172 protein-coding genes and 5 pseudogenes (2 of these 177 running past the window's edge) are annotated in these 230,686 nt (G+C 72.0%); 65 read left to right on the top strand and 112 right to left on the bottom strand.

Translation table 11 applies throughout. The features are described 5' to 3' along the window. On the top strand, positions 1-73 hold the final stretch of the coding sequence (locus WMF22_RS09360; RefSeq protein ID WP_012234339.1) for a CarD family transcriptional regulator. 434 nt of this gene lie to the left of the window's left edge; 73 of the gene's 507 nt are visible here — the last part of the coding sequence; its start codon lies beyond the left edge, outside the window; it ends in the stop codon at positions 71-73. Between the two features lie 111 nt (positions 74-184). On the opposite strand, the gene WMF22_RS09355 is transcribed toward WMF22_RS09360, so the two are convergent. After that, positions 185-694 carry a hypothetical protein gene (locus WMF22_RS09355; RefSeq protein WP_437298756.1) on the bottom strand — a complete coding sequence of 170 codons (510 nt, stop codon included), beginning with the start codon at positions 692-694 and terminating at the stop codon, positions 185-187. Between the two features lie 128 nt (positions 695-822). Further along, positions 823-1,341 (bottom strand): tRNA (cytidine(34)-2'-O)-methyltransferase, encoded by a 519-nt coding sequence (locus tag WMF22_RS09350; RefSeq protein WP_044968101.1) that lies wholly within the window; start codon positions 1,339-1,341, stop codon positions 823-825. Between the two features lie 246 nt (positions 1,342-1,587). Between WMF22_RS09350 and WMF22_RS09345 the strand changes: the two genes are divergently transcribed. After that, positions 1,588-2,685: a hypothetical protein gene (locus WMF22_RS09345; RefSeq protein ID WP_437298754.1), complete on the top strand. Its 1,098-nt coding sequence runs from the start codon at positions 1,588-1,590 to the stop codon at positions 2,683-2,685. Between the two features lie 78 nt (positions 2,686-2,763). Here the strand turns inward: WMF22_RS09345 and WMF22_RS09340 are convergent, their stop codons facing one another. The 3 genes from WMF22_RS09340 to WMF22_RS09330 are packed head-to-tail and all read right to left on the bottom strand — an operon-like array spanning position 2,764 to position 4,327. Then, positions 2,764-3,168 carry a hypothetical protein gene (locus tag WMF22_RS09340; protein ID WP_438035512.1) on the bottom strand — a complete coding sequence of 135 codons (405 nt, stop codon included), beginning with the start codon at positions 3,166-3,168 and terminating at the stop codon, positions 2,764-2,766. A gap of 11 nt (positions 3,169-3,179) precedes the next feature. Further along, the gene (gene rnc / locus WMF22_RS09335) at positions 3,180-4,007 is read right to left on the bottom strand and encodes a ribonuclease III (protein ID WP_437298752.1); all 828 of its coding nucleotides are present in this window, start codon (positions 4,005-4,007) and stop codon (positions 3,180-3,182) included. 26 nt (positions 4,008-4,033) lie between these two features. Beyond that, complete coding sequence (locus tag WMF22_RS09330) at positions 4,034-4,327, bottom strand: 4a-hydroxytetrahydrobiopterin dehydratase (RefSeq protein ID WP_437298751.1); 294 nt, start codon at positions 4,325-4,327, stop codon at positions 4,034-4,036. A 44-nt stretch (positions 4,328-4,371) separates the two neighbouring features. On the opposite strand from WMF22_RS09330, the gene WMF22_RS09325 reads away from it, so the two are divergent. After that, positions 4,372-5,064 (top strand): hypothetical protein, encoded by a 693-nt coding sequence (locus WMF22_RS09325; protein WP_438035511.1) that lies wholly within the window; start codon positions 4,372-4,374, stop codon positions 5,062-5,064. 103 nt (positions 5,065-5,167) lie between these two features. Beyond that, positions 5,168-5,974: a hypothetical protein gene (locus WMF22_RS09320; RefSeq protein ID WP_437298749.1), complete on the top strand. Its 807-nt coding sequence runs from the start codon at positions 5,168-5,170 to the stop codon at positions 5,972-5,974. Between the two features lie 86 nt (positions 5,975-6,060). Here the strand turns inward: WMF22_RS09320 and WMF22_RS09315 are convergent, their stop codons facing one another. From WMF22_RS09315 to WMF22_RS09300, 4 genes are all read right to left on the bottom strand, one after another. Beyond that, positions 6,061-7,089, bottom strand: coding sequence for a peptidyl-prolyl cis-trans isomerase (locus WMF22_RS09315; RefSeq protein ID WP_437298748.1), 1,029 nt, complete (start codon positions 7,087-7,089; stop codon positions 6,061-6,063). Between the two features lie 33 nt (positions 7,090-7,122). Then, positions 7,123-7,656, bottom strand: coding sequence for a hypothetical protein (locus tag WMF22_RS09310; protein ID WP_438035510.1), 534 nt, complete (start codon positions 7,654-7,656; stop codon positions 7,123-7,125). 146 nt (positions 7,657-7,802) lie between these two features. Beyond that, a complete protein-coding gene (locus WMF22_RS09305; protein WP_437298746.1) occupies positions 7,803-9,200 on the bottom strand; it encodes a metallopeptidase family protein in 1,398 nt (465 codons plus the stop codon). A gap of 30 nt (positions 9,201-9,230) precedes the next feature. Beyond that, positions 9,231-10,358: a hypothetical protein gene (locus WMF22_RS09300; protein ID WP_437298745.1), complete on the bottom strand. Its 1,128-nt coding sequence runs from the start codon at positions 10,356-10,358 to the stop codon at positions 9,231-9,233. Between the two features lie 164 nt (positions 10,359-10,522). Between WMF22_RS09300 and WMF22_RS09295 the strand changes: the two genes are divergently transcribed. The 3 genes from WMF22_RS09295 to WMF22_RS09285 all read left to right on the top strand — a co-directional run bounded on the left by WMF22_RS09295 (position 10,523) and on the right by WMF22_RS09285 (position 16,011). Next, a complete protein-coding gene (locus tag WMF22_RS09295; protein WP_437298744.1) occupies positions 10,523-11,905 on the top strand; it encodes a sigma-54-dependent transcriptional regulator in 1,383 nt (460 codons plus the stop codon). Between the two features lie 948 nt (positions 11,906-12,853). Beyond that, positions 12,854-14,131, top strand: coding sequence for a hypothetical protein (locus tag WMF22_RS09290; RefSeq protein ID WP_438035509.1), 1,278 nt, complete (start codon positions 12,854-12,856; stop codon positions 14,129-14,131). Further along, complete coding sequence (locus tag WMF22_RS09285; protein WP_438035508.1) at positions 14,128-16,011, top strand: hypothetical protein; 1,884 nt, start codon at positions 14,128-14,130, stop codon at positions 16,009-16,011. The genes WMF22_RS09290 and WMF22_RS09285 overlap by 4 nt, the downstream gene beginning before the upstream one ends. Positions 16,012-16,412: 401 nt before the next feature. Here the strand turns inward: WMF22_RS09285 and WMF22_RS09280 are convergent, their stop codons facing one another. Next, on the bottom strand, positions 16,413-19,229 hold the full coding sequence (locus tag WMF22_RS09280) for a tetratricopeptide repeat protein (protein WP_438035507.1): 2,817 nt from the start codon (positions 19,227-19,229) through the stop codon (positions 16,413-16,415). Between the two features lie 244 nt (positions 19,230-19,473). On the opposite strand from WMF22_RS09280, the gene WMF22_RS09275 reads away from it, so the two are divergent. Continuing rightward, complete coding sequence (locus WMF22_RS09275) at positions 19,474-20,289, top strand: SDR family oxidoreductase (protein WP_437298736.1); 816 nt, start codon at positions 19,474-19,476, stop codon at positions 20,287-20,289. A 16-nt stretch (positions 20,290-20,305) separates the two neighbouring features. Here WMF22_RS09275 and hemH read toward each other — a convergent pair whose 3' ends face one another. Further along, positions 20,306-21,208, bottom strand: coding sequence for a ferrochelatase (hemH, locus tag WMF22_RS09270; protein ID WP_437298735.1), 903 nt, complete (start codon positions 21,206-21,208; stop codon positions 20,306-20,308). 279 nt (positions 21,209-21,487) lie between these two features. Continuing rightward, entirely contained in the window at positions 21,488-21,907 is a 420-nt protein-coding gene (locus tag WMF22_RS09265; protein ID WP_438035506.1) for a hypothetical protein, read from the bottom strand. Between the two features lie 238 nt (positions 21,908-22,145). Between WMF22_RS09265 and WMF22_RS09260 the strand changes: the two genes are divergently transcribed. Beyond that, positions 22,146-23,318, top strand: a complete 1,173-nt coding sequence (locus tag WMF22_RS09260; RefSeq protein ID WP_437298733.1) for a hypothetical protein — start codon at positions 22,146-22,148, stop codon at positions 23,316-23,318. Positions 23,319-23,331: 13 nt separating this feature from the next. On the opposite strand, the gene recO is transcribed toward WMF22_RS09260, so the two are convergent. The 5 genes from recO to tsaB form a co-directional block, all read right to left on the bottom strand. Beyond that, positions 23,332-24,051, bottom strand: a complete 720-nt coding sequence (gene recO, locus WMF22_RS09255) for a DNA repair protein RecO (RefSeq protein ID WP_437298732.1) — start codon at positions 24,049-24,051, stop codon at positions 23,332-23,334. A 59-nt stretch (positions 24,052-24,110) separates the two neighbouring features. After that, the gene (locus WMF22_RS09250) at positions 24,111-24,545 is read right to left on the bottom strand and encodes a helix-turn-helix domain-containing protein (RefSeq protein WP_437298731.1); all 435 of its coding nucleotides are present in this window, start codon (positions 24,543-24,545) and stop codon (positions 24,111-24,113) included. Positions 24,546-24,653: 108 nt separating this feature from the next. Continuing rightward, positions 24,654-25,538, bottom strand: coding sequence for a tetratricopeptide repeat protein (locus WMF22_RS09245; RefSeq protein WP_438035505.1), 885 nt, complete (start codon positions 25,536-25,538; stop codon positions 24,654-24,656). A 216-nt stretch (positions 25,539-25,754) separates the two neighbouring features. Further along, complete coding sequence (locus WMF22_RS09240; RefSeq protein ID WP_437298729.1) at positions 25,755-26,603, bottom strand: Crp/Fnr family transcriptional regulator; 849 nt, start codon at positions 26,601-26,603, stop codon at positions 25,755-25,757. Then, on the bottom strand, positions 26,600-27,421 hold the full coding sequence (tsaB, locus tag WMF22_RS09235; RefSeq protein ID WP_438035504.1) for a tRNA (adenosine(37)-N6)-threonylcarbamoyltransferase complex dimerization subunit type 1 TsaB: 822 nt from the start codon (positions 27,419-27,421) through the stop codon (positions 26,600-26,602). The genes WMF22_RS09240 and tsaB overlap by 4 nt, the downstream gene beginning before the upstream one ends. 125 nt (positions 27,422-27,546) lie before the next feature. Between tsaB and WMF22_RS09230 the strand changes: the two genes are divergently transcribed. From WMF22_RS09230 to WMF22_RS09210, 5 genes are all read left to right on the top strand, one after another. Then, a complete protein-coding gene (locus tag WMF22_RS09230) occupies positions 27,547-28,551 on the top strand; it encodes a hypothetical protein (protein ID WP_438035503.1) in 1,005 nt (334 codons plus the stop codon). A 130-nt stretch (positions 28,552-28,681) separates the two neighbouring features. Then, on the top strand, positions 28,682-30,106 hold the full coding sequence (locus tag WMF22_RS09225; protein WP_438035502.1) for a trypsin-like peptidase domain-containing protein: 1,425 nt from the start codon (positions 28,682-28,684) through the stop codon (positions 30,104-30,106). Between the two features lie 169 nt (positions 30,107-30,275). Further along, a complete protein-coding gene (locus WMF22_RS09220) occupies positions 30,276-30,515 on the top strand; it encodes a DNA gyrase inhibitor YacG (protein WP_437298725.1) in 240 nt (79 codons plus the stop codon). Then, complete coding sequence (locus tag WMF22_RS09215; RefSeq protein WP_438035501.1) at positions 30,512-31,372, top strand: hypothetical protein; 861 nt, start codon at positions 30,512-30,514, stop codon at positions 31,370-31,372. Before WMF22_RS09220 ends, WMF22_RS09215 begins: the two co-directional genes overlap by 4 nt. Before the next feature lie 40 nt (positions 31,373-31,412). After that, complete coding sequence (locus tag WMF22_RS09210) at positions 31,413-32,579, top strand: PrsW family intramembrane metalloprotease (RefSeq protein ID WP_437298723.1); 1,167 nt, start codon at positions 31,413-31,415, stop codon at positions 32,577-32,579. Positions 32,580-32,640: 61 nt separating this feature from the next. On the opposite strand, the gene dnaJ is transcribed toward WMF22_RS09210, so the two are convergent. The 24 genes from dnaJ to WMF22_RS09090 form a co-directional block, all read right to left on the bottom strand. After that, positions 32,641-33,726, bottom strand: a complete 1,086-nt coding sequence (dnaJ, locus tag WMF22_RS09205; RefSeq protein WP_437298722.1) for a molecular chaperone DnaJ — start codon at positions 33,724-33,726, stop codon at positions 32,641-32,643. Positions 33,727-33,877: 151 nt separating this feature from the next. After that, on the bottom strand, positions 33,878-35,146 hold the full coding sequence (gene ftsZ, locus WMF22_RS09200; protein WP_437298721.1) for a cell division protein FtsZ: 1,269 nt from the start codon (positions 35,144-35,146) through the stop codon (positions 33,878-33,880). 245 nt (positions 35,147-35,391) lie between these two features. Continuing rightward, on the bottom strand, positions 35,392-36,714 hold the full coding sequence (gene ftsA, locus WMF22_RS09195) for a cell division protein FtsA (RefSeq protein WP_437298720.1): 1,323 nt from the start codon (positions 36,712-36,714) through the stop codon (positions 35,392-35,394). 129 nt (positions 36,715-36,843) lie between these two features. Continuing rightward, entirely contained in the window at positions 36,844-37,875 is a 1,032-nt protein-coding gene (locus WMF22_RS09190) for an FtsQ-type POTRA domain-containing protein (protein ID WP_437298719.1), read from the bottom strand. Next, positions 37,872-39,281 (bottom strand): UDP-N-acetylmuramate--L-alanine ligase, encoded by a 1,410-nt coding sequence (murC, locus tag WMF22_RS09185; RefSeq protein ID WP_437298718.1) that lies wholly within the window; start codon positions 39,279-39,281, stop codon positions 37,872-37,874. Before murC ends, WMF22_RS09190 begins: the two co-directional genes overlap by 4 nt. Further along, positions 39,281-40,498, bottom strand: a complete 1,218-nt coding sequence (gene murG, locus WMF22_RS09180) for an undecaprenyldiphospho-muramoylpentapeptide beta-N-acetylglucosaminyltransferase (RefSeq protein WP_437298717.1) — start codon at positions 40,496-40,498, stop codon at positions 39,281-39,283. Before murG ends, murC begins: the two co-directional genes overlap by 1 nt. Continuing rightward, positions 40,492-41,817 carry a putative lipid II flippase FtsW gene (ftsW, locus tag WMF22_RS09175; RefSeq protein WP_438035500.1) on the bottom strand — a complete coding sequence of 442 codons (1,326 nt, stop codon included), beginning with the start codon at positions 41,815-41,817 and terminating at the stop codon, positions 40,492-40,494. Before ftsW ends, murG begins: the two co-directional genes overlap by 7 nt. Further along, positions 41,814-43,184, bottom strand: a complete 1,371-nt coding sequence (gene murD, locus WMF22_RS09170) for a UDP-N-acetylmuramoyl-L-alanine--D-glutamate ligase (protein WP_437298715.1) — start codon at positions 43,182-43,184, stop codon at positions 41,814-41,816. Before murD ends, ftsW begins: the two co-directional genes overlap by 4 nt. A 4-nt stretch (positions 43,185-43,188) precedes the next feature. Beyond that, on the bottom strand, positions 43,189-44,319 hold the full coding sequence (gene mraY, locus WMF22_RS09165) for a phospho-N-acetylmuramoyl-pentapeptide-transferase (RefSeq protein ID WP_012234296.1): 1,131 nt from the start codon (positions 44,317-44,319) through the stop codon (positions 43,189-43,191). Continuing rightward, a complete protein-coding gene (locus WMF22_RS09160) occupies positions 44,316-45,920 on the bottom strand; it encodes a UDP-N-acetylmuramoyl-L-alanyl-D-glutamate--2,6-diaminopimelate ligase (protein WP_438035499.1) in 1,605 nt (534 codons plus the stop codon). Before WMF22_RS09160 ends, mraY begins: the two co-directional genes overlap by 4 nt. Then, on the bottom strand, positions 45,917-48,004 hold the full coding sequence (locus WMF22_RS09155; protein WP_437298713.1) for a penicillin-binding protein: 2,088 nt from the start codon (positions 48,002-48,004) through the stop codon (positions 45,917-45,919). Before WMF22_RS09155 ends, WMF22_RS09160 begins: the two co-directional genes overlap by 4 nt. Next, positions 48,001-48,354: a hypothetical protein gene (locus WMF22_RS09150; RefSeq protein ID WP_437298712.1), complete on the bottom strand. Its 354-nt coding sequence runs from the start codon at positions 48,352-48,354 to the stop codon at positions 48,001-48,003. Before WMF22_RS09150 ends, WMF22_RS09155 begins: the two co-directional genes overlap by 4 nt. Next, positions 48,351-49,274, bottom strand: coding sequence for a 16S rRNA (cytosine(1402)-N(4))-methyltransferase RsmH (gene rsmH / locus WMF22_RS09145; protein ID WP_437555344.1), 924 nt, complete (start codon positions 49,272-49,274; stop codon positions 48,351-48,353). The genes WMF22_RS09150 and rsmH overlap by 4 nt, the downstream gene beginning before the upstream one ends. 20 nt (positions 49,275-49,294) lie before the next feature. After that, positions 49,295-49,753 carry a division/cell wall cluster transcriptional repressor MraZ gene (mraZ, locus tag WMF22_RS09140; RefSeq protein ID WP_012234291.1) on the bottom strand — a complete coding sequence of 153 codons (459 nt, stop codon included), beginning with the start codon at positions 49,751-49,753 and terminating at the stop codon, positions 49,295-49,297. A 537-nt stretch (positions 49,754-50,290) separates the two neighbouring features. Continuing rightward, the gene (locus WMF22_RS09135) at positions 50,291-50,695 is read right to left on the bottom strand and encodes a cobalamin B12-binding domain-containing protein (protein ID WP_012234290.1); all 405 of its coding nucleotides are present in this window, start codon (positions 50,693-50,695) and stop codon (positions 50,291-50,293) included. A gap of 98 nt (positions 50,696-50,793) precedes the next feature. Continuing rightward, positions 50,794-52,809, bottom strand: coding sequence for a GYF domain-containing protein (locus tag WMF22_RS09130; RefSeq protein WP_438035498.1), 2,016 nt, complete (start codon positions 52,807-52,809; stop codon positions 50,794-50,796). A 71-nt stretch (positions 52,810-52,880) separates the two neighbouring features. Then, complete coding sequence (locus tag WMF22_RS09125; RefSeq protein WP_437298709.1) at positions 52,881-54,545, bottom strand: response regulator; 1,665 nt, start codon at positions 54,543-54,545, stop codon at positions 52,881-52,883. A gap of 344 nt (positions 54,546-54,889) precedes the next feature. Further along, positions 54,890-56,047, bottom strand: a complete 1,158-nt coding sequence (gene tgt / locus WMF22_RS09120) for a tRNA guanosine(34) transglycosylase Tgt (protein WP_437298708.1) — start codon at positions 56,045-56,047, stop codon at positions 54,890-54,892. Further along, positions 56,044-57,168 carry a tRNA preQ1(34) S-adenosylmethionine ribosyltransferase-isomerase QueA gene (queA, locus tag WMF22_RS09115; protein WP_437298707.1) on the bottom strand — a complete coding sequence of 375 codons (1,125 nt, stop codon included), beginning with the start codon at positions 57,166-57,168 and terminating at the stop codon, positions 56,044-56,046. The genes tgt and queA overlap by 4 nt, the downstream gene beginning before the upstream one ends. Positions 57,169-57,177: 9 nt before the next feature. Further along, positions 57,178-57,585 carry a response regulator gene (locus tag WMF22_RS09110; protein ID WP_437298706.1) on the bottom strand — a complete coding sequence of 136 codons (408 nt, stop codon included), beginning with the start codon at positions 57,583-57,585 and terminating at the stop codon, positions 57,178-57,180. A 396-nt stretch (positions 57,586-57,981) separates the two neighbouring features. Then, positions 57,982-59,337, bottom strand: a complete 1,356-nt coding sequence (locus WMF22_RS09105) for a sigma-54-dependent transcriptional regulator (protein WP_437298705.1) — start codon at positions 59,335-59,337, stop codon at positions 57,982-57,984. A 211-nt stretch (positions 59,338-59,548) separates the two neighbouring features. After that, positions 59,549-60,019, bottom strand: a complete 471-nt coding sequence (bfr, locus tag WMF22_RS09100) for a bacterioferritin (protein WP_437298704.1) — start codon at positions 60,017-60,019, stop codon at positions 59,549-59,551. Positions 60,020-60,221: 202 nt separating this feature from the next. Further along, entirely contained in the window at positions 60,222-60,434 is a 213-nt protein-coding gene (locus tag WMF22_RS09095; protein WP_437298703.1) for a (2Fe-2S)-binding protein, read from the bottom strand. A 344-nt stretch (positions 60,435-60,778) separates the two neighbouring features. Beyond that, positions 60,779-61,543, bottom strand: a complete 765-nt coding sequence (locus tag WMF22_RS09090; RefSeq protein WP_012234280.1) for an SDR family oxidoreductase — start codon at positions 61,541-61,543, stop codon at positions 60,779-60,781. A gap of 233 nt (positions 61,544-61,776) precedes the next feature. Here WMF22_RS09090 and WMF22_RS09085 point away from each other — a divergent pair, with 233 nt between their 5' ends. Beyond that, complete coding sequence (locus WMF22_RS09085; RefSeq protein WP_438035497.1) at positions 61,777-62,196, top strand: hypothetical protein; 420 nt, start codon at positions 61,777-61,779, stop codon at positions 62,194-62,196. A 36-nt stretch (positions 62,197-62,232) separates the two neighbouring features. Here WMF22_RS09085 and WMF22_RS09080 read toward each other — a convergent pair whose 3' ends face one another. From WMF22_RS09080 to WMF22_RS09070, 3 genes are all read right to left on the bottom strand, one after another. After that, complete coding sequence (locus WMF22_RS09080) at positions 62,233-62,901, bottom strand: sigma-70 family RNA polymerase sigma factor (RefSeq protein ID WP_437298701.1); 669 nt, start codon at positions 62,899-62,901, stop codon at positions 62,233-62,235. A gap of 2 nt (positions 62,902-62,903) precedes the next feature. Beyond that, positions 62,904-63,146: a hypothetical protein gene (locus tag WMF22_RS09075; RefSeq protein ID WP_437298700.1), complete on the bottom strand. Its 243-nt coding sequence runs from the start codon at positions 63,144-63,146 to the stop codon at positions 62,904-62,906. A 65-nt stretch (positions 63,147-63,211) separates the two neighbouring features. Continuing rightward, positions 63,212-63,736 carry a hypothetical protein gene (locus WMF22_RS09070; RefSeq protein ID WP_437298699.1) on the bottom strand — a complete coding sequence of 175 codons (525 nt, stop codon included), beginning with the start codon at positions 63,734-63,736 and terminating at the stop codon, positions 63,212-63,214. Between the two features lie 211 nt (positions 63,737-63,947). Here WMF22_RS09070 and ftsH point away from each other — a divergent pair, with 211 nt between their 5' ends. Further along, positions 63,948-65,771: an ATP-dependent zinc metalloprotease FtsH gene (gene ftsH, locus WMF22_RS09065; RefSeq protein WP_437298698.1), complete on the top strand. Its 1,824-nt coding sequence runs from the start codon at positions 63,948-63,950 to the stop codon at positions 65,769-65,771. A 9-nt stretch (positions 65,772-65,780) separates the two neighbouring features. Here ftsH and lepB read toward each other — a convergent pair whose 3' ends face one another. Beyond that, entirely contained in the window at positions 65,781-66,515 is a 735-nt protein-coding gene (lepB, locus tag WMF22_RS09060) for a signal peptidase I (RefSeq protein WP_438035496.1), read from the bottom strand. 149 nt (positions 66,516-66,664) lie between these two features. Between lepB and WMF22_RS09055 the strand changes: the two genes are divergently transcribed. The 3 genes from WMF22_RS09055 to WMF22_RS09045 all read left to right on the top strand — a co-directional run bounded on the left by WMF22_RS09055 (position 66,665) and on the right by WMF22_RS09045 (position 70,793). Next, on the top strand, positions 66,665-67,408 hold the full coding sequence (locus WMF22_RS09055) for a shikimate dehydrogenase (RefSeq protein WP_438035495.1): 744 nt from the start codon (positions 66,665-66,667) through the stop codon (positions 67,406-67,408). Positions 67,409-67,482: 74 nt separating this feature from the next. Further along, a complete protein-coding gene (locus WMF22_RS09050) occupies positions 67,483-68,526 on the top strand; it encodes an arginine N-succinyltransferase (RefSeq protein ID WP_437298695.1) in 1,044 nt (347 codons plus the stop codon). 194 nt (positions 68,527-68,720) lie between these two features. Continuing rightward, entirely contained in the window at positions 68,721-70,793 is a 2,073-nt protein-coding gene (locus tag WMF22_RS09045) for an FAD-dependent oxidoreductase (RefSeq protein ID WP_438035494.1), read from the top strand. On the opposite strand, the gene WMF22_RS09040 is transcribed toward WMF22_RS09045, so the two are convergent. The 8 genes from WMF22_RS09040 to WMF22_RS09005 all read right to left on the bottom strand — a co-directional run bounded on the left by WMF22_RS09040 (position 70,782) and on the right by WMF22_RS09005 (position 80,252). Beyond that, entirely contained in the window at positions 70,782-71,516 is a 735-nt protein-coding gene (locus WMF22_RS09040; protein WP_012234271.1) for an ABC transporter ATP-binding protein, read from the bottom strand. The two genes, WMF22_RS09045 and WMF22_RS09040, sit on opposite strands and share 12 nt — an antisense overlap. Positions 71,517-71,523: 7 nt before the next feature. Further along, a complete protein-coding gene (locus tag WMF22_RS09035; RefSeq protein WP_438035493.1) occupies positions 71,524-73,686 on the bottom strand; it encodes an FtsX-like permease family protein in 2,163 nt (720 codons plus the stop codon). Next, positions 73,683-75,401 carry a lysine--tRNA ligase gene (gene lysS / locus WMF22_RS09030; RefSeq protein WP_438035492.1) on the bottom strand — a complete coding sequence of 573 codons (1,719 nt, stop codon included), beginning with the start codon at positions 75,399-75,401 and terminating at the stop codon, positions 73,683-73,685. Before lysS ends, WMF22_RS09035 begins: the two co-directional genes overlap by 4 nt. Beyond that, a protein-coding gene (prfB, locus tag WMF22_RS09025) for a peptide chain release factor 2 (protein ID WP_157907532.1) occupies positions 75,398-76,541 on the bottom strand; the annotation gives its coding sequence in 2 pieces (ribosomal slippage) (positions 75,398-76,471 and positions 76,473-76,541; 1,143 coding nt in all). The genes lysS and prfB overlap by 4 nt, the downstream gene beginning before the upstream one ends. 275 nt (positions 76,542-76,816) lie before the next feature. Beyond that, a complete protein-coding gene (locus WMF22_RS09020) occupies positions 76,817-77,290 on the bottom strand; it encodes a hypothetical protein (protein WP_437298691.1) in 474 nt (157 codons plus the stop codon). Between the two features lie 260 nt (positions 77,291-77,550). Beyond that, a complete protein-coding gene (locus WMF22_RS09015; RefSeq protein ID WP_437298690.1) occupies positions 77,551-78,078 on the bottom strand; it encodes a hypothetical protein in 528 nt (175 codons plus the stop codon). A 98-nt stretch (positions 78,079-78,176) separates the two neighbouring features. Continuing rightward, entirely contained in the window at positions 78,177-79,889 is a 1,713-nt protein-coding gene (locus WMF22_RS09010) for a DUF885 domain-containing protein (RefSeq protein ID WP_438035491.1), read from the bottom strand. Positions 79,890-79,979: 90 nt separating this feature from the next. Next, complete coding sequence (locus tag WMF22_RS09005) at positions 79,980-80,252, bottom strand: hypothetical protein (RefSeq protein WP_438035490.1); 273 nt, start codon at positions 80,250-80,252, stop codon at positions 79,980-79,982. Here WMF22_RS09005 and WMF22_RS09000 point away from each other — a divergent pair. Next, positions 80,236-81,159 carry a S1C family serine protease gene (locus WMF22_RS09000; RefSeq protein ID WP_437298687.1) on the top strand — a complete coding sequence of 308 codons (924 nt, stop codon included), beginning with the start codon at positions 80,236-80,238 and terminating at the stop codon, positions 81,157-81,159. The two genes, WMF22_RS09005 and WMF22_RS09000, sit on opposite strands and share 17 nt — an antisense overlap. Positions 81,160-81,232: 73 nt before the next feature. Here WMF22_RS09000 and WMF22_RS08995 read toward each other — a convergent pair whose 3' ends face one another. The 13 genes from WMF22_RS08995 to WMF22_RS08935 form a co-directional block, all read right to left on the bottom strand. After that, entirely contained in the window at positions 81,233-84,460 is a 3,228-nt protein-coding gene (locus WMF22_RS08995) for an efflux RND transporter permease subunit (protein ID WP_438035489.1), read from the bottom strand. Between the two features lie 44 nt (positions 84,461-84,504). Further along, a complete protein-coding gene (locus WMF22_RS08990) occupies positions 84,505-85,596 on the bottom strand; it encodes an efflux RND transporter periplasmic adaptor subunit (RefSeq protein WP_438035488.1) in 1,092 nt (363 codons plus the stop codon). A gap of 646 nt (positions 85,597-86,242) precedes the next feature. Beyond that, positions 86,243-87,841, bottom strand: coding sequence for a glycoside hydrolase family 57 protein (locus WMF22_RS08985; RefSeq protein WP_438035487.1), 1,599 nt, complete (start codon positions 87,839-87,841; stop codon positions 86,243-86,245). Between the two features lie 249 nt (positions 87,842-88,090). Further along, complete coding sequence (hemC, locus tag WMF22_RS08980; protein ID WP_437298683.1) at positions 88,091-88,996, bottom strand: hydroxymethylbilane synthase; 906 nt, start codon at positions 88,994-88,996, stop codon at positions 88,091-88,093. Next, a complete protein-coding gene (hemA, locus tag WMF22_RS08975; protein ID WP_438035486.1) occupies positions 88,993-90,582 on the bottom strand; it encodes a glutamyl-tRNA reductase in 1,590 nt (529 codons plus the stop codon). Before hemA ends, hemC begins: the two co-directional genes overlap by 4 nt. A 5-nt stretch (positions 90,583-90,587) precedes the next feature. Beyond that, positions 90,588-91,499 carry a cytochrome C assembly family protein gene (locus WMF22_RS08970; RefSeq protein WP_438035485.1) on the bottom strand — a complete coding sequence of 304 codons (912 nt, stop codon included), beginning with the start codon at positions 91,497-91,499 and terminating at the stop codon, positions 90,588-90,590. Between the two features lie 178 nt (positions 91,500-91,677). After that, positions 91,678-92,079, bottom strand: coding sequence for a hypothetical protein (locus tag WMF22_RS08965; protein ID WP_437298680.1), 402 nt, complete (start codon positions 92,077-92,079; stop codon positions 91,678-91,680). A gap of 145 nt (positions 92,080-92,224) precedes the next feature. Beyond that, positions 92,225-93,043 carry a CDP-diacylglycerol--serine O-phosphatidyltransferase gene (pssA, locus tag WMF22_RS08960; RefSeq protein ID WP_437298679.1) on the bottom strand — a complete coding sequence of 273 codons (819 nt, stop codon included), beginning with the start codon at positions 93,041-93,043 and terminating at the stop codon, positions 92,225-92,227. A 166-nt stretch (positions 93,044-93,209) separates the two neighbouring features. Continuing rightward, the gene (locus tag WMF22_RS08955) at positions 93,210-96,752 is read right to left on the bottom strand and encodes a hypothetical protein (protein WP_438035484.1); all 3,543 of its coding nucleotides are present in this window, start codon (positions 96,750-96,752) and stop codon (positions 93,210-93,212) included. Further along, positions 96,749-97,921, bottom strand: a complete 1,173-nt coding sequence (locus WMF22_RS08950) for a TolB family protein (RefSeq protein ID WP_438035483.1) — start codon at positions 97,919-97,921, stop codon at positions 96,749-96,751. Before WMF22_RS08950 ends, WMF22_RS08955 begins: the two co-directional genes overlap by 4 nt. Before the next feature lie 221 nt (positions 97,922-98,142). After that, positions 98,143-98,820 (bottom strand): hypothetical protein, encoded by a 678-nt coding sequence (locus WMF22_RS08945; protein WP_437298676.1) that lies wholly within the window; start codon positions 98,818-98,820, stop codon positions 98,143-98,145. Between the two features lie 306 nt (positions 98,821-99,126). Further along, the gene (locus WMF22_RS08940; protein ID WP_438035482.1) at positions 99,127-103,137 is read right to left on the bottom strand and encodes a protein kinase domain-containing protein; all 4,011 of its coding nucleotides are present in this window, start codon (positions 103,135-103,137) and stop codon (positions 99,127-99,129) included. A 237-nt stretch (positions 103,138-103,374) separates the two neighbouring features. Continuing rightward, positions 103,375-105,132, bottom strand: a complete 1,758-nt coding sequence (locus WMF22_RS08935; RefSeq protein ID WP_438035481.1) for an AAA family ATPase — start codon at positions 105,130-105,132, stop codon at positions 103,375-103,377. Between the two features lie 244 nt (positions 105,133-105,376). Here WMF22_RS08935 and WMF22_RS08930 point away from each other — a divergent pair, with 244 nt between their 5' ends. The 14 genes from WMF22_RS08930 (at position 105,377) to WMF22_RS08865 (ending at position 127,724) form a co-directional block, all read left to right on the top strand. Then, a complete protein-coding gene (locus WMF22_RS08930; protein ID WP_438035480.1) occupies positions 105,377-109,645 on the top strand; it encodes a tetratricopeptide repeat protein in 4,269 nt (1,422 codons plus the stop codon). Further along, positions 109,642-110,232, top strand: a complete 591-nt coding sequence (locus WMF22_RS08925) for a hypothetical protein (protein ID WP_438035479.1) — start codon at positions 109,642-109,644, stop codon at positions 110,230-110,232. Before WMF22_RS08930 ends, WMF22_RS08925 begins: the two co-directional genes overlap by 4 nt. Then, on the top strand, positions 110,220-111,290 hold the full coding sequence (gene tsaD / locus WMF22_RS08920) for a tRNA (adenosine(37)-N6)-threonylcarbamoyltransferase complex transferase subunit TsaD (protein WP_438035478.1): 1,071 nt from the start codon (positions 110,220-110,222) through the stop codon (positions 111,288-111,290). Before WMF22_RS08925 ends, tsaD begins: the two co-directional genes overlap by 13 nt. Before the next feature lie 280 nt (positions 111,291-111,570). Continuing rightward, positions 111,571-112,590: a hypothetical protein gene (locus WMF22_RS08915; protein WP_437298670.1), complete on the top strand. Its 1,020-nt coding sequence runs from the start codon at positions 111,571-111,573 to the stop codon at positions 112,588-112,590. Then, positions 112,580-114,352, top strand: a complete 1,773-nt coding sequence (locus tag WMF22_RS08910) for a hypothetical protein (RefSeq protein ID WP_438035477.1) — start codon at positions 112,580-112,582, stop codon at positions 114,350-114,352. Before WMF22_RS08915 ends, WMF22_RS08910 begins: the two co-directional genes overlap by 11 nt. Before the next feature lie 44 nt (positions 114,353-114,396). Then, on the top strand, positions 114,397-115,401 hold the full coding sequence (locus WMF22_RS08905) for a PEGA domain-containing protein (protein WP_438035476.1): 1,005 nt from the start codon (positions 114,397-114,399) through the stop codon (positions 115,399-115,401). 257 nt (positions 115,402-115,658) lie between these two features. Next, positions 115,659-117,017: a PGRS family protein gene (locus WMF22_RS08900; RefSeq protein ID WP_437298667.1), complete on the top strand. Its 1,359-nt coding sequence runs from the start codon at positions 115,659-115,661 to the stop codon at positions 117,015-117,017. An 88-nt stretch (positions 117,018-117,105) separates the two neighbouring features. Next, complete coding sequence (locus tag WMF22_RS08895; RefSeq protein ID WP_437298666.1) at positions 117,106-118,185, top strand: tetratricopeptide repeat protein; 1,080 nt, start codon at positions 117,106-117,108, stop codon at positions 118,183-118,185. A 305-nt stretch (positions 118,186-118,490) separates the two neighbouring features. Next, positions 118,491-119,852 carry a PGRS family protein gene (locus WMF22_RS08890; protein ID WP_438035475.1) on the top strand — a complete coding sequence of 454 codons (1,362 nt, stop codon included), beginning with the start codon at positions 118,491-118,493 and terminating at the stop codon, positions 119,850-119,852. Positions 119,853-120,198: 346 nt separating this feature from the next. Continuing rightward, entirely contained in the window at positions 120,199-121,794 is a 1,596-nt protein-coding gene (locus WMF22_RS08885) for a protein kinase domain-containing protein (RefSeq protein WP_438035474.1), read from the top strand. 271 nt (positions 121,795-122,065) lie between these two features. Further along, entirely contained in the window at positions 122,066-123,097 is a 1,032-nt protein-coding gene (locus tag WMF22_RS08880; protein ID WP_438035473.1) for a PEGA domain-containing protein, read from the top strand. A 317-nt stretch (positions 123,098-123,414) separates the two neighbouring features. Beyond that, positions 123,415-124,827: a hypothetical protein gene (locus WMF22_RS08875; RefSeq protein WP_438035472.1), complete on the top strand. Its 1,413-nt coding sequence runs from the start codon at positions 123,415-123,417 to the stop codon at positions 124,825-124,827. A gap of 116 nt (positions 124,828-124,943) precedes the next feature. Beyond that, on the top strand, positions 124,944-125,996 hold the full coding sequence (locus WMF22_RS08870; protein WP_438035471.1) for a tetratricopeptide repeat protein: 1,053 nt from the start codon (positions 124,944-124,946) through the stop codon (positions 125,994-125,996). 297 nt (positions 125,997-126,293) lie between these two features. Continuing rightward, the gene (locus WMF22_RS08865; protein WP_437298660.1) at positions 126,294-127,724 is read left to right on the top strand and encodes a hypothetical protein; all 1,431 of its coding nucleotides are present in this window, start codon (positions 126,294-126,296) and stop codon (positions 127,722-127,724) included. Positions 127,725-128,115: 391 nt separating this feature from the next. Here the strand turns inward: WMF22_RS08865 and WMF22_RS08860 are convergent, their stop codons facing one another. The 3 genes from WMF22_RS08860 to WMF22_RS08850 form a co-directional block, all read right to left on the bottom strand. Continuing rightward, positions 128,116-130,065, bottom strand: a complete 1,950-nt coding sequence (locus WMF22_RS08860; protein ID WP_438035470.1) for a protein kinase domain-containing protein — start codon at positions 130,063-130,065, stop codon at positions 128,116-128,118. A 5-nt stretch (positions 130,066-130,070) separates the two neighbouring features. After that, positions 130,071-131,750, bottom strand: coding sequence for a protein kinase domain-containing protein (locus WMF22_RS08855; protein WP_438035469.1), 1,680 nt, complete (start codon positions 131,748-131,750; stop codon positions 130,071-130,073). A gap of 251 nt (positions 131,751-132,001) precedes the next feature. After that, complete coding sequence (locus WMF22_RS08850; RefSeq protein ID WP_438035468.1) at positions 132,002-134,464, bottom strand: protein kinase domain-containing protein; 2,463 nt, start codon at positions 134,462-134,464, stop codon at positions 132,002-132,004. A 360-nt stretch (positions 134,465-134,824) separates the two neighbouring features. Between WMF22_RS08850 and WMF22_RS08845 the strand changes: the two genes are divergently transcribed. Further along, positions 134,825-135,190, top strand: a complete 366-nt coding sequence (locus tag WMF22_RS08845) for a cupin domain-containing protein (protein ID WP_012234236.1) — start codon at positions 134,825-134,827, stop codon at positions 135,188-135,190. A gap of 51 nt (positions 135,191-135,241) precedes the next feature. On the opposite strand, the gene WMF22_RS08840 is transcribed toward WMF22_RS08845, so the two are convergent. After that, positions 135,242-137,761 (bottom strand): transglycosylase SLT domain-containing protein, encoded by a 2,520-nt coding sequence (locus WMF22_RS08840; RefSeq protein WP_438035467.1) that lies wholly within the window; start codon positions 137,759-137,761, stop codon positions 135,242-135,244. A gap of 185 nt (positions 137,762-137,946) precedes the next feature. Continuing rightward, positions 137,947-138,462, bottom strand: a complete 516-nt coding sequence (locus tag WMF22_RS08835) for a hypothetical protein (protein WP_438035466.1) — start codon at positions 138,460-138,462, stop codon at positions 137,947-137,949. A 285-nt stretch (positions 138,463-138,747) separates the two neighbouring features. Here WMF22_RS08835 and WMF22_RS08830 point away from each other — a divergent pair, with 285 nt between their 5' ends. The 3 genes and pseudogenes from WMF22_RS08830 to WMF22_RS08820 form a co-directional block, all read left to right on the top strand. Beyond that, entirely contained in the window at positions 138,748-142,644 is a 3,897-nt protein-coding gene (locus WMF22_RS08830; RefSeq protein WP_438035465.1) for an RHS repeat-associated core domain-containing protein, read from the top strand. 11 nt (positions 142,645-142,655) lie between these two features. Continuing rightward, positions 142,656-145,268 carry a hypothetical protein gene (locus tag WMF22_RS08825; protein ID WP_438035464.1) on the top strand — a complete coding sequence of 871 codons (2,613 nt, stop codon included), beginning with the start codon at positions 142,656-142,658 and terminating at the stop codon, positions 145,266-145,268. Positions 145,269-145,703: 435 nt separating this feature from the next. Further along, positions 145,704-146,267, top strand: a pseudogene (locus tag WMF22_RS08820) (IS1 family transposase); the annotation flags it as partial. A 114-nt stretch (positions 146,268-146,381) separates the two neighbouring features. Here the strand turns inward: WMF22_RS08820 and WMF22_RS08815 are convergent. Continuing rightward, entirely contained in the window at positions 146,382-147,143 is a 762-nt protein-coding gene (locus WMF22_RS08815) for an ATP-binding protein (protein WP_438032200.1), read from the bottom strand. Next, positions 147,140-148,627 carry an IS21 family transposase gene (gene istA / locus WMF22_RS08810; RefSeq protein ID WP_438032199.1) on the bottom strand — a complete coding sequence of 496 codons (1,488 nt, stop codon included), beginning with the start codon at positions 148,625-148,627 and terminating at the stop codon, positions 147,140-147,142. Before istA ends, WMF22_RS08815 begins: the two co-directional genes overlap by 4 nt. 515 nt (positions 148,628-149,142) lie before the next feature. Here istA and WMF22_RS08805 point away from each other — a divergent pair. Together WMF22_RS08805 and WMF22_RS08800 are read left to right on the top strand one after the other, a co-directional pair. Further along, entirely contained in the window at positions 149,143-149,289 is a 147-nt protein-coding gene (locus WMF22_RS08805) for a hypothetical protein (RefSeq protein WP_438032198.1), read from the top strand. Between the two features lie 63 nt (positions 149,290-149,352). After that, a pseudogene (locus WMF22_RS08800) lies at positions 149,353-149,844 on the top strand (IS1 family transposase); the annotation flags it as partial. 580 nt (positions 149,845-150,424) lie between these two features. Here the strand turns inward: WMF22_RS08800 and WMF22_RS08795 are convergent. The 12 genes from WMF22_RS08795 to WMF22_RS08740 all read right to left on the bottom strand — a co-directional run bounded on the left by WMF22_RS08795 (position 150,425) and on the right by WMF22_RS08740 (position 162,142). Beyond that, the gene (locus tag WMF22_RS08795; protein ID WP_437589244.1) at positions 150,425-150,892 is read right to left on the bottom strand and encodes a DUF4760 domain-containing protein; all 468 of its coding nucleotides are present in this window, start codon (positions 150,890-150,892) and stop codon (positions 150,425-150,427) included. 691 nt (positions 150,893-151,583) lie between these two features. Next, positions 151,584-152,063, bottom strand: a complete 480-nt coding sequence (locus tag WMF22_RS08790; RefSeq protein WP_438035463.1) for a hypothetical protein — start codon at positions 152,061-152,063, stop codon at positions 151,584-151,586. A 286-nt stretch (positions 152,064-152,349) separates the two neighbouring features. Beyond that, entirely contained in the window at positions 152,350-152,598 is a 249-nt protein-coding gene (locus WMF22_RS08785; RefSeq protein ID WP_438035462.1) for a hypothetical protein, read from the bottom strand. Beyond that, positions 152,595-153,143, bottom strand: coding sequence for an RNA polymerase sigma factor (locus tag WMF22_RS08780; protein WP_438035461.1), 549 nt, complete (start codon positions 153,141-153,143; stop codon positions 152,595-152,597). The genes WMF22_RS08785 and WMF22_RS08780 overlap by 4 nt, the downstream gene beginning before the upstream one ends. Further along, positions 153,140-153,478, bottom strand: a complete 339-nt coding sequence (locus WMF22_RS08775; RefSeq protein ID WP_438035460.1) for a transcriptional regulator — start codon at positions 153,476-153,478, stop codon at positions 153,140-153,142. The genes WMF22_RS08780 and WMF22_RS08775 overlap by 4 nt, the downstream gene beginning before the upstream one ends. 578 nt (positions 153,479-154,056) lie before the next feature. Beyond that, on the bottom strand, positions 154,057-155,139 hold the full coding sequence (gene cheB / locus WMF22_RS08770) for a chemotaxis-specific protein-glutamate methyltransferase CheB (protein ID WP_437298655.1): 1,083 nt from the start codon (positions 155,137-155,139) through the stop codon (positions 154,057-154,059). A gap of 93 nt (positions 155,140-155,232) precedes the next feature. Next, on the bottom strand, positions 155,233-156,159 hold the full coding sequence (locus WMF22_RS08765) for a CheR family methyltransferase (protein WP_437298654.1): 927 nt from the start codon (positions 156,157-156,159) through the stop codon (positions 155,233-155,235). Next, entirely contained in the window at positions 156,156-158,273 is a 2,118-nt protein-coding gene (locus tag WMF22_RS08760; RefSeq protein WP_437298653.1) for a HEAT repeat domain-containing protein, read from the bottom strand. Before WMF22_RS08760 ends, WMF22_RS08765 begins: the two co-directional genes overlap by 4 nt. Continuing rightward, a complete protein-coding gene (locus WMF22_RS08755; RefSeq protein ID WP_012234231.1) occupies positions 158,270-158,761 on the bottom strand; it encodes a chemotaxis protein CheW in 492 nt (163 codons plus the stop codon). The genes WMF22_RS08760 and WMF22_RS08755 overlap by 4 nt, the downstream gene beginning before the upstream one ends. Before the next feature lie 57 nt (positions 158,762-158,818). Then, a complete protein-coding gene (locus WMF22_RS08750) occupies positions 158,819-159,355 on the bottom strand; it encodes a chemotaxis protein CheW (protein WP_437298652.1) in 537 nt (178 codons plus the stop codon). Continuing rightward, positions 159,348-161,612, bottom strand: coding sequence for a chemotaxis protein CheA (locus WMF22_RS08745; RefSeq protein WP_437298651.1), 2,265 nt, complete (start codon positions 161,610-161,612; stop codon positions 159,348-159,350). The genes WMF22_RS08750 and WMF22_RS08745 overlap by 8 nt, the downstream gene beginning before the upstream one ends. After that, entirely contained in the window at positions 161,612-162,142 is a 531-nt protein-coding gene (locus WMF22_RS08740) for a response regulator (protein WP_438035459.1), read from the bottom strand. The genes WMF22_RS08745 and WMF22_RS08740 overlap by 1 nt, the downstream gene beginning before the upstream one ends. Before the next feature lie 353 nt (positions 162,143-162,495). Here WMF22_RS08740 and WMF22_RS08735 point away from each other — a divergent pair, with 353 nt between their 5' ends. Continuing rightward, a complete protein-coding gene (locus WMF22_RS08735; RefSeq protein WP_438035458.1) occupies positions 162,496-163,602 on the top strand; it encodes a VWA domain-containing protein in 1,107 nt (368 codons plus the stop codon). A gap of 136 nt (positions 163,603-163,738) precedes the next feature. On the opposite strand, the gene WMF22_RS08730 is transcribed toward WMF22_RS08735, so the two are convergent. After that, positions 163,739-164,593: a DMT family transporter gene (locus tag WMF22_RS08730; protein WP_437298648.1), complete on the bottom strand. Its 855-nt coding sequence runs from the start codon at positions 164,591-164,593 to the stop codon at positions 163,739-163,741. Positions 164,594-164,663: 70 nt separating this feature from the next. Here WMF22_RS08730 and WMF22_RS08725 point away from each other — a divergent pair, with 70 nt between their 5' ends. From WMF22_RS08725 to WMF22_RS08715, 3 genes are all read left to right on the top strand, one after another. Further along, complete coding sequence (locus WMF22_RS08725) at positions 164,664-167,504, top strand: CHAT domain-containing protein (protein WP_438035457.1); 2,841 nt, start codon at positions 164,664-164,666, stop codon at positions 167,502-167,504. 45 nt (positions 167,505-167,549) lie between these two features. After that, on the top strand, positions 167,550-167,795 hold the full coding sequence (locus WMF22_RS08720) for a hypothetical protein (protein WP_437298646.1): 246 nt from the start codon (positions 167,550-167,552) through the stop codon (positions 167,793-167,795). Positions 167,796-168,222: 427 nt separating this feature from the next. Further along, entirely contained in the window at positions 168,223-168,663 is a 441-nt protein-coding gene (locus WMF22_RS08715) for a hypothetical protein (protein WP_438035456.1), read from the top strand. Between the two features lie 135 nt (positions 168,664-168,798). Here WMF22_RS08715 and WMF22_RS08710 read toward each other — a convergent pair whose 3' ends face one another. Both WMF22_RS08710 and WMF22_RS08705 read right to left on the bottom strand, forming a co-directional pair. Beyond that, the gene (locus WMF22_RS08710) at positions 168,799-169,203 is read right to left on the bottom strand and encodes a hypothetical protein (RefSeq protein ID WP_438035455.1); all 405 of its coding nucleotides are present in this window, start codon (positions 169,201-169,203) and stop codon (positions 168,799-168,801) included. Continuing rightward, entirely contained in the window at positions 169,142-170,194 is a 1,053-nt protein-coding gene (locus WMF22_RS08705) for an endonuclease/exonuclease/phosphatase family protein (RefSeq protein ID WP_438035454.1), read from the bottom strand. The genes WMF22_RS08710 and WMF22_RS08705 overlap by 62 nt, the downstream gene beginning before the upstream one ends. Before the next feature lie 417 nt (positions 170,195-170,611). Between WMF22_RS08705 and WMF22_RS08700 the strand changes: the two genes are divergently transcribed. Then, positions 170,612-170,860: a hypothetical protein gene (locus tag WMF22_RS08700; protein ID WP_438035453.1), complete on the top strand. Its 249-nt coding sequence runs from the start codon at positions 170,612-170,614 to the stop codon at positions 170,858-170,860. 477 nt (positions 170,861-171,337) lie between these two features. Here the strand turns inward: WMF22_RS08700 and WMF22_RS08695 are convergent, their stop codons facing one another. The 4 genes from WMF22_RS08695 to WMF22_RS08680 form a co-directional block, all read right to left on the bottom strand. After that, positions 171,338-171,928, bottom strand: a complete 591-nt coding sequence (locus WMF22_RS08695) for a Uma2 family endonuclease (protein WP_437298640.1) — start codon at positions 171,926-171,928, stop codon at positions 171,338-171,340. A gap of 116 nt (positions 171,929-172,044) precedes the next feature. Further along, on the bottom strand, positions 172,045-173,229 hold the full coding sequence (locus WMF22_RS08690) for a cytochrome P450 (RefSeq protein ID WP_438035452.1): 1,185 nt from the start codon (positions 173,227-173,229) through the stop codon (positions 172,045-172,047). A gap of 205 nt (positions 173,230-173,434) precedes the next feature. Next, positions 173,435-177,142 (bottom strand): serine/threonine-protein kinase, encoded by a 3,708-nt coding sequence (locus tag WMF22_RS08685; RefSeq protein WP_438035451.1) that lies wholly within the window; start codon positions 177,140-177,142, stop codon positions 173,435-173,437. A gap of 96 nt (positions 177,143-177,238) precedes the next feature. Continuing rightward, positions 177,239-178,219 carry a hypothetical protein gene (locus WMF22_RS08680; RefSeq protein WP_438035450.1) on the bottom strand — a complete coding sequence of 327 codons (981 nt, stop codon included), beginning with the start codon at positions 178,217-178,219 and terminating at the stop codon, positions 177,239-177,241. An 85-nt stretch (positions 178,220-178,304) separates the two neighbouring features. On the opposite strand from WMF22_RS08680, the gene WMF22_RS08675 reads away from it, so the two are divergent. Continuing rightward, positions 178,305-179,483: a hypothetical protein gene (locus tag WMF22_RS08675; RefSeq protein ID WP_438035449.1), complete on the top strand. Its 1,179-nt coding sequence runs from the start codon at positions 178,305-178,307 to the stop codon at positions 179,481-179,483. A 1,291-nt stretch (positions 179,484-180,774) separates the two neighbouring features. On the opposite strand, the gene WMF22_RS08670 is transcribed toward WMF22_RS08675, so the two are convergent. After that, on the bottom strand, positions 180,775-184,239 hold the full coding sequence (locus tag WMF22_RS08670) for a nitric oxide synthase oxygenase (RefSeq protein WP_438035448.1): 3,465 nt from the start codon (positions 184,237-184,239) through the stop codon (positions 180,775-180,777). Between the two features lie 645 nt (positions 184,240-184,884). On the opposite strand from WMF22_RS08670, the gene WMF22_RS08665 reads away from it, so the two are divergent. Then, a complete protein-coding gene (locus tag WMF22_RS08665; protein ID WP_438035447.1) occupies positions 184,885-185,712 on the top strand; it encodes a DUF5995 family protein in 828 nt (275 codons plus the stop codon). Here WMF22_RS08665 and rlmN read toward each other — a convergent pair. Continuing rightward, entirely contained in the window at positions 185,690-186,886 is a 1,197-nt protein-coding gene (gene rlmN, locus WMF22_RS08660) for a 23S rRNA (adenine(2503)-C(2))-methyltransferase RlmN (RefSeq protein ID WP_437298633.1), read from the bottom strand. The genes WMF22_RS08665 and rlmN overlap by 23 nt on opposite strands. A gap of 981 nt (positions 186,887-187,867) precedes the next feature. Here rlmN and WMF22_RS08655 point away from each other — a divergent pair. Beyond that, positions 187,868-188,854 carry a hypothetical protein gene (locus WMF22_RS08655; RefSeq protein WP_438035446.1) on the top strand — a complete coding sequence of 329 codons (987 nt, stop codon included), beginning with the start codon at positions 187,868-187,870 and terminating at the stop codon, positions 188,852-188,854. Between the two features lie 99 nt (positions 188,855-188,953). Here WMF22_RS08655 and WMF22_RS08650 read toward each other — a convergent pair whose 3' ends face one another. From WMF22_RS08650 to WMF22_RS08635, 4 genes are all read right to left on the bottom strand, one after another. Next, the gene (locus WMF22_RS08650) at positions 188,954-189,850 is read right to left on the bottom strand and encodes a hypothetical protein (RefSeq protein WP_438035445.1); all 897 of its coding nucleotides are present in this window, start codon (positions 189,848-189,850) and stop codon (positions 188,954-188,956) included. Between the two features lie 8 nt (positions 189,851-189,858). After that, entirely contained in the window at positions 189,859-192,135 is a 2,277-nt protein-coding gene (locus tag WMF22_RS08645; RefSeq protein WP_438035444.1) for an AAA family ATPase, read from the bottom strand. A gap of 141 nt (positions 192,136-192,276) precedes the next feature. Then, a complete protein-coding gene (locus tag WMF22_RS08640) occupies positions 192,277-193,089 on the bottom strand; it encodes an alpha/beta hydrolase (RefSeq protein ID WP_437298628.1) in 813 nt (270 codons plus the stop codon). Positions 193,090-193,322: 233 nt separating this feature from the next. After that, a complete protein-coding gene (locus WMF22_RS08635) occupies positions 193,323-194,426 on the bottom strand; it encodes a CAP domain-containing protein (protein WP_438035443.1) in 1,104 nt (367 codons plus the stop codon). Positions 194,427-195,285: 859 nt separating this feature from the next. On the opposite strand from WMF22_RS08635, the gene WMF22_RS08630 reads away from it, so the two are divergent. The 10 genes from WMF22_RS08630 (at position 195,286) to WMF22_RS08585 (ending at position 205,841) form a co-directional block, all read left to right on the top strand. Then, positions 195,286-196,125 carry an SDR family oxidoreductase gene (locus WMF22_RS08630; RefSeq protein ID WP_438035442.1) on the top strand — a complete coding sequence of 280 codons (840 nt, stop codon included), beginning with the start codon at positions 195,286-195,288 and terminating at the stop codon, positions 196,123-196,125. A 10-nt stretch (positions 196,126-196,135) separates the two neighbouring features. Then, the gene (locus tag WMF22_RS08625) at positions 196,136-196,468 is read left to right on the top strand and encodes a hypothetical protein (protein ID WP_438035441.1); all 333 of its coding nucleotides are present in this window, start codon (positions 196,136-196,138) and stop codon (positions 196,466-196,468) included. Next, the gene (gene mtnA / locus WMF22_RS08620) at positions 196,469-197,614 is read left to right on the top strand and encodes an S-methyl-5-thioribose-1-phosphate isomerase (RefSeq protein ID WP_437298624.1); all 1,146 of its coding nucleotides are present in this window, start codon (positions 196,469-196,471) and stop codon (positions 197,612-197,614) included. 49 nt (positions 197,615-197,663) lie between these two features. Further along, complete coding sequence (gene lipA, locus WMF22_RS08615; RefSeq protein ID WP_438035440.1) at positions 197,664-198,782, top strand: lipoyl synthase; 1,119 nt, start codon at positions 197,664-197,666, stop codon at positions 198,780-198,782. Between the two features lie 78 nt (positions 198,783-198,860). Beyond that, on the top strand, positions 198,861-199,430 hold the full coding sequence (locus tag WMF22_RS08610) for a tellurite resistance TerB family protein (protein ID WP_437298622.1): 570 nt from the start codon (positions 198,861-198,863) through the stop codon (positions 199,428-199,430). A gap of 201 nt (positions 199,431-199,631) precedes the next feature. After that, on the top strand, positions 199,632-200,822 hold the full coding sequence (locus WMF22_RS08605; RefSeq protein ID WP_438035439.1) for a thiamine pyrophosphate-dependent dehydrogenase E1 component subunit alpha: 1,191 nt from the start codon (positions 199,632-199,634) through the stop codon (positions 200,820-200,822). Between the two features lie 153 nt (positions 200,823-200,975). Continuing rightward, on the top strand, positions 200,976-201,950 hold the full coding sequence (locus WMF22_RS08600) for an alpha-ketoacid dehydrogenase subunit beta (protein ID WP_012234205.1): 975 nt from the start codon (positions 200,976-200,978) through the stop codon (positions 201,948-201,950). Positions 201,951-201,953: 3 nt separating this feature from the next. Next, complete coding sequence (locus WMF22_RS08595; RefSeq protein WP_438035438.1) at positions 201,954-203,435, top strand: dihydrolipoamide acetyltransferase family protein; 1,482 nt, start codon at positions 201,954-201,956, stop codon at positions 203,433-203,435. Between the two features lie 88 nt (positions 203,436-203,523). Then, on the top strand, positions 203,524-205,227 hold the full coding sequence (locus WMF22_RS08590) for an SIR2 family NAD-dependent protein deacylase (RefSeq protein ID WP_438035437.1): 1,704 nt from the start codon (positions 203,524-203,526) through the stop codon (positions 205,225-205,227). A 59-nt stretch (positions 205,228-205,286) separates the two neighbouring features. Then, a complete protein-coding gene (locus WMF22_RS08585) occupies positions 205,287-205,841 on the top strand; it encodes a hypothetical protein (RefSeq protein WP_437298618.1) in 555 nt (184 codons plus the stop codon). 138 nt (positions 205,842-205,979) lie between these two features. On the opposite strand, the gene WMF22_RS08580 is transcribed toward WMF22_RS08585, so the two are convergent. Then, positions 205,980-206,447, bottom strand: a complete 468-nt coding sequence (locus tag WMF22_RS08580; protein ID WP_437298617.1) for a hypothetical protein — start codon at positions 206,445-206,447, stop codon at positions 205,980-205,982. 123 nt (positions 206,448-206,570) lie between these two features. Next, positions 206,571-206,918, bottom strand: coding sequence for a hypothetical protein (locus WMF22_RS08575; protein WP_438035436.1), 348 nt, complete (start codon positions 206,916-206,918; stop codon positions 206,571-206,573). A gap of 241 nt (positions 206,919-207,159) precedes the next feature. On the opposite strand from WMF22_RS08575, the gene WMF22_RS08570 reads away from it, so the two are divergent. Continuing rightward, positions 207,160-208,572 carry a spondin domain-containing protein gene (locus WMF22_RS08570; protein ID WP_438035435.1) on the top strand — a complete coding sequence of 471 codons (1,413 nt, stop codon included), beginning with the start codon at positions 207,160-207,162 and terminating at the stop codon, positions 208,570-208,572. A 116-nt stretch (positions 208,573-208,688) separates the two neighbouring features. On the opposite strand, the gene WMF22_RS08565 is transcribed toward WMF22_RS08570, so the two are convergent. The 5 genes and pseudogenes from WMF22_RS08565 to WMF22_RS08545 all read right to left on the bottom strand — a co-directional run bounded on the left by WMF22_RS08565 (position 208,689) and on the right by WMF22_RS08545 (position 214,797). Then, positions 208,689-209,429: a tetratricopeptide repeat protein gene (locus tag WMF22_RS08565; protein ID WP_438035434.1), complete on the bottom strand. Its 741-nt coding sequence runs from the start codon at positions 209,427-209,429 to the stop codon at positions 208,689-208,691. Then, a pseudogene (locus tag WMF22_RS08560) lies at positions 209,426-211,674 on the bottom strand (5'-nucleotidase C-terminal domain-containing protein). The gene WMF22_RS08565 and the pseudogene WMF22_RS08560 overlap by 4 nt, the downstream one beginning before the upstream one ends. A 171-nt stretch (positions 211,675-211,845) precedes the next feature. Further along, positions 211,846-212,880, bottom strand: coding sequence for a DUF2278 family protein (locus WMF22_RS08555; RefSeq protein WP_438035433.1), 1,035 nt, complete (start codon positions 212,878-212,880; stop codon positions 211,846-211,848). A 509-nt stretch (positions 212,881-213,389) separates the two neighbouring features. Next, positions 213,390-213,791 (bottom strand): hypothetical protein, encoded by a 402-nt coding sequence (locus WMF22_RS08550; RefSeq protein WP_437298611.1) that lies wholly within the window; start codon positions 213,789-213,791, stop codon positions 213,390-213,392. 31 nt (positions 213,792-213,822) lie between these two features. Further along, positions 213,823-214,797 (bottom strand): LysR family transcriptional regulator, encoded by a 975-nt coding sequence (locus WMF22_RS08545; protein WP_437298610.1) that lies wholly within the window; start codon positions 214,795-214,797, stop codon positions 213,823-213,825. Positions 214,798-214,973: 176 nt separating this feature from the next. Here WMF22_RS08545 and WMF22_RS08540 point away from each other — a divergent pair, with 176 nt between their 5' ends. Next, positions 214,974-215,834 (top strand): NmrA family NAD(P)-binding protein, encoded by an 861-nt coding sequence (locus WMF22_RS08540; protein WP_438035432.1) that lies wholly within the window; start codon positions 214,974-214,976, stop codon positions 215,832-215,834. 124 nt (positions 215,835-215,958) lie between these two features. Here the strand turns inward: WMF22_RS08540 and WMF22_RS08535 are convergent, their stop codons facing one another. Then, positions 215,959-216,330: a VOC family protein gene (locus WMF22_RS08535; protein WP_438035431.1), complete on the bottom strand. Its 372-nt coding sequence runs from the start codon at positions 216,328-216,330 to the stop codon at positions 215,959-215,961. Between the two features lie 229 nt (positions 216,331-216,559). Between WMF22_RS08535 and WMF22_RS08530 the strand changes: the two are divergent. The 4 genes and pseudogenes from WMF22_RS08530 to WMF22_RS08515 all read left to right on the top strand — a co-directional run. Continuing rightward, positions 216,560-216,811: pseudogene (locus tag WMF22_RS08530) on the top strand (P-loop NTPase fold protein); the annotation flags it as partial. Positions 216,812-216,962: 151 nt separating this feature from the next. Next, positions 216,963-217,121, top strand: a pseudogene (locus WMF22_RS08525) (P-loop NTPase fold protein); the annotation flags it as partial. A 675-nt stretch (positions 217,122-217,796) separates the two neighbouring features. After that, the gene (locus tag WMF22_RS08520; RefSeq protein ID WP_438035430.1) at positions 217,797-219,194 is read left to right on the top strand and encodes a hypothetical protein; all 1,398 of its coding nucleotides are present in this window, start codon (positions 217,797-217,799) and stop codon (positions 219,192-219,194) included. Then, on the top strand, positions 219,191-221,005 hold the full coding sequence (locus tag WMF22_RS08515; RefSeq protein WP_438035429.1) for a prolipoprotein diacylglyceryl transferase: 1,815 nt from the start codon (positions 219,191-219,193) through the stop codon (positions 221,003-221,005). Before WMF22_RS08520 ends, WMF22_RS08515 begins: the two co-directional genes overlap by 4 nt. Positions 221,006-221,053: 48 nt before the next feature. Here the strand turns inward: WMF22_RS08515 and WMF22_RS08510 are convergent, their stop codons facing one another. The 6 genes from WMF22_RS08510 to WMF22_RS08485 all read right to left on the bottom strand — a co-directional run bounded on the left by WMF22_RS08510 (position 221,054) and on the right by WMF22_RS08485 (position 228,995). Then, a complete protein-coding gene (locus WMF22_RS08510; RefSeq protein WP_438035428.1) occupies positions 221,054-221,638 on the bottom strand; it encodes an O-methyltransferase in 585 nt (194 codons plus the stop codon). Positions 221,639-221,923: 285 nt separating this feature from the next. Continuing rightward, complete coding sequence (locus tag WMF22_RS08505; RefSeq protein ID WP_438035427.1) at positions 221,924-225,874, bottom strand: protein kinase domain-containing protein; 3,951 nt, start codon at positions 225,872-225,874, stop codon at positions 221,924-221,926. A gap of 63 nt (positions 225,875-225,937) precedes the next feature. Next, positions 225,938-226,636 (bottom strand): acireductone synthase, encoded by a 699-nt coding sequence (gene mtnC, locus WMF22_RS08500; protein ID WP_438035426.1) that lies wholly within the window; start codon positions 226,634-226,636, stop codon positions 225,938-225,940. A 2-nt stretch (positions 226,637-226,638) separates the two neighbouring features. Continuing rightward, positions 226,639-227,181 (bottom strand): 1,2-dihydroxy-3-keto-5-methylthiopentene dioxygenase, encoded by a 543-nt coding sequence (locus WMF22_RS08495; protein WP_437298604.1) that lies wholly within the window; start codon positions 227,179-227,181, stop codon positions 226,639-226,641. Beyond that, the gene (locus tag WMF22_RS08490; protein WP_437298603.1) at positions 227,178-227,816 is read right to left on the bottom strand and encodes a methylthioribulose 1-phosphate dehydratase; all 639 of its coding nucleotides are present in this window, start codon (positions 227,814-227,816) and stop codon (positions 227,178-227,180) included. Before WMF22_RS08490 ends, WMF22_RS08495 begins: the two co-directional genes overlap by 4 nt. A gap of 102 nt (positions 227,817-227,918) precedes the next feature. After that, positions 227,919-228,995, bottom strand: coding sequence for a glycosyltransferase family 2 protein (locus WMF22_RS08485; RefSeq protein WP_438035425.1), 1,077 nt, complete (start codon positions 228,993-228,995; stop codon positions 227,919-227,921). 404 nt (positions 228,996-229,399) lie between these two features. Here WMF22_RS08485 and WMF22_RS08480 point away from each other — a divergent pair, with 404 nt between their 5' ends. Further along, positions 229,400-230,686, top strand: partial view of an N-acyl-D-amino-acid deacylase family protein gene (locus WMF22_RS08480; RefSeq protein WP_438035424.1) — the 5' portion only. Its footprint extends 342 nt past the window's final position; 1,287 of the gene's 1,629 nt are visible here — the first part of the coding sequence; it begins with the start codon at positions 229,400-229,402; the stop codon falls past the right edge of the window.

The raw sequence follows: 230,686 nt of genomic DNA, 5'->3' as shown, positions 1-230,686 counted from the left end.
GATCGCGATCGCCCGAGGTCAGACGGAAGAGCAGGTGAAGACCGAGATCGAGGCGATCTTTCTCGCCAACTAAGGCGTTACCTCATGGTTAGCGGCCTTGCGGCCGCTGCCGATGGAGGCCGGCACTGCCGGCCTCCGGGCTTTTGTGGGCCGAAAACGCCGTGCGCCATCGGTGCGGGCGCGTTCAGAGATCGCTGCCCGGTCGCTTCTGCACGGGAGGGAGCGGGGGCAGCGCCACATCGACGCGCCACCCCGCGTCCTCGTAGACGCAGGGCACCTGGACGCGCTCTCCCGGGAGCAGGCCGGCGATGTCCACGAGGGCGTGGGCGCCGGCGATCTGGGCAGAGTAGCGCTGCGGCTCGAAGCGCAAGAGGAAGCGGGACGGCGTGATCATCGCCTCGGGCGCGATCGCCTTGCCGGTCGCGGCGCTGTAGCGCTGCGCGCGCGACGCGAGGTTGTCCCGAGCGCGGCGCGACAGGAGCTCGAAGGCGGCCTTGGCGTCAGCCGGGTCGCCGTGCAGCTGGCGCAGGCGAGCGACCAGCTCCCGGACGGCGCCGTCGGGCGTGCCGCTCGGAGGCCGCCTGCTGCATCCGGCGGAGGCGAGCGCCGCGACCGAGAGCGCGACCGCCACGCCGGCCCGGACGAGGCGCGCGGCCGGCCGTCGGGCGTCCTGTCGCGCGGGTTGCTGGTGCATGACCATGCGGCCCTCTCCTTAGAACGACGCGTCGCCGACGTCCACGGCGCGCGGCCGCCGGGCCCAGGGGGACGCCGCGGCGGATCGCGCTCTTACCGGATGTCGCGCGCGCCTACGCGCACGCGCCGTCACCCCGGCGCGGCGCTGGCGAGCGCGCCCACCTGGCGGAGCGCCTCGTACAGGACGATGGACACCGCGTTGGCCAGGTTGAGGGAGCGCACGGGACCCAGCGTGGGAATGCCGAAGACGTCGTCCGGCATCCGCGCGAGGAGCTCGGGGTCGAGGCCCACGCTCTCCTTGCCGAACACCAGCGCGTCGCCCGGCCGGAAGTCCGCGTCGAGGTAGCTCCGCGGAGCCACCGCGCTGAAGAGGCGGAGCCGCGCGTTCGGGTGATGGTGGCGAAAGTGGGCGATGTCGAGCTGCTGCTCGAGCGTGACCAGGTGCCAGTAGTCAAGCCCCGCGCGGCGGACGCTCCGCTCGTCGATGCGGAACCCCAGCCTCCCGAGCAGATGCAAGGGGCTCTGCGTCGCCGCGGCGAGCCGCGCGATGTTGCCTGTGTTCTGCGGGATCTCCGGCTCCACCAGCACGATCCGGAACGGCGGATCGAGCGGCGCCGCACGGAGCCGGGGGCGACCATCGTTGAGCACGCCCTCTCTTTCCGCGACGCGACCGCGCGCCGCAACCCCCGAGCGAGGGATCGCGCGCGCCGCCTGGCTCGCCAGCGCCGCCTCGACAGATAGCCGGCCCACGCGGTCGCGCGGAAAACGCGGACCGAACGGACGGAGGCCCCTCTGTTCGCTTGACGGCTGTACGAGCGGACACGTAGCCTCCCGCCTCGGAGACACGGAATGCGCGCATCGTGCTGGATCGCTTCGGCTATTGCCCTCGCAGGAGTGGCGTCGTCCTCGCTCGCGGCCGCCGACGTCATGGATCCGGCGCTCGCGCGGCTCGTGCGCGACCCGGAGCCGAGCCTCGGCGGCGCCGCCGTACCCTGCCGCATCACGGGGCCGGACGGTGGCCTCTACTACAACCCCGCTTCCCGTTATCAACGCTGCCTGACCGACGACGCCGCGTTCGCCAAGCTCATCGCGCAGTACGGCTTCGCGGTGGCGCCGTCGGCGATGCACTCGGCGCGGACCACGGGCTACGGCGGGTTCGAGATCGGCATCGAGGCCAACTACACGAAGATTGACAGCGACGCCGAGTATTGGAAGCAGGGCACGCAGGGGCCGCAGGATCCGACCAGCAAGAATTTCTCCATCGAGAACCGGAGCCCGGACTCCTTCCTGCAGCACTACTCCCTCAAGGTCCGCAAGGGTTTTCCGTTCGGGTTCGAGCTCACCGGCGCCGTCGGGTTCCTCGCCAACACCAGCCTCGTGAGCGCGGGCGCCGACGTGCGCTGGTCGCTGTTCGAGGGGTTCCGCCGAGGGCTCCCCGCGATCCTCCCCGAGCTCGCCGTCGGCGGCAGCGTCCGGAGCGTCACCGGCACCGAGGAGTTCCAGCTGACCGTGGCCGGCGCCGACGCAGTGATCTCGAAGCCCCTGCCGATCGCCGGCACGGTCGTGATCACCCCCTACGCGGGCTACCAGTGGCTCCGGATCTTCGGAGACTCGGGGCTCATCGATCTCACCCCGAACACCGACGCCGTGAACTTCTGCAACTTCCGAGGGGTGAACTCGCCTGCCAACCCGGTGCAGGGGCAGGACGGCAACCCGCTCCCGCACGACGGCCAGCCGGTGTGCGACGGCGGCTCCCAGGCCGACTTCAACAACACCGTGGTGTTCGACGCCGTGCGCATGAACCGCCACCGGCTCCATTTCGGCGCGCAGCTGCGGTTCCAGATGGTCAAGCTCGGCGCGCACTTCATCACCGACATCGTGAGCCCCGAGGACGCGAACCAGGGCGCGGCGAACGAGATCGACGGCGAGAACAAGTTCGCCGGGCTCGGGTCGCAGTGGACCCTCGGCATCGATCTCGGCGCGATGTTCTGAGACCGGCCGCGCCGGGGACGCTCGCAACGGGCCTCCCGGCGCAGACCCGCTTCGAGCGGGCGCGGCTCGCTGCGCTCCTCAGCGCTTCGAGCTCAGATCGGGCAGCGCGTAGCCGAGCTCGGTGATGAGCGCACGGAATGCGCGGTCCTCGTTCCGCGCCACCGTGAGGTGCTCCATGAACTTCTTGAAGTTGCCCTGAGCCGCCGCGTCGGCGGCGCGCTCGCTGTTCTCGAGCACGAGCAGGAGGTGCGGGTGCGCCTTGGAGACGGAGCTAGGGCACTCCATCTTGCTCGCCACCCGGGCGCGCGCTTCCGCGAGCGCATGCACCACCATGACGAGCTCCTTGTCATGGGTCCGCGGCAGGAGCATGTCGCCCTCCCTGCGCGCCTCGTCGAGCAGCAGGCTCGCCCTGTCCAGGTAGCTCCCGGCCCAGGCCGGCAGCGCGACGAAGAGCGAGCAGAGCGCGAAGGTGAAAGCAAGCATCAGGTGACGGATCATCGACTGGGTCCTCGGTCGTTCACGGTTTGCTCGGAGGACGCCTCGCCGGATGGCGGGCCCCCCCTGCCCTCGGGCGCACCTCGCAGGGCCTCGGCGGCTGCCCGTCCATCGGATGCGGCGGCCGCGGGCTCCGGCGCGGCGCAGGAGAGGAGCGCCGCGCGCGCGGCCGCCTGCTCCGCGAGCTTCTTCGATCGGCCCCGGCCGGTGCCGATGACCTGGCCGTCGACCTCGACGGCGACGAGGAACGCGCGGTCGTGGTCGGGCCCCTCCGTGCCCATCAGGCGGTAGCGCGGCGACGCAGCGCCGCGCGCCTGCACGCGCTCCTGCAGCTCGCTCTTCGCGTCACGCCCGAGCAGGCTGCCGCTCGCGAGCTGCGCGAGCGGGCTCGCGGCGATCTTCCGGCTCAGCGCCCGCGCGCTCTCGAAGCCGCGATCGAGGTACAGGGCCGCGACGAGCGCCTCGGTGGCGTCGGCGAGCACGTTCGTCTGGTCGCGCTCACCGGCGACCTCCGCGCCGCGCCCGACCCGGAGCGCGGCGCCGAGCTCGATCCCTCGCGCCCACGCCGCCAGCGCGTCCGTGTTGACCAGGGCCGAGCGCATCATCGAGAGCTCCCCCTCCCTCGCCCCCGGGAAGCGCTCCATGAGGAGCTCCGTCACGCACAGGCCGAGCACGGCGTCCCCCAGGAACTCGAGGCGCTGGTTGTCCACGCGCCGGCCGCCTCGCTGCTCGTTCGAGAAGCTCGGATGCGTCAGCGCCTCCTCGAGGTGCGGCAGGTCCCCCTCCAGCCCCAGATCCAGACGTTGCAGCAGCTCGCTCGGGAGCATCCCCTGCACCTTGCCCACGCGCAGCGTCAGCCCGCGCTCAAGCGGTCGGTCAGCTCGGCCAGCTCCAGGTCGAGCGCGGTCAGACCGCCAGCGTCATGCGTGGACCACGCGACCCGCACCTTGCCCCACGACAGCGCGATCTCCGGGTGATGATCGCGCCGCTCGGCCAGGAGGGCGATCTGCATCACGAAGCCCACGCCGGTCCCGTAATCCGGAAACGAGTAGCTCCGCTCGATCTGCTCGCCCGCTCGCACCCAGCCCGGGTGAGCAGCGACGAACCCGGCGATCTCATCGTCCGAGAGCCGATCACGCTTGCCCATGGGACGCAACTATGGGCTAAGCCCCGCCCCGGTGGAACCCCGGAATGCGGCCCCCGCCCCGCGCGGCGTCCGCCGCGCCGTTCGCCGTGCGCTATCCTCCCGCCTCGATGACCGGGCTTCACGCCTGCCCCTTCTGCCGGGAGATGTTCGAGGCGAAAGAGGCGTCCACGTGCCCCGCCTGCGGCCTCCGGCTGGAGGCGCTCGCGAAGCTTCCGCCCTCGTACGACGCGCTCCAGGAAGAGCCTGACGAGCCGCTCCCGCCGCACATGGAACCGCTCCCGTGGACCTACGCCGGGCGCGGCCGGGGCGCCCTGCTCGCGCTCGCGCTCCTCGGCCTCGCGGCGTTCTTCGCGCCGTGGATCCACGAGACGGCCCCCGAGCTCCGCGACCTCAGCGGCTTCGGGCTCGCGCGACGGCTCGGCTGGATGTGGGCCCCGGCGGTCGCGTTCTTCGTGATGATCCCGCTCGCGCTGACCCGGAGGTCGATCCACAAGATGCGCGGCGCCCGCGTGGCCGTCGCTTTCCTCGCCGCGGTCGCCCTCGTCACCGTCGCGATGCGCCTGACGTTCACGCCGGGCAGCACGCTGCTCCGTCCCGTCCGCTTCACGTGGGGCTACGGGCTCTACGCGACCGGGGCGATCGCGCTGCTCGCGCTGTTCACCGCCGCGTTCTTCGGAGGAAGGATCGACGACCTCCCGACGGGGCAGCGGCGGCGGGGCGACGAGGTGCTGCACTGAGGCACTGAAGAGCGCGTGGCCGGTGGCATCTCGGGTCGACAGGCTCGCCCGTGCGACGTAACCTTGATGGGAGTGGCCTTTGTCCGCTGCTCGAAGGTGCGCAATGGCCAAGCGATCTGCCAGCGTACGCCGTGAGCTCTCGCGGGACGACGAGACGTTCGATGTCCCCGCGGCGGTGCTCTGCGCGTGCTGTGGACAGCCCGACTGCGCCGGGTGCTCCGCGGCGAGCGACGAGGGCTCGGGGGTCGTCGCGATCGTCCCGTGGGAGCGCCCGATCGGCGGGGTCTGGTCGCGGCTCTGGGCCACATCGAGGGCGACCACGCTGGGAGCCGAAACGTTCTTCGCCACGATCCCCGACGGCGCGCTCCCCGCGGCCATGCGCTTCGCCCTGCTGGCGGAGACGCTCGCGATCCTGTCGATGATCGCCGCGCTCCTGCCCCTCATCGCGCTGGCGCTGCCGAGCCTTACGCTGGAGCTGGCTCGCAACCCGGCCGCACGCGCGAGCGCCCTCCAGTGGCTCGCGATCGGCGTTCCGGTGGTCACCGTGTGGATGGTGCTCGCGCACACCTTGCACGGCGCCGCGCTCGACCTCGGGGCACGGCGCCAGGGCGCGCGGCCAGAGCGCCGGCGCGCGCTCCGCTTCGGGCTCTACGCGTGCGGCTGGGATCTCATGGCCGGCCCGCTCGGCGCGCTGGCCATGCTCATCACGGGCGGCACCAAGGGAGCCGAGCAGGTCCTCTCGGCCTCGCTCCGGGTACCGGGCAAGGCGTCCATGGCGCTGCTCCTGGGCGTCTACGCGCTCCACCCCGACGCGGCGGAGCGCGCTCGACGCGCCGGGAGCATCGCCGCGCTCGTGCTCACCATCGCCTCCGGCTTCGCCGCCATCGCGCTCGCCATCGCCTTGAGCTGACGCGCCGTTCAGCGCCCTCGGGGGTGTCGCCCTCGGCGGCGCTGCCGCCGAGGGTGGCGAGCGCCCATCCGTGCGCGCCGGCCGAGTCAGCGCATGTCGTGACGCGGCACGGGCGAGGGCGGAGGCGCGCCCGGACGCCGGCCGCTCGCGAGGGTGCCCGGGCGCCTCTTCGGCTGCAGATCCCCCGTCGAGGTGATGTCGATGAGGTCCACGAGCTCGGGGGCGTGACCGGAGACGTCCTGCGCTCGCAGGCGATCGAGGAGCTGCTTCACCTGCGCCTCCGCCTTGCCGTGCGCGAGGATCTGACGGATGGACGGCGCCTCCTGCTCGAGCGAGCGGCTCACGGGTTTCCTGCTCTGGCGCCGCCACAGCACAGCGAAGCCATCGCCCTCGGGCACGGGCTCGGCCACGAGCTCCGCGTCTTTCACCCCGGCGGCAGCCGAGAGGAGCCCCGGGTCGACCTTCAGCCCCGGCTCGGACGTGGTGCCATCGGACGCCACGAAGCCGAGATCGCCGCCGCGCATGCTCGTCGCCTTGTCGAGCGATTTCTCGCGCGCGATCTCCTTGAAACGCTGGGGTGACGGGTCCTTCTTCAGCTCGGCCAGGATCGCCTCGGCCTCCCCGCGCGTCGCGACGAGGATGCGCCAGAGCGCCACCATCGCCGGGGAGCTGAACCTGTCGCGGTGGGCCTCGTAATAGGCGCGGACCTCCTCGTCCGTCACCGGGGAGCTCGCCGCCGCCTCCGCCTGGATCCGCTGCAGCAGCGCGGAGCGCAGGACGCCGCGCACGCGATCCTGCACGTCGGCGCGCTCCGTGAGCTTCTGCGCGGCGGCCCCCTGGGCGAGGAGCAGCTCGCGCACGAGGACCTGGTTGACGAAGTTCTTCCGGATCTCTTCCGGGGTACGCCCGAAGGTCTGGAGCTGAAACGGCGGGACCTGCGCGAGCCTGCGCTCGACCTCCGACGCCGTGATCGCCGCGTCGCCGACGCGCGCCACCGGGGCGTCCGCGGCGGCCGCTGGCTGGGCCTCAGCGCGGAGCGACAGGCCGGTCGACGCCGCGCACACGACCGCCATGGCGGCCGCGCCGAGGGGGAGCTTCAGCGTTCTCGCGCGCATCGGAGCGGGTTATCCCCGCGCCGGCAGGCAAGGTCAAGCTGCCCCGCGGCGCGCTGCCTCGGCGGACGCGCCGCGCTCGTCCCCGCGCTCGCCGCCCCGCAGCACCCCGGCCTTCCGCAGCGCGTGCGCGTCGAGCCCGACGAACCGATACACGTCCGCGGAGAAACCGTAGGCGCGGTGGAGGTGCCTCAGGCCCTCCACGAGCTCGGCGGTCACCTCGACCGGGGGCGGGGGCGGGTACGCCTTGCGGATCGAGGCGAGCGGCTCGCCCAGCGCCAGGAGCTCCTCGACGCGCGACAGCACGTCGATCGGCTTGAGCGCACGCTTGCCTCGCCGCGCGACGCCGTCGGCCAGCTCGGCGAGCAGGCGCCGGCGCCGGCGCTCGGTGCGGCCGTCTCCGGCGCGGCCGCCGCCGCCCAGGAGCAGCTCGTTGAACCGGCGCGCGGCCCGGCGCTTCTCGACCGCATCCGGACTTCCCCGGCGGTTCTGCGCACCGCCGCCCCGCTTGGCTGGACGTGGCGCTTTGGTGGACCCGGCCGTGCGGGCCGGCGAGCTCTTCGTCTTCACGATCCTCGGCAAGAGCACAGCGCGCTCGAGGAGCCGGTATTCCCCGGCGCATCTTCTTGCTGTCCCGGCAGTATAGACAGCTCATCCTCCCGCTTCGAAGAAAGCGGCGGGCGCACGGTCGCGCTCGCCCCGCGCGGCGCTGGACGTCAGCGCCCGCCCGCGCACCACGCGAGGGCCGTCCCGACGGCCGCGATCAGCCAGGCCGGCCACGTCGCGCGCACGAAGCCGACGAGGTCCGACAGGGCGCCGCGCCGGGCGCGCCGCACGGCCTCGGCGTGGCCCACCCGGCGCAGCTCCTCGCGCGTGATCTGCTCGTGCTCCTCGTCGTCGAGCGGATCGCTGCCCGCCAGATGGTGCAGGTGATGTGTCACCTCGTGGTCGATCGTCTCCTCGATCTCCGCGTCGATGTCGAAGCCGGGATCCTCGCGGGCCTCCGACCGGAACGTCCGATAGAAGATCCTGATCTCCGGAGGATGGGCGATCCCGAGCGCATCCGCGGGTGTCCCGGGCGTGTAGCAGCCGAGCAGCGGCTCGCCTCCGTCGTCGCAGGCCGGCACGCCTGCGTCGATGAAGAGATCGATGTTCCGCACGCCGCGGGCCTCGTAGATGCGCCCGGCCGCGGCGCGGACGCGCGCCTCGAAGCCGTCGAGATCCGGAAAGGCGCTCGAGGCGCTGGCCCGAGCCCTCGTCCCTGCCCTCGTCGCGCGGGGCTGCCCGAGCTCGTCCGCGTCCGCTCCGTCCACTCCAGCAGCGCGCAGCGGGGCGCGCGCGAGCTCCCGATCGAGCGGCACGTCGAGATCGTTGCGGGCGCCGCAGCCCTGGCAGCGGTAGACGGCGAGGAGCCGCGCGGGGTAGCGCGCCTCGTGGTAGAGGTCGACGATCGCCGCCCACGCCTCGTCGGGGGCGCTGGCGAGCGCGTCGGCGATCACCGGCGCGCGGCGCTCGCGGCCGAGCGCCGCGATCCCCATGGCCACCACCAGCGACGGCGTGACGCGGAGGACGCCGTCGTCGGGCATGCGGAGGAGCGGCATCGCCTCCTCGACGGTGCGCTCCACGAGCCGCACGGCGCGGCAGACGGCGCGACCCACGCGCAGCGCCGGGATCGGGTGCGACACGCCGAAGTCGAACGGGCGATCGAGCTCGGGATCGTCGAGCTCGCCATCGGTGAACGGCCCGATCTCCAGCAGCCCCGACGGCGCGACCTCGAACGGGGCGCTGCAGTTCTCGCAGGTGTAGGCGCCTGGCTCCTCGGGCACGATGCCGGCAGACGCGAGGAGCGCGCGCAGGACATGGGCGTCGGTGAGCGGGAGGCCGAGAGGATCCAGCGGCGCGCCGCGCGCGTCGGCCAGGACCGACGGGCCCGCGAGGACCTGCATGTCGAGCGCGCACCTGCCGATGGATGCGCGCTCGCCGCCGCCGCGGCCCGCGGGAGCGCCGAAGACGGACGAAGCGCGAGCGCGCGCGGCGGCGTCCGACAGGCGCGCCACGCCGCCGGAGGGGAGGTGGACCTGAGCGGGGAGCGGGCGTCGCGCGGGCGCAGGCATCGCGGCGGCCTATATAGCGGGTGGCTCCCCTCAGGGATCCTCGGGACGCGGCGGACCGCCAGCGCCCTCGTCGGCCGGAGCGAGCGAGCCCCACGGCTCGCGGTCTCTGTCGGTCCCGGACGGCTCGCTCGCAGCGCGGCCGACGTCGAGGCCGGCGGCGCTGGCGAGCTCGGCGGCCACCGCCGCGGAGAGCGAGCCTCCGCTGAGCGGTGACGCGCCGGCGACGGTCGAGATGGGCGACGGCTCCGAGGATGGGCGATCTCGGCGGCGACCGCGAGCGAGCACCGGCGCGCGCTCCCCGTCGCCGGCCGGATCCGGCGCGGCCGCGCCCACGCGGTGGACGGTCGCGCGCAGCTGCACGCGCCCGAGCGACAGGCTCGCCGCGCTGGCGGGCGGCACGCTCGACGAGAGCTCCGCGCCCACGGGCACGCCTGTCCCGAAATCGAGGTAGCGGGTGATCGCCAGGGCGTAGATGAGCTTGCGCACGGTCGGCTCCGGCGCGACCCCGGATCGGAGGAGCGCCGCGAGCGTGGTCGTGGAGCTCTCCAGCGCCTCGATCACCGCGAGCTCGCCCTCGCGAAAGCCGAAGCGGCCGGGCTCGAGGGCGGGGTGCAGGCGGAGGGGCACGGCCCCGATCCGCTCCAGGGTCCGCTGGAGGCGCGTCGAGCGCTCGCCGTGATCGCGCAGCCCCGCCCAGAGGAGCGCGAGGGGATCGACCTTCGCGGGATCTCCCCCCCACTCGGCCAGCGCGTCGAGGCCGTCGAAGTAGCGGTACTTCGTCTCCGGGGGCAGATCGAACAGGCGCACCATCCGCCGCACGAACTGGACCTGGGCGAGCCAGTCGATGGTCACGGCGTCGACGCACCCCGACAGCAGCAGCACGTCCCCCAGGAGGCCCCTTGTCGCGAGCGCCTCCGCCAGGATCTCGGCGGTGATCACCCCCTCTTCGAGCAGGATCTCCCCGAGCCGGGCGTACCCGTCGCTCGGACGGATCTTCACGGGGTTCCCCCGGACGATCCGCAGCGTGTGCTCGGCGCCCGTGGGCTCCACCAGGATGAGCGCGCCGGTCAGCCGATGCTCGACGGCATAGACGAAAAGATGAGCGAACGGCGTCCGCTCCAGATCTCCTTCCGCCGTCGCGAGACCGTCGGGAGACATCCTGGGCCAAGCTACCATAGCGCGCGCAAGCCGGATCCTCCTTTCTCCACGTGCGGCGGCGCGGCGCGGCGGCGCGGAAGCTGGGCAGGCGCCATGGGTCCCGCTGCCGCGCTCCGCCGGAGCGCGGGCATCGGCCGCGGCGGTTCCGCGCTACGGTGGCAGACATGCCGCGCGGACATGTGCTGGTGCTCGATGACGAGCGGGCGATCTTGACGACCCTTCAGAAGGCGCTGTCGCTCGAGGGCTACACGGTCGACGTCGCCGGCGGCGTCGGGGTTGCAGAGGAGAAGCTCGCGAAGCGGAGCTACGACATCGCGCTCTTCGACGTCTCGCTGCCCGACGGTGACGGCGTGGAGCTGCTCCAGCGGATACGCGTTGCCGGCTCGGAGCTGCCCGTCGTGATGATGAGCGGCCACGCGACGGTCGACGCCGCCGTCCGCGCGACGCGGCTCGGGGCGATCGATTTCCTGGAGAAGCCGCTCTCGACCGATCGGCTGCTGCTCGTGCTCGAGAACACCCTGCGCCTCGTCCGCGCCGAGGCCGAGGCGAAGGCGCTGCGGACGCAGACCGGCCAGGTCGGCGAGCTCATCGGAGAGAGCCGGGCGATGCTCGACCTGCGCGAGCAGATCGCGCGCGCGGCGAAGGCGACCGCGACGGTCTTCGTGACGGGCGAGCGCGGCACCGGCAAGGAGCTCGTCGCGCGCGCGATCCACGGCGCGTCGAAGCGGGCGCGCGGGCCGCTCGAGAAGATGAACTGCGCCGCGGTCCCGAGCGAGCTCATCGAGAGCGAGATGTTCGGGCACGAGGCCGGCGCGTTCACGGGCGCGACGAAGCAGCGGCGAGGCAAGTTCGAGCGCGCGAGCGGCGGGACGCTGTTCCTCGACGAGGTCGGGGACATGCCGCTCGCGATGCAGGCGAAGCTGCTCAGGGTGCTCCAGGAGCGGGAGATCGAGCGCGTGGGCGGGCACGAGACGATCAAGGTCGACGTGCGCGTGGTGGCGGCGACGAACCGCGACATCGAGGCGGCGTGCCGGGAGGGGCAGTTCCGGCCGGATCTCCACGATCGGCTGAACGTGCTGCCGCTGTCGCTGCCGCCGCTGCGCGCGCGGCGCGAGGACGTGCCGCTGCTCGCGCGGCATTTCCTCGCGCTCGCGACGCAGGCGAACGATCGGCCCGGGATGGCGTTCACGGACGGCGGGATGGGCATGCTGGTCGCCTACAGCTTTCCGGGGAACGTGCGGGAGCTGCGCAACATCATCGAGCGGCTGGTGATCCTGACGCCCGACGAGACGATCGACGAGGGCGACGTGAAGGTCTGCCTCGGAGGGCAGCAGGCCGCGATGAAGGGCGGGCTCTTCCGGCCGGGGGTGCCGTTCCGGGTGCTCGCGGAGGAGGCGGAGCGGGCGATCCTGGAGGAGGCGCTCGGCCATCACGGAGGGCAGATGGCGGCGACGGCGCGGGGGCTCGGGCTCGAGCGGAGCCACCTGTACAAGAAGTTCAAGGCGCTCGGGCTACGGGGGGACAAGGGCGAGGCGGAGGACGAGTAGGCGAGGGAGGAGGCGGCCCTTCCGGGGGCCGCGCCGAGGGGAGGGTCTGCGCGGCGGCCGCGGGTGGGCGCTCGGCCATCCGCCGAGACGGGAGCGCGGAGCTTGCGCTGAGAACACCGCCCGGCATGTCTCCCTTCGGGCCATGCCACCTGGGACGTTTCGTCGCGCGCCACACAAGGCGCGCCTGAGACGTGGAGCCCGCTGGGACCTTATGGCACCTCGGTCGGTGCTCGCCGCGCCCACCCGCGGCCGCCGCGCAGACCCTCCCCTCGGCGCTACCGGAGTGGACGTAGGGCGAGATGGCGGTGAGACGCTTGGCCGGGGCCGCTAGGGTCACGGCTGTGCGATCGAGGAGGCACTGGCGACCATGTCCGGTCCAACGGTGGCTCCCGGCGGCTTCCTCCGAACCGTCTCCGGTCCAACAGCGGCCCCCAGCTGCTTCCTCCGAACCGTCTCCGGTCCAACAGCGGCCCCCAGCTGCTTCCTCCGAACCGCTTCCGGTCCGCCGGTGGCTCCCCGGCGGCTTCCTCCGAACCGCTTCCGGTCCGCCGGTGGCTCCCCGGCGGCTTCCTCCGAACCGCTTCCGGTCCGCCGGTGGCTCCCCGGCTGCTTCCTCCGAACCGTTTCCGGTTCGCCGAGGGCTCCCAGCTGCCTCCTCCTAACCGTTTCCGGTTCGCCGAGGGCTCCGAGCTGCCTCCTTCCTAACCGTTTCCGGTTCGCCGGCGGGCGAGGCTCGTACGGCGGACGGAATGAGGAGGGGAGGAGCGCAGCTTCGCCCGCGCGGCTGGCGGACGCGGAGTGACGTGACGCGGATCCCGTCGCGGAGCCAGAGGCGACCGCCGCTCGGATGACGGCGCGTCGGCCGAGCGCAGGATTCGCCCGACCCATGGGACGACGGTGGGTGCTGCGCCCCCTGAGCGCGCGGTGCTAGGGTCCGCGGGTCCGCCCATGCAAGCGATCGATCGCAGCATCCAGCGCACGCTCTTCCGGGCGTTGCGCGACAGGCCGCTCAACCTCATGGATGAGGAGGACCGCAAGCTGTACGAGCCGCTCCATGACGAGCGGCACGATCCGGTGAAGCGGCTGTTCGACACGATCGACTTCAGCGAGGTCGAGAGCGTCCAGCTGGTCGCGGGCTTCCGGGGGACGGGCAAGACGACGGAGCTCTCCCGGCTGGAGAAGATGCTCTGGGAGCACGACTTCCACGTCATCCGTGTCGACCTCGACGACTTCATCGACATGCACTCGCCGGTCGACATCCGGGAGTTCCTTCTCATCCTCGCCGGCGCCATCAGCGAGCAGCTCACCAGCGAGCGGCTCCTCGGCAAGGAGAAGGGCCTCGAGAAGAGCTTCGTGGAGCGCCTGCGCGGCCTTTTGCCGAAGATGCCGAGCGAGGTCACAGCGAACGCCGGGGTCGCCAACGTCAAGCTCGCCTTGCGGGGCGACCCGGGGTTCCGCGGGCAGGTCCGCGATCAGCTCTCGGGGCGGCTCGCGGAGCTCACGGCGCAGATCCGCGCTTACCATGACGAGATCCTGGACGCGCTCCGCGCGCGCGCCGGACGCGAGGTCCGCCTCGTCGTGATCCTGGACTCGCTCGAGCACATCCGGGGCACGGGCGAGACGAGCGAGCAGGTCCGCCGCAGCGTGGAGGAGCTCTTCTTGACGCACGCCAGCCGCATCAGCCTGCCGGACACGCACATGGTGCTGAGCGTCCCCGCGTTCCTCTTCCTGGAAGCCAACAACCTCGCCGCCCAGTTCATGAACGGTGCGGTCCAGGCGTGGCCCGCCTACCAGGTGAAGCGCCGGAACGGCGAGCGCACGGCCGTGGTGGACCGGATCATCCAGCTCGTCGAACGACGGGGAGATTGGCGGAGGATCCTCCCGGACGAGCAAGCGCTCGAGCGCCTCATCTTCGCGTCGGGAGGGCACCTGCGCGATCTGCTCAACATGCTCCTCGAGGCCGTCCATCTGGCAGGGCTCGGGGTACAGGAGAGCGCCGCGGAGAAGATCGTCGCCATCGCGCAGCGGGCGTACTTGCCGCTCTACAAGGACGAGATCGAGGTGCTCGGCCGCATCGCGGCCGACAAGAGCTTGAAGGAGATCCGCGGGGACGAGCGCGAGCACGTGCTCCGCTTCCTCGACTCGGGGATCCTCCTTTGTTACCTGAACGACGACTTCTGGTACGACGTGCACCCCCTCGTGCGCGACGTCGTACTCGGCGCATGACCGCAGACGAGGCGGAGGCCTGGAGCCGGATCAGCTTCCACCTCGAGAACCAGATCGGCTTTTGGTTCGCCCTCGTGGTCGGCGACGACGCGCGCCCGCGCGCGCGGCTGCGCGAGCAGACGGCGCGCTGGTGCCGCGAGCAGGGCAAGCCGTTCTTCGTACATGCGCCGCCGCCACGAGGACTTGCCAGGATGGCCGTCGAACTCGTCGGAGAGACTGAGCCGGGGATCCACTGGATCCGAACCGACGGATCTAGGGGGCTCATCGAGGAGTGGGACGACGCAGCGTCGCAGCTCTTCCTGGCGATGAACGAGCGGCGCGAGGCGTACCGCAAGCGGCTCGACGGGGGCGTCATCATCGAGGGGCGCGAGTCGCTCAAGCGGCTGTTGCGAGACCTCGCACCGGATCTGTTTTCGATCCGCGCCTTCATCGCGGAGCCAGGCTCATCCGCGGAGGTGAGCGCGCCGAGCGTGCCCGAATGGCGGGCGCCGGCAAGGACGTTCATGGTCCGTTTTGCGGAGATGGCCGATCCAGATCGCGAGCTCGAGCGGGCTGCGCGCCTGGAGGCAGCCACGAGCCCGAACGTGAAGCACGCGCGTCGAAAAGCCCTGGAGACTGCCGCATGGGGCCTGCTGATGGCAGGGCGCATCGAGGAGGCAGAGCGCTGCGCGCACATCCTTGCCAGCGAGCAGGTCGGCAGCGCTTCACAAGTCACCCATGAAGTTGCCCTGAACGCGCTGCATGGCCTTATCGCATGGGAGCAAGGAAGGCTGGAGCGTTCGCTTCATTGCCTGGACGACGTGCTGCGCGCTCTCCGACGGGAAGGCGCCTCAGCAACCGCAGTCGAGCTGCGCATGCTGGGGGGAACGCTCGGAGCTCGGGCAGAGGTGCTGGTGGCACGAGGCGACCCTCACTCTGCCGAAGCTTCATTCCGCGAACAACTTGATGCACTCGAGGCCCTGGCCAGGGTCGATCCAGCAGATCAGGAGACACAGCTCAGGGTGAGCGTCGTGCGCCGGCGGATCGCCGCCCTCGTCTTGGCCAGAGGAGATCATATCGCAGCAGAGCAGATGCTGCACGACAGCCTCGGGATCGTGGAGCGAAGAGCAACCGAGCAACCGACCGAAGCGCGCTGGCGGGCCGAGCTCCTAAAGTACCATGACGAGCTGAGCACGGCGTTCATGGCGCGAGGCGACCTCGCCAGGGCACGAGAAGCCTGCAGCGCCGCCGTGCAGATCGCGCAACAGCTCGCCGGTGAAGACGAAGCCGTGCGGTGGGCAGGTGTGCTCTGGACGCTGCTGATGCAGCTCTCGACCATTGCCTCTGCGCAGGGAGATTCCGCCGCAGCGCTGGAATGGGCAGAGCAAAGCACCGCCAGCGCGCTCCGTCTCCTCAAAGAGCGCGCGGATGACGCGTCTCTCAGTTGGCGCGTTGCGCTCGGGTACGGCCAGCAGACCAACGTCCTCTTACAGCAAGGGGATTTCAACGGCGCAGCCGCCACGTTGTCGAACGCGTGGAAGCATGTGAGAGGTCTTCCGCTGCCCCCTTCCGAAGCCCCGGTCCCGCGGCTGCTCGTGGGCCTGTACGTGCAAATGGGGCTGAAGTGGCTCGCCCCCCAGGGCGATACTCTGACGGCGGGCGATGGCAGAGAGGGTTCTCGCTCGTCGGCGATACGACGGGCGCGTGAAGCCGCCGGGTTCCTGAAGTGCGCGATCTCGCTAGGGGAGCGCTGTGTAGCGGCAACCCCGCACGATCTCCTGGTCCGTTCGGCGCTCGACAAGGCTCTCGAGCTGATAGCGATAGCGATGATACAGCAAGGCAAGCACCGCCGCGCACGTCAGGTGCGCCGCCGGAGACAAAGGCTTCGACGGCAGCGCTGACACGCTCGCCCGTCGTCACCGGCGCCTGATGGCGCGCGGCGCACGCATCTTCACCCAGAGCGCGGCGATTTGACCTCGCCCCACGCAAGCGCCGGAGGGGGTCTCCGCGCGGCAGGGTGCGGGTGGGCGCGGCGAGCACCGACCGAGGTGCCATAAGGTCCCAGCGGGCTCCACGTCTCAGGCGCGCCTTGTGTGGCGCGCGACGAAACGTTCCAGGAGGCAAGGCCCGAAGGGAGACATGCCGGGCGGTGTTCTCAGCGTAAGCTCCGCGCTCCCGCCTCGGCGGATGGCCGAGCGCCCACCCGCACCCTGCCGCGCGGAGACCCCCTCCGGCGCGTGCAGCCGGGATCTCCGCCCTCTCTCGCCCCGAACCGAGAGCGCCGAGCCCGGAGCCCCGAGCCTCAATAATCCGGCATCGCCCGCGGCGCAGGCGGCGACGCGCTCTTCATCGTCTTCTGGTACTCGAGCGCCTGCTTCGCGTAGTCGTCCCGCTTCATCTTCGCGTACGCCTTGGCAAGCTCCCCGTAGATCTCCGCCGCGTCCCCCGGCTTCGGCCCGGACAGGAGCGCGCTGTTCAGCTCGTAGATCGCCGACACGTGCCGCCCCGTGCGCGCCAGCGCCCGCGCATAGAGCCGGTGGATCTCCGGGTTCGCCACGTCGACGAAGATCGCGCCCTCGCCGACCTTGCGCGCCTCCTCCCACGCGCCGCGCTCCACGAGCAGCCGGAGCAGCCGCCGCCAGACACGACGATCGTGCTGATCGAGGAGCGCGAGCCGGCGCAGCGCCGAGAGCTCGCCCGCCGCGTCCTTCTGCCGGCGCGCGAGATCGTAGAGCCCCTGGAGCGGCTCGGCCTGCGTGGGATCCAGGCGCGACGCCGCCTCGAGGTTCGCCTTCATCCTCGCCGCGTCCTTCTTCAGCTCGGCAAGATCGGCGAGCTTCATTCGCACGACGTAGCCGTCGTGCCCGTCGGCGATCATCTTGCTCAAGAGCCTCGCCGCCTCGTCAGGCTTCTTCTCGGCGAAGGCCGCCCGCACCTTGAGGTAGGTCGCGTCAGGCTGCTTCGGGTCGACCCGGAGCGCCTCGGCGAGCACCGCCTCGCCCTCCTGGCGCTGCCCGTCCTCGAACAGCGCGAGCGCGAGCTCGACGAGCCGCTTCGCGTCCTTCGGAGCGCGCGCCGCCGCCTTGCGCGCCTCGTCGAGCGGCGGCGCGTGCAGATCCGGGACGTACTGCTTCTCGTAGCGCTCGAGGCGGGGCTTCAGCCACGCGCGGAAGCGCCGGTCGAGCTCCTCCGCGCTGATCCCGAGCGACTCCTTCACCACCTCCTGCGTCCGCTTGCCCGCCGCCCACCGGGGCAGCATCGAGACCACCTTCGGGAAGCCGAACTCGCCCGCCATGAAGACCACGATCTGGCTCGCCGCGAAGTAAGCCATCGTCACGTCCTCGATGTTGTCGACGTGCGTGAACGCCCGGTTGAACCCGTCGACCGCCGGGATCCTCCCGCCCTTCAGGGCGGCGAACAGCGCCGGATCCTCCTCGCGGTGCCACTCGGGCCGCCGCACGATCGTCTCGTACTCGCTGAGCCCCTCGGTGAACCAGCGCGGGACGTGGTTCTTCGAGAGCTGGATCGCGAAGACGTGCCCGAGCTCGTGCCACAGCACGTTCCCCCAGTTGAACTCCGCCGCCGCCGGGCTCAACGCCGCCAGCGTCTGGCCGAAGCAGACGCCCTGGATGCCCACGTTGGGCAGGCCGCTCGTCCTGACGCTGAAGTTCTCCGTCGACGCGTAGAGCTCGATCGAGACCGGGACCTTCGGCGTGAAGCCGTACCGCTTCACCATCGAGCCCCAGGCCTCCTCGAGCATGCGCGGCACGTACCGCTCGAGGATCGCGCGCTCCTGCTTGTGGTAGCGGACGCGGAACGTCTGCCCCTCCACGGTCACGTACTGCGTCGCGATGTCCTTCTCGTAGAGGTTCAGCGTGTTGAAGACGCGCACGTTGAAGCGGTCCTTGTCCCACGCCTTCTGGAGCGAGAGCACGCCGCCCTTCTCGTCGCCGGCGCGGATCAGGTTCAGGCCGAGCGTGGCGTGCGCCTTCGCGTCGTTCGGATCGACCTGCGTCGCCTCCCCCATCATCTTGACGATGTCGTCGTAGCGATGCTCCCACTCCGCGAACTCACCGACGATCTGGAAGAACCGCGAGAACTCAGGGTTCAGGCCGAGCACCTTCGCCTTGATGGCCTCGAAGCCGGCCGCGTCGTCGGCGAGGAAGCGGCCCGCCGCCTTGATCGAGAGCAGCGCGAGGTCGTTCGGGTTCACCTTGAGCCCGCGGTCGGCCGCGGCGTCCGCGGCGTCGATGTCCATGTCGCGGAGCGCGAGCCCGGCGCGTACGAAATACGCCTCGGCGAGGTTCGGATTCACGGAGAGCGCCTGCGCGACCTCGCTGTCGGCGCCGCCGAAGTCCATCGCGCTCTCGAGCTTGACGCGCGCCATGGCGACGCGGCAAAGCGGATCCTTCGGGGCGAGCTTGAGCGCCTCCTTCACGACCTGACCGGCGTGGCCGGGGTCGTATTTGTCGAGGAACAGCTCGGCCCGCCAGAGCAACGTCTCGATCCGCTGCTTGCCGCCGACCTTCTCGGCCGCGTTGAACGCGTCGTTCGCGTCGCGCGCGCTCCGGAGCAGGTGGGCCGCGCGCCCGACGAGCGACAGCCCCTCCGCGTCGCTCGCGGTGATCTTGTCGTCGTTGTAGTCGTCGATGATCGTCATCAGCGGCGCGCGCGCCTCGCCCCGCTTGCCCGACTCGATCAGGAGCTCGCCGAGCACGAGCCGCGCGCGGCGGGCCTCGTCCTCCCGCTCCACCTCGCGCACCGCCGCGATCGCCTCGGCCATCTTCCCGCGGCGCGCGAGCGCCTGGGCCCGGAGCGGCGCGGCGGCGATCCGCGCCTCCTTGCCGAGCGCGGCGGCGGCCTTCGCCGTCTTCGCCGCGTCGTCGTAGCGGCCCGTGAGCAGCTCGATCCGCGCCTTCGCGAGCAGCGCCGCGGCGCGCTCCTTCCCGCCCTGGAGGCCGAGGATGACCTTCTCGGCCTCCGCGTAGTCGCCCTGCGCGAGGAGCGCCTCCGCGCGCGAGAGCGAGGGAGACGGCTCGCCGGAGGCGGGCGCGGGGGCCGCGCAGGCGGCGGCGACGAGGAGAGCGGCAAGAGAGCGGCAGATCGAGTGGCTTCGCATGTCACCCCGTGCGCAACCGTGCGCGACCGTTCGTCAATCGTGCACGACCGCACGCAAACGAACGCAAACCTACGCAAACGAAAACGAACGCAAACCTACGCTGAGACGCGGCGCCCGGTCGAGCCGGGTGAGGCCATCGTAACCGACGCCACCGGCGCGACCGAACGGCGAAAGGCCGAGCATGAGCGAGCGCGCCAGGGCGCGCCAGGGCGCGCGCTCCCGCGATCGTGGTATGCGGGCGTCCATGGCAAGCAAGCTCGCCGGGCGGGTCGTTCTCATCACGGGCGCGTCGTCGGGGATCGGCGAGGCCCTCGCCAGGGAGGTCGCCCGGCGCGGCGGCCGGGTCGTCCTCGCGGCGCGGCGGGCCGAGCGGCTCGAGGCGCTCGCGACGGAGATCCGGCGGTCCGGCGGCGAGGCGCTCGCGACGCCGTGCGACGTCACGCGCGACGGCGACGTGGAGCGCGCCGTCGCGCAGGCGAGCGAGGCGTTCGGGCGGCTCGACATCGCCGTCGCGAACGCCGGGTTCAGCGTGGCGGGGCGCGTCGAGGAGCTCGCGCTCGACGATTTCCGCCGGCAGTTCGAGACCAACGTGTTCGGCGCGCTGCGCACCGTGAAGGCCGCGCTGCCGGAGCTCAAGCGATCGCGCGGCGGCGTCGCGCTCGTCGGCAGCGTCCTCGGCTACCTCGCGGTCCCCGCGGTGGGCGCCTACACGATGAGCAAGTTCGCGGTGCGCGCCCTCGCCGAGACGCTGCGCGCGGAGCTCCACGCCGAGGGCGTCGCGGTCACGCACGTCGCGCCGGGGTACGTGGCGAGCGAGATCCGCCTGATCGACAACGCGGGCCACCTGCACGAGGGCGCTCAGGATCCCGTGCCGCGCTGGCTCGTCATGCCGGCAGAGACGGCGGCGCGGCAGATCATGGACGGCATCGCCGCGCGGCGCGCCGAGGTGATCGTCACCGCCCACGGGAAGCTCGCTGTGTCGCTCTCGAGGCACGCCCCGGCGCTCCTCCGCGCGACCGCGTCGAGGCTCCCGCGCAAGCGCCGCGTCAGCGAGCGCTGAGCCGGCGCGGCGCCGCCTACGGCGCGGCCTGCGCGAGCTCGCGCCGGACGAGCGCCTCCAGGGCGTCGATGAAGCGCGGCCGCGTGTTCACGGCCGGTGCCCGGGAGAGCCGCGCGAGGCCCGCCTCACGGGCGAAGACCTGCGCCTCCACGTCGAGATCGTAGAGGGTCTCGACGTGATCCGCGACGAAGCCGATCGGCGCGATCAGCGCCTCCCGCACGCCGCGCGCGGCGAGGCCGTCGAACGTCGACCGCAGATCCGGGCCGAGCCAGGCGTCGCCGGTCATGCCCTGGCTCTGGAAGGCGACGAGCACCGGGTTCCCGCGGGGGGCGATGCGGCGCTCCACCTCGGCGGCCATCGCGCGGAACTGGCGCTCGTACGGATCTCCGGCGGCGATGATCCGCTGCGGGAGGCTGTGGGCCGAGAGGATCACCGCCGTCTTCGCCCGGCTCTCCTCGGGGACGCGCGCGAGCGCCTCGTCGATCACCTCGACGAAGGCGTCGATCAGGGCCGGCTCGAGCCCCCACGCGGGCACGCACCGGACCTCCATGCCGCCCTGCTCGGCGGCCGCGTCGCGGACGACGGCGTGGTAGACGTCGACGGACTGCGGCGCGAGCGGCAGCGAGACGACGCGCCTCACGCCGCTGCGGTGGAGCGCGCCGAGCACCTCGGCCGGATACGGGTGCCAGAGGCGCCCGGCGATCGCGACGGGGAGGCCGATCCTCGCGGCGAGCGCGTCCGCCTGGGCCTGCGTGATGCGCATGAGCGGCGAGCCGCCGATCGCCTGGAAACGGCGGCGGACCTCGTCGAGCACCTCCGGCGGGGCCGGCCGGCCGCGGCGGATGTTGGTGACGAATGCGGGCAGATCATCGAGCCGCTCGACGGTGCCGTGGCAGCTGAGGAGGACGGCGGTGGTCACGGCGCTACTCTACATCGCCACCGCGCGAGCGGCGCAGCCCTACCGACGCGCGAGCAGCGCAGCCCTACCGACGCGCGCGAGCAGCGCAGCCCTACCGACGCGCGAGCGGCGCAGCCCCGCCGACGCGCGAGCGGCGCAGCCCCGCCGACGCGCGAGCGGCGCAGCCCGCCGCAGCGCGAGCGGCGCAGCCCGCCGCAGCGCGAGCAGCACAGCCCGCCGCAGCGCGAGCAGCACAGCCCTCGCCGGCGCGTAGGGGCGCCGCCGCTCGCTGGCGCTGGCTCAGTCCGCGTCCCAGGCGACGACGACGCGATCGTGGCCGATGAGGCCGTTCTTCTTGCGGGCCAGGTGCTGCGCGATGACCCGATCGCCGGCCTCATAGACGCGCACCTCCATGTACGCCAGCCCCTCGTCGGTCTCGATTCCGTCCAGGATCTCCGTCGAGTCGAGCTGGCGCTCCCAGCCCGAGATCGGATCGCGGAAGAGATCGCTCTTGAGCCGCTCCAGGATCGCCTGCCTCCCGCTGGTGACGCTGGGGTGGGCCGGCGGATCGCGGCTGCTCACCTCCTCGATCACAGCGTCCTCCGCGTAGATCCGGGAGAGGGCCTCGATGTCCTTGCCCCTCAGGGCACGGTTGATCTCTGCGAGCAGCCCACCGTTCACCCGCTGGGCCGAGGGTCGCGTCCGCGCCGAGCCTTCCATGCCTGCTTGCATGGGACGCAGCGGCACAGGCGTCGAGCCCGTGCCAGGGGCACGCCGCAACGGTGACGGGGCCCCATCGCATCCCGGCGGCGACACCGGGCCGCAGCGCGACCGTGACGGATGTGACAGACGAGCGCTGAGCTCGGTGGGCAGCGCTCCTCCACATGGCCACCCGCCGAGATCGCGCGGCTGGCGGTGAGTTGCAGCGCCCGGACGGACGTGATGGATAAGGAAGGTTATGACGCAGCGCCGCACGGTCGTGCTCGCCGATCTCCATCTCGTGCGCCAGACGCCGCGCGACGTGACCGCCGATCTCGCCCGGTTCGTGGAGGCCCACCGGGGGGCGCGCATCGTTGTCGCGGGCGATCTGTTCGATCTCTCCTCCGAGTCACCCTGGATGCCCCGGCCGCGCGCGCTGCGCGAGGCGCTGCTCGCGCACCCGACCGCGCGTGCGGCGCTCGCCGAGCACCTCGACCGCGGCGGCGAGCTCTGGCTGGCGGGCGGCAATCATGACGCCGAGGTCGGGGCGCCCGACTTCCCCGTGGCGCTGGCGGAGGCGCTCGAGGTGACCGGCGAGCCCCGGTCGCGGATCCGCACGACGCCCTGGTTCTTCCGCGAGGGGGCGATCCACCTGGAGCACGGCCACCTGTACGATCCGGACAACGCCCCGGCGCACCCGCTCGTGGTCGGCGAGCGCAGCCTCGGCGTTCACTTCGTCGAGGAGTTCATCGCGCCGACCGGCGCGCACCGCTATCTGCAGGCGAACGATCAGACGCCGCTCAGCTTGTTCCTGTCGGCGTTCACCTGGTACGGCCCTCGCGCGCCCTACGTCATCTACCGCTACTTCCACGCGGCGCTCGGCGCGATGTTGAAGAGCGGCCCGCTCTACCGCGCAGGGGGCGAGGCCACGGTGGGCGCCGCGGCCATGGATCGCTTCGCGCACGAGCTCGGGGTGCCGCGCGCGATGGCGGACGCGCTCGTCGGGCTCGGGGCCACGCCGACCCTGGAGAGCGCGGCGCGCACGTTCACGCGGCTGTACTTCGATCGGGTGATCGCGACGCTGTCGATGGGCGCCGGGATCGCGGCGCTCGGGCTCGGCGCGCGGGGGACCGGCGCCGCGGCGCTCGGGCTCGGCGCGCTGCTGATGGGCGCGAGCTGGGCGAGCGGGCACAACCGCTACGCCGGCACGGTCGCCGAGCGCCTGGCCGAGGGCGCCGGCCGCGTCGCGAGGACGACCGGCGCGAAGCTGGTCGTCTTCGGCCACACGCACCGCGAGGCGCTTGGCGACGGCTACGCGAACACCGGGAGCTTCTCGTTCCCTCGCGCCGCGCCCGGCCGGCCCTACGTGGAGATCGAGGGGCCGCCCGAAGCACCGCGCGCGATGACCCGCTTCTGGCGAGCCGTGGCGTGACGCAGCGCTCGCTCTAGCCGCCGCTAGCGTGCGCTGTGAGCGCGCCCTCGACGAGGTCGAGCGCGAGCGGGACGTCCTCTTCCGGGATCGGCGCGCCGCCGAGCATCGCCGCCAGCAGCCGCTCCCTCGGCTCCGGCCGCAGCACGACAGGTCCGCCGCCACAGGCCCGGCAGACGAGGCCGCCGCGCGCCGGATCGGCACAAGCCGACCGCGTCGTGTCGCAGGCGCGCCCGCAACGGACGCACTGCGTGAGCTCGAGGCCCCAGCCGAAGGCGACGAGCAGGCGCAGGCCGGTCTCCGCGAGCAGCGCCTGGGGAGGAGGCGTGGACACCTCGTCGAGGCGGTCGAGCAGCTGGTTCAGCTCGCTCCACGCCGCCTGCTCGGCGGTGTGCGCCGGCGCGATCTCCCGCACCCAGCGCAGCGCGCGCCCGGCCACCTCGAGGCGCCCGAGATCCCCCGCGAGGCGCAGGCGCGGGCGCTCGAGCGCCGCTTCCGTGAGCTGGGCGAGCTCCGCGCCCGGACGGATCTCCAGGGTCACGCGGAGCAGGTGCATCGGCTCGAGCGCCGGGAAGCGCTTGGCCGAGCGGCGCGCGCCACGCGCCGTGGCAGAGATGAGCCCCCCCTGCTCGGTGAAGAGCCCGACAAGGAGGTCGGCTTCACCGAAAGGGACACGCCGGACCAGGAGCGCCCCGGTCCGGAGGCGCTCCGTCCGCGGGCGAACCGATCGAGGCATGGCGGGTACCGGCGGTTATGGCGCGAACCGCGCGCGAGCGCCCGGCGAAAATTTGGCCCTCAGGCCGAGAGGGAGGTACTCGCCCTCGCGAGCGTGCCGTCCGAGAGCTCCGGCGGCATGTCGTGGCCGCGGGGCCTGAGCACGATGCTGAGCGCCAGCGTGAAGAGGATGAGCAGCAACACGAACGCGATCGCGACCCCGAAGCGCCTGCTCTGGGTGCGGCGCGCGGGCGCCGCGATGGGCAGCGGTGTCACCAGCGCGATCCGGCGGCTCGCCGTGTATCGGGCCAACACCTCCTCCATCGGGAGCGAGACCGCGCGAGCGTACGCCTTCAAGAACCCCCGAACGAACACCTCGCCGGGCAGGTCGTCGAAATGATCTGCCTCGATTCGCTCGATGGAGATCACCGGGATGCGCGTGGCGCGGGCGACTTCCTCCACGCTCATGGCTCGGGCCTCACGCGTGCGTCTCAGGTAGCGTCCGATCGACTCCATCCCATTCCACCCATCGTCATTCGGTCGTCACTCTACTCACCCTGAGAACCGTTGCTCAACCCCCTAGCGCACCCCTCTGTACTTCTCGGAGAGCGGCGCGCCGAGGCCCTATTGCAACGTCTGTAACTGTGCAGCGCAGCGCTGCCCCACGGCCGTCGTCGCGTTGATCTCCCGGCACCGCTCGAGATCGGCGCGCGCGTCGTCCACGAGCCCCCTCTTCTCGGCGATGCGGGCGCGCGCGTCGAACGCGTCCTGGAGCCGCGTGCACTCCGGCTGGTCGGTCTCGACCGCCCTCGTCAGCGCCTCGCGCGCCAGATCGAGCTCGCCTCGCTTCTCGTAGGCGAGGCCGAGCCGGTACTGCCCCACGCAGAAGAGCGGCTGCGCGGCGACCGCGCGGCGTAGCGCGTCGATCGCCTCGTCGTTCCTGCCCTTGAGCAGGTACGCCCAGCCCAGGTTGCCCCACGACTTCTCCGGCGAGGCGTACAGGATGTCCTCAGTCAGCGGCTTGAGCACCGCGATCGCCTCGTCGTAGCGCCGCTGATGCACGAGGATGACGCCCAGCGCGTTCTTCGCGTCCCGCATCTCCGGGTTCGCCTCGAGGGCCCGCCGCGCCATCTTCTCGGCGCTGTCGAAGCGGCAGTCGCTGGAGTGCGCATCACCCGCGCAGAAGCCGAGCAGGATCAAGGCGCCGAGATAGGACGCCTCGGCGTTGTCCTCGTCGTGCGAGAGCGCCTGCTCGACGTGCGCCAGCGCCTCGCGCAGGCGGCCGCGCTGGAACGCGTCGCGCGCGAGATCATACTCCGCGAGCGACCGCGCGTCGCTCGTCTGCGCCGAGGGTTGCGCGCCACCGCACGACGCGAGCGCGACGGATGCAACTGACGCAACGGACGCAACGGACGCAAACGACATCAGCGACCCCATCGACACGACAGCGGCCGCGCCGCGGATGCACCCCGCGCGGGTCGCTGCTGTCCTGTGTCGCTGCGAGGTCATGTGCGATCTTGAATCCGCTGCCGAACGCTGCCGCGGCGCGGCACATTGTCAGGACGGGACTTCGCCTGCCCTGCGGGGAACCCTGAGTAAACCAGGCCGCTTGTCACGTCAACCTGCGAATCTCCCTGGAAGACGCGGCGCGTTCTCAGGATCCCGATTCGGCTTCCAGCAATTGTCAGGTCGGCGTAGGATGGTGGCGCAGGCGGTTCTTGCTCGTCACTGTTCGCCGCGGATCTCGTCCTTGAGACCCAGAAGGCCGAACAACCTCCGCAGCGCTTCGATATCGGGGATCTCGAGGCGCTCGTCAGCGACGCGCAGGTACTGGCCCTCCCGGAGCTGCTGGACGGCGCGCTTCACCGTGTCGACGTCGAGGCCGACGCGGGTGGACAGCTCCATCGGCGAGATCGCGAACGAGGCGCCGTTCGAGGCGGCGCCGCCGGTGGCGCGCGACTGCTGCGCGAGCTTGAGGAGCGCGTTCACGACCTTCGATTGCGTGTCGGTGAGCATCATGATCTCGATCTGGTCCTCCGCGTCGCGGAGCCGACCGACGAGCTGCTTGATGATGCGCATCGCGACGGCCGGGTTGCGCTCGACGAGGTTCTGCAGCGTGCCCTGATCGAGCGCTAGCGCGACCCCGCGGGAGAGCGCGATCGCCGTCGACGAGCGCGCGGCGCCGCCGAGGAGCGCGGATTCGCCGAACAGATCGCCGGGCTTCAGGACCATCAGGCTGCGCTCGGCGCCGCGGACCTTCTTGATGAGCCGGACGCGCCCTTCCTCGAGGAGGTACGCCTCGGTCCCGGGCTCGCCCTCGCGGAAGATGACGTCGCCGGCCTCGAACGGGCGGCCGAACCGGGCGCGGAGCCGCTCGGGATCGGGCCCCGGCTCGGCCGACTCGACAGGGGCGGACAGGGCCGCGGGCTCGTCGCGCGGCGCGGCGGGGACGGAGGGAGAGCGAGCAGAGTCCGCTGCCGCGGCGGGCGGCGGAGCGCGCTCCGCGTCGCTGGGGCTCGAGGCCTCGCGCTCCGCGTCGGGTGCGACGCCGTCCCCTTCAGGCGAGCTGATCATCGGGGCGGAGTGTATCCCAGCTCGGCCGGCTTCGCGTCCGGCGCGCGCACATAGAGCGGCTCGAGGAGCGCCGGATCGTGCAGAGCCGCCGCTGACGCGCGCTCGCCGCCCGCGACGGCCGCCCAGAGCCGGCCGATCGCGAGGCGCCCGATCCACGTCGCGTCGGGAAAATCCAGGGCGTCGCCCCGCGCGGCGAGCGGCCGGAGCGCCTCGATCTCCTCGGCGACGGCGCCGACGACGACGATGCGGCGCCCCGCGGCGAGCTCGGCCACGACGTCGAACGCCGCGTCGCGCGGCAGGTGGCGCGGCGGGATCGAAGGCGCCGCCGCGGGCGCATCGAAGGCGGCCAGGAAGACCTCCCCCTTCTTGGCGTCGATCAGCGGGACCAGGAGATCGCCGGGGCTCGCCGCGCCAGCGGCGAAGGCGGCGGCGGCCATCGCCTCGAGCGAGGTGACGCCGGCGACCGGGACGTCCAGCGCCAGCGCGACGCCCTTGGCCGCCGCGACCGCCACCCGGACCCCGGTGAACGAGCCGGGCCCCACGTCGCAGCCGAGCGCCTGGACCGCCGCGGCCGGTAGGCCTGCCGCGGCGAGCACCTCGTCGACAGCGCCGAAGATGCGCTCCGCGTGCCCGTGCAGGTCGGCGTAGGTCGTCGCCGCGAGCAGCCGCGCGCCGGCCGCCGGCGCCGCGGCGGGGCCGGCGGTGGAGAGCGCGCTGCCGCGCGACGCCGCCGCCCCGGCGTGCAGGTCCACGTCCGCTGCTTCGAAGAGGGCGGCGCTGCCGCGCGGGGTCGAGGTCGAGAGGGCGAGGAGCTTCAAGGCGCGCTCGGGAACGTTGCAGCCGCGATGCTGTCTGGCAGAACCTCGGGCCAAGAGCAACGAGCTTCGGCGAGGCGCCGGGGCCGCTGCGCGTCCGACTGGGCCGAAGGGCGGGGTGCGAGCCGATGCGCGATCAACGAGCGATGCTGCCGGCGCTCCTCGTATCGGCGCTCGTCCATCTGGGCGCGTGGAGCTCGGCGCGGCTCGGGCCGGAGGTGCCCGCCAGCGATCCCGCCGAGCCAGCGGCGGAGCGCGAGCCGATCGATCTCTGGACCGGGCTCACGGCCGCGCTGCCGGGCAGCGGCGGCGCGGCGCGCCCGAGCGACGCTCGCAGCGGGCGCGACGAGGCCGGCGAGCGCGGCGAGCCGACGAGCATGCCAGCGGCGCGCGCTCCGGCCGATGCCAGCCGGCCCACGGCGCCGGCAGAGCGCCCTGCAGAGGCCGGCGGCGAGCCGGCGCCGCCGCTCGTCCGCGCGGCCGCGCCGCGCGGCCCGGCAGCGCCTCGGCCGAAGGCGACGCCCCGGCCCAGGGCGACGCCGCGACCCGCAGAGCGACGCCGGGATCCCGCGGCGACCGGGGAAGCCGGCGCACCGGCGCGCTCTGCCGCGGCGCGGACGAGCGCTGGCGCCGGAGAGGACGGCGAGGGCGACTTCGGGGCGGCCGGCGTCAGCGCTGTGCGCAACCTCGGGCGCGCCTTCACGAGGGCCATCCCGCCCGCGTGCCAGGCGGATCCGATCTGGGCGACGCTCCCGCCCGGAAGCGCGGGGAAGGCGCGCTTCGTGATCGACATCGACGACGCCGGGCACATCGCGACGTGGCGTCCGGAGCCCGGAGGGGAAGAGCCCGCGCGACACCTGAGCAACCTGGCGAAGCGGACGATCGCGCTGCTCGGCGGCGGGACGTTCGCGGTGGCGCGGGGCGCCGTGACGGCAGGGAAGCAGACGCTGGAGGTGAGCGCCGTCGTCCGCGTCGGCGAAGGCGCGGGAGAGACAGGCGCTCCCGCCGATCTGGCGTGGCGCTTCGAAGGGGGGCGCGGCAAGGCGTCGTTCGTCCAGCCCGGCGGTCGCCTGGTGGAGGTCGTCGTCCAGGTGGTGCGCACGGAGGCCGCGCGAGGCGCGCCTCCTGGCTGAGCGGCCAGCGAGCCGCGCGTACGCGCCTCGTCCGGCCCACGGAGCAGCTCGGCCGCGGCGCGGAGCAGCGCTTTCCAGCGGCCGGTCCTCGCGCGCTTGCGGTCGCGCCTCGAGGCTCTACGTCCGGCCCGTGGGACGGCTCCGCGCTGCCGCATGGGCGTGTGTCGGGTTCCTCGGGACCGCACCGCTCGCTGCCTGCGACGACCGGGCAGCCGCGCTCTCGCCCCCTCCACCGCCCCGCGGCCCGGCGAGCGCGCCGTGCTCGGTCCTGCGCGCGGAATCGCCGCCCGAGCCGCCAGCGGCCCGCGGCGCGATGGCCCTGCCCGCGCTGATCGAGCAGGTGCGGCCGGTGGTGGTGACCATCACCACCCTGCGCACGCCGTCGTTTCCAGACGGGCGCGCGGGCCCGGCGCTCCCGTTCGAGGGCCGTGTGCAGCGGGTGGAGCGGGCGATCGGATCCGGGTTCGTGATCGCCGAAGAAGGGCTCGTGCTGACGAGCGATCACGTGATCGGCGACGCGTTCGGCATCGAGGTGCAGCTCTCGGACGAGCGCGCCTTCGAGGCGACCGTGGTCGGGCGGGATCCGACGCTCGACGTGGCGCTGTTGAAGCTGCTCGGAGCAGGGGCGCTGCGGGTCGCCTCCCTCGGATCGAGCGCGCCGGTCCGGCCTGGCGACGGCGTCATCGTGATCGGGAGCCCGTTCGGGCTCGGACCGACGGTGACCCGGGGCATCATCAGCGCGACGTCGAGGCCCATGGGCACGGGGAACCTCGACGGCTTCCTCCAGACCGACGCCGCCATCAACCCGGGAAACAGCGGCGGGCCGCTCTTCGACGCGACGGGGCAGGTGATCGGCATCGCGACGGCGATCCACGCCGATGGCCGCGGCATCAGCTTCGCCCTGCCGATCGACGAGGTGCTCGAGATCCTGCCCGAGCTGCGGGAGACGGGCCGCGTGGACCGAGGGCGCATCGGGATCAGCTTCCAGGAGGTGACCCCGCAGCTCGCGCGGGTGCTCCGGCTGCCAGGGCGGATGGGCGCGCTGATCACGGAGGTCGAGCCGGAGGGCCCCGGATCGCGGCTGGGCTTCAGGCCGGGCGACGTGATCACGTCGGTCGAGGGGCGCCGCGTCGAGCACGCGCGCGAGCTCGCGCGCATGCTCCGGCGAGCCAAGCCGGGAGACGAGGTGGAGCTCGTCTACAAGCGCGACGGCGCGGACCGGCGCGCGACGATGAAGCTCGATCCGTCGGCCCAGCACCAGCCGTCGTCGAGCTGGCGCGCGCCGGAGGATCGCGCGCCGAGGGGCGCCGAGCAGCCGCCGTTCGGCGTGCTGGCGAGCGACGCCCTGGAAGGAGCGCGCATCGAGTCGATCGCGCCCCGGAGCCCCGCGGCTGGCCGCCTCGAGGTGGGCGACGTGGTGCTCGATCTGAACGGCGCGCCGGTGCGGGGCGGCGCCGACCTGACCGCGCGCCTGGGCGCGGCGGCACACCAGGATCTCCTGTTGCGGGTACGGCGCCACGGAGCGCCCCGCTACCTCGCGGTCCCGGCGCGCTGAGCGGGCGTCGCTCCAGCGACCTCGGTCCAGCGCGCTGAGCGCGGGCGACACACGCACCGAGCGCTGGCCGCACGCCCGCCGAGCGCGGGGCACATGCCGGAGAGCGCGGGCCCACGGCTCACCGAGCGCGAGCTACATGCCCGCAATGGACGCTGCTACGTTACGCCGCATGGGAGCTTTGGCAGGCGCGAGGTGCCCGATTTGCCGCAAACCGGCGGGGCCCCGGCCCGAGAACCCGGCCTTTCCGTTCTGCTCGCCCCAGTGCAAGCTGGTGGACCTCGGCCGCTGGCTCGACGGCGGCTACCGGGTGCCTGGCCCGCCCGTTTCATCCACAGGGGACGCCGAGACCCTGGAATCGATGGGACGAACCGACGGGCTCGACGGGAACAGCCAGGAAGAGGACGAATGATCGCTCGTCGCGCGCTTTGCTTGCTCACCGTTCTCACGTCGGCCTCCATGACGTCCGCGGCCCTGGCACAGCAGGGGCAGCCGTTCCCGGGGACCTCGCCGAGCGTCGGCGCCGGCGCCGCGGCGGCACAGCCGAACCCGTACGATCCATCGATGCAGGCCGGAGGCCTGGCGCCGCCCCCTCCGATGACCACGCCCGAGCCGGAGCCCGCCGCCCCCGACGGCACGGAGCAGCGCCTCGACGAGGCCAAGGAGCGGGACTCGGGGCGCGGCCTCGAGATCGTCTGGCTGAACGTCGAGGGAGGCTACGAGAACGTCGGCCTCCAGACGTTCAACATCGACGAGGACGACTTCACGGCCGGGTTCGTTTCGAGCGCGGCCAACGGGGGCGTCATCGGCGCGGGGGCCGGCGTCCGGCTCCTGTACTTCACGCTGGGCGCCCGTGGACGGGTCGGGTTCTTCAGCGACTGGCAGCTCTTCACCCTGGGCGGCGAGGTCGGCATGCACCTGCCGCTCGGGAAGCTCGACCCGCACGTCGATCTGGGCTTCGGCTACGCCGGCCTCGGCAGCGTCAAGAGCGCGGTGAGCGGCGCGGCCGACGCCATCGCGATCCGCGGCTTTTACGGGAGGGTCTCCGGTGGGCTCGACCTCTACCTGTCGCCGGTCTTCTCGATCGGCGCGAACGCGAGCTGGGAGCTCCTGGCGCTGACCAGGCCGGGGCTCTCCGCAGCCGCGATCGAGGGGATCAAGGGCGGAGCCGCCGCGCCCCAGCAAGCCAAGGCCGATCTGCTCGCGGCCGAGGGCTCCAGCGTGGGCTCGGCGCTCGCCCTGACCGCGGTCGCCGGGCTCCACTTCTAGCCGCAGCGAAGCCAGCTCCGCCGCCCCGCCCCTCGCGCCCATGAACGCCGCCGCAGCGCTCCTCTGGCTCGCCACCGTCGCAGCGCCGCTCGGAGGGCTGGCCGCGCTCCTCGTCTGGTCGCAGCGCCTCTATGGCAGGCGCCGGTTCGCGGTGGGGACGGCGCTGCTCGGCGCGCTCGCGTTCGTGCCGGCGCTGCTCATCGAGACGTTCCTCCAGCGCTGGCAAGGCGTCGACAAGTCCGCCAGCGCGCTCGACGCCGTCACGCTCGTCTACATCTTCGTGGTCACGGCGCCGCTGGAGCAGGGCCTCAAGGTGGCGGCCGTCGCGCCGATCGCGCGGCTGCGCGCCGTGGAGGAGCCGTTCGACGGGCTCGTGTACGCGGCCGCCGCGGCGCTCGGGTTCGTGTCGGCCCACAACGCCGTTTACCTGTGGGGCCGGCCGCTGGAGCCGCTCGACATCGCGCGGGCCCTCCTCGCCGTGCCGGCGCACCTCTTCTTCGCCTCGCTCTGGGGCTACGCGCTGGGCCGCGAGCGCACGCGGCCGCTGGGCGGCCGTCGCTTCAACGCCGCGTGGCTCGGCGCGATGGTGCTCAACGGCGCCTACGACTACATCGTCTTTGCGTGCCGCCCGGTCGCGCTCGTCATCGCGGCGCCGGTGCTCCTCGGCACCGGCCTCGTGACCTTCCTCGCCGCCCGCGACCTGCTCCGCCGAGGCGCGTCGCCGCACAGCTCGCAGCGCAGGGAGCGCCGCTTCCTCCCCCGCATCGCCCCGCCGTCGCTCGGAACGTTGCGCGAGGCGCTCAGGCGCACCGAGCGACCGGTGACGCTCACGTGGATCGCCTTCGGCGCGCTCGTCACGGTCGGGGTGATGACGACCGCGCTCGCGATCGCGATCGCGCTCGGCCATCGCTTCGGCGTCGACTTCGCGGCGGTGGACCGGGGTGACGCCTCGACCGCCGCGGCGGCGCCGCTCCTCTTGCTCGTCGCAGCGGCGATCGCCGCCTTCCCCCTGGCCGGTTATCTCGTCGCCCGGGCCTCGTCGACGGGCAGCGTCCTCGAGCCGGCCGCCTCGGCGGCGCTCGCCATCCTGGGCTCTCTGGTGCTGCTCGGCCTCGCGGCCCCGGTCGCCGTCGTGTTCGCGGCCGCGCTCGCCCCCATCGCCTTCAGCCTCGCGTGCGCGGGCGCCTGGATCGGCACGACGCGCTGAGCGCGGCGCCCCCTCGCGCCTGGCGCGAGAAATCCTGCCAGCTCGCCGGGCGTCGGCGCCGTTACGCGGTCGCCGCCTTCGCCGCCGGCTGGTGCTTGGCTACCTCGTCCTGGAAGCTGCGGAGCAGCTCCTGCGCTGCGGGCGACAGGTTCCGCGGCACCTCGACCTGGATGACCACCTGGAGCGAGCCGCGGCCGCGACCGTCGATCCGCGGCGCGCCCTTGCCCTTGACCGAGATCACCTCGCCGGGCTGCACGCCCGCCGGGACCTCGACGTCGACGACCGTGTCGTCCGGCAGGTCGATCTTGATCGTGCTGCCGAGCGCCGCGTCGGCGAAGGAGATGGGCGCCCGCGTGATGAGGTCGAGCCCGTCGCGCTCGAAGCGCTCGTCCGCGGCGAGATCGACGTCGACGTACAGATCGCCGGGCGGCGCGCCCTGGGCGCCCGGCATGCCCTGGCCCGGCACCCTGAGCCGCTGGCCGCCGTCGATGCCGGCCGGGAAATTGACGACGACCTTCCGCGTCTTCTCGACCGCCCCGAACCCCTTGCAGGTGGCGCAGGGCGTCTTGACGACCGACCCCTCGCCCGAGCATTCAGGGCAGGTCTGGGTGAACATCACGAACCCGCGCGAGGTCGAGACCTGCCCGGCGCCGCCGCACGTACCGCACGGCTTGCGTTTCGTCCCTGGCTTCGCCCCCGAGCCGGAGCAGTCGTCGCACGCCACCGGCGTCCGCAGGACGACCTCCCGCTTGCAGCCGAGCAAGGCGTCCCGCAGCGAGAGCCGCTGCTGAACCCGGATGTCCTGGCCGCGCGCGGGCCCGCGCCGCCGGCGCTGCCCGCCGCCGAAGCCGCCGAAGAACTCCGAGAAGATGTCCTGGAAGTGGGAGAAGATGTCGCCGTCGGCCGCGCCGCCGATCCCCTCGAGGCCGGCGTGCCCGAACTGGTCGTACCGACTGCGCTTCTCCTCGTCGGAGAGGACCTGGTACGCCTCGGTGGCCTCTTTGAAGCGGGCCTCCGCCGACGCATCGCCGGGGTTCCGGTCGGGGTGGTTCTTCAACGCAGCCTGACGATAGGCCTTGCGAATGTCGTCAGGCGTCGCGTCTCGCGCGAGGCCAAGAACTTCGTAGAAGTCGCGCTTTTCACTCATGAATCGTGGACCGCCGCGTCGATCCTGCCCGACAGCGGGCACAGGCGCCGGCTGACCATAAGTCGTCGTGCGCGCCTGTCAACGCGTAATACAGCGTGAACGCTCGCGGTGGCTGCGCACCGGGAGTTCTTCCGCGTGGGCTGCGGTGCTGCTACTGGCCCCGGCGCTGGAACGCGGGCGTGTCCCAGTCGGAGTCGAGCGGAGGGACGAAGCTCGCGCGGTCGCGCGGGCTGCCGCCTGCCGCCTGGACCTGCGGCGCGGGCCGGCGGGTGGTCGGATACGCGACCTCCTCGTGCCGGTGCGGCTGGCGCTGCGTCATGGGCATCGGAGGAGCGCTCGGGGCGGAGCGGCCCGACATCGGCCCGGCCGCCGCGGCCAGCGACGCTCCGATCGAGTGCGCGGTGGCGCGCGGCTGCGCGGCGCTCGCGAGCTGCTGCGGGACCTCGGCGACGAGGTGGTCGAAGCCGGTCGCGATGACCGTGACCTTGATCATCTCGCCCATGTTCTCGTCGATGGTCGCGCCGAAGATGATGTTCGCGTCCTCGTGCGCCTGCTCCTGCACGAGCGTCGCGGCCTCCTCGATCTCGCGCATCCGCATGTCGGGGCCGCCGACGATGTTGATGAGCACGCCGGTCGCGCCCTCGACCGAGATGTCGTCGAGCAGCGGCGAGCTGACGGCCATCTCGGCGGCGAGGCGAGCGCGGCCCTGCCCCTTCGCGCAGCCGGTGCCCATGAGCGCGCGGCCCATGTTCGACATCACCGTCTTCACGTCCGCGAAGTCGACGTTCACGATCCCGTTCTGCGTGATGAGATCGCTGATGCCCTTGATCGCCTGATAAAGCACCTCGTCCGCCTTGCGGAACGCCTCGACGAACGAGAGGTCCTCGTCGCCCAGCGAGAGGAGCTTCTGGTTCGGGATCGTGATGAGCGTGTCGACGTGCTCCGCGAGCATCGCGAGGCCGAGCTCGGCGCGGCGCGAGCGCTGCTTGCCCTCGAAGAAGAACGGCTTCGTCACGACGCCGACGGTGAGGCAGCCCTCCTCGCGCGCGAGCTGCGCGATGACCGGCGCGGCGCCCGTGCCCGTGCCGCCGCCCATCCCCGCGGTGACGAACACCATGTCCGCGCCCTGGAGGCACTCCTTCACCCGCGTCACGTCCTCGAGCGCCGCCTTGCGGCCCTTCTCGGGATCGGCGCCCGCGCCGAGACCGCGCGTGACGCTCGCCCCGATGTGGAGCTTGGTCGGGGCGAGGCTCGATCCGAGCGCCTGGGCGTCGGTGTTGACGACGATGAACTCCACGCCCTCGAGGCCGAAGTTGATCATCGTGTTGACTGCATTGCCGCCAGAACCGCCACAACCGATGACCTTGATCCGGGCGTCGTACCCGGTGTGCTCGTCGGCAAACTCGATGGAGAAACTCATGAACTCCTCCCGGGGAAGTACAGCTAGCCGCTCGGCCCGGCGCCGACCCCTACGGAGGTCGAGCGGCGCGGAACCCTCAGTGCGCGAGGACGTCCTCGCTCCGGACGGCATTCGGAGGGGCGCCTCTTCCCCTTCGAACACCGCGCTTCAAACCCTCTTGACTTCGCGCTCAAGAGGGATCGCCAGTGCGCTATCGGACCCTCTCAAACCCAATTCTCTAACAACTTTCTCTTGCTACGTCATGCCTAGAATGCTGCTCGAAGCCAGTTCCAGAACCTCCCGCTCGACCTCTTTTCAATCGCCATTTCTTCGACGACATCTCGACGCGACTCGCGCTCGCGGAGCTTCTCGCGACGGATCTCCGCGCGTCCGGCGTGGCCGGCGTCGAGCGTCACCGGCGTGAGCGCGCGCGCCTGCGCGAGTGCGTTGGCGCCGTACTGAACGAGGCCCACGCCCGTCGCGTACTGCGGGCCGGCCACGAGCTGCGTGATGCCTCGCACGCCGACCGGCACGCCGAGGCGCACGGGCATCCCGAGGATCTCCTCGGCGAACTCCGTCATCCCTTCCATGAGGACGCCGCCGCCGGTGACCACCGCGCCGGCCGAGAGCTGCTCGAGCATCCCGGTGTCCTCGATCCGCTTGCGGATGACAGCGAAGATCTCCTCGACGCGCGGCTCGATGATGTCCGACAGGACGCGGCGCGCCGCCTTGCGCGGCAGGTGCCCGCCGACGCCGGGGACCTCGATCTCCTCCTCGTCGCCCACCATTCGGCCCAGGGCGCAGCCGGCGTTGCGCTTCAGGCGCTCGGCCTCGCCCATCGGCGTGCGCAGCCCGGCGGCGATGTCGGCCGTCACGTTGTTGCCGCCCGCCGGGATCACGCTCGCGTGCGCGATCCCGCCGTCCACGTAGAGGAGCAGATCGGTCGTACCGCCGCCGATGTCGATGATGGCGACGCCGATCTCCTTCTCGTCCTCGGAGAGCACCGCCTCGGCGCTGGCGAGCGGCTCCAGCACCACGTCGGCCACGGTGAGGCCGCAGCGCTCCGCGCAGCGGACGACGTTCTGCACGCACGAGGTCGCGGCGGTGATCAGGTTCACCTTCACGCCGAGCCGGACGCCGCTCATCCCGACCGGGTCGCGGATGCCGTCCTGGTTGTCGACCGTGAACTCGCGCGGCAGGACGTGCAGGATCTGACGATCGGCGTCGACAGGGATGGCCCGCGCGCCCTCGAGAACGCGCTCGACGTCCAGCCGCGTGACCTCGCCGCCGGAGACCGCGGCGACGCCGTCGGACTGCTGGCAGCGGATGTGGCTGCCCGCGACGCCGGCATACACGGTGCGGATCTCGACGCCCGCCATCGTCTGGGCGGCCTCGATCGCCTCGGCGATCGAGCGCACCGTCCAGTCGATGTTGCTCACCACGCCCTTCCGCAGGCCGCGGCACGGGACGTTGCCCACCCCGAGGATGGTGATCCCATCAGCGTCGATCTCGCCAACGACCGCCGAGACCTTGGTCGTCCCGATGTCGAGTCCGACGACGATCTCAGTAGTCTCCATCCGGCTCTTCATTGCGTGCACCACCTCATGCGGGGACGAGCCCCATGCGCGTGTAAGGCGGGCACGACGCTGCCATGAGCCAGCAGCACCGGCCAAGTTTTGCTCGGCGATCGCCGGCGCGTAGAGCGGGCCCGACGGCGCTCATCTCATCCTCACCACGACGCGCTCGGGGTGCGCGTCGTTGTCGAGGAAGATCACCGACGCGTTCGCCTTTCGCTGGGCGAGCTCGGTGAGCACCCGCGACGCCTGGGCGACCTTGTCCCGGTAGGGCGGCTGCCCGAGGTGGAGCGAGATCGCCTCCTTTCCGATGGTGACGACGATCGACCCGTCCCGCTCGACGTGGAGCTCCTGGGTCGGATAGCGGCGCGCGACGCCGGCGCGCTCCAGGTCCTCGACCACGTCGAGCAGGCGCCGGACCGCGATGACGACGCCGGGGCGATCCCGCGCCACCTGTTCGCCGGTGATCCCCGTGACGATCGGGAGGTCGACGGGGTCGTCGCCGGCGAGCTCCTTGAAGAGCTCGCCGTCGCGCGTCGCGAGGTAGAGATCGCCGCCGATGGCGACCAGGGCCTGCGCCTCCCGCTCGACGACGTCGACGTGGATCGTCGAGGGGAGCCTGCGCGTGACCGTCGCCTTCTCGATCCAGGGGTCGGTGGTGATCGAGGCGCCGGCGAGCTCGAGATCGAGCGTGAAGATGTTCTTGCCCACCTCGATGCCGCCGGAGCTGGCCACCTGCTCAGCGGTCCGGCGCTGGACGCCGTCGACGAGCACCGTGCGCACGGCGAAGCGAGGGCTCGACACGATGTAGCGGCGCGCGCCCCAGGCGACGGCGGTCGAGGCGACGAGCACGACGGCGGCGCCCGCGAGCAGCTGCAGGGCGCGGAGGGGGCGCGCGATCGGCCGCCGGGGGCGCGCCGCCGGGGGCGCGCCCTCGGCCGAGCGCTCTCCGCGATCGATCGCGCGCGGCGGGCGCACGGAGACGCTCGTCGCGGGCGGGGCCGGCGACTCGTGCGACGGCGGGGTCGACGCGCGCACGCGCTCGTTCTTCGGCGGCACCGCCGCCACGGGCTCGGGCTTCGAGCCGCGCGAGGCCGCCCGGACCGGCGGCGCCGCGGGCACCGACGGCAGCGAGCGGCGGCGGTTCGGCGGGGGCGCGCTGGGACGCTCGGTCATGAGGTGCCCTCCTGCGGCGGCGACTTCGCCTCGAGCCGCGCCTTGAGCCCCCGCACGCACGCGTTCACGTCGCCCGCGCCGAGCGCGATGACCACGTCGCCGGGCCGGGCGATCTTCTCGAGGGCCTCCGGGAGCTCGGCCTTGTCGGCGATGTAGCGCGCGTCGTGGTGGCCGTGCTCCCGGATCGACTGGACGAGGCGCTCCGCGGTGACGCCGGGGATCGGCGGCTCGCCCGCGGCGTAGATGTCCGTGACGAGCAGGACGTCGGCCTGGTTGAAGGCGCGCGTGAACTCGTCGAAGAGATCGCGCGTGCGGGTGTGCCGGTGCGGCTGGAAGGCCACGACGACGCGGTGATCCTCGCCGGGGAACGCCCGGCGGGCCGCGTCGATGGTGGCGCGGATCTCGGCCGGGTGGTGGCCGTAGTCGTCGATCATCGTGACGCCGCCGACCGACCCGACGACGGTGAAGCGGCGAGCGACGCCGCCGAACGTGGCCAGCGCCTGCTTGGTGACGTCGAGCGGCACCTCGAGCTCGTCCGCGACCGCGATGGTGGCGAGGCAGTTGAGGACGTTGTGCGCGCCCGGCATCTTCACCGTGAAGCCGCCGAGCGGCTCCCCCCGGCGGTACGCGTTGAAGCTCGTCTCGAGGCCGCGGAACTGGATGCCGCGCGCCGAGTAGTCCGACTGCGGCGAGACGCCGTACGTGACGTGGCGGCGCGGGATGCGCGGGAGCAGATCCTGGACGTGCGGGTGGTCGAGGCAGAGCACGGCGAGCCCGTAGAACGGGACGCGCGCGGCGAACTCGACGAAGGCGTCCTTGATGCGCTCGTGCGTGCCGTAGTGATCGAGGTGCTCGGGGTCGATGTTGGTGACCACCGCGATCGTCGGGGTGAGCCGCAGGAACGATCCGTCGCTCTCGTCGGCCTCGGCGACGAGCAGGTCACCGGCGCCGAGCCGCGCGTTCGTGCCGAGCGCCGCCATCTTGCCGCCGACGACGACGGTGGGATCGAGGCCGGCGGCGCGCAGGACCGTGGCGACCAGGGAGGTCGTGGTGGTCTTGCCGTGCGAGCCCGCGATCGCGACGCCGTACTTCACGCGCATCAGCTCGGCGAGCATCTCCGCGCGCCCGATCACCGGGGTGCCGAGCGCGCGCGCCTCGGTGAGCTCGGGGTTCTCGGGGCGGATGGCGCTCGAGTAGACGACGACATCGACGCCGCGGACGTTTTCGGCGCGGTGGCCGATGTCGATCCGGACGCCGAGCGACGTGAGCCGCCGCGTCGTCGAGCTCTCCTTGAGATCCGAGCCGGAGACCTCGAACTCGAGCGAGCGCAGGATCTCGGCGAGGCCGCTCATCCCGACGCCCCCGATGCCGACGAAATGGACGTGGCGAACGCGACCGCGGAACATCAGCCTGCCTCCTCCCAGCCGAGGCCAGCGCCGAGCGGCGCGGCCTGGTTCGTCACGGCGCCGCGCTGCGCCTCGCCAGCGCGCGCCGCCCGCCCTCCGAGGGTGGGGAAGCGCAGCGCGCGGTGGCGCGGAGCCCGCGCGAGCTCGAGCAGATCGGCGGCGACGCGCGCCGCGGCGTCCCGCGTGGCGAAGGCCGCCGCCGCGTCCGCCATGCGGGCGCGGAGCGCCGGCGCGGCCGCGAGCCGGGCGATCTCGTCGGCGAGGCGCGTCTCGGTGGCGTCGCCCTGGGCGATCGCGACCGCGGCGGAGGCCCGCTCGAGGGATTGCGCGTTCCTCAGCTGGTGGTTGTCGGCCGCGAACGGGTACGGAATCAGGATGGAAGGGCGCCCGACGGCGCAGAGCTCGGCGAGCGTCGACGCGCCCGCGCGGGCGATCACGACGTCGGCCGCGGCGAGCGCCTCCGCCACGTCGTCGATGAACGGGACGACGCGCGCGCGCCCCGCCAGGCCGAGCTCGGCGTAGAGCGAACGGACCGCGGCCTCGCGATCCCTGCCCGTCTGGTGCACCACCTCGAGGTCGACGCTGCGCTCGCGGCCTCGCGCGATCGCGCGCGGGACGACGTCGTTCAGCGCCAGCGCGCCCTGGCTGCCGCCGAGGACCAGCAGGCGGAGCGCGCCTTCGCGCGGCGCGTACGGGGCGCGGGCGAAGGCGCGCCGGAGGGGGACGCCGAAGAGGCGCACGGTGCTCGGGCGCAGCGCGCGCGCCGTCTCCGGGAAGGCGACGTACGCGCGATCGACGATGGGCGCGAGCAGCCGGTTCGACAGTCCGAGGACGCTGTTCGGCTCCAGGATCGCGACCGGAACGCCGAGCGAGCGGGCCGCGAGCGAGACCGGTCCGCCGGCGTACCCGCCGAGCGAGAGCGCCACGCGGGCGTCGAGCCGCTCGACGAGCCGCCTCGCCTCCGGGAGGACGCTGCCCGCGCGGGCGGCGCCGCGCACGAAGCCGGAGAGGCCGCCCCCGCGGAGCGGCAGGACGTGGAGCAGCTCGAGGTCGTCGCCGCGCTCGCCCATCACGCGCACCTCGATGCCGCGCGCGGTGCCGACGTAGACGACGCGCGCTTCTTCGTCGCGCGCCGCGGCGCGGACGGCGTCGCCCACGGCGATCATCGGGAAGACATGGCCGCCGGTGCCGCCTCCGGCGATGAGCACGGTCACCATGCGCCGCCCTCCTCGGCCGACGCGGCGACCACGGCCGACGCGCTCGGCGCGTGCGGGACGGGCGAGGCGCCCGCCTCGCCGCGCTTCTCGGGGGCCACGACGGTCCGCGATCGGCTGATGCTGAGCAGGATGCCCGCGCCCGCGGCGTTCACGAGCAACGAGGAGCCGCCATAGCTGAGGAACGGCAGGGTGAGGCCCTTCGTGGGGAGGATCGCCATCGCGACGGCGAGGTTCGTCATCGCCTGCACCCCGAAGAGCGTCGCGATGCCGAACGCCATGAAGCTGCCGTAGTCGTCCGCCGCCTCGAGGGCGATCTTCACGCCCCGCGAGACGATGACGAGGTAGGCCGCGCACAGGCCGACGATGCCGATGAAGCCGAGCTCTTCGCCGACGATCGCGGACACGAAATCGGTGTGCGCCTCCGGCAGGTAGAGCACCTGCAGCCCTCGCCCGAGGCCGAGGCCGAAGAGCCCGCCCGAGCCGAAGCTCATGACCGACTGGAACGGCTGGTAGGCGAGGTCAGCGCGGTTGTTGTCCATGTCGATCCACGCGAGGTAGCGCGCGTAGCGGTACCCGCTGAAGCGAACGAGCGCGGCGCCGGCGAACGCCAGCAGCATGGAGAACGCGGCGATGTACGGGACGCGCGCGCCCGCCACGAACAGCAGCGTGAAGGTCAGGAAGAGCAGCACGACCGCGCTGCCGAAGTCGGGCTGCTTGAGGCAGAGGAGCATCAAGAGCCCGACGACGAGGAGGTGCGGGAGGAAGCCGACCGAGAACGACTTGATGCGCTCGGCCTTCTTCGACAGCGAGTAGGCGAGCCAGAGCACGATCCCGAGCTTCGCCACCTCGGCCGGCTGCACGTGGACAGGGCCGAGCGAGATCCAGCGGTAGGCGTTGCCGGCCTTGTGGCCGAGCCCCGCCACGCAGGCGACGAGCATCCCGGTGACGGTGATGAGCACCGGGTACGTGAGGACCTTGAGCCGGCGGTGATCGATGCGGCTCGTGATCCACATCGTGGCGATCGAGAGGACCGCGTAGACGGCCTGACGCTTGAGGAAGAACTGCGCGTCCTTGTAGCGGACCGTCGCCTCGACGGCGCTGGCGCTGTAGACCATCACCACGCCGAAGCCGATGAGCGCCGTGACGACCGCCGCGAGGAGCGCGTCGACCGGGCCCGACGGGCTCGATCGCACCTTCCAGAAGGCCTCGGCGGCCGCCGCGATCCCGCCCGGCGCCGCCTTCTCTTGGTCGGGGGGACCGACGTGCCGGTTCTTGGGTGCGTCGGCGCGCGCGCCGAACGCGCTGCTCCACGACGTCACGACGCCACCTCCCCGGCGGTCCCGCCGGAAGCTCCCTGGAGCTCACGGACCGCGCGGACGAAGGCGTCGCCGCGGTCCTTGTAGTCGCGGAACATATCGAAGCTGGAGCACGCGGGGCTGAGCAGCACCGCGTCGCCCGGCCGGGCGAGGGAGCGCGCGGCGAGGACCGCCTCCGGCATCGAGCCCGCCCGCGCGATCGGCAGGACGCCGGCGGCCGCTGCGGCGATGCGGTCCGCGGCCTCGCCGAGGACGACGAGGCCGCGCCCCCGCTCGCGCAGCGCGGACACGAGCGGGGCGTAGTCGCCGAGCTTGTCGCGCCCGCCCGCGATCAGGACGGCCTTCGCCTCGATCAGGCCGGAGAGCGCGGCGACGGAGGCGCCGACGTTGGTCCCCTTCGAGTCGTCGTAATAGCGGACCCCGTCGACGTCCGCGACGAGCGCGGTCCGGTGCGCGAGCCCCTCGAAGCTCGAGAGCGCGTCGCCGATCGCCGCCGCGGGGGCGCCGAGCGCGGCGGCGAGCGCGGCGGAGGCGCAGGCGTTCGCGAGGTTGTGCGCGCCCGCGAGCCGCACGCGATCCAGCGGGTAGCGCGCGCCGGCGACGCGATCGACGATCGCGCCCCCCGCGGCGCTCACGTCCGCGCGGGCGTCGCGCGCGCTGAACGTCACGACGCGGGCGCGCCCGCGCGCCGCCTGGCGGGCGACGAGCTCGTCGCCGAAGGGGACGACCGCGACGTCGTCGGGCGTCATGCGCTCGAACGGGTTGCCCTTCGCGTCGGCGTACGCCGCGAAGCTCGCGTAGCGGTCGAGGTGATCGTCCGTGATGTTCAGCAGCGCGTGGGCGCGCGCGTGCAGCGTCGGCACGCGCTCCGCCTGGAAGCTCGAGATCTCGAGGACGAGGACGTCCCACGCCTGGTCGACGACCTCGGCGAGGGGGGTCCCGAAGTTGCCGCCGACGAACGTGCGGAGGCCGGCTCGATCGAGCATCGCGCCCGTGAGCGCCGTCGTCGTGCTCTTGCCGTTGGTCCCGCCGACGAGCACGACGGGCGCCGACACGAAGCGCGACGCGAGCTCGAGCTCGCCGATGACCTCGCGCCCGGAGCGAGCGACGGCGTCGAGCGCGGGGAACGACGGCACGCCCGGCGAGACGACCACGAGGTCGGCGCCGTCGAACAGCGCCGGATCGTGCCCTCCCGGCGCGAGGACGACGCCCTCGCCCTCGAGGGCCGCGGCCGCGGCGGAGAGCCGCTCGCGCGGCGCGCCGTCGTTCGCGATCACGCGCGCGCCGCGCGCGTTCAGGAGGCGCGCGGCCGCGACGCCGCTCCGGCCGAGACCCACGACGATCGCTGTTCGCCCGCGGACGTCCATCATGCCCTCACCGCAGCTTCATCGACGCCAGGGACACCAGCGCCAGGAGGATGGAGATGATCCAGAAGCGGACGATGATCTTGGGCTCCGCCCACCCCTTCTTCTCGTAGTGGTGGTGGATCGGCGCCATCAAGAAGACGCGCTTGCCGGTGAGCTTGAACGAGAGGACCTGCGTGATGACGCTGACCGTCTCGATGAAGAAGATCCCCCCGAGGATGATCGACAGGAGCTCGTTCTTGGTGAAGACGGCGAGCATCCCGAGCCCGCCTCCGAGGGCGAGCGACCCGACGTCCCCCATGAAGACCTGGGCGGGGTACGTGTTGTACCAGAGGAACCCGATCCCCGCGCCGATGACCGAGCCGCAGTACACCGACAGCTCGCCGGCCGACGCGATCGCCGGGATGTCGAGGTAGGTCGCGAGCGAGAAGCTCGCGATGGAGGCGCCGACGATGTACGCGAGGATGAGGTAGGTCCCCGCGTTGATGATCACCGGGCCGATCGCGAGGCCGTCGAGGCCGTCGGTGAGGTTCACGGCGTTCGACGTGGCGACCACGACGAAGACGGCGAACGGGATGTAGACGTAGAGCGGCAGCTCGATCGGGTACTTCGAGAACGCGACGAACGGGATCGCGAGCCGCGTCCTGATCTCCGCCCAGTCCGGCGGGAGCTTGGACGCGAGCAGGAACGTGTAGGCCACGGCCGCGCCGCCGATCAGCACCTGGCCGATGAGCTTGTAGCGCCCGGGCAGGCCGCCGCTGTTCCGCCGCTTGATCTTGAGGAAGTCGTCCAGGTAGCCGATGACGCCGTAGCCCGCGGTGACGGCCGTCGTCGCGAGGACGAAGGGGTTCCTGAGGTCGGCCCACAGCACGGTGGGGAGCAGCAGGGAGAGCAGGATGAGCGCGCCGCCCATCGTCGGCGTGCCCGCCTTGATCTTGTGCGTCTCCGGCCCCTCGGCGCGGACCACCTGCCCGATCTGCTTGCGCCGGAGCTCGCGGATGAACCACGGCGCGAGCACGAACGTCAGCACCATGGCGGTGATCGTCGCCATGATCGTGCGGAACGGGATGTAGCGAAGGACGTTGAGCCAGCTCAGCCAGCCGTAGTGGAACTTGAGCGGGTAGAAGAGCTCGTAGATCACCCCGCACCTCCGTGCGACGGCCGCTCGCCGAGGGCGCGCGCGCGGCGCGCGGCGAGCGCGCGCCGCGCCTCGTCGCGATCGTCGAACGGCAGCGTGACGCCGCCGATGATCTGGTACGGCTCGTGGCCCTTGCCGGCGATGAGGACCACGTCCCCCGGCTCGGCGTCGAGCACCGCGCGCTCGATCGCGCGCGCCCGATCGAGCTCGACGACGACGCGCGCGCGCCCGGCGGCGAGCCCTGGCAGGATGGCGTCGGCGATCGCGCGCGGGTCCTCGCTCCGCGGGTTGTCGTTGGTGACGATGGCCACGTCGGCGGCGCGGCCGACCGCCTCGCCCATCTGCGGCCGCTTCAGCGGATCGCGGTCGCCGCCGCACCCGAAGACGCAGAGGATACGCCCGCCGCCGAGGGCGCGAACGCTCGCGAGCACGCGGGCGAGCGCGTCCGGCGTGTGCGCGTAGTCGACGAGCGCGATCACGTCGTCGGCGCCGGGGGTATCGCAGCGCTCCAGGCGGCCCGCGACCTGGATCGGAGACGAGAGCGCCGCGGCGGCGTCACCGACGTCGAACCCGAGCAGGTAGGCCACGGCGAGGGCGGCGAGCAGGTTCGACGCGTTGTGCGCGCCGAGCAGGTGGGAGCGGATGGTGACCTCGCCGGCGGGCGTGCGGGCGCGGATGAACGTGCCGCTCGCGCTGTGCGCGAGCTCGACGGGTGCGATCTCCGCGGCGTCCGGGCCCGCGCCCACCTCCGCCGAGTAGCGCGCGAGCGTCGCCGCGGTCGGGCGCGAGAGCCCGCCGGGGGCGAGCGTCTCGACGAGCTGCCGCCCGAAGGGATCGTCGACGTTGATGACCGCGGCGCCGGGGCCGAGATCCACGAACAGGCGCGCCTTCGCCGCCGCGTACGCCTCCATCGTGCCGTGGTAGTCGAGGTGGTCCTGCGTGAGGTTCGTGAAGACGGCGACCCGGAACCGGACCGCGTCGACGCGCTTCGCCGCGAGCGCGATCGACGACACCTCCATCACGAGGTGCGTCGCGCCGCGGGCGACCATCGCGGCGGCGACGCGGGCGAGCTCGTCCGCCTCGGGGCTCGTGTGCGAGGCGTGGACATCGAGATCGCCGAAGCGGTAGCCGAGCGTCCCGACGATCCCGGCCTGGCCGCCGCACCGATCGACGCAGGCCTGGACGAGGTGGGCCGTCGTCGTCTTGCCGTTCGTACCGGTGATGCCGACGACCTCGAGCGTGAAGGTCGGGTGTCCGTAGACCACGGCGGCGGCCTGGGCGAGCGCGAGCGGCACGTCGGGGACCTCGACGCGCGCGGCGCCGAGCGTGTCGGCCGCGCTCCCGCGGGCGACGATCACCGCCCGCGCGCCGCGCGCCACGGCCTCGGGGATGAAGCGCTCGCCGTGAGCGCGCGCGCCCGCGCGCGCGACGAAGATGTCCCCCTGCCCCACCTTGCGCGAGTCGAGGTGCACGCCCGTGACGACCATGTCCTCGGCGCCCGCCGGAGAGAGCGCGGCGCCCGGGATCTCGAGCAGCACGTCGCCGAGGCGGAGCGCGAGCTCGACCTCGGCCAGGCTGGCTTCCTTGTGATCGTGCTCCGTCATGTGGGGGGCTCGAAGATGAGCTTCAGGGGCGATCCCTTGGGCAGCACGGTCCCGGGCGGAGGCTCCTGGCGCGCGAGCCGCCCCGTGCCCTCGACGCTCGGATCGAGCCCGAGCGCGGCGGCGCTCTTCACGGCCTCGCGCTGCGGCAGCCCCGTCAGATCGGGGACGCGCAGCTCCCCCGCCTTGAGCGGCGCGGACGGCGTGACCACCCCCGCCGAGATCGGCGCGGCCGCGGCGCGCGCCTCGCTCAGCACCTGATACGTGCTCGCCGCGAGGTCCTCCCCGGACTGCTCGCGGATCTCCGACAGCTTCATCGGCACGCTCCCGCGCGGGGTAACGCCCAGGTAGCGCAGCGCCATCTCACCGACCCGACGGAAGACGGGCGCCGCGACCGAGCCGCCGGCGTACGTGCCGCCCATCGGCTCATCGAGCACCACCGCGATGGCGATCCGCGGCCGCTCGGCCGGGACGAACCCGACGAACGACGCCACGTAGTGGGTGTCGGTGTACTTGCCCGTCGCGGGATCGATCTTCTGCGCGGTGGCCGTCTTCCCCGCGACGCGGAACCCCGGGATCGCGGCCTCGACGCCGGTCCCGTCCCCCTCCGTCACCGCGACGAGCATCTCCGACATCATCCGCGCGATCGGCGCCGGCACCGCGTCGCGGCGCACGCGCGGCGACGGCTCCGACAGCGTGACGCCCGTGCCGTCGGTGACCCGCTTGATCAGGATCGGCTCGAGCAGCCGCCCGTGGTTGGCGATCGCCGCCGTGGCCATCGCCAGCTGGAGCGTGGTCACGCTGATCCCCTGCCCGAACGAGGCCGCCGCCGTCTCGACCTGGACCCACGGGCGGCCGCGCGGCCGCAGCACGCCCACGGACTCGCCCGGCAGCGGCACGCCGGTCAGGTCCCCGAAGCCGAACCGCCGGAAGCCCTCGTAGAGCCGCTGCTCGCCGAGCCCGAGCGCGATCTTCGCCGTGCCGATGTTGGACGACTGGGCGAGGATCTGCGGCACCGTCAGCCACTTGTGGATGTGCGTGTCGTGGATCACGACGTTGTCGATCGCCATGTTCCCCTCCTCGCAGTAGATGGTCGCGCTGGGGGAGACGCTCTTCGCCGCGATCGCGCTCGCGATGGCGAACACCTTCATCGTGGAGCCGGGCTCGAAGCGATCGACGACGCAGCGGTTGCGCCGCGACCCCGGATCGCTCTGCGAGTAGTCGTTCGGGTTGAAGCCCGGGGCGCTCGCCATGGCGAGGATCTCGCCGCTCTCCGGCTCGACGACCACGATCGAGCCGCCGAGCGCCTCGTAGGTCTTCATCGCCGCCTCGAGCTCGCGCTCGGCGGTGAACTGGATGCCCTTGTCGATCGTCAGGTGGACGTTGTGCCCGGCGAGCGCCTGCTCGTCCTCGATCCCCTCCGAGAAGATGAGCCGGCCCGAGCGATCGCGGAGCCCGCGCACCTCGGACGCGTTGCCGCGGAGCTCGTGCTCCAGGCTGAGCTCGATCCCCTCCTTGCCCTCGCCGTCGGTGGCGACGAAGCCGAGCAGCGGGCCGGCGAGCTCGCGGTTCGGGTAGAAGCGGCGCCCCTCGCCCTCGATCACGAGCCCGCGCACCGGGTAGCGCTGCGTCCTGTCCCCGAGCGCGCGGACGTTCTCGACCTCTTGCTCGGAGATGCGGCGCTTGAGCCAGGCGAAGCGGCGCCGCCGGCCGAGCTTCTCCACGACGTCCTCGAGCGGCAGCGAGAGCGCCTGCGCGATGCGCTCCGCGTACTGCTGGATCCGCATCGGGACGTACTTCTCCTCGATGCCGCGGAGCATCTCGACCGCGTCCACGGAGACGCTGGGCACCTCCACGCTCTCCGCGAGCGGCGCGCCGTTCCGGTCGTAGATGGTGCCGCGCTTCGGCGTGATGTGGAGCCGCCGCTGGCGCTGCCGCTCGGCGAGGTCGTACCACGCGTCCCCGTCCTCGACCTCGATGCGGTAGGCGCCGGACACGACGCCGCCCAGGCCGAGCGCCATGAGGCCGCAGAGCAGCCCCATGCGGATGCGGATCCACCGCGCGCGCCGGGGATCGAGGTTCTTCACGGCTGCCCTCCGCTCGGCGGCGCGCGGCCGGGCTCCTCGCCATCGGGCTCGCGCTCGCCGGGCGGCGCCGAGTAGCCCCGCACCGGGATCACGCGCTCGGGCGGGGGCGGCGTCATGCCGAGCAGCGAGCGGGCGACCATCTCCACGCGCTGCGGCGTCTCGTAGCTGGCCGCCTCGAGCGAGAGCACCCGCTTGACCTCGCGCAGCCGCGCCTGCTCGGCGCGCGCCCGCCCGAGCTTGTAGCCCAGGTCGACCGTGCGCCCTCGCAGCGCGAGGTGCACGACGAAGGCCGCCACCGTCGCGGCCACCGCGAGCGTCCACAGGATGAGGAACGGACGCTGCTGCGTCACGCGAGCGCCTCCGCCCCGCCCACGCGCCGCGCGGCGCGGAGCTTCGCGCTGCGGGCCCTCGGGTTGCCTTCGACCTCGTCGTCGCCCGCGGTCACCGGCTTCTTCGTCAGCGGCTCCCAGACCTCGGGCTCGCGCAGCGCGCGCTTGACGATGCGGTCCTCGAGCGAGTGGAACGAGATCACGGCGAGCACGCCGCCCGGCGCGATGATCCTGGGCGCCGCCTCGAGCAGCGCCTCGAGCTGATCGAGCTCACCGTTCACCGCGATGCGCAGCGCCTGGAACGTGCGCGTCGCCGGATCGACCCCGCCGATGCGCGCCGGCCCGACGGCGCGCACCACGGCGCGCCGCAGGTCGAGCGTCGTCACGAGCTCGCCGCTGTCGGCCGCCTGCTTGATGCAGCGCGCGACCCTCCGGCTGCGGCGCTCCTCGCCGTAGCGGTAGATGAGGTCCGCGAGCTCCTCGTCGCTGAGCCGCTCGATGAGCTCGAGCGCCGTCTCGCCGCGGCTCGGGTCCATCCGCATGTCGAGCGGCCCCTCCGCGCGGAAGCTCATGCCGCGGCCCGGGTCGTCGAGCTGCATGGAGCTCACGCCGATGTCGGCCAGGAGGCCGTCCACCTGCGGGACGCCGAGGGCCGCGAGGTGCCGCTCGATCTCGGAGAACTCGCCGTGAACGTAGGTCACCCGATCCCCCGCGCGGGCGAGCCGGGCGCGCGCGATGGCGAGGGCGCGCTCGTCGCGATCGATCCCGATGACCCGGGCGCCCGGCGTCTCGAGGATCGTCGCGGTGTGGCCGCCGGCGCCGAGGGTAGCGTCGACGTAGACGCCCTCGCTGACCGGCGAGAGCGCGGCGAGCACCTCGCGGCCGAGGACGGAGACGTGCTGCTCGCCGCGCGGGCGCGGCGGCGGAGGAGGCAGGTGCATGGGGACTACATTGACGACGTTCATAGGCGGAACTGCTCCGCGATTGCGTTCTTGAAGCTCTGAAGCTCGACCTCGCTCATCTGCTGAGCGGCCTTCCACCGTTCCTGCGACCAGAGCTCGATCGTCTGGCCCATGCCCGCCCACAGCACGTCCTTCGTGAGGTCCGCGTGCTCGCGGAGAGACGGCGGGATGAGGATCCGGCCCTGCTTGTCAAGGTCACACTCGACGGCCGCGGACAGGTAACGGCGCCGGAAGGCGACAACGTTCGAATCAAATTGCGGAAGTGCTGCAATTTTCGCCTCCAGCTCTTCCCAGGCCTTCATCGGATACGCGTGCAGGCAGGGGTCGAAGAGGGCCGGGGTGATGACCATCCGCAGGTCGTTCGCGGCCGCGAGCACGTCGCGAAAGCGCGAAGGAAGGCTCGTGCGCCCCTTCGCGTCGATCGCGTGCTCGAAGTGACCGCGAAACATCGTGCTCATCGACCCCAGCTCCGGCTGGTCCGTCCCGCCGAGGGGTTGGCGACGCGTTGCTCCACCGGGCGCACGCCGCGTCGTGACATTCTCTGCCACTTCTTCCCACGAAGCTCCGCCACGCTACGGAGTGAGGTGCCGAGTGTCAACAGTTTGGGAGATTTCTGGACCTCATCCGCCACCTATGTAGGACATAAACCCTCAAGGTCACACCCTACAAAACAGCGGGATTTATCGACAAATGGCCCTCTGACGGGGCCGTGGGAGGAAGTGGGGAGCCGCCAGGAGGTGGGCTGGAACGCGTCGGGCGGACGCTGGCAAGACGGAAAGCAAGCAAGACGGATCGCCGCCCTGAGCACGTCGATTCGCGGCCGGGCGAACGGGTGCGTAGCCGGGTTACCGGGCGGGCTCAGCGAGCCTGCGGCTGGGGCGAAACCGGGCGGGCGAGGAGCGCGGTGGGGGAGAGTGGGGAGGCGCGCCGCGGTGGGGGAGAGTGGGGAGGCGCGCCGCGGTGGGGGAGAGTGGGGAGGCGCGCCGCGGCGGCGGTCAGCTGTGGGGGGTCACGTTGGTCTGGACCCACTCCACGATGCTCTTCAGGGTGGTCCCGGGGGTGAAGACGCCCTTCACGCCGGCGTTCTGGAGCCGCGCGATGTCCTCGTCCGGGATGATGCCCCCACCGAACACCACGATGTCCTCGGCCCCGCGGCTCCGGAGCGCTTCGATAACCGCGGGGAAGAGGGTGTTGTGCGCTCCGGACATGATCGACAGCCCCACGGCGTCGACGTCCTCCTGCACAGCGGCGGAGGCGATCATGTCGGGGGTCTGGTGCAGGCCCGTGTAGACCACCTCGAAGCCCGCATCGCGGAGTGCCCTGGCGACCACCTTGGCGCCGCGGTCGTGGCCGTCCAGGCCGGGCTTCGCCACGAGGATTCGGACTTTGCGCTCTGCCATGAGCGCGTCGATTACCGCCTGCCCGGGCAGACGTAAAGCGACGCGCCCGATCGAGCGGCCTTCGCTCCGCAGGGGTGCATCCTTGCCGAGCAGCGGGCTTACTGCGCGGCGAAGACGAACGGAATCGTCACGGGGGTGGAACCCGAGGAAGGCGGGAACCGCCAGGACTTGATCCGGGAGGCGATGCAGCTCGACAGGCCGGGGTAATCCTTCTCCGACCCGCCGGCCGAGACGGACTGGACGGCGCCCGACGCGGCGATGACCACCGAAGCGGAGACCCTGGCGGTGCTGGCCGCGTTGCTGGCGCGCGCGTCGAGGGCGGGCTGCCAGCAGTGGCGGCGGACGCTGGGGCGGTTCGACTCGACGACGCCGGAGATCTCCCCCTGGGAAAGCGGGGTCAAACTGGCGCTGGTCCCCTGGCTGCCCGGCCCTGACGAGGGGCCGGGGACCCCGGCGCCGAACCCGGACCGGTCGATCTGAGCCGAGGCCGATGGAGCGACCGGCTTGTCCGGCGGAGGGCGCTGGCTCGCGACGCCGCCCGCCTTGCCCGTCGATGCGACCTCCGGCCGGGCGGAAGCCGTCTCGGCCGGTGCAGGTGCGTCCGGCTCGACGGTCGGCGGCGGCGGCGGGGCCGCCGTGGGCAGATCGGCCGGCTGGCTCTGCGGCGGAGGGGCGGTCACGACCTGCACGGGCTGCGGCTTCGGGGAGAGCAGGACGAAAGCGGAGACGCCACCGAACGCTGCGGCCATGGCGATGAAGGCGTATGCGAGCGGGCTCATGCCCGATTTCCGCCTTGGCGCGACCGTCTCCACCAGGCTGCCAGGCGTGGCCACCAGAGGTGCGGGCTCCGCGGCGGAGAGGGCTCCTGCCGCGGCGGGCGAGCCCCCGGCGGTCAGCCTTCCGCCTGCTGGCGCCGTCCGATCGGCCGCGAAGGGATCGGCGAGCACCTCCACCGGCGCAGCGCCCGCGGCGTGGGTCCGCCCGGCGCTTGCCGGCGCGCCTGGCCATGCGGCCGGCGCGCTCGCTGCTGGCGCGACCGGGGTGACGCGCGCAACGGACGTAGCTGACGCAACGGACGCAACCGACGCAACGGACGTAGCCGACGCGACCGGCGCGGGCAGCGGGGCCGACACAGCGGGCGCCCCCGCCGCGGTGAAGGCGGCGACCGCCGGGGCCTGCTCGTTCAGGCCAGGAGGCTCCGGCTCACGCATCGCCGGGCGCGCGGGCGCGGCCCCCCCGAGCGCAGGGACCCTCGACGAGGCGGGCGCCTTCGCCGATGACGCCTGCGGCTGACCGACAGAGGAGCCCGTGGTGCTGATGCGGCGCGCGGGCGGGGACAGGCGGGTGGACTGAGCCTGCGTGACGATCTCGAGCAGCTCCGGGAAGTTCTTGAGGGGCTGCCACTCATCGAAGCCTTCGCGCCAGACGAGCGACTCGCCGTCCACCGCGCCGGCCAGCGCCTTGTCGCGGATGACCGAGAGCCGCACCGGGCCGAGCGGGACGCCGCCGACCCCGACGTACCAGTCCTCGCTCGACGTGGCGCGCACGGCCGGCGCCTTCCCGAGCGGGCGGTCATTGGACATCGCGCGCGTGAACGCGCCGGCGGCCCCCATCGGCGGCGTGGGCTCCGCCGCCCTGGCGGCAGGCGCAGGGGAACGAGCCGGCGCCGCGGGCGCCGGCTGGACAGCCCGGGCTGCCGGGGAGGCCTGCGGCGCGGTCGCCGGACGCGGGCTCGACGCCGGTCCGGGGACGGCGCGCGGCGCGACAGGAGGTCGAGGAGCGCCCGCCGGGCGCGGCAGGGCCTGGGATGCCGGCCGGGGCGGCGCTGGCGCGGCGCCGTGGCCCAGGGGCGAAGCCAGCGGCGGCTTCAACGGGCTCGCCGCGCCCCCGTCCGCCGCCGGCGCCTCGTCGCTCGGAGGGGCGACGTGCGCCTCGTCGCCCGCCTCGCGCGGCGGCTCGACCGGGAGAGCACGCGCCACGGAGCTCTCGGTGACGCTCGCGCTGACCTGGATGAGGTGCCCGCATCGCCGGCACTGCATCCGCACCATCTTGCCGGCGACCTTCTCGTCACCGATCTGGTACTTGGCCTTGCAGTTATCGCAGATGAATTTCATCCAAGGACGCGCCTGCCGGTGGAATGGCGCAGTCTACGACAGCTTGGCCCCGGACGACATGGGGTAGGCGGTCAGAGCAGCCCGAGCAAGTGCTCCTTGATCGATTGCCGCGTCGGGTCATCGGGGGCGACGCCCAGCGCGCGCTCCCAGGTCTCGATGGCTTTGTTGCGAAACCCGGCCTTCTGATAGAGCACGGCAAGGTTCTTCAGCGCGGGGAAGTGCTTGCCGTTGATGTGCAGCGCCGTCTCCAACTCCTGGATGGCGTCGTAGAGCTGCCCCTGCTTGCCGTAGAGCAGGCCGAGGTGGAAGTGCAGCCGGTACGCGAGCGGGTCGATGGCCGTGCCCTCGCGCAGGTGCCGCACGGCCTTGTCGAAATCGCCCGCGCGATACGCCGCGATCCCCGCGGCGAGGAGGCGCTCCGCCTCCGCCGAGATCCGGTCCTGATCGCCGCGGATCGAGCGCGCCTGGAGCGCGTTCTCCACGGCGGCGACGACGTCGGCGACGCGGAAGGGCTTCTCGATGTAGGCCTCCACGCCGTAGCTCGACTTCAGGTCCTCAGCGAACCGCCACCCGCGGTAGACGGCCGAGATCATGATGATCGGGATGTGGCCGTAGCGCTGGGTGCCCTTCATGCGGCGGGCGATGTCGAAGCCGTGCACCTCCGGCAGCATGGCGTCGAGGATCATCACGTCGGGCGGATTCTCCTTGACCATGCGCAGCGCGAGGAGCCCGCGATCGGCCTCCTCCACGCGGTACCCGCGCTCCTCGAAGATGCGACGGAGCAGCTTCCGGATCTCCGGCTCGTCGTCGACGACCAGGATCGTCGTCTGATCGCCCTGCGGCGCCTTGCCTGCGCCCGGGAGCGACTCGACGACGGAGAGATCACGGTCAGCGGTGCCGAAATCCGTGTCCGTGAGCTCGTCGGCCGCCGCCGCCCTCCGCATGGCGTCGTCGACGACGAGCGGCGGCCCCGCCGAGGAGAGGCGGGCCGGCGACGGGGCAGCAGGCGGGCTCGGCTCATCGGTGAGATCGGCGAACGAGATCTCCGCGTCGTCGCGCGGGCGATCCGGCGCGGGCCGCGGCGGCGGCGCGGCGCTGGGAGCAGGCGCCGCAGGGGCCTGGGCCGCCGTCGCCGGGGGCACGGCGGACGCGGGCCGGCGCGGCGCGGGCTGCGCGGGGGCTGGCGGGGGCGCGGGCGGCGCCTCGGAGGCGGACGACGCCGTGGAGCCGAGCCCGGCCCGCTTCAGCACCTCGGGCGGGCACTTGGCGCCCACGTAGAAGGGCTCGCCCTGCTCCTTCATGTCGTAGGCGGCCGCGATGGTCCGCACGAGGGGGCCCGCGAGCGCGATGTACGGGAAGACGCGCTTGCCGGTCACGAACTCGAGCTCGTCGATCACCTTCTTGTCGGCGGGCGCGGCCATGGCCACGAGGATGCGATCCTCGCGCACGAGCACGGGAAGGAGCTTGTGCTTGGCGGCGATCTCGCGGGGGAGGATGGAGAGGTCGCTCAGCTTGATGCAGACCTGGTTGAGATCGATGCCAGGAACGCCGCTCTGCTCGGAGAGGGCCTTCAGCGCAGCGACCTCGGAGACGGTGCCGCTCTCGATGAGGTTCGTGGCGAGGGGCACCCCCTTCGCGCGCGCCTCGAGGAGCGCCTGTTCGAGCTGGGGCTGGGTGACCGCCCGTTGCTGCAGGAGGATGCGTCCGAGCGGCTTTTTGTTGGCGTCTTGCGTCATTCCGCGGGCCGAGTTCGAAGGCTAATGGACGAGGAATGCGCGGGCAAGCACGCGACCCGCGCGCGAAGGCGGCCATCCGACCGACACGACCGGCTCGGGCTCGTGCGCCGGCGGCTCGGGCATACGGCCGGGTCGAGCGCGGCCAGGGCGCCGCCCGATGCGCGCGGATCCGAGCGCGCGTCCCGACGCCAGAGGCGAGAGCTCACCATCCGCCCATGTTACTCCGGAACCCTCCGGGCAGCGCAGGCGATGCGCCGGCGGCGCGACGGCGCCCGCTGCGCCCGCTCCGCGAACGCATCGAAGAGGCCATGGCGACGATGTAGGGTCACTCGGTTTGCTCTGTCTTACTCGGTCGCGCCCACCGTCTCGTTCGCGTCGTTGGCATTACCGTCGCCGCTCGCGCCGAGCCACGCGCGAGCGAACGCCGCGTACCTCCCCTCGGCGATCGCCGCGCGCGCTTCTCGCATCAGGCGGCCATAGAGGTGGAGGTTGTGCTCCGTCAGCAGGCGCAGCACCAGGATCTCGCCGGCCATGTAGAGGTGCCTCAGGTACGCGCGGCTGTATCCGCCGGCGCAGGTCGGGCAGGCGCAGGTCGGATCGAGCGGCGAACGGTCTTCTTTGTAGCGGGCCTGCTTGATGACGATCTTGCCGTGCTGCGTGAGCGCTTGCCCGTTCCGCGCGTTCCGGGTGGGGAGCACGCAGTCGAACATGTCGACCCCGGCGCCGATGGCGTGCACGAGGTCGATCGGCGTCCCCACGCCCATGAGATAGCGGGGGCGCGCCGGGTCGAGGTGCGGCCCGATCTGGGCGACGACCTCATGCATCATCGCGATCGGCTCGCCCACGGAGAAGCCGCCCAGGGCGAGCCCGTCGAACGGCAAGGCGCCGAGCTCATCGGCGTGCGCCATGCGCAGCGCGACCGAGGTGCCGCCCTGCACGATGCCGAAGAGCGCCTGGCTCGGGCGCTTCGCGGCGAGGCAGCGCTTCCCCCAGCGCGTCGTCAGGCGGCACGCCTCCTCGACCTCCGGGCGCGGCGCCCCGCCCGGCGGGCACACGTCGAGCTGCATCGCGATGTCGGCCCCGAGCAGCCCCTGCACCTCCATCGCGACCTCGGGCGTGAGCGCCTTGCGGGCGCCGTCGAGGTGCGATCGGAACACGAAGCCGTCCTCGACGAGGGTGCGCCGCTCGGCGAGCGAGAAGGCCTGGAAGCCCCCGGAGTCCGTGAGCATCGCGTGCGGCCAGCGGGTGAACGCGTGCAGGCCGCCGAGCTGCGCGACGAGCTCGGGGCCAGGGCGGAGCCACAGGTGGTACGTGTTGCCGAGGACGATCCTCGCGCCGGTCGCGGCCACCTCGGCGGGGGTCAACGTCTTCACGCTGCCCTGGGTGCCGACCGGCATGAACGTCGGGGTCTGCACGTCGCCGTGCGGCGTGGAGAGCACGCCCGTCCGGGCATGCCCGTCCCTCGCGAGCTCGGAGAAGGAGAAGCCAGGCGTCCGGCTCATGGCGCGTCCACCCCACGGATCAACATGGCATCACCATACGAGTAGAAGCGGTAGCCGGCGTCGATCGCCGCGCGGTACGCGAGGAGCGTGCGCTCGCGTCCCGCGAAGGCGAACACCAGCGCGAGCAGCGTCGAGCGCGGCAGGTGGAAGTTGGTCAGCAGGGCGTCGACGACGCGGAACCGATAGCCCGGCTGGATGAGGAGGCGCGTCTCCCCGGACTGCGCCCTCACGAGGCCGGCGCGGGCCGGATCGGCGGCCGACTCCAGCGCGCGAACCACGGTGGTGCCGATCGCGATCACCGGCGCGCCGCGCTCGCGCGCCCCCGCGATCGCGCCCGCGGTCGCGTCCGGGATCGAGTAGACCTCCGCGTGCATCGGGTGCAGGTCGAGATCGTCGACCGTGACCGGCTGGAACGTGCCGAGGCCGACGTGCAGCGTGACGCTCGCGATCTCGACCCCGTTCGCGCGGAGCCGCTCGACGAGGCCGGGCGAGAGGTGGAGGCCCGCCGTGGGCGCGGCGACCGCCCCTGGGACCCGGGCGAAGATGGTCTGGTACCGCTCGCGATCGGACGCGTCGTCGCCGCGGCCGAGGTAGGGCGGGAGCGGGACGTGCCCATACGCGTCGATCGCAGCGGCGACGGACAGCCCCGCGGGTGAGGAGAGCTGCACCGTGAGCACGCCGTCCTCGGCGCGCTCCAGCACCTCCGCGACCAGCGCCCCGTCGCGCTCGATATCGAGCACCGATCCCGGGCGTATCGGCTTGGAGGCGCGCCCCATCGCCCGCCAGCGCTCGGACCGCGGCGCGCTCTCCTGCGGCCCTCCGCCGAGGTCCTCCGCGCCGGCCGGCGCCCCGTCCAGCCGGCGCAGCAGGAAGAGCTCGACCTGCCCGCCTGTGCCGCGCTTCCTCCCGAACAGACGAGCGGGCACGACCTTCGTGTCGTTGACGATGACGAGCGCGCCGCGCTCGATGTACCGGTCGAGATCGCGGATCGCCGCGTGCTCCACCTCGCCCGCTCCGCGGCCGCGATCGACCAGGAGGAGCCTCGCTCCGTCGCGCTCCTCGGGGGGCCGCGAAGCGATCAGCGCTTCAGGGAGTTCGTAGTCGAGCAGCTCGCAGCGCACGCCGCGCTACTAGCACGACGCGGGCGTGAGCACGTTCGTCTTGGCGCGGAGGAAGCGACAGATCTCGCCCACCTGGTAAGGCTTGGGGACGAAGGCCACCGCGCCGCAGTCGGCGCGCTCGACCTGGCGCGCGGAGAGGTGATACGCGCTGGAGAGCACGACCCGCACCCTCGGAAACGCATGCCGGATGTGCCGCGCGAGATCGAGGCCGTTCAGGTCCGGCATCATCAGATCGATCATCGCCACATCGATCGGGGACGAGCCGAGGGTGAGCAGCGCATCCTGGAACGAGGCGGCGAACACGACCTCGAACCCCTCGACGCTTAGCCCTGCCGAAAGAGCGCGACGCTGGGAATTCTCACCGTCCACGATCAGCATGCGGGCCATTAAGCGTCCTCCTGCGGCGATCGCCGCCATCCAAATACGCCTACCTGTCTAGCAATCATCGGGCCAAGTTCCCGAATCGACGCATTGCGGTTGCCGACGCTAAAGTGAAACAGAAGAGCACAGTCTACATCAGGCGCCTCATTGCACTAAGGCAAATCCCGACGCTGCATCATTGCAAAGATGCAACCTCGCGTGGGCTAGCTCCCCTGATTTGCCGCTGAGTCAGGTGGTTTGCTTGGATCGGGCGGCCGCATTCATACGACCCGAACGGAGGAATGCAGGCTGAGCTCGATGGGCAGCAGGTCGCGGTGCCCAAGGAGCACGGCCTGTCGAGCACGGTCCGCCTGAGGCCGCTGTGTGCCGTGGGAACGGGCTGCTGAACCCGGCCGGTGGGCGATGGAAGGCGCTCGGCAGGCCGGCGCCGCTTCAGCCCGGGGGATACGTGATCGTCAGGCGGGTCATCTTGCGCCACAGCGTGGTCGCGCTGATCCCGAGCACCTCGGCGGCGCGCTCCCGGCTGCCGTCGCACTCCCGCAGCGCGGCCTCGATCGCCTGGCGCTCGGCGCAGTCGACGACGTCGGCGAGCAGCCTGCCGCCGGCCTCGGGCGCGCGCTTCGGCTGCACCGCGGCGGGCAGCACGTCGTCGACGCTGATGACGCCGCCGCCGGAGAGGGCCACCGCTTGCTCGACCATGTTCTCGAGCTCGCGGATGTTGCCGGGGAAGTCGTACTGCGTCAGCGCCTCGACGACGCCGTCCGCGGCGCGGGCGCGGCAGCTCATCTTGCGGTTGTACTTCTCCAGGAAGAACTCCCAGAGGATCGGGATGTCCTCGCGACGCGCGCGGAGCGGCGGGAGCACGAAGCGCGCGACGTTCAGCCGGTAGTAGAGATCCTGGCGGAACCGCTTCTCCGACACCGCGGTCAGGAGCTCCTGGTTCGTCGCGGCGATGATGCGCACGTCGACGTGGATGGGTTTGTTCTCGCCTACCCTGCGGATCTCGTTCTCCTGGATCGCGCGGAGCAGCTTCGCCTGGAAGGTGAGCGGGGTCTCGGCGATCTCGTCGAAGAAGAACGTGCCCCCGTCGGCCTCCTCGAACAGCCCTTTCCTCGCCGAGATCGCGCCCGTGAACGAGCCTCGCGCGTGGCCGAACAGCTCGCTCTCGAGGAGCGTCTCGCTGATGGCGGCGCAGTTGACCGGCACGAACGGGCGGTCGGCGCGCTTGCTGTTGGCGTGGATGGCCTTGGCGACGAGCTCCTTGCCGGTGCCGCTCTCGCCGGTGATGAGCACCGTCGCGTCGGTGGGCGCGACCTTGACGATCCGGCCGAGCACCTCGCGGACCGCCTGCGAGCGGCCGACGATGTTCTCGAACCGGTAGCGCTCCTTGAACTCGCTGGCGAGCAGCTGCACCTCGCCGGTGAGCTTCCGGTTCTGGATCGCGCGCTCGACCTTCACGAGGAGCTCCTGCTCCGAGAACGGCTTCTGGATGTAGTCGAACGCGCCGAGCCGCATCGCCTCCACTGCGCTCTCGATGGTGCCGTACGCGGTCATCACGATGACCTCCGTGTTCGCGTTCGACTCCTTCACCGCGCGCAGGACGCCGATCCCGTCGAAGCCGCCCATCCGGAGGTCGGTGAGCACGACGTCGTACGCCCCCTTGGCGCCCAGATCGGCGCCCTGGCTGCCGTCCGCGGCTTCATCGACCTCGTACCCGGCGCCACGCAGCATCATCGCGAGCGTGGTCCGCATGTTCCGCTGGTCATCGACGACAAGAATCTTCGACATGGATTTCCCCCGCCGCGCTCATCCTCCTCCGGGAAACGAGCGCGGCGCGACGATCACGACCGACGTGCCGCGCTGGCGCGTACGCGCGCGAGCACGGTCGTCCGCGGCGCCCTTGGACATGCGTCCAGAGCATCGTACGTCAAGCACGACCTCCGCCGCCAGAAGGTGCACGGGGGACGCCCCCTGCGCGAGGGACGGCCCTCACCCTACCCTACTCGCGGATCTGCTGGGCGAGGTAGGCGGTCTCGCCGAGCTTCTCGATCAGCCCGATTTGCGTCTCGAGCCAGTCGATGTGGTCCTCCTCGGACTCGAGGATCTTGGCCAGGAGATCCTCGGTGGTGCGATCCCCCTTGTCGCGGCAGAGGGCGATCGCCGAGTTGAGCCGCTTGACCGCGTGGTACTCGAGATCGAGGTCGCTCTTGAGCTGCTCCGGCACGCTCTGCCCGATGTGCAGGGTGTCCAGGCGCTGCAGGTTGGGCAACCCATCGAGGAAGAGGATGCGCTCGATGATCGCATCGGCGTGCTTCATCTCGTCGATCGACTCGGCGCGCCCGTGCGCAGCGAGCGTGACGAAGCCCCAGTGCGAACACATCTTCGCGTGCAGAAAATACTGGTTGATCGCAACGAGCTCTCCGGCAAGCACCTCGTTCAACGCATCAACGACGTCTTTTGCACCCTTCATCGGACCCCTCTCGCGCTCATGCCTGTCGTGCGGACCCCGCTCCTGCAGGGCGGGCGGGGGACGCTGGCTAGAACGCCAGCGCCCCGCACAAATGCGCGAGGTCCGTGGAGGTGCGCAAGAAGTTTCTAAGGAAATAGGTGCCACTGCCGTCGCTTCCGACGGAAACCAGGGCATTCAGGCTGTCGCCGGTCGAGCCGGAGAATCAGGCTGCGCTGGAGACCGGCGCCATCGTGAGGCGGCGCGGTGTCGAGGTGCCATCGCGCTCGCCGACAAGCTCGGCGATCGTTGACCGACAGGAGCCGCACCGCGTACCGGCGCCCGTGCACTCCATGACCTGCGAAACAGAGCAGGCGCCCTCGCTCATCGCTTCACGAATCTCTCGATCACAAACGCCCATGCAGAGGCAGACGTACATGCAGACCCCCGGCTACGTAACGGGTGGGATTGATATTGAACATAGCTTTCAATATCGAAGCGTCAAGGGGAATGTCGCCTGGGCGGATCGCCGAGCTGGATCGAGGTCGGAAATCCCCCTGGATCGAGCCAGCAGCGCTCGGTCAGCGAACGCGCCGAGCAGCGCTCGGTCGGCGAACGCGTCGAGCAGCGCTCGGTCGGTCGAGCGTCAGAGGAGCGTCGAAGGAGGAGGGATCGGGCAGGGATGCAGCCGGTCAGACCGGCGGAAGACGACGCCGCGCGAGCGCGGCCGGAGGCGAGGCGCGAACGCACCCCCACCGCGGAGCGGTCGGCCGCGCGGCGGCGTCACATCGTGAGGCCGCCGTCGACGTCGATGCAGCGACCGTTGAAGTACTCGCACTCGATCACGAAGCGCACGGCCTGCCAGATGTCCTCGGGCACGCCGATGCGGCCCACGGGGATCATGGCGACCAAGGCGTCGCGCGCCTTCTGGTGCATGCCCTGCGTCATGGGCGTCTCGATCATGCCGGGCGCAACGGCGCCGACGCGGATGCCGAACGGCGCGAACTCGAGCGCCCAGGTCTTCGTGTTCGCCGCGAGCGCGCTCTTCGCGGCGGTGTAGCTCGACTGGCCGCGGTTGCCGTGGCGCGCGATGGAGCTGATGTTGACGATGACGCCCTTCTGCTCGGTCTCGATCATCTTCGCGACGACCTCGCGGACCATGAGCGTGGCCCCCGTCAGGTTGACGTCGATGACGGCCTGCCACTGCGCCGCGCTCAGCTTGACGACCGCGCCCGTCTGGCGGTCCTTCTTGACGAGCAGGCCGTCCCGCAGGATGCCCGCGTTGTTCACGAGGCCGTTCAGGCCGCCCATCGCCTCGTGCGCGAAGCGGACGAACGCCTCCACCTCGGCCTCCACCGCCACGTTGACCGCCCGCGCGTGGACCTTGCCGGCGAGCCCCTTGCTCGCCTCGACGAGCGACGCGAGCCCCTCCTCGTTCATGTCGCCGGCGGCGACCTGGCCCCCGAGCTCCGCGAGCCGCAGCGCATAGTGGCGACCCAGCCCCTGGGCAGCACCTGTGACGACGAACTTCGTGTCCTCGAGTCGCATGATCGCACTCCTCCAGGGATCGCTCCCGATCACCGTGTCGAACGCGCCGTCTACCACGACACCGCCGCGAGGCGGCGGACGACGTCGCAGCGCGCCCCCAACGCCCGCGACCCCCGCCCGGCCTGCAGGCCCCGGCGCAATCCGTGCAACCCATGCAACCCGCGTAAAAGCGCAACCCGGGCAACAGCGCGGTCACCGCTTGCGCCGGGTGGCATCGATGTTATTCAGCGCCCATGAGGTCGATCGCGCTCGCCGCCGTGTGCGCCGGCATCCTGACGCTCGCGCCTGCATGTGACCGCACCCCCCCGGTGCCCGAGACCTCCGATCCGACGGGCAAGGATCTGGTGATCGGCGCCATGGTCGCAGCCGCCGAACAGAGCGGAGGGTTCCGCATCTACAAGATCGTCGAGGTGGAAGAGCTGCCCGCGCCGTTCGGGTCCGATCTGCACATGATCGCCTACGATCCGAAAGCGCAGAGCTTCCAGGAGGCCGCGGAGCTCCGCCGCAAGGGGAAGCTGACCGTCGCGAAGGACCACATGACGGTCCGGCTCGTGTATTTCCTGCCGCGCGACCACCGGGTGATCAGCAACGAGCCGGTCAGCGACGACGAGCGGGCCCCGTATCTCCGCTCGTTGCAGAGCCGGCAGCGCTGACCGGCGTCCGCTGGCGGGCGGCGAGGCGCCCGCGCCTCAGCGCGCTGCGCGGAGCAGCTCGCACAGCCGCTCGATCGCCTGGCTGTGCAGCCGGCTCGCCCAGCTCTTGCTGATCCCGAGATCCTGCGCGATCTGATCGAAGCGCTCGTCCTCGAAGTAGTGGCGCTCCACGAGGGTGCGCTCGCGCTCCGGGAGCTCGCGCACGGCGTGGCGCACGGCCTGCGCGAGCTCCGCGCGAGAGGCGCGCTCCTCCGGATCGTCCGCGGCGTCGGGGACGGCAGCGACGTCCCCGTGACTCGAGAGCAGGCCGAGCGCCATCGCGGCCGCGTGCCCGGCGAGCACACCGCCGAGCCGCGCGGCGTAGGCCTCCTGCGTGGCAGGCGCGTCGGCGTCGTCGTCCGCACCACGTCCCTCCGCGAAGCGCGCCGACGCAGCGAGCGCGCTGGCCCGCGCGGCCGCGGAACGCCAGCGCGTCTCCCTCCGGACGCCGTCGAAGATGGCCCACCGGAGCTTCCTCTTGGCGTAGGCCTCGAAGGTGGAGCGGCTCGGATCGTGCGTCCGCACGATCTCGAGCAGCGCCGGGTGCCCCAGTGCGACGAGGTCCTCCACCGGGATGCGGCGGCCCAGACGGCGCGCGATGCGCTTCGCGACCAGCTGAAGCAGGTCGAGCCCCTCGGCGAGGAGCCGGTCTTCCGGAGTGCGCACCGCTATCCCGCCTTGGCGCGCTCCGCTGCGCCGAGCACCCCGAACGCCCGCTCGCCGCTCTCGTCGACCTCGCGCGGATGCGCGCGCCGCAGGAGGCGGCTCGCCTCCTCGTCGTGCAGCAAGACCTCCACGAGCTGCTCGCGCATCCACGCGATCTCGTGCGCCGGCAGGCGCCCCACGTAAGGCGCCACGGCGGCGTCGACCTGAGCGGCGATCCAGGGGTCATCGAGGAGCGAAGCGTCCATGGGAGACGCCCATTATATCTCCGCCGAGCGCGCCGTCATCCGCCGCTCGCCGCGTCGCCGAAGCGTCATGTGGACGGCGGCGGCGCGTTGAGGCAGGCCTCGAACGCCTTGACGGTCCGCGCGTCGAACGCGCACTTGAGCGACCTCGGATCCACGCTCTTGCCGACGTTCTGCTCGCACGACTGCGCGTACTGCTCCCCCAGCGTGGCCGCGACGGCGTCGATCTTCTTCTCGGTCTCGCCCCGCTGCTCCGCCGTGAGCTTGGCGCTGAGCGCCGCGACCTGCTCCAAGCGCGTGAGCGCCGTGAGCCGCTTGCCCAGATCCACGCAGTCGCCATGCATGAGCGCGTAGTCGTCGGGCACCGAGTCGTCGCGGCGCGGCGGCGCCGGCGCCGCGGCGCCGGGCTCCGCGTCTGCCTCCCGCGCCTCGGCGCCCTGGGCGGCATCGCTCGCGGGCTCGGCCGCCGGCGCCCGCTCCTCCGGCTGCGCCGGCTCGGGCTGCTCGATCGGAGGCGGCGGGGCCCCTCCGCACCCGAGCAGCAACGTCGACAACGGACCCGTGACCATGATCAAGAAAAGAGCTCTCCCCATGGAGCGAGGGTTGATCGGCTCGCGCCGGGCGTCCATGCCGCGCCGGGCGCGCTCGGCGCTGCGCGGCGGATCGAGCGACGCCTCGGCCTGCCGCGCTTGCCGCGCTTGCCGCCAGGATGCACGGGCCGTCTTGGCAGGCTCCGTGCAGGGCGCACCGTGACGACAGGTCGGCCTCGCCGGCCATCTCGACTGTCCGTGCGGAGGCGGGAGCATGCGGTCGCTCTGGATTGTTCTCGTCCTGGTGCTCGGCTCGGCGTTGCTGCTTCAGGTGATGGCGGCGGCCGACGGCCGGATCCCCTACGCGCGCTTCCGCTCGCTCGCGGAGCGCGGAGAGCTCGCCGAGATCGAGATCCGGGACGACATGTACATCGGACGCGCGGTGCCCGGCCTGAGCGCGCGCGCGCCGCAGAGCTACCGCACGGGGCGCATCGAGCAGACCGAGAAGGATCTGCTCGCCGATCTCGACCGGCGAGGGATCCCGTACACGCGCGTCGCGGACGAGCTGGGCCTGCCGCCGTACCTCTGGCTGCTGCTGCCGCTCGCCGGTCTGGCGGTGATGGGCCACCTCGCGTCGCGCCGCGGGACGACGGCAGGGACCATCTCGGGCGCCGCGACCGCCTTCGGCAAGCACAAGGCGCGGCTCTACGAGGAGCGGGGCGCGATCGCGACGTTCCGCGATGTCGCCGGCAACGCCGAGGCGAAGACGGAGCTCGGCGAGATCGTCGACTTCCTCAAAGCGCCCGAGCGCTACGAGAAGCTCGGCGGGCGGATGCCCAGAGGGGTGCTCCTCGTGGGGCCGCCCGGCACGGGCAAGACGTTGCTCGCTCGGGCGATCGCGGGAGAGGCGAGCGTCCCCTTCTTCAGCGCTAGCGGGTCGGAGTTCGTGGAGATGTTCGTCGGCGTCGGCGCCGCGCGCGTGCGCGACCTCTTCTCGCAGGCGCGCGAGAAGGGGGCCTGCCTCGTGTTCATCGACGAGCTCGATGCGGTCGGCAAGGTGCGCGGCCTCGGCGGCTCCGTCGGCGGCCACGACGAGCGGGAGCAGACGCTCAACCAGCTCCTCACCGAGATGGATGGGTTCGACGCGCACACGGCCATGGTCGTGATCGCCGCGACGAACCGCGCCGAGATCCTCGATCCGGCGCTGCTCAGGCCAGGGCGGTTCGACCGCCGGGTGCACATCGATCGGCCCGACCTCGCCGAACGGAAGGAGATCCTCGCGGTGCACGCGAGGAAGGTGGCGCTCGAGCCTGGCGCGGATCTCGACGCCGTTGCCGCGCAGACCGCGGGGCTCGTCGGCGCCGACCTCGCGAACATCGTCAACGAGGCGGCGCTGCTCGCGGCGCGGCGCGGCGCGGAGGCGGTGGGACAGGGCGATCTGGAGGCGGCGATCGAGCGCGGGCTCGCGGGGCTCGAGCGCCGTGGCAGGCGGCTCGGAGCGCGCGAGAAGCTCGTCGTCGCCTACCACGAGGTGGGGCATGCGCTGACCGCCTCGCTGCTGCCGACGCAGGATCCGGTGCGCAAGGTGTCCATCGTGCCGCGGGGGCCGGGCGCGCTCGGGTACACGATCCAGCAGCCGCGCGAGGATCGTTACCTGTGGAGCCGGCAGGAGATCCTCGATCGGCTCGTCGTGCTGCTGGGCGGGCGCGTCGCCGAGGAGGAGGCCGTCGGAGACCTCTCGACCGGCGCGCAGGACGATCTGCTCAACGCGACCGAGCTCGCGCGTCGCATGGTCCGCGAGCTCGGGATGGGCCAGGGGCTCGGGCTCTCGGCGCTCGATCCGCGCCGGCCGCTGTCGTTCCTCGGCGAGGCGCAGGGCGCGATGCCGTCCGGCGCAGGGCCGCGGGAGTGCAGCGACGCGACCGCGCGCGCGATCGACGCGGAGGTCGCGCGGATCCTCGCGGACGCGGAGGCGCGGGCGCGCGCGTTGATCCAGGGGCACCGGCCGACGCTCGAGCGCGTCGCCGCCCGGCTCTACGAGGTCGAGACCCTGAGCGGCGATGAGCTCAGGGAGATGGTGGCAAGAGGGGAAGCCTAGAGCAGCCGCTCAGTCGACGCTCCGCAGCGCGCGGGACAGATCGAAGCCCGCGGCGTCATGGTGATAGACGACGCGGAGCACGCGGCCGCGCAGCAGCTCCCTCGGCACCGCCCCCATCGCCCGGCTGTCGAGCGAGGCGGCGCGGTTGTCGCCCATCACGAAGAGGTGGTCCGGCGGGACGACGACCGGACCGAATGCGTCGAAGTCGGGCTCGCCGGCCGCGTGTGTGACCTCGCCGAGGTGCTCCACCCGCGTGCCGTCCCCGAGCTGCTCGAGGGCTTGCGCCGCACCGTCGACGTACAGCACGCCATGCCGGAGCATCACCGTCTGGCCCGGGAGCGCGATCACCCGCTTGACGAGGAGGGTGGAGCCGCCGCGCGGATCCGCGAAGAGCACCACGTCGCCGGCGCTCGGCCCGCTGCGCTCGAAGAGGTAGTGATCCGTGAGCGGGACGCGGAGCCCGTAGGCGACCTTGTCGACGAGGATGCGATCGCCCGGGGCGATGGTCGGCCACATCGACCCGGTGGGCACGTGGTACTGGTCCGCGAGGGTCGAGCGACCCAGCGTGAGGATCGCGAGCGCCGCGAGGATCTTGAGGAGGCTCCGCCCGAACGGCGCGACCGTCTGGTAGGCGCGCCGCGCGAGCGCGCGATCGGATCGAAGCGTGAAAAGTCCGGCCTTGTCGGGCTGGAGGCACGCCGCCGCGGCCTCCACCGCCGGCCGGGGAACGCTGGGCTCGCTCATCTCTGGCGGGGCTAGCATCCGCGCTCGAGACAGGCCAGCTTCGCTGCATGCACGGCTGCACTTCATCGACTGCACCACTCTCCCGAGCTCTGGGCCGCCTCACACTCTGCGGATCAATGTCGCGTCATCCGGTAACGACAGGGGCCGCCATGCACCTCGCCGGCTACCGCGCGCTGGGACTCGATTTTACCTATATCCCTTTTGCGGTGACCGATGTTGAAGGCGCGACGCGCGGGATGCGCGCGCTCGGGATCCGCGGCCTCGGCGTGTCGATGCCCTACAAGCAGGCGGTAATTCCGTTGCTCGACGAGCTCGATCCGGTCGCCGAGCGGATCGGCGCGGTCAACACGATCGTGAACAACGACGGGCGCCTCAGGGGCTACAATACCGACTGGATCGGCGCGGTGCGGGCGCTCGAGGAGGCGACGCGGCTCGGGGGCGCGCGGGTGCTGCTCCTCGGCGCCGGCGGCGCGGCGCGCGCGGTCGCGTTCGGGCTCGCGGAGCGCGGCGCCAGCGTGACGGTGGCGAACCGCGATCTCGAGAAGGCGCGGCAGCTCGCGGCGGCGGTCGGCGGGGCGGCCGTGCCGCTCGACGCAGCGGCGCTCTCGCCCGACCACGGCGTCCTCGTGAACGCCACGTCGCTCGGCATGGCCGAGGTCGATGCACGAAGCCCTGTTCCGGAGGAGGTGTTGCGGGAAGATCTCCTGGTGATGGATATCGTGTACAAACCGATGATCACGGAGCTCGTGGCGGCGGCGCGCCGGCGCGGAGCGACCGCCGTTCACGGCGGGAGGATGCTCCTCCACCAGGCTGCAGAGCAGTTCCGGCTGTACACCGGGCGGGAGCCGCCGCTCGATGCCATGGACGAAGCGCTGCGCGCTCAGCTCGGCTGACGCGCGGAGCCGCGCCGCGCGCGCGGCCTCCGGAGCAATGGCCAAGGACGGGCGCCACGCGTAGGCTTCCGGCGATGGTCTCGTTCGAGATACGCGCAGCCGTGACCGGCGACGAGGAACAGCTCCTCTATGTCGCGCGCCACCTGAACTCGGTCAACCTGCCGAACAACCGTGACGCAATCCACGAGATCGTCGCCGAGAGCCACAAGAGCTTCAGCGGGGCGATCCAGGATCCCCGCCTCCGCCAATACGTCTTCGTCCTCGTCGACCTGACGAAGGGCGACAAGGGCATGATCGTCGGGACGTCGATGATCATCGCGCAGCTCGGCCGGCGCGGCGTCCCCTACATCTTCTTCGACGTGCTCGACGAGGAGAAGTACTCGGCCACGATCGACAAGCACTTCCATCATACCGTGCTGCGCATCGGCTACTCGTACAACGGCCCCACGGAGATCGGCGGGCTCGTGCTCATGCCGGAGTACCGGCAAGGGACCGAGCGGCTCGGCACGATGATCTCCTATGTTCGCTTCCTCTACATGGCCGCGCGATCCGCGCTGTTCCAGGACGAGATCCTCGCGGAGCTGATGCCCCCCCTCGAGCCGGACGGGACAAGCCACCTCTGGGAAGCGCTCGGGCGCAAGTTCACCGACATGAGCTATGCCGACGCGGATCTCCTCTCCAAGAAGAACAAGGAGTTCATCAAGGGGCTCTTCCCGGAGGGGACCATCTACGCCTCGCTGCTGCCCGAGGACGCGCAGCGCGTGATCGGGAAGGTCGGGGCGCAGACCCGGGGGGTGGAGAAGCTGCTCCGCCGCGTCGGCTTCCGCTATGCCCACAGGGTCGATCCGTTCGACGGAGGGCCGCACTTCACCGCCCGCATGGACGAGATCTCGCTCGTGCGCGATACGCGCCGGGCGAAGGCGGGCCGCCCGTTCACCCCGAGCCCGTCGGATCCGAAGGGCATCCTCGCGATCGAGCGCCCGGACGCCCCTTATTTTCGCGCGGTCGCCGCGAGCCTCCGCGATGAGGGAGAGCTCGGCATGGCGATCGCCGAGGACGCCTGGAAGCACCTCGAGCTCCAGCCTCGCTCGCCGATCTGGGTCCTGCCGATGCCGTGACAGGGCGCGTGTGCTCCACGTCCAGTGCGCAAGGCCAACGGATCAGCCCGCCTGTGCGCCACGTCCAGCACACGCGAGACCAGCGGATCAGCCCGCCTGCGCGCCATATCCACCAGCGGATCAGCCCGCCTTGCCTTGTAACGATTCTGTTGCTACAGAATTAACAGAAGTTTTCACGAGCGTTTCGGAGGACCATGACCCTTGGATTGGACCTCGATTTCGGGCGCTTGCCCGCGCTGGAGCGGGGGGAACGCCGGTCCGGGACACCGAAAAAGGATGCCGGCCCGGAGAGGGCCCCCGAGGCAAAGGGCGGCGCGGCGCCCAGGCTCTCCGGGCGGGAGATGCGTATCGCCGCCGCGCTCGCCGAGGCGGCGATGCCGCCCGGCCGCTTCCTCGACGGCGCGGGCGCCGCGACCGCCGGCCGGCTCGCGGCCTGGCTCGGCTCGATCCCGCCGCACCTGGCGCAAGGGGTGCGCGCGGCGCTGTGGGCGATAGAGCTCGCTCCCCTTCCGTTCCGGCTCAGGCCGCTGTCGGCGCTGCCGCTCGAGGATCGGATGGAGGTGCTCCGCGGCTTCGAGCAGAGCCGGGCGCGGACGCTGCGCTCGCTGCTCCGCGCCGCGCTCACGCCGCTCAGGTTCGTCCACTACGACCGGCCCGAGATGTTCAAGCACGTCGGCTGCCGTTACGAGCTGCCCACGGTGCGCGACGAGGCGCCGCGCTGGCTCGCGCAGGTGACGGACGGGCGCGAGGTCGAGGAGGACCTGGAGCTCGAGTGCGAGGTCCTCGTGATCGGCACCGGCGCCGGCGGAGCGGCCGCGGCCTACGAGCTCGCGTCGCGCGGACACGCGGTGCTCATGCTCGAGGAGGGCGACTTCCACCGCCGCTCGAGCTTCACCGGACGGCCCGCGCGCGCCTACCGGGAGATGTACCGCGACCACGGGCTCGACATGACGCTCGGCAACGTGAACATCCCGGTGTTCGCGGGGCGCGCCGTCGGAGGGAGCACCGTGATCAACTCCGGGACTTGCTACCGGGCTCCGGAGAGCACCTTCGCGTCGTGGCGAGACGGCATGGGGCTGCCTGCGGAGTTCTCGTCCGGCGGGCTCGCTCCTTATTACGAGCGCGTCGAGCGCATGCTCCAGGTCGCCCCTGCCGACCCGCTGCACCTCGGGGCGATCGGGCCGATCGTCCGGCGCGGGGCGGAGCGGCTCGGGCTGCGGCACGGGCCGCTCCAGCGCAACGCGCCGGACTGCGATGGGCAGGGGATCTGCTGCTTCGGCTGCCCCACGGGAGCCAAGCGCTCGACCGACGTGAGCTATGTGCCCGAGGCGCTGAAGCGGGGCGCGCAGCTCATCACGGCGGCGCGGGTCAGGACGATCGACATCGTGGCGGGCCGCGCGCGGGGGGCGACTGCAGTGCTCGGCGGCGACACGAGGGCTGGCGGCCGCGCGGCGAGCGGCGCTGGGCGGGGGCCGCGGCTCGTGGTCAGGGCGGAGGCCGTCGTCGTGGCCGGCGGCGCGCTGATGACGCCGCTGCTCCTGCGCCGGAGCGGAGCGTGCCTGTCGAGCGGCGCGCTGGGAAAGAACCTCTCGATCCACCCGGCGTCGAAGGTGATGGCGCTCTTCGATGAGCGGATCGATCAGTGGCAAGGCATCCCGCAGGGCTACCAGATCGACCACTTCGCCGATGAAGGGCTGATGTTCGAGGGAGGCTCGCTCCCGTTCGACGTCGCCGCGCTGGCCGTGCCCTGGACGGGACACCGCTACACGGAGCTGATGGAGCGGTATCCGCACCTCGCGACGTTCGGGTTCATGATCAAGGACACGAGCCGCGGCGAGGTGAGGCCCGGGATCGGCGGCACGCCGCTCGTGCTCTACACGATGAACCGGGAGGACCTCGCGAAGATGAAGCGCGGGGTCGAGCTGCTCTGCGAGGTGTTCCTGACCGCGGGGGCGCGGCGCGTCCTGCCGCTCGTCGCCGGCTGCGACGAGGTGAACGGCCCCGCGGACCTGGAGCGGCTCAAGGCGCGGCAGATCCAGGCCGGGGACCTCGACGTGGCCGCGTTCCACCCGCTCGGGACGTGCCGTATCGGGGTCGATCCGCGGTCATCGTGCCTCGGGCCGGACCACCAGGCGCACGACGTCGCGGGGCTCTACGTGTGTGACGGAAGCGCGATCCCCTCGTCGCTCGGCGTGAACCCGCAGATGACCATCATGGCCATGTCGCTGCGCGCGGCCGAGCTGCTGAGCGAGCGGCTATCCGGCTGAGCCGTCGCGGTACCCGAGGGCCGCGGCGCGCTCGCTGCCGATGCGATCGCTCTCGATCGTCCCGTCGCGCATGGTCACCACGCGCGGCATCGACTCGGCGAAGCTGAGGTTGTGCGTGACCACCACGACCGTGGTGCCGTGCTTTCGGTTCATCTCGAAGAACAGCTGGTGGATCGAGTCGCTCGTCGCGGTGTCGAGGTTCCCGGTCGGCTCGTCGGCGAGCAGGAGCTTGGGCGACAGGACGAGCGCCCGCGCCAGGGCCACGCGCTGCTGCTCGCCGCCCGACAGCTCCCCCGGCCGGTGCGTCGCGCGCGCCGCGAGGCCGACCTCGGCGAGCAGCGAGCGCGCGAGCGGCTCCATCTCGCGGCGGGTCTTCCCCTGGATGAGGCCCGGCATCATCACGTTCTCGACCGCGTTGAACTCGGGGAGCAGGTGGTGGAACTGGAAGACGAAGCCGATCGTCCGGTTCCGGATCGCCGCGAGCCGCGAGCCCGGGAGGCCGGTGAGCTCGTCGTTGCCGAGGCGGATACGGCCGCTCGTCGGGAGGTCCAGCGTGCCGATGCAGTGGAGGAACGTGCTCTTGCCGGCGCCCGAGGGGCCCACGAACGCCACGACCTCGCCCTGGTTGATGACGATGTCGATGCCGCAGAGCACGTGGAGCTCGCGGCCCATGTGAACGAACGTCTTGCGGAGGTCTTCGACGACGACGAGCGGAGTGGACATGGAGTGATTACTCGTAGCGGAGCCCGTCGACCGGAGAGAGCCTCGAGGCGGCGCGGGCCGGGTAGATGGTGGCGATGGTGCAGATGAGCATCGACGCGACCGCGACCATCGCGTAGTCGGAGAGGTTCACGTTCACGGGCAACCGGTCGATGTAATAGACGTCCGGATCGAGCCGGACACCGAACCAGTACAGGCCCGTGCAGACCGCGAGCGCGGTGCCGACACCGTAGATCGTGCCGATGGCGCCGATGATCACGCCCTCGAGCATGAACACGCGCATCACCATGTTGTCCGAGGCGCCCAGCGCCTTCAGGACGGCGATCTCCTTGCCCTTCTCGGTCACCATGAGCAGCAGCGTGCAGACGATGCAGAAGCTCGCGACCGCGATGGCGATGGACAGGATGATGAACGTCGCGATCTTCTCCAGCTTGAGCGCGCTGAAGAGGTTCTTGTTCATCTCCATCCAGTCGCGGACGCGGAGCTGCGGCGGCGGCTTGCCTCCCTCCGGCGCCTCGTCCAGCGCGGCGCTCGCGGCGACGGCCGCCTCCACGGCCGGGCGGACCTCCTGCACCCGCTCGGGATCCGGGACCCGGATGTCGATGTGGGTGATCTTGTCGTCGAGGCTGAAGAACTTCTGCGCCTCTTCCATCAAGACGTACGCGTGCGTGACGTCGTACTCGTACATGCCGCTATAGAAGATCGCCGCGACGCGGAACTTGCGGGAGCGGGGCATCACGCCGGTGGGGCCGAGCTCGCCCATCGGCGACAGGAGGGTCACCTCGTCCCCGACGAGCACGTGGAGCGATTTCGCGAGCTCGCGGCCGATGATGACGCCCGGGTACACGCGCGTCTGCTGCTTCAGGTAGTCGCGCACCGACGGGTCGACGTCCGTTGGCTGGCGGAAGTCCGGCCCCTTGAAGTACGGCTCCCCGCCCGGGCCTCGACCGATGATCTCCTCGGGAGGCAGGCTCGTCAGCTTCTCGGGATCGCGCAGGTAGTCGAAGCTGCCGACCTCGATGTTCTTGGCGAGGTCGATGACCTGCCCGATGGTGTCCGGATCGATGCCGCGGACGAGCGCGCCCGCGGTGTTCGAGGCGCTGGAGCCCATCGCCTCGCCGGCCGCGACCGGGGTCGCGGCGCCCCCGTAGGGCGCGAGCGCGACGCGCACCTGGGTGAGCTTGTCGTCCCAGTTGCCGAAGCCGCCAGGGCGGGAGGCGTCGACGACCATGTGCGCGTTGTTGCCGAGGATCTTGCGCTTCAGGTCGGCGCCGAAGCCGCCCATGATGCTCGTCACCGAGCACAGGGCGCACGAGCTGACGGCGACGCCGGCCATCGACAGGACCGAGATGACCGTGAGAAAGCCGCTCTTCGAGGCGCGCACGTGGCGCGCGGCCACGTGGGGCACGAAGCTCCGGCGCTCGAGCGCGTCGAGGGCGAGCGGCAGGAGCGCCGACAGCACGAAGAACAGGAAGACGACGCTCGAGACGAGCGCGGTGAAGCGGATGATCTGATCCGTCGAGTTGAACGACGCGCCCTTCCCGACGGGCATCCTGGCCGTGAGCGTCGCGGTGACGCCGAACGCCACGCCCACGAGCGCGCCCCACCACCAGCCGAGCGCGCGATAGAGCCCCTTGCGGACGGGGCGGCTCCCGGCGACCAGGTAGCCCGCGCCCGCGCCGAACAGGGTGCCTCCAAGGATCCACCTGAAGGTCGGCTGGATGGGCAGGACCGCGACCCAGAGGACGACGATCGCGAGCGCGGCGAGCAGGGACATCGCGCCGAGCACGCGGAGCCCCACGCGGGCCTTGAACCCCCACCTGCCGGAGAGCCACCGGGCGTTGTCCGCGGTCATCCTGGCCCGGAACAGCCGAAGGGCACCCCCCACGATCAGCGCAACGACGAGCTGGGCGATCTGCTGGGTATTGCCCGCGAAGAAGGCGCCGATGGGCGCGAGGCCCTTCGCGCGCCCGCTGGACCCGATGAGCGTGAGCGCGAGCAGGCTGGCGCCCGTGAGGGCGACCACGACCCCGACGCGCACGACGCCGGGGCGCCGCGGCTCCAGCTCGCCCTTCTTGTCGAAGCGGGTGTAGCCCCGCCAGGCGAGCAGGACGATGCCCAGAGCGACGGCGGCGAGGAGCGCGGCCTGCAACGACCTGGAGAGCTCGATCACGCGTCGGTCTCGGGACGGAGGAGCGGGAACAGGATGACGTCGCGGATGGAGGTCGCGCCGGTGAGGAGCATCGTCAGGCGATCGACCCCCATGCCGAAGCCCGCCGTCGGCGGGAGGCCGTGCTCCAGGGCGCGGACGTAGTCGGCGTCGTAATCCATCGTCTCCTCCTCGCCCCGCGACTTCTTCTCGACCTGCGCGCGGAATCGCGCGTCCTGGTCCTCGGGGTCGTTGAGCTCGCTGAAGGCGTTGCAGAGCTCGCGGCCGTCGATGAAGAGCTCGAAGCGGTCGACCAGCGAAGGATCGCTGTCCTTCTTGCGCGCGAGCGGGGAGACCTCGAAGGGATAGTCGATGATGAAGACAGGGACGCTCTTGTCGCCCGCCTCCGTGCGGTAGTCCCTCGTGAGGAACGGCTCGACCACGTACTCGTAGGCGCAGAAGACGAGCTCACCCGGCGACTCGCACTTCTTCGCGCCCGCGCGGAAGTTCGTCCAGTCGATCTCGCGCCCGCTCGCCTTCGCCGCCTTCGCCCACTCCTTGATCGGGGCGTCGTCCGCGGCGACGCGCTGCGGGACGTCGGCCGGCAGGCCCGACTTCGCCAGGGCGCGGGCGATCCCCTCGGCCATGGGGACGCGCTCGAAGCGCTCGAGCGAGTACGTGCGCTGCGCGGCCCAGGCCGCGTGCTCGGCCGGGAGCCGCTCGGCGAGGCGGGCGTCGACATGGCGGAGCATCGCCTCGGTGGCGTCCATCAGCGTCTCGTACGTCGCGTACGCCTGGTAGTACTCGAGCATCGTGAACTCGGGGTTGTGCCGCGTCGACAGCCCCTCGTTCCGGTAGCAGCGCGCGATCTCGTAGACGCGCTCGAAGCCGCCGACCACGAGCCGCTTCAGGAAGAGCTCCGGCGCGATGCGCATGAAGAGCTCGAGGTCGAGCGCGTTGTGGTGGGTCTTGAACGGCTTCGCGGCCGCGCCGCCGACGAGCGTGTGCATCGTCGGGGTCTCGACCTCGAGGAAGCCGCGCGCGTCGAGGAACTCGCGCAGCGCGGCGACGATCGCGGAGCGGGCGCGGAAGACCCCCGCGACGTGCGGGTTGGCCACGAGATCGACGTACCGCATGCGGTAACGCGACTCGACGTCCTTGAAGCTCGTCTTGGTCGGCAGCGGGCGGTAGGCCTTCGTGAGCAGCCGGAGGCGCCCTGCGCGGATCGAGAGCTCGCCCTTCTGCGTCGCCATCGCGACGCCGTGGGCCTCGACGAAGTCGCCGAGATCGATGTCCTCCAGCCGCTCGAAATCGGCGAGGCTCCCCTGCTCGCAGTAGAGCTGGAGCTCGCCGGTGCGGTCGCGCAGCCGGACGAAGGTGACGCCGCCGAACGAGCGCACGAAGAGGACCCGGCCCGCGACGCGGAACGGGACCGGCTCGACGCGCGCCGGATCGTAGCGATCCGCCGCGGAGGCGGATCGCTCGGGCGCCGCGCCCTCGGGCCTCGGCTCGGCCGCGGCCCGCGCCCCGTCGAAGCGGGCGCGGACGGCCGCGAGCTCGACGAGCGGCTCGCCCTCCGTGACGTCGTTGGCGAACGGGTTGTCGCCGCGCGCGCGGAGGCGCGCCGCCTTCGCCTTTCGCGTGGCGATCAGCGTCTCCTCGGCGCGCGCGGCCTCGGCGGCCTCCTTCACGAGCCGCTCGGTCTTCTTGTCGTTCGGTCTGTCTTTTTGCTGGCTCACGGAGCGTCGTCCTCCGCGACCGAGCCGCCCTTCCTGAGCGAACCGCCGGCCGCGGCGAGCAAGTAGGCCTCGATGAAGCCCTCGAGATCGCCGTCGAGGACGGCGTCCACGTCGGTGGCCTCGGTGGAGGTGCGCACGTCCTTGACGAGCCGGTAGGGCGCGAGGACGTAGTTCCTGATCTGGCTGCCGAAGTTGATGGAGCTCTTCGCGGCGTTGTAGGCCTGGACCTCGGCCTCCCGCTTCTGGAGCTCCATCTCGTACAGCTTCGCCTTGAGGACCTTCATCGCCATCGCGCGGTTCTGGTGCTGGCTGCGCTCGGCGCGGCACACGATGTTGAGTCCGGTCGGGATGTGCCGCAGGCGAACGGCGGTCTCGACCTTGTTCACGTTCTGCCCGCCCTTGCCGCCGGCGCGCATCGTCGTGATCTCGATGTCCTTCTCGTTGACCTGGATGTTGATCTCGTCGTCGCTGTCCGGGGTGACCTCGACGGCGGCGAACGCGGTCTGGCGGGTGTGATCGGCGTTGAACGGGCTCATCCGGACGAGGCGGTGGACCCCGGCCTCGGAGCGCAGATAGCCGTACGCCGCGTCGCCGCTCACCGTGAGGGTGACAGCGTCGATGCCGGCCTCGTCGCCGTCCTGGTAGTCGATGATCTCCGTCTTGTACCCGCGGCGCTCGCAGAAGCGCAGGTACATGCGGAGGAGCATGGACGCCCAGTCCTTCGCGTCGGTGCCGCCGGCGCCCGGGTGGATGCTGACGATGGCGTTGCCGCGGTCGGCGGGGCCGGACAGCATCCGATCGAGCTCGACCTTGCGCAGGCGCCCGGCGATGGCGTCGGCCTGCGCGTCGGCGTCGGCGATGACGCCCTCGTCGCCCTCGGCAGCGCCGAGCTCGAGGTACTCCGCGAGATCCTCGATCTCGCGGCCGAGCCGCTGCGCCACCTCGAGCTTTGACTCGACCTGGGCGCGCTTGCGGAGGACGGCTTGGGCCTTTTCCTGATCGTTCCAGAACCCCGACGACAGCGTCGTCTGGGTCAGATCCTGGAGCATCCGTTCGAGCTTGGGGACGTCAAAGATGCCCCCTTAGCGCCTCAAAGCGCCGTTTGATGTCGAGGACTTTCTCGCGGGTCTCGGAGAGCATGGCCGGGGATCTATTCGATCTGGGCGGCGATCGCCAGGAGAGACGCCAGGCGAGACCGCCGCGCGCGGGCGGGCCGAGGCGGCTCCACGCCGGCCCCACGTCGGCTCCACGTCCGGCGCGCCGGCGACGCGCTCTCCGACGCGGCGCGCGGCCGGAGAGAGGGTGCGGCGGATGACCCGGCGCCGCGGATTCCTTGGCCGTGGACCGCGTCACGACCGCCGGGCGCCCCGAGGCCGCGCGAGCTCCGAGCTTCCCGTCCAGCAGGACAAGGCGCCTCAACCAGGAGTCGGCGCAGGGACGGACTCCCGGACGGCGCGGCGGATCCTGGACCACAACCGCTGAGCGCTCCGCGCTCGCCTTGGGTGCCGCAGGGCATCCCGGATGGCCCGGAGGGAGACCGCGGGAGGCGGCGCCTTGCTGCTCAGCGCGGCGTCGAGGTAGCGGCCCAGGTACTCCGTCAAGGCGACGGCGGTGACCGCATTGGAGAAGAGACCGGCGACCGGGACGAGGCCGAGCGTGAAATTGGCGAAGAGCCTGACGCCCGCTCCACCCCAGATGATCTTGCTCACCTGAAGCCACGGAGCCCTGCGGAGCGGCACGCCCCGGCGCCGGGTCAGCGACACGGAGAAGGAGTAATGAATGGGAACCACGATCAGCTCATCTGCGCCGGGAATGGGCTGAGTGACGAAGCTGATCACTGCAGCGATGGCAGAATACTTGTTGGTCAGCCGGCGGATCGTCGGTTCCATGGGTCGTATATACGGCCTGGAGCCTGCCGCCGGGAGGCCGAGACAAGCATGTTGACGAGGGCGCGGCGCGCGCAGCCGAGGGCGGATCACGCTCGGCCTGGACGAAGCATGGGAGTCTCCGCGCTCGTCGGTGTCCTGAGGGCCCTGGAGATCTTTGCAGGACAGGGAGAGGGAGATCTCCAAAGCGCGCTGGGGCGCCCCGCGGATTGGACCCCGACATGGGAAAGACCATTTCCCGCGGCCCTCGCGGGGCGCCGGCGCTACGGATCGAGCCCTTCCCTGCACGCGACCCGGAGCTCGCCGAGCGCGGCGACGAGCGCGCCGCGCTCGCCCTGCCACGCCGGCGACGGGTCCTCGGCGTCACGCCGGCGGATGTGCTCGCGGGCCTCATCCCAGAGCGGACGCGGCGGCGCGAGCGGCGGCACCCGCGCGCGCACCGCGTCCGTCAGGCGCAGCACGCGCTCGACGCGGGACAGCGCCTCGCCGAGCGGCACCTCGCCCGCCTTGCAGCGCCGGAGCAGGCCGCACTCGTAGCTGCTGCACACGGAGAAGCGCATCTCGTAGACGGTGCACTTCCGGTCGAGGTGGCAGGGGCACGGCAGGCTGAAGGCGTCGTGGTACCGGTTGCAAGCGAGCGGCAGGCGCAGCTTCTCGGCCCGCGGGAGCTCGTGCTCCTCGAGCGGCGCGACGTCGAAGAGCAGCCCCGTGCAGCAGAGGCCACACGCGGTGCAAAGGTCCGAGCCGTCCGGCCGCGCCTCGGGGGCTTCGTTCGCTGGGGGAGCGCTCACCCGCGTCGATTGGCACGCGCGTGGCCGCGCGTCGAGGCGCGAAGCGGACGGGCGTGTCCGACGAGCGCGTGTCCGACGAGCGCGTGTCTGACGCGCGCTCAGAGCGCGGCGTCGTCGAGCACGATCTCGCGCAGGTGGTCGAGCCCGACGGACCCGGAGCCGATCACCCTGGCGTGAAACGCCTTCAGATCGAAGGCCTCGCCGTGGCGGCGCCGCAGCGTGTCGCGCAGCTCCAGGACGACGCGCTCGCCGACCTTGTAGGAGATCGCCTGCCCCGGCCAGCCCAGATAGCGCGTCGCCTCGCTGTGCGCGTGATCCAGCGTGAGGAAGGCCCGGCGGTGGAGGTACTCGACGGCGATCTCGTAGCGCCAGGGCTCGCCGGCGTGGAGCGGCGCGTCCCGGGGGATCGGCAGCTCCAGGTGCATGCCGATGTCGAGGACGACGCGGTAGGCGCGCGTCAGCTTGCCCGCGAGCATCCCGAGCACGTAATCGGGGCGCTCGAAATGACCGAGCTCGTACATGAGCTGCTCGGCGTAGAGGGCCCACCCCTCGGCGTGGCCGGAGTTCGTCACCAGGAAGCGGTGGAGTCGGCTCAGCCGGTCATCGAGGTGCACCTGGAGCGCGCACTGCAGGTGATGGCCGGGAAAACCCTCGTGGTACGCCGTGGTGATCTCCTCGTAGAGCGGGAACGCCTGCTTCGTGCCGGGCGCATACCAGACGGTGCCGGGCCGCTTGAAGCCGTCGCTCGGGGGCACGTAGTAGGCGCCGAGCGCGCCGCCCGGCGGAGCGAGCTTCACCTCGATGTGACGGATGGGCGCCGGGATGTCGAAATGGACGCCGTCGAGATCGGCGAGCGCCTTTCGCTGGCGCTCGGACATCATGCGGAGGAACTCGTCGGCGCCCTGCGCGCACCGGGCGGGGTCGGTCATGAGCAGATCGATCACCTCGGGCAACGACGCGCCGGGGAGGATCTCGCCGGCGAGGCGCGCCATCTGGGCCTCGATGGCGTGCACCTCGGACCACCCCCAGGCGTAGGTCTCGATCGGGTCGATGCTCGCGCCGAGGAAGCGGCGCGCGAGGCGCAGGTAGCGCTCCTCTCCCACGGCGTCCGCGGCGCGCGCGCTCGGCAGGTACGTCTGCTCCAGGTAGCCGGCGAGCGCGCCGAACGCGGCGCGCGCCCGCTCGACGCCGTCGACGACGCGTGCGCGGCCGGCGCCCGCGCCGCAGCCCGACGCCTCGTGAGCGGCCGGCAGCGTGAGGAAGAACGACGCGTCGCCCGCCTGGTAGCGCGCCTGCTCGATCACGGCGAACACCTGGCGACGCGCGACGACCTGGCCCGTCCGGCGGCCCTCCTCGAGCGACGCGCGGTAGCTGTCGCACGCGCGGGGCAGGCCCTCCAGGCGCGACGCGATGGCCTCCCAGCCGGCGGCGCTGTGGACATCCATGAGGTCGAAGACCATCCGGAGGTGCTGGAACGCCGACTCGATGTTGTTGAGATCGCGCAGGTGCTCGCCGTGACGGAAATCGTCGAGCCGCTCATCCAGGTGTTCCGCCATGACACGGCGTGCGAGGCGACCCCACCGCGCCTCCCCGCCGGGGCGCGGCGGCGGCAGCGAGCGGAGCCGCTCCTGGAAGGACGCGACCGTGGAGGCCCAGGACGCGGCGCCGCTCGGGCTCCAGTCGTTCCAGGCGCCTTCGTCGCAGGGGATGCCCGCGAGGGTGGCATGGGCAGGACAGCGGGCAGCGAAGGCTTCGACGAACTCGTCGCTGAGGGCGAAGATGGGATCACGCGCGTCGTGGTCTTGGCTCACCGCGACAGCATATGCGGCCACGACCGGATTTTCTCCGGGCGCGCGAGACGATCCGTCGGGTCTTCGTTACGCTTGCTGGAGGGAGGTCGCTCACGCGGCGGCCTCGGGGAGCGACATGAACCACCGCAGCCTGCCAGGCGAGCTCCATGACGACGACCGGCCCTCCTGCGCCGCTCCTCCATCGCGCCCCCGCCCCCCGCGGCGGCGCGCCTGGCCCCGCGCCTCGGCGCTCGTCGCCGCGGCGGCGATCGCGGCGCTCGGCTGCACCGCGAGCTCGACAAGCCAGCCGGCGACCTCCGCGTCACAGCCCGCGGCGATGACGCCCGCGCAGATCGCGGCGCGCGCCATGCCGGCGGTCGTCACGATCCGCGGCGACGGCTCGCTCGGGGCGGGCTTCCTCGTCCGCGAGGACGGCTGGATCGCGACGAATTTCCACGTCGTCGCCGGGATGCCGGACCTCAAGGTCGTCCTCTCCGATCAGAGCGAGCACCCGGTGCTCGAGGTGCTCGCGTTCGACGAGGCTCGAGATCTCGCGATCGTCCGGATCCACGCGCCTCGGAGGCTCCCGCTGCTCTCGCTCGGCAACAGCGGCGCGGTCCGCCCCGGCGATCCGGTCGTCGCGATCGGCCATCCGCTCGGCCTCGCGGACACCGTGTCGAACGGCCTCGTGAGCGCGGTCCGCGTCGTGGATCCGGAGCTGACGCTGCTGCAGATCTCCGCGCCGATCGCGCCAGGCTCCTCGGGCGGCCCGCTGTTCAACGACCACGGCGAGGTGATCGGCGTCGCGGCGGCGGTCTCGACGCAGGGGCAGAACCTCAACTTCGGCGTGCCCGCCGACTACCTCAAGCGGCTGCTCGTGCGCCCCGATCCCGTCCCGCTCTCGACGTTCGCGGCCGAGACGGCCGAGGAAGAGCAAGGGCTGCCGGCGGTCAAGCGATCGGTGCCTCACCACGCGCTCGCGATCCTCCGCGGCTGCACCGAGGGTGACCTGCTCGTGCTGGCGCGCACGATGGACGGCGCGATCCAGGTCGGCTCGCCCCTCTACAACCAGGGGGATTTCGCGTCCTGCTACCACGTCTACGCGGGCGCCTCGCTCGACATGGAGCGCCGGCTCGGCCCCGCGTGCAGGGGCCCGAGGAACGCGCTCGTCGAGGGGCGGCGCAAGGCGGCTGGCCTCGACGACGAGGCCGCCCAGGCCTGGGCGATGCGCGACGCGTTCGACGGGCTGCTCGAGGTGATCCTGCGCAAGGTCCACGGCGAAGCGCGGTGAGCGGCGCCTCGCCGCGGTAGCGAAGGGGGCCGGGCGCGGCGCGCCGCGGCCCCGGAGCGCGGTCGGGGTGCCGCTAGTCGAGCTGCGCCGGCGCCGGCCGGCCCGCGTCGTGCGCGACGGCGGTGCGCGCCGCGGCGCCGCGGTGCCCCGCCGCGACGACCCCATCCCCCGCCGGAGCGACGCCGCCCTCCCCCGCCCCGCGCGGCTCGCCCTGGTCGTCGCTGCCCCGCATGAAGGGCAGGATCCGCTTGAGCCACGACGAGACGTCGTCGAACAGCGAGTAGGCGACCGGGGTCGCGAGCAGCGTCAGGAGGAGCGCCAGCGTCTGCCCGCCGATGATCACGAAGCCGGTCGCGCGGTTCGTGCCCGAGCCCGCGCCGCTCGAGACGACGAGCGGGATCATGCCGGCGACGAACGCGAGCGTGGTCATCAGGATCGGCCGGAGCCTGTCGCGGTTCGCCTCCAGGATGGCCTGCGCCCGCGGCAAGCCGTGCTCGCGCAGCTTGATCGTGTGATCGATCTGGAGGATCGAGTTCTTCTTCACGACGCCGAACAGCACGACGATGCCGAGCAGCGAGAAGATGTTGAGCGACTGCCGGAAGATGATGACCGCGATGAACGCGAACGGCACCGTCAGCGGCAACGACAGGAGGATCGTGATCGGGTGCAGCCACGACTCGAACTGCGCCGCGAGCACGAGGTACATGAAGACCAGCGACAGGAGGAGGGCGACGAGGAAGCTCTTCATCATCTTGACGAGCTCCTTCGACGCGCCGACGGGGCCAGCGGAGTAGCCGGACGCGAGGTTCATCTGCGACACGGCCTTGTCGAGCTCCTGGATGACCGTCTGCTGCGAGTAGCCCGCCTCGAGGTTCGCGGTCAGCATGACCTGCCGCTGCCGGTTGTACCGCTCGATGCGCGACGGGCCCGTCCCCTCGGTGAACGACACCACGTTGTCGAGCGTCACGGCGCCGAGCTTGGTCGAGGGCACCGTGATCTTCGCGAGGCCTTCCTTGTCGGAGCGGAAGCTCGGCAGCGCGCGCGCGCGCACCTCGTACTGCTCCCCGCCTTCGTTGTAGGTCGACACCTTGTACCCGCCGACCAGGAGCCGCAGGGTGCTGGCCACGTCGCCGACCTGAACGCCGAGATCGGCGGCCTTCTTGCGGTCGATGACCACGCGGATCTCCGGCTTGCCCACGAGCAGCGAGGTGTCCGGATCGACGACGCCCGGGATCGCCTTGAGCTTCTGCAGCAGCACGTCGGAGTACTGGCCGATCTTCTGGAGGTCGGGGCCTTGCACCTGGTAGGCGATCTGGGTGTTCTGGCCGCCGGAGAAGGCGGGCACTGGGCCGATGTTCGCCCGGAGCTTCTCCGCGTCGAACTTGGGCTGGAGCTCGCGCCGGGCGCGATCGATGAGGTCCTGCTGCGACAGCGCGCGTTCCTCCGCCGGCTTGAGCTTCACGTAGATGGTGGCCATGTTCGGCGTCTTCTGCGGATCGTCGCCGATCGTCGTCAGCGTGTACGAGACGCCGGGGAGCTTCTCGATGTCCGACGCGAGCCGCGTGGCGATGACGCGCGTCCCGTCGAGGCTCACGCCCTCGGGCGCGCGCATGCTGACCTGGAACTGCGACTCGTCCTCGATCGGGAGGAAGTTGAACTTGGCCATGCCCCCCAGCACCGGGATCGAGAACAGCGCCAGGAGCGAGGCGAGCACGATCACCCAGCGGTGCGCCATCGACCAGCGGAGGATCGCCATGTAGCCGCGCTCGATCGGCCCGTAGAAGCGCGACTCCTTGGAGCTGCTGGCGTCGTGCTTCTCCGGCTTCTTCAGCCATCGCGCGGACAGCATGGGCGTCAGCGTGAAGCTCACGATCAGCGACACCAGGATCGAGAACGCCATGGTGAGGCCGAACGAGTTCAGGAAGCGGCCGACGATGCCGCTCATGAACGCGACCGGGAGGAACACGGCGACCAGCGAGAGCGTCGTCGCGAGCACCGCGGGGCCGATCTCCTTCGTGCCCTGGAGCGCCGCCTCCCAGGGGCTCGCGCCCTTCTCCTCGATCCAGCGGTAGCAGTTCTCGAGGACGACGATCGCGTCGTCGATCACGATGCCGACCGCCAGCGTCAGCGCGAGGAGCGTGATCCCGTTGAGCGTGAAGCCCGCCACCTTCATCAGGGCGAACGTGGAGATGATGCTCGTCGGGATGGCGATCGCCGAGATGATGGTGCTGCGGGCGTTCGCGAGGAAGAGCGCGACGATGATCGCGGCGAGCAGCGCGCCGAGCACGAGGTGCTCCTTGACGGCGTGGACCGAGTTCTTGATGAACTCCGACTGATCGCGGGCGATGGCGATGCTGTACCCCTCGGGGAGGCGCTTCTCCACCTCGCTGATCCGCGCCTTCAGCCCGTCGATGACCTCGACGGTGTTCGTCCCGCTCTGCTTGCGGATGCTGAGGAGCACGGCAGGATCGAGGCCGCGGAAGCCGGCGGACTCCGGCTCCGCCATGCCGTCCTGGACCTCCGCGACGTCGCCGAGCCGGACGGAGTAGCCGTCGCGGTTCGCGAGGACGATGTCCGCCATCTGCTGGACCGACTGCACGCGGCCGCGCGTCCGCAGGGTGAGCGCCCTGCCCCCTTGCTCGATCCGGCCGGCCGGGATCTCGACGTTCTGGCTCGCCAGCGCCTGGGTCACCACGCCGCCGGTCAGGGCGTACTTCTCGAGCTTCTCCGGATCGATCCAGATGTTGATCTGCCGGCTCCGGCCGCCGATGAGCAGCACCTGTCCGACGCCGGCGAGCGACTCCAGCTCGCGCCGGAGCGTCTTGTCGGCGAACTCCGTCACCGAGCGGACGTCCGCCTTCGGCGACGAGACGGCGAGCGTGAGGATCGGCGCGGCGTCCGGATCGAGCTTGCCGACCACCGGCGGGTCGATCCCTTCCGGCAGATCCGCGAGGATGCCCTCGACCTTGTCGCGCACCTCCTGCGCGGCGACGTCGACGTCCTTCTCGAGCTGGAAGGAGATCATGACCTGGCTGAGCCCCTCGACCGAGGCCGAGCGCAGCTCGTCGATGCCGCTGATCGTGTTGACCGCCGACTCGATCTTGTCGGAGAGCTCCGTCTCGACCTCCTCGGGCGCTGCGCCGGGGAGGACGGTCGTCACGACGATGAACGGGAACTCGACCTTGGGGAACCGATCCACGCCGAGGCCGAAGTAGGAGAACGCCCCGAGCACCGTCAGGAGCAGGACGATCACCGAGGCGAAAACCGGCCTACGGATGCAGATTGCCGCGAGCCATTGCATGGTCGCTACCTTTCTTCAGTAATGAGGCGCGCGGTGCGCTCGGCTCACTGCGCCGCCGCGACCTCGATGCCGTCCGCCAGCTCGCTCACGTTGTCGATCGCGACCTCATCCCCCTCCGAGAGCGGACCGACGACCTCGACGAGGCCTTCGATCTTGCGACCGGGCTTGACGAGCCGCTCCGTCACGCGATCGCCCGACTTCACGAACACGCGCGCGCTCGTCCCGGAGGTGCCGACCGCCGACTCGGGGACGAGGATCGCCGTTCTTGACTCGCCGGTCAGCGTCAGCTGCCCCTGCGCGAAGAGGCCGGGGCGGAGCTTGCCCTCGCTGTTGTCGAACTCGGCCTCCACGGGCAGGGTGCGCGACGAGGCCTTCAGGCTCGCGCCGATCCGCTTCACGACGCCCGGGAACAGGCGGTCGGGGAAGGCGGCGACCGAGACGCTGACCGGCTTGCCCACCTCGATGTGCGCGATGTCCGCCTCGGGCACGTCGATGCGCAGCCGCAGCGGGTTGTCGCGGACCACGACCGCCACGACGCGGCCGGGGCTCGCGTACTCGCCGACGCTGATCCGCTTCTCGGCGATCGCGCCGTCGAACGGCGCCCGCACCGTCGTGTCGGACACCGCCTTCGAGGCGAGCCCCGCCTGCGCCTGCGCGGACGTGAGCGCCGCGACGGTCGCGCGGATGCCGTTGACCGCGGCCTCGTACTGCGCGGCCGCGTTCTGGGCCTGCGTGCGCGCCGCGTCCCAGGTCGACTGGGGGACGGCGCCCTGGTCGTAGAGCTGCTTCACGCGCTCGGCCTCGGACTTCGCGAGCTCCATGCTCTGCTTCGCGGCCCGGACCTCCGGCACCTGGTCGGGATCGATGCCCTTCGGCGACGCGCCTTCCTGCAGCGCGAGCTTGGCCCGCGCCTGCGCGACGGCCGCGGACGCGGCCTGCGACTGGAGCGCGACGTTGCGCGCGTCGAGCACGACGAGCGGATCGCCCTTCTTGACCCGGGAGCCCACGTCGACCGCGACGCTCACGACCAGGCCGCCGACCTGCGTCGCCGCCTCGCTCGTCTCGTCGGCGACCAGGGTGCCGCTGATGTCCAGCGTCTGCGCGAGCGGGCGCGCGGTCACCTTCCCGAAGCGCACCGCGGGCTTCTGGCGTGGCGCGGCGGAATCGCGCGCCGGCGACGGCTGCGCGTCCGCCTCGGGGCGGCGACAGCCGGTCAACGTGGGCACCGCGAGCGCAGCGAGCAGCGCCGCGACGACGGCGGCGCGGGAGTGATTCGATGCGGCGCTACGCGCGCCGAAAGCCCATCGAGCGAAACGGCGCTCGGGTCCGCAAGGAGGATGTGTCATGGGGAGTCCGCCCGGTTCTTTGCCAGCGCCTGCCGGTGCGGTCCAGGAGCAAAGCTGGCGGGCAACACACTAGGGTGCTGACCGGCCGGTCATCAAGGGGGTGTTCCGGACAAGGCCTCCGTCCCTCTCGCACTTCATGCCGCCATGACCGCGAAAAACGTGCTGGGAGATGGGCGCCGGGTCGCGCGGCCGGCGGCCGGCGATGAAACGAGCGGGTGAATCGCGGGTCACCCTCCCGAAAAGAGGCGCCGAGGGCGGCCGCCGCGGGGCGCACACGCCCTCCCACGGAGTCGACCGCCGCGACGCGGAGGGTAGGCGACCATGTGAAATATCGTCGCAGAAATTTTTAACGTAATTTAATACTCCGTTGCGGGAAATTGATCTGCCCCCTGGAGCACGGGAGATCCGGAGGCGAGCGGCGCGGACGAACGCCGGCTCAGCGCCACGGGTCGAAGGCGCCTCGGAGCGCAGGGCCCGAGAGCTCGACGAGGAAAGGGTCGAGCGCGCACAGCGCGTCGAGCCACGCCACGTCCGAGGGCGAAGCCGTGGGCTGCTGGGCCAGGGACGCGAGGCGGCGGGCGCGGGTCGCGTGGGCGTGGGCGCGCGCCTCGGCATAGGAGGCCATCTCTCCGGCGGACATCATGAAGGCCCAGTCGCTCGATTGAAGGAGGAGGAGCTCGCGGATCGCCTGGTCCAGCGCGCGGCCGGGCAGGCCGCCCGCGTGGCGGCAACGCGACAGCGCGCCCAGCACGGCGCGCTCGGCGTGGTGCGCGTGGCGCCACAGGGAGGACGCGCTCGGGCCCGTCCAGAATGCGCCGAACCCGCCTTCACCCCACGTCGAGGCGGCAGGCTCCACGACCTCGACGGGCGGATGGCGCTCCAGGTACGCGCCGAGCGCGATCGGAACGGCGCGATCCGAGGCCGCGAGGCGGCGCAGGGCGTGCTCGAGGAACTCGGGCCCTTCGAGCCACCAGTGGCCGAAGAGCTCGGCGTCGTAGGGGGCCACCAGGATGGGCGGGGCGTTCACGCCGCGGATCGACGCGAGCGCGGCCTCGCGGCGGGCCACGAAGTCCGCGGCGTGCGCGCGCGCCTGCGCGGAGGCGCGGACCGGGTCATACGGCGCCTTGTCGGGGCCGGGCCCGGTCACGCGATGGAGCTTGAGGCCGGTCATGAGCCGGGTGCCGTCGGGACCGACCTCCCCTTCGAGCTCGCGCTCGGGCAGGTCGAGCCCGACGTCGCGGTAGAACTCGCGGTACACCGGGTGACCCGGATAGCCGGCGTCGCGCGACCAGACCTCGCGCGCGCTGTCGCGATCGCGCCCGAAGCACGCGAGGCCGGCAGGCGAGCGCACCGGGACGGACGCGCCCGCGGACGCAGGCGGCGCGGCGAGCGTGAGCGCGTGGGCGTCGAGCACGGTGAACTGGACGCCCGCAGCCGCGAGATCGGCGTCGAGGCCGGGCGCGTAAGCGCACTCGGGCAGCCAGAGGCCGCGAGGCTCGGGCGCGCCGGTGAAGGCCGCGAAGGCGCGGCGGCCGAGCCGCAGCTGCGCCCGGATCGACGCCGGCGTGGCGAGCAGCCCGGGCAGGTACGCGTGCGTCGCGGCCGTGGTGAGGAGCTCGAGGCGGCCCGCCCCGGCGTGGCGCACCAGGGCGCCCGGGACATCGCCGCCGAGCGCCTCCCAGGAGCTCGCCGCGTCCGCGAGCCGCGCGCGGTAGAACGCGGCGGCCTCGGCGAAGCCGCTCCCGGCGAAGCGGGCCTCCACCCGGGCCGCCAGCGCGGTGAGCCGGCGGAGGTGGTCCTCGAACCGGCGAAGGAGCAGCTCGTCGCGCAGCATCGCGAGGAGCGACGGCGAGACGGAGAGCGTCAGCGGGGCGACGACGCGGTCGGCGGCGAGGCGATCGAGGACCCCGAGCAGGGGGAGATAACACTCCCAGAGCGCCTCGAAGAGCCAGCGCTCCTCCAGGGAGCGGACGTGCTCGGGGTGACGCACGTACGGCAGGTGAGCGTGGAGGACGAGGGCGACGTAGCCCGGCATGGAGCGCTGGGGGCGGGAAACCGCCGGCGGGCTGTCTCGCACGGTCGCGCCCGCGCGGGAAGCGCGCCGGTCATGGGCTGCGGCGCGCGAGGCGCGGGCCGGCGGGCTCCGCCTGGAGGCGCCGGCGCGCGGAGCGCTGGCTATCACGTCGCCAGGCGACCGTTCATCCCGGCGTGGTACGGAGATCCCTTGTCGATTCCATTCCAGAAATGTTCTGGATGTGGCAGCCATCCAGTCGAGTTACACGCCTCAACCCTTCTTGAGCTCCGCCCCGAGGTCCGCCCCGAGGCGCTCGGCTTCGTGCGTGTTTCCGGGCCACGACAGGCGCCTTTCCGCCCTCCGCAACCGGGAGCCGTCGGGCTCGGCGAGGAGCGCCCGTAGCCACAGCGCGCCGCCGTCCCGCACCGCATAGGCGGCCACCGGCGTCCGGCAACTGCCTTCCACCGCGGCCATCACGGCGCGCTCGGCAGAGACGCAGATCGTGGTCTCGGCGTCCGCGAGCGTCCCGAGGACGTCACGCACGCTGTCGTCCGCCGTGCGGCACTCGATGCCGAGCGCGCCCTGTCCGATGGCGGGCAACGACACCTCGGGCGACAGTACCTCCGTGGCGCGGCCTTCGAGGCCGAGCCGCTTCAGGCCGGCGAGCGCCAGCACAACGGCGTCGAACACGCCGTCGAACACCTTGCGGAGCCGGGTGTCGACGTTGCCACGGACCGGCTCGATCACGAGATCCGGGCGCGCCTCGCGCAGCGCGACCGCCCGGCGCAGGCTCGAGGTCCCGACCCGGGCGCCCGCCGGCAGCTCCGCGAGCAAGGCGCCGCTCCGGGTGACGAGCGCGTCGCGCGGGTCCTCCCGCGCGGGGATGCAGGCGAGGCACAGCGCGGGGGCGATCTCGGCGGGGACGTCCTTGATCGAGTGGACCGCGAAGTCGGCGCGCCGGTCGAGGAGCGCCTCTTCGAGCTCCTTGATGAACAGCCCTTTGCCGCCGATGTCCTGGAGCGAGCGATCCTGCGTCTTGTCGCCCGAGGTCACCACCTCGAGCTCGCGCAGGGAGAGATCGGGCACCGCCGCTTCGAGGGAACGAGCGAAGGCGCGGGACTGGGCGAGGGCGAGCGCCGAGCGGCGCGTGGCGAGGGTGAGCTCCGTGGGCATCACGCTCCCTTTAGCCCAGCTGCGCTCACGGCCGCGGCTGGATTCGCGACGGCCATGACGCCCGCCTCGGCGGGGCGCCCGCCGGGCTGCCGCGCGTAGACGCCGTTGTCCTCTGCAGCCTGAGGGCGCGGATCGGCGTGCCGGGGCGAGCCGCCGCCTCGAGCGCCGGAGGCGGGAGGCGCTTCCCCGCGGGCGGAGCGAGGCGTGGGAGGCCCGTCCACCGCGCCGCGCAGCTCCCCCTCGGCGAGCGCCGAGGCGGCGGCGTTCTCGGGCGGCGCGCCGTCGATGTCGAAGAGCTCCCGGAGCGAGTCGACGTGCTCGGCGACGCGGGGATCGCAGGCCATCGCGCGGAGCCGGGTGGTGGGCACGTGGAGCAGCTTGTTCGTGGCGGCGTCGATCATCACCGCGAGGGCCTGGCGCTCGGCCACGCCGAGGTGCCGGAGCTTGCCGGAGAGGCTGCGCTCGACCTCGGCCGCGAGGATGGAGCGCGTGCGGGCCCGCAAGCCCACGATCGTGGGCGTCAGGGCGCGCTCGAGCGTCCACGCCTCGAAGGCCTGCGCCTCGTCCGCGACGATCGCCTCGGCCCGCGCCGCCTCGGCGGCGCGCCCCTCGACGGACTCCGCCACGATCTGCGAGAGGTCGTCGACATCGTAGAGGTACACGCTGTCGAGCTTGTTGACGGCGGGGTCGATGTCACGCGGGACCGCGATGTCGATGAGAAACAGGCTCCTGCCCTTCCTGGCCTTGCGGGCTCGGCGGACGAGGTCGGGCGTGACCACGTAATTGGGGCTCGAGGTCGACGAGATCACGATGTCGGCGTCGATGACGGAGCGCTCGAGGTCGGCCCAGGGGCGAGGCTCGCCGCCGACCTCGCGGGCGAGCGCGGCGGCGCGGTCCGGGCTCCGGTTGACCACGATGAGGCGGGCGCCGGCGCGGACGAGGAGCTTCGAGGCGGCCTCGGCCATGTCGCCGGCGCCGATGAGCAGCGCCGTGTGACCGGCGAGATCCGCGAAGATCTGGCGGGCGAGATCGATCGCCACGCTGGAGACCGAGACCTGCCCGGCGCCGATCGCCGTCTCCGTGCGCACCCGCTTGCCGACCTTGATGGCGCGGTGGGCCGCGCGGCCGAGCCGGGCGCCGAGGGTCTTCGCCCCGCGGGCCACCTCGATGGCCTCCTTCATCTGTCCGAGGATCTGCGGCTCGCCGACGACCATCGAGTCGAGCGACGCGGCGACGCGGAAGAGGTGGAGGACGGCATCGCTCCCGACGCGGCCCGCGAGGTGGCCCCGGACGGCGTCTCCGCCGAGGCCGACGAGGGTCGCGACGGCGGCGCGCAGCGCCTCGTTGTCGCGCGAGAGCTCCTCGTCGGACGGCGGCGGAGCGCTCCCGGGGCGGGGCGGCGCGGGCGCCTGGTGCCGGGGTGAGGCGTAGATCTCGACGCGGTTGCAGGTGGAGAGGACGAGCGCCTCGCCGATGGCAGGGTGGGCCGTGAGGCGCGCGAGCACCTCGGGCAGCCGATCCCGCCCGATCGCGAGCCGCTCGCGCACCTCGATGGGCGCGGTCTTGTGGGAGAGCCCGACGAAGATCACCTGCGCTAGCCTCCGAGCCCCGCGGCGGGACGGACGAGATAGATGACGAGCACCGCCCCGGCGCAGGCGAGCCCCGCGATGGTGCCGTACGCCGCGCGGCGGCCGCGCCAGCCGGCGGCGGCGCGCAAGAGCAGCACGAGCGCGATGAGGAGCCATGTGGCGTAGCCGAAGATGGCGCGCATCACCTCGTCGGCGTTGCCCATCTCGAGCCGGTGCGCCCAGTACGTCCCCGTGACGATGCCGAGCGTCAGCAAGGGGAAGCCGGCGCTCAGGAAGCGATGGATGGCGCGGTCGAGCGTGTCGAGCGGCGGGAGGTTGCCCATGCGCTCGAGATGCCGCTTCCGCTTGAGCCGCTTCTCCTGGACGAGGTAGAGCGCGGCAGAGGCGCCGGCGAGCAGGAAGAGGGCGATCCCGAGCAGGTTCGCCATGACATGCGCCGCGATGAACAGCGGGCTGAGCTTCGGCTCGGGGTGCGGCTTTCCGAGGAAGAACGTGCCGAGCAGGAAGGCGAGCCCGAGCGGCCCGATGAGGAGCCCGAGCGCGTCGATGCGAAAGCGATGGCGGGCGACGAGATAAACGGCGATCGCGAGGAGGGACGCGACCGAGAGCATGAAATGAACGGAGTGCACCGGGCAGACCCGCGCGACGAAGCTGGCGAGCGTGACGTAGGTCGCGTGCCCGAGGGCGCCCAGGCCGAGCAGCAGGGGCGCGTGCCGCGAGGCGGACGCGGCGACCGCAGCGCTCGGCCGAGCGCCGGGGTCGTGGACGCGCGCCCCCGCGCCGAAGAGGCCCGCGAGGTCGCCCGCGGCGGGGAGCCGGGCGCGGCTGCGGGCGACGTCGAGGAAGAAGAGCGCGCTGGCAACGCTGTAGAACAGCAGGGCGAGCGCGAAGCTGATCCCGGAGATGACCTCGGGCATGGCCCCGTTATAGCCTGCCTCACCGGGGATGGCCCGCCGGCCGCAGAGGCGGGAGCGTACTCTCGTAGGCCGAGGCCTGACAGCGCGGACGCGCCGGGAGAGGCGGGCCCGAGAGACCGTATCGGCAGCGCCTCGCCACCGCGGGTGTGGCGCGCGGAAGCGACCGGGCGCGGCGCCGCTACATCTCGCTGGTGAGGAACGCGGCCAGGAGCTCCTCGTCGCTCGTCGGGCTGCTGCTGGTCGCCGTCCCCGCCGGGGCGGCCTTGCGGTGCTCGGCGAACGTGCCCACCGGGGCGCCGATGAACCCCGGGATCACGTCGTAGGCGTTGTCGCCGATGATCATGGACCCCTCGAGGATCTCCGCCCCGAGCTCCCGCAGGAACGCCCGCGTCTTGACCCTGCCGAGGACCTCGTGGATGTCCGCCGAGCCCGTCACCTCGCGGAGCACGCGGATCGCCTCGATGATCTTGTAGCGGCGGCCCTCGGTCTTGATCAGAAGCTCGTCGTTGTTCAGATCGACGCGGTCGCTCGCGATCCAGTCGTCGAGCGCGGCCTGCGGAAAGAACACGCGGTTCTTCATCGCGCGCAGTCTACTCAAAAATGAGCCGGAGCGGTTGGGTCGCGATGCCGGCCACCAGGGGTGAGCCCGAGCCGACGAGTCTCAGGCCGCAGGCGCTTCAGGCCGCAGGCGCTTCAGGCCGCAGGCGCTTCAGGCCGCAGGCGCTTCAGGCCGCAGGGGGTACCGTGGGCGGAGGCACCGAGTCCCTACGCAGGCCGCGGAGCCGCGCGGGCAGGTGCCAGAGCGACTCGAAGATGCCGAGCAGCACGTAGAAGCCGAGCAACCACACGAGCACGAACGCGGGCTGGAGCTGCGTCGAGATCACCGCGCTCGACCCGACGGCGAACGCCACGAAGAGCACCGTCCGGACGTTGAGCCGGAGATCCTTGAAAGAGCGGAACCGGATGGTCGAGACCATCAGCAGCGACAGGAGCGTCGTGGTGGCGAGGATCGCCGACGCGTAGCGCTCGCCGCCGATCTCGCCGGCGGCCGCGTGGTTCGCGACCACGATCGAGACGAGGATGCCCGCCGCGCCCGGGATCGGGAGGCCGACGATGTACTTCGAAGGCTTCGTGGGCTTGCCCGCCTCCCCCATGGAGAGGACGTTGAAGCGCGCCAGCCGGACCGCGCCGCAGGCCGTGAAGATGAACGACACGAGCAGCCCCGCGAGATCGAAGCGGTGCAGCGTCCACTGATACACGAGCATCGACGGCGCCACGCCGAACGAGACGATATCGGCCAGCGAGTCGATCTGCAGGCCGAAGGCGCTCTGGGTCTTCGTCATCCGCGCGACACGCCCGTCGAGGGTGTCGAAGAACATCGCGAAGACGATCAGCAGCGCGGCGCGGTAGAAATCATCTTCCGACTGCGCGGTCGCGGAGCGCCGGATCGAGTCGAAGCCACAGAAGATCGATGAGAGGGTGATCAGGTTCGGAAGCAGGAACAGCGTCTTCCTGAGCTCGAACCGCCGTCGCTTCCGGATCATGCCGCCTCCCGTTTAGGCAGGCCAGGCTATCGCCGCAGGGACCGCGAACGCAAGCGTCGAAGCGCACACGCGAGTCGCTAGAAGGTTACCGCGAGCCAGGATCCGGGATCGTTTCATCTCACCGTCAGCTTCGTTTCATTCGTCGTTTTTGCTTTTCCGCCGTGGCTCAACGCGCGGGCTGCGCCATGCCCGGCTCACTCCATACCGCCTCCGGGACCTCCGCGCCGGGCTCGAAGCGGCACGCCATCGGGCGGAGCTCGACGGCCGGGCCGCTCGATCCGCCCCCAGCGACCGCCGAGCCCGCCGCCGCCCGGAACAACCACGCCTGGGCGAGATCGCCGGGGATGATCGCAGAGCGGGGCGCCCGTCCGATCGCTCGCGCGTCCCAGCCCGCGACACACGGCGCGGCAGGCGTACCGTGGAGCACCGTGGTGGAGGTCAGGAGCACCGTGACCTCGGGCGGGCTGGAGGGACCAGCGGCGTCCACGACGAGCACGGGGTGGCGTGTGCCCGGGAACAAGGCCGTGCTGCCGAGGAACAGCGGCGCCTCCTGACGCGCGGTCGCCGCGCGTTCTGCGGCAGAGCACGGGCGCGGCGCGTCTCCGAGGTCGAACGGCGTCGGCAGCGGCAGCGCGGGGCCGAGCGTGCCATCCCCGCGAAAGGGCTGGAAGATCGACCACGTTGCCGCGTGCCCGGGGTGGGCGACCAGCGTCGCCACGCCGATCGACCGTCCAGCGTAGGTCCAGTCGGTGTGCACGATCCGATCGCGGTCCGCCGGCGGAGCGACCGAGACGGCGTCGATCGCCCACGCGGCGCCCGGGCCCAGCGCGGCGGACGCGCCGGCCGGAGGCGCCGGGCGGTGGGCGAGCAGCATCCCGACCATCGGGCCGTTCGACGCCTGCCGGACCATCCCCACGCCGACGGGCTGGCCGTCCGCCAGGACCGCATCGGCGCGCACGTCGAGGCTGCCGTGAAGGCCCGACGCAGGCCAGGACGGGAAGTCGAAGCGCTGGAGCTTCCCCGGCGGTTCGTAGAAGAACGTGAGCGCCGACTGAGCGCTGCCGGAGTGCGGCCGGAGGAAGAGCCCGCGCAGCGTGACGGACAGGAGCGCGGGATCGAAGAAGTCGTCGGGGGGCGGCGCGCGGCGCGGGGCCGCGCCTCCCGGGCCGGCGCCGGCCTGCGGCCGGGCGCCCGCGCGCGGCTTTCGCGCGGCGTCGGGGACGACCTTCACGTCGCCGAGCTCGAACGGGCCGGCGTCGGGGATCGTGCCGCGGCCCGAGGTGCCATCCAGGAAGTTCTCCCAGGCGACCTCGACGTTGCGCATCGCGGCCCCCGGCACCGCCGCGCCGCCCGGGATCCGCAGGCGCGCCACGGCGTAGCCCTCCATCTGGAGGGTGACGTTGGTCGCGACCCGCGCTCTCCCGAGCCCCGCCGGCACCGCGGGCAGCAGCGATCGCGTGACGATCCGCGCCTCCCCATCGCCGGACTCGGGGAGCATCGCGGAGACGACGTCGACGGCGCCGCTCGGGGCGCGCGTGAGCAACGACCACACCGACCGGCCGCGCAAGAGCTCGTCGCCGTCGGGCAGGCCGAGGCCGCTCGAGTCGACATGATCGACGCGCGTCCACTTCGAGGACGGCAGCGTCTCGCAGACGATGGGCGTGCGCGCGGAAGGCTGCGCGCGCGGGGCCGGATCCGGCGCGCGCGGCAGCGCGCCGTCGACCTGGCCGCCCCAGCCGACGCGGGTCGCCACGTCGCCGAAGAGGCAGCCGCTTCCGCCGCATGTGACGGCGAGCTGGGCCTCGGAGAGCTCGCGCGAGAGCGCCGGCATCTCCGGGAGCTCCGCCCAGCTCACGCCGCCATCGAGCGACTCCCACAGCGCCGCGACGTCATCGCCGCTGTCTCGCGCGCGCGACGCGAGCGCGAGCACGCGCCGCCCGAAGCCGGCGAGCGCCGCGCTCTCCGCCGGCGGGGTCGTCGCCGTGAGCACCCGGCCGTCCTCGTCGGCGGTCAGGTACGTGAGCGAGCCGCGCTCCGAGAGCAGCAGGCCGACGGCGCCGTCTTCCGCCGGGCGCAGGGCGCTCTCCTCGACGACGTCGAACCCCTCCGGCGAGGGACCGTCGCCCGGCCCGCCCTCCTCGTCCTCGTCCTCGGCGCCGTCCGCCTGCGGGGCGGGCAGCGCGGCGGTCGCGTCGAGCGGGCGCGGCGCGAAGGTCTCGCCCCCGTCGTGCGAGACGAACAGCGCGAGGCGCTCGTCCTTGCCGCGGAAGCCGAGGAAATACGCGGAGCGCCCGTCCGCCGAGAACGCGGGCAGCACGGCGGGCGCGCTGAGCGTGGGGGCCGCCGCGAGGGCGACCGCGGCGCGATCCTCGTCGTTGGCGCCGTCGTGGGACAGGAGGAGCGGCGCGGTCGGCTTGCAGCTGTCCGCGCCGTCGCTCGGCTTGCAGACGCCGGTCAGGAGCGCCGCGCCATCGGGCGCCACCGCGACGCCGACCTGGTCGATGTCGGGCGTCTCCAGCGTGGCGGCCGGCGACCACGCGCCGCCGCCATCGTCGCTGCGGAGCACCCGCGCCACGACGCGATCGCCGTCCGGCTCGGCGCACACCGCGACGACGCGCCGGCCGTTCGCGCCGAGCTTGATGCTCCCGCAGTCGCCCGTGCCCGGCATGGCCGCCTCCTTGAGCGGCCCCTCGATGGGGCCGCTCGCGAAGAGCCACGGCGCGCCGGCGTCCTCCGGGCGGACCGCCTCGACGTAGCGATCGCCGCTCATCGCCGCCCGCCCGATCGACACGGCGGAGGCGGACGGGGCGCGCGGGGCCGTCACGTCGAGCTCGACGTCGGCCCGCGGGAGCGTCGCCGCGCTGCGCGAGAACGCGGGCGTGCGCCGTGGATCCCAGGTCGCCGACGCGAGGAGCCCCTCGGCGAGGAGCTCGCCCCCGAGGGCGCCGACCCGCGAGAGGCCCATCGTCGGGAGCGGCGCGCGCGACCAGGTGCCCCCGCCGTCCTCGCTGGCGAACAGCGCCTCCGGCAGCGCGAGCACGAGCGCGCGGCCGCCGTCGGCCATGGCGACGCCGAAGGCGCGCGGCGGGGCCCCGCCCTGCCCCGCGGCGCCGTCGAGCAGCACCGGCTTCCAGCCGAGCTCCTCGCGCCACCGGAGCACGCCGCCGCCCCGGGTCACCCCGATCAGCGAGCCGCCGGCGCCCGCGACCTGCAGGAGCGGCTCGGGCGGAGAGAGCGCCCGCGTGAGCTGGCCGAGCGGCGAGGAGGCCTCGTAGATCGCGCCGCTCGCGCCGACGAACATCCAGGAGGCCGGCGAGCGCCGCACGATCGCGGTGAGCTCCTCGGGCGCGGGCGAGGCGCTCGTCCTGCCCTGGCCGGCGCAGCGCGCGGCCTGCGCAGCGGGCCCGGCGGCGCTCGGCGGCGGCGCGGACGTCCGAGGATCGGGCGTCACCGTCCATCGCTGGCCTCCCTGGGCGACGACGACGCAGCCGGCGCCGGCGAACGGCGCCCACGCGACCGCGGCGTCGGGCGCCGCCGGATGGTAGCTCCAGCGCGCGGGCGAGGTGTAGGCCGCGCCGACGGCGTCCGTTGACGGGAGGGTGGCCTCGGCAGGGCGGGGCGGCTGCGCCGGGGCGCCCGAGCAGCCCGCGAGCGCGCACGCCGACGCGAGCGCGAGCGGCGCGCGGGTCCGCGACGGCGGCGCGGTCATTCGACCCAGCGGGCGACGAACAGGTTGGTCTCGCCGGGCTTCGCGCCGTGCCGGTTCGAGGCGAAGACGACGTGCTCGCCGGTCGGAGAGAACATCGGGAAGCTGTCGAAGCCCTCGTAGAAGGTCACGCGCTCGACGGGCGGCACGCCGTCCGCCGCCAGGGGCGCCTCGGAGTCGACCAGGTAGAGGTCGAAGTTGGGCATGCCCCGGGCGCCCTGGGGGGTGCTGAAATCGGAGGCGAAGAGGATCCGCCGCGAGTCCGGGAGGAAGTAGGGCGCGAAGTTGGCGCGGCCGTTCCTCGTCACCGGGCGCGGGTCCTGCCCGTCGGCGCCCGCGACGAAGATCTCGAGCGCGCTGGGGCGCACGAGCCCCTTGGCGAGCAACGCGCGGTAGTCGTCGAGCGCCGGTCCGGTGGGGCGGCTCGCCCGCCAGACCAGCTTGGTCGCGTCGGGGGAGAAGAAGGCGCCGCCGTCGTAGCCGGGCGTGCTCGTGATGCGCTTGACGTCCGAGCCGTCGAGCTTCGCTGTGTAGAGCTCGATGTCCCCGTCGCGCGTGCTCGTGAACACGAGGCGCGAGCCGTCGAACGCGACGGTCGCCTCGGCGTCGTAGCCCTTGCCCTGGATGAGGGGGCGGAGCTCCGAGCCGTCGGCGTTCGCGGTGTAGATGTCGAACTCGTCGAGCGGCCAGACGTACCCCTGCGAGTGGTCGGGCTTCGGGGGGCACGCCTCGCCGGCGGCGTGCGTGGAGGCGAAGAGGACGCGCGCCTGGGCAGAGGCCGCGGGCGCGGGGAAGAGGAAGTAGCCGCAGGTGGTCTTGCCCTGGCCGTTCGAGACCCGGCGGACCTCGCCGCTCTCCAAATCCAGGACGTACTGCTGGTCGCACGTGTTCTCGTCGCGGGTCGACTGGAACACGAGCTTCCTGCCGTCGGGCGACCAGTAGGCCTCGGCGTTCTCGCCGCCGAAGGTGAGCTGCCGGAGCTCGGCGAAGTGCTTCTCGCGCGGATCGGCGGCGACGCTCTTGCCGGCGCGGATGCGGAAGGGAAGCCACTCGGGCTTCGCCGTGGTCGTCGCCTCCGGGATCTGGCCGATCGGCTCCTTCGGTCGGGGTTCCGAGGAGGCGCAGGCGGCGAGCAGCAGGCAGGCGAGCGGAGCGGGCAGCCTTCGTTTCATGGCGGCGCGACCATAGTACGAAAGCGGCGAGCCGTCGCGGGGAGGCGCCCGCGGCGGGTCAGCCCGAGGCGAGGCGCGCGGCGAACCGGGCGGCGGGGCAGGTCAGGAGCCGACTCGGCTGCTGCTGCCGGAAAATCACGCGTTGGCGAGCGCAGCGGAGAGGAGCCCGTGGCCGCGCCGCGCGCCACCGACGGGGCGCGCGCGACGGAAACCCGGACCCGCTACTCCCGGAAGACGGTCACCGTCGTCGGCGTCGTATGGCCACCACCAACGCAGTTCGGGAAGCTGCCGTCCGACGTCGGAGCGCCGCAGATGTCGTCGCAGTCGCCGAGGACGTCGACGATGCAGCCCTGCGTGTCGACGCCCGTCCCGCCGCACACGCGGCTGATGAGCGTCGAGCCGGGCGACTTGCACGCGAACCGGCGCTGCTCCGGCGCGAAGAGGTCGCCGAAATAGGCCGCCTCCCGCCGAGGGAAGGCATCCTGCTCCGCTTGATCCGAGTCAAGGGCCTTGTGCTTGCCACGCATCGAGAGGGGCACGCTCTCCCCGAGATGGTTGATCCTGGCCAGCATGCAGGCGGAGAGCCACCCCTGACAGCGGGCGTTGCACTGACCATGAGCTCGGCCCCACTCGGGGGAAAGACCGATGCTCCCCCCGAAGGTATAGGTCTCGCCGTCCAGCGAGACCTGCACGGATTGCCCCTCCGGGAGCGCGCAGCTCGCCACGTACGTCAAGAACTCGCGGGCCAGAGGATCGCGCAGCGCCCTCATGACATCGCTGCTGCTCCCGACTGCGTCGCTCGTCAGCGGGTTGCCCGTGAGCGCTTCCGTGGCAAGCGTGTCTGTCGCGAACGCACTCTCCACGAGCGCTTCCTTCGTGAACGCATTCCGCGTCACCATCTCTTGCTCCGCCGTGCCGCCGGCTGCCTCCAGGGGGTCAGCCTCGCCGCTACAGGCCGGGAGAACGCACGACAGGCCCAGGAACGAGATTGCGAGTTTGAAACGGTATTGCATAGCCCCCTCCTCACAAATGAAACACGCATCAGGAATTTCCTCAACGACTTTTCCGGAGGAACCCTAAAATTCCGCGCCTGCGGTGACGTCGTGAGAACGGCGAGAGACCGGTCGTTCAGGCGCGCTCGTGGGCAGCGCACGGCTCCTGGAAGAGCCGCGAGCAGGGAATCCCACGTACGACGGAGCGCGAGCTCATGGAGCGTCTCGGTCGCCGAGCCAGCGCGCCGCGAGCGCGAGCGTCTCGCCGTTGTCGAGCGCCGACAGAAACCGATCCCGGTAGAGAGGATTCGAGATCTGCCCGGCACGGGCCATCACGCTGTCGCGCGCCCGCGCGATCGCGTCGAGCGCCTCGGCCTGCCGGCCGCTCGCGAAGAGCGCCTCGGCCCGCACGAGGCGGATCAGCGACTCGCCCTCCTCGACCGCGCCGAGCGACTCCAGGAGGGAGAGCGCGTCGCCGGAGAGGGCGAGCGCCTCCTCGGCGCAGCCCTTCCGGAGCAGGACCCGCGCGCAGAGAGCCCACGCCGCCGCGCGCATCGGCGGCGCGCTCCGCAGGAGCTCCGCGGCCGCGCGGGCCTCGGCCTCGGCGGCGCCGAGATCGCCGCCGAGCAGCGCCGCCTTCCCCAGGTAGGCGCGGGCGATCCCCTCGGCCCTGGGATCGCCCAGCCGCTGGAACGTCGCGATCGCCTCGGCCTGGACCCGCCGGGCCTCGTCGAGGTTGCCGCGGGCGCTCATCACGTTGCCCAGGTTGGTGCGGGCGACCGCGGCCAGATCCGTGAGCTCCATCTGCTCCGCCGCGCGGAGCGCGGCGCGCAGCGCGTCCTCGGCCCCCTCGTAGTCCCCGAGCTCCATGGTGATGGCGCCCAGGTTCACCCGCAGCGAGCACGCGTTGCGGCGATCGCCGCTCCGCTCGAACACCTCGAGCGCCGCCTCGATGCCGTCGAGGCAGGCGCCGAGATCGCCGGAGGTCATGGTGCGGATGGCGCGCGCCTCGTAGAGCCTGGCGAGCACCTCGACGTCGAGCGGCCGCTCCTCCTCCCCGCTGCGCTCGAGGGCCTCGATGATGCCGTCCGCCACCGCGTAGCGGCCGCCGAAGGCGAGCCAGTTGGCCCCCTCGACGAGGCAGATGTCCCTCCCGGTCAGCGCGCCCTCGCGGGGCGACGCGCCCCGCGCCGTCGCCACCCAGGACTCCACGCGATCGAAGGCCCCCTGCTTGCCAGCGGCCGTGACCACCCAGGTCACGGCGGAGTACCAGGACGGCGAGCCCGGCTCGAACCGCGCGACGGCGTCGAGCGCGCGCTGCTCGGCGACGGCGAAATCGCCACGCCACACGCGGGCCTCCGCGTCGACGAGGAGCAGCCCGCCCGCCTCTGCCTCGGTCGCGCCGCACGCGAGGCCGCGCTCGGCGTGGCGGATCGCGGCGAGGAGATCGTTGCCGCGCAGCGCCTGCTCCGCCGCGCGCCGGTACCACGCCGCCGCGCGCCCCGGCTCGGCGCCGCGCTCGAAGTGCTCCGCGAGCTGCGCCGCGTCGCCCTTCCCCTCCCCTTCGAGCCACTCGCCCGCCAGCCGGTGGCCGAGCCGCCGGTCGTACTCCGTCAGCGCCCCGTACGCCGCCTCCCGCACAAGGCCGTGCCGGAAGCTGTGCTCGGCGTCGTCCGCGCCCGCCTCGATCAGAGGGCCAGGCTCGGGCGCCCCGGCACGGCACGCCGGCGAGGCCTCGCGCTCGGGCCCGTCCCCGGGCCCCCCGCGCGCGGACGACGTGGAGGAGAGGCTCTCACCAGGCGCGCCGCCCCGGCCAGGCGGCCGCCTCGGGACGATCACCTCGCGCTCGACGAGCTCGGCGAGCCGGACCGCCACCTCGGCGTCGGCGCCGCCGAGCAGCGCGGCGACGCCGGCGGGCCGGAAGCTCTGGCCGAAGACGCTCGCCGCCCGGAGCACGCGCCGCGCCTCGGGATCGAGCGCCTCGAGCCGCGCCTGCACCATCGCCAGCACCGTCTCCGGCAGCGCGGCCCCTCGCCCCTCGGCGGCGGCGCGGATCTGCTCTTCCAGGAAGAAGGCGTTGCCGTCGGCCCGCTCGACCAGCGTGCCGATGATCTCCTCGGTGACGGCGCCGCCGAGCGCCTGGCGCGCGAGCCGCTCGCTGGCGCGGCGCGAGAGCCCCGTGAGCTCGATCTCCTGGACGCCGCGGCCTGCCCACAGCTTCGGGAACATCTCGCGCACCTCGGGCCGGCCGAGCGCCAGCACCATGAGGGGCGCGTCGCGCAGGTTGCGGAGGGCGCTGTTGATCATGCCGACCGTGGGCAGGTCGCCCCAGTGCATGTCCTCGAGGACGAGCAGCACCGGCTGCGCCGCGCACTCGGCGCGCAGGAACTCCTCCCACGCGAGGTGCAGCTGATCGCCCATGAGCACGGAGCTCCGCCGCGCCGCCCTGAGCGCCTCGCTGGCCTCGTCCGGGAAGGGCGCCCCCACGAGCTCGCCGAGGAAGGGCGCGACGTGGGCGCCGCGCTCGCCGTGACGATCGACGCGCTCGCGGATCTTGCGCTGCACCGCCGCGGCCGGCGCGCCGTCGGCGACGCCGAGCGCGCGGCGGAGCACCTGCGAAAGGAGGCCGAAGGCAGAGCCGGCGCTCATGGGGTCGCCGCGCGCGATCCAGACCGCCATGGGCTCGTCCCGCGCCCGGAGGCGCCGGAGCAGCTCGACGCGCAGGCGCGACTTGCCCATGCCGGCGGGGGCCGTCACCAGCACCGCGGACGGGGTCTGCTCCTCGATGCACTGGGCGAACGTCGCCTCCAGAAGCGACAGCTCGCGGTCGCGGCCCACGCACGGCGTCGGCTTGCCGAGGAGGCGCGGCACCGCCTCGAGGTCGTCGCACTCGCCGCGCAGGAGATGGCCCGCGTGATCCGACCCGAGATCGAACCGCGCGCCGAGCAGGCCGGCCGTGACCTCGTCGATGCGGACCACGCCGAGCCGCGCCTCGTCGCCGGCGAGCAGCGCGGCGGCCTGATCGATGAGCTTGCCGATGGGGGAGCGGGCGGTGATCTCGGCGCGCCCCGAGACGAGCGCGACGGGCGCGCCGCCGAGCAGCACCTGCATCGCGAGCGCGCACCGCGCCCCCCGGGCGGCGAGGTCGGTCGGCGCGACGGGGCCGGACAGCACAACGACGGGAGAGCGCGCCTCGATGATCTCGAGGCGGCCCTGGTGGCGCTCGGCCAGGGCGCTGAGCGCGCGCACGCGGAGCGCGTCCTCGCCCTCGGACCGCGTGGCGTCGCTGTCGAGCGCGCCGTCGCGGGCGACGAGCAGGCATATCATCCGGCGCTCGCCGGTCGTCAGCTCGGGCGTCGGGCCGCCGATGGGCAGGGGGAGGCCGCGCCGCGAGCCTGGCGCGAGATCGCCGAGCGACCCGAGCTCGGCGGCCACGGCCGCGCCGTCGCGGGGGCGGTCGCGCGGGGCCTTGGCGAGCATGCGCGTCACGAGGTCGTCGAGCGCGGCCGGGACCTCGCCGCGGAGCTCCCGGAGCCGCGGCGGATCCTCGAGGAGGACCTTCACGAGCACGGAGAGGCCGTCGTTGCCGACGAACGGGGGCCGGCCGGTGAGGCAGCGGTAGAGGATGCAGCCGAGGGCGAAGACGTCGGCGCGGGCGTCGATGGCGACCTCGCCGCGCGCCTGCTCGGGGGCCATGTAGCCGGGGGTGCCGAGCATCACGCCGGGCATGGTGAGCTCCTGGCCTCCCTCCGCGACGCGCACGACGCCGAAGTCGAGCAGGGTGACGTCGTCGATGGAGCCGCCGGCGAGCAGGAGGTTGCTCGGCTTGAGGTCGCGGTGGACGATGCCGAGCCGGTGGAGGGCGCCGAGCGTGGAGGCGACGCGCACGCCCAGCGAGAGGCTCTCGGGGACGGTGAGCGGCTCGCGGAGCAAGCGCTCGGCGAGGGTCTCGCCGGAGAGCCACTGCATGGCGAGGTAGAGCTCGCCGCCCTCGGTCGTGCCGTGGGCGACGTACCCGACGACGCCGGGGTGGCGGAGCGCGGCGAGCGCGTGCGCCTCCCGGCGGAAGCGGTGCGACTCCTGCGGGCCCGTGCGCTGGAGGATCTTCAGCGCGACCGGCTCGCCCGTGAGCCGATCGCGGGCGCGGAAGATCTGCGCCATGCCGCCGGAGGTCGCGTGCCCTTCGATCTCGAAGCGGTCGGCGACGATGTCACCGGCGCGCATCAGCGGTACCCCTGAGACGACTCAGAGAGCCGCAGCGCTCGCCTGTGGGGTGCTTCGGACGAGCTCATCGCAGCGACCGAGGATATCCAGAACCGCAGCGCTCCCCGTCAGCAAATTGTGCTGTAAGCAAGGCAACGTCAGGGACCGCGGCGCGGTGAGCTCGCGGCGAGGGCGGATCGGAGGTTGTGCACCTCACCACACGCGAACAACGATGTACCCGACGTCTGCCCGAGTCGATCAGCCCTGCGGGTGTCCGTCCTTGGCGCCGGAGAGGACCTCATCGACAAGTTTCACCCAGGCGCGCTTTCCATCGAAGACCGCGGCGAGCTCATGCACGGGGGCGGCGCCGGCGGCGACCAGCTCGACCGCGTAACGGCGATCGCGGACTTGCCGCGCCGCGGCGAGGAGCGCCTGCTCCGGGGTCTCGCCTCGCTGCGGCACCTTGAGCTCCAGCACGACGCCTGGACGGCCCGGCGCGCGCGGCCGCACGAGCAGGTCCGCGCGGCCGAGGCCGGACTCGCGGTTCGAGCGAACATCGTAATCGCCCTCGAGCTGCACGAGGAGGCCAAGGATGAAGCCGTGATAGAGCTTCTCCGGCTCCCGGCCGGCGGGGTCCTGATAGGACATCACCGTGACGAGCAGCCGCTCGAGCAGCGCCTCCAGCGACGGGGCGTCGCCGCCGAGCAGCGCGCGGAGAAGCGCCTCGGCGTGCCTCCGCTCGGGGAGCCCGCGCCGGAGCCAGGAGCGGAAGAGATCGCGGTACGCGACGCGGACCTCGAGGTTGGGAATGGCGAGCGAGGCGGTGACCTCGCCGAGCTCCTCCCGCACCGCCGTGGCGGTGAGATAGCCGGAGAAGAGGAGGAAGCTCCACAGCGCCTCCGGCTGCTGGTCCAGATCGCGCAAGACGATGTTCTCGTCGATGCGCGCCTCGACGGGCTCGCCGCGCAGGAGCGCCTCGGTCTCGCTCGAGAGCCCGAGCCCCCGCCGGGCGATGAGGTGCTGGAGGAGCTCGGTCGAGGCGGTGTTGACCCAGTACGGCCGGAGCGCGCCGCTGGCCACACAGTTGAGGATCGACCAGGGGTTGTAGATGACCTCGCCCCCGAAGCGATATCCGTTGTACCACGCGCGTACCTCCTCGAGGCGCGGCAGCGTGGGGTCCGGGAGCGGCGCCGGCTGCGCTGCGGAGGCGCCGTCGGGCCGCGCTTGCGCGAGGACGCTGGCGACCTCGGCCTCGGTGAAGCCAAACGACGTTGCGTAGCGGCGATCGCTCAGGATCGACGACACGATGACGTTGTTCAGGCCGGAGAAGAGGTTCTCCCGGGCGACCCGCAGCACCCCCGTGAGCGCCCCCTTGAAGAGAGAAGGGTTGTCCTTGAGGGCGGCAGAGAAGAAGTTCCGGAAGAACAGCGTCACCTCGTCGAAGAAGCCGTTCAGGTAACCGGACTGGATGGGGGTGTCGTACTCGTCGATCAGGATGGCCACCTTCTGGCCGTGGTGGCGCGCGAGGTAATCGGAGAGCTCTCTCAGTGAGCCACGGCAGTCTTCCTCGGAAATCTCTCCGAGGAGCATGTGCTCGTAATGTCGCCGCTCATCGGGGCGGAGCGCGTCGCTCTTCAGCAGGTGTTGATGCTGGCTGTAGAGGCGCTGAACCTCCGTACGGATCGCGTCCAGCGTGGTCTCGTAAGAGAGGGTCTTGATGTCCTTGAACGTCAGAAAGAGGACGGGGTACCGCTGGAAATGCTCGCGGGCCGCCGGGTCGTTCCAGACGGCGAGATCCTGGAACAGCGGGGAGAGGTCCTCGTCGCGTTTCTCGAGGAAATACGCGAGGGTGGAGAGGTTCAGGGTCTTTCCGAAGCGGCGCGGCCGCGGGAACAGGACGACCTGCGCAGGATCGGCGAGGAGCTGTCCCAGGAAGGGCGTCTTGTCGACATAGCCCGCGCCCGCGCGGCGGAGCTCGCGAAAATCGGACTGGCCGAGGGCGGGGATGAAGGGCATGGCGACTCGCTGCGCGCAGGGGGCTGTCGCTCGACGTGATGGCGTCGACGTTACCAGACAGAGCGCGCGGGGGACTGTCCCCGGCCGCCCCCGGCGCGTCAAGCGCTCGGCCGGAATGGGAAAGTCGTCTGCTGAGCTCAGCGGCCTCGCATGTCCCGCGTCCGCGCCGCCCCGATCGCGCCCGTTCCCGGCGCCGCCGCTGCTCCGCGTGGCCGGCCGCGCACCGTCGATCTACCCTACCCAGGTGCGATCCCACGTTCTGGCCGGCTGCCTCGCGGTCCTGATCCCCGCGGCCGCGACGCTCGCTATCCCGCACGCCGAGGCCGCGGATTTCGATCCGTCCGGCCGCGGCAGGCGGCCCAGGCCGAAGGCCCCGAAGCCCGGCGGCGGCAGACCGGGCCCCGCCGCGCGGCCGCAGCCCGCGAAGCCGCCGCAGGCGAAGCCGGAGCGGGCCGAGACCGGCGACGGGAAGCGGGGCGGCCCGTCGAGCGACGCGCTGATCGCGCGCTACACGGCCATCGTCATGAGCCAGCCGAGCGCGCCCTTCCCCCTCCAGCGCCTTGCCCAGCTCTACCGCGAGCGCGACGGGAACCTGAGGAAGCTCGTCGAGGAGTTCGAGCGCCGCGCCGCGCAGCCCGGGGCCGACGCCTGGGCCTCGAAGGTCGTGCTCGCCGGCGTCTACAAGCAGGACGGGCGCTACGACGACGCCATCAAGACCTACGAGGCCGCCATCGCGGACCGGCCCGGGGACCCGGCGGCGATGATGGCGCTCGCCCAGCTCGAGGCGGACCGCGGCGACAAGGCCCGCGCGCGCGGGCACTACGAGAAGGCGCTGCCGCTGCTCAAGATCCCCGCGGACGTCGAGCAGACGCGGCGCACGCTGCTCGCGCTCTGCCTCGACCTCTCCGACTTCGAGGCGGCCAAGGCGCAGCACGACGCGCTCGTGAAGAACGCGCAGGGCTCGCTCTTCGTGAAGGCCGAGCTCGGGCGCGAGCTCTCCGCGCGCGGGCACCACGCGCGCGCCGAGGCCGAGTTCCGCGAGCTCGTGAAGGCCGCGGCCGGCGACAACCGGGCGCTCGCGCCGGCGCTGCGCGATCTCGGGCAGGCGCTCGCCAAGCAGAAGAAGATGGACGAGGCGCTCGCCGTGCTGAAGCGGGCGCTCGCCATCGCCGGCAGCGCCGCCGGGGTGCGGGCCGAGATCCTGCTCATCATGACCGACGCGTTCCGCGCCGAGGGCAAGCTCGCGGAGCTCATCGCGATCCTCGAGGCCGAGAAGGGGCAGGACTTCCAGCGGCTCGCGACCCTGGGCGCCCTGTACGAGGAGACCGGCGACGTCGACAAGGCGATCGGGATCTACAGGAAGGCGCTCGCGCTCGACGGCAAGCACATCGACACGCGGCTCCGGCTCGTCCACCTGCTGCAGACCGCCGGCGAGCTCGACGCCGCGATCCGCGAGTACGAGCTCCTGATCAAGGCGGCCCCGGGCAACGCGGACTTCGTCTTCGAGCTGTGCGAGACGCTCATCCAGCGGGGCGACCGGCCCAAGGCGCTCGCGCTGCTCACCCAGCTCGAGGGGCGCGTCGCGGACGAGGCCGAGACGCTCGCGGCCGTCGCCGATTTCTACGAGCGGGTGGAGGAGAAGGACCGGGCCCTCAAGGTGCTCCAGCGGCTCGCCGCGGCCGCGGGCGGCGATCCGAGCCACCTCGTCGACCTGGGCGACCGGTACTTCCAGGCCGGCGACAAGAAGAAGGCGCTGGAGACGTGGGCGCGCATCAAGCAGGTCGTGCCGAGCCGGGCGCGCGCCGCGGCCACGCTCGGGGAGGTGTACCTCGACCACGACATGGTGGCGGAGGCGCTCGCCGCGCTCCGGGAGGCCGCGCAGCTCGAGCCCGCGAACAGCCGCTACAAGAAGGCGCTCGCGATCGCGCTGGAGCGCACCGCGAGCGCGCTCGGCAACGCGGGGCCGCGCTACGCGGAGGCGCGCGAGCTCTGGGAGCAGCTGCTCGCCGGGGCGGGCAACGACAAGCTGCTCGCGCGCGAGGCGCGCACCCACATCGTCAGTCTCTGGTCGCTCACCCACGAGCTGCCGAGCCGCGTCGCGCCGCTCGCCGCGCGCTTCAACGCGGCCCCGCCCGACCTGGAGGCGGGGCGGCTGCTCGCGGAGGTGCAGCGCAAGCTGCACCGGCTGCCCGACGCCGAGGCCACGCTCCGGCGGCTGGTCCAGGCCGCGCCGGGCGACGAGGACTCGCTCCTCGCGCTGGAGCGCGTGCTCGTGCTCCAGCAGAACCTCCTCGGCGCGATCGACGTGCTGGGCAAGCTCGTCGAGGTGAACCCGAAGCGGGCCCGCGAGTTCTACCAGCGCATGGCGCAGTACGCCGCGGAGCTGTACCGCGACGACGACGCGATCCGGTACGCCGCGCGGGCCGTCGAGCTGTCGCCCGAGGACGCGAGCGGCCACCAGAAGCTCGGCGACATGTACCGCCGGCGGCAGGACTTCCCGCGCGCGATCGCCGAGTACCGGCAGGCGCTCGCGAAGAACGACCGGCTGTTCCCCGTGTACTTCGACCTCGCCGAGCTGCTGCTCACCGCGGGGCAGGCCGAGGAGGCCGACCGGCTCTTCCGCCGGGTGGTGAGGGCGTCGAACGACGAGGAGCTCGTCGCGCGCGCGGCGCGGATGTCCATGCAGGTGAACCTCGGCCGTGGCTCGCTCGAGGTGCTCGAGCGCGAGCTCCTGCCGGTCGCGGTCGGCAACCCGCAGAAGCCGCTCTACCGGCGGCTGCTCGTGGAGCTCTACGGCGCGATGACCTTCCCGCTGATGCAGAAGGTCCGCGGCGACGGCCGCGCGGCGAGCGCGGCGGCGCGCGCGGAGCTCGCGAAGATCGGCGCCCGCGCGGTGAAGCCGCTGCTCGACGCGCTCGCGGACGAGAAGGAGTCGCAGCAGAAGATCGCGATCGAGGTGCTGGCCTACGTCGAGAACAAGGGCGCCGGGCCGGCGCTCTACAACTTCGCGATCGGCCAGGCCGACAAGGGCCTGCGCGCCCGCGCGATGATCGCGTGCGGCGCGCTGCGCGACCCGGCCATGCTGGAGCGCTACGAGCAGATGCTCGCGCCGCGCGACGCGGCGGCGAGCGTGCTGCCGAACGACGCGGTCGCGGTCGCCGCGACCTGGGGCGTGGCGCGGCTCGCGGCGGGCGGCGGGCGGCCGGCGGCCAAGGCGGTGGCGCTGCTCGCGCGGCTCCTGTCGTCGCCGGCGCCGGAGGTGCGGGCGCTCGCGGCGGTCGGCCTCGGGCTGACGCACGACCGGAAGCACGCCGCGGCGCTGTCCGCGGTCGCGAGGGCGCCCGAGGCCGGCTCCGTGCCGCGCGCCGCCGCGGTCCGCGCGCTGGGCGAGCTCGCGGGCGGCGGCGAGGGGCCCGCGCTGTTCATGTCGCTCGCCGACTCGAGCGAGCCGGAGCTCCGCCGCGCGGCGCTGCTCACGCTCGCGCGGCTCGGCGGCGGCGGCGCGGGACCCGGGGGCGGCGGCGCCGGCGAGGCCGAGGCGGTCGCCGCGGGCGGGGCCGCCCAGGCGATCGCGGCCGGCGCGTTCTCATCGGACGAGGGGCTGCGCGCCGCCGCGGTCTCGGCGGCGGTCGCGCTCACGCGGCGCGCGTACCCGCGCACGCGCGAGCCGCTGCCGGTGCCGGACGGCGCGCTGACGGTGAAGGACGTGCTCGCGGGGCTCGACCCCGATCCGCCCGGCCCGGAGGATCGCGCGGCCGCGCTCGTGGCGCTCGGCCCGGCGCTGCAGAAGGCCGCGGTCGCCGCGGTCGCGACGTCGCCCGAGCGGGCCCTGGTCGTCGCGGACGCGATCCTGTCGCGCGGCGCGGCCGTGTCGGGCGGGGCAGGCGGCGATCACGGCGCCGGCGAGGGCGTCGCGGCGCTCGGGCTCGCGCCGTTCACGGACGGGCGCGCGGCGCTCGCCCCGGAGCCGAGGCGGCAGGTGGAGGCCGCCGTGGAGGGGATCGCGGCGGCGGTCGTGAGCGGGTTCGTGGCGCTCGTGCGGCACCCGGCGATCGAGGTGCGCACGCGCGCGGTCGAGCTGCTCGCGACCCGGCCCGAGCCCGAGGCCCAGGCCGCGGTGGTCGACGCGCTCGGCGATCCCGAGGAGAGCGTGCGGCGCGCGGCGCTCGCGGCGCTCGGCGCGGTCCGGCACGGGCCGACGATCGCGGCCGTCTCGGAGCTCCTGCGGACCTCGTCGAGCTGGCCGCTGCGCGTGCGCGCGGCGGAGGCGCTGGGCCGGCTCGGCGCGCCGGGCGGGGGCGCGGGCGGCGGCAGGCCGAGTCAGGTGGCCGAGACGCTCGGCGAGGCGGCCCGCGCCGACGCGTACGCCCTGGTGCGCGAGGCGGCGGCCCGCGCCCTCGCCTCCGCGGACCGCGCGGCGGCGGCGCCGGTGCTCCGGCAGCTCGCGGCGGGCGATCCCGAGCCGCGCGTCCGCCAGACCGCGGTCGAGCTGATGCGGAGCGCCGCGCCTTGAGCCGCGCTTCTCCGCCCGGGCTGCGGCGCCGCGCGCTGCGGCTCGCGCCGCTCGCCCTCGCCGGCGCGATGAGCGCCGGCGGGGCGGCCGGCTGCGACGATCTGAGCCGGTTCTCGACGGCCGACGGGGAGGCGTACTGCGGCGCGATCACGCTGGGCGGCGCGTTCCGCGCCGGCCTGAGCCCGCGGGTGCAGATGCGGCTCACGCTCGACGCCGACGCGCTCGACGGGCCGGAGCCGCCGGGCGCGCTGTGGACCTACGAGGCGCCCGACGGGGCCACGGCCGAGCGGCGCCTCCTCGACGGCGTGCCGCTGCGGCCGATCGGCGCGCTCGCCCACGACCCGCTGTCGCGGCTGGAGTTCGGGGAGGGCCGGGAGCGCAACGCGATCTACGCGGTCGACGCGTCGGAGCCGGAGGCGGAGCCGATGCTCGCGGTGCTATCGCTGCGCACGGACGCGTCGGTCGAGGTGCGCCTGCTCCGGCCTGGCCGGGCGCCGCTCGCGCCGGACGAGGCGGATGCGGCGGGGCAGCGGCAGGTGTTTGGCAATTTCAGGCTGACGCGGCGGACAGGGACATGCGGGTTCTAGGGATCGAGACATCGTGTGATGAGACGGCGGCGGCGGTGGTCACCGAGGGAGGCGACGTCCTCTCCGACGTCGTGCGCAGCCAGGTGGCGCTGCACGCGCCTTACGGGGGCGTCGTGCCCGAGGTCGCGGCGCGCGATCACGCGCGCGCGGTGGTCCCGGTGGTGCGCGAGGCGCTCTCGCGCGCGGGCGTCTCGGCGGCGGATCTCGACGGCGTCGCGGTGACGTCGCGGCCGGGGCTCGCCGGGGCGCTGCTCGTCGGCCTGCAGGCCGCGAAGGGGCTCGCGTGGGCCGCGGGCAAGCCGCTCGTGGGCGTCGATCACCTCGTTGGGCACCTGCTCGCGGTGTTCCTGCGGCGGGGCGGCGCGCCGCGCTTCGACGAGCACGAGCGGCCGTCGTTCCCGTACGTCGCGCTGCTCGCCTCGGGCGGGCACACGGCCATCTACCGGGTGGATGGCCCGGCGATCGGCGCGATCCGGGAGCTCGGCGCGACGCGCGACGACGCCGCGGGCGAGGCGTTCGACAAGGTGGCGAAGCTGCTCGGCCTCGGGTATCCGGGCGGGCCGGTGGTCGATCGGCTCGCCGCCAGGGGCGACGCGGCGGCCGCGGCGGACGCGGTGCCGGCGCTGATGGCGCGCAAGGAGTCGCTGGAGTTCAGCTTCTCGGGCATCAAGAGCTCGGTCGCGCGGCACGTGGCGAAGCGGGGGCGGCCGGAGGGGCAGGCGCTCCGCGACCTGTGCGCGGCCTTCCAGGGGGCCGTTGTCGACGCGCTCGTGCAGAAGACCGTGCGGGCCGCGCGGGCCGAGGGGATCGGGCGGGTGGTCCTCGGCGGTGGGGTCGCGGCGAACCAGGGGCTCCGCGCGAAGATGGCCGCGGCGTGCGAGCGGCGGGGCCTCGCGCTGTTCGTGCCGCCGCTCGCGAGCTGCACGGACAACGGGGCGATGATCGCGTATGCGGGCGCGCTGCGGCTCGCGGCCGGGGAGCGGGACACGCTGGATCTCGCGCCGGAGACGAGGACGGCGCTGCCGCGGGTGACCCGCAAGGGCGGTGGCGCGAGGTGATCGGGACAGCCCGGTAGCGGGAGCGGCGCGCGGAGGACGCGGGTCCTGTGTGTGGGGGGACATGGCGTCCGGTGGCGTCCGGTGGCGGACCATGGCGAACGGTGGCGGACGATGAAGTCATGGCTCGTGCTGGGGATTACCTCGGACTTGTACGCTGCGGCGAGCCGTGGTCTGATGCGTTTCTCAGGATTCAGGCCGGCCCGCGCTCGCCGTTCTTCCGGCCGCGCGGGACAGGACAGGGCTGGATAGCCCGCCCGGCGGGGCGCGAGGATTGTAAGCCATGCAGGTTGTTCTACCGATAGTGCTCGGGTTGATCGCGGTGGCGTGCGGCGCAGGCGCCGTGTTCCTGTTGATGCAGGCCACGCAGCTGAAGCGGCAGCTCCAGGACGCGAACCAGCACATCGAGGCGCTCCGGCAGGCCAAGGGCCAGCTGGATCAGATGCGGTCGCAGTACGGGCAGATCCAGCAGGCGCTCGAGATCGCGAGGAGCGACGATCGCCAGAAGGTCGACTGGCTCGACGCCCAGCAGAAGGAGATCGACTGGTACAAGAGCGAGCTCGAGAGCCGGCCGAAGATCACGCAGAAGCGGTACAAGATCCTGACGCTCGGCATCAAGTGGACCGGCAAGACGTCGCTCACGCTCAAGTGGGCGAATCCCCTCGTGGATCTGGGCACGCTGCAGGGGACGAAGATCGAGCGTTACGAGCGGACCGTCAGCCACGTCCTCACGAAAGAGGTGTTGACGGAGCACGTGTTCGAGATCGGCGACTGGGGCGGCGAGCACATCGTGGATGCGCAGCAGGAGCTCATCATGGAGGAGATCCATGGGCTCTTGATGGTCGTGGATCTGGCGGGCAAGGACGGTCAGAAGATCGAGCCGTCGAGGATCCAGGAGCAGCTCCGGGAGTTTCAGCCGCAGTCGCTGCAGTTCTTCTTCAGCCCGAAGACGCTGGCCTCGTGCAAGGCGGTCGTGCTCTTCATCAACAAGTCCGATGTTCTGTCCGGGACGCCGGCCGAGGTGGAGCGGGAGGCGCGCGGGTATTACAAGACGCTCATCGACAGCCTGGAGCGGTACAAGAACAACATCGACATTCGCGTGCTCGTCGGGTCGGCGAGCTACGGGCACAGCACGCATCACCTGTTCTCGCACTTCGTGGAGAAGATCCTCCCGAAGAACGCGTATGATCCGCAGCTCCTGCAGCGGATGAAGCAGGACATCAGCGGGCATTCGGCGCTGTCGCGGACAGCGGCGCTCCCTGCCCCGCCGGTGCCGCAGCAGGTCAGGCCCAATGTACGGTAGCGAGGGCGCTTCGGGGTATGTGATCCCGCGGTACCGCGCGCCGGCGGACGCGGCGTGGTATCATGTGCTGCACGGGAACATCCCGGGGCACCAGATCGACTTCATGTACTGCCCGGAGGTGCCGCAAGGGCCCCTCACGACGACGCAGTTCAGCCACCTGGCGCGGCTGATGAAGTACATCGAGCCTGCGACGGGGGCGACGCACGCGTTCGCGATTGGCAATCTGTCGAGGGATGACACGCAGCACGAGCCTGGCCACGGGGCGGTGGGGCTCATCTTCGGCTTCCGGATCGGCGGGGCGGTCGACCATGCCGGGCGGGGGAACCCGCCGTTCGCGCACGGGATCGTCGCGGTGGATCGGGACCTCGGGTATGCGACGCTGCTGGAGGCGTCGGCGACGTTTTACCGGCACGTGATGAACGCGACGGAGCTGAACTCGTCGGCGGGCATGTTCTACCGCGAGTACACCGGCGCGGTGCGGGAGGCGCCGGAGCGTGTGGCGCACGTGCTGGAGCGGTATGTCGAGGAGTTCGGGGATCTGCCGTATCTGCGGCGGAGCGGCGCGACGTGGGACTGGGTGGCCGACGAGGGGGCGCAGCCGAAGCGGGTGGTGATCGTCCACAAGCCGGATGAGCCCTTCGGGTCGATCGCGCTGGCGGCGGCGAAGATCGCGACGGTGCTGTACCGGTCGAACATCAAGTGGACGTCGATCACGAGCGGGCGGGAGGCGGATATCCCGGGCGGGGTATCTGTGCGGTTCGTGAGGGAGCGGGACGTCACGATGGAGGACCGGCACGGGGTGCTGATCCGGATCGAGGAGGTCTCGGAGGACGAGGGGGAGATCGCGCGGGGCATGTTCGGTGCGCGGCCGCTGGCCGAGGTGGAGGAGAAGCCGCAGTTCGGCGGCGGGTGGCGCGAGCGGTTCGCGGCGCAGCAGGGCGGGACGGGGCCGGTGGGCGTGGCGGGCGCGGTGCCGGGGGTGGCGCTGCAGGAGCGGCGGGCGCCGGGGTCGCTGCCTCCGTCGCAGAAGGGCGTGGCGGGGCCGGCGGGGCCGGCGTCGCAGCAGGTTGGGCCGAAGGGGACGCTGGTCATCGACTCGGAGAAGCTGCTGGGGAGCGCGGCGCTGGCGGCGGGGATCGAGGCGGGGGGCACGGGGCCTGTGCGGATGGGACAGGCGGCGGCGGGGAATGCCGTGGCGGCGCAGGCGGCGAGCGGCGGGGCCGGGCGGGCGGCGAGCGGTGGGGCGTGGAGCGCGCCGGCGGCGGCGGCGCCGCTGCCGTTGCCGAGCGTCGGCGGGGAGGAGCGCGACGAGATCCCGGTCATCGTGGAGAAGCCGGCCTCGTCGCGGACGTGGATCTGGGCCGTCGCGGGGCTCGGCTTCGTGGCCGTCGCGGGTATGGTCGCGGTGCTGGTATCGCAAGGGGCGCCCGGGGGTGGGACTGTAGCGCCGGAGGCAACGGGGCCGGGTGTGACGCCGCCTGCCGGGAGCGCAGCGGCGCCGGGGCCGAGCGCCGAGGCTGGCGCGGCGTCGACGGGGTCGCCCGCCACGACCGCGCTGCCATCGCCGTGGGCGCCGCCGGATGTGACGGGGAAGCCGCAGGCGGATGTGCCTCCGCCGAAGACGCAGCCATCCGGGCGGACAAGGAACACCAAGGCAGGTGGGGCCGCGCCGGGGCGCTTGGACCCGAAGCCCAGAGGGGGTAAGGTGCCGCCGTCGAACGCTGCTGTGCCGCCTCTCCCCGAAGGGAAGCCCGAGTTTTGATGACTCCGACGATGAGGAAGCGACCGCTGCTGTGGAGCTTTGGCGTGGCCGTGGCGTTGACGGCGCAGGCAGCGGGCGCGCAGCAGCCAGCCACCGCGGCCGCCGCCGGCGAGACCGACGCGCTGACGGACAAGGCGCGACAGCTCTATGAAGAGGGGAGACAGGCGGCGGCGGCGGGGAAATGGGCCGACGCGCACGCGTCGTTCCTCGCGGCGTGGGCGATCAAGCCACATTACCAGATCGCGTCGAATCTGGGGGTCGCGTGCCTCAAGCTGGGCAAGCACCGCGACGCAGCAGAGTACCTGACGCGGTATCTGCGCGAGGCGCCGGCCACCAAGGTGAACGAGCGGCAGAACGCCGAAGCGTCGCTGAAGGAGGCGCTCGCGAAGGTCGCGTCCGTGACGGTGCAGGTGACGCCGGCAGGGGCGGAGGTGACGGTCGACGGGGCGGTCGTGGGCAAGGCGCCGCTCGCGGATCGGGTGTTCTTGGCACCGGGCGAGCACGAGATCGGGGCGAAGCTCGAGGGGTACGCGCCAGCGACGCGTCCCATCGCGGCGGTGGCGGGCCGTGCGGAGACGGTGACAGTGCAGTTGGAGCGCGCGCCGGTCGCTGGCGTGGGCGCGCGTCCCTTCGTGGTGGAGCCGGTGGCGCCGCGCGCTGAGCTGCGGACGCCGTTGCTCGTCACGGGCGGGGTCGTGGCGGGCGCCGGCATCGTGACGGGCGTGGTCTTCGCGGTGCTCGCCGGCAATCGAGCCGATCACGCGGAAGAGGTCCGGAACGAGCTGAAAGCCCAATGGGGCGACGAGAAGAGATGCCCCGAGGGGGACGTTCCCAGGTGTAGCGACCTTAAAGACGCAGTCTATGACGAGATCGACCTGGGCAACGTCGCATTCTGGAGTCTCGTGGCGGGGGGAACGGTCGGGGTTGGCACGCTGGTCTACGGGTTGGTGACGATGAACGCTGAGCCTCAGAAGACGGTCCCGGGCACACGCGTGGCGCCGTTCCTCGGACCGGGCATTGCCGGGCTTTCGTTCAGCGGAAGGTTTTGAGCTTACGTACTTCGAAGGGAGAAGGCCGTACTATGCGTCGTCGCGCCCATCTTGCTGCTGCGATCTTCCTGGGGACGATGGCCATGGGAACGATAGGACCTCAATGCAGCGACCCCACGTGCCTTGACTTGAGTGGTGAGCTGCTGGATGACTGCCAGTCGGACGGAACGGCAGGAGGGCCGCCGGATCCGCCGCCGAACTGTGTGCCAGGGGAGGGCGAAGGGTGGAAGGCCGACGCGTTGTGTGGTGGGATCTTCGTGAGGCTCGACGGAGACGATGAGAACGCCGGGACGCCGGACGCGCCGGTGAAGTCGTTGGGGAAAGCCATCGCCCTCGCGACTGCCCTCCCCGATGCCACGAAGAAGAACGTGTATGCGTGCGCCGAGACGTTCGAAGAGAAGGTCGAGATCCAGGCGGATGTGACGCTGTTCGGTGGACTCGACTGCGAGAACGGCTGGCAATGGATAGGCGAACAGAAGCGGACGACGCTGACGGCCGAGGCTGGGACCATCCCGCTTACGATGCACGGGGGCGGATCAGTTCGGATGGAGGACGTGCATGTCCTTGCTGAATCGGTTCTGACATCCGGAGCGTCGTCCATCGCGGCCGTGGCCGATGGTGTCACGGTCTCGCTGGCGCGCTGCACGATTGAGGCAAGTCATGCTGCGCCTGGCGCCGATCAAAGCCAGGACTCGAACAGCGCCACGCGCGGTGACGATGGGAACCCAGGTGAAGCTGGGTGCATGGCCTCTGTTACCGCCGGCGGTGTCGAGCAATTCAACGACTGCGAAGATGGGGGCGAGGTCTCCATCGGCGGCGCTGGCGGAGTAGGACAGACGAGCAACGGTGGCAACGGCAGCGATGGCCTACCGGGTGACTCGGCCAATGGCGGAGCCGGGCAGACGACAGGGGGAACTGTCTGCGCCCCTGGCAACGCTGGTGCAGGTGGCATGCCCGGCGAGCCAGGCCGCGGGGCCACGGCTCTCGGCACCCTCTTACGAGGTGGCTACGACGGCGCAGGCGGCCTGCCCGGCCTGCCCGGAACCAAGGCGCAGGGTGGCGGCGGTGGTGGCGGCGCTCGCGGTGTTCCCCAGAGTGGCGCCTCCGGGCGCTCCTGCCCCGACCCCAATGCCAAGGGAGTCGGCGGCCCCAGCGGCGGCTCGGGTGGCGCGGGCGGCTGCGGTGGCAAGGGCGGCCTCGGGGGTTCCGCCGGCGGCGCGAGCATCGCGCTCATCAGCCTCGACGCCACCCTCCAGTTCCACGACGTCACCCTGAAGACAGGGCGCGGTGGCAAGGGCGGCAACGGCGCTCCAGGACAGCGCGGCGGCAACGGCGGCAACGGCGGCACCGGCGGCAAGGCGCTATCGGGCTCCTCCGGCCTTGACGACGCCTGCGACGGCGGCCCGGGCGGCCCGGGCGGTCAGGGCGGTCGCGGCGGCGGTGGCCGCGGTGGTCACTCCATTGGCATCGCCTTTCGCGGCACGCCGCGGCCCATGGACGCGAACGACCTCCATTTCGAGCTCGGCGAGCCCGGCCTCGGCGGCGAGGGAGACGGGAGCAACGGCGACGGCGCCTCCGGAGCCAAGGAGTCGACGCTCGATTTCGCCTCCCCGTGACGCCACCGTGCCCCGCGGTTGCCTGGTCTCGTGAACTCGCCGGCTCGCGTTCTTTCCCCGAGGACAATCTGTGAGTAAGAGTGCGGCGATGAACTACCGTTCTGCAGCGGCCAGCCTGCTCCTCGTCGGCCTGCTCTGCACATCGCCTGCGGCGGCGCAGGACAGTCCTGTGTCGGCGCAGAGCAAAGCAGCCGCTGTCGCGCTCGCTGAGCTGGGATGGGCCCACTACGAGGCTGACCGGTACACGGAGGCGTTTCAGGCGTTTCGTGACGCGGAGGCGAAAGCGCACGCGCCCCCGTTCCTGCTCATGGTGGCGCGCTGTTACGTCAAGCTCGGCCGCTTTCTCGAGGCGCGCGATATATATCGGCTCGTCGTGGACGAAAAGCTTGCGCCCGGCGCTCCACCCGCATTCGCCGACGCGAAAGCCAGCGCGACGAAGGAGCTTGCCGAGCTAGAAGCGCGCACCCCGACCGTGGAAGTCAACGTCACGGGTACCGTTCCTGCCGGGCTGGAGATAACGCTCGATGGCCTGCCCATCCAGGGTTCTACCCCGGTGCAGCGCGATCCAGGCGCTCACACCTTGGTCGTTCGCTCGCCTGGGCGCCGCCCCTTGACCCGGGCTATCCAGCTGGCCGAGGGATCGAGAGAACGCGTCAAGCTTGATCAGGCCGCGATCGATGCGTTGCCGGCCGTTGAGCAACCGGCAGCCGAACGCATGCCATCCTCAAGCGTGACTGAGCGCGCTGCCCCATCGATCTCCTCGGCACTGATAACGCCGCGAGATGACGTCCGGACGGCAGTGCTCGTCGGAGGCGGGATTGCGGCTGGCGCTGGCGTCGCGGCGGGCGCGATACTCACGGTGATGGCCAACGCGCGGGCGAGCGAGGCAGAGCACAAGAGGGATGCGTTGCTGGCCAACGGGTACAGCGAATCTTCCTGTCGTGGCATGAGCCAGACCGGCTGCAATGGCCTCAGGGATACGGCATATGCCAAGGTTGATCTCAGCAACGCGGCGTTCTGGAGCTTCGTGGCAGGCGGGGCGATCGGGGCTGGCACGCTTGTGTATGGGCTCGTGACGAGGAAGCCTGTTGAGGTGGCGCCAGGCGTGCGGGCAGCGCCGCTCCTGGGGCCGAGTGTTGCCGGACTCTCGCTCACCGGACAGCTCTGATCTCGCATTCCTGGACAGGAGGAGTTTGCACTATGCGTCGCCGCGCTCGTGTCGCCTCGGTGCTCTTTCTAGCGACGATGGCCCTAGCCGCCGGCGGGGCCGGGTGCGACTGGCCGTTCTCTCGTCCTCAGGAGGCCGACGAAGCGGGCTCCCAAGGAGAGGACACCACCGGCTGCGCGGACATCCTCGGCTGCCACGGGAGCGAGGGAGAAGGCGGAGCCGGAGGACAGCCGCGACCGCCGCCGCAGTGTGTGCCAGGAGAGGGCGACGGATGGAAGGCCGACGCGTTGTGTGGTGGGATCTTCGTGAGGCTCGACGGAGACGATGAGAACGCCGGGACGCCGGACGCGCCGGTGAGGTCGTTGGGGAGAGCCATCGCCCTCGCGACTGCCTTCCCCGATGCCACGAGGAAGAACGTGTATGCGTGCGCCGAGACGTTCGAAGAGAAGGTCGAGATCCAGGCGAATGTGACGCTGTTCGGTGGACTCGACTGCGAGAACGGCTGGCGATGGGTAGGCGAACAGAAGCGGACGACGCTGACGGCCGAGGCTGGGACCATCCCTCTCACGATGCGCGGGAGCGGAGTGGTTCGGATGGAGGACGTGCATGTCCTTGCTGAATCGGTTCTGACATCCGGAGCGTCGTCCATCGCGGCGATGGCCGATGGTGTCAGTGTCTCGCTGGCGCGCTGCACGATTGAGGCAAGTGATGCCGCGCCTGGCGCCGATCAACGCCAGGACTCGAACAGCGCCACGCGCGGTGACGATGGGAACCCAGGTGAAGCTGGGTGCATGGCCTCTGTTACCGCCGGCGGTGCCGAGCCAGTCAACGACTGCGAAGATGGGGGCGAGGTCTCCGTCGGCGGCGCTGGCGGAGTAGGACAACTGAGCAGCGGTGTCAGCGGCAGCGATGGCCTACCGGGTGGCTCGGCCAATGGCGGAGCCGGGCAGACGGCAGGGGGAACTCTCTGCGCACCCGGCAAGGCCGGCGCAGATGGCATGCCCGGCGGGCCAGGCGCCGGGGCCACGGCTCTCGGCACCCTCTCACAAGGTGGCTACACCGGCCTATCCGGCGTTTCCGGCATGCCCGGAACCACGGCGCAGGGTGGCGGTGGCGGCGGTGGCGCTCGCGGTGTTCTCAGCAGTGGCTCCCCCGGGCGTTCCTGCCCCGGCGGTGCCAAGGGAGTCGGCGGCCCCAGCGGCGGCTCGGGCGGCGCGGGCGGCTGCGGTGGCAAGGGCGGCCTCGGCGGTTCCGCCGGCGGCGCGAGCATCGCGCTCATCAGCCTCGATGCCACCCTCCAGTTCCACGACGTCACCCTGAAGACAGGCCGCGGTGGCAAGGGCGGCAACGGCGCTCCAGGACAGCCCGGCGGCGGCGGCGGCGTGGGCGGCGTGGGCGGCGTGGCACCGCCACCGCCGGACTCCTCCGGCCTTAACAACGCCTGCGACGGCGGCCGCGGCGGTCAGGGTGGTCAGGGCGGTCGCGGCGGCGGTGGCCGCGGTGGTCACTCCATCGGCATCGCCTTTCGCGGCACACCGCCGCCCATGGACGCGAACGACCTCCATTTCGAACTCGGCGAGCCTGGCCTCGGCGGCGAGGGAGACGGGAACGACGGCGACGGCGCCTCCGGAGCCAAGGAGCCGACGCTCGATTTCGCCTCCCCGTGACGCCATGGGCCCCATCGATGGCCCCTCGTGCGTCTCGCGCTCCCCAATGGCCTCGCGATCCCGCCAGCGGCGTCGCTCGGCGCGGCCCGCTTCCCGAGAGTGTCACCGCTCCACCGAGAGGAGCGCAGACACGCCGTCAGCACCCCTGACCTCAGCATCGGCCGCGCGCGCGAGCTTCCGTCCACCACGCCCGCATCAGGAGAACCCCGGTCGCCACCCCATCGCCGCCTGCCCCGCGCCTCCCTCCGCCAGCCGCCTCCGCCCGATCCACCCTCGCTCCCCCTCATCCTCTTCCTCCCCCGCGTCCGGATCCGCTAGCCTCTTCCCTCCTCTCGAACTCCCGCCCATGCACCTCGGCGCCGGCTCCGTCCTCATCGACAAGTACCGCCTCGAGCGCCCGCTCTCTCGCGGCGGCATGGGCTCGGTCTGGGTCGCGCACCACCTCCAGCTCGGCACGCCGGTCGCCGTCAAGTTCATGGACCCGGCCTACGCCAGCTCGCCCGCGTTCCGCACCCGCTTCGAGCGCGAGGCGCGCGCGGCCGCCCAGCTCAGGACCCCGCACGTCGTGAAGGTGCAGGACTTCGGCATTCACGAGGGCGTCCCGTACCTCGTCATGGAGCTCCTCCAGGGCGAGGACCTCAACGCGCGCCTCCAGCGGCGCGGCCGCCTCCCGCTGCTGGAGGCGCATCGCATCCTCGCGCAGACCGGCAAGGCCCTGCGCAGCGCGCACGACGCCGGCCTCGTCCATCGCGACCTCAAGCCCGCCAACCTCTTCCTCGCGCACGTCGACGGCGAGGACGAGGACATGGTGAAGCTCCTCGACTTCGGCATCGCCAAGGAGACCACCTCGAAGCTCGTCGCCGACGCTTCCACGACCGGCGAGGTCATGGGCTCGCCCCACTACATGAGCCCGGAGCAGCTCCGCGCCGAGCGCGACGTCGACGCGCGCAGCGACCTCTGGGCGCTCGGGGTCATCCTGTTCCGCATGGTCACGGGATACCTCCCCTTCCCCGGCGATGTGCTCGCGCAGGTCATGACCAGGATCCTCGTCGACCCGATCCCCTCCGCGACCCCGCTCGCCCCCGGCCTGCCCCCGACCATCGACGCCTTCTTCCACCGGGCGCTGGCGCGCGATCGGGCCCACCGGTTCCAGACCGTCCGCGAGCTGGTCGACGAGTTCGCGCGCATCGCGGGCGCGCCGCGGTTCGCGTCGTCCGTGTCCGACGCGCACGGACCGTTCCCCCTGGCCCCCACCGGCTTCGTTCCAGGGGCGGCGACGCCCCTGCCCGGAATGCCCCTGGGGCCGGGCGGCACGACCCCCGGCGGGCCGCTCGCGCCGTCACCGGCGCCGCTGGCGGGCTCTGTCTCGGCGGGCACGCTGACCGGCACGATCGATCCCGCCAGGCCGTCCGGTGGACGGCGCTCGGTCGCGTGGACGACGTGGCTCATCGCCGCAGGCGCCGCGGCTGCCGTCAGCGGGCTCGGCGTGACGCTCGGAGCGTACTATGGCGGGCAGGCCGAGGCTCCGTCTCCCGCAGACGCCCCGGCGACCGCCGAGCTCGCGGCCTCCCACCCGGAGATCACCACCCGCGATGCCCCGTCCGCGCCCCCTGCGAGTCCCCCTGCTGCAGAGACGTCGACCGCTGCACCTCTCGTCGTGCCGTCTGCGCCGGTGACGGATGCGGGTTCGGAGGCCGCCTCCGAGCCATCAGCGCAGGACCCCACGCCACCCAGCGAACCGGCGGCCGTTCGCGCCGGCGCGCCGGCAGCGGGTCGCACGGGCGCGCCGAGCGACGATCGCGGCCCTGTTGCGCCAGCCGCCGGCACACAGCCCCCGAGCGGCCCCGCCCCCCACAGCACATCCCCTCGGCGGCCGTCTCCGCCGACAACCCCCAGCCCGCCGCAGACGCCGAAGCCAGCGAAGCCGCGCTGGGGGATCTGAGGGAAGTCGAAGGGAGGGGAGCAGCGGTCTCCGGCGCTCCGAGAGCACGCTTCTCCCTCCGGGAAGCCCCTCAGCCGAGGCTGTCGCCGCGCAGCACGGCGGGCGGGGCGGCGTGCGGCGGAGCCGCTGCACCATCACGCCCTGCGTGGAACGGGTGGACAAAAGCTTCCGTCACGGCGCGGAAGAGGTACGGTTCGCGCTCCAGGGTGGGTAAAGTACGGCTGTACGCGTCTTCCGAACCGCAGCTCCCTGGAGCACCGCTGGACTCCTTATGACGACGAACCGCCCGCTGCTGTGGACCTTGAGCATCGCCGTCGCCTTGCTGGCACCTGCCGCCGGAGCACAGCCTGCGCCCCCTCGGACCGAGGCGCAGGAGAGCGACGCGCTGACGGACAGGGCGCGCCAGCTCTTCGAAGACGGGGTGAAGGCGGCCAACGCAGGAAAGTGGGCCGACGCGCACGCGGCGTTCCTCGCGGCGTGGGGGCTGAAGCCGCACTACCAGATCGCCTCGAACCTGGGCGTGGCCTGCCTCCGGGTGGGCAAGCCCCGCGACGCGGCCGAGTACCTCACGCGCTACCTCCGCGAGGCCCCCGAGACGAAGGTCCAAGAGCGGCAGCGCGCGGAGGCGTCGCTGCAGGAGGCGCGGGCGCAGGTCGCGGCGGTCACGGTCCGCGTCGCGCCGGACGGGGCCGAGGTGACAGTCGACGGGGCGAGCGTCGGGCGAGCGCCGCTCGCGGATACCGTGTTCCTCGATCCGGGCCGGCACGAGGTCGGAGCGAAGCTCGACGGGTATGTGCCGCAGGCGCGCTCGGTCGAGGCGACCGCCGGCGGGACGGAGGCGGTGGTCCTCGATCTGCAGCGCACCCCGGCGCCCGACGCGACGCGCGCCGGCGCGGAGCAGATCGGCTTGCCGGCTCCCGAGGTGCGGCGGGGCAGCGGGAGGACGGCGGTGCTCGTCACGGGTGGGGTCGCGACCGGCGTTGGCGCCGCGGCGGGCGTGCTCTTCACGGTGCTCGCGAACAACAGGGCCGGAGATGCCGAGACGCAGAAGACCGCGCTGCTCGCCGGAAATCGGAACCCGTGCACCGCCCGGCCCGCTCCAGCGGCGTGTACAAAGCAAAGCCAAGCGGTCGACGAGAGCGCGCTCTACAGCAACGTGGCGTTCTGGAGCTTCGCGGGGGCCGGGACGGTCGGCCTCGGGACGCTGCTCTATGCCTTCGTGAGCGGCCCCGAGGCGCGCGTGCAGGTGACGCCCAGGGTGGGAATCAACGACGTGGGTCTCTCGGTAAGCGGGGCGTTCTGACGACCGGGATCTGAACTCAAGACGATGGAGAATGGCTGATGCCTCGGACTGCCCGTACCGCCGCGCTGCTCGTCCTCGGAACGACGGCCGCCGGCCTCGATCTGGCTGGCTGCTTCCCGTACTCGAACCACGACGATTGCAAACACAAGCCCATGTTCTGCAGCGAGAACGGGGGTGACGCAGGGGGAGCGGGAGGCGTGGGCACCGGAGGGGCCGGGGGTGCCGCGGGGAGCGGGGGCGCGGGCGCGGGCGCGGGCGGGAGCGGAGGTGCTGGGGGGAGCGGAGGTGCCGGGGGAGGGCCGCCGCCCCTGGTGTGCGTGCCCAGCGAGCAGGGCTGGACCGCCGACGCGCGCTGCGGCGTGTTCGTGTCGGCCACGGCGAGCGACGGCGGGAAAGGGACGCCCGAGGCACCGGTGAAGACGCTCGCCGAGGCCATCGCGCTCGCCGCGCAGATCCAGGACGAGAGCGCGCGACGCGTGTACGCGTGCGCCGAGGAGTTCGAGGAAACGCTCACGGTGACTTCGAGCGTGACCGTCTTTGGCGCGCTCGATTGCACCGCGAACTGGCGGTGGGGGGATGAACCGAAGACCACGCTGAAAGCGACGCCCGGAGCCGTGCCGCTGACGATGCGCGTCGTCGGCGGCACGGTACACTTGGAGGATCTCCATATCATCGCTCCGTCGATCGATCAGGCGGACGTGGGGACCTCCTCCATCGCAGCGATCGCTGATCACAGCGAGGTCGACCTTGTCCGGTGCACTCTCGAGGCGGGCAACGCGGCACCCGGGGCCTCGGGGGCCGCCCCTCCTTCGCCACGCGAACAGGCGCCCGACGGCATCGCCGGCAATCCCGCTTGCTCGGCAGCTGCGGTGGTAACCGGACCGCCGGAGACGAATGATTGCGACACCACCATGGATACCACCGACGACTCGCGCGGCGGCCAGGGTGGCAATGGTCGGAATGATCGCGGAACCGACGGGGAGAGCGGTTCTCCCGGCAAGGAGAGCAATGACAACGCCGGCAAATTCAGTGCTATGAACGCGACGTGTAGCGACGGCAGCAGGGGTAGAGATGGTGACTCGGGCGAGGCAGGCGCAGGGGCACGCGGTATCGGCCAGCTTTCAAGCGCCGGCTATGCCGGTGAACCCGGCCGCGATGGCCAAAGGGGGAAGACTGCCCAGGGCGGCGGGGGTGGTGCCGGCTCCCGCGGGAATACCGAATGCGCTGGTACTGCTGATGGCGGCGCCAGCGGCGGCAACGGCGGCGCAGGCGGCTGCGGAGGTACAGGCGGCAAGGGCGGCTCTCCCGGTGGGTCCAGCATCGCCCTGATCAGCCTCAACGCAAAGCTCTCGTTCCGTGATGCCCACCTGATCGCCGGCAAGGGCGGCCGAGGCGGCGACGGCACAGTCGGCCAGACCGGCGGATCGGGTGGGCTCGGCGGTCAGGGCGGGACGGGTTCAAGCGCTCAATTTGTGGCCGATGCCTGTGCGGGCGGGAGGGGCGGCCAGGGAGGAACCGGCGGCAAGGGCGGCGGTGGTCAGGGCGGCCATTCTATCGGCATCGCCTTCCTGGGCACGCCGGACACCTCCCCGTCGCTCGACGGCGCCATGGTTCAATTGGGCACGCCTGGCCTTGGCGGCGCAGGGAGCAACGTCGAGCAGGACGGCGATGCAGGGAAAACCAGCGCGATGCTGGACTTCGCGACTCCCCAGCCTGCTTCAGCGCCGTGAGGTCCTGCCGACATCTCCGCCTCGGTCTGTCGCTCGCCCGCGCAGAGCTCCGACGGCCCTCTGCGACACGCTGAACCTCAGCTCGACCGCCCACGGCTCCCATGCACCTCTCCGCCATGAGATCCCGCCGACGACTCCCCCTGGCTCTGCTCCTCGTGCTCGCGCTCTCGGCCGTGCCGGCCACCGCGATCTCCCAGCCGGCCCCGTCGACCGCGCAAACCAAGGCGGCGGCCCGAGCCCTCGCCGACAAGGCCTGGGAGCAGTTCAACGCCGGCCGCTACGAGGAGGCGCTCGCAGCCTTCCGCGAGGCGGACGCACAGGTCCATGCGCCGCCGTTCCTGCTCTTCGCGGCGCGCTCCTGCGAGCGGCTCGGCCGCCTGCTCGAGGCGCGCTCGCTCTACCAGCGTGTCGTGGACGAGCCGATCGAGGCCAGCGCTCCGCAGGAGTTCCAGCAGGCCCAGGCGGACGCCCGGGTCGAGCTCACCGCGCTCGCATCCCGCATCCCGACCCTGGCGATCGCGGTCGCGGGCGCGGCGCCGGGCGCAGTGGAGCTGACGCTGGACGGCGAGCGCGTCGTCCAGACCGGGCCGGTGGAGTGCGACCCCGGCGAGCACACGGTGACCGCGACCGTGCAGGGTCTGCGCCCGGTGACGAAGACGATCCAGTTGAGCGAGGGGGGGAAAGAACGCGTCACCCTCGATCTGGCGCCGCCCCCCGCGCCGGCGGTCGCGACGCCAGCCACCCCGCGCCACGCGCGCGAAGACGCAGGGATGGATGTGCGCGGCGCCGCGCTCGTCGGCGGCGGGGTCTTGACGGGCGCGGGGGTGGTCGCGGGCGTCGTGTTCACGCTCGTCGCCAACGGCAAAGCGAGCGACGCGAAACGGCAGTGGCGCGTGGTCGACGCCATGGAGGGAGAAGCCGTCGACTGCAGGTACCCCGCGGGCATCAACCAGACGCAGGAGTGCGGCGAGCTGCGCTCGCTGGTCGACGATCAATATCTCTTCAGCAACCTGGCTCTGTGGAGCTTCATCGGCGCAGGCGCCAGCGCGATCGGGACGCTCGGCTACGTCTGGCTCGCTGCGGCGCCGAGCGAGCCGGAGCGCCAGGTGCGCCTCGCACCGCTCGTGCTGCCAGGCGGCGGCGGACTCGTCGCCGGCGGCGCCTTCTGAGTCGAGGAACCCATGAACCGACCCATCAAGAGAGGGATACGGCTGGCTGCGCGCGGGGCCTCGACGCTGGTCCTGGCGTCGTTCGCGGTGGCGAGCCAGACAACGAGCTGCCTCGGCCCCGACTGCAGCGAGCTGCATCGATGTGGAGACGAAGGCGGGAGGGGTGGCGAGGCAGGCGACGGCGCCGGGGCGGGCGGCGCCGCTGGAACCGGCGGAGCAGGGGCGGGCGGCGCCGCTGGAACCGGGGGTGCCGCAGGCTCAGGGGGTGCAGGGGGAGGGCCGCCGCCCCTGGTGTGCGTGCCCAGCGACCAGGGCTGGACGGCAGACGCGCGCTGCGGCGTGTTCGTGTCGGCCACGGTGAGCGACGGCGGGAGCGGGACGCCCGAGGCACCGGTGAAGACGCTCGCCGAGGCACTCGCGCTCGCCGCGCAGATTGAGGACGAGAGCGCGCGACGCGTGTACGCGTGCGCCGAGGAGTTCGAGGAAACGCTCACCGTGACTTCGAGCGTGACCGTCTTTGGCGCGCTCGATTGCACCGCGAACTGGCGATGGGGGGATGAACCGAAGACCACGCTGAGGGCGACGCCCGGAGCCGTGCCGCTGACGATGCGCGTCGTCGGCGGCACGGTACATCTGGAGGATCTCCATATCATCGCGCCGTCGATCGCTCCTAACGACGCGGGAACTTCCTCCATCGCAGCGATCGCTGATCACTGCAAGGTCGACCTGGTCCGGTGTGTGCTCGAGGCAGGGGATGCAGCCCCCGGGGCCTCGGGGGCCGTACCTCCTTCGCCGCGCGAACAGGCGCCCGACGGCATCGCCGGCAATCCCGCTTGCTCGGCAGCTGCGGTGATAACAGCACCGCCGGAGGTGAATGATTGCGGCACCACCCTGGATACCACTGACGACTCGCGCGGTGGCCGGGGAGGAGTTGGCCGGGATGACCGCGGGACCTCCGGTGACATAGGTTATCCAGACGAGAAGAACAACGACAACTCCGGAGGATACAATAGTACAACCGCGACGTGCACCGCGGGCAAGAAGGGTAGCGACGGCGACCCTGGCGTAGCTGGTGCAGGCGCGCGCGGCATCGGCCAGCTCTCCAGCACCGGCTACGCCGGTACACCCGGCGGTGATGGCCAACGCGGGAAGATCGCCCAGGGCGGCGGGGGCGGCGGAGGCTCCCGCGGGAACACCGAATGCTCCACGATCGCTGGCAGCGGCGGCGCCAGCGGCGCCAGCGGCGGCAACGGTGGCGCAGGCGGCTGCGGCGGTGCAGGCGGCAAGGGCGGCTCTCCAGGGGGGTCGAGCATTGCCCTGGTGAGCCTCAACGCAAAACTCACGTTCCAGGACGTCCGCCTGATCGCCGGCGATGGCGGCAGGGGCGGCGACGGCGCCGCCGGCCAGACCGGCGGGTTGGGTGGATACGGTGGGGCGGGCGGGGAGGGCCAGAGTTTTGGTCCCAACAATTCCGTTCGTGATGCCTGTGCCGGCGGGCGGGGAGGTAACGGCGGCAACGGCGGAAACGGCGGCGGCGGTTTGGGCGGCCATTCCCTCGGCATCGCATTCGTGGGCACACCGGACACCATCCCGTCGCTCGACGGCGCCACAATCAAGCTCGGCGCGGCCGGCGCCGGCGGCGAAGGCAGCGACGTCGCGCACGACGGCGACGCAGGGCTAGCGCTCCCGCTCCTGGATTTCGGGGCACCGCCTGCGCCAGGGCCGTGATGCCCCGCCGGCATCTCCGCCTCGGTCTGCTCCGACAGACGTTCGACAGCCTCGCAGGGACATCGCACATCGTTCGACCGAAAGCCGCCCTGGTTCCAGGGATGCGCGCCATCGATAACTTCCGTCCGCTTACCCCGCCTCGACTTCTGGCTGCGGGGCCGCGATGGTTGGACGCCTCGCACCGGTCGCTCGAAGCCTCCGACCGATTTCTGAAGCCTTCCACCGATCTTCGAACGTTCGAACCGATCGTCCGACGCCTACGACCGCTTTTTCAAAGCCCAAGATGGCCGGCCAATAGCCAGGGATCGCCAAGCTCGGGTCTGCTGTCCTGCCGGAGGCGAGATGCGCCCTCAGTTCCTCGGATGCCTGGCTCCCCCGCGCTCAACACCGCTCAGGGAGCGTAGGGGTCCTTCTTCTTCGCCTGGTCCCGCAGGCAGTTCGTCCGCATGAACCCTGTCTTGCCCGCGCACGGATCCACGGGTTGCCGCCGGACCGTCGTTGTCTGCGCAGGCCGCGGCGGCGCAGGCGCAGGCTGCGCCGACGGCTGGATCCTGGGCTGCGCCGCAACCACCGACCGCACCGGCGCGGGCGCCGCAGCAGCCGGCGGCGCCGTGACGACCGGCGCCGCCGCCGCTGGATTCGGCGCCTCCACCGCCGGCTGGCTCCGCTCCACCGACGCCGGCTCCGTGCCCGCCGGCCCCGCGTCCGGCGCGCTGTTCGCCCCGCCGGCATCCACCGTGGGCGGCTCAGCCGCCGCCGAAGCCTGAGGCGCAGCGGTCGCCGGCGAGGGCGGCGGGTCCGGCTGCCTTGCCGCGCTCGCGGCGCTCTCGATCCCGGCCTCCGGCAGCGCCTCGATCCCGGCTGCGCTCTCCGCGGGCGCTGGCGAGCGCAACGCGACGAAGAGCGCTGCGCCCACCAGGCCAGCCGCACCGGCGGCGATCGCCGCGACGGCCGGGCCAGGAAGGCGCTTCCAGCCTGCCTGCCGCCGCGGCGGCGTCCGCGGCGCCTGCGGAGGCTCCGGCGTTGCGCGCGCTGCCCAGGGCGACGGCTGCGCGCCTCGGCCTGCCTCCGGGCCCGGCACGAGCGGCGCAGTCGTCGATTTCCCCGGCACACCGTGGCCCCATGCGGGCGACGCGCCCAGCGCCGCCTCGGCGCTCGCCATGGCCTCCGGCTCGAGCCTCTGGGTCAGCTCGGCGTTCCACTCCGGCGCAGACGCCCCGCTCGCCATCGGCGACACCGGCGCCCCGCTCCCCGTCGCCGACACCGGCGCCCCGCTCGCCATCGGCGACACCGGCGCCCCGCTCCCCGTCGGCGACACCGGCGCCCCGCTCGCCATCGGCGACACCGGCACCCCGCTCCCCGTCGGCGACGCCGCCGCCCCTGCCGGCGCCGCGCCGGGAAACGCGGGCGCCTCCATCGCCGCCACCTGCCCGCCGCCCCCGCCGCCCGCTCCCCCGACGGCGAAGCCCGCCCTCACCCTCGCCCCCGCGGCCGTGTACCCATCGAGGAGGTCCGCCACCTCCGCGGCCGACCCGATCCGCTCGTCCCGGTGGCGCGCCATGCACCGCGCCACGAGCTCCACGAGCCCCGGGTCCACCCGCCGCACGTACCGGGAGATCTTCGGTATCTCCCCCGTCAGGATGCCGGTGAAGACCGCCCTCGCGTCCCCCTGGAACGGGCGCATGCCCGTCAGCATCTCGAACAGCACCACGCCGAGCGACCAGATGTCGGCCCGGTGGTCGACGTTCGGCTCGGCCCTCACCTGCTCCGGGCTCATGTAGAGCGGCGATCCCACCGCGCCGCCCGTCGCCGTGCGGATGCCGTCGTTCACGGCGAGGTTCTTCGCGACCCCGAAATCGAGCACCTTCACCACCGGCTCGTCCGCGTCGGCCTCGCGGTGCAGGAAGATGTTCGCCGGCTTCAGATCGCGGTGGACGATGTGCAGCGCGTGCACCGCCGCGAGCCCCCTCGCCACGTCTCGCCCGATCGACGCCGCCACGTCCGCGTCGAGCCGCCGCCTGCGCACGAGCAGCTCCGCGAGCGTCTCTCCAGTGAGCAGCTGCATCACCAGGAAGGGCTCGCCGAACTCGGTCTCCCCCATGTCATACATGTCGATGACGTTGCGGTGCCGCAGCGCCCCGCCGTTGCGCCCTTCGCGCTGGAGCCGCCGGCGGAGCTCGGCATCCGGGCGGTGAATCAGCTTCAACGCCACCTCGCGCGACGTGGACAGGTTGAGCGCCGCCCACACGACGCCCATGGATCCCTCGCCCAGCCGCCGCACCAGCTTGTACTTCTCGGCGATCACCAGGCCGGCAGCGATCTGCGTGAAAGAGGTGGACATCGAGCTCAGCAGGGTGGGTCGAGGCGCGTCGCCGCGGCGGGCGAGGTCGCTTTACCTGGCGCAAACGAGAGGGCGACGCGGAAGGTAGCACGCTCTCCGCCGGGGTCCCTCGGGCGCTCCACCTCGCTGCGCCGCAAGAGATACCCCGCGGCCATGCCGATCCCCAGGAGGAGCGCCGCCGCGACCACGGCCATCGCGATCCACACGACAGGCGAGCGGGCGGGCACAGGCGGCGGCCGCTTCGGCTCGGGGAGCGGATCGAGCGGCACCGTGCCGCCGAGCGACAGCGCCTGTCCGAGGGGAGCGGCCGGACGCGCCAGCGACGCGCTGGACCCGCCGGCCTCGGATCGATAGGCGGCCGCCTGCTCCGGTGAGATCTTGATCGTCCCGCGGTCCCCCAGCAGAGGATTGCTCGCCATCCGCTCCCGAGGCCCCGGCGCCGCCGCCCCGCCCGCCGCCGGCTGCCCAGGCCACGCGCCCGCCGCCGGCTGCCCAGGCCACGCGCCCGCCGCCGGCTGCCCCGGCGACGCGACCGCCCCGCGTGGCCCCGAGACCGGCATGTTCGGGTGTCCCTGCGGGGCCTGCAGATGTGCCATCGACGCCGGGAGCGGCGTCCCGGTCGCCGGCGTCGGCGACCGCCCAGGAGGGTGTCCCTGCGGGGCCTGCAGATGCGCCATCGACGCCGGGAGCGGCGTCCCGGTCGCCGGCGTCGGCGACCGCCCGGGAGCGGCCCCACCCCACGACCCTCGCCCGAGCTGCTGCGGGATCTCGTGCCGCAGCTCCGGCGACGACCCCGGCCTCGAGGGCACACGCTGCGGCGCCGACGGCGTGACGAACGGCTCGAGCGCCGCCGCGACCTCGGCCGCCGAGCGCGGTCGCTTCTCGCGATCGCGCTGGAGACACTGCGTCACGAGGGCATCGAGGCCGGGATCGATCTGCCAGACGAGCTGGGACACCGCCGGGATGTCGCCCTGCAGCACGTTTCTCAGGAGCTCATGCGCCTTGCCCTGGAGCGGCCGCCTGCTCGTGAGCATCTCGAACATCACGACGCCGAGCGCCCAGAGGTCCGCGCGCGTGTCGATATCGCTCTGCGCCCGCACCTGCTCAGGGCTCATGTACGCCGGCGAGCCGATGAGGATGCCTGTCGCGGTCTTCACCTGTTGAGGACCCACGAGGAACTTGCTCACGCCGAAATCGAGTATCTTGACGATGGCATCGCCCTCGCCAGGCTCGGTGTGGAGAAAGATGTTGGACGGCTTCAGGTCGCGGTGGATGATGCCCCGCTCGTGCGCGGCGGAGAGGCCGCGCGCGATGTCCCGAGCGATGCGCGAGGCGTCGTGGATCTCCAGCTTGCGCTTGCGCTTGAGCAAGGACGAGAGCGTCTCGCCAGAGAGCAGCGGCATGACGAGGAACGGATCGCCGTTCTCCGTCTCGGCAGCATCGTAGATGTCGACGATGTTCCGGTGGCTCACGGCGCCGCAAGCGCGCGCCTCCCGCAGCAGCCGCACGCGGAGCTCCGGGTCGGGCCGCACCAGCAGCTTGAGCGCGACCTCCCGAGAGGTAGCCTCGTTGTGCGCCGCCCAGACGACGCCCATCGCCCCTTCGCCGATCCGCCGAAGAAGGCGGTATTTGCCGCAAATGAGCGCACCTGGCGGCGGCGCGGCAGGAGCCGAAGGGGACTGCATGGGGTGGTCTCGCTGGAGGACGGACGTGGCAGCAGGTCGACGGTGCTTGGAAGAAGTGTCGCAGGTGAGGCAGCGCACCGTCAAGAAAAGCTGCCGGCCGGGCTCGCAGAGCGCGAAGCCGGCTCCGGCGCTTCCGGTGCGGGCACGCGCTCAGCGCACGTGATCGTCGCCACGTCGTCGCTGCCCAGGAATCGCGGCGTTACCGTGGCGTCAGTTCGGGAGGGGCGGCCCGACCCGCGGAGAGGCCGAGTCTATTTCTTGAGCTTCGCCTCGCACTGCTTCTTCGCCAGGAACCTGAGATGATCGCACGAGGACGCGGATGGGGCAGGAGCAGCCTTCGCGGGCCGCGATGTCGCGGGAGGCGCCCCGAGCGTCGCGCTGCCCGGCTTCGCGCCGCTCGCCGTCCCCGGCGCCGTGCCCGCGCCGCCGCCTGGCGCCGGCGCGCCGGCCGCGCTGCTCGTCGGAAGGGCGCTCGGCGCCGAGGGCACGGGCGGCGCCAGCGCCGAGGAGCCAGGCGGCGCCAGCGTTGAGGAGCCAGGCGGCGCCGACGCCGAGGAGCCAGGCGGCGCCTCCGCGGGTGGCGCCGAGGGCTCCTGCGCTGGGAGCTCCTCGTCCCGCGGCGGCGCTCCCCCGCGCTCCGGCGGGGCGACCGTGTCTCCTCCGGCGCGGTCCGACGACGGCATCGCGCTCCCGGACACTTCCGGCGCGGCCGACAACGTCTCCGGCGACCTCAGCGAGATGAGCATCCCCACGACGATCAGCGACAGCGCGGCAGCCACGATCGCGAGCGTCGCGGCCGTGCGCTTGCGCCTCGGTTCGTCGCCGTACGGGGCCCGCTCCTGAGCGTCCTGGGCCTGGTGCACCCCGACCTGATGGACCGACGGGTGGTTCGAGACGAGCGGGGTCGTCGACGAGCTCCCGGCCTGGCGCGGCGCGCCCGTTCCCGTGGTCGCGCCCGGCCTGGAGTCCGAGGCGCTCGCGCCCGCTTCCGGGCCGAGCCTCGCGGCCGGCGCCGAGCTCCAGCTCGGCTGCGCGGCGATGCCTCCCGGCGGCAGCGCGCCAGCAGGGCCGAGCCCACCCGGCCCCGCCGCTGTCTCGGGCATCGGCGGCGCGTTCATGCGCACCGTCATCGCCCAGGAGCCCTGCTGCGGCGCCGCCACGGGCGCAGGCTGCGCCGGAGCCGCTTGCGCCGCGCTCGCCTGGGGCGGCTCCGGCGCTGCGAACGCCGCCACCGACGACGATGGGGGCCGGGGCGCAGCGGCGGCAGGCCCCGCCGCCGGATAGGTCCCCGACCCGGCGCGCGGCCCCGCGGCCCCGGCCGCCTCCGCGTTCCGCCGCGTGAGGGGCAAGGTCGCCACGTCCTCGTCCCGCAGCGCGCGCACCACGGACGCCGCGGCCAGGTGCTGGCCCGAGCTGCCCGGACGCCGAGGAACCGCGCCCGCCGCAGGGCCGGCGCCCGACGCTGGCCCCCCATCCGCCACGCGGCTCATGCCCGACGCTGGCCCCGCAGCCACCTGCCCCGGCCCAAGCGACAGCGACCTGTGCGCCTCAGGCGACTCCTGCACCGGCACCGGGGCCCGCGGCCCCCCGCCGAGCAGCGCCAGCGGCAGCGCTCCCGCGCCCCCCTCGACGCTCCCCGACCAGTTCGCCACCGACATGGGTTGCGCCACCGACGCAGGCTGCGCCGCGAGCGCCGACATGGGTTGCGCCACCGACGCAGGCTGCGCCGCGAGCGCTACCGTGCCGCCTTGCGACTCCTCCCAGCCGCCGTCCACGTCCTCGTCCGGGAGCGCCCCCCGCCCCTCCGGCGACGACTGCCGCAGCGCCGCGTCCCTGCCCGGACCCACGCCGCGCTCCGCGTACCGATCGAGCAGCGCCGCGACCTCCGCCGCAGAGCCGATCCGGTCCGCGCGATCCCTGCGCATGCAGCGGGCGATCAGGTCGACGAGCCCCTGGTCCACCCGCCTCAGGTACTTGGACACGGTGGGGATCTCGCCCGTCAAGATCCCCATGAACACCGCCTGCGCGTCCCCCTGGAACGGGCGCATGCCCGTCAGCATCTCGAAGAGCACGACGCCGAGCGCCCAGATGTCGGCCCGGTGATCGACGTTCGGCTCGGCCCTCACCTGCTCCGGGCTCATGTAGAGCGGCGACCCGACCGCGCCGCCCTGCACCGTGTGCAGGCCGTCGTTGACCGAGAGGTTCTTGGCGACCCCGAAATCGAGCACCTTCACCACCGGCTCGTCCATGTCCGGCTCGCGGTGCAGGAAGATGTTCGCCGGCTTCAGATCGCGGTGGATGATGTGCATCGCGTGCGCCGCCGCGAGCCCCCTCGCCACGTCTCGCCCGATCGACGCCGCCACGGGCGGGTCGAGCCGGCGCCGCCGCGCGAGCAGCTCGGCCACGGTCTCCCCCGTGAGCAGCTGCATCACCAGGAACGGCTCCCCGGCCTCGGTCTCCCCCATGTCGTAGATGTCGATGACGTTCCGGTGCCGCAGCGCCCCGCAGTTGCGCGCCTCGCGCTGCAGCCGCAGCCGGAACTCGGTCTCGGGCCGGTGGATCAGCTTCAGCGCCACCTCGCGGGCCGTCGCCACGTTCACCGCCGCCCAGACCACGCCCATCGCCCCCTCGCCGATCTGGCGCAGGAGCCGGTACTTCCTGTCGATCAGCACACCGGACGCGAGCAATGTCGAGCTCTTCGGCGAGGGCATCATCGGCTTTCCGGAAGCGCGGCGCGCCCCACCGCCACGGAGCGCTCACGGACGGCCGCGACCGGCAGAGCGAGGCGAGCCACGGCGCACCCGCGACGCCCCCGCCGCCCAGCGCTCACGCCGCGCGATCCGTCAACCACCTGCGCCCGCGCGACATGACATCCGGTCCCCAGGTCCACGGGACAGCCTCCTGTGCGGGCATCCTACAGCAGATCTCCCTGGCGCGATACGTTCCCTGCAAGGATGAACGCACGAAGAAAACCGACGAGGAAAGAGGGAGAAGCCCGATTCGATCCATCCAGGACCGGACCCACGCTCGTCGCCAGACCCGGCAAATCATTCGTGGGGGAAAGCGAGGCGCACATGAGCGACACAACCGTCATGAAGGTCTCCTCCGGCCGCTCTCCGACAGGCCAGATGGGACAAAAATACCTGGCCTCCGGGATCCAGGTCTCGATGCGGCTCTGGGAACGCGAGCCGCCAGGCGACGCCAAACAGCCGACCGCCCGGGATTACGAGACCGTGGGGTTCGTCATCGCTGGACGGGCCGAGCTGCTCATCGAGGGGCAGATGGTGCGCCTCGAGCCGGGCGATTCCTGGACGGTCCCCAAGGGGGCGTCGCACGCCTACAAGATCATCGAGCCGTTCACCGCCGTGGAGGCGACGAGCCCGCCGGCCGGCGTCCACGGGCGGGACGAGACCGGGGCGACGCCCTCTGGCAAGACCTGAGACCTCGACGCGGGGGGCTCGCCCCCTGGGAAGCCCGAGCTCACCCGGACCTCACAGCGCGGTGCCAGCGCCAGCCGCGGGCTTCCCCTTGTCCTGCGCCTCCTTGGCGCGCCCCGCCGGCTGCGGCTCGGCAGCGCCACGCCCCGCGGGCTTCTTGTCGTCCGCTCCGCCCGCCGCCGGCTTCCTCTCGCCCTCGGCGGCCTTCTTCTCGCCCTCGGCGGCCTTCTTCTCGCCCTCGGCGGCCTTCTTCTCCTCCGGCTTCGCTCCGGCCAGGTCGCCCGCGCCCGCCGCCCCCGCGCCGCCGGACTTCCCCTCGCCCGCGCTCGCCTCGACGGGCGCCACGGGCGTCAGCAGCACCGCCGGCTTCACCGGCTCGGCCGCCGCCTTGTCGCCGTCGTCCACCGCGCCCGCGGCCTGAGCCGACGCCACGCGGACCTCATCCTCGCGCGGCTCGACCGGCGCCGGCTCGTCCGGTCGCGAGGCCGGCACGTACACCACCAGCCGATCCCCGGGCATCAGCGGGCTCCGCCGCGAGCGCTGGTTGATCCGCTCCAGGCTGCCGACGCTGAGGCCGTACCGGCTCGCGATCTTGCTGAACGAGTCCCCCTCCCGCACCGCGATCTCGATGCGCTTCCGCCCCTTCAGCCCCTCGAAGTGCGTGAAGAACTCCTCCGAGCCGACCTCGATGACGCGCGCGCCGCCCTCGTCGAGCAAGAACACGCCGTCGTGGCGCTGCGACCTCGGGACGAACAGCTGGAGCGTCATCCCCTCATGGAGCGACGCCCCAGGCGCCAGCGTGTTCCAGCGGCAGATCTCGTCGGGCGTCACCGAGAGCACCGCCGCCAGATCCCGCAGCGTGTCGCCCGCGACCACCCGATAGAACACCCGCCGCCGCCCCTCGTAGGAGAAGCGCTGCGCCGGGACCACCACGACCGGCTTCCCCTCGGACGACAGCGGCGCGCCGCTCGCGAGCAGGTGCTCGGCCGCCGCCGCCCCGACGCCCTCCGCCGCCGGGACGAACAGCAGCGCCCCGGGACGCACCGGCTCGCCAGCCCGCAGGCCGTTCAACGTCTGCAGCGCCCACCGCGTCGTCCGCCGGAACGTCGCGATGTCGTCGAGCGACTCGCCCCAGCGGACCAGGTAGCGCTCGAGCTTCGGCTCGCGCTCCAGGAGCTTCGGCATCGACTTCGCCGCGCGCGCCCCCGCCCCCGCGGGCACCCGGACCTCCCAGCGCGCCTGCTCCTTCGCGTCCACCGGCGACGGCGGCGTGCGCTTCGCCACGAGCTGCGGGTTGAGCGCCTCGATCTCCGGCGCCGCCGCGCCCGAGGCCGCCGCCACCGCCTGCAGCGACACCCCGGAGCCCAGCGAGATCTTGTCGAACGTCACCGCCGGATCGAGCTCCACGTCGTCGCAGCCGAACACCGCCGGGTTCCGCGCCACGATCGCGATCGCGAGGATCTTCGGCACGTAGAGCGCCGTCTCGAGCGGCATCCCCGCCTCGAGCCGCGACAGCTCCCAGAAGTCGTTCGTGTTGTACTTCCGGATCGACGCGAGCAGCCCCCCGTACCCCATGTTGTACGCCGCGAACGCGAGCTCCCAGCCGCCGAAACGCCGCCGCAGATCCGAGAGGTACCGCGCCGCCGCCAAGGTGGATCGCTCTGGATCCAGGCGCTCGTCGACCCAGCGATCGACGGTGAGGCCATAGATGCGCGCGCCCTCCGGCATGAACTGCCAGAGGCCCGCCGCGCCGGCCGGGGAGTGGATGGTCGGGTCGAAGCCGCTCTCGACGAGCGAGAGCCAGAGGAGATCCTCCGGCAGCCCCTGCTCGCGGAGGACGCGGCGGATGGCGGCGCCGTAGCGGCCGCTCTTCTTGATCCAGATGACCACGGCGGAGCGGCCCCGCGGGTCGTTCTTGTAGTACTCGAGGTAGCGCACCACCCGGCCGTCCCAGCGGACCGGGATCTCGGGCAGCTCGAGCTGGCGCAGCCAGGAGATGTCGCGGGTCTCCTCCGCTTCCGCCGGCGGGGCGGGCAGGCCCGCGGGCGGCAGGCCGGAGACCTCGAGACGCGGCTCGCCCGCGCCGAGCAGGAGCGTGCCGTCGACCGGCCACGCGGGCCCGGCGCTCGGGGCCGCGCCGGGAAACAGCGCCAGGTCGATCGCGCGCAGCGTGCGGAGCTCGGGCGACTCGCCGGTGCTCGCCCCCGCCGGCGTCGCCGTGCCGGCGATGACCCGCCGCGCCGCCTCGTCCGGCGCGCCCGGCTCCCCCGCCTTCCGCGTGATCTTCGCCGCGCCCTTCTTCGACGGCTTCGATCGCGCGGCGGCCTTCGCCGGCGCCTTGGCCGCGCTCTTCGCGCCGCCCTTCCCGCCAGACACGGCCGCCACCCTGACCGGCGCCGGCTTCTCCGCCTTGCCCTCGGCCGACCCGTCCTTCTTCGCGTCGACCTTCGCCGGCTCCGCCTTCGCGGGCTCAGCTTTCGCCGCGTCGGCCTTCGCCGCACCGGCCGCGGGCGCCGCTACCTCCGAAGGAGGCGCCGCAAGGCCGTCGAAAGCGACGCCCGAGAGGGCGGCCAACCAGCCAAGACATACAAGCCTGCGTGCGGCGCGTCGGATCCGCATGTCAGCGACCGACCTGTCTCACGATGGGCCCCCGGGGTCAACTTTGGCAGCCCGGCGGAGCGCGTGCCGGCGCGCCGTCGCGGACGGCGGTCGTCCCGAGCCCGCGTCGATCCCCCAGCGAGCCCTCCCGACGCGCGGCGCTAGTTCAACCTCACGAGCCGCCCCACGAGACGGAAGAGCCCCCGGGACACAGCGTTGATCCTGCCGCCGACCAGCTCGACATCGCCGCTCTCCTGGATCCGGAACGCTCCGGAGCCCGAGCGGAGGAGCACTTCCTTCGTGGCCTGGATGGTGATCTTCTCGCCGTCGAGGCGAAGCTCACGCGGCCGCCGCGACCTGAGCGCGGCGATGATCCGCGGCGGCTCCCCTGCGCAGAGCTCCACGAGCACAGCATCGCCGTTCGCGCGAGCGTCCTCGATCACCTCGAGATCCACCTCCGGCGCGATCTCGGCCGAGGCGGGCACCTTCGCCCCCCGCGGGAGGATCGATGCTCTGCGCGTCTTGCCCTCGATCGAGACGACGCGCGCCGTGCACGTCGGCACGGCCGCGATCGCCGGAGCGACTCGTTCCGGGAACACCGCCTCCGTCCCCTCGACGATCTCGTCCAGGGTCACGCCGGCGGCCGCGATCTCCCCAGCGGCTTCGCTCGTGCTCACCGCCTGCACAATCTCCGGAGCGGCTTCCTCTGCCCCGGATCGACGGTTCGACGCGCTCATCAATACACCTGTATCACGTTCCTCATCACCTCGACCTGCAGCACCCGGGGACGCCTGAGCTGGCGGGACCGCCCGGTGCCGCAGCCAGCGACCGCCATCTCGCGACCCGCCGCATCGAATCATGGCCATGACGGTGGATCCACCGTCATGGCTGCCGGGCCGCGGTGACCTTGACAGCGAGGAAGGCGCTCGGGTCTGCTCCGGGCCCTTTCAGGAGGTGTTCCCGTGGCCCGAACCGCTCCCGTACCCAACATCCCCGCGATCCCCGGCATGAACCCCGGCGTCTTCGTGATGGGCGGAGGGGGCAACGGAGGCGGGAGCGGGGCGGGCGGCGGCAACGGGTCGAAGAACGGCCAGGGCTCCGACGGGAGCAACGGCGGCAGCGGCGCGGACGGCGGCGGCAAGAGCGCCTGCGGCTCGCCGGGGAAGGACGGCGGCGGGTGCCCGCAGCACCACGGCGGCAAGAACAGCGGCGCGGCATCGCACGGCGACCCCATCGACGTGATCACCGGCCGCGTGTTCACCGCGCCCGTCGTGGACCTCGAGCTGCCAGGGCCGCTGCCGCTCGAGATCGCGCGCTCCTATTCCACGACGAGCCGCGAACGCGACATCGGCCTCGGCCACGGCTGGACGCACACGTTCGCGTGGGAGGTGGAGCTGCGCCGCGGCGGGGGCGCGATCGTCTGGACCGAAGACGGACTGGACGTGTCCTTCGGGGTCGTCGAGCGGGACACCGGGGTGATGGGGCCGCACGGATGGGTGCTCCACCGGCACGAGGAGGGGTTCGCGCTCGACGTGCCCGGCGGCACGCGGCGGATCTTCGCGCCGGACCTGGGCGACCCGGCGCGCCGGCGCTTCCGCCTCGCGGCCGTCGAGGATCGCGCCGGCAACCGGATCACGCTCCACTTCAGCGGGGCATCGCTGTCGCGCATCGTCGACTGCGTGGGCCGCACGATCCGTGTGGTGACGACACGCGAGGGGCGCATCGCCGCGCTCGAGGTCGTGTGCGCCTCCGGACGGGTCGTGCGCTTCGCGACGTACGAGCACGACCCGGCGGGGAACCTCACCAAGGTCACCGACGCGGACGGGCATGCGACGGCGTACGCATACGATGACGACCACCGGCTCGTCTCGCACCGCTTGCCGACGGGCCTGGTCTTCTTCTTCCGCTACGACAACGAGGGCCGCGGCATCGAGTCGTGGGGCGCGCATGAGAGCGGCGCCGACCCGTGCCTCGCGGACGACTTGCCCGAGCTCCTCGCCGACCGGCGCACCAGGGCCAAGGGCATCCACCACGTCAAGGTCGAGTACGGCCCGCATGGCTACAGCGAGGTCACCGACGCCGCGTGCACGTTCCGGTACGCCGGCAACGAGCACGGCAAGGCCGACAAGGCCGTGATGAGCGGGCGCGTCTTCACGCGGACCTACGATCCACGCGGGCACCTCACCTCCTACACCGACCCGATGGGCGCGACCACGCGCTGGGAGCGCGATCTGTTCGGCAACGAGACGCGAGTCGTCGACGCGCTCGGGCAGGTGACGTGCATCGAGCGCCTGCCGAACGGCGACATCACCCGGATCGTCGATCCCGACGGCAACGAGACGGTCGTCGAGTACCTGAAGGACGCGATCCTCATCAAGGATCCCACGGGCGCGCTGTTCGAGGTGCGTTACGACAAGCGCGGGCTGCCCATCGAGACGATTGCTCCGAACGGGCGGGCACGGCGTTACTGCTATGACGACCACGGCAACGCCGTCGAGGCCTCGGACGAGCGCGGCGTGGTGCTCTGGCAAGCGACCTACGACGAGCTGGGCCGCTGCAGCTCGGTGCGCGACGAGGGCGGCGCGGTCACCCGCTACCGGTACAGCACCAAGGGGCTGCTGCTCTCGGTGGAGGAGCCGGGGGGGCTCGTGTGGCGGTTCGAGCGGGACGGCCTGGGCAACGTGATCGAGGAGATCGATCCGAGCGGCCGGCGAACGGTCCTCGTGAGGGGCGGCACCGGCTCGCTCGCCGAGGCGCGCCTGCCCGACGGGAGCACCGTCCGCCTGCGCTACGACCGCAAGGAGCGGCTCGTCCGCATCGTCAACGCGCGCGGCGAGACCTATTCGTTCGAGCTGGGGCCCACCGGCTTGAAGGAGCGCGAGCGCACCTTCGACGGGCGCGAGATCAGCTACGACCACGACCTCGCCGGCCGCGTCGTGCGTGTGGCATTCGCGAGCGGCCACGAGGTCTTTCTCGAGCGCGACCTCCTCGGGCGCGTCGTCAAACGAACGCGCGCCGACGGGACCGAGGAGACGTTCGAGCACGACTTCCGGGACGACGTGCTGGCTGCCGAGACGCTGTCCGGGAGGGTGGAGTTCGTGCGCGACGCCGCGGGCGCGATCGTCAAGGAGCGGCAGATCGTCGACGGCGAGGTGTTCGAGATCCACGTCGAGCGCGACGCCATCGGCCTGCCCGTGCGCCTCCGGACGTCGCTCGGCCACACCGCGGAGTGGCGCCGCGACTACGCGGGGCACAGCTTCTCGTTGCGGCTCGACGGGGCCGACGAGATGCAGGTGCGGCTCGACCTCGCGGGGCGCGAGCTCGAGCGCGTGCTGTCAGACGGCGGGCGCATGCTGCTGCGCTACGATCTTGCCGGCAGAATGATCGAGCGGCGCGTCACCTCGCCCGCGATCGAGCGGCCGTTGCGGCCGGGGGAACCCGCCTGGGTGGGTGCGCGAGAGCCGGCGGCGACGATAGATCAGCGCATGGAGTACAACCCGTCGTCCGAGCTCGTCGGCCTGTGGGACGCGCGGCACGGGTGGACCCGCTACCAGCACGACGCGCTCGGACAGATCCTTTCGGCCGTGCCGGAGGGCGCGCACGGCGAGCTCTTCGCCTACGACCCAGCGGGCAACGTCCACGACGCGAGCGGGACGGGCGCGGGCCGTGCGTACGGCCAGGGCGACCTGCTCGTGCGCGACGGCGCGACGACAGTCGTCTGGGACGAGTTCGGCAGGCTCGCCGAGCGGCGCACGCGGACCGAGGCGGGCGAGCGCGTCACGTCCTACGAGTGGGCGGAGGCGGGCACGTTGTCCGAGGTGGTCCTGCCCGACGGAAGCAAGGTCAAGTGCACCTACGACGCGTTCGCGCGGCGGCTCAAGAAGGAGGTCTACCGGCGACGGAACGACGGAAGGTGGGCGCTGCTCCGGCAGACGCGGTTCTACTGGCACGGGAGCACGCTGCTGCACGAGATCACCGAGGCCGAGGGCGTCAAGTTCGAGCGGCGCTACTGCTTCGACGACGGCGGCGAGCCGCTGGCGCACCGGGAGATCGTGCGCCGCGACGGCGAGGTCCGCGAGGGGGCGTGGGTCTACTACGTCAACGACATGGCAGGCTTTCCGGAGCGGCTCGTCGACGGCGACGGCCAGATCCTCGCCGAGATCGCGAGGACGGCGTGGGGCGACGCCGCGATGCGCGACGGCGCGCGGGCGGCGACGCCGCTGCGGCTCTTGGGGCACTACGCCGACGCGGAGACCGGGCTCCACTACAACCGCTACAGGTACTACGACCCAGCGCTCGGCCGGTATCTCTCGCCGGATCCGGTGGAGCCGCTCGGCGGGCTCAACACGTTCGCCTATGCCAGGAACAATCCCTTCGACTTCGGGGACCTGCTCGGGCTCGTCTATTCGCGCATCGTCGACAACAGCACCCGGCCACCGACGGTGCTGTACGAGGGGTACAACATCTACGAGGGCGCGAACAAGACCCCGGACCAAGGGGGGCACATCCCGCATGACTACCACAAGAACTCGTGCGCTGAAACCCAAGCGATACAGCGCATGAAGAACGACATCCTCGACGAGATCGACAAAGAACAGGATGCCGCTGCGAAGAAGGGAACGAAGAAGAAGCCATTCATCTCGATGTCCAGAGACGAGAGAAAAGCGGAGGCGACCCGTAGGCTAAAAGCCAGGTTCGATAACCCAACCCTCTCGATCGAGACATTTCAGAGCAGAGACGGCAACCGCGTCAACCCCTGCAACAAATGCCAACAAATGTTCACGGACCTCGGGATCAGCCATGCGGTCGTCGGCGAGGGAGGCAAGCGCGGCAAATTTGGGCCGTACAAGCCAAGATAGTGATCCTTCCCATGTTTAAGGAGAACCCGATGGAGGCGCGATTCTTTGGCAAAGGTCAGTCGAGAGCGTTCGACGCGCTGCGATCCTGGCACGAGGCGGGCCGCCCGGCGGCATGCGTCGTCTATGGTCCGCCCGGCGCGGGGAAGAGCACCGTCCTCGAACGCTTCTTCGGCTCAATCACCGGTCCTGGAACGTTGAAGCTCGTCGTCCACGCTGGCCGCGTGCATGGAGCTGCCTTCGAGGAAGAAGCTCTTGCGCGGCTCTCAGCAGGCCCATGGCCCGAAGGCACCGGGTTCAGCGAATATGCCTTCGGCGTCCGATCCAGCCTCGGGAATCGGATCATGAACTGGGACGGCGACGATGGCCAGCCGCAGCTCTTGATCGGCCTCATCGCGCCCGATGCATGCGTGGACTGGCCGGATAACCCCCGCCGCTCTGTGCTGGATGAGCCAGGGCCCGCCGCGCGTGTGCTGGTGGCGGTCTCCGGCACGCGCGACGTCGCCGAGCAGTGGGCAGCCCGGCTCAATCTGCGCCCCGATCGCGTAACATATGTTTCGGTCGACGGATTCCGCATCGATGAGGTCGAGCCAGCTCTCCGCGACAAGCTCGCCTGGGCGGCGATCGACGGTCCAGGTCGTCCTCGCGCCCACGTGGAAGCGATCGCAACCTCGCTCCGCGACCGCGGCGCGGCGCGACTGGAAATGCTCATGGCGACCCTCGCGTGCGCGTTCGCGCCGCTCGACATCACCGAGCTGGCGCCGCTCCTCGACGCGCAGGTCGCCGAGGTGACAGCGTGGCTCGACGCGCACCGTGACGCCATCGACTCGGCGCTCGAATGGCGTGACGAGGATCACCGCATTCGCTTCCGTCACGAAGCCCTGCGCGCCGCCTGGGTGGCAGCGAATCAGGCGCACATCGCGCTCGCTGAGCGGCGGTTGGCAGAGGCTGCCCGAGAGTTCCTTCGCACCTGGGAGAACATCGACAGGCCCCAGAGCGGCGCCGTCACCTACCTCCGCCGCTATGCCGGAGATCACCTCGTCGCCTCAAGCGCGCCGGCAGCCGATCTCCTCCGGCTGTGCGAACCGCGGTGGGCATGGCCGCGCTCACGCGAGGATCTCGCCGCGTGCCGGGTGGCGCTGGGACGCGTGCGACGCACGCTGGCGGCGCCGCTTGACGTCGCGGACGCCATGGGAATCCCGTCCGAAGCGCTATCGAGCTTCGTGAGGCTCGCGATCGCGCAGGGCGCGCTCGCAACGCTGCACCACGCGTGGCCCCCGGGAGCGGACGAGCCCGACAAGAAGGCGTGGAGCGACACGGAGCGAGCGCTCGCCGTGGCGCTCTTCGAGCTCGCGGCGCACGCCTCTCCATCTCTACGTGCGAACATCGACGCGCGCGCGCTCGACATCGTGAGGCGGACCGGCGCGGCGTGGCGCGGCGATGGATGGGAAGATGCGCTGGCATTGCTCACAGCGGTGCGCGCTGCATCGGGCGACGATGCAGCGATAATCGCCCGGTGGGCGGTCTCAGCCACGTGGCGCGCGGAAGGAGGGCCCGACAGCTACTTGAACGCGTGGCTCACCGCCGCCAACCTCCTGCCGCAATCCGAGGCTGAAGCGCTCGTCCAGCAAGCTATCAATCGCGCGCTGTCGAGCGCGAAGCCCGGGCACGCGCTCGGGCGGCTCGCCGCGGCGGAGGGGCTCCGCCACAATCAGGCGCTCGCCCTCTTCCGCACGGCGATGGCCCTCCCACCGACGTCGCGCGCGAACGCGCTCGCGCCGCTCTTGCCAGTGCTGCCGGAGGAGGAGCGCGCCCGCGCTGTTTCAGTGTCCTTCGATGCATTCATTGCCGACTACGACGAGCACGCCGAAAGGCGCGACACCGACGAGTGTACCGCGGCATTGGTTCCCTTCCTCGGACTGGACGAGGTCTCCAGGCTGCTGGACGAGGCCCTCCCGCGGCCTGGCCCGCTGGCCGTGCGGTTCGCTGAGCTCGGCGCTCCGGGACGCGCGCTTGAGGTCATCCGACAGCTCTGTGGCAGCGGCATCGACGGCGCTCGTCCGCTGCTGTGCGCCGCGGCGACCGGGGGAGGCCGCTCCCTTGTGCAGGCGGCGCGTGACGCGGTGGCCTCGCTGGATCCACCATGGGTCGCCGCGGGACTCGTGTGCGATCACCCGACGGAGGCGATCCAGGTGCTCGGGCTCGAGGCCGCGGTGGAGATCGCCGAGCGAGGCGGCGGAGGTGGCTCGGAGGCCGCGCGCATCATGGCCCTCGCGGCGCTCTGCCGCGCTGCCCCCGAGCCGTCGCGCCCCGCGCTCGCCGCGCGCGCCGTCGCTGCCTACCACGACGATTGGGATACCGTTGGTCTGGAGAGCGTGGTGAGCTGCGCTCCCTGGCTGTCGCTCGCGGACGCGGCGAGGCTGTTCGCCGTGAGCCTCGGCGACGCCGCAGAGCGGGTCACGCTCGTTGCGACGCTGAGCCGCTGGGGCGGCGTGGAGCAGCTCGCGCCGCTCATCGCGCGCATCGGCGGGGACGACGCGCTCGCCGCCGTCGCGGATGTCCTGCCCGAGGCGCTCCGGTGGACATCGCAAGCAATGGCCTCAGCGACGGGAACTACGGGCGGCTGACGGAGGGAGAACGTCCCTGTCGCCTGCTCGTGAGAGCGCGCCCACGGGCGCTCCTAGCGGTCCGGCGCTCGCCGTTTCTGTGCTCCGCCTACGGCTGCCCTCCCGAACCGCAAACGGTCTGCCGGAGGCTGCCGGCTGCCCCTCCCGAAACGCGAACGGTCTGCCGGAGGCTGCCGGCTGCCCTCCCCGGAACGCAAACGGGTAATGGTCAAGGTGCCACTCACCTTGACCAATGGTCGGACACTAGCTGTCCTAGCTGACCCGCGTCTCCGACGGCGAGTAATCGCGAAATCAGCTAGAATTAGGGCCTACCACGCAAAAGCGCCATGCCCGGCTGGAACCCGAACATGGCGCCAGAGCACCGAGCGGTAGGCCCGCCCGTCGCCCGTCAACGTCGAGCATGGGCCATGCCGCCGAGAAAGGCAAGGCCCGGCCATGTCTCTGCTGTCGGCGGAGGCGCGCGCTCGCGTCGTCTCTCAGCTCGTCGAAGGCTGCTCCATCGCCTCCACGTGTAGGCTGACCGGAGTCAGCAAGCCGACCGTGCTCGCTCTGCTGCTCCGCGTCGGAGCAGGGTGCGAACGGCTGCACAATCGCATCGTCCGTGGCGTCACATGCCACGTTGCGCAGTGCGACGAGATCTGGAGCTTTGTGCAGAAGAAGCAATCTCGGGTGACTGCCTCTGATCCTGCGGAGTTCGGCGACGCGTACACGTTCATTGCACTCGCGAGCGCGTCGAAGCTCATCATCAGCTATCGCGTCGGCAAGAGGGACGACGAGAACACCCGCGCTTTCATCAAGGATCTACGGGCTCGGCTGACCACGGTGCCGCAGCTCTACACGGACGGCTGGCAACCGTATCCAGCGGCGATCGGTGCCTCGTTCACCGGCGGCGTCGACTACGCGGTCGTCCACAAGAACTACAGCCGCAAGCCGCGTCGAGACGATGAGGTGAGGTATGAGCCACCTCGCGACCCGTTCATCACCCGGAAGCCCGTGTTTGTTGATGATCGCGGCAATCCGCGGAGATTCGGTGAAGTTCACCGGTGAAATCCGCGCCCGGTGCCGGTGAAACCCGCACCCGACGCCGGTGAAGTTCACCGGTGAAGAGGCCGCTCAGTGCTTTTTGGTGCGGCGCTGCTTGGTGCGGATGGCACTCAGCTCCTTGGCTTCCTTGAGCCGGTAGCTCTCGGCCTCGATCTCGATCACCTCGGCCCGGTGCACGAGCCGGTCGACGAGCGTAACGACGCAGGCGGCGTGCGGAAAGACCTGGCCCCAGTCGGAGAAGGCCTTGTTCGTACTGAGCAGGATCGGCTTCTGCGCGTCGTAGCGACGGGTGACGACCTCGAATAGCAGGTCGGCGTAGCGGCCATCGTAGGAGAGATAGCCGACTTCATCGATGCAAAGAAGGGCTGGAACCGTGTAGCGGTGCAGCCGGCGCGCGAGCGCGGCCGAGGACTCCTGCGCGGCGAGGTCGGCAAGCATGTCGCTCGCGGTCGAGAAGCGGACCGTGTGACCGCGGACGACGGCCTGGTGGGCGACGTTCTTGAGGATCATGGTCTTGCCGACGCCGTTGGGGCCGACGAGCACGGCGTTGTGGCCGGTGGCGAGGAAGCCGGGAGCGAAGAGGTCGTCGACGGCCTCGCGGTCGATTTTCTTGGGCCAGGACCAGTCGAAGTCCGCCATGGGCTTGAAGGCGGCTACGCGGGAGTTTTTGAGGCGGCGATCGAGGCTGCGTTTTTGGCGCTCGCGCTCCTCAATGGCGAGCACCTCGCGAAGCCAGGGCTTTTCGGCGAGCTCCTCCCAGCAGGCCAGCAGACCAAACAGGCCGAGGCTTTTCAGGCGGGCCTTGGTCTCGGTGGGCGTTAGATCGGTCATGGCGTCGGGTCCTTCTTCAGGGCGTCGTAGGTGGCGAGCGAATGCGGCGTGACGACGAGGGCGGCGTGCTGGCCGCGCGTGACGGGGATCGAGACTGGAGGCGGCAGGTGGCGCTCGGAGCGCCGGCGGTCGATCACCTGGCGCACGGCGCCGACGTGAATGGTGTCGCGCTCGAGCACCTCGACGAGCGCCTCTTCGAGCTCGGCGGCGCCGACGGCGTCGAGCAGGTGCAGAAGCCGGGCGATGGCGCTGCCGACGTTGTCTCCGCGCTCGGCGAGGATGCGCAGGAATGCCTGGCTGCTGCGGGCGGCGCGGGCGAGGCGATCGAGGCCGCGATGCTCGCGGGCGCGGCGCTTCTCGTCGACCAGGCGCTGGATGTGCTCGGGTTGCTCGATCTGCTGGCCGCGGTCCCACGAGCGGACATGGGTCGCGACGATCTCGTTGCCGTCAGCGATGCGCACCTGTTCGAGGTCGGCGAGGACGACGAGCGTGCGGCTCGTCCGGTCGTGGGGAACAGAATAGTCGTTGAGATCGAAACGCGCGTAGGGGGTCTTTCCGATCTCGACCTCGACGCGCTCATGGGCTGGAAACGGCGTGTCGGGGTGCCCGAGCAGCACACGGCTCTCGTCGTCGAAGGCCTGCCGCACGGTGCGGGCGCGGTCCTCGACCCAGGAGCGATCGAGCGCTGCGGAGCTGGTCCACTCGGTCGCTTGTCGGTTGAGGTCGTCGAGATCGGTATAGGTCCGGGCCTCGAAGAATGCCTCGCGGACGTAGCGGATGGCGCGCTCGACGCGGCCCTTCTCGTTGCCGCGAGCGACGGCGACGGGGCGCGGCTCGAAGCGGTAGTGCGCCGACAGAGCCAGGAGCATGGGGTGGAACCGGATCGCGTCGCCGTGACGCTCCACGACAGCGCTCTTGAGGTTGTCGTAGAGCAGCACGCGCGGGACGCCGTCGATGTCGGCGAACGCCTCGACGTGCCCGCGAACGAAGAAGGGCATCGCTGCGCTGGGGAAGAAGCGCAGGAAGATCCGCCGCGAGTAGCTGAGCACCATGACGAACGCCCAGAGCGGGCGCAGCGCCCGGCCGACAGCCAGCTTGCCGAAGTGCGCCCAGTCGACCTGCGCTTGCTCGCCGGGCAGCGTGCGCAGCCGCTGGAATGCCTCTGCCGGCTTCTTGGGGCGGAGACGACCGATCACTCGGCGCAGATGATCGGGACCGCCCGGATAGCCGCGCTCCTTGAGCATGCCGAAGAGGCGACTCGAGCGCAGCGAGGGATACTTGCCGAGCTGCTCGACGATGAAGGGCACGAACGGGTCGACCATCGACGGGCGCGGCGCGACGACCTTCGGGTCGACGCCCGCTTGCCCGAGCACGCGCTGAACGGTGGTGTGGTGCAGCCCGAGCTGAGCGGCAATGGTGCCCACGGGCCACTTCTCACCGTGGTAGAGGCGCAGCACCTCGGCCTCCTTCTCTTTCGCGATCACCGCCGCCTCCCGTCACCGCGGAGGGCTTCGTGGGACGCGGGGAGCGCGTCGGTGAACAGCTGACCGAGCGCGCCGCTCGCGCAGGGCCCAGGGCGGAAGCCGCGCTCCGCAGAGCGAGCAGCGGCCGACATCTCGGATCCAATCGTCATTGTTGTCCTTTCGGCCGGGGGTGATCTCCGGCGCGAGCTGGGACATCGACGCGGCCGCGGCTTGTGTCACCCTGTGATGCGTCACTTTCTGCGCGGAGAACTTGTCCCGCTGCCGGTCCCGATACCGGGCCTGGCGAGCGGCATGGAGGCGGCGAGCGCGAAGCTGCGTCTGGTAGGCCGCGCCGGCGCGGCGGAGCGACTCACGACGCTGGAGCGGGCGGCAGTCGGGGCAGAGGCGCTGGCCGCGATCGCAGCGACGGCAGAGGCGAAGCTGGACGCGGCAGCGGGCGCAGTGGGCGAGGCGGTAGGCGGACGAAGGCAACGGGCTCCATGACGCCGCTTTCTGGACCTGGAGCCCGGCTTGTGATGAAGGTGGGGGACTCCGGCAACGCGGAGCTCCAGAAGGCCCGAGGGTGGCAGCCCTCGGGCCTTCGACTTTTCGGCGGGCGTAACGTCTACGCCGCGGAGGCGAGCGTGGCCCAGATCGGCGTGGGGACCGGCGGTGAACGGTGAACGCCGCCGATCATGGGGCCGCGGTCTTCACCGATCGGACGCGGGACGCGATGCTCACCGACAGTGTTCGGCGTCCCCGATGTGGAGCACGCTTCTACAAGCCACGTAGAACGCCAGAATTGGACTATGCGGATGCATATCCGCAGGTTTACCAGGCTCTGCAACGGCTTCTCCAGGAAGCTGGCGAACCACCGCGCCGCCGTCGCGCTCCACGTCGCCTGGTACAACCTGGCTCGGATCCACGAGTCGATCCGCTGCACGCCGGCCATGGAGGCTGGCATCGCGAGGCACGTCTGGTCGATCCCGGAGCTCGTCGAGGCCGCCTTGGCGGAGCCCGAGACCGAGCCGCCGACGCCGCAGCCGCTCAAGCTCCGGACGCCGCCACCCGGGGCGCCCACCGCGCCGGCTAGGGCCCTGCCGAACGGACGCGGGTTCCTGCGGTTGGTTGGCAGCGCGCCGGCTGCGCCTGTGGCGCCTAGGCCGTCAGAGCCGCCACCTACGGCACCGAAGCCTAGGCCGATGAGGCAGTTGAACTTGTTTGAAGATGGGGAATGATGTCCCTGGACAGCGTCCGATCCAGTGCAACACTGAGTGGCATGGACGCTACTGCACACGCCTACGTCGCTTGCGCGACGCGTTGCCCGCCAGACGGATCAGACCACGGAACCTCGGCTCCGGTGGTTATAACGCCAATGTACGATCTCGATCGGGACGAGACTACGGTGACGATACACGGGCTCCCGGAGGGAGCTCATGTCGTCGTCAGTGTTCCAGGCGTTGATGATGAGAGGTTCATCTTCATCGGAAAGCGCGGTCGGACACATGCCTTTGGCTTCGGCAAAAATTCAGACGAAGGGCCAATCCAGATCGGAGTTCGGTAATCCCGAACACTACCGACCGCAGCAGGCGCACGCGCCGGTTGGCGCAAAGTTGATCGTCTGCTCGCCGAGCGCTCCGCGTTTTCTGATATTAGTCAGAGTCGTCACGTGGTCAGGAGGCAGAACGATAACGCGGTACGACCGGCCCCTGCTGGGACCAGACGCAATAAGGATGTCGTACTCAGTCGGAAACTGTGTGCCCTCGTTAAACTCCGCAGCGAGGAAGTTTGCGGCATTATTCCATGACATGGCTCACCTCACACCTTGCTCAGTTGTCCGCTCGCCTTTAATTCCGTCATAAGCTCGTCGTAGAATGCCATCGCACAACGATTCTCTAGAAGCAGCTCGCTTCCCGTCTTATTTTCCAACGTCGGAATCGCGTCGCATCGCTTTATCATCTCACAGAGCCGGATAAAAATCGGGCCAAACGTCCGCTTGATCACGGAAGCGTCCACCATGCCTCCCTCGCAGCATAGACCTATTAGCTCCATGGTGCTTAAGGCATCGTGAACCATGGCCGGCTCCGGGTTCTTGGGGTCGATCGGCTTCAATCTTGTCATGCGATCCCATAGCTGGATGACGATTTGGCGCTGGGCGAGTTGCTTTTGAGTCGCGGCCGCTTCCACGCTTTTATCGGCGGCTTTCGCCGAGCGCCACGCCGCAAATGCGGCGAACGCGGTGGCGAGCGTGTTGAAGGCGGCGATAGCAATCTCTAGTCCGGTCATGCTTGTGTCTGTCCTAGCTCTTCTTGAAGTTGCGACATCGGCACGCTGCGTATCGAAACCAGCGAAGAAAGCACCGCCCGGCCCTCGGCGGACGGACCGGGCGGTGCCACCCGCTAACGACGCGGCGTCTTGCTGGTTCTCCGCCTCGGGACCGGCGCGGCTGTGGTGGCGCGGGGAGCGTTCAGCTGCCGGTCAGGCGGCTGGCGGCGGGGACCATCGATCCTCACCTCCAGACGGATGGCCTGGTAGCCAAACTCTGAAGCGTACACGCGACGCTTCAGCCCATAGTGCCAGTAGCTCGCCACATACACAAACCTGTAGCCCGGACGGGGCTCTTCAACGGCCATGACGGCCTCCTTGTGAAAACGTGAACACGGTACGTCGAGGCGGGACCTGCTCGCCAAGACGCAGTGCGTGGGCTTGCCGGTACACGTGGCCGTGTCTACCGCCGGCGCCCGTTCACGCTCTAGAGACGCGATCGCTTGATCGCATGGCACACCTATCCCCGCTGCGACGCGAAAGTCGCTGAAAGGCGCTTGCGCAGCACCCTTCGAGCGGGTAAGGTGGCGGTTGTTGGGTGCCGCTCGCCTTCCCCGCAAGGGGCCGGTTGGTGCTGCGCAAGCCGGTTACTGAGACCGGCCCGGGCCGTTGGGGGCGCTGGAATGCCCTTACCGGCCCGAAGTCTTTGGGGCTACTGGTCCGCTACGACCTCCGTCGCGTGAGGTGCCCCGTTCATGTCGTCGGCGTCTGGCTCGAACTCATCGAGCAGACGCTCGTCGTCCTCGGATGCGTAGTCGGCCGCGTCCTGAAGGCGCAGCGGCGCTGCGGATCGGTAGCGGCCGCGTCCGGGCTTTGTGACCCTTCCGGCGCGAGCGAGTCTTGCAAGTGCCGACCGTGCCGACTGCACGTTGTCGAGTTGCAGCACCTTGGAAATCTCCAAGACGCCGAAGTCCCTGTCTGGGAACTCGTCCAGCAGGCCGACAATTCGTCTGGCCGCACTAGCTTCCGCCTCGTGCGCTGCGATCACCGCGGGGTCATGGACCTGCCTCGGCGACACGGGACCGTCGTCCGCCTCCAGCAGCAGATCGAGCTCGTATTCCAGCCTGGCCAGTTCGCTCCGTAGCGCCTGAATCTTGGCCCCGATCTGGATTATCTGCTCGCGCCTGCCCATGCCCGACCTCAGCCGTCCGACAATGTCTACGGGTACGTCCGAGGAGGAGCAAGGGCAAAACTGTTTGAACCAGTGATTTTCTGAACGAAACACCCGGGGCAGGAGTTACGCACAGGCAACGAACATCTTTTGAACAAGTTTTCCACAGGAGAGGGCTGCGATGAAGGCGAGGGGGCGGGCCGGGCTACCGCCGCCACCTCTTGAGCCGCAACGCCAGCGCTTCCCTGGCGATGCGGAGCCTGGACGCTGCCGTGTGCGGGTTCATGCGGCGCCGCTTGGCGCACGCCTACCTGTGGTGCCGCACGAAGAGCCGGTCGATGGCGTCGAGCACCTGGATCGCGCCGACCGCTTGCTGCGCCCCTGCGCGCTCGTTCTTGGTCCTCGCCTCGATGAGGGCGTCGAGGACGTCGGCCCAGAGCTTGTCGCGGTTCCAGGGGCGCACGCCGCGGAGCTCCGCCAGCGCGGGGACCTCGCTGGCGATGAGGGAGAGGTCGTCGTCGCTCAGGACGCGCTTCTTGAAATCGGGGCTGCTCATCGGCGCCTCCGGAGCTTCCGAGCGAGCCTGGCCCGTGCGAGCCGGAGGCGACTGCCCGCGGTGCCGAGGGGGATGCGGAGCAGAGCGGCGATCTCGGTGCCGCCGTGCCCGAGCGCGGCGAGGACGAGGACCTCGCGAGCCCAGAGCGGCATCCCGGCGATCGCCATGAGCGCCTCAGCTGCGTCGATGCGCTCGCCGACGTGCCCGGGGTCGACGCGCTCCTCGCCCGTGGCGGCCCAGGGGTCGAAGACGGGCACCTCGCGGCGTCGGAAGGCGCGTTCGTGGTAGTGCGTGCAGTGGAAGCGGCACACGCCGAACAGCCAGCGCTTGAGCGCGTCGAGAGGTTCGCGCGTGCGGTCGGGCCTGTAGCGCCCGGCTTGGGAGCTCATCCACGCCCCGAGCACCACGTCCTGAACCACGTCGTCGAGATCGACGGCGCGCACACCGAGACCACGCAGGGCGTTTCGGATGAGCGGCTCCTGCGCGGCGATCTCGGTGATGGTCAGGACGCGAGCGGGGCCAGCGTTCGGGCCCCACGGGCTCATGGGGCACCCCGGCCGCAGTGCGGGCAGCGATCGGCTGCGACCGGACGGCCTAAGAGCCGCTCGATGGTGGTTCCAGCGGCGCGCGCGGCGCGCATGGCGGTGCCGGGCGACCCGCCGTACTGACCCGACGCGATCGCGCGGATCGAACGGGTCGGCATGCCCATCACCTCGGCCAGGCAGGCCCAGGTGCCGTACAGGGCGCGCAGGTTGCGGAGAGCAGCGCGGAGCCGCATGCGCTCCACGTCGGAGAGGGAACGGGTGACGCAGGGGCGGCGCCGCTTGGGCGCACCTCGGCCTTCTTGCTCGCCCGAAGGCGAACGGACTACGGTCAGCATGTCGGGACCTCGGAGTAGGAGGTTTCGGCCACGCGGGGCGGACGCCGGCAAGCGTCGCGCCCCGCACTTCTTCCGGCCGAACCTACGGGCCCGATCCGAGCTCCGCTATCGCGAAGTGCTCACTTTGACCAATCGACTGGCACCTTGACCATTACCCGCAAACGGTCTGCCGGAGGCTGCCGGCTGCCCTCCCCGGAACGCAAACGGTCTGCCGGAGGCTGCCGGCTGCCCTCCCCGGAACGCAAACGGTCTGCCGGAGGCTGCCGGCTGCCCTCCCCGGAACGCAAACGGTCTGCCGGAGGCTGCCGGCTGCCCCTCCCGAAACGCGAACGGTCTGCCGGAGGCTGCCGGCTGCCCTCCCCGGAACGCGAACGGTCTGCCGGAGGCTGCCGGCTGCCCTCCCCGGACCGCAAACGACCTCCCAGAGGCAGCTGAGCTGCCCTCGCGGACCGCAGACGGTCGCCCGGAGGCAGCCGAGCTGCCCTCCCCGGACCGCAAACGGTCGCCGGCATCTCCTCCCATGAATGGATGGCACAGCGCAAGCTGCGTCGACCTGCCGGCGATTCCAGGGACAGGCCCTACGAGAGCAGCGCGATGAAGTCGCCGATCGCCGTGAAGGGCAGGCTCTCGTTCACGACCCCGGCCCGCACCGCGGCCCCGGGCATGCCGTAGACCACCGCCGAGTCCTCGCTCTCGGCCACCACCGTGCCCCCGGCCGCGCGGACCGCCCGCGCGCCGTTCACCCCGTCGTCGCCCATCCCCGTCAGGATGATGCCCACCGCGCGGCTGCCGCCCACCTGCGCCACGCTCCGGAACAGCCGGTCCGCGCTCGGAACGTACCGATCTCCAGGCGCCGGCGCCCCCACCCGGATCCGGATGTCGCCGCTCAGCCCGACCCCGCTGCCCGGCGTCACCGCGATCTCCATGCACATCCTACCCGGGCACACATAGGCCTTGCGGGCCACCACCTGCTCGCCGTTCTGCGCCTCGACCACCCGGAGGCCGCCCTTCCGATCGAGCCGCTCCGCGAACGTGCGGGTGAACTTGTCCGGCATGTGCTGCGCGATGAAGATCGCGCCGGGGAAACGATCCGGGATCCGGTTGAAGATCTCGAGGAGCGCCGTGGGCCCCCCCGTCGACGAGCCGACCGCCACGAGGTGGCGCAGCGAGACGCCGAGCCGCGACGACTCCTGCACCGCGCGCGGCGACGCAGGCTGCGCCGGCCGCGCCGGGGCCGGCGCGGCAGGCACCGGAGACCGGGGGCGGAGGTAGCGCACCAGCAGGACCTTCTGGATGATCTCCCGCCGGATCTGCGCGTCCGCCGTGAACTGCCGGTCCGGCTTCGCCACGAAGTCGACGGCGCCCAGCTCGAGCGCCTTGAAGACGTTCTCCTTGTGGCTGTAGCTCGAGACGATGATGACGGGCGTCGGCTGCCTCGCCATCAGGATGCGGAGGAAGGTGAAGCCGTCCATGCGCGGCATCTCGAGATCCAGCGTGATCGCGTCCGGCCGGAGCTGCGCCGCCTGACGTAGCGCGTCGTCGCCGTCACCGGCCTTGCCCACGACCTCGATCTCGTCGCTTCCGCTCAAGATTTCGGCGATGTTGCGCCGGTTGTACGCGGAGTCGTCGACGACGAGCACGCGCAGGGGAGCGAATGTCATGAGCGCAAAACCTTCCGCCGGAGGTTCATTCTACCCCACCCGGAGCGCCATGGGACCAACCGTCGCCTGCGCAGCCTCGACTTCCTCGGCGCCTCATCCGCCCTCCTCCCCGCCGCCCCGCTCCGGGCCGCCCCGATCGGGCGAGATCTCCGGGATCCCCAGACGCAGCGTGGCCGCCGGCTTGCGGTACACGAGATCCTCCCGAAGGTGCACGAGCTCGAACGCGGTCGTGACGTTCAGGAGCGACTCGGAGTGGCCCAGCAGGAGGAACCCGCCGGACGAGAGGCGCTCGTAGAAGATGTCGATCACGCGGCGCCGCGACTCCTCGTCCAGGTAGATGAGGACGTTGCGGCAAAAGATCACGTCCACGCGCCCGACCACCGCCGCGCGCGACGAGTCGAGCAGGTTCAGGTGGCCGAACTGGCAGAGCGTCCGCAGCTCGTCCGCCACGTGGAACCCGTCCGGGCGCTCCACGAAGTAGCGCCGCTTGAGCTCGGGCGGCGTCACGCGGAACGACGAGGCGCCGTACACCCCCCTGCGCGCCGCGATCACGCAGCGGCGGGAGATGTCGCTGCCGAAGATGCGGACCTCGCGGCGCTCCGCGGCGCCCGACTCCCGCGCGGCGATCGCGATCGAGTAGACCTCCTCGCCCGTCGAGCAGCCCGCGCTCCAGATGGACAGCCGGCCCCTGGCGCCCCCCGCCTTGACGATCATGGGCACGAGCTCGGTCATGAGCGCGCGCAGCTGGTAGTCCTCGCGGAAGAAATACGTCTCGTTGACGGTGATGAGCTCGAGCGCCTCGTCGAGCTCGGCGCGCCCGCGGCTGTGGAAGCGCAGGTACTCGTGGTACTGCGCGAACGACGAGAGCCCGAGCTCGACGACCCGCTCGCGCAGCCGGCGCTCCATCGACGTGCGCGCCTCGGGCCCGAACTGGAGCCCGCAGTGCTTGTTGAACAGGTCACGCAGCCTCTGGAACTCGTCAGGCAAGAGGCGGATCTCGTCGTCCCGCCGCCGGTTCACAGCACCTTCCCCGACGGCGGCCCGCCGGTCATCCCCGAGGGGGACGCCGGGGCCTCACCGCCGTCGATCGCCACGGGCGCGCTCAGCCGCTCGGCGGCGTCGCTCCAGGGAGGATCCGAGCGGAACGGCGCGCCCCCCTGCGCCGCGGCCGCGATGAGATCGGGCTCCCCCGACGCGCGCACAAGCCCGAGCAGCTCGCGCGCGCGCGCCCGCTCGTCGCTCGCGCGGTCCGAGAGCGACGCGTACAGGCGGCCCAGCGCGCGCGCCGCGGCGAGCCGGACCTCGCGCTCCTCGTCGGCCAGGGAGAGGCTCAGCACGTCGAGCGCGGAGACGCCCGCCGCCGCCGCGATCGCGGTCACGGCCGCGCGGCGCGCGCGCACGTCCCCCGCCGACGCGGCGCTCGTGAGGAACGCGATCTCCTCCGGCTCCGCGTCGCCGAGCGCCTCGATCACGATCGCCGCCGCGAGGTGGGTCTCCTCCGTCAGCGCGAGCCCGCGCGCGAGCTCGCGCGCCGTCCCGGGGTAGCGCTCCGTGAGCCCCGCGAGCGCGCTCTCCGCCGCGCGCGCCACCGGCAGCGAGATCGCGCGCGTCTGCGACACGATGAGCGGGAAGTCGACCGCGGCCCCGATCTTCGCGAGCCCGTAGAGCGCGCTGGTCGCCACGAGCGTCGAGGGGCTCCGGACCGACCGCCGCACCGCGCCGAGCAGCTCGGCGAGCGTCGCGTCGATCGCGGGCCGCTCGCCCGGGAGCGCGCCCTCGCGCCCGCCCTGCTCCGCGATCGCCACGGCGCCGTCGAGGAGCGCGGCCGTCGCGTCGTCGACGCCCTCCCAGAGATCCGGATCGGGATCGATGTGGCGCTCGAGGTAGGACAGCACCGAGGGCAGCGCCTCCGCGCCGAGCAGCCCCAGCGCGCGCTGCGCCGTCTCGACGAGCGCGGGCTCGATCATGGCCTGCACCGCGGCGTCGGCCGCGCCCGGGGCGCGCGCCATCGCCGCGAGCAAGAGCGCCTGGGCGCGCCCGCTCACCGGATCCGCGCCGAGGCCGCGCCACGACGGGGGCTCCGCGCCGCCCGAGCCCGGCGCGGCGGAGGCGGCCTGCACGAGGCGGGCGCCCACCTCGGGCGGCGCCGCCCGGAGCGCGTCCACCGCGTGCGACGCGAGCGGCCCCTCGGCGAGCCTCGCGAGCGCCCGGACGAGCTGCGCGAACGCGCCGCCCCGCGCCGTCGCGAGCGCCGCGCAGAGCGCCCGCGGCGCCTCCGGGCTCTCCGCGAGCGCCGCGGCGACCAGCGCCGCCGGCCGGAGGATCGGATCGTCGATGAGCGACGAGAGCACCCGCCACGGCACCGGCGCCTCGAGCCCGTTCAGCCCGTTCAGCGAGGTCAGCCGCACGAAACGATCCCGATCGGAGAGCCGCTCGTACAGGATGTCCGTCACCCGCTCGCGCGCGATGAGCCCCATCCCGGCGATCGCCTCGATCGCGCTCTGCCGCAGGTTGTCGTCCTGCTCGGCGAGCGCCGCGTAGAGCGGGTCGAGCGCCGCCGGGTCGCGCGTGCGGCCGAGCGCGTCGACGACGAGCTTGCGCTCGTCCCCCGCGAGCGCGCCGAGCGCGTCGACGAGCGCCGGCGTGGCGTCGCGGCCGCAGTAGCCGAGCACCTCGATGGCCGCGTTCCTGAGGCCGACGTCCTCGCTCTTCTGGAGCGCGTCGAGGAGCGCCGCGACGAGGAGCTGCGGGGCGGACGGCCGCTCGCCCTCCGCGCCGGCGCCGGGCGAGGCCGGCCGCTCCCCCCCGGCGGCCTGCGCCGGCGCGGAGGCGGGCGCGGCCTGGATCAGCCGGTGGCAAGCGTAGGTCGCCTCCTTGCGGACGCGCCAGTCGGGATCGCCGAGCGCGCGGAGCAGCAGCGGCAACGCCTCGACGACGTCGGCCCTGCCGAGCCGCGCGGCCGCCTGGCGGCGCTCCTCGGCGTCGTCCGCGGAGAGCGCCGCGGCGATGACCGCGATCGGCATCGGCGTGCTCCGCACGCTGGGCGAGATGGACTCGGGCTCGGCCGGCCAGGAGCCCGCGTCGCCCGCGCGCGGGCCCTCGAACGGACCCAGATCGTCGAACGCGCGGCTCACGGGGCCTCCAGGAGGGCGCCCGACGCGGCGAGCGCGAGGGCGAGCTCGATGAAGCGCCCGACGTCGAGCACGAAGATCATCCGCTCGTCGTGGGTCGTCACCCCCGTGATGCCGCGCAGATCGCTGCTGCCGCCCACCGGCGGCGTCGGCCGGTAATCGCCGCTCGTCCCGAAGACCTCCGTCACCGCGTCGACGACGAGCCCCACCGTGTGCGTCCCCACGTCGACGAGGATCCACTTGGTGCTGCGGGTCGGATCGACCGGAGGCAGCCCGAAGCGCACGCGGAGCTCGATGACCGGCACCACCTCGCCGCGGTGGTTCGCGACGCCGGCGACCTCGGGGGGCGTGTGCGGCAGCGTGGTCACCTCGAGCGGATTCACGATTTCGCGGACCCGCGTGATGTCGATCGCGTAGTGGACGTCGCCGACCACAAAGCCGACGAGGCTCTTCTGCGGGTCGGGACGGCTGCGCTCTCCAGTCAACGGCATCTGAGCCTCCGAGCGCCCGGGCTCTTGCGAGCCGCCCGGGCGCGGACGAATCGTCCGTTAGGACGCGAGTATGGCCTGCAGGTCCAGCAGGATGATGACGCGCGGCTGCGCCTCGCCCAGGGTGCCATCCGACGCGCTCGCCCCGTGCATGGGCCGGGCGATGCCGGCGATGTAGCCCGCCACGTCCCCCCCGAGCGCCGTCGCGGCGTGCTCGATCTCGGCGTCGGCGAGCCGGTAGACCTGCTGGACCTCGTCGACGAAGAGGCCGAGCGTCTCGCCGTTCGCCGCGTCGACGAGCAGGATGCGCGCCCGCCGCTGCGCCGCGCTCTCGTGCAGCCGCATCCGCCGCCGCAGATCGATGACGGTGACGAGCTGCCCGCGCACGCTGACGATGCCCATCGTCGAGTCCGGCGCGCGCGGCACCGGGGTGAGCGGTGGCGGCTTCAGGATCTCGCGCACGAGCGAGACGGGCGCGGCGTAGGTGTCGCCCGCGAGCGTGAACGCGAGGTACTCGGTCCGCGGGCCGCTCGCCTGCGCGCGCGAGTTCCGCTTCGAGACCGGTATCCGGGCGGGCCTTCGGGTGAGGTTAGCCATGGGTGCTCCGCGGATCGCTGCGCTGCCGGTCCCCGCCGTGGAGGATCTCCTCGATGAGCGCGGGGGCGTCGAGGACGAGCGCGATGCGCTGGTCGCCGAGCTCGGTGGCGCCGGAGAAGCCGCGCACCGAGGAGAGCGACGGGCCGAGCGCCTTGATCACGACGTCCTGCTGCCCGATGAGCGTGCTCACGACGAGGCCCAGCCTGCGCGCGCCGACCGACGCGACGACGATGTACTTGCGCTTGCTGCCCCCCTGGAGCCCGAGCGTCGCGCGCCCGCCGTCGCCCCGGCGCCCGCCGCCCACCGCGGCGCGCGCCGCCGAGCCGCCGCGCGCGCCGCCGAGCAGGCCGGCGATGCGCGCGCTGAGCTCCTCCTCCTCGTTCAGGCCGAAGAGCCGCGCCAGGTAGCAGAGCTGGAGCGTGCTGTTGCGCAGCGTGATCATCTCGCGGCCGTCGATCTGGCGCACCGTGGCCTCGTCGAGCGCGACCGCCTCCTGCACGTTGGTCAGCGGGATCGCGAACAGCCGGTCGGCGACCCGGACGATGAGCGCGCTGATGATCGCGAGCGTGATCGGCAGCGTGACCGTCATCTTGGTGCCGATGCCGGGCTCGCTGTGCACGTCGATGACGCCGCCGAGCTTGCTGATGTTCGTCTTCACGACGTCCATCCCGACGCCGCGCCCCGAGAGCTCGCTGACGTCGGTCTTGGTCGAGATGCCCGGCTGGAAGATGAGGTTCAGCACCTCGCGGTAGCTCGTCGTCCGCGCGTCCTCCGGCGTCATGACGCCGCGGCGCAGGGCGGCGTCGAGCAGCTTGTCGACGTCGATGCCCTTGCCGTCGTCCTCGATCTCGATGACGACGTGGTTGCCCTTCTGGAAGGCGTTCAGCGCGATCGTGCCGACCGCCGGCTTGCCCACCGCCTCGCGCATGCTCTTCGACTCGATGCCGTGGTCGATGGCGTTGCGCATCATGTGCATGAGCGGGTCGCTGAGCTCCTCGACGATGAGCTTGTCGACCTCGGTCTCGGCGCCCGTGATGACGAGGTTCACGAGCTTGTCGGCGTCGCGGCTGATCTGGCGGACGACGCGCGCGAGCTTGTCGAAGACCTGCCCGAGCGGGACCATCCGGACCTCGAGGATGCCCGCCTGCATCTGGGCGAGGTGCCTGTCGAACGTCCGCTGGAGCCTGTGCAGATCGAGGGAGAGCTCGCGCTCGGTGGGCGCCGCGCGGAGCCGCTCGACGAGGCGGCCGAGCGCGGAGCGGACGAGGGCGAGCTCGCCGACGATGTTCATCAGCCGGTCGAGCTTGTGGATGTCGACCCGCACCGTCTGCGCGACGGAGCGGATGGAGCTGAGCTCCCCCTTGCGGTTGCCGCGCGCGCTCGACGGCGGGCTCGCCGCCGACATCGAGCCGGTCAGGTCGACGGCCCGCGACACGCCGGTCGGCGCGCCGCCCCGGAGCGCCGCGGACATCGACGGCATGCCCGGCGGCGCGACCCGGCCGTGGCCGTTGTTGTTGCGCCGGGGGATCTCCTCGACGGCGGCGCCGGCCTGGTGCAGCGCGCGCTGGAGCTCCTCGAGCGGCGCGCGCGAGGCCATCAGGATGTCGAGCTCGATCGAGTCCTGATCCGCGCCCGCGCCGGTCGGCAGGTAGGTGATGATCTCGCCGTACGGCTTCGCGGTGATCTTCAGGTCGTCGAGGGCCTGATCGATCGTGGCGAGGTGGAACTGCACGCGGAGCCGGAACAGGGTCATCCCGCTCGCGATGTTCGTGCGCAGCCGGTGCTCCTCGTACTCGGTGAGCACGGAGAGCAGCCCCGGATCGAGATCGTAGTTGTCGTCGGGGAGGCCGGCCGCGCTCGGGCCCGCGTCCTGGTGCAGCTGGCGCAGGAGGTCGTCGACCTCGGGCATCGGCGCCTCGCGCCCGTCCTTCTCGTTCTGGAGGATGCGCCCGTAGAGCTCGACGCTGCGGAACAGGAGGTCGAGGACCGACGCGCTGATCTCGATGCGCCCGAGGCGGAGGTTGTCGAGCAGCTCCTCGAGCTCGTGCGAGAGGGTGGCCATCCGGGTCGCGCCGAAGAGCCCGGCGAGCCCCTTCAGGGTGTGCACGGCGCGGAAGACGTCGTTGATGACGTCGGGGTCGACCTTGTTGGTCCGCACCGCCTCGTCGAGCGCGAGGAGGTCGCGCCCGAGCCCCTCGACGATCTCCTGCGCTTCCGAGAAGAACTCTTCGCGCGCCCGATCGCCGCTCTCGACCATCAGCCGCCGCCTCCCTCGCCGGAGCCGGGCTGCTTGGTGCGGGCCGCGGGCTCCTCCGCGCGCGGGGAGGAGGCAGCGGGAGCGCGCTCGTCGACGCCGGCGGCGCCGTCAGCGGACGGCGAGGCGCCGGCCTGCGGCGCCTCGGCCCGCGCCTCGAGGCTCGCGACCACCGCGTCGCGCAGGGCCTCGGGCGTGAACGGCTTCGGGAGGAAGCGGTCGGCGCCGAGGCGGAGCCCGCGCTGGATGTCGCGCTCGGTCGCCTGCGTGGAGATGATGAGGATCGCGACGTGCCGGTAGCGGTCGCTCTGCCGGACGAAGCGGATCACCTCGAGCCCGTTGATGTCGGGCATGTTGATGTCGGTGATCACGAGGTCGAACGCGCCGCGCGGCAGGAGCCGGAGCGCGTCGAAGCCGTTCACGGCCTCCACGATGTCGACGTCGCCCGCGAGCCCCAGCACGCGGTCCTCCAGCGTCGAGCGGATGTACGCTCGCATTGCCGGCGAGTCCTCGACGATCAGGATGCGTGCCATGCGGCGACAGGGTAACGGAAATCGGCCCGGGGAGACCAACTCGCTGAGCGCCCGGGGGCGACGCGCGCGGTTTTCGACGCGCACGGGGCTATGTACGGCGGTCTCCCTCCCGGAGTAAACCAGCGCGAGCGCCTCCCTGCACGATCGGCGAGGCGGCCGCGCGTCTGGCGAGGCCGCGCGGCGCGGCCGGGCGGGGCCGCCGCGCGCGGCGCGGCCAGCGCCTCGGTGTGGGGTCCCGCCCTCCCCGCCGGCGCGGCCGGGCGGCCGTGCCCGCCCGGCGGAACGGCCGCGGGGAGGGGCCGCATGCGGCAGCGAATTGACATCGCGGCGTCCGATGCGCGCTAATCGCGCGCGTGAAAATCCTCCTTTGTTCTCCAGCGTTCCGGATCCTGCTCGCTGCCCTGTTCGCTCTGTCGAGCGTGGCGTGCGGCGGCGGGCTGCGGGTGACCCGGATCAACTCCGCCCAGAAGAAGCCGAACAACGTCTGGGTGTTCTTCAGCGTCGACGCCGGCGAGGACGAGCCGGTGGGCGGCCTCACGGCCGAGGACTTCGAGATCTACGAGGACGGCGAGATCGTCTCGAAGTTCGAGAGCAAGCAGACCATCCAGAACCCCGAGGTCGCGGCGGTCATGTACACGATGCTGCTCGTCGACATGAGCGGCAGCATCACCGAGTCGGGCCAGGCCGACGCTCTCGTCGACGCCGCGCAGTCGTTCAGCGATCGGGTGGGCAAGAGCCAGAAGGTCGGCGTCTATGCGTTCGACGGCGAGGTAAAAATCCACTCGGTGGTGCCGTTCACCGAGGCGCAGGGCTCTGTCGAGGGCGGGCTCGAGGGGCTCCGGAGCTACAAGCCGAAGGACACGTCGACGAACCTCCACGGCGGCGTGATGGAGGGCATCCGGGAGCTCAAGAAGCAGCTCGACAAGGACCGTCGCCCCCTCAAGTTCGGCACGCTCGTCGTCTTCTCGGACGGCACCGATCGCGCGAACCGCGTGAGCCGCGAGGACATGCTGAACGAGCTCAAGAAGGAAGAGTACGAGAACTACCAGATCTTCGTCGTCGGCGTCGGCGCCGAGATCGAGAAGGCGCGCCTCGACGAGATCGGGCGCGACGGGACCGAGCTCGCGGCGGACCAGGCGAAGGTCAAGGAGTCGTTCGACAAGATCGCGGCGAAGATCGAGGCGCACATGAAGCGCTTCTACCTGCTCTCGTACTGCACGCCGGCGCGCGCGGGGGAGCACGAGGTGGAGATCAAGGCGATCCGGAAGGATCCGTCGGCCTCGGGGTCGCTGTCGTGGAAGTTCAACGCCGACGGGTTCGGGCCGCCGCCGGAGTGCGATCCCAACACCCCGCCGTCGTTCGAGCTGAAGGCGACCGTGCCCGCGGACGACGGCGGCGGCGGAGCGGGCGGGAAGGCGAGCTTCAAGGCGAACGCCAACGTGAAGGTCGAGGCGAAGTGAGGTGCGCCGCGGCCGCACGAGGCGGCCGCGCCCCCGTCCCAGCGGCTCGCCGCGCCCCGCGGCGGGCCTGATCCAGCCAGGCTCGAGCCTCCTCCCTCCCGTCGGCGTTCACGCGCCGGCGTTCACTCCTCGACGTTCATCCTCCTCTGCTCGGCGCCGGCGCTCGCTGCGGCGTGGCGCGCGCTGCCATCAAGACCCGCCAGGCGGTGGCGCCGAGGAGGACGGCGCCGCCCACGGTCGACCAGATCCCGGGGCGCTCCCCGACGAGGAGGAGCGCCCAGACGGGGTTGAGCACCGGCTCCAGGAGCACCAGCAGCGAGGCCTCGACGGCCGGCGTGTGGCGCATGCCGCGGCTGAACAGGGCGGTCGCCACGCCGATCTGCACCGCGCCGAGGAACACGAGGAGCCCGAGGTCGACGAGCCCCGGGCGGGCCGCGCCGCCCAGGGCCATCGGCAGCGCGCCGAGCCACGCGAGGACGTTGCCCCAGACGAGCACCGCGGGGTTGTCGTCCGGAGCGGCGCGGAACCTCATGATGCACAGCGCGAACGCGAGCCCGGAGAGCAGCGCCAGGGCGTTGCCGAGGAGCTGCCCCGCCGAGAGCCGATCCAGAAAGAAGAGCGCGAGGCCCAGGAGGAAGATGGGGGCCGCGATCCTCTCGCCGCGCGAGGGCCGCTCGCCCAGCAGCCAGGGGCTGAGCAAGAGGACGTACACGGGCGAGGTGGACTGCAGGAAGATCGCGTTCGCCGCCGTCGTCAGCTTGGTGGCCTGCACGAACAGCACCATGACGGCGGCGTAGATCGCCGCGACGCCGAGCGTGCGCCACGAGGGGAGGCGGCGCGCGCCCGGCATGGCCAGGCCCAGCGCGAGCGCCGCGATGAACGCGCGGGCCGAGGCGACCTGCCACCCGTCGAGGGAGATCAGCTTGATGGCCGCCCCTCCGGTGGACCAGAGGACCGCGGCGGCGAGGATCATCAGTCGAGAGCGGAGCATGGGCGACGAGGGCGGCGAGCCTAGCCGAACGGTCGACGAGGCGCGCAGGGGCAGATTACGCTGCTCCGCGATGCCACCCCGCCGCCCCGAGCGCGCCGACCGCGACGTCGATCCTCGCCCCCGCCGCTCGGTGGAACGCGCCTCGCCCGGGTCGCCGACGTCGCGCGGCGCACGCGGCCGCGGGCGGCTCCTCTCGCTGGCCGTGGCGGCGCTCGTCTCGGCGGCCCGGCCCGCGCCGATCGCGGCGCAGCCGAGCCCCGCCGAGCCGGCGAGCGATGAGCTCGCCGCGGCCCACGAGCGCTGGAGAGCGGCCGTCGAGAGAGACGATCTGGCCGGGGGCGCCGCCCTCGCCGACAGGTACTTTGCGCTGCTGGAGGGCACCTCCGGGCTCGACGGCGAGCTCGCGCTTTTCTACCTCGGCTACGGCGACTACGCGCGCGCCGAGGCGCTGCTGGTGCGGGGGCTGACGCGCGAGCAGCCCTCCTTCCACGACGAAGGGATGCTCCATGCCCGGCTCGCCAACGTCTACCTGGACCTCGGGGACCTCCAGAGCGCCGAGGATCTCCTGAAGCGAGCCCAGCCGCTCCTCCACGGCTGGAGCGAGTTCTACGCCGTCGACTCGCTCGCGCGGCTGTACCTGGAGCGACGCGCGCTGCGCGCCTTCGAGGAGGCGCTCGACAGGATGCGCGCGATCCTCAGGCAGGCCACCAGCGGCTCGGCGTGGGCCTACGCGCTCCCGGATCTGCGCGCCGCGCAGCTCTCCTTGCGGCGCGGGCAGGTCGAGGAGGCAGAGCGGCGCCTCCTCGACCTGCGCCCGCGGCTCGAGCCCGCGCTCCCGGCGCAGAGCGCGGTGCGCGCCGATCTGCTGGAGGAGCTCGGCGTGCTCTCCACCCGCAAAGGCGATCCCGCGGCGGAGGCGCTGCTCCTCCAGGCGCTTGTGATCCGCGAGCGGGTCTTCGCGCCGGATCACCCGGCCATCGTCCGCGCGCTGGGGCACCTCGCGGACCTGTACGTCGCGCAGGGCCGGACCGCCGTCGCCGTGCGGACGCGCGAGCGGGCCGCCGGCCTCCAGGACCGGAGCGCCCGGGCCAACCTGGCGAGGGGCTCCGAGCGGCAGAAGCGCCTCTACATGGGCCTCGTCCAGCGCGACACCGACGCGACCCTCTCGCTGCACCTCCAGGGTGCCCCGCGCGACCAGGCCGCGGCGCGGCTCGCCCTGCGGTCGATCCTCCGGCGCAAGGGGCTCGCGCTCGACGCCATCGCCGAGAGCTTCGCGTCGCTGCGGCGGAGCCTCGACGCCGAGGGCCGGGCGCTGCTCGACGCCCTCACGCAGCTCGACGCGAAGCTGTCCACCGCGATCACGCGCGGCCCGATCGACCTTCCCGCCGAGGAGCACCAGCGCGAGGTGCAGCAGCTCGAGGCCGAGCGCCAGCGGCTCGAGTTCCAGCTCGCCGCGCGGACGCGCGCCGCGCGCCCGGCGGACGCGAAGGAGCCGCCGATCACCGTCGAGGGCGTGCAGGCGGCGATCCCCGACGGGGCGGCGCTCGTCGAGATCGTCCAGTACCGGCCCCACGACCCGTTCGGGCCGCCGGTGAGGCCCACGTGGGGCATGCCTCGCTACGCGGCCTATGTCGTCGGGCGGCGCGGGGGCGTCACGGGGGTGGATCTCGGCGACGCCGCCGCCATCGACGCGGCGGCCGCGGAGCTCTCGCGGGACCTCTCGAACCCGGAGCGAGACCCCCGGGAGCGCGCGCGCCGCCTCGACGCGCTCGTGATGCAGCCGATCCGGGGCGCCCTCGGCCCCGCGCGCTGGGTCCTCCTCAGCCCGGACGGCGCGCTGAACCTCGTGCCGTTCGCCGCGCTCGTCGACGAGGACGGCGGCTATCTCATCGAGCGCGCCTCGTTCACCTACCTGACCAGCGGGCGAGATCTGCTGCGCGCCGCGGGCGCCGCGGCGCCGCGGGCCGGAGCGCCGCGTGGAGGCGCGCTGGTCGTCGCCGATCCCGCGTTCGGCAGCCTCTCGGAGCTCGCGCCGGACGACGGCGCCACGCGCGGGCTGCGCTCGGCCGAGCTGGCCGGGGCGCGCTTCCCGCCCCTGCCGGGCACGGAGCGCGAGGCGGAGGCGGTGCGGAGCGCGCTGGCCAGCGCGACGGTCCTGACCGGCCCGTCGGCCACCGAGGAGGCCCTCAAGCGGGCGCAGCGGCCGCGCGTGCTGCACATCGCGACGCACGGCTTCTTCCTCCCGGACCAGGGCTCCCCGGCCGATCCGGCGGGCACCCGCGGCGCCGAGCGCGGCGCCGAGATCGAGGGCCGCGCCTTTCGCGAGAACCCGCTCCTGCGCTCGGGCCTGGCGCTGGCCGGGGCCAACGCGCGGCGGAGCAGCTCGGACGAGGACGACGGCATCCTGACCGCCCTCGAGATCTCCTCGCTCGACCTCCGCGGGACCCAGCTCGTGGTGCTCTCGGCCTGCGAGACCGGCCTCGGCGAGGTGCCGCGCGGCGACGGGGTCTACGGGCTCCGCCGCGCGCTGCTGCTCGCCGGGGCGGAGACGCAGGTGATGAGCCTGTGGAAGGTCGGCGACCTGGCGACGCGGGATCTCATGACGTCGTACTACGCGGCGCTCGCGCGCGGCGGAGGGCGCAGCGAGGCGCTGCGGTCGGCGCAGCTCCAGATCCGGCGCGAGCGCCCGCACCCGCACGCGTGGGCCGGCTTCATCACCTCGGGCGAGGGCGCCGCGCTCGACGGCAGCCAGGTCGCGCCGGCCTTCGCGCGCGTGTCGACGAGCCCGCGCGGGTGCGCCTGCGCGGCCGGCGAGGGCGGCCCGAGCGCTCCGCCCGCGATCGCCGCGCTCGCCGCGGCGCTCGTCCTGGCCGCGCGGAAGCGCTGGCCCCGCAGGCCTGGGAATTGGTAGACGTCGACGCCGGAGCCCACCCATCGCGGGCTCGTGGAGGTCTGCATGCGTCGATCGGCGATCGTTCTGGTGCTCCCCGTCCTGGCCTGGATGCTCTCTGCCTGCGGAGGCGCGCAGGCGCCCGAGCAGCCCGCCGCCAAGGAAGGCGAGGCCGAGATCTGCCCCACGGGCGATCCCAGCGTGCAGCCGTGCCCGGAGGGCTGCGTGTGGGACGAGAAGGTCCAGAAGTGCAACAAGGACCGCGGCATCATCGTGCACTACAACCCGGGCACGCCGGCCCCCAAGCCGTGACGTGATCACGCCCCGTCGAGCCACGCCGCCATCTCCGGCAGGAGGCCTCGCAAGAGGCCGATGACGCGCGGGCTCGACGCGCGCACCTCCCCGACGAGCCGCCGGCGCTCCGCCTCGATCTTGCCGAGGACTTTCTCCGCGCTCGGCGAGCGCCCGCCACTTCGGTGCGCCGCGCCACACTTCCTCGCGCTGCGATCCGGCTTCCTTTACCTACGCGCTCGAGCCGCCTTGACGGAGGCGCCCCGTCGCTCTCTTCTTCTGCTGTGTCAGCGATATCTTCCACGAGAGCGCATGTATGCAAGAACCGATGACCCGGGGCTCTCTGATTCTCAATGCAGCAGCCTACTCGGACGTGCTGTGTGACGAGGCTGGGGTCAGCCGGGTTCGTCACGGGCTCTCTCAGGAGCTCAGGAGGGCGCTGGCCACCATGTCCAGCACGGGGTGGTACCCTCGCGCCTACTACGTCGAGGTGCTGCGCGGCATCGTCCAGGTCCACAACGAGCCATCGCAGAGCTACCTGGACGTCGTGAGGTGCGGCCGGGCGGTCTTCGAGAAGGAAGCGAACACCTTGATGAAGCTGCTTCTCAAGGTGATGAACGCTCGGCTCTTCCTCCGGAAGTTCCCCGATTTCTGGGCGCAGGATATGGTCGGCGGGACGCTGCGGGTGGACTCCTCGCAGATCGAGCGGAACGAGGCGACGCTGCTCGTGACCGGGGTCGCAGGGTTCGAGCACCTCGGACCGCTGTGCGTCGGTTTCGCCGGCCGTGCGCTGGAGCAGGTGATCGGCAAGCAGGTCGACGGGACCCAGACGGGCTGGTCGTTCGACCAGCCAGACGCGGATGAGGTCACGTTGCGCTTCTCGTGGTGAGCGCGCCGGCGCGCCGGCGTGAGCGGGAGCGGTGACTGCCAGGCTGAGGAGGCGAGAACGTCCCTGAGACATAGGAGGATATCGCTCGCTTCTGGGGCTCAATCCTCTTCGCAGTCTGCATGCGCTTTGCGCGGATCATGCGGCGAGCTCTCGGATCTCGAGGAGGCGCGTCCTCACGTCTTTGTGCGCGAGGAAATCGAGGACTTTCGTTTCCAGCGCCTCGACGTCGTTGCACTCGGGGCGCTCGACGTCGAAGAGGTCGAGGGTCACGGGGAAGCCGTCCGGTGGCACATAGGCTCGGAACAGCACGTCCCGGAGCTGGACTTTGTCGACGTACACCACGAAGTTGTATTGCTGCCCGTAATTGACGCGGTGGCCTGCCTCGACGTGCACCCGTACAGTGTCCGCCGCGAAGGAAGCCTCCACGGCTTCAGCCAGCTCGCGGAGCTTCCGGACCGCCTGTCTGAATCGATCCAGGTCATCGCCCGCCTCTTCCTTCAGCAGCTCCGCGACCCTCTTCTTCAGCTCGTCCTTGTCCATGGTTAGCCTCTATGTGCACGAGAAACTTCGCGGTCAGGGGGAAGTGATCCGACGCGCCGCGCGCCACACCTCCAATGAAGCTCCATCGGCTAGGTCGCCGGTCACCATCGGGTAGGTGGTGGCCGATGATGTCGTCGAAGGCATAGTCGACGGTGCCCTCCTGCAGCAGGATCGGGCCTCCGGCGATCGCCCGCGCGGTCACTAGCAACTGATCGAACACGACCGAGACCGGGCGCTCCTTGTCGTAGTAGTCGAGCGTAGTCCTCGCTCGCGAGGCTCGGTACTGTTTCCCGTGCGCGACCGAGACCTCGCAATAATCCGGCTCGGTGAGCAACCGCCACGCGGTGTTATAGAGCCTCGGGTAGACGAGCGGGCGGAAGTACCGGGTCGCAGAAAGATCGCCTTCGCCGAACGGCGCCTCGAAGGGCTCGGCGTTGAAGTCCCCGACGACGATGGCGCAGGTGTCGGCGCCGTTCTCCGCCAGCCACGTAGCAAGCGCCTGCGCGGTATGCCGGCGGTCGGTCTCCGCTTCCGCGGCTTTGGACTGGCCCACCGGGATCCTGCTTCGCCAGTGGTTCACGACGAAGAAGAACGGCTCGCTCCCCTCGGCGAGCACGCAGCGGACAACGATGTAGCGCGGACGGTAGAAGGAGCTTTGTGGGTACTGGGTGACAAGGTCGAGCGAAGCAAAGCGCTCCTTGCGGGCCAGGATGGCGAGCCCGGTGAGCGCGTAGTCGGAGTTCCGGCAGGGCTGCCAGACGAGGAGGGGCATAGCGAGCTGGCGAGCGAGCTCCTTCACGATCCCGTCGGAGTGGATTTCTGCCAGTCCGACAAGGTCCGGCCCCTCTCCGCCGAAGAGGCTCTTCAGGACCTGGGCAATCCTGGCGACCTTGGCGTCCCGCTCCCCCACGCTCGCGGGTGCGCGAGGGTCATCTCGCCTAGGTTCGAAGAGGTTGTTGACGTTCCCAAAAGCGATCTTGAGATCCGGCACGGCGTGACGCGGAGTATACAGGAGCCGCCCCTGGGAAGCCACTACCACGCGGCAGCAGCCCGCCTCGGGCGCCGCTCCGGACAGGAGCGCCCATGCGTAACTCTCCGCACGGCGCCACCGATCAACGCTACAACTTCCGCCCGCCCAACGTTCGCACAAGCTGCAGGCAGGCAACGCGAGCAGCACGGTCCAAGGACGCGCTGCGTAGGTAGACTGACTGCCGGCCTCACGCGAACCTTAGCCTGGCTGTCGCAGTTCACGTTGCACCCTCGCATCAATGACTCGTTGTATAGCCCTCTGCAGCGCATTCGTACCGGTTGCCTTAGGCCAGCAAAGCTGCGCGGGCCAACCGGCGATCCCGTAGGCGGTCCAGCATTCGACATTGCCTCCGGGCAATTGCAGAAGCCAGGACTTTCCATGAACGGCTCCAACCTTCGACAAATCTTGCAGATCCCTTCCACCGACGCCCCAGAGCGCATTTGCTCGCGCAATGACTGTCCTCCCGCACAGAAGTACCAATGCTGGTCGAAGAACGTCAATTTGCCTGTTCAGCCAGCGCCCAGGGCACTCAGCGAGCGGATGCTCTTGCGCAACTCGGTCGAGGTGCTCTTCGTTCGCGGTGGCATGCTTATAGATGTCGAGAAAAGTGAAGTGCTTGGCGAGTAGCTTATGCGCTGTGTCGCAGTTGGACCCGAGAAGCAACTTACATGCCGCTGACAGCCATTTCTTGTGTCCGGGATGTTTGGCCACCCAAGGAGCGAACTCGCCCGGGTCTGCGCCTGCGAAGATCGCCAAAGACTCGTCGGCGAACCGCAATTTACGCCGATTATCCTCGTCTCGGATTTGCTGGTAGATGGCAAGGCCGCCGTCGCGGCGTGCCGCGCGCGCGGTTCCCCCCTCGAACCGTTGGCCTGCGGCCTGTAACGCTCGTCCTCCCACGCAGGGTCGAATGGTCGCTGTGCGTTGATGGTGAGCACAAGAATCTTGCCAGGCTCGTAGCCGCCGAGGATGTCTTCATGATGCCAGCATCCCCGGGCAGTCTTACTGCCTTTAAAGCAATGGTTGCACGAGAGAATCTCGTGTCTCAGTGCCAGGATGTCGTCAGAAGTCATGGAGACCGGCATGAGTCCTCATCGATGCAGGTCACCTCGCCCAGAGCACCGAGAGATCGAGCTCGACGGCGTCGAATGGCTCGACGCGGACGCGGGCGGCTTCGCGGTGGACGACCGCAGTTCCCCAGCGGCCATCCGCGCCGAGCACGTACACCTCCAGCGTCCGCTGGATGGGGTCGACCAGCCACGCGTGCCGCACGCCCTCGCGCGCGTAGATCGGCATCTTCTCGTCGCGGTCGACGCCCTCCGTGGAGGCGCTCAGGACCTCGCAGATCCAGTCCGGGGCGAGCGCGAAATACGCCGTCTCTGGCAGCTCGGGCATGCGCTCGCGGCGCCAGCCGGCGATGTCCGGCACCAGCGCGTCGATCTCACCAGGCGCGTGCGGGTCGGGGAAGTGCAGCTCGGGCTCGTCCAGGATCCACCAGCCGCCGGGGCCGCCTCGCCCGCGCTGGAAGGCGCCGTGCAGGTCGGCCCCCAGCGACGACGCGGCGTTCGCATGTCGCGGCGCCGGCCGGGGCATGACGTGGAGCACGCCCCGGATGAGCTCCGCCACCTTGTTCGGCGGGACGGCCTCGAGGTCGGCGTACGTGGCGCGGCGCTGCTTCTCGGCGGACTGGCCCACGGCGGAAGCCTGCCCGTGGGCCGGCGGCGGGGCAAGGCGTTCAGGCCCGCCCGTCGCTCCCCCTCGCCGCGGCCGCAGCGCCCTGATCAGCGCATCGAGCCCGCGGGAGCGCCACCTCAGTGCAGGAGCACAGGCAGCTTGTCCGGCCCGTGCGCGACGGATTCCTTCGCGCCAACCATGAAGATCGGCCGCTCCTCGGGGACCGCCCGGAGGCCCGGGAAGCGCGCGAGCAGCGCCTGGAGGCCTACCCGCGCCTCCATGCGCGCGAGCGGCGCGCCGACGCAAAAGTGGGCGCCGCCGCCAAATACGTTCGCTGCGGGCAGCGGCTTGCGATCGATGTCATAGACCTCAGGCGAGGGATAGGCGGTCTCATCAAAGTTGCCGGCGATGCCTGCGAGGCAGACGACCGTTCCCGCGCTCAGCGCCTGATCGTCGAGCCGGACGTCACGCTCGACCATTCGCATCACGCCAAAGGAGCTCGGGCACCAGCGCATCCCCTCCTCGATCGCGGCGGGCAGCAGCGAAGGATCTTGCCGGACCCGCGCCAGCGTGTCCGGGTGCGCGAGCAGGGCATGGATGGTGTTGGCGACCAGCCAGCTGGTCGTCTCATAGCCGCCGAGTATCAGGCTCAGCACGATCTGCCGGCAGGCCTCGATCGTGTCCATGTGCTCTGCCTTCAGGGTGCGGAGGATCTCGCCGAGCAACGTGTCGCTGGTGTCTCTGCTCTCGCGCTCGACGACCTCCGTGATCAACCCGAGCGTCTCCCCGTAGGCCCTCTGGCTCTCGGCCACGGCGGCGGGGTCGTGCATGCGGACGAGGCCGCGGAGCATCGCCCGGACGCGCTCGTCGGTCTCGTGGAGCTTCTCCGCCGGGAAGCCGAACAGCTCGCCGATCACCCGCCGCGGCAGCTCCATCGCGAAGTCCTCCAGCAGATCGACGCGGGGCTTGCCCGCGAGCCGATCGACGACCTGCTCGCTGATCGGCCGGACGAATCTCTCCTCGTACTGCGAGACGGCGCGGGGGAGGAAGAACATGCTGTAGACGCGCCGCATCCTGGCGTGCTCGTCTCCCTGCATGGCAGCGAGACCGCCGTTCAAGATGCCGGCCTGCAACATGCGTGTCGAGAAGGTCGCTGTGTCGCGATATGCGGTGGTGATGTGAGACTTGCGCAGCAGGATCGGCATCCCGAACACGGTATCGAAGACGATCGGCGCTTGCTGGGCGGCAGCACGGAGACGCCGGCCGAACGCCGTCGCATCCTCGGAAGGCACGAAGAACAGATTGGCCAGCGGGAAATCCATGCTGGAGACGCTATGGAGGGCGTCGTGGAGAGTCAATCGGGGGAGCGCGGCGGCGAAAGCATCGACGCGGCGGGCGGCGCCGGAGCTTCGTTCTCCGTCTGCTCTGGCGCCCTTTTGTGCTCGCGCCCCGGCGCTTTCTCGTCTGCCATTGCGCCGTCACGCGCCTTCTCGAGCCGCCCGTGGGCGCCCAAAGCCGGCGACGCGATCACCCCTCGTCGAGCCACGCCGCCATCTCCGGCAAGAGGCCCCGCAACAGGCCGATGACGCGCGGGCTCGACGCGCGCACCTCCCCGACGAGCCGCCGGCGCTCCGCCTCGAGCCTGCCGAGCTGCGCGCGGCGCAGCGCCGCCCAGAGGCGCGCGCCGGCGGCGATGCTGTCGTCGCCGTGCTCCTCGGCCACGCGCCGGGCCTCCACCGCGTCCTCGAGCGCCTCCCCCACCCGCTCCAGCTCCCACTGGATCTCGGCGCGCCGGAGCAGCGTCAGCGCGTGGTATCGGTCCCCCCGCGCCCGCTGGAGCTGCTCGGCCTGATCCGCGCTCTCCAGCGCGGCGGCCGGCCGGCCCGCCCGCGTGAGCGCCGCCGAAAGGAGCGAGAGCGCCGCCGCGCGGAGCGCGGGATCCCCGTCCTGCGCCGCGAGCTCCGCGGTCCGCCGCGCGACCTCCGCCGCCTCGGCGAAGCGCCCCTCGCGCATCAGGAAGGCCGAGAGGTTCTGCAGGAGCAGCCGGAGCTGGCCCCGCATCCCCTGCTGCTCGGCCTCGGCGACGAGCCTGCGCAGCCGGTCGATCGCCACGCCGGTCCGCCCGAGCTCGGCCTCGAGCACCGCGAGATCGCCCCCGATGTGGACCCTGTGCCACGCCGAGGCCAGCGGCGCCGCGATGGCGAGCGCGCGCTGGAGATCGCGCTCCAGCAGCTCGTGATCGCGGCGGTTCTGCGCGTAGTTCAGCTCGCACCGGAGCACGCGGGCCGCGAGCTCGGCCGCGGGGCCCGCGCCCGCCGCGAGCTCCACCGCCTCGCCCGCGAGCTCCATCGCGCGATCCCCGGCGACCCCCGCCCCGGCGGCGACCCCCGCGAGCGCCATCCGCGCCTCGCAGCGGAGCGCGGCCTCGCCGAGCGCGTCCGCGTCGGCGAGCAGCCCCGGATCGTCGGCCCCCGCCTCGCTGAGCCCGCGCGCCACCTCGAGCCGGTGGATGCGCCGGCGCACGTCGAGCGCCCCGCCGCGCGCCACGACGGCGTGCTCCGGGAGGCGCGCGAGCCGCCGGCTCGCCTCCTCGAGCTTCCGCCCCTGGATGAGCGCCCGGACCGCGTCGATCTCGAGGCCGGCGCGCGCCTCGGGATCCGCCGCGAGCGCGGCCAGCCGATCCGCGAGCGCCGCCGCCTCCTCGAAGAGCCCCGCGGCGGCCGCCTCGGCCATCGCGCGGCCGAGCCAGCGGCGCGCCTCGGCCACCGCGCCGAGCCGCTCGTAGCCCGCGCCGAGCAGCCCCGCGTCCACGCGCCCCTGCGCGCCCTCCGCGAGCGCGTCGAGCAGCGCCCGGTGCAGCCGCTGGAACCACGGCCGCCGCTGCGTCAGGTGGAGCGCCGCCTGCCGCAGCATCTCCTGCGGGAAGCTGTACTCCTGCGCGTCGCCCGAGGCGGTCAGCACGCCCGCCCCGCCGAGCGCCTCGAGCGCCGCCTCGGCGCGCTCGTCGTCCCCCACGACGCGCAGGAGCACGTCGACGCCGAGCCCGCCGCCGCAGAGCGCCACCGCGGCGAGGGTCCGCAAAGCGCTGCGCTCGGCGGCGCTGTCGTCGGCGAACGACGCCACCCGGGCCTCGAGCAGATCGGCCACGCCGGGGACCTCCCCCCGCAGGGCCCGGTCGTCCGCGGCGCAGAGGGTCCCGTCGCGGAGCGCCAGGGCGCCGCCCTCGTGCCACGCCATGAGCGCGTGCACGATGTAGAAGGGCACACCTCCGGACGTCGCGACGACGGCCCGCTCCAGCGCGGGCGCGAGCGGGGCAAGCGGGGCAAGCGGGGCGACGAGCGCCGCGGCCCCGCCCTGCGTGGCCGCTGGATGCAGGCCGCGGCCCACCGCCTGCGCGAGCTCGGCGGCGGCCTCGGGGTCGAGCGGCGCGAGGCCGAGGTAGGTCACCCCCGGACTCACCCGCGCCCGCACCTCGCCCAGCAGGGCGCGCAGGGCCGCCGGCCGGCTCGGCTCGCTGCGCGCGGCCGCGATCACGAGCAGCCGGCCCTGCCCCTCCGCGGCGGCGCGCCGCAGGAGCAGCTTGATCAGCTCCAGCGTCGCCGCGTCGGCCCACTGCAGATCGTCGACGAGGAGCAGCAGCGGCTCGCGGGCGCTCGCCCGCAGCAGCGCGTCCTCGATGGCCTCGACCGTGTGCGCGACCTCGTCCGCGGAGGGGAGCAGCGCCGGAGACAGCGCGCGCTCCAGCGCCGCGGGGAGCGCGCGGAGCTCGGGGAGGTCGCTCTCGCCGAGCTCCTCGGCGGCGCGGCGCAGCGGATGGAACGGGCTCCGTCGCTCGGGCAGGCACCGGAGCCGGACGACGTGGCGCAGGTCCCACCCGGTGCGCTCGACAGCGGCGTCGAGGAGCCGGCTGCGCCCGATCCCCTGGTGGCCGCCCACCACGATCCCGCGCACGCGGCCCTCCTGCGCGGCCTGCGCGGCGCGCGCGATCGCGTCGAGCTCGGCTCGCCGCCCGAGGAGCGGCGGCCGGCCGTCGGGCGGGAGCCGCGCGGGACGGTCCTCCGGCAGCGGCCGCGCGGGGCGATCCTCCGGCGAGCGCCGCGCGGGGCGACCCTCGGGCGGCGGCCGCACGGACAGGTCGGACGCGCGATGTGGCGGCTGTGACCCTTCCTTGCTCCCTGGCGGGGCGAGCTCGGGATCGAGCGCGGCGAGGATGCGATCGAGCTCGCGCGCGACCTGATCGGCGTGCCGCGGGCGGCTCTGAGGATCCAGGGCGACCAGCGTCGCCGTGAGGCGAGAGAGGAGGCCGGTCGCCGTCGTCGGATCGGGCACGAGCGCATCGAGCGGGGGCGCCGCTCGCCGCGGCACGAGGAGCCAGTGCGCGGTCTCCCCGCTGCGCTGCTCGAGCTCGGCGGGGAGGCTGCCGGTCCTCAGGCGGAAGATCAGGACGCCGAGCGCGTAGAGATCGCTGGCGGGCGTGGCGGACTGGCCGGCGGCGCACTCCGGCGCGATGTAGCCGGGTGTGCCCGCGAGCACGGAGCCCAGCTCCCGGACGGCGCCGGCGACCGCGGGCACGCTCAAGGTCATGGTCGCGCCCGCCGGCTCCTCGGCCAGCACCGTGCCGGAGTATCCGTCGACCGCCACGGTGGGCGGCGGCCCTGTGGGGGCGGCGAGCCCCCGCTCGACCCAGCTCCGCGCGTTTCCCCCGGAGATCCCGAAATCGATTAGCTTGTAGACGCTCGAGCCGCGGACGACGTTGGCGGGCTTGACGTCCCGATGGACGAGCCCGGCGGTGTGCACCGCGGAGAGCGCCCAGGCGACGGCGGACGCCGCTTCGAGGACGGCGCGCTCGGGGAGGCGGCCTGCCTCGCGAGAGAGCTCATCGAGGCTCGTGCCGGCCACGTACTCCATCACCAGGCCGACCACGCCGAGGGCGTCGTCGCGCTGGAACGAATAGAACCGCACGACGTTCGGGTGCTCGACCCGGCAGAGCGCCTGCGCCTCGTCGAGGATCGTGTCTCGCCACGCGGCCGTCGCGTCGGGGGAGCCCGCGAGCTGCTCGGGGACGAAGAAGAGCTTGATGGCGACGTCGCGGAGCTTCCTGCCTTCGTAGATCTCCTCGGCGAGCCACACCGGCGCGAACCCGCCGCTGCCGAGCTGCCGGACGAGCCGGAAGGGACCGAGGCGGCCGCCTTGCCCGAGCGGGGCTCCGGAGGTATTCGGCGACGAGGTGGGCATCCGCCGCGAAGCATATCCCAGCCACCCCGGCGCTCCCGCAGGAACCGGTCGCGTACGCTCTCCCTCGTCCGCTCGTGCGTTCGCGCGCGGGCGCCGTCAGGGCACGATCTCGCGGACGCTGCCCTTCTTGTACAGGAGCCCGTCGGAGCCCACCCCGTCGCTCCGGAAATAGACGCTGATGTTGGGCTTGCCGGTCTCCGAGCCCTCCCGGGTCGGCTCCCGCGTGAGCTTCATTGCGGGATCGATGCCCGGCCGACAGGGCTCGCCTCCCACGCCGAAGTCGGTCCCCTGGTCGACGTGCTCGTGGATCTTCACCCAGGTGCCTCCGTTCGCGCCGTCGGTCTCGTCGATCCAGAGCTCCTGCTTCACATCGCCGTTCGGCAGGTCGTAGACAAGCTGCTTGTACCCGATCCATACCTGCTCCGGCATGCCGCCTTCCCAGTACCTCTTGCTGAGGATGGCCGAGGAGGCGGGGTGGCTCGTCTCCTTCTCGAAATCGATCTTGCCGTCGTAGCGCATGCGGGCAGCGATCCCGCGCGTGTCGCATTTGTTGACGTCCTCGTCGCCGATCGTGCCGTGGTTGGTGCGCGTCATGGCGACGAGGCCGCCATAAGGTGTCCCGTCGTCGGCGGCCCGCAGGAAATACATCGTGACCTCGACGTCGCGCCACGGGTCTTCGAGCGCGGGGTCGTGCACGTACATCCGCGGGACGCGGCCGCTGATCTTGAGAATGCCCTGGCCGTCGGTGTCATAGGACGCGTCGCCGTGGTCGGCGTCGAACCAGGCGTCGGCCGGGTCGATCCCCGAGAACGTGCGCGCGGCGCCGTTGTCCCAGGTCGAGAGCCACGTTTTGCCCGAAGGCAGCGTGGGCCGCAGCATCGCTATCCCGAACCTGTCGAGCCGTCCCTCCTCCCCTCCCCCGGCGCCGGCCGAGCTGGACGCCTCTGCGCTGCTCGATGCGGACGACGCCTCCGCGCCGCCGCCGGGGCCCGCGCCGCCGGGGCCGCTGCCGCCGGGGCCGCTGCCACCGAGGCCGCTGCTGCCGGGGCCGCTGCCGCCGGGGCCGTTGCCGCCCACCCCACCGCCGCCGCCGGATTGGCTTCCTGACGCAGGGGCGTGATCGTCTGCGCAACCGGCGCTGCTCAAGCCGACGGCAGCCGACGTGACGGACATCGCGACCGTGAAGAAGACTCGCACGCCCTCGTGCATAACATGCTCTCAGCGCATCCGCGAGACCATTGACGGCGAGATCCCGGCTGCAACGTACCTGCCAGGTGCTTACGGAGACAGCTCGGTTTTAGTTCGAGAATTGCACCTTTCATCGTGCTTCAAGCGGCGGCATTGCGGTGGTCGTGCTCGGAGGGCGATCCGTGAGGTTGCCGCCTGCACGCGACATTGGCTGCAGCGCTCCGTGTCTGCTACCTCCCGCAACACGATGGGTCAGCCGGACCTGTTCGCGAAGCGGACGTTTGCCGAAGAGATAGAGCGGGTCACGGCTGGAGCTGTGATGTGGCAAGATCCGCCCGAGATCCGGCTGGAGAAGGTACAGGCCGACGGCCTGCTCGCGATTCTCCGCCCGGGGCTCCTCGCGCACCTGCCGCCCCCGTGGCCGGCGGCGCAGGCGTACGGGGAAGTCGTGGTGGAGCTGAAGCTCGCGGGGGACCATCTGGACATGACCGCCGTGGAGCGGGCCCTGCTTCGCCGGCAGGCCAGGCAGGTGCAGCGGGTCGAGGAGCGGGCTCCTTCCTGGCCGGGCGAGACGCCGCTCTGGCTGGCGGCGCCGCACGTTCCGGAGTGGCTGAGGCAGGCGCGCCGTCCGGTTCGCTTCGCGCCTGGCTGCTACGCGGTGGAGCCGCTGGGGCGCTGCTTCGTGTGGGTGGCGGCGAACGAGCTCCCGCTGCGCGACGAGCTGGTGCCGTTCCTTGTCGCCCGTTCGGGGCAGCCGCTCGACGAGCTCGCCCGCTGGGTGGCGCCGCGCCGGCCGCTTGAATGGGTGCTGTCCATGCTAAAGTACCTGCCCATGTCGACGACGGCCCGTGAGGAGCTCCTGTGGCGGTTCGCCAGGACCGGCGATCCCGAGATCGACGCGCGCCAGGACCGCATCCTGGAAGTCCTGCTCACGGCCAATCCCAAGATGAAGCAGCGTCTGGTCGACGAAGGTCGCCTCGAGGGGCGCCTCGACGAGGCGCGCGCGGCCCTGCGCCGCGTGCTCGCGCACCGGCAGCTCGCGCTCATCGCGGAGGATGCGGAGCGCATCGAGGCGTGCACCGACCTCGCGACCTTGGAGAGGTGGCTCGGTCAGGCGCTCGCGGCGTCCAGCGCACAGCTGGCCCTGCGCTGAGCGCCGCCGCGGGCGCACCTCAGCACCGGATCGGCCGCGGCAGCATCAGCGTCCCTTCCGGAAGGTGGACGCGAGGCGGTGCCGAGGAGACATCGAGAACAGGAACGGTTGGCTCCGCTGCGACCGCGGCCACTGACGCGCGCCGCAGAGATGAGCAGGCGCGCATCGGCCTGCTACGTGCCCCAGCGGCGGCGCTCGTTGGGCCGGCGGCGCCTCACGGGTCAATGCAGGCCCCCGCCGTCGGGAGGATAGCGACAGCGAACGCCGGACGTCGGCCGCTCGAGCGAGCGAGCCAGGTGGACGTCCGCTCCTTCATTCATCGAGGGGTCGCGCTCGGCATGCGGTCGTCCAATCTCCCTGGCACCAGCCTCTCCCAGCAGACGCGATCCGTCGCGCCCCCCTCCGCCACCCTCTCGCGGCTCACTCGATTCGTCGGCCCCCCTCCGCCTCCCCCTCGCGGCCCACTCGATCCGTCGCGCACCCCCTCCGCCACCCCCTCGCGGCTCACTCGATCCGTCGCGCACCCCCTCCGCCACCCCCTCGCGGCTCACTCGATCCGTCGCGCACCCCCTCCGCCACCCCCCTCGCGGCTCACTCGATCCGTCGCGCACCCCCTCCGCCACCCCCCTCGCGGCTCACTCGATCCGTCGCGCACCCCCTCCGCCACCCCCTCGCGGCTCACTCGATCCGTCGCGCACCCCCTCCGCCACCCCCTTCGCAACGGATCGAGTCCGTCGCGCACCCCCTCCGCCACCCCCTTCGCAACGGATCGAGTCCGTCGCGCACCCCCTCCGCCACCCCCTTCGCAACGGATCGAGTCCGTCGCGCACCCCCTCCGCCACCCCCCCGCGATGGTTCGAGTCCGTCGCGCCCCCTCCGTCTCCCTCGAGCGCGGCCGTCCGTGTCGGCGGCCCGCGCTGGTACGGCGTCGCCTTAGTTCCTCCCTGGTTCTGCGTCCGCGGTAGGCCCCCGGAGGGGGTGCTCGTCGCGCGGGCGCGGGGTGGGGATGGGCCGATGTCTGAGCCTGAGCCCTGTCTCCTCCGGCTCTGCCGGAGGAGACAGGGCTCAGGCGAGTTCGGCGGGGCCCCACCCCGCGCCCGCGCGACGAGCACCCCCTCCGGGGGCCGGGCGTCTCGGTACGACCTCTCTCGCAGCCAGAAAGCGAGTTCGGCGGGGCCCCACCCCGCGCCCGCGCGACGAGCACCCCCTCCGGGGGCCGGGCGTCTCGGCACGACCTCTCTCGCAGCCAGGGAGGAACGCAGGCGACTCGCTCGTGAATGCGCCTTCGCCGCTACCCCTTCCGCTCCTTCCACGGATCGTCCTGATACAGGTAGTTCGGCTTCAGGATCTTGTTCTCCATGTTGGTGTGGAACACCGCCATGGTCGACGCCGACATCGGCGGGACGATCCACGTCCAGTCCGCGTACACCGGGCGCTCGCACTGCCGCTCCTGCTGCTCGAACTTCTTGAAGTACTCCGAGAGCGTGTGGTGGTCCATCATCCGCACCTTGGCCTGCCGGAACGAGTGCAGCACCGCGACGTTCAGCTCGACAAGCGCGGCGTCCTGCCACAGCGTGTCGCTGCGTGACCGGTCCAGCCCGAGGCGATCCGCGATGAGCGGCAGCTGGTCGTACCGCGTCACGTCGCTCAGGTTGCGCGCGCCGATCTCGGTCCCCATGTAAAAGCCGTTGAACGGCGCCGCCGTGTACTGGATCCCGCCGAGATCGAGGGCCAGGTTGGAGACCGCCGGCAGCGCGTGCCACTTCAGCCCGAGCTCGGCGAACCACGCATACCGCGGGTGCTCGATCGGCACCTCGAGCACCTTCTCCCGCGGCAGCTCGAACCACTTCGGCCGGCCGTCGCCGATCTGGAGGATCAGCGGCAGCAGATCGAAGCGCGTCCGCTCCCCGCCCGGCCAGCCCAGCGCGAGCGCCTGGTCCGTCAGCTCCACGTTCCCCGGATCGCCGAGCACGCCGCCGTCCGGGAGCCGGTAGCCCGCATAGCGGACCAGCTGGCCGTTCCAGATGCGGATCCGCGGCTCACCCGGCCTGAACACCGTCATCGTCGCCCGGATGTCGCCCCCGTTCGTCGCCAGATCGAGGTGCTCGACGAGCGCCTGGAAGATCTCCTCCTCCGTCTTCAGGTGGCGCAGATCGCGCACGTGGAGCGTCGACCAGAAGAAGCGCCCGATGCAGCGCGAGCTGTTGCGCCACGCGAGCCGGGCGCCATAGGCGAGCTCGTCGGGCAGGTGCGTGTATGTCCCGTGCTTCGAAAGGCTCGCCCGCACCTCCTGCCAGCGCTCTTCCACCGCCGAGGGCACCCCGAGCTCCGCGTAGCACTGGCGCAGGAACGCCTCGGCCTCGGTCGGCACCGCCTCGGGCGCGGTGGGGGTCACGTGAAACGACCCGTGCTCGACCGGACACACGCCGCCAGCCGCCCGCGCCGCGCCGGCGCGCCGGAGCGGCGTCGGGCGGACCTCGCCGGCGGTGTCGACGTTCGAGCTGAACAGCTCCCGCTGGATGGCGTCCGGCGGCCAGCCCACCGCGCGCAGGTGCTCCTGCGCGTCGCGCATGAAGGCATCAGGACCACACACGAGCGCCCGCGATCCCGGCCGGTAAGGATACAGCTCGGCCACCTGCTCCCTGGACAGCCGACCCTCCGCCTTCGTCGCGCGCAGGCGGAACGCGACGCCGGGCGTGCGGCCGGCGATCGCCCGCAGATCCTCCTCGAAATAGGCGAAATCCGCGGCGCGCGACGCCGACCAGTCGAGGAGGAAGGCCCCCGCCTCGAGGCGGTCGGCCCTGCCGTCGAGCGCCCGCAGCATCGCCATCGCCGGCGTGACGCCGATCCCGCCCGCGAGGAACACCACCCGCTCCACGGGCGGCGCCGGAAGGACGAAGCTGCCCTTCGGCGCCGACGCGCGCAGCAGCGAGGCCGCGGCGCGCTCGCACAGCCACCGCGAGAACACCCCGAGCTCCTCGCGCTTCACCGTGATCTCGTAGTCGCCGCCGGCGCGCGCCGGCGCAGACAGCGTGTACGCGCGCGCCACCCAGCGCCGATCGAGGTAGCCCTGCACGAGCACGTGCTGCCCGGGCACCGACGCCGCCGGCGCGCCGCCGACCGGCGAGAGCGTGATCTGGAAGATCCCGGGGGAGAGCTCCCGCGCGGCCTTCACCTCGGCCTGCTGGAGGCTCGATCCGCCGAACATCTCGGCGAGCGCCGGGGCGCAGCCGCCGCAGATCTGGCCCGCCCGCGTCCGCTCCGACAGCTCGGCGGGCGTCGCGCACCCGGCCTCGATGAGGCTCGTGATCTGCCCGCGCTTGACCCCGGCGCAGTTGCACACGACCTCGTTCGGCTCGAACAGCGCCGCGGGTTGATCGATCTTCAGCTCGCCGAGCTCCCGGAACGTCGTGAGCTGCCAGCCGGGCAGCGGGCCGCGCGCCATGAGCAGCCGCATCGCCGAGGGGAGGTCGTTCCATTCCCCCTCGACGTGCAGCCCCGTGAGCTGCCCGCTCGACAGGAGCAGCGCGCGGCGCTTGTCGCGATCCCCGCACGGCACCCACCGGAGGCTCTCCATGGGCGCGTCGAGCCACCGCGCCGAGACGCCGCTCCCGTCGAGCGCGCGGGAGAGCGACAGGATGCGGCCGCCGCCGTCGACGATCTTCGAGATCGCGGCCTCCTTGCCGGCCAGCGCGCCCATCGCGGCGCTGCTCTCGACGACCCCCTCGCGCCGGGAGAGCAGCCCCTGCCCGGGCAGGAGGTGGACGTTGACGAAATCGAGCGCGTGCCGCTCGGCCCAGGCGTCGACGGTCGCGGGCGGCAGCTCGAGCCAGGCCTCGTCGGACCCGCGGACGTCCGCGGGGATCCCCTCCCTGGCCAGGCTCGCCCAGCCCTCGATCAGCGCCTCGGCCGCCGCCTTCCGCAGGCCCGCCTGGACGAGCGCCGCCGCGGCCCGATCGGCCGGCGTGTCCACGTACCGGAGCTCGAACGGGTCCTCGCGCAGCAGCTGCTGGACCAGGTTGTCGAGCCGCCCCCGCAGCCCGGCGGTGAACTCCTCGAAGTCGACGGTCCCGTCCCCGGTCGTGTCCGCGGCCAGGAGCAGCGCCTTCGCCTCGTCGGCCCGCATCCCGAGGCCGGTGAGGTACGGCAGGAGCTCATCCTCGCTGAGCTTGCGGTCGTGGTCGCGATCGATCTCCTCGAACCTTCGCCAGGCGAAGCGCTCGCTCGTCAGGCCGGCGCGGAGGCCGCGGGAGAGCGCGGCCGCCACCTCGGCGCCCGAGCACGCGGCGGGGCCGCAGACGACGGGCGCCGGCGCGCCGGGCTGCTCCAGCGCGCGGATCGCCCTGCGGGCCACGTCCGCGGGCGCCACCCAGGGCAGCGCGCCGCCGCCCAGCGGCAGCGGCAGGGTGCGGCGGAGCCGGATGTCCTCGCGCCAGAGGTTGAGCGCGCTCAGCAGAGGTCCGTGCCAGACCGTGGTCACCGCCTGGCCAGAGGCGCGCACGGACGCCTCGGCGTCGCGGATCTGCTGCCCCACCCGGCTCGAGGGAGGGAAGTACGGCGCCACCCAGAGGAGGTGCGACGCGCCCACCTCCCTCGCCGACGCGAGGAAGGTCCGCGCGGCCACGAGCGGATAGGCGAGATCCGCGGTGCCCATCACGAGCGCGATGGCCGGCCCCGCGGGCTCGATCGGCAGCGACTGGAGGAAGGAGGCGAGGTCGTTTCTGGGCTCGGAACAGACGATCTTGAGGAAGCTCATGGTGCTCGGCAGGGGCATCCGCGGAGGAGCGCAACCTCCCTCGCCGCCGCCAGGCGGCGTCGAGGGCCGCGCGCAGGCGCGGAGCGCTCCGCGCCAGGATACGGCGCATCACCCGGCCGGCCGAGACCCGAAAACGCCCGCGCGACCCGGCACACACCGCCGCACCCGGATTACCAAGGTGTGCGCGGCGTCGGGGGATTCCTTGTTTTGCCTCGAGGGAACCCGTCCGCGCGTCACAATCTGCCCCATGGGGCACTTTGGCGCGCCGGCCTGCGGTCTCACCGCGTCAGGGCACGACGTCGACGCGGGCACCGCTCGACGACACCGCTGCTGGTAGCCGCGCGGCGCCACCGGAACCTCGCCCGCTCGCCCCGGACCGACGGGCGCGCGTTCGCCTCTGTATTCGCGGGAAATCCGGCGTGAAGGGCGACCTGGCGAACGAGCGTGCAAACACCCGCCGCGCGCGCTCGAGCCCAGCTCTGCGCGCGCTCGTACCTCCTGTGGCTGTGTACGACTGCGGACCGGACATACGGGCACGATCCTTGAATTCGCTCGCTCCGCGCAGCCATGAAGACCCTTACTTCGGATCGACCCCTGGCGATGAGGAGCAAGCAGACGCGGTCATTGGCTGCGTCCCATCCCGCGGTGTCCACCGCGCGTCATCCCGTCCTGCAGGGCGTGACGATGACGCCGGCGAACGTCTCCGAGGCGCTGATCGCGCTGGAGACGGTCGCCGCGCGGCTGCGCGAGAGGAACGACCCGCGGGCGGTGTTCCCCGACGTCTACGCCGTGATCACGCGCCGCGTGAAAGAGGCGGTCGGCGGCGGCTCGGACGGCCGGTTCCTCGAGCCGGCGTGGATCTCGCGCCTGGCGGGGATCTTCTGCGAGTACTACCTGACGGCCCTCGCGGCGTCGCTGGAAGCGCGGTCGACGGGCATCGAGGCGTGGGACGTCGCGTTCCAGTGCGCCAGCGCGGGCGGGGCGGCGGCGGCGGCGCACGGGCTGCTCGGCATCAACGCGCACATCAACTACGACCTGGCCCTCGGGCTCTACCAGAACATCGTCCAGCACGGCGCGGCGCAGGACGCCCGGCTTCTCGACCGCTACCGTCACGACCACGACCTTGTGAATGAAATTCTCGCGGCGGCGATGCCGGAAATCTTCGCGATCCTGCGCGCTCGTTATCGCTGCCCGCTCGCCCGGATCGCGACCTTCAGCCGGGACGTGGAGCGCGCCATCTCGAGCGTCGTGATGTTCCTGCTGAGGCGCTGGCGCGACCGCGTATGGACCGACCTGCTCTCCTTGCTCGCGACGCTCGGGCGCACCGGCGAGACGGGCAAGCGCGCGGTGCTCGTCCGGATGGACCAGCGTTCGGGGAAGATCGCCCGTACGTTCGCGGCGGGCCACGGGGCGCTCCGCGCCGGGGCCCCGCTCGCCCGCGGCGCCGCCCTCACGCTGGCTCTGGCTGCCTGACGCGGGCCATCCCCGCGAGCTGACCGCAGGCGCCGCCCACGTCGCGCCCCCGCGGCCGCCGCACGAGCGTCGTGACGCCATGGCCGGACAGCCGCGCCACGAAGGCGTCGAGCCGCGCGGCGGACGGCGGGCGCAGCGCCGGATCCGGGCCGGGGTTGCAGGGGATGACGTTCACCCGGCACCGGAGCCCGGCGACGTACGCCGCGAGCAGATCCGCGTCCTCCGGGGCGTCGTTGAAGCGATCGAAGAGCACGTACTCGAAGAGCACGCGCCGCCCCGGCGGCAGCGCCCGCGCGATCGCCTCCTTCAGCGCCGCCATCGAGAAGCGCGCGTTCACGGGCATGATCGCCTGCCTGCGGGCGTCGTCCGGGGCGTTGAGGCTGACGGCGAGCTCGGCGCGCGCGTCGCGGAAGAACGGCTCGATCTTGTCCGCCACCCCGACGGTGCTCACGGTGACGTGCGACGGCGCGAACCGGAACGCCCGCGGATCGGTGAGCAGCCGGATGGCCTTCAGCACCTCGCCGAGGTTATCGAACGGCTCGCCCATCCCCATGAAGACGAGGTTCCTGAGGGGCGCGCCGCCGCGCTCGGCCGCGAGCGCCCGGGCGATCCGGACCTGATCGACGATCTCGCCGGCGGCGAGCTGGCGCTCGAGCCCGAGCCGCCCCGTCTCGCAGAACGAGCAGGCCCGGGCGCAGCCGACCTGGCTCGAGACGCAGAGCGTTGTGCGGGCGGGCCCCGGGATCAGCACCGACTCGATGAGCGCGCCGTCGCCCGCGCGCAGGACGAGCCGGAGCGTGTCGTCCTGCGCCGGCGCCCGCTCGGCGATCTCGAGCGACGGCGCCGGATCGAGCGCGAGCAGCGCCTCGTGCGCCCAGGCCCCGACGCCCAGGGCGGCGAGCGCGCGCGCGTCCCAGGCCGGCGCAGGCGCGCCCGGCTCGGCGCCGAAGGCGTGGCGCACCACCTTGCCGGAGACCGCGCGCGCCGCCGACGCCGTGCCGCCGGCCTGCCGGAGCAGCTCCGCGAGCGAGGCCGCGTCGTGGTCGGCGAGCCGCGCGCGCCAGCGTGGGACGCGCGCGCTCCTCCGGATCAGCGGGCGCCCTGCGACCTGCGCCGGCGGGTCGCCGGCGCGCAGGGGCGACGCCATCTCTTCGGGGATCTCCGGAACGCGCATGCGCACCCGCTAGCACGCCGGGCGCGGCGCCGCGCGGCCCAGCGACGCAGCGCCCGGCGCGGCCGCCTCACCCGGACGGCCGCCGGATGGACCGCTCGCCGGGCGCTCTGGCCGGCCGAGCCCCGGCGCCCGCGCGTCCGCCGGATGGACGCTCGCCGGGCGCTCCGGCCGAGCCCCGGCGCCCGCCGCCTCCCCCACCCAGGTCATCGCGAGCTTGTCAATCGCATGTCGATCGCCACCCGAAAGACAAGCGAGAACGCGCCCGGCGCCCCCCATCCGACACGAAACCTGCGCGCCGTCTGGGGCCATCAGGTGGCCAATCTGTGGACAAGCATGTGGACTGTCAAACCGGGCTCGGGAACGTGATTTTTGGGTTGCAGATTGGTTCCGAAGGAGGGAGTTTAGCGCCCGGAAGTCGGGCGGCGCGCCGGGCCACGGAGCGCCAGAAATCGCAGAAAAATCAGTTGCATCGGTGTGGGCGGCGCGTCCATGCCCGGGCTGGCTTCGGCCGGCGCCGGGGCTTGGAGGGGCTGCCGCCCCGCGATCGGCGCAGGACGGGCAGCTCCGCGGAGTTGCCAGGGTCCCACGGGGTTTCCACAACCTGGGAACAACCTGTGGATTATTTGTCCCTCCTGCGTGTGGCGTGTTCCAGGATCGGGTGAGCGGGCTTCCCGTCCCCAAGCTTTTCTGGCGCTCGCTGACACACCGGTGGGCTACGTTGCGCGCCGATGTCCGCACGCAACGGCCCTGTTTCCTGCGCGCCGCGCGCGTCCCCCGCGATCGCGGGGAGCCTCGCCGGGTGGCTCGCCGCGGGCCCGGAGGTCTCCTCCGCGTTCGAGCAGGCGCGCGCGGCCACCGGCGCCGGGGTGACCGGCGCCGATCGAGGCCCTCTCGCTGAGCCTCACGCTCCGCTCGAGCCTCACCTTTCCTGCCGTGACCGCCGTCCTCTCCCCGGAGGTCGGTCTTTCCCTGGGGTTCTGAATGGCTGACACCTCGGATACGCGCCGGGGGGCGACTCCCCCGGGCGCGCTGCGCAACCCGAAGATCGACGCGGCGATCGAGCGCGCCGCGCAGAGCGGCGATCCGGCCGAGCTGCTCGCGCTGCTCGATCGCAGCTCCGGGCTGCCCGCCCGGCGCGGCGGGGTGCGCGCCCCCGGCCCCGACCTCGGGCCGAACGCCCCCTTGCCGCGCGTGAACCTGGATCTCGCGCGGGCGGTCGGCGCGGCGATCGCGGACCGCGGCGCGCCGGCCGAGCGGCTCGTGCGGGCGCTCTGCGCGACCACCGAGGAGTACGCGCTCATCGTGGCGGCGCAGGCGCTCGCGTCGCTCGCGGTGCAGGGCGCGGCGCGGGCGGGCGGAGCGGGGCAGGCGCCGCGCGCGGGCGGCGCGCGCCGCGGGAAGGGCGGGCTCGATCCGCTCGAGGCGCTCGAGGAGCTGGCCGAGGACCCGCGGCGCGTCGTGCGCGACGGGGTTGTGGCGGCGCTCCGCGCCGTCATCGCGGCGCGCGGCGACGCGGTGGTCGGCGAGCTCTCGTCCTGGACCGACGGCTACCTGCAGGCGTACGTCGCGCTCGAGGCGCTCGCCGAGCGCACGCTGCTCGCCGGGCTCTCGGCGGGCGCGGAGGTGGTCGCGCGCCTCGAGGAGGCGTTCGTGCTGTCGGATCGCTCCCCGCGCGCGGACGAGCGGCTGCAGGGCCTGCGCCTCCTCCGGCAGGGGATGCCGGCGCAGATCGCGGCCCTCGCCGGCCGCTTCCCCGAGGTCGTGCGCTGGCTCGAGGAGAAGACGGGGGCGGAGCGCCCCGAGTCGCGCGACGTCGTGGCGGGCGCGATCACCGCGCTCCGGAAGGCGTCGTTCTCGGATGCGGAGGTCGACCGCCTGTCCGCGGCGCTCGGCGCGACCGCCCCGACGCCGCGCTACGCGGCGCGCATCGTCCAGGGGACGCGCAAGCGGAGCAAGGGGCGGCGGTAGGGGCCAGGCGCCAGAGGGGACATCCCGGCAGAACGATTCGCGCTTCGGAAGGGCGCTCTGCAGGCGCCATCGAGGCGAGCCCGGTGCGGGACACGCGGCCTACCGCTTCCGCTCCCGCGTTCTTTTGCGCGCACCAACGGCTGGAGCTTTCGTGGGAGGATGGGCCTTCGCGGCGAGCTTCTCAGCCAGCATTTTCATCTGGGGCCAGCGCATGCCGAGCCTGGACAGGACGATACTCCGCACCATGCCTGCATGCAGGCGCTCCTCACCGCCGAGCGAGACCAGCGCCTCGGCGTGGATCTGCGCACTATCGAGCTTGCCGTCGACGAGCGCCTGTTCGAGCCCTCTCGCGTGCCGGGTCGCGTCCTCCGCGAAGCCCTGCCGGACATGGCGCAGCGATTCACGGCGGGAAAGCCCGAGCGTGCGGATCGTCGCCTCCCCATACTCGCTCCCATGGCGGGCGGTGATGTCTCCAAGCGCGCTGAACTCCAGGTGCTCGACGGGATCTTCCACGCCGTACGGGTTCAGGAGCAGCGGCGTGTAGCGCTGGCCCGGCGCGAGCGGGCACGGGTGCGGATGTTCTCGCACCGGAAAGAGCGAGCGTTTCCAGCCCGTGTTGCAACGCTCGCACGCAAGCAGCCAGTTATTCCAGTCATAGGCAAGCCAGTGATACCCGGTCGGGCTGATCTGTGCCGTGGCACGATCTCGGACGCCATAGAGCCCGTCCGCCTCGATCCCCTCGCTGGCCAGAGCCTCGACTTCGCCCTTCGGCGCGTAGTGCTCGATGGCTGGGGGGTGGTTCAGCGAGTACGTCTCGCAGTAGCCACATTTGCCGTGCTGTGCGGCCACAAACTTCCGCTTGTACTCGTCCTTGCGCCACAAGGGGAGGAAGTCCGGCACCTGCCCCGCGGCGCACGCGCTCGCCACGGCGCGGCGGACCGCACCGACCTCCTTCGCAAACCCCCTGGGGCGCTTGGGCCGCCGGAACCCGAGCATGTCCCCGCTCAACCTGCTGATTGCTTGGGCCGTCTCGCCTTTGGCTTGCTCTTTATGGGCGCCGGCTTCACCGGCCCCGGCTTTTCATCGAGCATCGCCGCGACCGTCGCCCGAGCCTGCTTCCGCTCCTCGGGCGTCAGCTCGCGCAGATCCTTCTCGACGTGCTCCGCCATCGCTTCGTGCGCCAGCCGCTCCACCCGCGTATCCGCGAACGACCCGAGCCGCCGCCGCAGTTCCTCCTCGAGCTTCACCGCCTCGGGCGCGTCGAGGCCGCGCTCGCGGATCAGCCGCTGGTGCTTGGCGAGCATGTCCAGCGTCTCGTCGTCCAGCGTTGACGGGAGCCCGAACCACTCGCCGGTGAGGATCCGTTCCGCGCCCGCGCCGGGCGGCAGGTCGCGCTGGAGGATCTCCACGTTGCCTTGCGCATCCCGCCGCAGCACGTAGATCTCTCCCGGCTGGGCGCCCAGAAGCGTCAGCGGGTTGTGCGTGGTGACAACGAAGCTCATCCGCGGGAAGTGTCCGCGCACCATCGAGATCACGTCACGCTGCCATCGCGGGTGGAGGTGCAGATCGATCTCGTCGACCACGGCGACGCCGGTCATCTTCTCATGGAAATCACCGTCGACCTCGATGTTGCGCCGCCTCGCCTCCTCGACCCAGCGCGCCACCATGTCGAGGATCCAGCCCATGGTCGTACGGTAGCCGTCGCTCAGCGCTCCAAGCGGCACCCGGCCGAGGGTGGGGCCCTCGACGTCGACCCCCTTTGCGCTCACGTGGACCGCTTTGACGTCAGGAAGCAGCTCGCATAGCGTGGAAAGGATCGCGTCGAAAAAGCGCGCATCCTGCGAATCCTTGCCGCCCTGCAACGCTGCGAGCTGCCATCGGATGAGCCAGGAATCCGGCTGCATAAGGCTGGCGCCCTCGTCGAAGAGGGTCTCGACCGCGGCGAGGGGCGTAGCATCGGCGCTACGTCCCGAGTCGAGGAGGCCGGACCCACGGCGGGAACCGTAAGCCACGACGAAAGGCATGGCGGCTTCGGTGAATGTCCGCCGCCGGAGGACTTCGCCGCCTGGAGATGGCTCCAGGGTGAGCGTCGTGAGATCGTCTTCTTCGTGAGCTCCCAGGCGGATGATGGCCTTGGCACTGCCGGCCCGCACGGTGGGAGAGGTGACCCCCATTCTCCCCAGCACGGCATGAACCACATCGCTCGGAGAGAGTGCGAGCGTGAGGGCGCGCAGGATGGTGGTCTTACCGATCCCGTTGTCGCCAAGGAGGACGGTCCACTGTCCCTGGTCCTGCTTGGCCGGCGGTTTCATCGGAAGCTCTAGCAGGCGAAATCCTCGCACCCACGACAGAGATAGGCGCTTCGCCCAGAAGACTCTCGTGAGGTCGACCTCCCTCTCGGAGGCTGCCTCGGTGGCTGCTGCAACGTGCGCGGCCGCCCGGAGTGGCTCGATGGGACGCGCCTGCAAGAAGGCTAGCGCGAACGATGTGGCCACCCGACAGGCGTACGGAATCCATGCAGGGTCGCGCTCCATGCCGATGATTTCACTGATGCCTCTGATCGACATGATGGGCAGCCCGCGCACATGCGCCGCGCCGTACGCATTCAGGGACTTTACCTCGACGGCGCGGACGCTGTGCCGCAATCCATTAAAAATGGATCTCAGATCGTCGTCGCTCATCACGTAATCGCTCGCGACGATTGCACCTGCCACACAGCGAGACTTCCCGACTTTCACTCGCGGAATCGAATTAGCCAGCGTCGAGGGTGGCGTAAATTGACGCTTAAGCGACAAGGACACTTCATCTTTGAGCGAGACATCTCCTGCAAATTCATGGACTATACTGGGAGCCGGGCCCGTGAATTCTTGATGGTTCCACCCCGACGAGATCAGCACTGGCAGGCTCGACGCCCATTTCACGACGTCTTTATGCATGTGCTCTATCGAAAGAGGCTGAGATTCACGCATTGCTTTCCTGCTCGCTTTGACGACGGCGGTCGCTACCACGACGTCTCCGAGCGTGACCTCCTCGGACGGTATCCCTGCCGCGATGCCAACGATGAGCAGCAGTCGAGGTGCCAGGTCTTGGACGAGCTCGTCGATGGCCCCCACGACATCGCTGCTGGGGAAGTCCGCGACGCAGCGGGTTACCGCGACGGTGTAGCTCTCACCTTCCTCGATGGGTAACCGGCTAATACTGTAAATCCGCGCTCTGGAGACGGTCGTCTCCCGCGGAAAGCGCTCCAGGACGGCCTCGAGCTCGTCCTCTCGGAAGGTCAAGATCCCGACATCTACCCTCGGCAACGCTTCCCGCATGCGCAGGCCCACGTCATACCACGACCGGAGGCACACGGCGGCCCTTCCGAGCGATCAGGCGTGCCGCGTACGCCGCCGAGGCGCTTGCCGGCCGCAGGTCGCCGTTCAGACGGCCTGCTGCGCCTCGTCGTTCCCCCCGCCAGCGCCCCCCTGCCGCTCCCCGGCGGCCTCGGCGAACAGGAACTGCAGCGCCCCCGGCGCGCGCCGGCGCCACGCGTCCTCGCAGTGGGTCCCGTCCTCGTCCGGGCAGAAGAGCAGGTCGGCCTCGCCGTAGCCGCGCTGGCGCAGGTGAGCCACGAGGCGCGCGGCGTCGCGCAGCACCGAGCCGTCGTCCTCCTGAGCGCCGGCGTCGATATACAGCCGCGAGCTCGCCGGGACGGCCTGGGAGGCGATGAAGTCGAAGATCTTCCGCTCCGCGAACCAGAGCGACGGCGACATGCAGAGCGCGGCCCCGAGCACGTCGGGGCGGCGGAAATGGGCGTAGAGCGCCGCGAGGCCGCCCATGGACGAGCCGCCGATCGCCGTGCCGGCCGGGTCGCGCCGCACCGCGAAGCGCTCCTGTACGGCCGGCACGATCTCGGAGGTGATCCAGCCGAGGAAGTCGTCGAGCCGCCCGTCGCTGCCGTCGCCCGGGAACGGCGACAGCTCGGTCAGCCGCTCGCTCCCGCCGTGATCGATCCCCACGAGGACGGGCGCCACGAGGCCTCGGCCCGAGAGATCGCGCACCGCTTGGTGCAGGTGCCAGCCGCCGCTGTAAGACGGGTCGTCGTGAAAGACGTTCTGCCCATCGAACAGGAAGAGCACAGGCGACGGCCCGGCGGGCGCCCCCTCGCTGGGCAGGTAGACGCGGACGTCGCGCTCCCCCTGGAAGCCGGGAATTCGATAAGGACCGAGGAGATAGATGATGTGTTCCGCCATGAGAGCTTCGAGACGGATGACCGGCGCAGCTCGTTTGCTCCGAGCACACAACCGCTCCGTCGTCCGAAGCTCAAAGCAATCGCCGGGCCGCCACTCGGCGGCTGCTCTCCGGCCGCGGAGCGCGGCGCGGCCCGGGCCATCTCGGCTCCCGGGTCGCGCCGCCCCGCCATGGCAGAACGCCTCATGCGTGACAGGCTGCTGCGAGCAGGCGGCCGCCGCCGCGGGTGCCTGGCCTAATTGCAGCTCGCCTCGGAGCTGCCGCCGAACACCGTGGTCCAGTAGGACCCGTAGGTCCCGCCTCCGGTCGCCCGCCCGATGCCGATGACCTTGTAGGCGGAGCCGAGCATGTTCTTGTTGTGGCCGTCCGAGTTCTTCCACTGCGTGAACGTCGCCTGTGCTGCCGAGTTGCCAGCGGCGATGTTCTCGGCCATGGCGGTGCCCCCGCAGCCGAGCTCGTAGCAGGCGTTGCACATGCGGGTCCAGGGCGTCCGGCCGTCGAGGCTCGTGTGCGAGAAATAGTTCTGATCGCGCATGTCCTCGCTGTGCCCCTGAGCGGCGCGGTTCATCGAGGTGCAGGCCGAGAGCGCCCCGAGGCCGTTCTGCGCGCGATACTGGTTGATGATGGTGAGGAACGCCTGCTCCTCGGTGTCGAGCGGAGTCGTGCTGGGCCCGGCGCCGCTGCACATCTGGCATGCGCCGCAGTCGCTCGAGCAGCTCGAGCAGTCCTCGCCCGCGCCGCAAACCCCATTGCCGCAGACCTCACCGCCCGTGCCTCCGGTGCCGCTCGTCGAGCCGCCCGCGCTCCCGGTGCTGCTCGTCGAGCCTCCCGTACCGCCCGCGCCTCCCGCGCCTCCCGCGCCTCCCTCACCGCCCGTGCCGCCCGTGCCGCTCGTCGAGCCGCTCGCGCCGCTGCCCGGCGTCGCGGGGCCGCACGCCGCCTGCACGTAGAGCCGCTTCGCGGTCCTCCTGCACGGATCACCGGAGAAGGTCGCGTTGCTCGCCCGCACGGCGCAGCTCGCCTTTCCGAGGCACGCGCGCTCCACGACGGCCTTCGACGTCGGCGCGTTGCACGAGGTGGCCGCGTAGCCGCCGCAGACGCCGCGCGGCCTGCCATAACTCGCGAACTGGATCGCCGTGATGACCTCGCCGGCAGGACAGGAGAGCTCCACATCCGAGCCCTCCGACGCGGTATCGCAGACCGCCCCCGCGAGCGGCGAGGACTGGTCGTCCGACAGCTCCGCCGACGGCTCCTCGCCGACCTCGGTCGAGGCGAGACAGCCGACTGCAGAACAGCCAGCGATGAAGGCGAGGACAAGCGTCCTGTGCAAAGCGCTCATATGCATGCTCCTTGGTTCTCTGGGCCCGTCCGAGCTCGGCCCGCCCCTGCGTCGCGGCTCGCGCCAGCACGTACGCCGGGGCACACGACACCTCGACGGGCCACCCCAGTACAGCGTTGTTCAGGGGGCGGAGTAGCGCACAGCGCGATCCCACGCAGCGCAGCGCCTCCCTTCGATTCGCTCACGACACGGTGTCACCTGACCGCTGGCATGTCCAGGCACGAAACACTCTGGCACGCATGATTTGCCGCCGGATCACTGGATCTTTTCAAGACCCATGAAACCGAGCTTCCCGGAGCTCGACGACACAGGATTTCTTCACGCAAGGACGGTGTGAGACATGGATCCATCAGGGCACAACATCTCCCCTGGTCCGAAGGGTGGGTGTCCGTGTCCGACGACAGACCGCGATCGGAAGCCGTGGGGGCGACCACACCCTGCGAGCCTCCGCCTCCGCCCGCCGTGGATCGCGCGTCGACGCGCGCCGCGGGGAGCCACAGGCCGCATGTCAGCAGCAGGTCAATCGAACGCCCATGAAATCCGCGCGACTCCCCCGCTCCTCGCCACACCGCCACACCCCCATACCGCCTGGCCGCTCGCCTGAGGGCCCTCGCCCGCTCACGTCCGCGGCAGAGCTCGCCCCGGCGTCACGCGCGGGGTGGTGGTGGATGTGGCCTCCCGCCGTACGCGCGCGCCATCTCATCCGCCCGGCACGCCGGCTGCCGCGCTCGTGGAAAGGCGGAAAGGCGGCCCGACGGCCCGATGACCCGATGACCGCGCGGCGACCCCGCAGCACGGCCGCTCGACCGCGAACCGCGAGGCCGCACCCGCGGCGGCTCCTGTGCTATGACCGCCGACCATGCGCCTCAAGGACCGCGTCGTCTTCATCACAGGAGCTTCCCGCGGGATCGGACGGGCCGTCGCCCTCGCCTGCGCGCGAGAAGGCGCGGATATCGTCGTCGCCGCGAAGACGGAGGTCGCCGAGAACCCGCGCCTCCCGGGCACGATCCACGACGTCGCCCGCGAGGTCGAGCAGCTCGGCCGCCGCGCGCTGCCCATCAAGCTCGATGTCCGCGACGACGAGGCCTGCAGGGGCGCCGTCGCCACGGCCATCGAGCGCCTCGGGCGCATCGACGCGCTCATCAACAACGCGGGCGCGCTCTGGTGGGCCGACGTCGTGGACACACCCATGAAGAAGTTCGACCTCATCATGGGCATCAACGTGCGCGCGTCGTTCGCCCTCTCGCAGGCCGTCCTCCCCCAGATGATCGCGCAAAAATACGGCCACATCATCATGATGTCGCCCCCCGTCGACGCCGGGGCCTGCGCCCACCACGGGGCCTATGCGGTCTCCAAATTCGGCATGACGATGATCGCCGACGCCATCGCCGGCGAGTACGCCGAGCACAACATCACGGCCCACGCCCTCTGGCCCGCGACCGCGATCGAGAGCTTCGCCACGATCAACTTCGGCCTCGGCGGCCCGGAGCTCTGGCGCAAGGCGGATATCCTCGCCGACGCGACGCTCGCGCTGCTCTCGCGCGAGCCGTCGGCCCGGCGCGGTAAGGCGTGGATCGACGAGGCCCTGCTCCGCGAGGAGGGCGTCACCGACTTCTCGAAGTACCAGTGCGTGCCCGGCGTGGAGCCGCCGCACTTCCCCTTCACCGCGATCCCCAAGGCGACCACCACCAAACCATGAGGCGCGACCCGTGACCCGCGACGACGACAAGAAGACGCGCCCGGCCGCCGGCGGCGGCGTCGATCCCGGGCCAGAGCTCGCCGCGGTCTTCGACGACCTGGAGACGCTGCTCAAGAACGGCGACGTGATCGAGGCGCTCACGGCGCGCGGGATCAACGCGAGCCTCGCGCTGCTCGCCGCCGACGCGCTCCGCGCCTACCTTGCGGGCCGCAAGGCCGACGCGGCGGAGGACTTCGCGACCGTCGCGGAGGAGATCCGCGGCCGGCTCGCCGCGAGCGCCGAGGCGCGGGGGCCGGACGACGGATCGCCAGGGGAGCCGTCACGCTCGAACGGGAGGCGCTGAATGGGCACGAGCTTCGAAGCAGAGCAGACACCGAGGCCAGGCGAGGGCGCGCGGCCGGCGCCGCCCTGGGAGCCGGCCGCGGCCCTCTCCGGCGCCGACTACTCGGCCGTCGAGCTGGCGCAGGGCGACGACCGCGTGTTCCTCCTCGAGCAGCGCGAGCTGCCCGAGCGCGAGCGCTACCTCACGCTGACCGACTCCGCCGGCGTCGCCGAGGCCATCCGGACGATGGCGGTCCGCGGCGCCCCGGCCATCGGCATCGCCGCCGCGTACGGGATGGCGCTCGCCGCGCGCGCCGCCCGCGACGAGGGCGCCTCCAGCTACGTCGCCGCCATGCGGGCGGCGGGGGAGCACCTCGCCTCGGCCCGGCCCACCGCCGTGAACCTCGGGTGGGCGGTGCGGCGCGCGATCGCCGCGGCCCTGCAGAACGCCGGGCGCCGCGGCGAGGAGCGCGCGCGGGAGCTCGCCGAGCTCGCCCGCGAGATCCACCGGGAAGACGTCGCCGCCTGCCACCAGATGGGCCGCGCCGGCGCCGCGCGCCTGCCGGAGTCGGGCACGGTCCTCACCCACTGCAACGCGGGCGCGCTCGCGACCGGCGGCTACGGCACGGCGCTCGGCGTGATCCGCGCCGCCATCGAGGAGGGCAAGGCGCTCCGCGTGCTCGCGTGCGAGACCCGCCCGTACCTCCAGGGCGCCCGCCTCACCGCCTGGGAGCTCCAGCGGGACGGCATCCCCGTCGAGGTGATCTCCGACTCGATGGCCGCGTGGTTCATGCAGAAGGGCGAGATCGGCGCCGTCGTCGTCGGGGCCGACCGCATCGCGCGGAACGGCGACGTCGCGAACAAGATCGGGACCTACGGCCTCGCCTGCCTCGCGCGCCACCACGGCATCCCGTTCTACGTGGCCGCCCCGTGGAGCACGATCGACCTCGCCACCGACAGCGGCGCGTCGATCCCGATCGAGGAGCGGAGCCGCGACGAGCTCGCCGTCGTCGGCGGCCGCCGGGTCGTCCCGCCCGGAGTGCCCGTCCGGCACCCGGCGTTCGACGTCACCCCCGCGGAGCTCGTCACGGCCGTCTTCACCGAGCGCGGCAAGCTGACGACGCGCGAGATCAGCCGCTCCGTGCCGCCTGCGCCGCCGGCCGGCTAGCGCACCTCCCCCTCGCGCTCCCCCGCCGCATGGGCTAAGGACACCCCTGATGGCGCAGTTCTCGCCCAAACCTGAATGGCTCAAGGTCCGCGCTCCCGGGGGTGACACGTACCACCACCTCAAGGAGACGTTCCGCAAGCTCGATCTCCACACGGTCTGCGAGGAGGCGCGCTGCCCGAACGTCGGCGAGTGCTGGCGCGAGGGGACCGCGACGGTGATGCTCCTCGGCGACGTGTGCACGCGCGGCTGCCGCTTCTGCGCGGTCACGACGGGCGATCCGCGCGGCGCGGTCGACGTGCGCGAGCCGGAGCACGTGGCCCGCGCCATCGCCCGGCTCTCGCTCCAGTACGTCGTGATGACGATGGTCAACCGCGACGACCTGCTCGACGGCGGGGCCGAGCACGTCGCCCGCACGGTGAGCCGCCTGCACGCGCTCCGGCCCGACCTGCTCATCGAGACGCTGGTCGGCGACTTCCAGGGCCACATGAGCGCCGTCGACATGGTGGTCGACGCCGGGCCCGACGTCTTCGCCCACAACGTCGAGGTCGTCCGCCGCATCACGCGCGTCATCCGCGACGTCCGGTCGAGCTACGACCAGTCGCTCGCCGTGCTCCGGCGCGCGAAGGAGCGCCAGCGGCGCCTCGCCGCCGACGCCGCGGAGGCCGGCGCGCCCGCGCCCCGGCGGCTCACCAAGAGCTCGATCATGGTCGGCATCGGCGAGACCGACGACGAGGTCCTGGAGGCGCTCCGCGACCTTCGTGAGGCCGGGGTCGACATCGTGACGATCGGCCAGTACCTCCGCCCCTCCTCGAAGCACGCGCCCGTGCAGCGCTTCGTCGAGCCCGAGACCTTCGCCGCGTTCGAGCGCGCGGCGCTCGAGATGGGCTTCCTCTACGCCGCCAGCGCGCCGCTCGTTCGGTCGAGCTACAAGGCGGCCGAGGTCTTCGTCCGCAGCCTGATGGACCGAGGCGGCGCGGCGCTGCCCGCCTCGCCGGACGCGCCGGCCGTCGAGGCGCTCCTCGAGGAGCGCCTCGCCGTGGCGCGCCGCGAGGCCGCCCGCCTCACCGCAGAGCTCGACCCGGACGAGCCCCGTCCGCTCGACGGTCCGGCGGCCGCGTCCGCCAGCGCCGCGCGCCTCGTCCCGGCCGCCTCCCTCGTCCGCCGCTAGAGCGCCACTCAGCAAGCGGCTTGACGCTTCCGGGCGTTTGGCCGAGCGTGTTGGACGGCAGGAGGGTCCAACACAACGATGTCCGCTCCCATCAACAGGCGCCCCGGCGGCATCGCGCCTCGCGCATCGCGCCTCGGCTCGGAGACGCCGCGCGTGCGCGTGGCGTCGATCCTGGCCCAGGCCGCGAGGGCCTACAGCGCGCGCCCTCCCATCGAAGACATCACGATGCCCACCGGCTTCGATCCGGCCGCGGTGGCGCTCTTCGAGACGATCATCGAGGCCGCGTTCCTCGTCGCGAACGCCGACGGCCACTTCGACGACGAGGAGCGCGGGCGCTTCCAGGCGATCGTCGCCGGCGCCTGCCAGAACCTCGTCCACGAGAAGCAGATCGAGGCGCTCCTCGCCGACCTCGGCGAGATGCTGGCCGAGGACGGGCTGGAGAAGCGCATCAGCATGGTCGCCCGCACGATCGCGCGGACCGAGCACCAGCGCGAGGTGCTCCGCGTGGCGGCGTCCATGGCGCACGCCTCCGGCGGCGTGAGCGCGCAGGAGCACGGCGTGCTCGAGCAGCTCGCGCGCGGCTTCAAGCTCGACGTGGCCGCCGTCGACGAGGCCCTCGCGCAGGCAGCCGAGCCCGTGAACGTCTAGCGTGGACATCAGCGCCGCCGCGTACGGCGGGAGACGCGCATCAGGGCGCGCCGGTTCGAGCTCGCCGCGGCGAGTCAAACCCCGAGGCTGATCGCTGCGACGAGTCAACGTCACCCCAGCGTCACGCGTAAAGCGAATGAGCGTACGCCGCGTCTGGGCACTGGTCTCTGGCAGCGCCTTTGGTTAGTGTCCCGCGAACCGATGAGCACCGCGACGTACTCCACCGACCGCCCGCCGAACGTCTCAGGGGCAAGCCTCGAGCCGCAGGCTGCCGTCGCGCGGCACCCGCTCGATACGTGTGCCGACGACGTGATCAAGGTCCTGCGCGACGACGGCTCGCTCGACCCCGCGCACGATCCGAAGCTCGAGCCATCGGAGGTGATCGCCCTCTACAAGGCCATGTTGCGCACGCGCCTGCTCGACGAGCGGCTCGTGGCGCTGCAGCGCCAGGGGCGCATCGGGTTCCACATCGGCTCGCTGGGCGAGGAGGCGACGGTCCTCGGCAGCGTGTCCGCGACGCGGCCCCAGGACTGGGTGTTCCCGTGCTACCGCGAGTTCGGGGCGGCGCTCTGGCGAGGGCTGCCGCTCCAGCGGTACATCGACAACATGTTCGGCAACGCGAACGACACGGTGAAGGGGCGGCAGATGCCGGACCACTACACCTACCGCGAGGGCCACTTCGGCTCGGTGAGCTCGCCCATCGGCACGCAGATCACCCAGGCCGTCGGCTTCGCGTGGGCCGCCAAGCTGAAGCGCGACGAGCTCGTCACGCTGGCCTACTTCGGCGACGGCGCGACGAGCTCGTCGGATTTCCACAGCGGCCTGAACTTCGCTGGCGTGTTCAAGGTGCCGGTCATCTTCCTCTGCCGGAACAACGGCTGGGCGATCAGCGTGCCGACCGAGCGCCAGACGTCGAGCAACACGTTTGCGGGCAAGGGCGCCGCGTACGGCGTCCCCGGGGTGCGGGTCGACGGCAACGACGTGTTCGCCGTCGTGAAGGTGACGCGCGACGCGATCGCGCGCGCCTCGCGCGGCGAGGGCGCGACGCTCATCGAGGCGATGACGTACCGCCTGTCGGGCCACTCGACGAGCGACGACCCGAAGGCGTACCGCCCCGACGCATGGCTCGACCCGTGGCGCCGGCTCGATCCGATCGCGCGGCTGCGGCAGCACCTCGAGCGCACCCAGGGCTGGACGGAGGCGCAGGATCGCGAGATCGAGGCGGCGGTCGACGCGGAGGTCAAGGCGTGCATCGCGGTCTCGGAGAAGGTCCCGCCGCCGCCGCTCGACTCGATGTTCGAGGACGTCTATGCGGAGCCGCCCTGGCACCTCGTGGAGCAGCGGGAGCAGCTCAAGACGGGCCCGAGGCCCAAGGGCCACGGCGGCCACTAGGCCGCGCGGCCGGCGGCGGCGGCGTGGCGGCTCGCCGGACGGCGGCGCGGCGGGGGTGGCGCCGCTGCCCGCGATCGGCGGGGACCCCCGGGGGACCGGGGCGCCGGTGAGGTTGTACCCCCACCTGTTGGCCGAGAGACGGAGACGAAGAGCATGCCTCAGATGAACATGGTCCAGGCGATCAACGACGCGCTACGCCACGAGATGCGGCGGGACGCGCGGGTCGTCGTGCTCGGCGAGGATGTCGGCAAGGTCGGCGGCGTGTTCCGCGTGACCCAGGGCCTGTTCGACGAGTTCGGGGACGACCGGGTGATCGACACGCCGCTCTCGGAGAACGGGATCGTGGGCACGGCCATCGGGATGGCGCTCTACGGGCTCGTGCCGATCCCGGAGATCCAGTTCGCCGATTTCATCTATCCCGCGTACGACCAGATCGTGTCCGAGCTGGCGAAGTACCGCTACCGCTCGGGGGGAGAGTACCCGTCCAAGCTGGTCATCCGGACGCCGTTCGGCGGCGGCATCCGCGGCGGGCACTACCACTCGCAGTCGCCCGAGGCGCAGTTCATCCACGTGGCGGGCCTGAAGGTCGTGTGCCCGTCGAACCCGGCCGACGCGAAGGGGCTCTTGCTCTCGTCGATCCGGGATCCGGATCCGGTGCTGTTCTTCGAGCCGAAGCGCATCTACCGCGCCGCGAAGGGCGACGTCCCCGAGGGCGAGTACACGGTCCCGCTCGGCCAGGCGAAGGTGGTCCGGCCGGGCTGGCACGTGACGCTCGTGGTCTGGGGCGCGATGCTCTACGAGGCGCTCGACGCGGCGAACCAGGCGGCCGCCCAGGGCGTCGAGTGCGAGGTGATCGACCTGCGCACGCTGTGGCCGCTCGACATCGACACGGTGATCGAGTCGGTGAAGCGGACGGGCCGGTTCATCGTCGTGCACGAGGCGCCGAAGACCTGCGGCCTCGGGGGCGAGCTCGTCGCGCTGGTCAACGAGAAGGCGTTCCTCCACCTGGAGGCGCCCCCGGTCCGGGTCACGGGCTTCGACACCCCGTTCCCGTACACCCTCGAGAACGAGTATCTCCCTCTGTCCCATCGTATCCTTCCGGCGATCCTGGAGACGGCGAGGTACTGACGCATGGGCAAGTACGAGTTCAGGCTTCCGGACATCGGCGAGGGCGTCACCGAGGGCGAGATCGTGACCTGGCTGGTGTCGCCGGGCGACATGGTCGCCGAGGACCAGCCGATGGTCGAGGTGATGACCGACAAGGCGACGGTGACGATCACGTCGCCGCGCACGGGCAGGATCGTGGAGACGCGGGGCAAGGTGGGCGGGGTCGTCCCTGTCCACTCGGTGCTCGTCGTGTTCGACCTCGACGACCGGCCTGGGGCGGCGCCGCCGCCAGCGTCGGGGGCGGGGGTGCGCCAGGCGGCTGCGAAGGCCGGGGCTGCGGAGCCGCCTGCGGCGGCCGCGAAGTCCGGGGCCGCGGAGCCCGCGGCGACGGCGGTCGGCGACATCCGGGAGGACCTCCCGGGGATGAACCTGGTGGCGCCGGCGCGGTCGGCGTGGGCGAACGGCAGCATCGGCGCGGGGTCGCGCGCGGCGGCCTACTTCAACGAGAAGCCGCTCGCGACGCCCGCGACGCGCAAGCTGGCGCGCGACCTCGGGGTCGACCTGCGGCGCGTGCCGCCGACGGGCCCGGCGGGCCGCGTGACGAAGGACGACGTGCGGGCGCTCGAGGCGCCCGAGGAGGCGGCCCCGGCGCTGCCCGAGGCGGCGCCCAGGCGGGCGGCCCCGGCGCTGTCCGAGGCGGCGCCGAGGCCGGCGGCGGCGGGACTCGGCCAGCTGGACGAGGAGCCGGGGTACGGGGCGGCGCGGCCCGAGGGGGAGCGCGGCCGGGGGTTGCCCTTGGCGCCGGGCGACGAGCGCATCCCGCTGCGGGGCGTGCGCAAGCGGATCTTCGAGGCGATGTCGCGGTCGAAGCACACGGCGGCGCACTTCACCTTCGTCGAGGAGTGCGACGTCTCCGCGCTGAAGGAGCGCCGCGCGCGCCTGCGGCCGCTGGCCGAGAAGGCGGGCGTGAAGCTCACGTTCCTGCCCTTCTTCGTGAAGGCCGTCGTCGCGGCGCTGAAGAAGCACCCGATGCTGAACAGCGCCTTCGACGAGGCCGCGCAGGAGATCGTCGTCAAGAAGAGCTATCATATCGGCATCGCGTCCGCGACCGAGGCCGGGCTCATCGTGCCTGTCGTGCGCGACGCGGATCGGCGGAGCGTGCTGGAGATCGCGCAGGAGATCGCGCGGCTCGGCGAGGACACGAAGTCGGGGCGGGTGAAGCCGGAGGATCTCGGCGGCTCGACGTTCACGATCACGTCGCTCGGCCAGCAAGGGGGGCTGTTCGCGACGCCGATACTGAACTTCCCGGAGGTCGCGATCCTCGGGATCCACCAGATGAAGCAGAAGCCGGTGGTGCGCGACGGGCAGATCGTGATCGGCGAGGTGATGCTGGTGTCGCTGTCGTTCGACCACCGGATCATCGATGGTCACGTGGGGGCGGCGTTCGCGTACGAGATCATCGGGTACCTGGAGGATCCGGATCGGCTGTTCCTGGAGATGAGCTGAGCCGCTGCTGCGCGCAGCGGCGGCCGCGCGGGGCAGCGACGCGCCCACGGCTTGTCGCGCGCGGCCGGAACCGGCAACATCGCGCGCCGTGATCGCGATTCCCAAGACGCTCGAGGACGCGCTGCGCGACCGGTTCGTCGTGCCCTTCGTCGGCGCCGGCGTGTCCATGGCCGCGCTGGACCGGAACGGGAAGCGGATGTTCCCCAGCTGGGGAGACCTGCTCCTCGGGGCAGCCGCGCGCCTCCGCGAGGACGGCAAGCGGCCCGAGGCCAACGTCGTGGAAGGGCTGCTGGAGAAGCGGGCGCCCGACTACTTCGAGGCGGCCCGGCACGCGCGCGAGGGCATGGGGCCGGGCTGGTACCGCTACCTCCGCCAGGTGCTCGATCCGCCGGGCAATCGCATCGACACCGGATCTCTGTCGCTCGCGCGCGCCGTCTGGCAGCTGCCGAGCAGGCTGGTGATCACGACCAACTACGATCAGATCCTGCGCTACGCGCTCGACGATCCGAACGATCTCGTGCAGATCAGCGTCGACGCGACGGCGGAGCTGTCCGCCATGCTGCGCGACGAGATCGATCGCCCGACGGTCTGGCACCTGCACGGCTTCATCCAGCAGCCGCAGCGGCTGATCCTGACGCCGGACGGCTACCGCGAGCTGTACCCGAGCCAGGAGGACGAGGTGCGCTACCGCGGCGCGCTGCAAGCGCTGCGGCACCTCCTTGCGGCGCGCACGTTCCTGTTCGTCGGCTTCAGCCTCGACGACGCGATGTTCGGCAACCAGATCGCGTGGGTCCAGGAGGCCTTCGGCGGCGCCGCGGGGCCGCACTACATGCTCGTCCGGGCGCGCGAGCTGCGCGATACGCAGCGGCGCCTGAGGGACCTGAGCTGCATCGAGTTCCTGCCGTTCGAGGAGTTCGGTGATCCCCTGGTGGCGCTCGTCCACGCCCTCGGTTCCGCCGGGAACCGGGAGCCCACCACGCCGCCGCCGCTCATGGCGGGCGCCCCTCGGCCCACCGCGCACCTCGAGGTGGCAGCCGCGCCGTCCCCCGCCGGGCCCCTCGCATTCCTCGCCGACGAGGTCGAGGTGATGGTCCCTCCCGTCACCCGGGTCGCACACCGCTCGCTCCTCACCGAGGCGGCGCCCGCCCCGCGCGCCGCCGCCGCCGCGACGCCTCGAAGCCTCGAGACGGCCGCGGGGGACGGCGGCATCGACATGGCGCTCGTGAGGCAGAGCTATCGGCTCGTCCACCAGTATCAGCGCAGCGTCTTCGATCGGCTGGCAGAGCTGTCCGATGCGCTCGCGGGCATCGGGCTCGCGTTCGAGCGCTGGGATCCGTCCCTGTTCTCGCGTCACCCGAAATCGACCACCGAGTTCTTCCGCCGCAAGTACTGGGCCTGGGATTTCCTGCCTGCGTATCGCCTCCAGCTCGTCTGGCAGTCATCGGCCAGCACCTCGCGGAGCGTGGTCCTCGAGGTCGTGTCGGACACGGGCTTCACGCGCAGCGGGGGTGATGAGCCGGATCCGACGCGCTTCGGCGGCGCGCGCGCGGCGGGCTCCGAGCTGCAGATCAGCCTGATGCGCTCCTCCGTTCGGAACCTGCCATGGAACCAGATCTGGTCGTCCTTGAGCGAGCAGGAGGACACCATCTACGACGGAAACGATCACGACCTCGACGCCGGCGGGCGCCCGTGCACCTACCGCTACCTCCGCGTCGATCTCGGCGCCGCGCTGGACAAGGAGGCGTTCAGCGAGCGCGTCATCGCCCCTGTCACCGCCTGGCTCGCTCGGTGATCGAGATCCTCGGACGAGCGCGCCCCGCGCGGGCGCAGGGGGCAGGAGGCTGAATCGATATGCTGTTCGGCGATCGGCTGGACTTCGCCATCGAAGCGGACGTGGAGCCCAACCTGGAGCCCCCGAGCGCAGTGTGGGGGCGCATGTGCGTCTGGTGCCGCGGCGTGGCCCTCGGAGACCTCGGGGAGTCGCACTGTGCGCTGTACCCGGCTTACCGCTCCTTTCGCTGGCTGCCCTCCAACCTCGACCGCCTGTGGTCCGAGAAGCTGGCCGGGCTGGACGACATCGCTGCCTGGAACTTCCTCGACGAGCAATTGTACGGCCATCCAGGAGACGTCGAGGTGCCCGATACCCGAACGGCCGAGGAACGCCGCCGGGACTGGACGTTCTGGAGCGCCCACGATTTCCTGACCAACTGGGGCGAGCAGTTCGGCGGATGCAAAGCATTCATCCTCTGTCCGCCCGGCGGCTCGGTTCGCATCCTCTCTCGCGAGCTACCCGGGCACATGGGCCGCGGCGTGGAGGTGTCGCGGGCCGGGCTCGTTGCGGCCGCCGAGGGGTTCACACGCTGGTTCGAGCAACAGGCGCGGCGTCTGGAAGGTGGTCGGGTCTAGCGCATGGCGCGCACGGAATGCAGCACCCAAGGTCCGGCTGCGCAGCGCGGACGCGGAGGATCTCGTCGCCCGGCACGGCGTCTCCGTCCGGCAGCTCTCGAGCTTCCCACTCGACCAGCCGGTCGCAGTGGACGTGGATCACGGGCTCTCCGCATCGTCTGCTGGCGGCCGCGTCTGATATGCTTCGACGGCGCCCCGCCAGGCTCGACATGGTTTCTCGTCCGCATTCCAGTCCCTGGTCTCATCCATCCAGCGCCCCCAGCCCGGCGCCCACTTTCCCACGCCTTCATCCCAGTGTCGCACATCACCGGATTCGTACAGGCGCACGTGCCCCCCGAAGATCTCCCAGACGCGGCAGGAGAGCGTCGGCGCTGGCGCCTCCCGACCGTCACGCGCTGCGAGGCGTCGCTCCGCGTCGGTGCGGGCCTCTGACTCATTGGTATAGAGCGCGATCTTCGACCGCCGCTCCGCCCAATCGCCGCGGCCAAGGAAGAACATCGTCGCGGTCGACCGGATCAGATCTGCAGGGGTGGACTCGAAGCAGATATCCGCGAGCTCCGCGACTGGCCCAGGGTCCACCACGCACCACATGCGCTCGATCTTCATGCCGTCTCCTCCTGCTGCCGCTCCGACGCCTCGCTCGCCGCCCGCGCGGCCTTCTTCCCTGTCCCGCGTTCGTCCGCGAAGGCCGCCGCTCGGCCAGCGGGCGCGTTACGACATCGGCGCAAGCTACCCCAACGGCAGCGCAATCGTCCCGAACAAATTGACCATGGAGGTCATCGATCGCTCCACCGGACGCAGCGACCTCATGTCGTTCTCGAATCCAGACGGAAGCGGCTCGAACGTTACCTCGGAGAAACACCGCGGGGCTGCGTTGCTCGGCAGCAACGGTCGAGAGCGGACTCGAAGGGGCGATGTCTCGTCGAGGTCGGCGGCAAGCAAGACGCGCTTCGCGTTGACCTCTATGTGGGCGCCGGCCTCGATCCCGCGCTCTTGCCCGAGGCGGACGCGCCTCAGGCTGTCCAGCCACGCCTGACCGCCGGAATCCGAGGCGAGCGCGCCGGAGACCGCCAGCAACGCTAAAAAAATTCCTCCCGAGCACGATCGAACAGGCGCGCGCGAAAGCCGCGAAACCGACCTGCCCTCCGTCGCGTAGCACCATCGAACGACGCGCCACGAGCCATCGCTGGTGGAGGCGGGCGCCCGCGCCCGCTCCGGTCTCAGGGGTGTGCCGGAGGACCGATCGCCGCGACGCCGCTCGCCGCGGCGGAGGCGATCCAGGTCGCGTCATCTCAATCACCGCTTCTGGAGGATGGTCATGAAGATTCGGAATCGCACGCTGTCGGCTCTGCCCCTCGTCCTCACCCTCGCCGCCGCTTGCGGCGACGGCGAAGGCGGCGATACCACCGGCGCCGGTGGCATGGGCGGGGGAGGCGCGAGCGGGCCCGGCGGCGGGGACGCGGCCACGAGCTTCGACGTGACCCTCGAGAACGTGACGCCCGCGCGGGATTACCGGGTGGCCGGCGTGTTCGACACGCCCGTGGGCGAGAGCATGCCCGGGCCGCTCTTCCCCGAGAAGAGCTTCGAATTCCGCGTCGGCGCCCTGCCGGGCGACAGGCTGTCGTTCACGACCATGTTCGGGCAGTCGAACGATCTGTTCTATGCGCCCGATGGCGCCGGGATCGCGCTCTACGACGAGTCGCGCAAGCCGGTGAGCGGGGACGTGACCGACCAGGTCCTGCTGTGGGACGCCGGCAGCGAGGCCAACGAGGAGCCGGGCGCGGGGCCGAACCAGGCGCCCCGGCAGAGCGCCGCGAACACGGGCGCTCCGGACCCGGACAACACAGTGCGGCTGGTCCAGGATGGCTATACCTACCCGGCGGTCGAGGAGGTCATCCAGGTGACGGTGACGCCGGAGCCGGGCAATGAGTTCACGATCCGGATCACCAACATGTCGGAGGTGGGGACGCTGATGCCCGAGGGCGGGGAGCCGGCCGCCGTGCCGCTGTCGCCGGGGCTCTTCGTGGTGCACACGATGGACAACCCGCTGTTCACGGTCGGGCAGGCGTACCCCGACAACGGGCTGGAGGCGCAGTCCGAGGACGGGAACCCGAGGATGCTGCACGAGGGGGTCATTCCCCGCGCGGGGCTGACCTCGCCGGTGGCGCCGGGCGTCGCGGTGGTGCACGGGCCCGGAGCGCCCCTGTTCAGGACGGGCGAGGCGGACCGGGGCAAGGGCCTCGAAATGCTGGCCGAGGACGGGAATCCGACCACGCTCGCGGCGTCGCTGGAGGCCGAGGTCGGGGGCGAGAGCGGGATCTCGTCGGTGCTCGTCTACAACACGCCCGTGGGCGCCTCGGCGCCGGGGCCGCTGCTGCCCGGCGCGAAGTTCAGCTTCACGGTGACCGCGCGGCCCGGCGAGCGGCTGAGCTTCGCGTCGATGCTGGGGCAATCGAACGATCTGTTCTTCGGGCCGAGCGATGCGGGGATCGCGCTGTTCGACGCGAGCGGCGAGCCGGTGAGCGGCGATGTCTCCGACCAGGTCACGATCTGGGACACGGGCACCGAGGCCAACCAGTGGCCCGGCGTGGGCCCCGACCAGGCGCCGCGCCAGGCCGGGCCGCAGACGGGCGCCGACGATCCCAAGGACCAGGTGCGCAACGTCGATGACGGCTATCTGTATCCTGCGTCGAACCAGATGCTGAAGGTGACCATCACCCCGGCGCGGTAGCGGGGGCGCGAGCGGCACCCCAGGGCCGCTGGACCACGGCCCGGGGGTGCCAGGCGGCCGCGCGGGGCGCCTCCGCCCAGCACTGCCATGGTGGCGCCTCCTCAGGGGCCTGCCGCCTACGGAGGAGCCTGCCGGTGCTGGATGGCGTGCTCGGCCTCCATCGTATACCGGCGGCTCTCGGCCTCGTCGGGCTCGAGCCCGAGCTCACCATAACGATAGGCCATCGCCAGCGCCTGGAGCGCCGCCGGGTGCTCCCGCTCGCCAGCGCTCTCGTAGAGCTCCACGGCTCTTCTGTCATTCCTCGGCACGCCCGCGCCCGCGCGATACGCGTTGGCGAGCAGGAACATCGCGTCCGGCGACCCTCCGCGCGCCGCGCTCTCGAACCAGCGCGCAGCCTCCGCGGGGTCCGCCTTCACGCCATCGCCGTTCTGGCTCATCACGCCGAGGAAATACGCGGCGCTCGGGTGCTGCGAGGGGACGGCGCGCAGCAGCCAGGCGCGGGCGCGCGCCGCGTCCCTGGGGACCGACGGGAGCCCCTTCAGGTAGACCCTTCCGAGCGACACCTGCGCCTCGACGTCTCCCTGCTCGGCCGCCCGCGCGAGTGAATCCATCCCGGCGAGGACCTCCCCGGGATCCGCCAGCGTGAGCAGGCGAAAGCCGAGCGCCCGCGCCTCCATGCCGCTCGAGGGCGGCGCCCCGGGGCGCGACGGCGGCGAGGGCGCCGCGGCGGCCGTGAAGCGCTCCACCTCGGGACGATCGCCCTCGCGCAGCCCTCCAAGGGACAGGACAGCGGCGCCGCCGACCACGAGGACGCCGCCGACACGCACAGCGAGCCGCACGGGACGCGGGGCGCTCATCGGCTCAGGTCGATGGAGTAAACCGAGAGCATCTTGCCGCTGCCGTCATCCTGCGCGACGAGCGAGAGGTTGGTCAGCCCGGCGGCCTCCGCCTTCGGGAGCGCGTTCTGCGCGGAGGTGAAGGTCACGGGGCCCATCGTCGTGACCCGGGCGAAGCGCCAGCTGCGGGCAGAGCCGTTCTGGGCCCGCGTGAGGTTCTCGATCTTCTTGATGTACGTGATGAGCACGTCGCGGTTCGTGTCCGGCGCGGCGTAGATCGTCTTCGTGCCGTCGAGGCCTGGGAAGCTGCCGCCGCCGCTCGCGCGGTAGTTGTTCGTGGCCACGATGAACTCCGCGGCCAGATCCATGGGCTCACCGTTCCACTGGAGGTCCTTGATCCGGCCGCTCGCCTTCATCCCCGTGGGCGGGAGCGGTGGGTCACGTCGATCTCGTACGTGATCCTGCTGTCCGTGAACATGTCGAAGTTGTATCCGGGCATCGCGCTGTTGATGAGCGGCTGAGGCTCCGTCTTGCTCGGATCGATCGGATTGAAGCGCGTCGCGGCCCTCTCCAGCCAGTCGAGGATGTCCGCGCCGGTGACCTTCACCGCCTGGACCGTGTTCGCGTACAGGTAGAGATCGGCCGCGTTGTTGATCGCGATGCTCCCCGCCGGCACGTCGGTGTAGTCGTTGCCGCCCTGAAAGCCGGACTTGAACGGCGCGCTCACCGAGAGCACGGGGAGCGACGCGTACTGGGGCAGGTTCTCCTCGATATAGCGGGCGACGTAGTCGGCCTGGGCCTGGTTGACGATCTGGATCGCGCTGGCGTCCCCCACGTCGGCGAACATCGACGACATCGCGAAATCGCTCGTGCCGATGGGCGTCTTGACGTAGGCGACCGTCGCCTGGTGCTCGGCGTCGAGGAGCGGCGCGAAGGAAGCGTCTGCCGCGACGAGGACCTTCGTCTTGTCCGGCTGCGCGTCGCAGAGGGTCGCGAACGCGCAGGGCGCCCCCGTGCGCCAGCGCTCCATCGCATCACACGCCTCGGGGAGCCCCCCCTTGCAGGTCGTGGCGATCGGCCGGGCCTCGACGACCGTCTTCGCCTTGTCGACCGTCCAGCCCTCGCCGTCGTGGGTGAGCCCCAGCTTGATGACACCGAGGTGCTGGCCCCAGAAATTCGCCATGACGGCGGGGACGCCGGCGACCGTGCCCGCGTCCTTGTCGACCTGCGGCAGGCTGAACTGCGCCACGGTGCTGCTCGGGTTGGGGAAGATCTGGTGCGAGTGGCCCATGAGCATCGCGTCGATGCCGGGCACCTGGGCGAGGTGCCACGCCTGGTTCTCGAGGGTGGGCGAATACGGCGCGTCGTCGAGGCCGCCGTGGATGATGGCGACGACCAGCTCGGCCCCCCTGGAGCGGAGATCGTCCACCAGCGGGGCCGCGACCTCCTTCACCCCCTTCGTGAAGACCTTGCCGTCGAGCCATTTCTTGTCCCAGCTCAGGATCGTCGGCGGCGTGACGTCGATGAAACCGACCTTGACCACGCTCTCGATGGCGCCTCCGCCCGGCGCCGTCGCGGAGAGGGTCTTCTCGACGAGGACGGCCTTCGGGAAGAGCGTCTCGCTCGTCTTCAGGCTGAAGACGTTGGAGTTCACCAGCGGGAACCGAGGGCCCTCGCAGCCCGCCGATGCGGCGAGATCGAGCCCGTCGACGTCGAACGGGGTGTGGGTCACCTGCGAGAGAAAGGCGAGGCCGAAGTTGAACTCGTGATTGCCGATCCCGCCGACGTCGAACCCGAGGTGGTTCATCGCCTTGTAGATGGCCAGCGTCTCGCCGCACGCGATCGGCTCGACGAGCGCCTGATGGTCGGCGAGCACGGTGCCCTGGATCGTGTCGCCGTTGTCGATCAGGAGAGTGTTCGCGAACTCGCCCCGCGCCTGGTGGATCAGGGTCGCGGTGCGCTCGAGGCCAATCGATGGCTCAGCGACCAGCTTGAAGTAATCGAAGCCGAGGAGGTTGGTATGGAGATCGGTGGTCTCGAGCAGCGCGAGGTCGGCCGTGGCGCCGCTCGGCGTCGCGGGCGCCCCTCCCGCGCCGCCTCCCCCCTGGTCGCCGCCTCCCTCCCCGCCTCCTCCCTCCCCGCCTCCTCCCTCCCCGCCTCCCCCCTTGCCGCCTGAGCCTGAGGAGCTGGCGGAGCTGGAGGAGGGGCTGGAGGCCGATGCGCCTGTGTCGCCCTGGTCATCGCCGCACGCGGTCAGCGCGGTCATGGCCAGAATCAGCGACGAAACCGACGCCACCCGTCCGACTCGACCTGTCATCGTGAACACCTTTCCGAGCGCCGCTTCGGCCGATGCCACTCCGCGCGCCGCTGCGTCAATCCGATGGACGGCTGGTAACAGTCTCGTCAACGCTCGCCACGTGCGAAGGACCGCGTGGCCTCAAAACACGATCGTCCAACCCGGATTGCTCACCTGCTGCTTCGTATAGGACACGCCGTCGACCTTCAGCCCTTCGGCGTTGAGCAGCGTGATGAGCCCGCCCTTGTTGGAGAGGACCATCGGAGCCTGGACGACGACCGTCGTCAGCCCGCCCGGCTGAAGCTCTCCGGTGAGCGCCATCCTCGATTTGGCCTTGTCGGCCAGCGACCAGCCAGCGAGGTCGATCTTCCGGTTCGACGTATTCAACAACGTAACGGTCTCTCGCTCGGGTGTGCGCACGTCGTTCACGAGGGCGGCGACGATCCGCACGATCCCGTCGGGCTGCTCCACCGTGGGGAGCCCACCGCCTCCGCCGGCCACGTCCGACGGCGGTCCGGATACCGGGACGTCGAGCGTGTGCCCTGTCTTGTCGTCGGTGTGCCACGCCTGCGTCTGAAACTTCAGGAAGATCGCGACCCACTGGTCCCCACGCGGGAAGTGGATGAGGAGGCCGCCGTCCTGCCAGACACCATCATCCTTCTTGAAGCGGGCGTCGTTGCCCTGGTTCATGTGGATATCGTGGATGCCGTTTCCGGGCAGGAAGCCGAAGATCTTGTCCTTCTTCCCGTTCTCGGGGCCCCAGCGCTCCCCGAAGGCGTACAGGAGCGCCGTCTCGTCGGACATCGCCCGCTGCACGTAGTGATCGAGCTTCTCGTTGAGGTCGTTGTCAGGGCCCGGGGCCAAGAATGGCAGCGGGACGAACTCCGTCCGATCCAGGAGGTTTCCCCGGATGAAGTCGAGCCCGAGCCCGCCCGGCTTGCTCTCCAGCGGATGAAAGCCCGGCTTCAGCTCGTGGATCTCTTGAAGCAGCGGGTGCGCAAAATGGGACTTGACGACATATTCGACCTGGGAGCCGTCCTGCGACTGCACATTGACCGCGATGCGATAGTCTACCGTGTCGTCCACGACGTGGATCTGATAGTGCGGGTTCGCTCCCGACGCGAAACGCCGATCGATCACTGTACCCTTCAATACGCCATAGCTCTTCAGCGGCATGTTGCCTCCCGCATCCATCGGCTGAGCACGGCCGGTGCCCGCCTGTGAGATAGCATCAAAACCCTACTTCACTGCTTCGAATGGCGATGAATCATCCGGCATGCGCTCCCCCCTTGGAGCCGGTGACCGACGGATGTTGAATGGAACGCGCGACAGCGCCTTTTACACCATGTGAATCCGTCATTTCTTTGAAGTCAAGAGTGAACTGCCCGTGGACTCGGAAATTTCGCCGCCCTGTCACGCAATGGTCCATGCAGCGGAACGCCAGGGAGCTGACGCCGGAACCCCATCATCTCTCGAGCGGCCAGCGCCGAGCCGAGGCGCACGCCACTTAACTTACAGGCACATCAAATTCATCATGGATTCGCTCGCGCGGCGGAAGACGCGCTTCGAGTCGATTTCGGCCGCGACGGATCTCGCCGGAGCCGTGTTCGAGGTCGGCCGGACCGCTGCCGGCGCGGTTCGCCTTCACGGTCGACCCACCATCGTCTCACGGCCGGAGGGAGCCGTTATCCGCGGTACTCGCGCAGCGCCGTGCCCTGGGCGCGGCCCAGCATGGCGAATGCGCGGCGCTCCGCCTCCCAGAGGATTCGCTCCTCGTCGAGCGTGAGCAGCTCGTGGTCCTTCATGACGAGCCGCCCCGCGATGATCGAGTGGCGAATGTCGCTGGACCTCGCCGAATACACGATGTTGCCGACCAGGCTAGTGCGAGGCCGGGTGTGCGCGTTCCAGAAGCCGGGCAGGGCGATGAGATCGGTGCCATCGAGCACCTCGTCGGCGAGAAAGCCGGGGGGCGCCTCGCCAACAGCCACGATCGAGCCGCCCTCGATGGCGATATCGACCCCGCGGAGCACATCGCCGGCGTCGTTGAGGGTGATCACGTCGACGGCCTTGCCGAGGAGCGACGGCATGATGTTTTTACATCATTCTTTGCGCGAGGGCTCAAGACCCATGCGCGTTTTCACGACGGACGTGATGGCTCGTCGGGCGGCTGCGCCCGGCGCGCGCCGGGTCGGTCGCCGGCAGCTCCCCGAGGAGGTGGTCGATGCAGGTCCGGACGGCGGCCGTCAGGGCGCGATGCGAGCGATAGAGGAGGCTGACGCCGCCGGCCTCGGCCTCGTAGCCCTTGAGGACGCGGACGAGGCGCTTCGCGGCCACGTCCTCGGCGCAGAACACCTCCGGAAGCAGCGCGATGCCGACGCCCGCGAGCGTCGCGCGGTAGGCGGCGGAGGACTCGCTCACATAGAAGCGGGGCTCGAAGGCGACGCGTCGCCTCCGGCGCCCCTGCCCGAGCGTCCACGTGGCCATTCCGTCCGTCGCGTGCACCGCGATGCAATCGTGACGCGCGAGGTCCTCGACCCGGTGGGGAACGCCCCGCGCCTCGAGGTAACGCGGGCTCGCATACAGCAGCTTCCGCGTCGCCCGCCAGAGCTCTCGCGCCACGAAGTCGGTGGTGTCGTCCACGTGACCCGGGACGATCGCGATGTCGAAGCCCCCGGCGAGGAAATCGACCCGCCGTGAATCGATCTCGAGGTCGACCGAGACGCGGGGGTGCTTCGCGAGATAGGTGCAGACGGCGCTCGCCACCGCGGCGCCGAGGGCGATCGGCGCCACGATCCGCACACGCCCGCGCGGCTCACTCTGGAGCTCGCGGACGTGGTGCGTGCCTCTCGTGAGATCGTCGATCGCCCGCTCGGCGTGGCCGAAGTACGCGCGCCCGGCCTCGGTCAGGTCCAGCCGCCGCGTGGTTCGCTCGAGGAGCCGGACACCGAGCGCGGACTCGAGCCGCGCGATGCGCCGGCTCACCGTGGAGACCGGCACGCCGCGCTCGCGGGCGGCGGCCGAGAAGCTGCGCGTCCGGACGACGCGCACGAGGAGCGCGGCGTCGTTCAGGTCCAGATCGATTCGTGCGTCCACGGCAACAGTTCCTTCCCTCCAGGCACACTAATGCGCTCCGGTGGCCGCCGCTAGGCTCGACGACGTGAAGAAGCCCATCGTCACCGGGCCAAGCGGAGCACGGTGCGCCGCGCCCGCGTGATCCCTGGGATGACCGCGCAGGGTCGCTGCGCCGAACGCAGCAGGAGGAGATTGTCATGATCATCGTCACTGGAGCCAACGGTCACCTCGGCCGAGCCATCATGGAGCGGCTCCTCCAGCGCGTGCCCGCCGCTCGGCTCGGCGTCAGCGTCCGCGATCCGGAGCAGGCCAGCGCGCTCGCCGAGCGCGGCGTCCGCGTGCGCCGGGGGGCCTTCGACGACGCCGCGAGCCTGCGCCGCGCCTTCGAGGGCGCCTCGCATGTCCTGATCGTGTCCATCAACAGCACAGGCGAGGCCGCGGTGCGCCAGCATGAAGCCGCGCTCGAAGCGGCGCGCGCGGCCGGCGCCCGGCGCGTCCTCTACACGAGCCACATGGGCTCGAGCCCGGCGTCCCGCTTCGAGCCCATGCGCGACCACGCGGCCACCGAGGCCTCGCTGCAAAGGTCGGGGGGCGCTTTCACCTCGCTCCGCAACGGGTTTTATGCGGCGTCCGCGCTCATGCTCCTCGAGCGGGCGCTCCAGACGGGCAAGCTCGTCGCGCCAGAGGACGGCCCGGTCTCGTGGACAGAGCACGCCGACCTGGCCGACGCGGCGGTGATCGCGCTGACCGACGAGGCGCGCCTCGACGGGGTGACACCGCCGCTCACCGCCTCCGCGGCCCTCGATCTCACGGAGATCGCGGCGATCGCCTCGGAGCTCGTCGGGCGCTCGATCACGCGGGTGGCCGTCAGCGATCGCGCGTTCAGGGAAGACATCATGTCTCACGGCGTCCCCGAACACCGGGCGGACCTGTTTCTGGGCATGTTCGCGGCGAGCCGAGAGCGCGAGTTCGCCGCCGTGGATCCGACCCTGGAGCGCCTGCTCGGCCGAGCGCCGATGTCCATGCGCCACTACCTGACGGCGCGCCTGTCGCGCTGAGGCACGGGGCGCACCTCGAAGAGCAGGTCGTCTTGGGCCTGCTCCGAGCGGTCGTTTCGAGAGACGAGCGCCGCCTCGCGGCCCTGCGCGGGGCCGATTGCGGATGACGGTCGGGCGCCGGAGCTCAGCGCACCATGGTGAAGAAGTTGAGCTTGTTGCCGTCCAGGTCGCGGAAATACCCTCCGTAGAAGCTCTGTCCGCGCGGCCCCGGCGCGCCCTCGTCCTTGCCGCCGAGCTCCAGGGCCTTCCTGTGGAGCGCGTCCACCTTGGCCGGGCTATCGACGACGAGCGCGACCATCACCCCGTTGCCGACCGTGGCCGGCTGGCGGTCGAAGGGCAGGGCGACGGCGAGCGCAGGCGCGTTCGGCTTCACCGCCCAGATGACCATCCGCTCGAGCTGCCAGAGCCGCGTCGCGCCCAGCTCGCCCAGCAAGGCGTCGTAGAAACGGCCGGCGCGCTCCAGATCGTTCGTCCCCAGCGTGACATATCCGATCATCGATCTCTCCGTTCGTTGAAATGATTCGTCTTCGTTGCCTGATCAGGGTCGGGTGCCCCGAGCGCCACGCCGACCTGCCTCGATCGCGCGTGGCGCGCGCGAAATGCGACCCGGGCCTGCGGAGAGCCGTGTAGCATGGCCACTGCCCGCGAGGCGCGGTTCCCGCGCTTCGGCAGGGTGATCCGCCGGCTACGCCACGGAGACCGACAGCGGCGACGACAAGCTCGGCATCGAAGCAGAGGCGCGGGCGTTCGCCCGGCTGATCCTCGACCGGGACGTGGAGGCGCCGCTCTCCATCGGCCTGCTCGGCGACTGGGGGTCGGGCAAATCGTTCTTCATCGAGCAGATCAAGAAGCAGATCGTCGTGCTCAAGGGAGAGCGGCACCCCGAGCTTTACACGAGGCCCGTGGAGATCGAGTTCAACGCATGGCACGCGTCGGACGCGAACCTCTGGGCCAGCCTGGTCACGAACATTTTCGACGAGATCTGGGAGAAGATCTCGCCCCGTGACCACGGGAAATCGCCGGCGGAGGCGCGCCGGAAGCTAGCTGTCCACGTACATGAAGGACCTGCGGGATTTGCAGCCACAGGAGGACGCCGGCGAGGGAGCTCGGGACGACATCGAGCCCTTCGACCGCATCGTGCTCTACGTCGACGACCACGATCGCTGCCGTCCGGACCAGGTGGTGAACATGCTGGAGGCGATCCACCTGCTGCTCGCGCTCGACCTCTTTGTCGTCGTCGTGGCGGTGGACTCGCGCTGGCTCATCCGCGCCCTCGAGGTGCACTACCGGGATCTGCTGGTCGCCACCGACGGTCCGCTCCGCGCCTCCACGCGCCTGAACGTGGCTGTCACCGCGGGGGAGCGCGCGCGGGAGCCGGCCGAGGTGGCGCGTTATTCGCTGGTGTCGGGTCACGACTGGCACACATGGGCGCGGCCGTCGCCCTCTCGATCTGGCACGAGCAGCGCGAAGGCATCGCGAACAGGACGGCGGTGTCACGCCGCCGGCGGCCGCCTGCCCTGGCGACAGACGCGGGTGGCGCGCGCGCTCGGAGGTGAAGGCGAGCGCATCCTCACCTCGGACGCCTTCATTCGACCTTCAGCTCTTACCACGGCGACGGCAGGCCGGATGCGCACGGCTCTCCCAGAGCCCTCGGCGCGAGCGGTGCCCCAGGCGACATTACGCCCGCGCGGTGAATGAACCTGCCGGCCGAGCTCGGCCGGTCGCGCCGGCGGATCGAGCGCTGAGAGCCCCGTTCCTGCGGGATGGACGCCATGGCGGGTACACCGAGCGCCTGCTCGCACACAGGGATCCATCGCTCCCCCCTGCACGACGGCGATCTTCGCAGGGTGATCTTTTGGTACCGTGGTCGCAGGCGCCTCGCCTGCCTGATGCGTGCTCGCTCGGTCGAGCAGGGCGCACCGAGTCGGGCTTCACGCGCCTGATGGGGTTCGAGGGAGGGGCATGCGAACAAGGGCTTTCATCGAGAGAGCGATATCTCGTGCTGTCGCGCTGCTGGCGCTCCCGGCGCTCGGCGCGTGCGGCGCGGAGACACCGCCGTACGACGACCTGCCGCTGCGCGACGCGCTGAGCGCCGCGCCGGAGGTCCTCGCCGCCTTGCCGGACGAGGTCCTGCACGACGTGGCGGTGCGGCTGGAGGAGGCGCACGGCGAGCCGGAGGACGAGACGGCGATCGACGGCGCGGAGATCGCGAGCGTCCCCGCGCTGGTCCGCAGCGCGGACGCGGCGCGCGACGAGATGGGGAAGGACGCGATCGTCCTCGGCGCGCTCGAGCCGTCCGAGGACGGGTTCGTGCTCCGCGCGGTCACGCCCGTCGCGGGTGCGCGCGAGCCCGAGGCGCCGCTCGATCGCGCTGTACCCACCCTGGCGGGGCCACCGGCGTCGCCGGAGACCGCGCCGCTGGAGGACGCGGCGCTCGGCGGCCGGGCGGGCGAGATCCTGGCGGAGCTCGCGCGGCGCGCGGACGCGCAGGCCCTCGTCCGCGTCACCGGCCTGCCGGCGGGCGTCATCGCCCAGGATCACACGGTGTACGTCAACGCCGCGTGGCTCGTCGCGCTGAGCGCCCTCTCGCCCGAGGACGCGCCCGCGCTCCCCACCCCCCCGGGCGGCGCCGCGATGCCCGCGTGGCCCCGGAGCGAGCCGCGATCCGTGCGCATCAACCCCTATCACCTCCCCTCGTCCGTCGCGGAGTGCGCCGCCGAGGTGCGGGACGTATGCACCTGCGCCGTGGCCGGGCAGTGCGAGCACGACCGCACCGACCCGGCGTTCGCGGACGCCCAGGCGGAGTGCTCCTGGGTCAACGCCGGGGCGCTGAACGCCGAGGCGCTCTGCATCCTCGCGCTGCTGAGCATCGACGGGGTCAAGGAGTGCGTCCTCTCCGCGGGCAGCGGCGCGTGCGCCGCGCTGCCGATCGCGGGGCGCGACGGCGCCCTCGCGTTCGCCGGGGACGAGGGCTGCATGGCCGTGCTCGACCGCTGCCTCCAGCACGGCAGTCCGACGGTCCCGGCCGTCACCCCGAGCGCGCCGAGCGGCACGTCGAGCAGCGACGGCTGCGGCAGCTGCGGCGGCTGCGACAGCTGCAACGAGGACGTCTCGGGTTGCAACCAGAACTGCAGCGATTGCAACCAGAACTGCAGCGACTGCAACCAGAACTGCAGCGACTGCAACCAGAACTGCAAGGACGGCGATCCCTCCACCGGCAGCAACTCGAGCTGCAGGCTGAGCGCCGGCCGGCGCGATCCCGGAGGAGGCCGCCCGGGCGCGCCCGTGCCCCTCGGCGCCGCGTTCTGGCTGCTCCTGCCCGCGGGTTACATGCTGCTGCACATCCGGAGGCGGCCGTGAACCTGGCGGTGATGCTCTGGCTCGAGCGCCACGGCCTGCCGCCGTGGCTCGCGCCGACCTACACCATGATGGTCGCCCTCGCGGGGCTCCTCGGGGCGGCGGCGTTCTTCTGGCTCGTTCGCCGGGATCGAGGGGATGTGGCCGTGGAGGGCCGGGCGCTCCTCGCGGGCTACGTCGCGGCGCTCCTGGGCGGCTACGTCTTCGAGGCGCTGCGCGCCGCGCCAGAGGCGCTCGCGAGGGGCTCGTGGGGTCCGATGCTCCACGCCGGCCGCGCCGCCTACGGGGGCCTCATCGCAGGCGTCGCCGTGGCCGGCCTGGTCCTCCACCGCCGCGGCGCGGCCGTGCTCCCGTTCCTCGACCGGCTCGTGCCCGGGCTCGGGCTCACGTACGCCTGCGTGCGCACCGGGTGCTTCCTCGCGGGGTGCGACTACGGCCGCGTCACCGGGGGCGCGCTGGGCGTCCGGTTCCCTGCCGGCAGCCCCGCGGCGGCGGACCACGCGGCGGCCGGCTGGGTGCCCCTCGGCGCGCCGAGCCTGCCCGTGCACCCCACGCAGCTCTACGAGGCGGCGCTCGGGGCGATGGCGAGCGCGCTCGCCGCCCTCTGGCTCGCCCGGGGGCACCGCGACGGGCGCGCGTTCGGGACATGGCTCGCGCTCTACGCGGCTGGCCGGTTCTTCATCGAGCTCCTCCGCGGGGACGCCGGGCGCGGCGTGTACGGGGGCCTCAGCACCGCCCAGCTCGTCTCGCTGGCGCTCCTCCTGGGGCTCGCGGCGGCCGTCGTGCTGGCGCGTCGGGCCCGCAGCGCGCGGCGCGCCGCCGCCGTGGCGCCCGCGCTGGTGGCGCTCGCCTCCCTGAGCCTCGCCGCGGGCGAGGCCGCGGCCCAGCCGGCTCGCCCCGCGCCGCCAGCGCCAGCGAGGCCCGAGGCAACGACGCCCGCGGCCGCGAGCTCCGCGCCGGCTCCGGCGCCTGCTCAGAGGCCGTCGCCGGCACCAGCGCCCCACCCGCACGCGCCGCCCCCCGCGGGCGGGCCTCCCGCGCCCTACCCCTACCCGCCGCCCTCGGGCGGGTATCCCGCGCCCTACCCCTACCCGCCGCCGCCCTCGGGCGGGTATCCCGCGCCCTACCCCTACCCGCCGCCCTCGGGCGGGTATCCCGCGCCCTACCCCTACCCGCCGCCGCCCGCAGGTGGCCCTCCCCCGGCCTACCCCTACTACCCGCCGCCGGCGGGCGGATACCCCGCGGCCGCCCCTCCCTCGCCCGCGGGTCCCGCACAGCCGCAGAGGCGCACCCCGGAGACGTCGCCGGGGCCCGCCGCGGAGCAGCGCGCGACGGGTCATCAGGCGGAGGCCAACGCGCGGCGGATGGCGCTCTCGCTCGGGATCTCCGGCTACTTCGTGCCGGGGCGCTTCACGGTGAAGGACGGGATGTCCGTGGATCTCGACGTCCTCGCGCGCCTCCGCCTGAGCGAGACGCGCCGCTTCGAGGTCGGCCTCGAGCTCAGGAGCGTCTCGACAACCGACGTCAACCAGCTCGCGGTTGGCGCGCCGCTCCGGCTCGTGATGGGGGTCGGCTCGCACGTCGAGATGTCGGTCGGGATCACGCCGGGCTACCACCGCATCTTCTTCGACTCCCCCTACTTCGAGAGCGTGGGCGCCTTCGGCGCTCGCTTCGGGTGGGGGATCCAGCTCCCGATCACCTCCCACCTGTTCCTCGGCTTCTCTCCGCTGAGCTTCCTCGTGCTCGCCGCGGACGACGTGGACGCGCTCGTGGCGTACGAGCCCGGGCTCTGGGCCGGCGCAGGATTGCTGTGACCGCCGTCGCTGACGGCAGCTCCTCGACCTCGAGGGCGCGGCCGTTCTCTAGCCGCGACCGATCCTGGTCGCGATGATGAGCCCTGACGACCAGCAGAGCTTCGTCAGCACGAGATCCTGGCGTCGCTCGAGCGCGGCGATCAGCGCTGCCACCTTGGGAGCGTGGTCATCAGGCCAGTTGGGCTGAGGGAGCATGTCGTCGATGACATAGAGCCCGCCGGGCTTGATCAGGCTCAGCGCCTCGTCGAGGGCGTAGTACTTGCCCGGCCATGTATCGGCAAAAACGAGCTCGAATTGCGGACCCTGGACCGAGCGCAAGAAGGCTTCGCCATCCATGTTCTCGAGCGTGAGGCGGGGGTCGCCTCCGAGGTGCTGGCGCGCCACGGCCTGGACCTTCTCGTCGTGCTCCACGGAGACGAGCGTGGAGCTGGCATTCATGCCATCGAGGATCCAGCACGTAGAAATGCCCGTGCCGGTCCCGAGCTCGAGGAGAGCGCCCGACTTGGCGGCGGCGAGCGTACGCAGCATCGAGCCTGTCTGCCTGTCGCTCGCCATGGCAAACCCGATCTCCGCGGTGGCCCGCTCGATCTCCTCGAGCACCGCGGGCGGTCTCAACTTCTCCAGATCCTTCATGACCCGATCCTTCTTCACGCGGCCAGTCGCGCGTCACTCTACAGCACCTCGTTCTGGCGGCCCCCCTGGAAAGAGCCAGCGGTGGAGGGCGTGCTGCGCGGGGGGGCGGCGGGGCAGGCCCCCACAAACCCCGAGCGCCGGCCCGCAGCGCAGCGGGTCGCCCCCTGATCTCGTCTCCCGCACAGCGGGCAATAGCCCCCCAAAAGGCGCGAGTTTGTGGGACAGCCCCGCCGCCCCCCCGCGCAGCACGCCCTCCACCGCTGGCTCCGCTGCAGCCGTCCGAGCTCACTCCTCGAGCAACGCCCGCGCGAGCCTCAGAGTCCGTGCGTTCGCGGACACGTTCTCGAGAAAGCTCTTCCGGAGCGCAGGCTCCTCGATCCTGCCCGCGCGAGCGAGCAGCGCTGCGCGCTCCTCTCGGAGGACCGCGCGCGCCGCCTCCGCGTCGCCCTTCGCGTGCAGCGCCTCGGCGTACAGCGCAGGGATCACCTCCTGCCGCATCAGGAAGACCGTGCCGGCCTGCCGCTGGAGCGCGAGCGCCTCACCGGCCATCGCGCAGGCCTCCTCCGTCCGCCCTTGCCGCAGCCGGATCTCGGCGAACAACGAGAGATGCACGGCCCCGGCGAAGGGCGCCATCACCGCCGGATCCCCCGCCGCGCACAGCTCCTCCTCCGCCGTGGCGAGATCGCCGAGGAGCAGCCGCCCCTCGGCGAGGAGCTGCCGCGGGATCACGCTCCGGCTGCGATGGCCGCGCGCGAGCATGTGCTGGAGCAGGCTGCCGGCCATCTCCACCGCCTCGGTGAGCCTGCGCCGCTCGAGGAGCGAGAGGATCCGGCACGTCACCGAGGTCGTGAACACGTAGTCGAGCAGGCCCTCGGTCGCGAGCACGCGATCGAGGCACCCATCGGCGGCGGCCATGTCGCCGAGCCTCGTGTAATCGATCGCCACCAGCATCCACGCCCAGGCGACGAACAGCCCGCTGCCCAGGGACTCGGCGCGCCGCGCCGCCGCGAGGTTCGCCTGGAGCGCTCCCCACAGGTCCCGCGCCGCATGGCAGCGCCAGAAGCCGCGGGTGAGCTCGATCCAGAGGGCCGCATGGAGATCGCCCTCGACCGCCGGCGCGATGACGTGCTCGATCCGGCGCACGATCCGCTCCGCCAGCGCCGTCCTCCCGTCCCAGAGCAGGCTGAAGACGATCCGGGTCGCGAGCTCCGGGCTCAGGACGTCGACGGGGAGCTCCTCGGCCAACAGGCGCGGGATCAGCACCTCCACGGCCCGCCGGTCGTCGCAGAGCGCGACGCAGTACATCGCGCCGCTCAGGGCACGCCAGGAAACGAGGCTCCCGGGCGCGGCGAGCTCGAGCGCCTGGAGCGCGCTCGCGTGGGCGCGCGCGGCGTCGTCGGTCCAGATGAGGGCGTTCATCCGGAGCAGGTGGAGCTCGGCCAGCCGCTCGCCCTCGGCCCCGCAAGCGATCCCCTTCTCCACCCGCGCGAGCGCCGCCTGCACGTCCGCCCCGTGGAGCGCCAGGGTGGCGGCGCGCAGGTAGAACCCCCCCGCGCGCGGCCCATCCCCGCCCCGCGCGAAGTGCTCGGCCAGCACCATCGGATCCTGCTCGCCGGCCGAGAGCAGCCACTCCCCTGCGAGCCTGTGCCCGACCGCCCGGTCGCGCTCGGTGAGCATCGCGTAAGCCCCCTCCCGCAGGAGCGCGTGACGGAACGCGATCTCCTCCTGCCCCGCGAGGCGCGAGCTCGGGCGGCGCTCGAGGATCTCGCGATCGAAGAGCTCCGCCAAGGCGTCCGCGTCGCTCGGCCCCGACGCCAGGGCGCGCGCGCCGACGAGCGCGCTCACGCCGCCGATCCACGACACATCCCCGAACACGCTCGCCGCCCGGAGCAGCCGCCGCACCTCGGGATCGAGCGCCGCGAGGCGCGCCTCGACCATGCCCAGCACCGTCTCCGGCAACGCACCGCCGCGCCCCTCGGCCACGGCCCGGACGAGCTCCTCCAGGTAGAAGGCGTTTCCCGCGGCCCGATCCACGATCGCCGCCACGGTCCCCGGCGCGACCGACGCGCCCAGCGCGCCGCGCACGAGCTGCTCGGCGGCCCGCGCGGACAGCTCGCGCAGCCGCATCTGCGTGAGCCCTCGCTCGATCCAGAGCCGGGGGAAGAGCTCGTGGACCTCGGGCCTCGCGAACGCGAGCACCGCATAGGGGCGCTCGCAGAGGGCCCGCAGCGCGTGATCGAAAATTTTCACCGAAGGCGCGTCTCCCCAGTGCAGATCCTCGAGGACGACGAGCATGGGCCGCGCGCTCGTCACGGCGCGCGCGTAGTCCAGGTAGGCCTCCTGGATCCGGTCGGCCATGTGCGCCGGGTCCTGCCGCGCGGCCCGCACCATCGGCCCGCCGTCGGCGAGAGGAACGCCGAGCAGCTCGCCGAGGAAGCAGGCCACGCGCTGCTGCTGATCCCCCGCGAACAGCTGGCCCACGGCCCGCGCGAGCTTCTCCCCCTGCGCCTCGGGGGCCTCGCCGGCCGCGATCCCGAGCGCGCCCCGGAGCGACCCGGCGAGCATCGCGAACGCGGAGCCCGCGCCGATGGAGTCCCCGCTGCCGACGCCCAGCGCGAGCTCGGGATGGCGCGGCCGCAGCGCCTGGATCAGCTCGTGACGCAGGCGCGATTTGCCCACCCCCGCGGCCGCGGTCACGAGCGCCACCGCGGCGCGCGGCTCGGTGAAGCTCTCCTCGACGAGATCGAGCAGGCTGCGCAGCTCCCGAGCGCGCCCGACATAGGGGCTCGGCTTGCCCAGCAGCCTGCGCGCGCCGTCGGCGACCTCGCGCTCCGCCTCCACCCAGGAGAGCCCGTCCTGCTCCGCGACCTCGAAGCGCGCGTCGAGCAGGGCCCGCGTCACGGCGTCGACAGCGACGCGGAGGCGGCCCGGGCGGCCCCGGGCGGCCGCGTCGTCGAGCAGCACGGCCGCCCTGTCCAGGACCTCGCCGAGCAGCGATCGTCCCGTCGACTCGCCGCGCCCCGTCACCAGCACGACGTTGGCTCCGGGGACCGACGCGCGGATCCGCAGCGCGCAGCGGGCCGCGATCGCCGCCTGGTCGGTCGCGCTGCCCGCGCCCGCCCCCGCCGCCAGGATCGCCACGACCGCCCCGCTGGCCAGCTCCTGCACGACCGCGCCCAGGGGCGAGGTCTCGCGCCGGACGGCGGCGACAGCGCTCCGCTGCGATCGACCGGCGGGCACGATCTCCGTCGACGCCGGCGCGCTGACGTCCGCCGGCCCGACGGCCACGATCTCCGTCGACGCCGGCGCGCTGACGTCCGCCGGCCCGACGGCCACGATCGAGCAGAGCCACACCTCCGCGGCGGTCACGAGCTCGACGGCGGCCAGGCTGGAGCGAGCGCCGCCCGCCGTCGAGGCGCCGAGCGCGTCGAGGCAGCGCACCACGGCCGCGCCGTCGGCCGGGCGCTCCTCCGGGCGCTTGGCCAGCATCCGCGCCAGGAGCTCGTCGAGCGCCTGCGGCACCTCGGGTCGCAGCGCGCTCGCCCGCGGCGGCTCCTCCTGGAGGAGCTTGGTCAGGATGGTCATGAAGTGCCGCCCGTGAAATGCCGGACGACCCGTCAGGCACTCGAAGAGCACGCACCCGAGCGAGAAGACGTCCGCGCGCGCGTCGAGCTGCGCGCGCTCCCCGCTGGCCTGCTCGGGGGCCATGTAGCCGATGGTGCCCACGAGGGCCCCCGTCCGCGTCAGCCGCGCCGAGGCGCCCGAGAGCCGGGCGATGCCGAAGTCGAGCACCTTCACCCGGTCGGCGGCCCCGCCCGGAAGGAACAGGTTGCTCGGCTTGATGTCGCGGTGGACGATCCCGCGCGCGTGCGCCGCGCCGAGCGCATCCGCCACAGCGCGCACGAGCGCGACGCTCTCCTCCACGTCGAGCGGTCGCCGCGACAGCCGGGCCGAGAGGCTCTCCCCGGAGAGCCACTCCATCGCCAGATAAGGCTCCCCGGTGGGCGCCACCCCGTGCGTCACGTAACGCACGACGTGCGGGTGATCGAGCGTGGCGAGCGCCCGCGCCTCGTGACCGAAGCGCGCCGCTGCCTGCGCGTCGATTTCACCGAGCAGCTTCACGGCGACGACATCGCCGCTCGCGCGGTCCACGGTCCGGTAGACAGCGCCCATCCCCCCCGTTCCCGCGAGCTCGACCACCTCGAACCGGCCGGCGAGCAGTCTGCCGTGAAGCATGCGCGCCAAGGATGTCAGCGCGGTCACTCACGCGCCAAGCGGAACGAGCCGCCGCCGGGCGAGCTACGGCGCGATGTCGTCGAAGCGCTCCGCGACGGCGTGGCGGCTCTCCGCGTCCCGCGCCGTCCCCGGCCGGAGCAGCTGCACCGTGCGCATGCCGGCGGCCGCCGCGGCGTCGAGCTCGGCCACGATGTCGGACAGGAACAGCACCTCTCCCGGCTGCAGCCCGAGCGCCTCCGCGATCCGCTGGTAAGCGCCCGCCTCTCGCTTCGGCCCGGTCGTCGTGTCGAAGAACGCCGTGAACAGGCCGGTGAGATCGCCGGCCGTCGTGTGCCGGAAGAGGAGCTGCTGCGCCTCGACGGACCCGGAGCTGAACACGGCGAGCGTCACCCCGAGGTCTCGCCATCTCCGCAGCGCCGGCTCCACGTCCGCATACACGTGGCTCCGGAGCCCCCCCGACTCGTAGGCGCTGCGCCAGATCTTGCCCTGGAGCGCCTTCAGCGTCGTCTCCTTGCGATCCTTGTCGATCCACGCGAGCAGCGCCGCCGCGAGCTCGCCGTCGCTCACCGCCTGCTCGCGCTCGCCCCGCTCGCGCGCGACCGCGCGCCGGGCGGCCTCGACCTCCGGGCTCCCGGCGTGCGCCGAGACGTACGCGGCCAGATCCCGGCGCGCCACGGAGAACAGCGTGTCGTGCACGAAGCGCACGTCGGTCGTCGTCCCCTCGATGTCGACGAGCACCGCGCGCGCAGGGAGCGGCGCCACGCTCACGCCTCGAGCCGCGGGAAGCGCGACGCGATGTCCGACCCGGTGTGCTCGGCGACCCACCCCTTCGGGTCGGAGAACCACCGGATGCAGGTGAACGAGGGCTCCGGCCCCATGTCGAACCAGTGCCGCGTCCCGGCCGGCACGCTGATGAGATCCCCCTTCTCGACGAGGAACGAGAGCACGCGCTCGCCGTGATGGATGCAGAACAGCCCTCGCCCCTCGACGAAGAAGCGCGCCTCGTCCTCGGTGTGGATGTGCTCGTCCAAAAACTTCCGCCTGAGCTCGGCGTGGTTGGGGGTGCCCGGCGACACCGACACGACGTCCGCCGTCACGAACCCGCACGCCTCGGAGAGCTGCTTCACCGGCCCCGCGTACGCCTCGAGCACCCGCTCCTGCGCCGTGCCCGGCGGCAGCGGGCGCTCGGCGGACCAGCGCTCGAAGCGGATCTGCGCCTCGGCGGCGACGCGGGCGATGTCCTCGAGCGTCGTGTATTCGTCGGCCCTCGTCGGGTCGCTCTCCCGGTAAACCCGCAATCGACTCATGATAGCCCCCCTTCCAGCAGCGCGCAGTCCAGCATGAACTCGATGGCCTCGATGTGGCGGATGGTGCTCGCGATGTCCGATCCCCACGTGTACAGGCCGTGACCTGCGATGAGGTAGCCGTACACGGGCGGATGCGCCGACATGAACGCATCGACGTCCTCCGCCAGCCTCCGGATGTCCTGCGTGTTGACGAAGACCGGGAGCAGCACCGTGGCGGAGTGCGTCGTCATCCCGGAGAGCGCCTTCGCCACCTCGTAGCCCGAGAGGGTCACGTATCCCTCCTGCGCGCACCGGCGCGACAGCACCGTCGCCGCCCGCGAGTGGGTGTGCGCGACGGCGCCGATCTCGCTGGAGTGCCGGTAGAGCTGGCAGTGCAGCGCCGTCTCGGCCGACGGGCGGGCCGGCGAGGGCCCGGTCAGGCGGCCGTCCGCGTTGACGACGACGATGTCCGACACGCCGAGCGCGCCCTTGGGCCGCCCGGACGCCGTGATCGCCAGGGAGCCGTCGCCGAGCCGGGCGGAGAAATTGCCGCTCGTTGCCGGCGTCCAGCCGCGCTCATGGCAGAAGCGGGACAGCTCGATGAGCTCGGCCGCGACCGAGGAGAACGATGCAAACGACGTCCCGCGTACGCTCACGGCGCAAACATACCAAAGCGAACGCGGGCGATCAACGCGCCGCGCCGCCGCTCGAGCCGCGTCCGGGCCGCTGAACCCGGGGATCACCCGCGCTGCTCGCGCTCACGGCGCCGGAAGGCGCTCGGCCTCGCGCCGGCCAGCGCCGTCCCGCGCGCCGCGGAGCAGGCCGGCCCAGAACCCGAGCCCGTGCGCGGCGTGCACCGCGGGGAAGATGGCGCAGAGCAGGGGGAAATCGCGCGGGGAGGCGCGCCGCGCGAGCCGGAGCGACTCCGCGATCACGAGCGTGGCATAGGCGAGCAACGCGAGCGCCAGCGCCGGGCGGACCGCCGGCGCGAGCGCCGACGCGAGCGCGAGCAGCGCTCCGGCCGTCACCATGAAGAACGGCAGCGCCGGCCGGAGCGACAGGAACCTGCGGCGGCACAGCAGCGTGCGCGCGCGCCCCTTGCCATACGCGAAATACTGCCGAAAGAGCGCGGCGAACGACGACCGTGGGTAGTAATAGGCGACGATCTCCCGGGACAGGTAGACCGCGCCGCCGGCCTCGATGATGCGCTGGTTCAGCTCGGCGTCCTCGTTGGTGATGGCGGCCGGGTCGTAGAGGCCGGCGATCTCGAACGCCTCGCGCCGGAAAGCCCCGTTGAACACCGACTCGACGAACCCCTCGCGCGACGGGTCCCTGTACGCCGAGCCGCCCACGCCGAGGGGGCTCGAGAGCGCGGCGCAGAGCGCCCGCTGAAAGCCGTTCCGGTGGCGCGGCCGCGCCGCGCCGCCCGCGTTGAGGGCGCCCGTCCTCCGGAGCGCCGCGACCGACGCAGCCACGTAGTCGCCGGCGTAGTCGGCGTGGGCGTCCATCCGGACGATCACCTCACCTCGCGCCCGGCGAATGCCGATGTTCATCGCGGCGGCCTGGATCCGGTCGGGGTTGTGGAGGAGCGTCACCCGTGGATCCTCCGCCGCGACGCGGCCGACGAGCTCCCGTGTGCCGTCGGTCGAGCCGCCGTCGACAACGAAGATCTCGAGGAGCTCTGGAGGATAACGCTGCTCGAGGGCGCAGCGGAGGACGTCCTCGATGTAGCGCTCCTCGTTGTAACAGGGAATGACGATGCTGCACCGCGGCCGCTCGGCGAGCGGGCGCAGAGAGAGACGCCCGCCTCGAGGCGCGCTCGCTGTTCGATCCATGGACTCCCCCTGTCTCTCGCGGGTCGAGTCGACCCGCAGCAGGACTGCGACAGCCGCGGATACAATCGCGGGGCCAGGCGATCTCGCGGGGTCGCCCGGATCGAACTGCACTGCGCGACGCGGCCTGGACCCGGCCGGGGCAGGCCGCTGGGCTCGGGCTGCACACCGGCGGGCTCATGCGAGGGGCGCGCGGCGCGAGCGCGAAGGTACGAGCGCTCGACCTCATGCTGGCAGGGCAGCGGCCCGAAGGGCGCGGCCGCCGGGGCGCGAGCGCCATGGAGCCCGGATCGGGGGGCGCGCGGCCCGCGCGGAGCTCATGCTCCGCTCCACGGCCATGCCCCGGTCCGGTGGGCTTCCCACGGTCCCGCGTGGCCGGCGAGCGAGCTCCTCGAGGAGGCGTGCCGATGGACTTCGATCTCGTGATCTCGCGGGGAACGATCCTCGATGGCAGCGGCCAGCCTCGCTACGTGGCGGACCTGGGGATCCGGAAGGGCAAGGTCGCCGCGATCGCCGGGCCAGGCGCGCTCGCGGGAGGGCGAGCGCTCGACGCCAGCGGGCTCGCCGTCGCGCCCGGCTTCATCGATATCCACTCGCACGTCGACTGGCTGCTCGCGCTGCCCGACCACGAGGACGTCCTCGCGCCGATGGTCGCCCAGGGCATCACGACCGTTGTCGCGGGCAATTGCGGTCATTCCCCTGCCCCGGTCACCGAGGCGTCGATTCCGCTGGTGGAGCACTCCGCGGAGATCCTGAAGGACGGAGCGCTCGCCTACCGGTGGCGCTCGATGGGCGAGCTGCTGGCGGCGCTCGAGGCCGGCGGGCTGCTCGTCAATGCGGCGCTCCTTGTCGGCCACGGCACGCTCCGCCAGGCGGTCATGGGCAACAGCGCCGCTCCCCCGAGCCAGGAGCAGATGGACGCGCTCTGCGCGCTCGCGCGCGCGTCGCTCCGCGAGGGCGCGTTCGGGCTGTCCGCCGGGCTGGCCTACACGCCCGGGGTCTTCGCGCGGAGGCGCGAGTTCCTGACGCTGCTCCGGGCGGTGGCGGACGAAGGGGGCGTGTTCACGGTCCACGGCCGGGCCTACACGTGGATATCGCCGTTCTACAGGCCGCTGCTCCTCGGCCCGCCGCACAACCTCCGCTCCGTCCGCGAGCTGCTCGGCCTGGCCGAGGAGAGCGGCGCGAAGATCCAGCTCTCGCACCAGATCTTCATCGGCCGGCGGACGTGGCCCACGGTGCCCTGGGTGCTCCGCGCGATCGAGCGGGCCGTGGACAGAGGGATCGACGCCGCCTTCGACGCGTTCCCCTACACGGTCGGCAACACCACGGTGAACGCCCTCTTCCCCGCCTGGGTGCTCGACGACTTCCGCGCCCGCATCGACGACCCGGCCGTCCTCCGCCGGCTCCGGCGGGAGTTCGCGATGTTCCGGCGGCTCCTCGGGCTCTCGTACGCCGACATCCGGCTGCTCTGGGGCGGAGCGCCGGAGCTCGCGGCGCTGGAGGGGCTCGATTTCGAGGCGATCGCGGGGAGCCTCGGCGGGAGCGGGTTCGACGCCTACGTGCACGTCGCCCGCGTGAGCGACGGCAAGGCGCGCGTCCTCCTGAACACGTACTCGGGCGTCGACGCGCACGACGAGCCGCTCCGGGCCGTGCTCTCGCACCCGCTCTGCGCGTTCGAGACCGACGCGATCCTC

The sequence above is a fragment of the Sorangium sp. So ce204 genome, assembly GCF_051526795.1.
GTDB classification, from domain to species: Bacteria; Myxococcota_A; Polyangia; order Polyangiales; family Polyangiaceae; genus Sorangium; species Sorangium cellulosum_B.
Note: the sequence above shows the minus strand (reverse complement) of the source record. Positions and strands in the feature narration are given on the sequence as shown.

Excerpts from the sequence above, each read along its gene's own strand:
- WMF22_RS09355 (WP_437298756.1), bottom strand. The coding sequence starts at position 694 with ATGCACCAGCAACCCGCGCGACAGGACGCCCGACGGCCGGCCGCGCGC.
- WMF22_RS09340 (WP_438035512.1), bottom strand. The coding sequence starts at position 3,168 with ATGCTTGCTTTCACCTTCGCGCTCTGCTCGCTCTTCGTCGCGCTGCCG.
- rnc (WP_437298752.1), bottom strand. The coding sequence starts at position 4,007 with ATGCTCCCGAGCGAGCTGCTGCAACGTCTGGATCTGGGGCTGGAGGGG.
- WMF22_RS09330 (WP_437298751.1), bottom strand. The coding sequence starts at position 4,327 with ATGGGCAAGCGTGATCGGCTCTCGGACGATGAGATCGCCGGGTTCGTC.
- WMF22_RS09325 (WP_438035511.1), top strand. The coding sequence starts at position 4,372 with ATGCGGCCCCCGCCCCGCGCGGCGTCCGCCGCGCCGTTCGCCGTGCGC.
- WMF22_RS09320 (WP_437298749.1), top strand. The coding sequence starts at position 5,168 with ATGGCCAAGCGATCTGCCAGCGTACGCCGTGAGCTCTCGCGGGACGAC.
- WMF22_RS09315 (WP_437298748.1), bottom strand. The coding sequence starts at position 7,089 with ATGCGCGCGAGAACGCTGAAGCTCCCCCTCGGCGCGGCCGCCATGGCG.
- WMF22_RS09305 (WP_437298746.1), bottom strand. The coding sequence starts at position 9,200 with ATGCCTGCGCCCGCGCGACGCCCGCTCCCCGCTCAGGTCCACCTCCCC.
- WMF22_RS09300 (WP_437298745.1), bottom strand. The coding sequence starts at position 10,358 with ATGTCTCCCGACGGTCTCGCGACGGCGGAAGGAGATCTGGAGCGGACG.
- WMF22_RS09295 (WP_437298744.1), top strand. The coding sequence starts at position 10,523 with ATGCCGCGCGGACATGTGCTGGTGCTCGATGACGAGCGGGCGATCTTG.
- WMF22_RS09290 (WP_438035509.1), top strand. The coding sequence starts at position 12,854 with ATGCAAGCGATCGATCGCAGCATCCAGCGCACGCTCTTCCGGGCGTTG.
- WMF22_RS09285 (WP_438035508.1), top strand. The coding sequence starts at position 14,128 with ATGACCGCAGACGAGGCGGAGGCCTGGAGCCGGATCAGCTTCCACCTC.
- WMF22_RS09280 (WP_438035507.1), bottom strand. The coding sequence starts at position 19,229 with ATGCGAAGCCACTCGATCTGCCGCTCTCTTGCCGCTCTCCTCGTCGCC.
- WMF22_RS09275 (WP_437298736.1), top strand. The coding sequence starts at position 19,474 with ATGGCAAGCAAGCTCGCCGGGCGGGTCGTTCTCATCACGGGCGCGTCG.
- WMF22_RS09265 (WP_438035506.1), bottom strand. The coding sequence starts at position 21,907 with ATGGAAGGCTCGGCGCGGACGCGACCCTCGGCCCAGCGGGTGAACGGT.
- WMF22_RS09260 (WP_437298733.1), top strand. The coding sequence starts at position 22,146 with ATGACGCAGCGCCGCACGGTCGTGCTCGCCGATCTCCATCTCGTGCGC.
- recO (WP_437298732.1), bottom strand. The coding sequence starts at position 24,051 with ATGCCTCGATCGGTTCGCCCGCGGACGGAGCGCCTCCGGACCGGGGCG.
- WMF22_RS09250 (WP_437298731.1), bottom strand. The coding sequence starts at position 24,545 with ATGGAGTCGATCGGACGCTACCTGAGACGCACGCGTGAGGCCCGAGCC.
- WMF22_RS09245 (WP_438035505.1), bottom strand. The coding sequence starts at position 25,538 with ATGACCTCGCAGCGACACAGGACAGCAGCGACCCGCGCGGGGTGCATC.
- WMF22_RS09240 (WP_437298729.1), bottom strand. The coding sequence starts at position 26,603 with ATGATCAGCTCGCCTGAAGGGGACGGCGTCGCACCCGACGCGGAGCGC.
- WMF22_RS09230 (WP_438035503.1), top strand. The coding sequence starts at position 27,547 with ATGCGCGATCAACGAGCGATGCTGCCGGCGCTCCTCGTATCGGCGCTC.
- WMF22_RS09220 (WP_437298725.1), top strand. The coding sequence starts at position 30,276 with ATGGGAGCTTTGGCAGGCGCGAGGTGCCCGATTTGCCGCAAACCGGCG.
- WMF22_RS09215 (WP_438035501.1), top strand. The coding sequence starts at position 30,512 with ATGATCGCTCGTCGCGCGCTTTGCTTGCTCACCGTTCTCACGTCGGCC.
- WMF22_RS09210 (WP_437298723.1), top strand. The coding sequence starts at position 31,413 with ATGAACGCCGCCGCAGCGCTCCTCTGGCTCGCCACCGTCGCAGCGCCG.
- dnaJ (WP_437298722.1), bottom strand. The coding sequence starts at position 33,726 with ATGAGTGAAAAGCGCGACTTCTACGAAGTTCTTGGCCTCGCGCGAGAC.
- ftsZ (WP_437298721.1), bottom strand. The coding sequence starts at position 35,146 with ATGAGTTTCTCCATCGAGTTTGCCGACGAGCACACCGGGTACGACGCC.
- ftsA (WP_437298720.1), bottom strand. The coding sequence starts at position 36,714 with ATGAAGAGCCGGATGGAGACTACTGAGATCGTCGTCGGACTCGACATC.
- WMF22_RS09190 (WP_437298719.1), bottom strand. The coding sequence starts at position 37,875 with ATGACCGAGCGTCCCAGCGCGCCCCCGCCGAACCGCCGCCGCTCGCTG.
- murC (WP_437298718.1), bottom strand. The coding sequence starts at position 39,281 with ATGTTCCGCGGTCGCGTTCGCCACGTCCATTTCGTCGGCATCGGGGGC.
- murG (WP_437298717.1), bottom strand. The coding sequence starts at position 40,498 with ATGGTGACCGTGCTCATCGCCGGAGGCGGCACCGGCGGCCATGTCTTC.
- murD (WP_437298715.1), bottom strand. The coding sequence starts at position 43,184 with ATGATGGACGTCCGCGGGCGAACAGCGATCGTCGTGGGTCTCGGCCGG.
- WMF22_RS09160 (WP_438035499.1), bottom strand. The coding sequence starts at position 45,920 with ATGACGGAGCACGATCACAAGGAAGCCAGCCTGGCCGAGGTCGAGCTC.
- rsmH (WP_437555344.1), bottom strand. The coding sequence starts at position 49,274 with ATGCACCTGCCTCCTCCGCCGCCGCGCCCGCGCGGCGAGCAGCACGTC.
- mraZ (WP_012234291.1), bottom strand. The coding sequence starts at position 49,753 with ATGAGCACGATGTTTCGCGGTCACTTCGAGCACGCGATCGACGCGAAG.
- WMF22_RS09135 (WP_012234290.1), bottom strand. The coding sequence starts at position 50,695 with ATGGCAGAGCGCAAAGTCCGAATCCTCGTGGCGAAGCCCGGCCTGGAC.
- WMF22_RS09130 (WP_438035498.1), bottom strand. The coding sequence starts at position 52,809 with ATGAAATTCATCTGCGATAACTGCAAGGCCAAGTACCAGATCGGTGAC.
- WMF22_RS09125 (WP_437298709.1), bottom strand. The coding sequence starts at position 54,545 with ATGACGCAAGACGCCAACAAAAAGCCGCTCGGACGCATCCTCCTGCAG.
- tgt (WP_437298708.1), bottom strand. The coding sequence starts at position 56,047 with ATGAGCCGGACGCCTGGCTTCTCCTTCTCCGAGCTCGCGAGGGACGGG.
- WMF22_RS09110 (WP_437298706.1), bottom strand. The coding sequence starts at position 57,585 with ATGGCGGCGATCGCCGCAGGAGGACGCTTAATGGCCCGCATGCTGATC.
- WMF22_RS09105 (WP_437298705.1), bottom strand. The coding sequence starts at position 59,337 with ATGTCGAAGATTCTTGTCGTCGATGACCAGCGGAACATGCGGACCACG.
- bfr (WP_437298704.1), bottom strand. The coding sequence starts at position 60,019 with ATGAAGGGTGCAAAAGACGTCGTTGATGCGTTGAACGAGGTGCTTGCC.
- WMF22_RS09095 (WP_437298703.1), bottom strand. The coding sequence starts at position 60,434 with ATGTACGTCTGCCTCTGCATGGGCGTTTGTGATCGAGAGATTCGTGAA.
- WMF22_RS09090 (WP_012234280.1), bottom strand. The coding sequence starts at position 61,543 with ATGCGACTCGAGGACACGAAGTTCGTCGTCACAGGTGCTGCCCAGGGG.
- WMF22_RS09085 (WP_438035497.1), top strand. The coding sequence starts at position 61,777 with ATGAGGTCGATCGCGCTCGCCGCCGTGTGCGCCGGCATCCTGACGCTC.
- WMF22_RS09075 (WP_437298700.1), bottom strand. The coding sequence starts at position 63,146 with ATGGACGCTTCGCTCCTCGATGACCCCTGGATCGCCGCTCAGGTCGAC.
- WMF22_RS09070 (WP_437298699.1), bottom strand. The coding sequence starts at position 63,736 with ATGGGGAGAGCTCTTTTCTTGATCATGGTCACGGGTCCGTTGTCGACG.
- ftsH (WP_437298698.1), top strand. The coding sequence starts at position 63,948 with ATGCGGTCGCTCTGGATTGTTCTCGTCCTGGTGCTCGGCTCGGCGTTG.
- lepB (WP_438035496.1), bottom strand. The coding sequence starts at position 66,515 with ATGAGCGAGCCCAGCGTTCCCCGGCCGGCGGTGGAGGCCGCGGCGGCG.
- WMF22_RS09055 (WP_438035495.1), top strand. The coding sequence starts at position 66,665 with ATGCACCTCGCCGGCTACCGCGCGCTGGGACTCGATTTTACCTATATC.
- WMF22_RS09050 (WP_437298695.1), top strand. The coding sequence starts at position 67,483 with ATGGTCTCGTTCGAGATACGCGCAGCCGTGACCGGCGACGAGGAACAG.
- WMF22_RS09045 (WP_438035494.1), top strand. The coding sequence starts at position 68,721 with ATGACCCTTGGATTGGACCTCGATTTCGGGCGCTTGCCCGCGCTGGAG.
- WMF22_RS09040 (WP_012234271.1), bottom strand. The coding sequence starts at position 71,516 with ATGTCCACTCCGCTCGTCGTCGTCGAAGACCTCCGCAAGACGTTCGTT.
- WMF22_RS09020 (WP_437298691.1), bottom strand. The coding sequence starts at position 77,290 with ATGGAACCGACGATCCGCCGGCTGACCAACAAGTATTCTGCCATCGCT.
- WMF22_RS09000 (WP_437298687.1), top strand. The coding sequence starts at position 80,236 with ATGCCGGCGGTCGTCACGATCCGCGGCGACGGCTCGCTCGGGGCGGGC.
- WMF22_RS08995 (WP_438035489.1), bottom strand. The coding sequence starts at position 84,460 with ATGCAATGGCTCGCGGCAATCTGCATCCGTAGGCCGGTTTTCGCCTCG.
- WMF22_RS08985 (WP_438035487.1), bottom strand. The coding sequence starts at position 87,841 with ATGCCGGGCTACGTCGCCCTCGTCCTCCACGCTCACCTGCCGTACGTG.
- WMF22_RS08970 (WP_438035485.1), bottom strand. The coding sequence starts at position 91,499 with ATGCCCGAGGTCATCTCCGGGATCAGCTTCGCGCTCGCCCTGCTGTTC.
- WMF22_RS08965 (WP_437298680.1), bottom strand. The coding sequence starts at position 92,079 with ATGAAGAACCGCGTGTTCTTTCCGCAGGCCGCGCTCGACGACTGGATC.
- pssA (WP_437298679.1), bottom strand. The coding sequence starts at position 93,043 with ATGATCCGGAAGCGACGGCGGTTCGAGCTCAGGAAGACGCTGTTCCTG.
- WMF22_RS08955 (WP_438035484.1), bottom strand. The coding sequence starts at position 96,752 with ATGACCGCGCCGCCGTCGCGGACCCGCGCGCCGCTCGCGCTCGCGTCG.
- WMF22_RS08950 (WP_438035483.1), bottom strand. The coding sequence starts at position 97,921 with ATGAAACGAAGGCTGCCCGCTCCGCTCGCCTGCCTGCTGCTCGCCGCC.
- WMF22_RS08945 (WP_437298676.1), bottom strand. The coding sequence starts at position 98,820 with ATGGTGACGCGGAATGCGTTCACGAAGGAAGCGCTCGTGGAGAGTGCG.
- WMF22_RS08940 (WP_438035482.1), bottom strand. The coding sequence starts at position 103,137 with ATGCGCGCCGGTGACATCGTCGCCGACCGCTTCGAGATCGAAGGGCAC.
- WMF22_RS08935 (WP_438035481.1), bottom strand. The coding sequence starts at position 105,132 with ATGCCCTTCATCCCCGCCCTCGGCCAGTCCGATTTTCGCGAGCTCCGC.
- tsaD (WP_438035478.1), top strand. The coding sequence starts at position 110,220 with ATGCGGGTTCTAGGGATCGAGACATCGTGTGATGAGACGGCGGCGGCG.
- WMF22_RS08915 (WP_437298670.1), top strand. The coding sequence starts at position 111,571 with ATGCAGGTTGTTCTACCGATAGTGCTCGGGTTGATCGCGGTGGCGTGC.
- WMF22_RS08910 (WP_438035477.1), top strand. The coding sequence starts at position 112,580 with ATGTACGGTAGCGAGGGCGCTTCGGGGTATGTGATCCCGCGGTACCGC.
- WMF22_RS08895 (WP_437298666.1), top strand. The coding sequence starts at position 117,106 with ATGAACTACCGTTCTGCAGCGGCCAGCCTGCTCCTCGTCGGCCTGCTC.
- WMF22_RS08885 (WP_438035474.1), top strand. The coding sequence starts at position 120,199 with ATGCACCTCGGCGCCGGCTCCGTCCTCATCGACAAGTACCGCCTCGAG.
- WMF22_RS08880 (WP_438035473.1), top strand. The coding sequence starts at position 122,066 with ATGACGACGAACCGCCCGCTGCTGTGGACCTTGAGCATCGCCGTCGCC.
- WMF22_RS08870 (WP_438035471.1), top strand. The coding sequence starts at position 124,944 with ATGAGATCCCGCCGACGACTCCCCCTGGCTCTGCTCCTCGTGCTCGCG.
- WMF22_RS08860 (WP_438035470.1), bottom strand. The coding sequence starts at position 130,065 with ATGTCCACCTCTTTCACGCAGATCGCTGCCGGCCTGGTGATCGCCGAG.
- WMF22_RS08855 (WP_438035469.1), bottom strand. The coding sequence starts at position 131,750 with ATGCAGTCCCCTTCGGCTCCTGCCGCGCCGCCGCCAGGTGCGCTCATT.
- WMF22_RS08850 (WP_438035468.1), bottom strand. The coding sequence starts at position 134,464 with ATGATGCCCTCGCCGAAGAGCTCGACATTGCTCGCGTCCGGTGTGCTG.
- WMF22_RS08845 (WP_012234236.1), top strand. The coding sequence starts at position 134,825 with ATGAGCGACACAACCGTCATGAAGGTCTCCTCCGGCCGCTCTCCGACA.
- WMF22_RS08825 (WP_438035464.1), top strand. The coding sequence starts at position 142,656 with ATGTTTAAGGAGAACCCGATGGAGGCGCGATTCTTTGGCAAAGGTCAG.
- WMF22_RS08815 (WP_438032200.1), bottom strand. The coding sequence starts at position 147,143 with ATGACCGATCTAACGCCCACCGAGACCAAGGCCCGCCTGAAAAGCCTC.
- WMF22_RS08805 (WP_438032198.1), top strand. The coding sequence starts at position 149,143 with ATGAAGGTGGGGGACTCCGGCAACGCGGAGCTCCAGAAGGCCCGAGGG.
- WMF22_RS08795 (WP_437589244.1), bottom strand. The coding sequence starts at position 150,892 with ATGACCGGACTAGAGATTGCTATCGCCGCCTTCAACACGCTCGCCACC.
- WMF22_RS08790 (WP_438035463.1), bottom strand. The coding sequence starts at position 152,063 with ATGGGCAGGCGCGAGCAGATAATCCAGATCGGGGCCAAGATTCAGGCG.
- WMF22_RS08785 (WP_438035462.1), bottom strand. The coding sequence starts at position 152,598 with ATGAGCAGCCCCGATTTCAAGAAGCGCGTCCTGAGCGACGACGACCTC.
- WMF22_RS08780 (WP_438035461.1), bottom strand. The coding sequence starts at position 153,143 with ATGAGCCCGTGGGGCCCGAACGCTGGCCCCGCTCGCGTCCTGACCATC.
- WMF22_RS08775 (WP_438035460.1), bottom strand. The coding sequence starts at position 153,478 with ATGCTGACCGTAGTCCGTTCGCCTTCGGGCGAGCAAGAAGGCCGAGGT.
- cheB (WP_437298655.1), bottom strand. The coding sequence starts at position 155,139 with ATGACATTCGCTCCCCTGCGCGTGCTCGTCGTCGACGACTCCGCGTAC.
- WMF22_RS08755 (WP_012234231.1), bottom strand. The coding sequence starts at position 158,761 with ATGCCGTTGACTGGAGAGCGCAGCCGTCCCGACCCGCAGAAGAGCCTC.
- WMF22_RS08750 (WP_437298652.1), bottom strand. The coding sequence starts at position 159,355 with ATGGCTAACCTCACCCGAAGGCCCGCCCGGATACCGGTCTCGAAGCGG.
- WMF22_RS08745 (WP_437298651.1), bottom strand. The coding sequence starts at position 161,612 with ATGGTCGAGAGCGGCGATCGGGCGCGCGAAGAGTTCTTCTCGGAAGCG.
- WMF22_RS08740 (WP_438035459.1), bottom strand. The coding sequence starts at position 162,142 with ATGGCACGCATCCTGATCGTCGAGGACTCGCCGGCAATGCGAGCGTAC.
- WMF22_RS08730 (WP_437298648.1), bottom strand. The coding sequence starts at position 164,593 with ATGCTCCGCTCTCGACTGATGATCCTCGCCGCCGCGGTCCTCTGGTCC.
- WMF22_RS08725 (WP_438035457.1), top strand. The coding sequence starts at position 164,664 with ATGCCACCCCGCCGCCCCGAGCGCGCCGACCGCGACGTCGATCCTCGC.
- WMF22_RS08720 (WP_437298646.1), top strand. The coding sequence starts at position 167,550 with ATGCGTCGATCGGCGATCGTTCTGGTGCTCCCCGTCCTGGCCTGGATG.
- WMF22_RS08715 (WP_438035456.1), top strand. The coding sequence starts at position 168,223 with ATGTCCAGCACGGGGTGGTACCCTCGCGCCTACTACGTCGAGGTGCTG.
- WMF22_RS08710 (WP_438035455.1), bottom strand. The coding sequence starts at position 169,203 with ATGGACAAGGACGAGCTGAAGAAGAGGGTCGCGGAGCTGCTGAAGGAA.
- WMF22_RS08700 (WP_438035453.1), top strand. The coding sequence starts at position 170,612 with ATGAACGGCTCCAACCTTCGACAAATCTTGCAGATCCCTTCCACCGAC.
- WMF22_RS08690 (WP_438035452.1), bottom strand. The coding sequence starts at position 173,229 with ATGGATTTCCCGCTGGCCAATCTGTTCTTCGTGCCTTCCGAGGATGCG.
- WMF22_RS08685 (WP_438035451.1), bottom strand. The coding sequence starts at position 177,142 with ATGCCCACCTCGTCGCCGAATACCTCCGGAGCCCCGCTCGGGCAAGGC.
- WMF22_RS08670 (WP_438035448.1), bottom strand. The coding sequence starts at position 184,239 with ATGAGCTTCCTCAAGATCGTCTGTTCCGAGCCCAGAAACGACCTCGCC.
- rlmN (WP_437298633.1), bottom strand. The coding sequence starts at position 186,886 with ATGCGCGTTCCGGAGATCCCCGAAGAGATGGCGTCGCCCCTGCGCGCC.
- WMF22_RS08655 (WP_438035446.1), top strand. The coding sequence starts at position 187,868 with ATGGCTGACACCTCGGATACGCGCCGGGGGGCGACTCCCCCGGGCGCG.
- WMF22_RS08650 (WP_438035445.1), bottom strand. The coding sequence starts at position 189,850 with ATGCTCGGGTTCCGGCGGCCCAAGCGCCCCAGGGGGTTTGCGAAGGAG.
- WMF22_RS08640 (WP_437298628.1), bottom strand. The coding sequence starts at position 193,089 with ATGGCGGAACACATCATCTATCTCCTCGGTCCTTATCGAATTCCCGGC.
- WMF22_RS08635 (WP_438035443.1), bottom strand. The coding sequence starts at position 194,426 with ATGAGCGCTTTGCACAGGACGCTTGTCCTCGCCTTCATCGCTGGCTGT.
- WMF22_RS08630 (WP_438035442.1), top strand. The coding sequence starts at position 195,286 with ATGCGCCTCAAGGACCGCGTCGTCTTCATCACAGGAGCTTCCCGCGGG.
- mtnA (WP_437298624.1), top strand. The coding sequence starts at position 196,469 with ATGGGCACGAGCTTCGAAGCAGAGCAGACACCGAGGCCAGGCGAGGGC.
- lipA (WP_438035440.1), top strand. The coding sequence starts at position 197,664 with ATGGCGCAGTTCTCGCCCAAACCTGAATGGCTCAAGGTCCGCGCTCCC.
- WMF22_RS08610 (WP_437298622.1), top strand. The coding sequence starts at position 198,861 with ATGTCCGCTCCCATCAACAGGCGCCCCGGCGGCATCGCGCCTCGCGCA.
- WMF22_RS08605 (WP_438035439.1), top strand. The coding sequence starts at position 199,632 with ATGAGCACCGCGACGTACTCCACCGACCGCCCGCCGAACGTCTCAGGG.
- WMF22_RS08600 (WP_012234205.1), top strand. The coding sequence starts at position 200,976 with ATGCCTCAGATGAACATGGTCCAGGCGATCAACGACGCGCTACGCCAC.
- WMF22_RS08595 (WP_438035438.1), top strand. The coding sequence starts at position 201,954 with ATGGGCAAGTACGAGTTCAGGCTTCCGGACATCGGCGAGGGCGTCACC.
- WMF22_RS08585 (WP_437298618.1), top strand. The coding sequence starts at position 205,287 with ATGCTGTTCGGCGATCGGCTGGACTTCGCCATCGAAGCGGACGTGGAG.
- WMF22_RS08580 (WP_437298617.1), bottom strand. The coding sequence starts at position 206,447 with ATGAAGATCGAGCGCATGTGGTGCGTGGTGGACCCTGGGCCAGTCGCG.
- WMF22_RS08570 (WP_438035435.1), top strand. The coding sequence starts at position 207,160 with ATGAAGATTCGGAATCGCACGCTGTCGGCTCTGCCCCTCGTCCTCACC.
- WMF22_RS08565 (WP_438035434.1), bottom strand. The coding sequence starts at position 209,429 with ATGAGCGCCCCGCGTCCCGTGCGGCTCGCTGTGCGTGTCGGCGGCGTC.
- WMF22_RS08555 (WP_438035433.1), bottom strand. The coding sequence starts at position 212,880 with ATGCCGCTGAAGAGCTATGGCGTATTGAAGGGTACAGTGATCGATCGG.
- WMF22_RS08550 (WP_437298611.1), bottom strand. The coding sequence starts at position 213,791 with ATGCCGTCGCTCCTCGGCAAGGCCGTCGACGTGATCACCCTCAACGAC.
- WMF22_RS08540 (WP_438035432.1), top strand. The coding sequence starts at position 214,974 with ATGATCATCGTCACTGGAGCCAACGGTCACCTCGGCCGAGCCATCATG.
- WMF22_RS08535 (WP_438035431.1), bottom strand. The coding sequence starts at position 216,330 with ATGATCGGATATGTCACGCTGGGGACGAACGATCTGGAGCGCGCCGGC.
- WMF22_RS08520 (WP_438035430.1), top strand. The coding sequence starts at position 217,797 with ATGCGAACAAGGGCTTTCATCGAGAGAGCGATATCTCGTGCTGTCGCG.
- WMF22_RS08510 (WP_438035428.1), bottom strand. The coding sequence starts at position 221,638 with ATGAAGGATCTGGAGAAGTTGAGACCGCCCGCGGTGCTCGAGGAGATC.
- WMF22_RS08505 (WP_438035427.1), bottom strand. The coding sequence starts at position 225,874 with ATGCTTCACGGCAGACTGCTCGCCGGCCGGTTCGAGGTGGTCGAGCTC.
- WMF22_RS08495 (WP_437298604.1), bottom strand. The coding sequence starts at position 227,181 with ATGAGTCGATTGCGGGTTTACCGGGAGAGCGACCCGACGAGGGCCGAC.
- WMF22_RS08485 (WP_438035425.1), bottom strand. The coding sequence starts at position 228,995 with ATGGATCGAACAGCGAGCGCGCCTCGAGGCGGGCGTCTCTCTCTGCGC.